Genomic DNA, 193,527 nt, shown 5'->3' with positions numbered 1-193,527 from the left:
CCTCGCACGGCTCATCAGCCGTAGTTCCCCGAACCTGCTCCCCGGGCACCCCGATGGGCCGTACCTCATCCGCTGCCACCTGGAACGCCACGGCGGGGGAGAGCACGCGGCGATGGTGTGGCCCGTCGCCGGCCAGGGCGAGGGCATGCTCTGGGCGCACTGGAGCACCGCCGGACTGCCCGCCCGTGTCCTCACGCGGCCCGTGTGCCCCGAAACGGACGGCCCCCACAAGGAGTGCGCCCTCTACCAGGGCCACCCGGACGGGCACAGCTACGAACTGACCACGGTTGAGCCGGACGAGCTGCCCGGACCAATCGCCGTGAACCGGCTCAAGACAGCGATCTGGGGCACCAGCACGCACACCGACAGGAACAACTGACCTTGAAATTCCAGGGCCACCGGGTCGGGAAGGGCTTCATCGTCCGAGACCGGGAAGCAGGCGCGGTCCAGGCACTGCTGTGCCCCGTGCGTGTCTGCGTCCGCACGGTCACCGTCGACCTGGGCCGCATCAGAGCCCACGCCCAGTACGGAACAGACCTCCCCTGCCCGGCCTCCGGGATACCCGTGGACGACCGGGCGCGCCACGTCCTCGGAACCAGCCGCCCATGGGAAACCACCTACACCCACAAACCCCGGTAGACCCGCAGACAGGAGACACCCCATGACACGCAACCTGTCCCCGGCGCGCGCAGCCGCACGGGAACGCGTCATCGAAAGCCGTGCCGACGTGGTGGCCCGTTACACGGGTGGCGAGTCCATCGCCTCAATCGCGCGCGTCTACAACGTCGGTGACGTGTGGCTGAAGGATCGGCTCACCGAGTGGCGCACGCCCCTGCGCACCAAAACGGAATCGGTACACGCCGCATGGGCATGGGAACGCGCCCGGAAGGCCGACCAGGTCTCGACCTTCCGGCGCCCCGCCGACTAGCCCCCCCAACTCCCTTCCGGCTGTGCGTGCTGAGGGTCACCACGGCCGGACGGGACCCGCTTCCGCCCTCGGCGAGAACCGGTGAACCGGACTCCCGGAACGCTCGCCCGAGGACGGACCGCACGCCCCGCCGTGACGCCAGGGAGCGGACGCGTGCACCGTCGGACCCAACCGGGCCGGGAAGCACCACAACGAACAGGAGGGTTCAGGCAATGAAGCCGTGGATTCTGGGCGAGTGTGACCACAAGTACGAGAAGTGGAGCGGTGCGGACCGCTGCGTGAAGTGCGGCCACACCCGACGCTGACAACGGACAGAGGGAGGGGTGCCGGTCATCTGGTGCCCCTCTCGTCACCGAGCGAGGAACACATGACTGAACGAGTCGAGTGGGAAAAACTTCCGGCGGCGTTCCGCGACGCCGTGGAACGGCACACCGGGCCGGTGATCGCTTCCGAAAGCGTCGGGAGCGGCTTCAACTGCACTGTGGCACTGGCTGTACACACCCGGAGCAGCGGGCGCCTGTTCCTCAAAGGAGTACGGACATCCGACACGGCCGGGGCGGCGGGGCTGCTCTGTGAAGAGCGGCTGAACGACGCGGTGGGGGGTGTCAGTCCCACCATCCGTCACCGCATCGAGGAGGCCGGCTGGCTCGCGCTGGCGTTCGTCCACGTCGACGGGCGGCACGTCGACTACGGCCCCGGAACGAGTGACCGGGCGGCGCTCATGCGCGTCACGCGCCGTATGCACCGCCTGCGGGCCCCGGCGCACCCCGTTCCGCGGCTCTCGGACCGGTTCGCCGGACATCTGCGCCCCGGGGAAGCAGAAGCGCTCAAGGGCTCACATCTGCTCCACACGGATCTGAACCCGCACAACATCGTGATCAGCCACGCGGGCGGTGACGCGTACATCGTGGACTGGGCCATGCCCGCGCTCGGCCCCGCATGGGTCGATCCGGCGTCCATGGCCGCATGGCTCATGACCTACGGGCATGCGCCGGCGGACGCCCTCGCGTGGCTCCGGGGGACACCGAGCTGGCCACAGGCGGACCGGAAGGCCGTTGAGGCGTTCGTGAACGTCACATGCAGGGAGTTCACCGCAAGCGTGGGAGACAAGGACGCCGAGCCGCGCAACACGCGCTTCCGGCACCTGCTCGACGCGCCGCACTGACGGATGGGGTAGCACCGACCAGCCCGTACCCCACGGTGCTACCCCTCGCCCTGGCCGCCCTCGGCCCCCTCGGGCCGGTCCGCCACAATCGAGCCCTTGCCCCACTCGGTGTAGACCATCCCGCGCTCACGCAGTTCGCGCACCGCCCGCCGCGCCGTCTCCCGAGCCACTCCGAACCGTTCGTACAGCGCGGCTCCCGACGGGATGCGCTCACCAGTGCCGATGCGTCGCTCCCGGATGTCCTCGGCGAGTGCGTAGAGCACCGGCATGTACGGCGCGTACCGGATGTGACGGTCGGGGGCGATCAGGCATAGGGGCCAGCCCAGAGACTCCGCGCCCCCGGCTCACCACCCAGACAGGCAGACAATCCGTACGGGTAGACGAGTTGGACATGTTGGCCTGGCGTGAATCTGGAACACAGAAACGCCCCGGGTGGACCGGTCCTACGCGGTCCACCCGGGGCTCGCCGCGAACAGCTAGTAGAGAGCTGACACGACATGCGAGACCTTATCGCCCGCGCCCTTACGTGGGTGCTGCATCTGCTCCCCTCCCGCCGGCCCGCCGGACGCCACACCGCCCGATACCTCACCGCACACCCCACCACCCCGAAGACCGCCCCGGAGTTCAGCGTGTGGTCCCGCCCCTGGACCGGCTCCAGCGCACGGGAAGCACGCGAGATCTTCCACGCCGAAGAGGCGGCGACGCTCGGCGCGGAACGCCGCGAACGCTACTTCGCGACCGCGTGGGCAGAGCGCGGCTACGACTACCCCTATATCGCCGGGGGCGTGCACCAGGTCCGAGGGGCCGCAGCATGAGCGGCGCCCCGTGGTTCCCGGGCAGATCACCCGCCCGCGCCGAAACATGCTGCCGCTGCGGACGCCGCACCTACGCACCGACCCCGGTACGACAGGTACAGCGCGGAAATTGCCCCATGGTCACCCTGTACGCCTGTCCGGGGCACGCTGTGGCACTCGTCCCCGGCCCGGTCGTCGGTGAGCGCGCATCGGGATGGGTTCCCGTCCCGGTGATGCCCGACCCGCCCGAGTAACCGCCCCCCGCAGACACCAGCCCCGCCCGGACCTCTCCGGGCGGGGCTTTTTCTGTGAGTACCTACTGATTTATGAGTTGCCAGGATGTAGCGTCCATCCGAACCCCCGCGCCTCAATCCCCGGAGGGGCTGGGTTTGGTACTTCCGCCAACTTGGAGGGGGTGCGTTTCGTGCCCTGGCCGGCTGGATGGGGCCGGGTATGTCAGCCCGTCCCGGGGCACCTCCCAGAGGCAGCTCCTGGGAAGTGTGAGGGCGGCCCCCGTGCCACAGGCCCCCGCACCAGACGGCCCCCGCACCCCGTACCCACCTCTCTGTCACCTCTGATCCTGCACCGCCGGTGATGTCGTCGCCCCCGGTTGTGCGGGTTGGGCGTCGGGGGTGACCCGTTCGCCCGTGACGGCGTCGAGGAAGAGGTTCGGGTCCTGGGTGGCGGTCTTGACACTGGTCATCCACACCGGTCGCCAGGTGCCTCGGACTCTCTGCGCGAGGAGCACGGCGGCCTCGGCCGGGGCGCCGGACATCTTCTTCGCCAGACGCATCGCCTCCTCTCGGGAGACGGACACCGGGGGCAGTTCGGGGTCGGGCTCGGGCTTCGACGCGAACCCCATGATCCGGCCGGTCGCGGTGATGGTGATGTCCAGCCGCATGGGCATCATCACGTCGTCGACGTAGCGCCGGTAGGTCAGTACATAGAGCGGAGTTCCCGCCTCGCCCATGCGGTCGAGGGTCCGGCGGCTGCCCGCCGTGCTGTCCGGGAACCACCGGTGGGCGAACTTCGCTCCGATGGTGAGTGCCTGCGCCCGGTTCAGGTCGCCGTCCTCGATGCGGTTGTCGCTGGACCAGGCGCGCTCCAGCGCCTTCTCGGGCCACCGGCCGGTGATCTCGCCGCGGTTGGTGACGACGGTGATGCGCCGGCTCTCGCCGTTGAGGTCGGTGACGGTCTCCTCCGTCCTGGTGCCGGGACCGAAGACCTCCTCCGCGACCTCCGCCATCCACGCGTCCGAACCGTCCAGGGCCAGCAGTTGGTTCTCCCGCGCCCTCTCGGCGGCGACCGCGTCGACGGTGGAGACCGAGGTCTGGAACCAGACGGCCAGGACAGCGGCGCCCGCCAGGGCGATCCCGGTGCCCCACGACCAGTCCCGGAGCGCGCGCTCGGTCCTCGGTGCGCGGGTTCGCAGCCAGAGCGCCGCCGCGCAGGCCCCAGCCACCGCGCCCGTGGCGTTGGCCACGAGATCGGTGGCGCTGCAGGCACGGCCCAGGCTGCCGGTGGCCTGGACGAGTTCCACCGTCCCACTGCCGAGGACCGCGACGGCCGTCACGGTCACGGGACGGCGGAACACGAGTGTTCCCAGGAGCGCGGCCGGCACGAACAGGGCGATGTTCAGCAGCGCACTCGGGGAGGTGAGGAGGCGGGAGGGGGAGCCGGTGTCACAGAGCCCCTCCATGGCGGCCCCGGCGTTCCCCGGCAACAGGGTCACGGTCAGTACTCCCGCCAGGGACACCGCCAGCAGCACCGGGAGGAGGAGGGGGCGTTTGCGGGTGGCCGTGACGAGGGCGGTGGGGAGGGCGAGGAGCACGGCCATCACGCAGAAGACCGGCACGAGGCCGGAAACGGCGCCGATTGACGCTTCAATCATCAGAGTGGTCTTTCCGCGTACTGGAGGGAGGGAGATGGGCAGGGAGTTGCCCGTCTCCCTCCGTCAGTGGGAGATGATCAGCAGAAGGTCAGGGTAGGCGTGGTGTACTTGCCGCTGCTGGCAATCATGTAGCCGGTGGCCTTGCAGTCGGGAGCGTGACTGGCCTTGGGCAGACCGCCCCACGACTTCCCCTTGGTCTGCCCTGCCGATATCGACCGGGCGTCGTCCTTGATCAGCTTCGTCGTGGTCCACAGGGCGAGCTGGATTTGCGTTGTGCTGCCACCCGTCTTCTTGTACTGGGTGGCCGAGAAGAAGACGCTGGGGTTTCCGCTGACGTAGCGGCCGTCCGTAGCCTCGAAGTACAGGATTCCGTTGGACAACTGAGTTTCCGTCGACTTCGCGTGCGCGGCGCTGCCGGCGAACAACACAAGTGCTGCGGTCGCGGCGGTTACCGCCATGGCGCGTCGGATCATGATTCAGCCTCCCGTACGAGTCGCTGCTTCCCTCCTGAGGCGTCCTCAGGTATCGGCGGCGCTCACGGAAAGTACATAGGGAGCTCGCGGGCCGTCCAAGCTTTATGCTCGGTGATGGCGCGGACTGGGCATGTCGAGCGCTGTTATTCGGCCTTACCGAAGAGTCCGATTCCCCCCAGGGCGGGGGCTGGTGAATCAGTTTCAACCATGATCGGCCACTGGATATCACCGACCCGTTTGGCGGGAAAATGGTCGATTCCACTGGGCATCCACCCCACGTTCCCCACTGGGGGCGTCACTTGGCGTGACTGCCTGCCCTGGGTGCCTCGTGTCTTGTTCTCCCCCGAAAGGCAGCTCTGGGACGGTTTGAGGACGGCCCCCGCGCCACAGGCCCCCGCACCAGACGGCCCCCGCACGGCGCGCCCCCCCCAGGGCCCCCCAGGGCTCCCCCGATGTCAGGCGCGGGAGAGGATCACCGTGCCCGCGGAGCAGAACCACCCCCCGGTCCCCGACACCACCCCCACCCGCGGCTCCCCCCGCACCTGGTGCGCCCCCGCCTCTCCACGGAGTTGCCGCACTGCCTCCACCAGCAGGAACAGTCCCCGCATCCCGGGGTGGCACGCGGAGAGGCCGCCTCCGTCCGTGTTCACGGGCAGCTCCCCGGCCGGGCCGATCCGGCCTTCCTCCACGAATGCCCCGCCCTCCCCCTTCGCGCAGAACCCCAGATCCTCCAGGGTCACCAGCGTCATATAGGTGAAGGCGTCATAGATCTCGGCGATATCCATGTCCGAGGGAGTGAGCCCGGCGCGTGCGAACGCCAGCCGGCCCGAGACCGCCGCCGGTGAGACCGTGAAGTCGTCCCATCCGTCCATGGTCGCGTGCGAGACGTACTCCCCGGTGCCGAGCACCCACACGGGCTCCTTGGCCGTATCGGCCACGTACTCCTCCGCCACCAGCAGCACCGCGCACCCCCCGTCGCTGCGGACGCAGCAGTGCAGCTTGGTGAAGGGGTCCGCGATCATCGGGCCGCTCAGCACGTCGTCCACGGTGATCGGTTCGCGGAACATCGCGTCCGGGTTCCGGGCCGCGTGGGCCCGCGCCTGCACGGCGACCGAGGCGAGCTGCTCCAGCGTGGTGCCGTACTCGTGCATATGGCGCCGGGCCGCCATCGCGTACTTGGCGATCAGGGTATGGCCGTACGGCGCCTCGAACTGGAGCGGGCCCCGGGCTCCGAGGGAGAGCCCCGCGGTGCGTCTGCGGGCCTTGATGTCGGCGCGGGCGGTGGAGCCGTAGACGAGCAGGACGGCGTTGGCGTGCCCGGCCGCGATCGCGTCGGCGGCATGGGCCGCCAGCACCTCCCAGGTCGCCCCGCCGACGGAGGTGGAGTCCACCCAGCGCGGCTTGAGCCCGAGGTAACCGGCGACCTCGACCGGGGCGAGCGCACCGAGCCCGGCGGAGGCGAAGCCGTCGACGGCCGAGCGGTCGAGCCCGGAGTCGGCGAGGGCGCGGCGGGCGGCCTGGGCGTGGAGGGTGTAGGGGGTGGGGCCGTCGACGCGACCACAGTCCGAGAGGGACACACCGGCGATGGCGACCTTGCGCGAGAAGGCGGACATGAATCTGACGGTACATCAGATAAGAACGGGCGGGACCACCCCCCGCGCCCCCCCCGCCGGACCCCCGCCCCTCTGGGAATCTGACGCCGCCCGGCCTAATATGACGCGCCGTCAGAGATGGAGGGCTCCCATGGTCACCGCCCGCACCACCCTCACCCCCGAACAGCGCGAGATCAGCCGCACCCTGCGCGAACTGCTGGCCAGGGAGTGCGGCCCGCACGAGGTCAGGGCCGCCACCCGGACCCCCGACGGCCACGACCCGGCCCTGTGGACACTGCTCTCCGGCCGGCTCGGCCTCCCCGGCCTCGCCATCCCCGAGGCGTACGGGGGAGTCGGGTGCGGCCTCCCCGAACTCGCCCTCGCCTGCGAGGAGACCGGCCGTGCCCTCCTCTCCTCCCCGCTGCTGCCGACCGCCGGGCTGGCCGCCCCCCTGATCACCGCGCTCGGCACCCCCGCCCAGCGCGACGGCCTGCTCCCTCGCCTCGCGGGCGCCGCCCTGACCTGCGCCCTCGTCCTCCCGGGCGGCAGCCTCACCACCGCGCTCGGCCTGATCGGCGACAACGCGCCGGGGGAGTGGGCCGGCGGCGGCCGGGCGGGCGGGACGCAGGCCCGGCCCGCCCCCGACGGGGGCTGGCTGCTCTACGGAGAGGCGGGCCAGGTCCTCGCCGGGCACAGCGCCGGACTCCTGCTGGTCGCCGCGCACACCGGCGGCTTCCCCCGGAGCCGGACCCTGCTCTTCCTGGTGCGGGCGGACGCCGCGGGCCTGACCCGCACCCGGCTCACCGCCCTGGACGAGACCCGGCCCCAGGCCCGGATCGAGTTCCGTGACTGCCCGGCCGAACTCCTCGGCGACGACAGCGGTACGGAGGTGCCGGTCGCGCTCGCCGGCACCGGCGCCTGGGCGGCGGCGCTGCTCGCGGCGGAGTCGGTGGGGACGGCCGCCCGCGCGCTGGACCGGACGGTGGAGCATGTCCGGCAGCGGGAGCAGTTCGGCCGCGCGATCGGCTCGTTCCAGGCGGTGCAGCACCGGCTGGCCGATCTCTACGTACGCGTCCAGGCGGCCCGCTCGGCGGCGTACCACGCGGCCCGGGAGCCGGCGGGCGCGGGGCTCGCGCTGGCGCAGTGCCTGGAGACGGCGCGTACGGTGACGGCCGAGGCGGTGCAACTGCACGGCGGGATCGGCTTCACCTGGGAACACGACGCCCAGCTCTACTTCAAGCGGGCCGCCGGCGACGAGCTGCTCTTCGGCCCCGTCCACCGGCTGCGGGACCGGGCGGCCGAGGCGGCCGGCCTCTTCACGGATCTGTACGCCGCGCGCCCGGAGGCGGTCTGATGCCCCGGCCGGCCGGCGCCCCGCTGGGCGTACGACTGGTCCGCAGGCTCTCCTCCACCAGGGCCTTCGCCCGGACGGCACCCCATGTCGTCCCCGCGCTGGACAGCGCCGTCCACCGGCTGACGGGCGGCCGGGCCATGCTGAGCACCCTGATGCTGCCGGGGCTCGTCCTCACGGCCAGGGGCGCGAGGACCGGGCTGCCCCGGGCCATTCCGCTGGCCTGCCTCCCCCGTGAGGACGGTTCCTGGATTCTGATCGGCTCGAACTTCGGGCGGGAGCGCCATCCCGCATGGACGGGGAATCTGCTGGCGCATCCGGAGGCGGAGATCAGCTGGAAGGGGGTGGACGTGGCGGTGCGGGCACGGTTGCTGGAGGGGGAGGAGAGGGAGGAGGTGTGGGAGCGGGTGCTGAGGCTCTGGCCTCCGTACGCCACGTACCAGGCGAGAATCCCCCGCCAGATCCGCCTCTTCGCCCTGACCCGCAGCCCTTCCGGCTGACGCCCCGGGACGGGCCCGCACGGCGCGGGCCCGGTCCGGGGGCTCGGGCCACCGCACCCCGCACCCGAGCGCCCCCGGAACAACCGGCGCCCCCGGAAGAACCAGCGCGCCCGGAGCAACCGGCGCGCCCGGAAGAACCCCTACCCCCCGAGCCCCGAGAAGTCCGCACCCTCCACCCACTCCCCGAACCCCTTCGCCTCACGCCCCAGCGCCCGCCGCACCCCGTCCCCCGGGACCGCGCTTCCGTCCGCCGCGATATGGGCGAGGAAACGGGCCATCAGCTCGGCGAAGTCGCGGGAGTAACCGCGCGCGGTCTGTTCGGCGACATAGGTGTCGTGGTCCACCGGGGTGCAGGTGATCGGCCGGCCGGTGGCGGCGGAGATCCCGGCGACGGCCTCCCGGAAGGTCAGGGCGCGGGGGCCGGAGAGGCTGTACGTCTCGGAGGCGTGGCCGTCCTCCGTCAGCGCGGCGACCGCGACCTCCGCCAGGTCGTCCAGATCGATGAAGGGCTCATGGCCCCCGCCCGTCGGCACACGCAGCTCGCCCTCGGCGAGCGGGACGGAGAACCAGGGCTCCTCGGTGAAGTTCTGGCTGAACCAGGCGGGGCGCAGAATCGTCCACACCAGGCCGGATTCCCGCACGGCCCGCTCCGTGGCGAGCAGCTCCCCGCTGCCGTCGTCCAGCTCCGCGAGAGTGCGGGCCGACAGCAGCACCAGCCGCTCCACCCCCCGCTCCCTGGCGGCCTTCGCGAAGGCGGTGACCTGGCCGGGTGCCTCGGCGGTCTGCGAGTCGACGACGTACACGGCGCGGACACCGGCGAGCGCCGGGTCCCAGGAGCCCTCATCGGTCCAGTCGAACCGCACCGGACCCGACCGGGACGCCGCCCTGGCCCCGATGCCGCGCCGCCGCAGCAGCTCGGCGACCCGGCGGCCGGTCTTGCCGGTGCCACCGAGCACCAGAACGGAGTACGCGGAGGCGGAGGCGGAGGCGGAGGGGGCAGAGGAAGAGGGCGAGGGAGCGGGGAAAGAGGGCGAGGGAGAGGACGAAAGGGGCGAGGGAGAAGAGGTCATGGGTCCAGTCAACCGGGACCGCCCCGCCACGGGGATGCCCCGCCGTCCCCCGGTGATGTCCATCCGTCCCGCCCCGCCCCGGAAGCCCCCGGAAGCCCCCGGAAAACACGCCAGGAAATTGACGGATTACCGCACCGATCGCGCGGCCGGGTGATTGATCGATCCTTATTCCGTTTATACGGGAGTGTCGTCCACTCCCTTCTCTTTCTCCTGCTCAGCCTGTGCACAGAATTTCCGGACAGAGACCTCACAGGAGAACTCGACGTATGAGAGCAATCCTCGCGCGATTGCGACAACGGTCCTGGACCGCAGGCATGGCCTGTGCCGTCCTCGCCGCAGCGGCACCCGCCCTCGCCCTCGGGCCCGGCGCGCTGCCGACCGGTGCCGCACAGGCCCCGGCCGGGAAGATCACCACCACGAAGGCCGTGGCCGCCGCGCCGCTGCCGGGCGGGCTCGGGCCCTGCATTCCGGGCGACTGCCCCGACCCGTTCCCCCCGATCAGCAATGGCCCCATCATGGGGCGCGACGCCAACATCAATGTCTTCGTGGGCAACGACTTCCTCGTACGCGAGCGGGCCGCCGAGGCCGAGGGCAAGGTCGTCGTCCTCGACGACTTCGACCAGAACAAGTCCGCCGGCGGCAGTGTCATCTACAACGTCGGCATCGTCGGCGTCGGCTCCCGGGTCCCGCCCCCGGACGGTTCGGACTTCCTGACCACCGGCGGCGATGTCACCATCGCCCCCGGTCAGCGGCTGCTCGCCGAGGGCGGGGTGGTCCGCCACGCGGGCACCGCCACCGGCACCATCATCGCCGACGACGTCATCCAGGACCCGAACGCGGCGGCCCCCTACCTCGCCCTGCGGGATCAGCTCACCGACGCCAGCCAGTGCTACGCCCGGGACGAGAACGGGCCCCGGCCCGCCACCGGCACCGCCGTCAACAACGGCAGCGAGACGGTCTTCACCGGCGACGGCACCTCGGCTCTCCAGGTCTTCAACGTCGACTTCAACATGACCACGGCGAGCGGCGGGCAGCAGGGACTGACCTTCGCCAACATCCCCGCCACCTCCACCGTGCTGATCAATGTCGTCGGCGCCAACCGCTCCATCAACACCTACAGCGGGGAACTCACCGACGGCAGTTCGTTCAACGCGCTGCGCGAGCGGCTGCTGTGGAACTTCCCCGACGCCACCGCCGTGGGGCTGCGCGGCACGGGACAGTTCCAGGGCAGTGTCCTGGTCGGCAACCAGGCCTCCACGACCACGGTCACCCTCCCCGGGGTGAACGGCCGCTTCTTCTCCACCGGCTCCCTCACCCACACCAGCGTGGTCGGCGGCGGTGGCGGCCAGGAGTTCCACGCGTACCCCTTCAACGGCGATCTGCCGGACTGCGAGGCCGTCCCGGTCACCGCTCCCGTGCGGGTCGTGAAGCGGGACAGCGAGACCCTCGCCCCGCTCGCGGGCGCCACCTTCGAGCTGTGGGAGGAGACCAACGGCGTCGCGGGTCTCCAGACCACCGGCGCCACCCCGGACACCCAGGTCGGTGACGAGTGCGTCACGGGCGCCGACGGCGTCTGCTCCCGTACCGTCATCCTCGGTACGTACTACTGGCGCGAGACGGCCGCACCACCGGGGTACGACCTCCCGCTGAACCCGGTCTTCGGCCCGCTGGTCCTCGGCCCGGACAATGTCCCCGACGGGGTCACGGTCAACGCCGACAACAGCAGGACCCCGGTCACCGGCGAGGTGTCCGTCGAGAAGACGGACGCGGTCACCGGCGCTCCCCTCGCGGGCGCGGTGTTCGAGCTGTGGGAGGACACCAACGGGGTCGCCGGTCTCCAGACCTCCGGCTCCAACCCCGACACCCAGTTCAACGGCACCTGCACCACCGACGCGATCGGCGAGTGCGCCTTCACCGTCGAGACGGGCACCTACTACTGGCGCGAGATCACCCCGCCGCCCGGGTACGACCTCCCCGGCGACCCGGTCTTCGGTCCGCTCGTCCTCACCGAGGAGAACGCGGCGGGCGGCGTCAATGTGAACGTCGAGAACACCCAGACCCCGGCGATCACCGGCGATGTCACCGTCGTCAAGACCGACGCGATCACCGGCGACCCGCTCGCCGGAGCCGGCTTCCAGCTGTGGGAGGAGACCAACGGCGTTCCCGGTCTCCAGACCTCCGGAGCCGACCCCGACACCCAGATCGGCGCGGTCTGCACCACGGGCGCCGACGGCGTCTGCACCCGCAATGTCGAGATCGGGACCTACTACTGGCAGGAGACCTCGGCACCGCCCGGGTACGACCTCCCGGTGAACCCGGTCTTCGGTCCGCTGGTGCTGACCGCCGAGAACGCCGCCGACGGCGTATCGGTCACCGCGCAGAACGCGCAGACCCCCGTCATCGAGGGTGATGTGACGGTGGTCAAGACGGACGCCGCCACCGGTGACCCGCTGGCGGGCGCGGTGTTCGAGCTGTGGGAGGAGACCAACGGGATTCCGGGTCTCCAGACCACGGGCGCGGACCCCGACACCCAGAACAACGGTCCCTGCACCACCGTCGCGAGCGGTGAGTGCACCCGTACGGTCGAGGTCGGTACGTACTACTGGCGGGAGATCACGGCGCCGCCCGGGTACGACCTGCCGGCGAACCCGGTCTTCGGTCCGCTGGTGCTGACCGAGGAGAACGCCGCCGACGGCGTCACCGTCACGGCGGAGAACACCGCCACCCCGGCCGTCACCGGCGATGTCACCGTCATCAAGACGGACGCCGCCACCGAGGCCCCGCTGGCGGGCGCGGTGTTCGAGCTGTGGGAGGAGACCAACGGCATCCCCGGTCTCCAGACCACGGGCGCGGACCCCGACACCCAGAACAACGGCACCTGCACCACGGGCGCCGACGGCGAGTGCACCCGCACCGTCGAGGTCGGCACGTACTACTGGCGGGAGATCACCGCGCCGCCCGGGTACGTCCTCCCCGCGGAGCCGGTCTTCGGTCCGCTGGTGCTGACCGCCGAGAACGCCTCCCAGGGTGTCACCGTGAACGCGGAGAACACCCAGACCCCGGCGATCACGGGCGAGGTGTCCGTCGTCAAGGTCGACGCCGCCACCGGTGACCCGCTGGCGGGCGCGGTGTTCGAGCTGTGGCACGAGACGAACGGCGTCGAGGGGCTCCAGACCTCGGGTCCGAACCCGGACAGCCAGATCAACGGTCCCTGCACCACACCGGCGAACGGCACCTGCTCGGACACGGTCGAGGTCGGTACGTACTACTGGCGGGAGATCACGGCGCCGCCCGGGTACGACCTGCCGGCGAACCCGGTCTTCGGCCCGCTGGTCCTCACCGAGGAGAACGCCGCCGACGGTGTCTCGGAGACCGCGCAGAACGACCGGACGCCCGTGATCACGGGCGAGGTGACGGTCGTCAAGACGGACGCCGAGACGGACGCCGCCCTCGCGGGCGCGGTGTTCGAGCTGTGGGAGGAGACCAACGGGATTCCCGGTCTCCAGACCACCGGAGCGAACCCCGACACCCAGAACAACGGCACCTGCACCACGGGCGCCGACGGCGAGTGCACCCGCACCGTCGGGGTCGGTAGCTACTACTGGCGGGAGATCACCGCGCCGCCGGGTTACGACCTGCCGGACAACCCGGTCTTCGGTCCGCTGGTGCTGACCGCCGAGAACGCCTCCCAGGGCGTGATCGTCAACGCCTCCAACACCCCGACCCCCGCCGTCACGGGTGACGTGACGGTCGTCAAGGAGGACGCGGAGAGCGGCGACCCGCTGGCCGGCGCGGTGTTCGAGCTGTGGGAGGAGACCAACGGCATCCCCGGTCTCCAGACCACCGGCGGAAACCCCGACACCAAGGTCGGTGCCAACTGCACCACGGGTGCCGACGGCGAGTGCACCCGCACCGTCGGCGTCGGTACGTACTACTGGCGGGAGATCACGGCGCCGGCCGGGTACGACCTGCCGGCGAACCCGGTCTTCGGTCCGCTGGTGCTGACCGAGGAGAACGCCGCCGACGGCGTCACCGTCACGGCGGAGAACACCGAGACCCCCGTGGTCAGGGGCGATGTGACGGTCGTCAAGGAGGACGCGGACACGGGCGAGACGCTCGCGGGCGCCGTCTTCCAGCTGTGGGAGGAGACCAACGGCATCCCCGGTCTCCAGACCACCGGCATCAACCCGGACACCACCGTGGGCGCCCCGTGCACCACCGGTGCCAACGGGGTCTGCTCCCGCACGGTGGAGCTGGGCACCTACTACTGGCAGGAGACGGCGGCTCCGCCCGGCTACGACCTGCCGGCGAACCCGGTCTTCGGACCGCTGGTGCTCACCGCGGCCAACGCCCCCCAGGGCGTCACCGTGACCGCCGACAACACCAAGTCGCCCGAGGTCAAGGGCAGGATCACGCTCCACAAGACCGACGCCAAGAACGGCCGTGACCTGGCCGGCGCGGTGTTCGAGCTGTGGGAGGAGACCAACGGGGTTCCCGGTCTCCAGACCACGGGATCGGGCGGCAACCCGTCCGACACCCCGGTCGGCAACGGCTGCTCCACGGACGCCGAGGGGACATGTCTCTTCGACAACCTGGATCTCGGGACGTACTACCTGCTGGAGACCGATGTGCCCGAGGGCTATGTGCTCCCGGACAACCCGGTCTTCGGTCCCTTCGAGATCACCGCGGAGAACGCCGCCGACGGAGTGACCGTCGACATCGCCAACAAGCGCGGTGAGCCCGGCAAGGGCAAGGGCGACAAGGGAGGCCGGGTCCTGTCCCACAAGGGCTGACCGGGGAACTTCCTGAAGTCCCGTGAGGGCGTGGGTGGGCCGACCGGCCCGCCCGCGCCCTCACCGGTTTGGCCCGCCGCCTGGGGCGGACCCCGGCGTCCGCTGATACCTGTGGGTGGGGGGCCAACGGGATCGGAGTACGGATATGCGAGGAAGGTCCGGCAGGACGAACAGGCCGCCCGGCGGGTCCGGCGGTATACGGGCCGCCGACGGGTACCCGGCGCGGGCGCCCGGCACCGCCACCCCACCACCCGCACCACCCCCGGTCTCACCACCCGCACCCGCACCCGCTCCGGGCGCGCGGCGCACGGCCGCCCGGTCCGCCGCCGCCCTCGTCCTGGCCGCGGCGGCCCTCACCGCCGGCCTCGCCGCCCCCGCCCGCGCGGCGGCCCACGGCACCGGCGGGGCCACCGCCACCGCCCGGTCCGCCGCCCCCGCGCCCTGCGCCGCCCGCACCGGGCCCTATCAGCGGCCCGTGGAGGAGTATCTGGGGCGGCCCGTGGACGGCGTCCAGTCCACCGCCGACTGCGAGGCCATCCGCACCTTCCAGACCCAGCAGGCGCTCACCCCCGCCGACGGGTACGCCAACCTCGCCACCCACCGCTGGATCGTCGCCCTCAAGGCCCGCGCCAACCCCAATGAGGCCGGGGACTGCCCGGTCCGCTCCCACCGCGTGACCTGCGTCGACCTCGACCGCCAGCTTCTGTGGGTGCAGCGCGGCACCCGGGTGGTCCTGCCGCCGGTGCCGATCCGCACCGGGCGCGACAGCGAGGAGACCCGCCTCGGCTGGCACTCCATCTACTGGCGCAGCAAGGACCATGTCTCCACGATCTACAACAACGCGCCCATGCCGTACGCCCAGTTCTTCGACGGGGGGCAGGCCCTGCACGGCCGTCTCGACGATCTCTACGACGGCGGGGGCTCCGCGGGCTGTGTGAATCTGCGCCTGGCGGACGCGGAGGCGCTGTGGAATCTGCTGGGCATCGATGACCAGCTCTACATCTGGGGCGTCAAGCCGGGGACGGACGGCTGAGCCCGGGCCGCCTCCCCGAGGGGCGGTGACCTTCGGAGCGGGACCCGCGCCCGGGGCGCGGGTCCCTACTTCGTGGGCTTGCGGCCCGTGATGCCGAGGTGCACCAGCAGGGCGAGGTTCGGCTTCAGCTCGGCCTGCTTCACACCCCAGGTGGTGAAGCCCTTCTGGTGCGAGGCGACCGCGGCCAGCATCGCGACCAGCGAACCGGCCATCGCGGCGGGGCTGACGTCCTTGTCCACCCGGCCCTTGGCCTGGAGCTCCTTCACCGACTCCGTGAGGGAGTTGGTGACCGAGTTCAGGATCTTCATACGGATCTTGTAGAACCGCTTATCGCCCTCGGCGGCCCCCAGGTCCACGACCCGCAGGATCGCGTCATGGCGGCGCCAGAAGTCGAGAAAGCCCTCGACCAGGTCCTCGGAGGTCTGCCAGGCCGCTTTCCCGGCCCAGCTCCGCCCGGAGACCAGAGCGGTGAGCCCAGCGCCCTCTTTCGCCATTTCCTCGGCGATTTCGAGAACGGCGCCCTCGACATCGGGGAAATACTGATAGAAGGTCGCGGGTGACGTGCCCGCCTTCCGGGCCACGTCGATGACCTTGACGTCCCGGTACGGCGACGAGCTGAGCATCTCGCTGAGGCAGTCGAGCAGCTTCTGCCGCGTCGCCTGCCCACGTCGTCCGGCCACCCGGCCGTCGACAGTGCGTACTTGTCCTGTCATGCCGTCAGCTTACCGACGGGTGATCGGCGCGCGATTCGGCCGACTGCAAATGGGGTGCGGGCCGGGCGGGCGGTCGACGCCCGGGGAGTGATCAAATGTTCGATTTCATCCGCTGCGATGCCCGCGATGCCCCGTTAGCGTGAGGGCAGTGCGCGTGTGACGAGCACCACGGCGGGCGACGGAAGGAGTCGGGCCCATGGCCGCATTTCCGGAGGGTACGCCGTGCTGGGTGGACGCGGCGCTCCCCGACACCGAGGCAGGGGCGCGTTTCTACGGGGAACTGCTCGGCTGGACCTTCCACCGCGGCGACGGCCCCCGGGTGGACGCCCGCTCCGACGGCGCGCTCGTCGCCGCGCTCGCCCCGAAGGGGGACGGCCGGATGCCCACGGTGTGGAGCGTCTACTTCGCCACCGACGACGCCCACGCCCTCGCGGCCCGGATCACGGCGGCCGGCGGACAGGTGATCACCTCGCCGGTGCCCGTGGGCCGGTACGGCACCGTCGCCGTGGCGGCCGACCCCGGCGGGGCGGTCTTCGGGCTCTGGCAGGCCGGTGAGCGGGCGGGCTTCGAGACGCGGGGCGTCCCCGGCGCGTACTGCTGGACCGAGGTCTACACCTGGGACAAGGAGCGGGTCGACCCCTTCTACGAGGAGGTCTTCGGCTTCACCGGGACCGATCTGCCCCGGGGGCCCGCCGTGCCCCCGGACCCCGACCCCGGCGACACCATGGACATCCGCCTCTGGTCGCCCCGGCCCGCCGCCGGATTCCCGGACGGCCAGGACGGCCAGGACGGCCCGGACGCCCCGGCGGGAGCGGGGGCGGGGGCGGGCGGCGGGAACGCCGTCGCGGGCCGCTGTGTTCTCACCGACGCGTTCCCGTCCGAACTGCCCGGTCATTTCCTTGTCTATTTCTGCGTCAAGGATTGCGATGCCGCCGCCGCGACCGCCGTCCGGCTCGGGGGACGCGTCCAGGCACCTCCCTTCGACATCCCCTACGGACGAATCGCCGTACTCACGGACAACCAGGGAGCCTTGTTCGCCGTACTGGCCGAGACCTGACCGGTGTCCGGCGCGCAACCCACTGGCCCGAATCCGGGTTCTGTGCCCGAAAGCGGGTGAGACACCCCGATCCGCCCCCGGGTTCGCCACCGTGGCCTCGGACAGGAAGAATCAGGGTGGGTACCGCCGCTGAGGGTCTCGGTGGTGAGAGAGGGACCCGCTACGGGGAGGTGGCAGGCAGGTATGGAGCAGCTGACGCAGCACGATCCGAGACGGATCGGTCCGTTCGAGGTGCTGGGCCGGCTCGGAGCCGGGGGCATGGGGCTGGTCTATCTCGCCCGGTCGGCGTCCGGCCGCCGGGTGGCGATCAAGACCGTGCGCACCGAACTCGCCGAGGACCAGCTGTTCCGTGTCCGCTTCACCCGCGAGGTGGAGGCCGCCCGCGCCGTCAGCGGCTTCTACACGGCGGCGGTGGTGGACGCCGATCCACGCGCCCCCGTCCCCTGGCTCGCCACGGCCTATGTCCCCGCCCCCTCTCTTGAGGAGATAGTGAACGAGTGCGGGCCCCTCCCGGCCCAGGCGGTCCGCTGGCTCGCGGCCGGGATCGCCGAGGCACTCCAGTCGATCCACGGCGCCGGCCTGGTCCACCGCGACCTCAAGCCGTCGAATGTCCTCGTCGTCGAGGACGGGCCGCGCGTCATCGACTTCGGTATCGCGTCCGGGGTCTCCAACACCCGGCTCACCATGACCAATGTCGCCGTCGGCACCCCGGCGTACATGTCGCCGGAGCAGGCCCGCGACTCGCGCAGCGTCACCGGCGCCAGCGATGTCTTCTCCCTCGGCTCCACCCTGGTCTTCGCGGCCACCGGGCACGCCCCCTTCCACGGCGCCAACCCCGTCGAGACGGTCTTCATGCTGCTGCGCGAGGGCCCCGACCTGGAGGGGCTCCCGGCCGAGCTGCGCCCGCTGATCGAGTCCTGTATGCAGACGGACAAGACCCGGCGGCCCAGCCCGGAGGACCTCCAGTCGCAGCTCGCCCCGCATCTGTTCGCCTCCGGCGGCGACGACAGCGGCACGGCGTCGGCCTGGCTCCCGGGCTCGGCCACGGCCATGATCGAGCTGCGCCGGGGCGGCGGCCGGACGCTGGCGCCCGCCGTGCCCGCCCTCCCCCCGCAGGCCCCGCCGATGCCCTCCGCCCCGCCGCGCGCCGCCCCCGACTGGGACCCGGCGCCCCGCCCGGCGGCGGGCGACCCCCGCACCGGCGCCCCGGCCGGCGCCGGTCCGGTGCGCCTCCCCGGAGTCGGCGTCCCGATCGGCCCCGGCCCCCGGGCCGCCGACCCGGCCCGCGCCTCGGTCGGCCAGGCGGGCCCGGCGACCGGCTGGATTCGCCCCCCGGCCGGACTGAGCGGCCGGACCCCGGCGACCGCGCCCGTACCCGCCCCGGCGCCGCCACCCCCGTCCCCGGCCCCGCCCGCCGGCCCCGCGCACTGGCGGCCGTGGCGCTTCCGCATGTCCAACGACGTCTGGGGCACCCCGGTCGTCGCGGGGGATCTGCTGTACGTCACCTCCTTCGAGGTCCACGCCCTCGACGTGGCCACCGGCCGCCGCCAGTTCAAGACCAAGGACGTGGCCTGGGCCATGGCCGTCGACGGCGGCCGGATTCACGCCTCCGACGGCCCGAGTCTGTACGCCCTCGACGCGACGACCGGCCAGGAGCGCTGGCGCCTCCAGGCGGACGCCTGGGTGTACTCGCTGCGGACCGGGCGGGGGACCGTGCTCACCGGGACGCGCGGCGGCGGCGTCCAGGCCTGGGAGGCGTCCAACGGCGAGAAGCTGTGGGAGCTGGCCGGCGCGCAGACGGACTTCGAGACACCGGAGGCCGGGCCCGTCATCCACGAGGACACCGTCTACGTCTGGAAGGACGCCAGGCTGCGCGCGCTGGAGGCGCGGACCGGGGCCGAGCGCTGGTCCTACCCCATCGGCGACGCCGCCTCCTGCGGCGGGGTCCCCGTCCGGGTGCACCCCGCGCCGGACGGCCAGGTCTATGTCTCGGCCGGCACCCGGGTCCTGGCCATCGAGTCCGCGTCCGGGCGGGTGCGCTGGCACTTCGAGGCGCCCGCCGTCTTCCTCTCCGCGCCGGCCTTCGCCCCCGGGCCCGCCGTCACCGGCGGCGGGGTCTATCTCGCCGACTACCTCGGCACGGTGTACGCGCTGGACGCGGCGACCGGGAAGGACCGCTGGCGCATCGCCACCGAGTCCCGCCAGTCCGCCGAACCGGTCCTGGTCACCGGCGGGAACGTCCATGTCGGCAGCGGGAGCGCGCTCTACACCCTGGACGCGGTGACCGGCACCCCGATGTGGCGCTTCGCCGCGGGCGGCGAGGTCATCGGGGCGCCGGTGGTGGCGGACGGGCGGGTGCACTTCGGCTCGGCGGACCATGTGCTGTACACGCTGGACGCCGCGGGCGGGCAGTTGCGGTGGAAGCTGGCGACGGGTGGGGAGATCACCGGGGCGCCGGTGGTGAGGGGTGGGGTGGTGTACGCGTGCAGCAAGGACCGCTGTGTGTACGCCCTGGACGCGGTGAAGGGGACGGCGACGGGCCGCCCCCGCTGACCACCACTGGCGGCCCCCCTCCCACCGGCGTACCGTCATTCCCGGCGGCCGCCGCCCCGTCCCCCTTCCGTGACCGGAGCGACGGCCGTCCCGCACCCACCCTCTCCGCCGTTCGAGCCGCACCACCCGAGCCCCTCGGGGCAGGCCGAGGCGCACATTCCAGCCCCGCCGGCGTTTGAGCCGCACCACCCGAGCCTTTTGGGGTGGGCCGAGGCGCACATTCCAGCCCCGCCGGCGTTTGAGGCGCACCACCCGAGCCTTTTGGGGTGGGCCGAGGCGCACATTCCAGCTCCTCCGGCGCGTGAGCCGCACCACCCGAGCCTTTTGGGGTGGGCCGAGGCGCACATTCCAGCCCCGCCGGCGTTTGAGGCGCGGGGGTTCGGGGGCTGGCCCCCGACCGTGGCCCGCACTGTGCGGGGTCCTGTGGCACAGGGTCCGTCCTCAAACTCCCCCAGAGCTGCCTCCGGGAGGTGCCCCCAGACGGGCTGGGTTTGTGCGGGGTCCGTCCTCACATGCCGGATGGGACGGGGCGCTCGGGGCCCGGGATCACGTATCACCGGGGGGTGGGGCAACCCTGGCGCGGGCCCGGGGGTCAAGCAGACACGCGGCCGGCCCCCGGGGGCCCCGCGGCCCCCGTCTCCCGACCCAGAGGCCCCACATGACCCGCCGCACCCCCACCCTCCTCGCCGCCCTCGCCGCCCTCACCCTCCCCCTCCTCACCCCGGCCCCAGCCGCCGCCACCCCCACCCCCACCCCCATCCCCCCGCAATCCCCCCCTCTCAAGGACGACTTCAACGGCGACGGCTACCAGGACCTCGCCATCGGCGCCCCCCGGGCGGCCGTCGACGGAAGGAAGTCCGCGGGCCACATCGCGATCGTCCACGGCACCAAGTCCGGCCTGGAGGAGAACGCCCAGCAGAGCATCCGGCGGGGCGCGGACCGCATCCCCGGCCCGGCCCGGGCCGATGACCTCTTCGGCAGAGCCCTCACCTCGGCCGACTTCGACCGGGACGGCTGCGCCGACCTCCTCGTCGGCGCCACCGCCACCGAGGAGTCGGAGCGCCCGCTCACCCTGGTCTGGGGCAGCCGGAAGGGACTCGCGGGCGGCCCCGTCCCCGCGGTCCGCCTCGCGGGCGGCGAAGCCTTCCTCACCAGCGGGGACTTCGACGGCGACGGCCACCAGGACGCCACCACGTCGGACGAGCGCGGCACCCTCACCGTGCTGTACGGGCCCTGGGCCAAGGACGGCACCCCCGCCCGCACCTCGGTCACCGCACCCGGCGAGGACGACCACGCGGACCGGATGACCTCCCTCACCGCCGGCGATGTCAACGGCGACGGGATCACCGACGCCGTCGGCCTGTTCGGCGACCCGGGCAACTCCCACGGCGCCGCCTCCCTCGCCTACTGGCCGGGCAGCGCCACCGGACTGAGCCGGACCCGCGCGGAGTTCTGGCGCCCCGGACGCGGCCCGGTGACGGGTGACGCGCTCGCCGTCGGCGAGATCGACCGGGACGGCTACGCCGATATCGTCGTCAGCCGCACCCACCGGGAGACGGACGAGTCGACGACCCCTCCCGGCGGCCAGGTCACCCATCTCCCCGGGTCCCCGCTCGGCCCGGACATCACCCGTGCCCGGGACTTCGACCAGGACAGCCCCGGTGTCGCGGGCACCTCCAAGGACCTCTGGCGCTTCGGATCGGATCTCTCCATCGGCGACATGAACGGCGACGGCTACGGCGAGCTGGCCATCGGCGTCGAGGGCAGGACCGTCGCCGGCAGGAAGAACGCCGGCGGTGTGGTCACGCTCCGGGGCAGCAGGCACGGCCTGCTGACATCCGGCACCCGAAGCCTCACCCAGGACACGAAGAGGGTGGACACCCAGGCGGAGACGGACGACCGCTTCGGCTCCCGCACCAAGCTCGTCGACTTCAACGGCGACGGCCGGAGGGAGCTCGCGGTCACCGCCGAGGGCGAGAACCGGTCGACCGGCATGGTCTGGCTCTTCCGCTCCAACCGCTCGGGCCTCACCCCGGACGGCTTCTTCGTCCACGCGAGCGACGGCGGCATGGCCGCCGCCCCCGGCGACCGCTTCGGCAGCCAGTACACCTCCTGACCGGCCGGTCGCGGGCCCCCGCCCGGGGCCCGCGACCCGCGGACCGTCAGCGCACCCGCCCCTCCCGCAGCTCCCCCTTCAGCACCTTCCCGCCCGCGTTGCGCGGCAGCCCCGCGACGAACTCCACCTCCCGCGGCACCTTGTAGTTCGCCATCTCCCGGCGCGCCCAGTCGATCAGCTCGTCCGCCGTGACCGTCGCACCCGGCCGCCGCACCGCGTACGCCCTCCCGACCTCGCCCAGCCGTCCGTCCGGCACCCCGACCACCGCCACGTCCGCGATGTCCGGGTGGAGCGCGAGGAGCTGCTCTATCTCCGCCGGGTAGGCGTTGAACCCGCCGACGATGAACATGTCCTTGATCCGGTCGGTGATCCTCAGGTTGCCGTCCGCGTCCAGCACACCCACGTCCCCGGTGCGCAGCCAGCCGTCCCCGTCCAGGACGGCGGCCGTGGCCCCGGGGTCCTCGAAGTACCCCCGCATCACCTGGTGTCCGCGCACCAGCACTTCCCCGGGCTCCCCGGGCCCTCCCGGCTCCCCCGACCCGGTGACCACCCGGACCTCGGTGCCGGGGACGGGGCGCCCGGAGGTGCCGGCGACGGTGGCCGGGGAGTCGTCCCGGCGGCACATGGTGACGATGCCGGACGCCTCGGAGAGCCCGTACGCGGTCAGGACCGTACCGATCCCCAGCTCCTCCCGCAGCCGCTCCACCAGCCGCAGCGGCACCACCGCCGCACCCGTCACCACCAGCCGCAGCGACGAGAGGTCGTAGCGGTCGCGCGCGGGGTGGTCGAGCAGCGAGCGGTGCAGCGCCGGCGGACCGGGCAGTACGGTGATCCGCTCGGCGGCGACCTGCGCGAGGGCGGCCCGGGCGCTGAACACCGGCTGCGGCACCATCGTCGCGCCGCGCGTCAGCGAGGCGATGATCCCGGCCTTGTAGCCGAAGGTGTGGAAGAAGGGGTTCACGATCAGATAGCGGTCGCCCTCCCGGAGCCCGGCCAGCTCGCTCCAGACGCCGTAGCAGCGCAGGGTCTGGGCATGCGTGATCATCGCGCCCCTGGGGCGGCCGGTGGTGCCGGAGGTGAAGACGATGTCCGAGAGGTCCCCGGGCCCGACCGAGTCCGCCCGCTCGCGGACCTCCCGGGCGCTCACCCCCGCGCCCCCGGCGAGGAAGGCGCGCCAGGTGCGGTAGGGCTCGGGGGCGCTGTCGCCGAGGACCACCACCTGCTCCAGCCCGGGGAGCGGGACCCCGGAGCGCCGCAGCGCGGCGATGTAGGAGGTGCCCAGGAACGTGCCGGTGACGAAGAGCAGCCGCACCCGGCCGCGCCGCAGCACATCGGCGGCCTCGCCGCCCTTGAAGCGGGTGTTCAGCGGCACCAGCACCGCCCCCGCCATGACCGTGCCGAGCGCGGAGACGATCCAGTCGAGGGTGTTGGGCGCCCAGATCGCGACCCGGTCGCCCCGCCGGACCCCGGCGGCCAGGCACGCGGCGGCGGCCCGCTCCACCCGCTCGCCCAGCGCGGTGTACGAGAGGCGGGTGCGGCCCTCCACGACGGCCTCGCGCTCCCCGTACCGCGCGGCGGCCTCCCGCACCAGTGCCCCGACCGTGCCCCACTCCAGGTCGCCGCGCATCGGGTCGGGCAGGGGATCAGGCAGGGGATCACGCATGGAAACCGCCTCCGCACGCTGGCTGACTATCCGTCAGATTAGCGGTAGCCTGACGCGCTGTCAGCCATCGGGATCGAACGGCGGAGGTGCCCGTGACCGGTCTCAAGGACGCGGCGGCGATAGCCGGGATCGGCCGCACCGCCTTCGCGAAGAGGCTCCCCGAGCCGGAGAAGACCCTGGCCTGCCGGGCCGTCGTCGCCGCTCTCGACGACGCGGGGATCGCCGCGTCGGAGGTCGACGCGTTCGCCTCGTACACCATGGAGGAGACCGACGAGGTCGAGATCGCCAAGGCCATCGGCGCCGGCGATGTCACCTTCTTCTCCCGGGCCGGCTACGGCGGCGGGGGTTCCTGCGCCACCCTCGCCCATCTCGCCGCCGCCATCGCCACCGGACAGGCGAGCGTCGGCGTGGCCTGGCGCTCCCGGAAGCGCGGCAGCGGCCCCCGCCCCTGGCGGAACACCGCCGCCCAGCTCCCCGTACCCGCCCAGTGGACCCGGCCCTTCGGGCTGCTGCGGCCCGCCGACGAGATCGGGATGCTGGCCCGGCGCTATATGCACGAGTACGGCGCCACCCGCGATCACTTCTTCAATGTGGCGCTCGCCTGCCGCAACCGGGCCAACCAGAACCCGGCGGCGATGATGTACGAACGGCCGCTCACCCGGGAGATGTACATGACCTCCCGGTGGATCAGCGAGCCGCTCTGTCTCTTCGACAACTGCCTGGAGACCGATGGCGCGCTCGCCTGTGTGATCGTCTCCGCCGCGCGGGCCCGGGACTGCCGGCAGCGGCCCGTCTACATCCACTCCGTCGCGCAGGGGCTGCCCGCCCAGCACCACGGGATGGTCAACTACTGGAACGACGACCCGCTCACCGGGCCCGCCTGGACCGCCGCCCGGCAGCTCTGGAAGTCCGCCGACTTCGGCCCCGAGGACGTCGATGTCGCCCAGATCTACGACGCGTTCACCCCGCTGATCCCGCTCTCCCTGGAGGGGTACGGCTTCTGCGGGCGCGGCGAGGGCGCGGCGTTCACCGAGGGCGGCGCGCTGGAGATCGGCGGGCGGCTGCCGCTGAACACCTCCGGCGGCGGGCTCAGCGAGGCGTATGTCCACGGCTTCAACCTGATCACCGAGGGGGTCAGCCAACTGCGCGGCACCTCCACCGCGCAGGTACCGTCCGCCGCCACCTGCCTGGTCACGGCGGGCGAGGGCGTACCCACGTCGGCCGTGCTGCTGAGGAGCTGAGATGCCGCTGCTGGAACCGGTACCCGACGACGACGGCGCGCCGTTCTGGGAGTACGCGGCCCGGGGCGAACTGCGCGTCCAGACCTGCCGTCCCTGCGGTGAGCCGCGCTTCCCGCCCCGGCCGTGCTGCCCGCGCTGCCAGTCCTTCGGCACCGCGTGGCGGCTGATGAGCGGCCGGGGCAGGATCTGGTCGTACGTGGTGCCGCACCCGCCGCTGCTGCCCGGGTACGCGGAGCTGGCCCCGTACAACACCGTCCTGGTGGAGCTGGCCGACGCGCCGCGCATCCGGCTCGTGGGCAATGTGGTCTCCGCGCCGGACGCCCCGCTGAACTCGGTCGACCCGGCCCGGCTGCGGATCGGGGCGGCGGTACGGGTCGCGTTCACCGCGCCCGGACCCGGCGGCGGGGTCCGGCTGCCGCGCTGGCAGCTGGAGCGGGCATGAGTCTGCGGGTGGACCTGACGGAGGTCGGGGAGACGGGGGTCGCGGTCGTCGCCCTGGACCGGCCCGAGAAGCTCAACGCGATCGACCTGGAGACGGCGGGGCGGCTGGGCGAGGTGTGGCGGGAGTTCCGCCACGACGACGCGGTACGGGCGGTGGTGCTCACCGGCACCGGGACCCGGGCCTTCTGCACGGGGATCGACCGCGCGGTGGAGGTGCCGCAGCCCGGCTCTCCGTACTCGATCGACGATCCGCTGATCGCGATCGGCCCCAAGGCCAACGACCTCTGGAAGCCGGTGATCGCGGCGGTGGAGGGGATGGCGTGCGGCGGGGCGTTCTATCTGCTGGGGGAGTGCGAGTTCCTGGTGGCCTCGCGGACGGCCACCTTCTTCGACCCGCACACCACCTACGGGATGGTCAGCGCGTACGAGTCGGTGTATCTGGCGCAGCGGATGCCGTACGGGGAGGTGGCGCGGCTGGCGCTGATGGGGACGGCCGAGCGGATGCCCGCGCGGCGGGCGCACGAGGTGGGGCTGGTCTCGGAGCTGGTCGAGCCCGGGGAGGCGCTGGTGGGGGCGGTGCGGGTGGCGAGGGTGGTGGCGGGGTATCCCGCGGGGGCGGTGCAGGGGACGGTGCGGGCGGTCTGGGCGGCGGGGGAGGTCGCCCGGGCCCATGCCTTCGCCCTGGCCCCGCACCTGATCTCGCTGGGCAACCTCCCCCGATCAACCCAGACCACCCTCTTCACCTCCCGCCCCACCACGTGAGCCCTCCCCTCCCTCCCCGCCCACCGGCACACCCGCGTGCTGCGGGCCCGGGTCGGGGGCCGGCCCCCGAACCCCCGCTCCTCAATCGCCGGAGGGGCTCGGGGTGTGCGGCTCCGTCGCCCTGGGTCGTCTCTTTCGGATCGTGCCGGGCTCGCGAGCCCCGGCACCGGACCCCGCTCACCGATCCGGCCCGATCCGAAAGAGACTCCCTAGCTCAGGCGGACCGGGATCGTGCGCCAGCCGTGGGCGATGAACGACGGCACCTGCTCCAGCTCCCCCGCCGGCACAGCCAACCTCACCTCCGGGAAGCGCTCGAACAGCGCGGGCAGCGCCGTCCTCGCCTCCAGCCTCGCCAGCGGCGCCCCCATGCACCGGTGCACCCCCACCCCGAACGCCAGATGATCATCCGCACTGCGCCCCGCGTCGAACCTCCCCGCATCGGGCCCGTAGTGCTCCGGATCGTGCCCCGCCGCCGCGAATGTCGTCAGAATCGCCGCCCCGGCCGGAATCGTCACCCCCTCCACGGTGATGTCCGACACCGCGAACCGCAGCGGCAGGTTCGCGATCGACGGATGCACCCTCAGCACCTCGTCGATCACCGCCTCCCACGACACCTCCCCCCTCCGCACCGCCCCCAGCTGCCCCGGGTCCCGCAGCAGCGCCACCACCGCGTTGCCGATCAGATTCACCGTCGTCTCGAACCCCGCCCCGATCACCAGCAGCAGGGTGTGCACCAGCTCCTCCTCGCCGAGCCGGTCGCCGTCCTCCGCGCGGACCCGGATCAGGTCGCTGGTCATGTCGTCCCCCGGGTTCGCCGTCTTCTCGGCGATGAGCGAGGAGAGCACCGTACCGATCTGCTCCTGCACGAACGCCGCGTGCGCCGGGCTCGGATCGGAGGTGTCGAGGACGGCCGACGCCAGCCGCACCACCCCGGGGCGCAGCTCCTCCGGGACCCCGAACAGCTCGCAGATCACCCGCAGCGGCAGCGGGTGGGCGTACCCGGCCCGCAGATCCACCACCTCCCCGTCGCCCCGGGCCGCCAGCGCGGAGAGCAGTTCGCCGGTGACCGCCCCGACCCGCTCCCGCATCCCCTCCGTGCGGCGCGCGGTGAAGCCGGGCGCGATCAGCTTCCGGAGCCGGGTGTGGTCGGCCCCGTACGCCGAGAGCATGTTCACGACGCCCACCCAGCTCAGAATCCACCCCCACTCGGGGTGCTCGGCGATCTCGGGGAAGAGACTCCAGTGCCGGCGCGGGTCCTTGCTGACCCGGGGGTCCAGGATCAGGTTCTTCAGGATGCCGTGGCCGGTCGGGGCCCAGGCGGGTATCCCGCCGGGGAGTTCGACGGGCACCAGCGGCCCCAGGGCGCGCAGCCGCGCGCACTCCGCCGGGATGTCGATGCCGAAGGGGTCGATGGCCACCGGGGCGGACCCGCTCATCATCGCTCTCCTGACTGGTCGGGCGTGCGGGGGGTGAACCGGACCGGGAACGCCGTCAGGGACCGGTGGAAGGGCCCCGGACGCCAGGTGAGCCGCTCACGGGGCAGCACCGGACTCAGATCGGGCAGCCACTGGGTGAGCCGCTCGATGGCCTCCGTCGCGATCAGGAGCGTGTGCTGCTTCACCGGGCAGGAGTGCGGCCCGGCCGACCACGACAGATGGGAGGCGTCGTTGGTGCGGCGCACCCCGCCGGAGTCCTTCTCCGCGAAGTGGGCCAGCGCGCCGTAGGAGATCACGACCGGCACGGCGGCCTGTATCCACACGCCGTGGAAGCTGACCGCCCTGCGGGCGTAGTGGATGCCGTAGTTGGCGAGCGGCGTCTCGTACCGCAGCACCTCCACCACCGCGTCCATCACGGGACGCGAGCCGCTGGTGAGCGTCGTGTAGTACGCCGGGTTCCCGAGGATGCGGGAGAGGGCGTTGGAGACCAGGTTCGCCGTGGGCTCGTGCCCGGCGCCGAGGGTGAGGAAGACCTGCCAGGTCACCTCCTCGGGGGTGAGTTCGAGCGGGTGGTCGAGGAGCCAGCTCGTGAGGTCGTCGCCGCGCCGGGCCATCTTGGTGGCGATGAGTTCGAGGACGTACCGCCCGTACTCGACCTCGGCCTGGGCCGCGCTCTCGACCCCCTCGATCATCTGCGCCATGGAGTCGGTGAGCCGGTCGCTCTCGCTGTCCGGCAGCCCGAACAGGTTGTTGAAGATCAGCCCCATCAGCGGCCGGCAGAAGTCGGAGACGAGATCGGCGCGCCCCCGGGGACCGAACCGGGAGACCAGGATGTCCACGGCCCGGTGCACCCGCTCGCGCAGATCGTGCGGTTCGACGAGGCTGAAGGCGTCGACGAGGGTGCGCCGGTAGCGGATGTGCGCCTGGCCGTCGGCGAAGAGGGTGTTGGGCCGCCAGCGCATCATCCCGAGGATCGGCGAGTCCTCGGCGACCGCCGCCTCCCAGGGGCGCGGGTCGTGCGACCAGGTCTCGGAGTCGTGCAGCACATCGAGGGCCGCGCGCCGGTCGACGACGACATACGCGAAGATCCCGGGCGCGAGTTCGGCCCAGCCGACGGGCCCCTGGGCCCGCAGCAGCTCGTAGTAGCCGTGGGGGTCGGAGGCGAATCCGTCCTCCCAGAGCCGGACGGGCGCGGCGGGGGTCGGCGCGGGCGCGGGCGGGCTCTTCACGACAGCTCCGCGTCCGGGACCGGAGCCGCGCCCGGGACCGTGTCCGGGACCGGTGCCGGGGCCTGGCTCATCCGGGTGAGCAGATGCTGCACCAGGGAGATCAGCGCGTCGATGGAGGCCCGGGTGTCCCGGGCGTCACAGGCGACCATCGGGGTGCCGGGCTCCAGGTCCAGCGAGGTGCGCAACTGCTCCTCGGTGTACTGGCGCGCGTCGGGGAAGGTGTTGAGGGCGACCGCGTACGGCAGGCCCGCGTCCTCCACCAGACCCAGCACCTCGAAGGAGTCATCGATGCGCCGGGTGTCGACCAGGACCAGCGCGCCGAGGGCCCCGAAGGCGATGTCCGACCAGAGCGAGCGGAACCTCTCCTGCCCGGGGGTGCCGAAGAGATAGAGCACGATCCCCCCGTTGAGGGAGATCCGCCCGAAGTCGATGGCGACGGTCGTGGTGGTCTTGTCCCGCACCCCGGCGAGGTCGTCGACCGCCACGGACGCCTCGGAGAGCTGCTCCTCGGTGTGCAGGGGCCGGATCTCGGACACGGAGTCGATCAGGGTGGTCTTGCCGACCCCGAAGGGGCCTGCGACCAGGATTTTCACCAGTTCGCGGGCGCTGTCCGGCAGGTGCAGGCCGCTAGAGCTTGAGGGCGCGGAGGCCATCGGCGACTCTCTCCAACAGATCAAGGTCGGGCTGGGCCGCGTACGGGATGGGCGGGCGGGCGCCCACCAGGCCCAGGTCGATGAGGTGCGCCGCGAGGACGCGGACGGCGGAGACGGGCAGTTCGAGCACGGCCGCCGTCTCCACCACCGTGAGCGATCCGCCGTCCAGCGTGCCCAGGAGGGTGCGCTGCGCGGCGGGGAGCCCGGCCGGGACCGCGGGTCCGGCCGGGGCGGGTGGTGTGTGCGGGGCGGATGGTGCGGGTGGAGGGGTGTGCCGACGGACCCGGCGTACGTCCGGGCCGGCCGCGGGTGCCGGTAAGGACGACCCGGTTCCGCAGGCGGCTCCGGTGGCCGGCTCTCCCGGGCAGGTCGTCAGATCGGTCAGGACCGAGAGGCGCTCCAGGCTGTTGCGGCTCGGCCGGGTCGTGCCGCCGGTGGAGACATAGGCGGGGACCAGGGGCCGGCCGGCCCGTCGGCCGCTCACAGCGGTGTGTGGCCGCTGGCTCCCCGGGGAGCGGCTGCCATCGCCTTCTCGCCGAGCCGGGCCACTTGGGAGTGGACCCGGTGGGCGAGGAGATCGAGCCGCACCTCGGGGTCGCCGTAGGCGGCCACACAGGTGCCGTGGGTGGTGGGCGCCACCAGGATGTATCCGTGGTCGGATTCGACGACCACCTGCCGCACCTCGGCGCTGTCCTTGTCCGCGAAGGCCGCCGCCGCGGTGCGGCAGGCCCCCTGCACGGTGCTGGTGATCGCCGCGACGCGTTCGGCGGAGGCCTGGGAGAGCCGGTCGGAGTAGCCGGACACAAGGCCGTCCCTGGTCAGCAGGACGGCCGCGCGGACATGGGGAATTTCCAGGATCGGGTCGAGCACCCACGCGGTATCGCCGGTGTCGCGGGAGGTGCGGCTGGTCATCGGGGGTCGTTCCCTTCGGGGTCGGCGGCGTTGCGTGCGGCTGCGGTCCCGGCCTGCAACGCGCCGAGTGCCGCTGCGGCCTCTTCGGGGGAGCGCGTGGGGGGCTGGGGGCGGCTGTGTGCTTCGACGGGGTAGTCGGCGGCCCGGACCCGGCGGCGCCGGCGGGGCAGCAGATCGTCGTCGGGAGCGGGAGCGGGGTCGTGGGTGATGGCGTCGGGGACGGTGGGGGAGGGGGGAGGTCCGACGGGTGTACGGGAGGGGGGCGCGGGGTCGGGTGGGGTGCGGGCGGCCATCGTGGGAGCGGTCGGGGTGCGGGGAGGCACCGCGTGGGCGGTCGGGGGGTGGACGGAGGGCGCGGGAGGGGCCGCGGCGGTCTGCCGCGGCACGGGGCGCTCCGGCTCCGCGGCCGGCCGCGGAGCCGGCCCCGGGTGGCCCGGGTGCCCGGTCGGGCCCGGGAGCTGTGCCGCCGCCGGTACGGGCTCCGCCGGAGCGCTGCCCCGGGTGGAGTGCGGCGCGCTGGCGGCCTGGGGCCGCTCGGCCGGGTCGATATGGCTGAGCAGGTGGTTCTTGACCAGCAGCACCGCCCGCACCCCGCCGTAGGGGGAGGGCGAGGAGAGATCGACCGACAGATCGAACTGGCGGGTGAGCTGGCCGATCGCGGCGAGACCCATCCGGGGCGGGTCGCCCAGTTCGGAGAGGAGGATCGGGTCGCGGCCCGCCACCATCCGCTGGGCGTAGGCCCGTTCGTCGGCGGCCATGCCGACGCCCGCGTCGTCCACGGTGACGGTGACACCGTGGTGGGCGCGCTCCAGGTTCACCGTCACGGTCGTGTCGGACGAGGAGTGCCGCAGGGCGTTGTCGAGCAGTTCGGCGACGATGATCGCGACCGGTTCGACGGCGTGCGAGACGAGGGCGGTGCCGTTCTCCAGGTGGTTGCTGATGTGGACGCGCTGGTAGCCGATGATCCGGGACTGTCCGCCGGTCACCGCGTCGACGAGGTGGGACTCCTCACGGGCGAGTCCCACCCACGCGCCGCACACGACGGCGGCCACCTGGGCGCGGCGCAGGGACTGTTCGTTCTCGTGGTCGAGCGAGTAGAGGGTCTGGGACAGCTCCGGGTCGTCGTAGCGCTGCTGGAGTCCGCGCAGGACGTCCTGGAGCCGGTAGAGCCCGGCCTGGATCTCGCGGGTCGCGCCGCGCATCCCGGCCCGGGCCGCCGCGTCGACCCGCTTGCGCTCCTGGAGCATCGCGGTGGCGACGCCCCGCAGGGCCGCGTGCAGATTCGTGTCGAGATCACTGTCCGCGAGGGTGGGGTCCAGTGGTCCCGGCACCTGCACATGGGGGTGGGCGGCACGGGTGGCGGCGGCCGGGATGCGCTCCTGTGCCAGGTGGAGCACCTCGGCCGCACAGGTCCGTGAGGTGTGCTCGTTCTTCCGCCGGGCGGCGTCCAGTTGGGTGCGCAGGGATTCGATCTCCGTGACCTGCTTCGCCCGTTCCCGGCGCGAACGCAGAAGATGGCTTCCCAAATAGAACGCCGACAGGGTCCCGGTGGCGACGATGGCCAGATCCGGTATCTCGATCATCGAATAGACCTCGGGGATGGCGGTGGTCAGGGTCGTATGGGAAACGGCCCGACCAAGTACACACCGTCATCGAGTGATCGCGGGGGGTTTTGCCGGAAGTAATTCTGACGGCGCCCCGGGGGCCGATCACGCGCGCCCCCCGTGTCCGGGTGGGCGGAAGGGAGCCCCGAGGGCAGAGGTGGCGTGGTGGGGGAGTCGCCCGGGGCCCGTGCGACGACGGAGAACGGCCGCGGCGGCCCCCCTCACCGCCGCCGCGGCCCTACACCATCGGGTGAAGCCCCGATCAGTCCTTCGCTTCCGGTTCCTTCACCCAGGGTCACTGCTCGGCCCCTGGGTTCAGGGTCTGGACCGGACCTTCGGCTCAGATATTCGGTTCGGGTCTTTTATCGGCTGAAGGCTTTTTCAGCCCGGCTGCCGGATCTTCCGCCGTTCGGGGTGACCGGCGTCCGGCCGCACCGGAATTTCGATTCCGGGGATGGTTTCCGGGATTCCGTTCCGGGGATTCCTCCCGGGTCCCGCCGCGCGGTCGCCCGGCGCGGCGCGTCAGGGCTTCGGCGGGGCCGGGGAGTAGTTGTCCTGGGGCTTGCCGGCGCCGCCCTTGAGGAACCTCGGCGGGGCGGGCGAGTAGTTGTCCTTGGTGATGACGGCGTCCTCGGCGAGAGTGCCGTCGGCCGGGGACACATCGGCCGGGAGGCCCGGCGAGTAGGTGTCGTCCTTCGGCTTCGTGTCGCCGTCCGCGAGGAAGTGCGGCCGGGCCGGCGAGTAGTTGTCCTTGGACACGAGGTCCTCGGTGACGCCGGTGGCGCCGGTGACGCCGGTGCCGATCTCGTTGTCGGGCGAGCTGTCGAGCGAGCTGTCGAGCGTGCTGTCGGTTTCGTTCATTTCTGTCCCCCATGGGATTGCTGTCGTGCTGAGCCATGAACAGAAGCGGCCCTCCGCCCGGAGACTCCCCCGAGGGTCGCCGGACGGAAGGCCGGGGAACCTCACCCGCCCCCCGGAGTGGTGGAGTTCCCGCGATCCGTCTGCCCCCCGACGCGACGGATCGACTGCACTGAGCATGTCGGAAGCCCATAAACATTCGATGAACGTCCAGGCAGAGTCCTGTCACAGAGTCCGGGACGGGGCCGGGGAGCGGGCCCGGCGCCGTCCCGTACGGCCCCCTGGGACCCGTGCGGGCCCGCGGCGGGCCCCCGCGGGCCCCTCAGGCGGCGCTGAGCGGGTTGAGCAGCCCCCGTGCCTCCTCCGCCTCCGCCGACCCGAGCTGCTCGTGCAGGGCGAGCGCCTCCCGCCAGCAGACGCGGGCGCGGTCGGCCTGGCCGAGCGCGGAGAGCGCCCGGCCGAGGGTGATGAGGACATTGGCGCGGATGCGGTCGCCGCCGATGCAGCCGATGGCCAGGGCCTGTTCCGCGTGTTGCGCGGCCCGGGCGGGCCGGCGGGCGGCCAGATGCGCCTGGGCGATACGGAACAGGGTCGTCCCCTCCCACAGCCGCTGCCGGTTCGACTCGAAGCCGTCCAGGGCCGCCAGGAGCTGCTGGAGGGCGTCCTGGTGCCTGGCGGCCTCGGTCAGGGCGACTCCGAGCGTGTAGCGGGCGTTGGCGAGCCGCAGGGTGTGCCCGATCCCGTCGAGGATGTCGCGCCCGCGCTCGGCGAGGTCGATGGACTGCTCGGTGTGGCCCATGAAGAGGTGCAGCCGGGAGAGATTGCACAGCGCGCTCGCCTCGCCCGGCCCGTTGCCGTCCGCCCGCGAGTCCTCGATGGCCTGGCGCAGGAACCGTTCGGCGTCCGCGTGGCGGCCCTGGTTGAGGGCGATGATGCCGCGGTCGTTGTTGGCCCAGAAGACGGGCGCCGCGTCGCCCGCCCGGCTCGCCAGCCGGGCCGCCTGCTGGGCCTGCTCGTCGGCCTCCGGATAGCGTCCGGCGACCAGATGGACATTGGTGAGCGTGGTGTGGGCGCGCCCCTGGGCCCGGGCGTCCCCGGCGGCGCGGGCCGCGTCCCGGGCGGTGAGCGCCGCGGTGGCGTACTGCTTGGAGTTGGCCCCCGACTCGGCCAGGTCCTTGGCGGCCCAGAGCAGGTCGACGGCGCGGCGCAGACCGCCGTTGGCGGTGGACTGCTGGGCGCAGGCGAGCAGGCAGTGGGCCTCGGTGTAGAGCCAGTCCAGCGCTTCCTGGCCGTCGGGGAACGCGAGCCCTTCGTGGGCGGTGGGCTCCAGATGGTCCGGCAGGCGGTCGCCGGGCCGTTCGATCGCGTACACCCGGCTCACGGTGGCGAGGTAGAAGTCCAGCAGCCGGGAGAGCGTGGCGCCGGTGTCCTCGGGGCGCTCGTCGCGTTCGGCGCACGCACGCGCGTAGAGCCGGACGAGGTCGTGGTAGCGGTAGCGGCCCGGCGCCGCGGACTCCAGGAGGGAGGTGTCGACGAGCCCCTCCAGCAGATCCTCGGTCTCCTGGAGCGGGAGGTCGAGCGCGGCGGACGCGGCGGCGAGGGAGATGTCGGGGCCGTCGGCGAGGCCCAGCAGCCGGAAGGCGCGGCCCTGGTCGGGCTCCAGCTGGCCGTAGCCGAGTTCGAAGGTGGCCTTCACGGCGAGATCGCCGGCCTGGAGTTCGTCGAGCCGGCGGCGCTCGTCGGCGAGCTTGGCGGCGAGCACGGAGACGGTCCAGGTGCGGCGGGCGGCCAGCCGGGAGGCGGCGATCCGGATCGCCAGCGGCAGGAAGCCGCAGGCGGCGACGACATCGAGGGCCGCCTCGCGCTCGGCCAGGACGCGCTCCTCGCCCACGATCCGGGTGAAGAGCTGGAGGGCTTCCTCGGGGGACATCACATCGAGATCCACCAGGTGCGCCCCGGCGAGGTCGACCATCCGCGCCCGGCTGGTGACCAGGGCGGCACATCCCGAGGTGCCGGGCAGCAGGGGGCGGACCTGGGCGGCGTCCCGGGCGTTGTCGAGCAGGACCAGGACACGGCGTCCGGCGAGCGTGGAGCGGTAGAGCGCGGCCCGCTCGGCCGGTGAGTCGGGGATGGAGGAGTCGGTGACCCCGAGGGCGCGCAGAAACGCGCCGAGCACGGCGGCCGGTTCGGTGGCCCTGCTGCCGGCGCCCTGGAGGTCGACATAGAGCTGGCCGTCGGGGAAGTGCGGGCGGGCCTCGTGGGCGACGTGCACGGCGAGGGTGGTCTTGCCGACGCCGCCGATGCCGGCGAGCGCGGAGACCGCCATCACCGAACCCTCGCTGGTCGCCAGCCGCGCGCCCAGCTCGCGGACGAAGGAGACCCGGCCGGTGAAGTCGGGCACGGTCGCCGGGAGCTGGGCGGGCTGGGCGATCCGGGGCGCGGGGGCGGCCTCCTCGCTGGGCCGGGCCAGCTCCTCGTCGGCGCGGAGGATGCGCTCCTGGAGGCGGGAGAGTTCGGGGCGCGGGTCGACGCCCAGCTCGTCGGCGAGGAGCCGGCGGGTGTCGGCGTAGACGGCGAGCGCCTCGGCCTGGCGCCCGCTGCGGTAGAGCGCCAGCATCAGGAGTTCCCGCAGCCGCTCCCGCAGCGGGTGCGCGGCGGTGAGCGCGGTCAGCTCGGAGACCGCCTCCGCGTGGGCGCCGGTCTCCAGGTCCAGGTCGAGCCGGCTCTCCAGCAGCTGGAGCCGCCACTCCTCCAGCCGCGCCCGCTGGTTCTCGGCGTACGGGCCCGGCACGCTGGCCAGCGCCTCGCCGTCCCACAGCTCCAGCGACTCGTCGAGCCGGGCGCGCGCCTGCCGGCGGTCCCCGGCGGCGCGGCACTTCTCCGCCTCCGCCGCCAGCTCCTGGGCGGCGAAGAGGTCCACGCTCTCCCGCCGGATTCTTATGGCGTATCCGCCGGACTCGCTGACCAGGGCGTTGGCGCCGAGGATCTTGCGCAGCCTGGAGGCGTAGGTGCGGATGGTGGCGAGCGCGTGGGGCGGCGGTTCGTCGCCCCAGATCGCGTCGATCAGCTCGGCCGCGGTCGCGGTGCGGCCGTCGCGGAGCAGCAGCGCGGCGAGCAGCGCGCGTTGCTGGGGGGAACCGGACGGCAAAACCTCCCCCTGGCGCCAGGCGCGCACCGGACCGAGCACGCTGAAGCGCAGGTCAACGCAGACATCACTGGGCGTTGGAACTCGCTGTTCCGGTACGCGTGGCCCGCTGTCACGGTCCATTGCTGCCCCCTGCCCCGAACTGCCGATTCGCACCCGACAGTCTGCCTTGTGCATGGCTGCCCCGTCAGTAACGGGACGCTTCCAGATCGCCCGTCGCGGGGTGGGGGCAGGCTAACCCGCCGTTTCTGTGACGCCTGTGACCTTCCCGGGGGTTCCCCGGTGTCTTTACGTCCGTTGCACACACCCATGTGCGATATGGGTTGATGTGGGGTCTATTCGGGGAGGGGGGAGCGGTCAGGGCCGGTAGATCTCGCCCGGGTTGGCGCGGGCGGGCGCGAGGAGCTGGGAGACCGTGACAAAGGTGTAGTCCCGCTTCTTCAGCTCCTCGATGATGCCGGGAACGGCGGGCACGGTCCCGTCGTAGATGTCGTGCAGCAGGATCACGCCGTCGCGGGAGGCCTGCTTGACGATCCGGTTCCTGATCAGCTCGGAGTCGTTGGTGGAGTAGTCCTTGGCGGTGGCGCTCCACAGGATCTGGGCGAGGCCCAGCTCCTTGCTGACGGCGGTGACATCGTCGTTGATCCGGCCCTGCGGCGGGCGCATCAGGGTGGGCTTCCGCCCCGTGATCTTTGCTATCGCATCCTGGGTGCGGCCCAGTTCCTCGCGTATCCCGTCCCGGTCGAGCTGGTCGAGGCGCCGGTGGGTCCAGGTGTGGTTGGCGACCTCGTGGCCCTCGTCGGAGAGACGTTTCACCACGTCCGGGTACTTCACGATGTGCTTCTTGCCGAGCAGGAAGAAGGTGGCCGGGACCCGCTCCTTCATCAGGGTGTCCAGGAGCTCCGGGGTGTCCTTGCCGGGGCCCGCGTCGAAGGTCAGCGCGATGCACCGCTCCTTCTCGCAGTCGACGGGCTCGGCGGGGTTGACCGTGCGCCCGGAACCCGCGCCCGCGTCGCTACCGGAGCCGGAGCCGGAATCGGAGCCGGTCTCCGCCGCGCCGCCCGCCGCGCCGCCCGCGGCCCCGGCGGAGAGCTTCCGGCCGTCGGCCAGCGCGTCGGAGCGGGCGTCGGCGGGGGCGGTGGTCTCCATGGAACAGGCGCCGAGGGTGAGCGCCAGCGCCGTGACGGCCGTCGCGGCGGTGAGGACCCTGGACCTCCTGCTGGGTGCGGGCATGACGGAATTCCCTTGATCGGGTGCGGTGCGGCTGATGAGATCCCGCCGTGGCCGGTGGCGGATATCGCACTATACACATCGTGTATACCTACTCCCCGGGGCGCCCCTGAAGAGGGTGATTACGGGAAAGGGGTTCATTGGTCCGGGATGTGGATTGGATTCACGTGGCCGGAATCACTCCGTGCGGGCCGCCGTCGGGCTAGCTGACGAGTCGTCAGATCAGGGCTACCGTGAGGACATGGAGACCTTCCCGAAGATCATCTCGGTGGACGACCACACGGTGGAGCCCCCTCATGTCTGGCGGGACCGGCTCCCGTCGAAGTACCGGGACGCGGCCCCCCGGATCGTCCGTGCCCCGCTGAAGGAAATGACCTTCCTGGGCGGGAAGTTCGCCCCGGTGATGGGCGAGAGGGGCGACGACGGCCCGGTCGGCGACTGGTGGGTGTACGAGGATCTGCGCCGCCCGCTGACCCGGCTGGACACCGCCGTGGGGTACGGGCGCGACGAGATCAGGCTGGAGGTCATCACCTATGAGCAGATGCGGCCGGGCTCGTACAGCGTCCCCGACCGGCTCGCGGACATGGACGTCAACCATGTGCAGTCCGCGCTCTGCTTCCCCACCTTCCCGCGCTTCTGCGGCCAGACCTTCACCGAGGCCAGGGACCGCGAGCTGGGGCTGCTCGGGGTCCGCGCCTACAACGACTGGATGGTGGAGGAGTGGTGCGGCCCCGAGGCGGCCGGCCGGCTCATCCCGCTGACCCTCGTCCCGCTGTGGGACGCCGCGCTGGCGGCGGCGGAGGTCCGCAGGAACGCGGCGCGCGGGGTGCGGGCGGTGGCCTTCTCCGAGATACCGCCCTTCCTGGGGCTGCCCTCGATCCACGGGGACGCGTGGGACCCCTTCCTGCGGGCGTGCGACGAGACCGGCACGGTGATCGCCATGCACATCGGCTCCTCCTCGAAAATGCCCTCCACCTCGGCCGACGCACCCCCCGCCGTGGGCTCCACCATCACCTTCGCCAACTGCTGCTTCTCGATGGTGGACTGGCTGATGAGCGGGAAGTTCGAGCGCTTCCCCAACCTCCGGATCATGTACGCGGAGGGGCAGATCGGCTGGATTCCCTACATCCTGGAGCGCGCCGACACGGTCTGGGAGGAGAACCGGGGGTGGGGCGGGGTCGCGGAGAAGGTGCTGCGCCCGCCGTCGGAGCTGTTCGCGGGGCATGTGTACGGGTGCTTCTTCGATGACGCCTTCGGCTTGCGGAATGTGGAGGCGGTGGGGGTGGGGAATGTGTTGTACGAGACGGATTATCCGCATGCGGATTCGACCTGGCCGAGGTCGCGGGAGGTCGGGGAGGAGCAGATGGGGCATCTGGCGCCCGAGGTGGTGGAGCGCATTGTCCGCGGCAACGCGATCGACCTCCTCTCCCTCACCCCGACGGGCCTCTGGCCCGGCCCCTGACCCCTCGGCCCGAACCGGGGCGCCCGCCCGCACCACCCCGGACCGGTGACGCGTCCGGAGGCGCGACGGCCACCCCCCCCATGGGGCCGCGGGCGCGTCCGGCCGCCCCCCTTCCGCCGGAGCGTCCGGACGCCGCCGGGCTGCTCGTGCACGCGCGGCCGGGCGGCCGGGCGGCACCGCGCACATCTCCGGGATGTTCCGCCTCGTTCGCGGGACCGGGCACCTTCTCGCCTCGGGCCGGATCGGCGAGGCGCGGTGCCGGGGCTCACGAGCCCCGGCACCACCCGGAGGGGACGAACCTAGATGATGGGCGGGCGGCCCAGACGGGTCATGCGCCACACCGTGGCCCACCGCATCGGCTTCCGCACCCCGCACGGCTCCCGCACGCCCTCCACGAACCCCCCGCCCCAGGCCTTCAGGCCCTCCCCCGACCGCGTCCGCAGCAGCGTCATCGCCGTCCAGCTCCCCAGATACAGCGGCACCAGCGGCGCCGGCAGATTCCGCTTCGCCAGCCACACCCGGTTGCGCGCGGTCATCCGGTAGTACACCGCGTGCCGGGCCGGGCTCGTCCGCGGGTGCTGGAGCAGCAGCCGCGGCTCGTACAGCACCTTCCACCCGTCGTCCAGCGCCCGCCACGCCAGGTCCGTCTCCTCGTGGGTGAAGAAGAACTCCTCCGGCCACCCGCCGGTCCGCTCCAGCATCCGCATCGACAGCGCGTGCCCGCCCCCGAGGAACGTCGTCACCAGCCCCCCGCGCATCGGGTCCTTCGCCCGCAGCCGGGGCACGTGCCGGCGCTGGGTCTCCCCGGTCTCGTCGGCGATCCGGAAGGACACGATCCCCAGCTCGGGGTCGGCCTGGTACAGATCCGCGATCCGGCGGAACACATCCGTGTCGACGAGCAGCCCGTCGTCGTCCAGGTCCACCAGCACATCCACGTCGCCGAACTCCCGCAGCCGCTCCATGGCCACGTTCCGCCCTCCGGAGACCCCGAGGTTCTCGGCCAGCTCCACCGTCGTCACCCACGGGGGCAGCTCCGGCAGCGGCGCGCCGTTCCCCACGACCACGACCCGGGCGGCGGGCTCGTCCTGCCCGGCCACGGAGTCGAGCAGGGCCCGCAGCTCGGCGGGCCTGTTGCCCATGGTCAGTACGGCCACACCCACACGCGGTCGTGTCACGACTCGACTCCACTCCACCAGCTCGTCCGTTCCCCGAAGCCGCGATGCTACCCAGTGGACACCCGGGGGTGCCGCGCCGGTGTCAGTGCCCGGGTGTTCCATGGAGCCATGGCCATCAGGCGCGAGCGCGCGCACGCCGATCCCGAGCTGATCGTCCGCGACGAGGACTGGTACGGAAAGGACCTCTCGGGCGAGCGCTTCACCGGTTTCACCTTCTACGACCTGGATCTCACGGAAGCGGTGAACGACGGCGCCGTCTTCGACGGGTGCACCTTCTCCGGGGTCCGGTTCAACGCCTCGCGGCACACCGCCGCCGCCTTCACCAACTGCGTCTTCCGCCGCTGCGGCTTCTTCGACACCCGCTTCGAGCAGTGCAAGGCGGTCGGGAGTCTGTTCGAGCGGTGCACCTTCCCTCTGCTGCGGGTCGCCGGCGGGGACTGGTCGTTCGTGGGGCTGCCGGGCGCGGATCTGCGCGGGGCGGTCTTCGAGGGTGTCCGGATGCGGGAGTGCGATCTGACGGGCGCGCGTGCGGAGGGGGCCACCGTGACCGGCGTGGATCTCTCCGGGGCGGTGCTGCGCGGCGCGGATCTCTCGGGGGCCGACCTGCGGGGCAGTGACCTCTCCTCGCTCGACCCGCTGACCGCCCGGGTGGCAGGGGCGCGGATCGACCTGGTGCAGTCGGCGGTGATCGCCGGCGCGCTGGGATTCGAGGTGGGCTGAGCAGCTCGCGCGCCCGTGCCGTCGGACCCGCGCACACGGACGAGCGGGCCCGCGCCCGCACCCGCGAATCAGGCGCTCGCACCGGCGAGCGCGCACACGCGCGGGCGGGTCCGCGTGCGCGCACGGGCGGGTCCGCGTGCGCGCCGGCGGGCCCGGGGCTCGCACCGGCGGGTGCACGGGCCTTGCCCGTCCGGGGGCCGCGCCCCACGATATGACGGTACGTCAGATCGAGGGGAAGGAGCCCGCGGTGCCCCATGTCCCGGTGTTGCCCGAGGGGCCGCTGTCCTACGGGATGCAGCTCCCGGTCCAGTCGCAGAGCACCCTCTGCGCCGAACCCTGGGAGGCCGCCGCCGGAGCGGCGGACCTGGCCGAGGTGGCCAGGACCGCCGACCGCACCGGCTTCGCCTATGTCGCCGTCTGTGATCATGTCGCCGTCCCCCGCCGGCTCGCGGGAGCCATGTCCACCGTCTGGTACGACCCGGTCGCCACCCTCTCCTTCCTCGCCGGGATCACCGGCCGGGTACGGCTCCTCAGCCATGTCGCCGTCGTCGGACTGCGCCACCCCCTGGTCACCGCGAAGCAGTACGCCACGCTCGACCATCTCTCCGGGGGCCGGCTGATCCTCGGTGTCGGCGCCGGGCACGTGGCCGAGGAGTTCGCCGCGCTGGGGGCCGATTTCGACGGGCGCGGCGGGCTGCTGGACGAGACGATCGACGCGCTCCGGGCGGCCCTCGGCCCCGAGGAGTTCCCCGAGTTCAGCGGCGAGCGGTTCTCCTTCTCCGGGCTGGGCCAGCGGCCCCGTCCGGCCCAGCCGCGCGTCCCCGTCTGGGTCGGCGGCTCCTCGCCCGCTGCCCTGCGCCGGGCCGCCCTGCGCGGGGACGGCTGGCTCCCCCAGGGCGACCCCCGCGCCCGGCTGCCCGCCGCCATCGCCCGGCTGCGGGCCCTGCGCGAGGCGGCCGGGAACCCCGTCCCCCTGGAGATCGGCGCCATCGCCGAACCGCTCTACATCGGCCGGCCGGGCTGGGAGGTGGGCCGCCGGACCCTGGCCGGTGAGCCGGGTGCCATCGCCGCCTCCCTGCGTGAGTACGCGGCCATGGGCGTACGCCAGATCCAGGTCCGGTTCCGCAGCCGGGGCCGTACCGAACTCACGGACCAGATGGCCGCGTTCGCCGCCGAGGTCGCTCCGTATCTGCACGCCGACAGCTGACGAAGGGGACCACCATGGGAAAGCTCGACGGACGCGTCTTTCTGATCACCGGGGCCGCGCGGGGGCAGGGGGAGCAGGAGGCCCGGATCTTCGCCGCCGAGGGGGCGCGGGTCGTCCTCGCCGATGTGCTCGACAAGGAGGGCGAGGCGGTCGCCGCCGAGCTGGGCGACGGCGCCCACTACCTCCGTCTCGATGTCTCCCGGGAGGCGGACTGGGCCGCCGCCGTCACCGCCGCCAAGGAGCGCTTCGGCAAGCTCGACGGACTGGTGAACAATGCGGGCATCCTCCGCTTCAACGCCCTGACCTCCACCCCGCTGGAGGAGTTCCAGCAGGTCACCGGGGTCAATCAGACCGGGGTCTTCCTCGGGATACGGGCCGTCGCGCCCGAGATCGAGGCGGCCGGCGGGGGCACCATCGTCAACACCGCCTCCTACGCCGCCCTGGCCGGGGTGGCGCTGATCGGCGCCTACACCGCGTCCAAGCACGCGGTCCTCGGTCTGACCCGGGTGGCCGCGCTCGAACTGGCGCCGAAGGGCATCCGGGTCAACGCGGTCTGCCCGGGGGCGGTGGACACCCCGATGATGGACCTCGCCTTCACCCGCGACGGTGTGAGCCGCGAGGACGCCCGCGCGCGGATGGGCCCGGTGTACGAGCGGACCATACCGCTCGGGCGGGCGGGACGGCCCGAGGAGGTGGCGCGGCTCGCGCTCTTCCTGAGCTGCGAGGACTCCTCGTACATCACCGGGCAGCCGTTTGTGATCGACGGCGGCTGGATGGCGGGGATCAACGTGGGCTGACCGGGGCACCGGACCCCGTCTCTGACGGGGCGTCATCTCTTGACGGCGCAGGTGCGCGGTGGAACAGTCGTGCGCATCACGATCTGACGATGCGTCAGAAACTTAGGGACGGTGAACCCCTTGGAATTCGGGATCTTTGTGCAGGGCTACGTCGGCAGGCGCGCCGAGACCGACCCGCTCGCCGAGCACAAGGTGCTCATGGAGGAGACCGAGTACGTCATCCAGGCGGACACGTCCGGGTTCAAGTACGCCTGGGCGTCCGAGCACCACTTCCTCGACCAGTACTCACACCTCTCCGCCAACGACGTCTACCTCGGGTACCTCGCCCACGCGACCGACCGCATCCACCTCGGCTCCGGCATCTTCAACCCGCTCGCGCCGGTGAACCACCCGGTGAAGGTCGCCGAGAAGGTCGCCATGCTCGACCACCTCTCCGAGGGGCGCTTCGAGTTCGGCTCCGGGCGGGGCGCGGGCAGCCACGAGATCCTCGGGTTCATGCCGGGCATCACCGATATGAACCACACCAAGGAGATCTGGGAGGAGACCGTCGCGGAGTTCCCCCGGATGTGGCTCCAGGAGGAGTACCAGGGCTTCCAGGGCAAGCACTGGTCCCTGCCCCCGAGGAAGGTCCTGCCGAAGCCGTACGGGAAGTCCCACCCGGCGATGTGGTACGCGGCCGGGTCGCCGTCCTCCTACGCCATGGCGGCGCGGAAGGGGCTGGGGGTCCTCGGCTTCAGTGTGCAGAAGGTCGCCGACATGGAGTGGGTCCTCGACTCCTACAAGACCGCGATCAAGGAGGCCGAGCCGGTCGGCGCCTTCGTCAACGACAACATCCTGGTGACCTCCACCGCGATCTGCGCGGAGACCCACGCGGAGGCGGTGGCCATCGCGGCCGGCTCGGGGGTGAGCTATCTCCAGTCGCTGCTCTTCCGCTACCACGACACCTTCCCCCGGCCCGAGGGGATTCCCCAGTGGCCGGAGCTGCTGCCGGAGTACACGGAGGAGATCGTGGAGCTGCTGATCGCGGAGGGGCTGATGATCTGCGGAGATCCGGGGGAGGTGCTGGCGCAGTGCAGGAAGTGGGAGGGGGCGGGGGTGGATCAGCTGGGGTTCGGGTTGCCGGCGGGGGTGGGGTACGAGGACACGCTGCGGACGATCCGCCTGATCGGGGAGCATGTGATCCCTCACATCGACACGGACCCGGTGCACCGGACCACGCGCTTCCGCGAGAGCTGATTCGGCAGGGGGGCTGGTCTTGGTGCGGGGTGACCCCCCCGCTCCCACCGTGCAACCCGGCCCCCGCCCACCGGCCCCGCCCCGGTGCTTGAGCCGCGCCCACTCAGCCCCTCCGGCGTTTGAGGAGCGGGGGTTCGGGGGCTGGCCCCCGACCCGGGCCCGCACTGTGCGGGGTCCTGTGGTGCGGGGTCCGTCCTCAAACGCCGGACGGGCTGGGTTTGCCGGGCGGGCTGGTTTTGCCGGGCGGGCTGGTTTTGCTCGGGTCACCTGTGGTGCGGGGTCCGTCCTCAAACGCCGGACGGGCTGGGTTTGCCGGGCGGGCGGGGCTCCCCGCCGGGCCGGGTCCGCCGACGGGCCCCCCGCACAGCAGCCCCACCGCGCACCCCCCGGCAGGGACCCCCCCTCGCAGGGAACACCGCACCCCGAAGGGAACCCCCCCTCATGCTCGACCACCTCATCCGCTCCGCGACCGTCGTGGACGGCACGGGCGCGCCCCCCTACCCCGCCGACATCGGCCTCCGCGACGGCCGCGTCGTCGCCCTCACCACCCCCGGCACCCTCCACCCCGGCTCCGCCCGCACCGCCGAGGACGCCACCGGCCTCCTCCTCACCCCCGGCTTCGTCGACCTCCACACCCACTACGACGCCCAGCTCTTCTGGGACCCCTTCGCCACCCCCTCCATGAACCACGGCGTCACCACCGTCGCCGGCGGCAACTGCGGCTTCACCCTCGCGCCGCTCGACCCCGGCCGCCCCGGCGACGCCGACTACACCCGCCGGATGATGGCGAGGGTCGAGGGCATGTCCCTGGTCGCCCTGGAGGAGGGCGCCCCCTGGAACTGGCACACCTTCGGCGAGTACCTCGACGCCCTCGAAGGCCGCATCGCCGTCAACGCGGGCTTCATGGTCGGCCACTGCGCGCTGCGCCGCCATGCCATGGGCCCCGACGCCATCGGCGGCGACCCCACCCCCGCGCAGCTCCAGCGGATGCTGGACCTCCTCCACGAGGCGATGGACGCGGGCGCCTGGGGCCTGTCCACCACCCAGTCCACCACCCACTCCGACGGCGACGGCGCGCCCGTCGCCTCCCGCCACGCCCGCCCCGACGAGCTGATCGCCCTGTCGCGGGCGGTCGGCGAACACGAGGGCACCCAGCTGGAGGCGATCGTCGCCGGCTGCCTCGACCGGTTCCGCGACGACGAGATCGACCTCCTGGTCGCGATGACCCGCGCCGCGGGCCGCCCCCTGAACTGGAACGTCCTCACCATCGACGCGGCCGTCCCCGGCCGCGTGCCCCGGCAGCTCGCCGCCGCCGCCCGCGCCCGCGCCGCCGGCGGCCGGATCGTCGCCCTGACGATGCCGATCCTCACCCCGATGAACATGTCCCTGGGCACCTTCTGCGCCCTCAACCTCATCCCCGGCTGGGGCGAGATCCTCGCCCTCCCCGTCCCCGAGCGCGTCGAGCGCCTCCGCGACCCCGCCGTACGGGCGGAGATGCTCCGCCGCGCCGACTCCGAGGAGGCCGGGGTCTTCCGCCGCCTCGCGCACTTCGGCCGCTATGTCATCGGCGACACCTACTCCCCGGCCAACGAGGGCCTCGGCGGGCGCGTGGTGCGGGACATCGCCGCCGAGCGCGGCCAGGACGACTTCCACTGCCTGGTGGAGATCTGCGCCAACGACGGGCTGCGCACCGTGCTGTGGCCCATGCCCACCGACAACGACCCGGCCTCCTGGGAGCTGCGCCGCCGCACCTGGGAGCACGAGGACGTACTCCTCGGCGGCTCCGACGCGGGCGCCCATCTGGACCGGATGTGCGGCGCCCCCTACACCACCCGCTTCCTCGGCGACTGTCTGCGCGGCCGGAAGCTGGTCCCGCTACCGGCGGCGGTGAGGATGCTCACCGACGACCCCGCGCGCCTCCTCGGGCTCCGCGAGCGCGGCCGTGTCGAGGAGGGCTTCCACGCCGACCTCGTCCTCCTCGACCCCGAGCGGATCGACGCCGGCCCGGCCACCCTCGTCCACGATCTGCCCGGCGGCGGCCCCCGCCTGGACGCGAGGGCGATCGGCGTCGTGTCGGTGCGGGTCAACGGCGTGGAGACCATCCGCGACGACAAGGTCACCGGCGCGATCCCCGGCCGGGTGCTGCGCTCCGGCCGCGACACCGAGACGGTCTCCACGCGATGAGCGCGCCACAGCGGCTCTTCATCGGCGGCGAGTGGGCCGAGCCCGACGCGGGGCACTACGAGGTGGTCGACCCGGCCTCCGAGGAGGTCGTGGGCCTCGCGCCCGAGGCGAGCCGCGCCCAGGTGCACGAGGCGGCGCGCGCGGCCCGTGAGGCCCTCGGGCCCTGGTCCCGCACCCGCCCGGAGGAGCGCGCCCGCATCCTGGACGCCGCCGCCGGGGTCATCGAGCGGAACACGGAGCCGTACACCGCCCTCGCCCGTGCCGAGTCCGGCGCGACCACCGCCACCGCCCGCGCCCTCCAGGTCGGGATCGGCGCGGCCCGTTTCCGGCGGTACGCGCGGGGGGCGCTGGAGTCCGTGGAGCAGCCGCTGCCGCCGCAGATCAACGCGGCGGGCCCGATGGGCCCCGCCGGTGTCGTCGGGGCGCTCGCGGTGCGCCGCCCGGTGGGGGTGGTCACCTGTGTCACCTCCTACAACAACCCCTGGGCCAACCCGGCGGGGAAGGTGGCACCCGCGCTCGCGATGGGCAACACGGTGGTGGTGAAGCCCGCCCCGCAGGACCCGCTCTCCGTCTACCGGATGGCCGAGGCGCTGGCGGAGGCGGGCGTTCCGCCCGGGGTCGTCAATGTGGTGACGGGGTCGTCCCCCGCCGTGGGCGAGGCCGCCGTCGACTCCCCGGACGTCGACATGGTCAGCTTCACCGGCTCCACGGCGGTCGGCCGCCGGATCGCCGAGGTCTGCGGGCGCGGCATGAAGCGCCAGCTGATGGAGCTGGGCGGCAAGGGCGCGGCGCTGGTCTTCGACGACGCGGACCTGGACGCGGCGATCCGGGGCATCGGCACCACGTTCTCCTTCTACAGCGGCCAGATCTGCACGGCCCCGACCCGGGTGATCGCCCAGCGCGGGGTGTACGACCGGCTGGTGGAGCGGCTGGCCGCCCACGCCCGCCGGCTGCCGGTCGGCGATCCGGCCGAGCGGGGCACGGTGGTCGGCCCGCTGATCTCGGCAGCCCACCGCGACCGGGTGGAGTCCTATCTCGCACTGGGCCGCCGCGAGGGTGCCCGCCTGGTCACGGGCGGCGAGCGCCCCGACGTCCGGGGAGGGGGCACCGGCGCGCGGGGAGGCGGCTCCGGAAAGGGCTTCTACGCCGCTCCGGCGCTCTTCGCGGAGTGCGCCCCCGGGATGCGGATCGTCCGGGAGGAGATCTTCGGTCCGGTGGTGGTGGTCGTCCCCTTCGGTACGGAGGAGGAGGGCATCGCGCTGGCCAACGACAGCGACTACGGCCTGATCGACTATGTCTGGTCCGGGGATGTCGCCCGTGCCTTCCGGGTCGCCGGGGAGCTGCGGACGGGCGGGGTGGGGGTGAACACGGTCGCGCGCAACATGGAGGCGCCGTTCGGCGGGTTCAAACGGAGCGGGGTCGGGCGGGACGTCGGTTCGTACGCCCTGCACGCGTACAGCGAGATCCAGTCGGTGGTCTGGCCGGGGTGAGCGGGCGGGCGGGCGCGGTCCGTCAGCCGGGGTCCCAGGACCGGGGTCTGTCGCGTTCCGGCCGTCCTGCACGCGAGAAGAGCACGGGGGTGGGCATGGGGGGCGGCTTCCCTTCTGTCACCGGTCCCTGTGGCGGGGCTCCCGAGCGTAGGCGGCCGGTCACAGGGCGACACGGCTCAGCCTGCACGCTTCCTTGACGATCCGTGCAAGGGCCATGCTTCCGGTGCGGGAGTGTGGGAGAGGCGGTCCGCCGCCGCGCGGCGGCGGAACTCCCGGGGACTGCTGCCGTACGCCTCACGGAAGGCCCGGCTGAAGCCGGCGGCGCTGGAGAAGCCCCAGCGGAGGGCGACCGCGTGGATGGGCCGGCCGGACAGCTCGGGCCGGGCGAGGTCGCCCCGGCACCGCTCCAGCCGGCGGCGCCGGATGGAGGCCGCCACGCTCTCGCCCTGGGCCTGCTGGAAGAGCAGATAGAGCGAGCGCAGGGAGATGTGGTGGCGGGCGGCGACGGCCCGGGGGGTGAGCGCGGTGTCGCCCAGGTTCTGGTCGATGAAGGCGTTGATCCGCTCCAGCAGGACCCGGGCCCGGGTCTCGGCGGGGAGGTCGCCGTAGGAGTCGAGCTGCTGGGCGAGGAACGCCGTGGTCAGATCGAGCGTCGTCACGGCCAGCTGGTCGCGCTGCCGCGGCTCGCAGCCGTCGGCGTGGCTCTCCAGGGCCGAGAGGAAGCTCCCGAGGATCGCCCCCATGCCGCTGCGCCCGTCCAGCCGCCGGGCCAGCAGCTCGTCGATCCGGTCGGAGGGCAGCGGGACCGCGTCCCGGGGCACCTGGACGATGACCGCCCGCACCAGCCCGGTGCCGCTGTCGTCCACGGTTCCGGTTCCGGCGTCGAAGGGGTGCGAGGAGTCCCAGAGGACGGCGTCCCCCGCGCCCAGTTCGGCGAGGTTGCGGCACTGGGATATCCACATGGCGCTCTGGGTCATGAACGCCAGCGAGTACCGCTCGGGGTCGCTGCGCCGGATCAGCTGGGGGGTGCGCCAGGACCGCAGCGCGGTGTACGAGAAGCTGCTCACCCGGGTGCGTCCCAGGTCGAGGACGGCGGCGTGGGCGCGGAAGGCGTGGGAGTCCGCCACCATGAGCCGGGTGGGGGCGATCTCCCGGGCGATGATCTCCTGGTACCAGTCGGTGCGCTCCCGCGCGGGTACGGAATCGCTGGTCACGACGGACAACATTCCGGCACACCCCCCAGTGATCGCCGCTTCCACTTTCTCATGACCGGTCCAGGGGCGGCCGGGGCGTGGGACGCGGGAAAATTTCAAAAGGGGCATAACGGGCCTGGCTGCGGTTATCGCACCCCATCGAAAGCCCGTCTTTCCTTCCAGGGTGCCGCTGATCTCCCCACTTGTCCTTTCAACCCCAGGTGCTCTTCAGCAACAGCCCCTGAATCAAAGGGATGCCCTCCGGGCGGCTCCCTTCCCGCTGTGGAAACCGCAGCCCTTAACGTCCTGTTCATGACTCAGTTGGACGCGCGGCCCGGGGCCGGAGACAGCGCGGGGGCCGCCCCGGGCGGGGCCGGGGGTGTCCGCGGCAAGGGCCTCGGCGGAAATTCCGTCGGCCTGCTGGGCAGCTCGGTCATCGGGATCTCCACCGTCGCGCCCGTCTACTGCCTCACCTCCACCCTCGGCTCCACGGCGGGCGAGGTCGGGCTCCAGATGCCGGCGGTCTTCCTGGCGGGCTTTCTGCCGATGCTGCTGGTCGCGTTCGCCTACCGCGAGCTGAACCGGGTCATGCCGGACTGCGGGACCTCCTTCACCTGGACGGTGAAGGCGTTCGGACCGAGGGTCGGCTGGATGTGCGGCTGGGGGCTGGTGATCGCGACCATCATCGTGCTCTCCAACCTCGCCGGGGTGGCGACCTCCTTCTTCTGGCTCCTCGCCGGGGAGATCACGGGCAGCGACGCCATCGCCGCCCTGGACGGCAACAAGGCCGTGCACATCACCACCGTGCTGGTGCTGATCGCCGCGGCCACCGCGATCAGCTACCGGGGGATGACGGCGACCAAGGGCGTGCAGTACGCCCTGGTGGGCCTCCAGCTCCTGGTGCTCGGGCTCTTCGTCGCCATGGCCCTCGGGAAGGCGGACTCCTTCGGGACCTCGCTCTCCTTCTCCATGGAGTGGCTCAACCCGTTCGCGGTCCAGTCCTTCGCGGCCTTCACCGCGGGCCTGTCGCTGTCGATCTTCATGTACTGGGGCTGGGACGCCTGCCTCACCGCGAACGAGGAGACCACCGGCAGCGACCGCACACCCGGGCGGGCCGCGCTCATCGCGATGGTGGTCCTGGTGGGGGCCTATCTCGCGACCGGGGTGGCCGCGCAGATGGCGGTCGGCTCCGGCGAGAAGGGGCTGGGGCTGGCCAACCCCGACACCTCGGGGAATGTCTTCGCCGCCCTGGCCGGCCCGATCATGGGCCCGGGGCTCGGGGTGCTGCTCTTCGTGGCGGTCCTCGCGTCGGCCGCCGCGAGCCTCCAGACCACCTTCATCCCGGTGGCCCGCACGGTGCTGGCGATGTCGTCGTACGAGGCCCTCCCGCCGTCCTGCGCCCGGGTGCACCCGCGGTTCAGGACCCCGGGGCGGGCCACGGTGGTGGCCGGCGCGGCGACCGGCGCGTTCTACACCGTGATGACGCTGGTCAGTGAGAACGTCCTGATCGACACGGTGTACGCGCTCGGCCTGATGATCTGCTTCTACTACTCGCTCACGGCCTTCGCCTGCGCCTGGTACTTCCGCCGCGAACTCTCCCGCTCGCCCCGGGACCTCCTCTTCAAGGGCCTCTTCCCCCTGCTGGGCGGCACTCTGCTGGCGGCGGTCTTCGCGAAGACCCTGTACGACATGTGGGACCCGGAGTACGGCAGTGGGTCGGCGGTCTTCGGGGTCGGATCGGTCTTCGTGATCGGTGTGGGGCTGCTGTTGCTGGGGGTTCTTCTGATGACCCTGATGCACTCCCGCAGCCCCGCTTTCTTCCAGGGCAGGACTCTGACCTCGGCAACCCCGTCCCTGACTCCCCCGACGTAGGCCGTCTCTTCCGGATCGTGCCGGGCTCGCGAGCCCCGGCACCGCGCCGCGCCGCACCTCTTCCCCACGGACCGCCTGCCGCCCGGGGCCCGTCCTCAACCTCCCAGAGGCAGCTCCGGGGGAGATTGAGGAGCGGGGGTTCGGGGGCCGGCCCCGACCGCGGCCCGCAGGATGCGGGTCCTGTGGCTCGGGGTCCGTCCTCACGCGCCGGACGGGCGGGAATGACGGTCTCGACGGGTGTCGAGTGGGTCGGGGCTCCCCCGGTTCCCCGAGCCCAGCCCCGACCGGTCAGCGCTGGTGGGCGAGGAAGAGGCGCGCACGCTCATCGAGTTCCGCAGCACATCGCAACCCCCGCGCGCGTCGGGGGTCGCAGGCGCAGGCGCAGGCGCAGGGGCGGCCGGGCCGCTTCGCGGTCGCGGGCGACGGTGAAGCCTTGGGAGAGGGCCTGGGTGCGGCGGATGGGATCGATGCCGAAGACGGTGACCTGGACGCCCTTGGCGTGCAGGAGGCGGGCGATCGAGCTGCCGAGCTTGCCGAAGCCGATCACCAGGGCAGGTCGGCCGTGGAGGATGTCGCCGCGTCCGCGCATGACGGCCTCGGTGGAGAAGACCACGGACTGGCCAACGAGGAAGTCCAGGACCGGCGGGTGGGCAGCCGCCGCATCCGGGCCTCGGCCGTCTCAGCGGGGCCCGAGCCGGTCAGGGCCGGGGTGTGGGTGATCAGGATGTGCGCGATCTCGCGGCCGTCCGGGCGGGTGCCGGGCCAGCTCCAGGCTGCGAGGGACACCAGCAGCCGCAGCTCAGGACCGGGCGGGGTGAGCAGGACGCTCATGCCGTCGTACCTCCCGTGACCTTGAAGCAGGACCAGACGATCTTCCCCAACGGAGTGCGGTCCTCGACTCCCCAGCCGTCGGCGAGCGCGTTCACCAGGATTAGCCCGCGTCCGGAGGTGTCCGTGCCGGCGGCCTGCCGGGCTTCCGGGTGCCGGCGGCGGCTGTCGTGCACCTCCAGGCGTACGACATCCTCGTCGGCGTCGAGCTTGACCAGGAAGCCGTGTCCGGGGGCAGTCCCGTGGATCAGGGCGTTGGTGGCGAGTTCGGAGACGCAGAGCCGGACGTCCTCGGCGCGGTCCGGCAGACCCCAGTCGGCCAGGGCCTCAGAGGTGAAGGACCGTGCATGGCCGACCGACTCGGGCCGCGCGTCGAAGAACTGCTGGGTTGTCTTGGTCATCACGGTGGTCCTCATGACTCGGCATCCAGGACGCGGGCGGTGCCGGGGTGACGGCGGCGGACGGAAACGCTGCGGGAGATGGGGTGGTGGGCCGTGCGGGGCTTGCGGATCAGCAGCAGCCGCGAGCCGACCGCCTCGATCCGCCGCCCGCGTTCAGCGGCTATGGCCTTCGGTCCCAGCTGCGACATGGCCGGGGCGATGACGCCGTAGACGTCCGGCAGCGCGAGCACGTCCAGCAGCCCGGTGAACGCCGCTGAGGCGGGCCCGGCGGACGCGTCGCGGTCGGTGAAGACGCCGGACAACTGCAGTTCGTGGCTGCGGCAGTACTCGGCGAGCGAGGCGACCAGCGCGTCCTGCCGCGCTTGGGAGACCCGCACCAGCCGCAGGAAGCCGTAAACGACCGGACCGCTGACCGGGCGATGCTCCGTGAGGGGTTCCATGCTCAGGACCGTCCAAAAGGCTCGACACGCGATGACGCTCTGATCGTGGCGTCCGGCCAACTCGCGGCCAATTACCGGCCGTTCCACTTCCGTTCCACTTCCGTCCCGCCAACTGCACGCATCTGCTTCGATGACCGGTGGAAAGGAGCGACGCGTGGCGACCGTGCACCACTGGACCGGCCTGGAGGCCAAGGCCCTGCGGCTCGCCCTGCGACTGAGCGTGCGGGCCTTCGCCCAGCAGCTCGGCCTGGCAGTCGCGACCGTGTCCAAGTGGGAGAGCAAGCTCGCCGAAACCGAGCCCAGACCCGACACCCAGGCCATCCTCGACACCGCCCTCGGCCGCGCGGACGCCGCTGTCCACCTGCGGTTCGAAACGCTCCTGTCCGAGATGACCAACCCAGTGCAGAACGCCGGCCGACGCCGCGTCACCGCCTCCGGCCCCCGGGCCTGGGAGTACGAGTGCTGGGCCGACGACCTCGACCGCGTCGTGGTCGCCCTGTCCCGGCAGAACTTCGCCTTCGCCGACAGCCTCCTCACCCGGTGGCTGAGCCGATTCAAGGCCCACGAGCTGGACGAGAAGGGCCTGTATCTCTTCGCCCGCTCCACCACCCTGCTCGGCGACCTGAAGCGCGACCAGGGCGTTGTCCTGGGCCCACTGTCCGCCCAGCACTCCTATGCCGGCGCCCGCGCGGTCTTCACCCAGCTCGACATCCCCCGCCGCGTCGCCCAGCTCGACCTGTCCCTCGCCGTCATCACCGAGATGTCCGGGAAGCTGGAGGTCGCCGCCCGCGACTACGAGGCCCTCACGGTCGATGACCGGCTCTCCCGCCGCGACCGGGCCCGCGCGAGGCTGTGGGTGGGGACCGCGCTGAGCAAGGACGGCCAACACGACTATGCGACCCGTGTCATGCGGGCGGCGACCCGCGACTTCGAGGACCTCACCGAACCGGATGACTGGTCGGTGGCCCACCAGAAACTCGCCCTCGCCCGCCGCGGCGCCGGCGACCTGAGCCAGGCCCTGCACTTCATCGACATCGCCCGCAGCAGCGGGACGACCGACTCACCGATGCAACGTGTGCGACTGGACACCGCTCATGGCCACATCCTGCTCTCCGATGCGGCGACCCGGGATGATGGACTCCTCGTCCTCGACCAGGCCACCAAGGTGGCCGCGCAGTACGGACTTGTGCACCAACTGCGCAGTATCGAGGGCATCAAGGCCATGAGCGAGGGACCGATCGGCCCCCGGCACCGGTGACCAGGGAGAAACGCGTGAGCAACGACCAGCGGGGCACCACCGAGGACCAGTGGCGCCAGGCCAAGCTGATCTGGAACTACCACCAGATGCAGCACGAGCTGCGGCCCGTCGATGTGGCGATCGGGCTGGGCAGCCACGACCTCGGCGTCGCGACCCACTCCGCCGAGCTGCACCGCTCCGGGCTCTTCCCGACCCTGGTGTTCACCGGCGGCAACAGTCCCACCACCGCCAAGGTCTTCCCGCGCGGGGAGGCAGTCCACTTCCGCGACCACGCCATCGACCTCGGCGTCCCTGCCGAGGCGATCCTGCTGGAACCGAACGCGGGCAACACCGGGCAGAACATCACCCTCTCGCGTGAGGTCCTCGTCGCCGCAGGCATCACCCCGGCGTCGGTGCTGCTGGTCTCCAAGCCCTATATGGAAAGGCGGTCGTTCGCGACCGCCCGCAAGCTGTGGCCCGACGTCGAGATCCTCTGCGCGTCGGAGCCGCTGGAGTTTGACGACTATCTGAAGTCCATCGGCGACGAGAAACTCGTCTTGGACATGCTCGTCGGCGACCTCCAGCGGGTCATCGAGTATCCAAAGCTCGGATTCGCCATCGAGCAGGAGGTCCCGGAGGACGTGCATGCAGCGTACGAGTCCCTCATCCGCGACGGCTTCACCAGCCGCCTCATCAACCCCTGACCTGACCGAGCCGGGCGGGTTGTGCGCCATCCACCAGCCGAATTTCCTGCCCCGGCTGACCACGCTGGCCAAGCTGTTCGCGGCGGACTACTGGATCGTCCTGGACGACGTGCAGTTCACCCGCCGCGACTACCAGCACCGAGCCCGCCTTGCGCACCTCGACGACCCCGCCGGTCAGCGGCGGCTCACCATCCCCACCCGTCTGCCGAGCGGACGGCCCACCCTCATCCGCGACGCCGTGATCGACGACCCGCACCTGGCCCGCCGCAGGACCGAGGGGATGCTGCGGCAGCACTATGGGGCCAGCCCTCACTGGCCCGCCCTCGCCGAAGCCCTGGGTCCGGTGCTGGATGCCTTCGACACCAGCAGGACCGCGACGGTTGCCGAGACCTCCACCCGCGTCCTGCTGGACCTGTTGGGCTGGGAGGGCCGGCTCCTCACCAGCAGCCGTCTGCCGGCCCGGCCGGGCCGCTCCGTCCGGCTCGCGGACCTTTCCGCGGCAACCGGCGCCCGCGCGTATCTGTGCGGGACCGGTGGCATGACCTATCTCGACCCCGCCCCGTTTATGGTTCAGAACATCGCCGTGGCCTCGTTCCGGCCGCCGACCACCGGCATCTGGTCCTCCGGCCGCCGCCTCAGCGCCCTGTGGGCCTTGGCCACCCTGGGCCCGGACGCCGTGGCAGCCCCCCTCCGGGCTCTCGCGGCCCACGGCGGCTTGCTCCAGACGGCAACCGAAGTCATCAGATCCGCCGAGGGTCCCGCTACCCGTGACGGAGTGCTACCGGCACACGGGGGCACATCCCGGCTTCACGGAAATCTCGCCAGGACCCCGAACGTCCCCAGTCGCATACGACTTCTTCGTGCACCATCGCGTACCGATGTCTGTGCTCAGCTGCCGGTCCATCGCCGCCCGGATCGCTGCTTCGTTCCGCGCACGGGTCTCTGTTGCCAGACGCCCCATCTCAGCCCTCCGTCCTGGCCGCGGCTGTCGGGCCCCGGTGTCTGAGCCCCACCCCTCTGCCCCTCCGACGTCTGGGCCGAGGCACAAAATCCAGCCCCTCCGGCGTTTGAGGAGCGGGGGTTCGGGGGCCGGCCCCGACCGTGGCCCGCAGGGTGCGGGGTCCCGTCGCCCGGGGCCCGTCCTCAAGCTCCCCCGGAGCTGCCTCCGGGAGGTGCCCCCGGACCGGCCGGGTTTGCTCGGGTTTCCCGTGCGGCGGGAGGGCGCACGCGCCGGACCGGGCGGGGTTGTTCGGGCTACCCGTGGGGCGGGGGGCCCAGGAATACCGGGTTCGTCAGGGCCACCAGAGCCCCGCCCCGCCGAACCTCCGCCCTCACATACCCGGCGTACCCCGCCCGCGTCTCCCACTCCACCACCCCCGCCCCGGCGGAGACCACCACCCCCTGCTCCGTCACCAGCCTCACCACACACCCCGCCCCCACCCCCTCCACTCCCAGCCGCACCCCCACCTCCGCGTCCGCCTCCACCCGCAGGCGCTCGCCGATGCCCGCCCGGCGCCCCCTCCCGTCCACCACCGAGAAATCCAGCTCCACCGCCGACGACTCGGCGACATAGCTGTGGCCCTTCCGCAGCCCCGCCAGGATCGCCGCCCGCGTCAGGTCCTCCGCCAGGACCACCGTCTGCGGCCGGCCGACCGGATCGGGGTCCCGGTGGGCGTCGCTGTTCCCCATCGCCGGCACCCAGCGCCCCCGCGCCAGCTCCGCGTCCCACGCCTGCACGGACACCTCGTCGTCGGCGGTGAACGCCCCGTTCCACACCTCCACCACATCCGCCTCGCCCATCCCGAACTTCCAGTTGCACCCGATGCAGCTCGCGTACGGATGCGCGGGCACCACCAGCCCTCCCGCCCGCCGGATCTCCCGGGCGAACCGCCCGAAGCGGTTCTCCCGCGCCCGGTACCGCCAGTCGATGAAGGTCCCCGGGTCGGTCCCCAGCGCCAGCACGTGCCCGTTGCGCGTGGTGACCTCCTCCCCGGTGAGGATCAGCAGATCGTCCCCGGCGTGCTCGGCCCAGAACGGCTGCCCGGCATGGGTGTTGTGCTCGGAGGTGTGGATGAAGTCGAGCCCGGCGGCCCGCGCCAGGGCCGCGATCTCCCCCGGGGTGCGCCGCCCGTCCGAGTACCAGGAGTGCAGATGGCAGTCGCCCCGGTACCACCCCCGCCCCCGCCCCCGTGCCCGCTCCGGCGGATACACCCGTTCGGGCGTCCGGCCCGCCTCCCCGTACCGCAGCGTGACGCTCACCTCGTACGGCAGCCCCCGCGGCGCCACCGTGTACGGCCCGAGGACGACATGCCAGGTCCCGGCCCGCACCGGCCCCGCCACATACCCGGGGGTCGCGTCGTCGGCGCGGATGAAGAACGAGGCGCGCGCCCCGCCCGACCACCCCCGGAACCCCTCCCCGCCGAGCGCGGTCCCCCGCTGGTCGAAGACGCCGATGTCGAGGGCGTTCCCCGGTGTCCCGGCCGGGGTCACGGGCCGTTCATAGGTGTACGAGACGGCCAGCTCCCGCACCCCCCGCCCCACCTCCACCGGGAGGTAGACATAGTCCGGCGCGCCGGGCGGCAGCACCCCCCGGACGACTCTGGTCCGCTCCCCGTCCCTGTCTCCGGGCGCGGCCTCCGCGAAGCTCACACCTCCCAACGTAAAGGCGGAGACCGCCCCGCTCATCAGGAGCCCGCGCCTCCCCACCTCGCGGCCGGCGGACCCCTGGCCCCCGCGTCCCTGTCCCTGCCCGTGGCTCATAGCGACGACCCCTCACACTCTCCACCGCGCGGAAGTGGTGCACTGTCACCCTGGTACCGACGCGTGCACCCGGGCGCAAGGCGCCGACCGGTCGAACACCTGGACACCACCGGCGGCCCGGCACCGGGCACCACCGCGGACACGGGCACCACCGACGAGAGGGACTCGATGCGCATCTCGACCACGCTCTTTCTGACGGACCGGACCATCACCCCCGTGCGGCTCGCCCGCGCCCTGGAGGAACGGGGGTTCGCCGGTCTCTACCTCCCCGAGCACACCCACATCCCGGCGGAGCGCACCTCCCCCTACCCGGGCGGCGGCGAACTCCCCCCGGAGTACACCCGCACCCTCGATCCCCTCGTCGCCCTCGCCCAGGCCGCCGCCGTCACCACCCGGCTCGCCCTCGGCACCGGCATCACCCTCGTCGCCCAGCACGACCCGATCGATCTGGCCAAACAGATCGCCTCCCTGGACCATCTCTCCGGCGGCCGGTTCACCCTCGGCGTGGGGTACGGCTGGAACCGCGAGGAGGCCGAGGACCACGGCGTCGAGTGGTCCACGCGCCGGGCCGCCGTGCGCGACAGGCTGGCCCTGATGCGTGCCCTGTGGGCGGACGAACCCACGGCGTACGAGGGGAAGCACGCATCGGTCCGCGCCTCCCACGCCCACCCCAAACCCGCCGGCGGCGCTCCCCGTGTCCTCTACGGCGGCGCGGCGGGCCCCAGGCTCTTCGCGGAGATCGCCGCGCACGGCGACGGCTGGCTCCCCATCGGCGGCTCGGGCCTCGCGGAGTCGCTCCCCCTGCTCCGTACCGCCTGGCAGGAGGCCGGCCGCGACCCCCTGGACCTCCAGGTGGTCCCGTACGGCGTCGACCCCGCCCCCGGCAAGCTCGCCCACTTCGCGGGCCTCGGCGTGGAGGAGGTCGTCCTCGGTCTCCCGCCGGCCGGTGAGCCGGAGATCCTGCGCGCCCTCGACGCGTACGCCCAGTACCTCTGAGGACGGTCATCCCCCGCTGACCAGCGATTCCCCCACACTCGTCCGCGCGTACAGCACCATCCGCCCGGTGCGGTGCGCGCTCACCAGCCCCGCCGCCCGCAGCGCCGTCAGATGCTGCGAGACACCCCCCGCCGACAGCGCGATCCGCCGCGCCAGTTCGGTGGTCGAGGCGGGGGAGGTCAGCTCCGCCAGCAGCCGCGCCCGGGTCCGCCCCAGCACCCCCGCCAGCGCGTCCGAGCACGGGTGCGGGCTCTGTCTCCAGAGCGTGCCGATCCCGCGCGGCGGGTAGCGCAGGGTCGGCTGCCAGGCGGTCCGCCCGAGGTTGGAGACGATCTGCGGCCAGGCGAAGGCGGAGGGCACCAGCAGCAGCCCCCGCCCGCCGAGCCGCTGGGTGCCGCAGCTCGTGCGGCGCACCAGCTGGAGCGTGCCGGAGTCCCAGGTGAGCTGTGGCCCGAAGTCGTCGAAGAGCCGCCGTGCCCCGCCGTCCGCGAAGTGGATCGCCCGGTGCAGGATGTCCCCCTCGAACAGGGCCAGCATCCGGGGCCAGTACGGCGCGATGGCGACCTCCCAGTACGCGGCGATCACCTCCGCGAGCCGCCCCAGCTCCCGCCCCGGGTCCGCCCGCAGCTCGGCGGCGATCTCCTGGAGCCCGGGGGAGGAGGTCCGCAGCAGCTCCGCCGGGGTGGACCGGAGCGCCGTCAGCTCCACGGCCAGCGAGGGCTGCGGGGTCGTCGGCGGTGGCACGAGGAAGGACGGGACGCACCCCGTCGGCACGCTCACCAGCCGCCACAGCGGGGTCAGATCCAGCTTCGCCGATTCGAGCAGCGGGCGGACCCGGTCCACCCACGGGCGGTGCATCCCCTGCGGATCGCCGTCCTTGAGGACGCGCACACTCGCCGCGACCTCCCACAGCGGGGAGATCGCGAACCGCGTCCGCGCCATGTCCTCGGCCGTGAATTCGATCTCGACAGTGCCGCCTTGAGCACGCCCCACTCGCACCATTCAGTCGACACTAAATCATTGGAAGCCAAATGGGACCCCCGGCAGGGTGAGGAGCATGACCTCACCAAGCCCCTGGCGGGTCCCCGACTTCCGCGCGCTCTTCTCCGCCGTGGTCCTCGCCAACCTCGCGATGAACGTCGGTTACGTGGCCACCCCCCTGATCGCCGTCACCACCCTGGACGCGGGCCCCGGTGAGGTCGGCGTACTCGTCACCCTGATGACCGTGTCGTTCCTGCTCATCGGGCTTCCCGCCGGGGCCTGGATCGACCGGATGAACCACCGCCGCATCATGATCACGGGTGAGCTGGCGCGGTCGGCGCTCTGTCTCTCCATACCGGTCGCGTGGTGGCTGGACGCGCTCACCCTCTGGCAGTTGTACGCCGTCGTCCTGCTGCACGGCTGCGGCACCGTCTTCGTCGATGTCGCCGCCCAGAGCGCGATCCCGGCGATGGTGGGCCGGGAGAGCCTGGTGGGGGCCAACGCCGCCCTGGTCAGCCTCCAGGCGGCCGGCCAGGTCGCGGGCCGGGGAGCCGGCGGCGCCGTCGTCCAACTGCTCGCCGCCCCCCTGTCGACGGGCGTCGTCAGCCTCCTCCACCTCGCGGCGGCCCTCCGTCTGACCCGTGTCCGCGACACCCCCCGCCCCCCGGCCCGGGAGAGACCGCCGCGCCTGGCCGCCCAGATACGGGAGGGCATACGCCATGTCCTCGCCGATCCCCAACTGCGCGCCCTCTGCCTGGCGGGCTCGCTCTCCAACCTCGGCATCCAGCTCGCCAACACCCTCCTCCCGGTCCTCTTCACCCGTGAACTCGGCCTCTCCCCGGGCGTCCTGGGCCTTTTCTACGCCGCCGGCGGTGTCGGCATCTTCCTCGGCGCCCACGCCGCCCGCCCCATCGCCCGCCGCCTCGGCGGGGACTACAGCCGGACGATCGGTGTGGTCGGGCTCGCCCTGGCCCCGGCCGCCCTGGTCGTCCCGCTGGTGGACCGGGGCGGCTGGCTCTGGTTCGCGGCGGCCGGCTGGACGCTGGCGATCTTCAAGATCGGGGTGGACAACGTCCTCGCCGTGACCCTGCGCCAGCGCCGCACCCCCGACGCCCTGCTCGGCCGAATGAACGCCACCTTCCGCTTCATGCTGATGGGCGCGATGGCGCTGGGCTCGGCGCTGGCCGGGGTGATCGGCGAGCTGGCGGGGGTGCGGGCGGCGATGTGGACCGGGGCGGGGTTCATGGCCGTGGCGTTCGTCCCCGTACTGTTCACTTCCCTGCGCGGCCGTCGCGGCCCGGAGCCCGCCGCCGCACCCCCCGTCGACACCACCGAACCGAGGAGTACGGATGACCCAGTCGACCCCGTTGACGTACCGGGGAAGTGACGGCTGTCCCCTGTACGCCGCGACCACCGGCGCCGGCGCCGGCACCGGCCCGTCACCGGTGGTCCTGCTCCACGGCGGCGGCCCCGACCACCGCAGCCTGCTCCCGCTGGCCGGGCGCATCGGGGACGGCCACAGGGTGGTGCTCCCCGACATCCGGGGCTGGGGCGCCTCCGTCTGCGCCGACCCGGCCCGGCACACCTGGTCGCGGTACGCGGACGATGTGACCGCCCTCCTGGACCACCTGGGCGAGGAGCGCGCCGTTCTCGTCGGCACGGGCCTGGGCGGCACCATCGCGCTCCGCACGGCGCTGGAGCACCCCGGGAGGGTCCGCGCGATCGTCGTGATCAGCGTGGAGGACATCGAGGACGACGAGGCGAAGGAGGCCGAACGCCTCTTCTTCCGCCGGTTCGCCGCCCGCGTCCGGACGGAGGGCCTGGAGGCCGCCTGGGCCCCGGTCCTCCCGACGCTCGCCCCGCTGATCGGCAACCTCGTCCGCGAGGCGATCCCGCGCGCGGACCGGGCGAGCGTGGCGGCGTTCTGCGCGCTGGGCGAGGACCGGGCGTTCCGCGAGGTCGCCGACCTCGCGGCGATCACCGCCCCGGCCCTGATCGTCCCGGGCATGGACGCCCGCCACCCGTCGGCCCTGGCGGCGGAGGTCGCCCGGACCCTCCCCGGGGGCCGGCTGTCCCCGCGAGCGATGTCGGAGGAGCTGCTGACGGCGGAGGACCTGGGGGAGGAGATGGGCCCGCTGGTGAGGGAGTTCCTCTCGGACCTGCGCCGCTAACTCCCGCCCCGCCCGCCCGAGCCCTCGGCCCTGCCTGCCCGCGCCCTCGGCCCCGCCCGGCCGAGCCCCTGGCCTGCCCGGCCACCACCCAGCTTGTCCGGTCACCACCGAGCCCGTCCGGCTGCACCACCCAGCCCGTCCGGCGTTTGAGGACGGCCCCCCGGGGCACGGGCAACCCGAGTAATTTCAGCCCGTCCGGCGTTTGAGGACGGACCCTGTGCCACGGGACCCCGCACGGTGCGGTGCGGGCCACGGTCGGGGGCCAGCCCCCGAACCCCCGCTCCTCAATCGCCGGAGGGGCTTGGGTTGCTCAGGTCGCCGGAGGGGCTTGGGTTGCTCAGGTCTCCGGAGAGGCCGGGGTGGCGCTGCTCAATCGCCGGAGGGGCTGGACGGACCCCGGGGCGCGGGCAACCCGAGCAATTTCAGCCCGTCCGGCTGCACCACCCAGCCCGTCCGGCGTTTGAGGACGGACCCTGGCGCGCGGGCAACCCGAGCGATTTCAGCCCGTCCGGCGTTTGAGGACGGACCCTGTGCCACAGGACCCCGCACCCACCGAGCCCCAACCAAAGAGCCCTCTACTGCGGGAAGTTCGCCCGCAGCCCCACCACCGAGCTGGACTTCGTGCTCACCCCCGCCCCCCCTCCCTTCAGCACAAAACTCCGCCCGGAGTTGTCGGAGATGAACAGATCGGCATCACCATCCCGGTCGGCGTCCCGCAACCTCGTCTCCCCGCCGAACGATCCGAACGGCTTGCTCGGCAGCCCCGCCGTCTCCTTCGTGAACCACTGCGACCCGCCACCGCTCACCCCCTTCTTCCCGCCGCGCAGCACATGCACCCCACCCGCCGACTGATCGCGCCCGATGTCCTCCAGCACGCCGACCGCCAGGTCCGGATACCCGTCCCGGTTGGTGTCGCCGACGGACATGTCGAAGCCGAACTCGTCCCCGGCCTTCAGCGACGTCGCCACCCCGGCGCTGTCCTGCGTGAGCCGGTACGAGGACCCGGCCCCGTCCGCCCCGCCGCGCATGACCAGCACGGAACCGGCGTGCTTCTTGTACCCCGACTCCGTCACCGCGAGATCGCCGTAACCGTTCTTGTCGAAGTCCGCGATGACCCCCACGGGGGACCAGTCGGGGCTGGAGGAGTTGTACGTGGTGGGCTTCCTCGGCGCGGTGACGGTGGAGCCACCGCGCAGGAACCAGGTACCGGAGGTCTGCCGGTCGTTCACATACCCCGCTCCGAGGACGTACAGATCGCTCGCCTTGTCCTTGGTCACCTTCCCGGCGGCCAGCCCGGTGATCTCGCGCAGGGCGCCGTGCTTCGGGTCGTGCCGGGTGACCGTCCGGGTGCCGCCGTCCTTGGAGGAGAAGCCGCCCCGGTAGATGTGCACGGTGAACCAGTCGGCGACGGCCAGATCGGGCTTCCCGTTGCCGTCGAAGTCCCCGACGGCGAGGTGCCGGCCGAACAGCCACTCGGAGGTGGGCGACTTCTGCGCGAGTGTGGTCGCCTTGGACCCGAGCCCGGACTTGGACCCCCAGAGCATGACCACCATGCCCTGCCGCTTGCGCTTCCCCACTGTCTCGGACATGTCGGCGACGGCGAGGTCGGCGTACCCGTCGCTGTTGAAGTCGGCGGCGGCCGAGGAGCCCCCGAAGCCGTCGTTGCCGGTCAGTGTGCCCGGTATGCCGGGGTTGCTCTGGTCGATCCGCTTGGTCTTGGTGCCGGGCCCGGTGGCGGTCCCGTAGGTGATGACCACTCCGGCTCCACTGCCGTGGGACACGTAGTCGCGGTAGCCGTCGCCGTTGAAGTCGTCGGCGTACTTGGCGGGCGCGGCGGCTGCGGTCCCTGCGGTGAGACTGAGCAGCCCGCCGGTGAGGGAGACGGCGGTGGCCGCCGCGAGGACGAGGCGAAGGTTCTTGCGCATGAGCATGCGGATCTCCTGCTGTCTGGGTGAGCACAGAGGAGACCCGCGATGGCGATCAAGGGTTGTACGGGACGGCTAGCCGATCGGATGCGCGCGTGCGTAGGAGAGGAAGGCGTCCCAGACGGGGACGGGGAGGTCGAGCCGCCCGTCGTCCGGCTGCTTGGAGTCGCGCACGTGGACGAGGGCGGGGCAGGCGGCGACCTCGACGCACTCGCCGCCCGCACCGCTGCTGTGACTGGACTTGTGCCAGGTGAGAGCGACTTCCAGGCAGGCGCCGCCTGATCCACCGCTGTAGCTGCTCTTGACCCAGTGGAGGTGCTCGCTGTTCATGGTGCTCCCAGCAACTTCTCAATAAGGGACAGGGATTCATCGGTCCGAAGGGCCCGTGATCGCATAATCCCATAACGCTCGCTGAAGATGCGCACCTCTTCCTGGTCGGTGATCAGCTTGGGATAGCCCTGAGCTTCGATATAGGCCACCTGCCGTCGACCCTTGGGAGTCAGCAGAATGAACGCGCCCTCAAGGCAGGGGTGATCTTCACAGCTATCGGGCATCACCTGAAACTCGACGTTGCGCATTTGACCTGCTTCGAGCAACCTCCGCAGTTGTTTCCGGTGTACGGTCCTGCCGCCGACAGGCCTTCGCAAGACCGCTTCCTCGACCACGTAGCTGAGAGTGGGAGCGGGCCACTTGTCCAGGATCACTTGCCGTGCCATGCGATCGGCGACGCGCTTCTCGATGATCTCCTCACTCAACAGGGGCCTCCAGTGCGTGAAGACTGCCCGTGCGTACTCCTCGGTCTGGAGCAGCCCTGGAATGGCCTGGACGCTGTAGTCATGGATGGCAAGAGCCTGCGCCTCCGCGTCAGCGAAGTCCCGAAACCAGTCCGGATGCCGCTTCCGCGCCTGCGCGAGCGCCTTCTCGACGTCGTCGACGGCGGCCTTGAGCAGCCCGCCGGCGTTGAGGGCGTCGTCCGCGCGGTTGAGGAAGTCGGGCTGGGTGGGCCCTACCCCGCGCTCGATGGAGGAGACGAGGTCCTCGCTGAAGCTGAGCGCTTTCCCGAGGTCCTTCTGACTCATCCCGGTCGCCGTGCGGAGAATCTTCACCTGCTGCCGGAGGGTGTTGAAGAGAAAGGCCGTCCCGTCCAGCTCGATGGGGAGTTCGGGCCGCCGCTCGCGCGCTGCGTCTGACATGTCCGTACCGCCTTTGTGTGCGTGCCTGTACGGGCACGGCCGAGGGCCCGTACAGCACACCGGAGGCACCCGTACCGATACCCAGCGTCGTGACATCACTGCTGTTCAGCAGTATGGGTACGGGGCCAAGCTCTGTGACATGAATCCCCGAACCCCCACCCGCACGGCTGAATTCACCCAGCGCTTCCCCGCCACGCGCAAGTGCGCTCAACTGGCGCGCCTGTTGGCCGTCCACGCGCTGGACGGCTGGGGCGTCCCCTGCGGTACGGACCCCTCGGACGCGGCGGCCCACATCGTGGCCGAACTGACGGCGAACGCGGTGACCCACGCCCGTCTCCCGGGCCGCGAGTTCGAACTCCGTCTGACCCTGACCCCGGACACCCTCCGCATCGAGGTCTCGGACGCCCGCGCCGAACGCGCGCCGGTCCCGCGAGACCCGTCCCCGGACGCGGAGTCGGGCCGGGGCCTCTTCCTGGTGGAGGCCCTGGCGTCCTCCTGGGGCACGAAGGACCGCGTGGTGGGCAAAACGGTCTGGGCTGACGTCTCCCTCAACCGGTGAGGTCCGCCGCGGCGAGGGAGGCCCGACGGACAGCCGGCTTTCGCCTGGCCATCCGCTGAAAGGTGATGCGGAGCGCCCCCTGCGCGATGTCCGGGGCCGGGCCCCCGAGCAGGGCGTCGTGCTCCCTCGCCGTGGCGGCATCGATCCGGAGCGATGCGTACGAGGGCCGGAGCCGCATGAGCGCGACGGCGGGGAACAGGACATCGATACGTGTCCCGTACCGGTCCGGGTCGTGGCTCCGCCGCCGCGGCAGCAGCACCGCGTGGCCCACCGAGTGCCGCCAGAGCTGGAATTGCCGATTCCACGGCATGACCTCCCGCGTCCCGCACGCCCCTCGGTGATCTATCCCTCACGCGCCCGCCTCACCGCCGCCTCCGAAGGATCGAGCCCCTCCCGCATCCGCTCGTCCACCGCCTCCCGCGCCTCGGGGCCGATCACCCCCGAGCTCTCCAGCGAGTCGTGCGCGCTGTCCTGGACGTCGTAAGCCGTGTCCTTCCAGGTCTGCTTCACCTCCTCGTGGGCCCGCTCGAAGGACTCCGGGCTGTAGTCCGGATTGTCGGTGGGCGACTGGGCGGCGATATCGGCCCAGCTCTTCCGCTTGACCTCGTCCTCGCTCAGGTGTGGGTTTCCGTTCAGCGAGTTGACGCCGATCTTCATCGTGTCCTTGACGTACCGCTCCTGCTCGGCGTAGGCGCCCGCCGAGAGGCCGATGCCCTGGGCGAAGCCGTTGCCCTTCTGCATCAGGCCGCGGACGCCGAACTCCCATCGGTCGCAGAATGTCCTGAACTGATCGGCCAGGCCCTCGTGGCCCATGTCCAGGCCGGACAGGGCCAGGTCCGCGAAGCCCCGGCCCGCCGTGGCCTCGCCGATCATGCCGAGGTCCTTCAGCTCCTGGTGGGCCGCGTTGATGCCCTTCGCGATCAGCGCCAGCGCCTCCGGCGGCGCGACCAGGTCCCCGTTGTCGCCGCTCATCCCGCTTCCTCCACTCCCTCCGGATCGACGGCCGCCGCGTCGGGCACGATCCCCGCCACCGGCGGGAACAGCATGCCCTCGCCGCTGCCCGCGTCCAGTGCCACCCCGGCGGGCACGGCCAGCGCCGGGACCATCGCGTCGAGCAGACGCGCGCCCAGGATCGTCCGGTACGTCCACTCCCGGCCGCCCTCGCCCCGGAGGGCCGCGAACCGGGCGAGCGCGCCCTCGTCCGAGAAGGCGCAGATCCAGCGGACCCCGCCCTGGTCGGCCGTCCACGGGCTGCCGTACGGATCGAACGGGACCAGTACCGCCGTACGCCGGAACTCGCCCAGCAGGACGGCGAACTCGCGCCGCCGCCGGGCCACCGGGTCCTCCTCCTCACCCGGAGCCGCCGCCTCCGGTACACCGGCTCCGGCCGGCTCGGGCGCCTCCGGAGCACCCGCCCCCGCCGGCTGCCGCGCACCGTCGAGATCCCTCAGCCGCGACCGCCGAGCGGCCCCCGGCTCCCGCTCCGGTTCCTTTTCCCCGCCCCCGTGGTTCGTCATACCCGTCATCGTGGCACGGCGGTTCCCCGGGAGCGGCACACCGGCCGAGGCGTACCGGAGGTTGACTCCTGTTACCGGGTACGGGCCGGTGGGCTGTCGGATGCAGCTCGTATGCTCGATTCATGACGGATCACAAGACCGCCCGCCCCACCGAGAACGCCATGCGCCGCGCCCTCAAGCGAGCCAGGGACGGGGTCGCCCTCGATGTCACCGAGGCCGCAGTGCTGCTCCAGGCGCGCGGAAGTGATCTGGACGACCTCTGTGCCTCCGCCGCGCGGGTGCGTGACGCGGGCCTGGAGGCCGCCGGCCGCCCCGGCGTCATCACCTACTCGAAGAGCGTCTTCATCCCCCTCACCCGCCTCTGCCGCGACAAGTGCCACTACTGCACCTTCGCCACCGTCCCCGGCAAGCTCCGCCGCGCGGGCCACGGCATGTTCATGTCTCCGGACGAGGTCCTGGCCATCGCCCGGCGCGGCGCCGGGATGGGCTGCAAGGAAGCCCTCATCACCCTCGGCGACAAGCCCGAGGACCGCTGGCCCGAGGCGCGCGAGTGGCTGGAGGCCGAGGGGTACGACGACACCATCGCGTACGTCCGCGCGATGTCGATCCGCATCCTGGAGGAGACCGGGCTGCTGCCCCATCTCAATCCCGGCGTGATGTCCTGGACCGACTTCCAGCGGCTCAAGCCCGTCGCCCCCTCCATGGGGATGATGCTGGAGACCACCGCCACCCGGCTGTGGAGCGAGCCCGGCGGCCCCCACTACGGCTCCCCCGACAAGGACCCCGCCGTCCGGCTGCGGGTGCTGGAGGACGCGGGGCGCAGCTCCGTGCCGTTCACCAGCGGGCTGCTGATCGGGATCGGCGAGACCCATGAGGAGCGGGCGGAGTCGCTCTTCGCGCTGCGCCGCGTCTCCCGGGCGTACCACGGCATCCAGGAGCTGATCCTCCAGAACTTCCGCGCCAAGCCGGACACCGCGATGCGCGGCATGCCCGACGCGGAGCTGGACGACCTGGTGGCGACCGTCGCCGTGGCCCGGCACATCATGGGCCCGTCCGCCTGCCTCCAGGCCCCGCCGAACCTGGTGGACGCGGAGTACGGACGGCTCATCGGCGCCGGGATCGACGACTGGGGCGGTGTCTCCCCGCTCACCCCCGACCATGTGAACCCCGAGCGCCCCTGGCCCCGGATCGACGAGCTGGCGGAGCACTCGGCCGGCTCCGGGTTCGCGCTGGCCGAGCGGCTCTGCGTCTACCCGGAGTTCGTCCAGCGCGGGGAGCCCTGGATGGACCCCCGGCTCATGCCCCATGTGCGGGCGCTCGCCGATCCCGTGACGGGGCTCGCGGTCTCCGGCGCCACGCCCGTCGGCCTGCCGTGGCAGGAGCCGGACGAGGGCTTCACCTCCACCGGGCGCACCGATCTGCACCGGACCATCGACACCGAGGGCCGCACCCACGACCGCCGTGACGACTTCGACGCGGTGTACGGGGACTGGGAGGCGCTGCGCGAGGCCGCGGCGCCCGGGATGGTGCCGCAGCGGATCGACACCGATGTCCGGCAGGCGCTGAAGCAGGCCGCCGACGACCCCACCCGCCTCACCGACGACGAGGCCCTCGCCCTTCTCCACGCCGACGGCCCCGCGCTGGACGCCCTGACCCGGATCGCGGACGAGCTGCGCAGGTCGGTCGTCGGCGACGAGGTGACGTACATCGTCACCCGCAACATCAACTTCACCAATGTCTGCTACACCGGCTGCCGTTTCTGCGCCTTCGCCCAGCGCCGCACGGACGCCGACGCCTTCACCCTCTCCCTGGACCAGGTCGCCGACCGGGCCGCCCAGGCGTGGGACGTCGGCGCGGTCGAGGTCTGCATGCAGGGCGGCATCCACCCCGATCTGCCCGGCACGGCGTACTTCGACATCGCGCGCGCGGTGAAGAAGCGCGTCCCGGACATGCATGTGCACGCCTTCTCGCCGATGGAGGTCGTCAACGGCGCCTCCCGGACCGGGATGTCCATCAAGGAGTGGCTGACGGAGGCCCGGGAGGCCGGCCTCGACTCGATGCCCGGCACCGCCGCCGAGATCCTCGACGACGAGGTCCGCTGGGTCCTCACCAAGGGCAAGCTGCCCGCCGCCGACTGGATCGAGGTCATCACCACCGCGCACCGGCTCGGCATCCGTTCCTCCTCCACCATGATGTACGGGCATGTGGACCAGCCCCGGCACTGGCTCGGCCATCTGCGGACGCTGGCCCGCATCCAGCGGGAGACGGGCGGGTTCACGGAGTTCGTGACCCTGCCGTTCATCCACACCAACGCACCCGTGTACCTCGCGGGGATCGCCCGCCCCGGCCCCACCGACCGGGAGAACCGCGCGGTCACGGCGATGGCACGGCTGCTGCTCCACCCCCACATCACCAATATCCAGACGAGCTGGGTGAAGCTGGGGGCCGAGGGCGCGGCGGAGATGCTGCGCTCCGGTGCCAACGATGTCGGCGGCACGCTGATGGAGGAGACGATCTCCCGGATGGCGGGCTCGCGCTACGGCTCGTACCGCTCGATCAAGGATCTGACGGCCATCGCCGAGCTGGCGGGCCGCCCGGCGCGGGCGCGGACGACGCTGTACGGGGAGGTGTCCGAGGAGCGGATGCGCGCGGCGCACGGGTCGGACGGGCATCTGCCGGAGCTGCTGCCGCTGGTGACGGAGTAACGGGGCGGGGCAGGGCGGGGGTCGCCCCCGGGCCGGGGCTCGCGCGCGGGGCGGGTCCGGGGTTGCGCGGGCGCCGGGCGCGGCCGTCACAATGACCTCCATGGGGTCCATGCAGGAGCTGCTGAGGCAGCGCAGACTCGACGGGTTCGTCGGCCGCCGGGCGGAACTGGCCCTTTTTCAGGACAACCTCGCGACGGCGCCCGACGACCCCGCCCACCGCTTCCTCTTCCACATCCACGGCAACGCGGGCGTCGGCAAGTCGTCGCTGGTCCGCCGGCTCGGGCACACCGCCCGTGAGCGGCGGGCGCTCACCGCGACCCTGGACGAGTCGGTCAACAGCGTGCCCGAGGCGCTGGAGACGATCTGCGCGCAGTTCGCCGGGCAGGGGGTCCGGCTCAAGGCGCTGGAGCGGATGCTGGACACCTACCGGCAGCGGCGGTACGAGGCGGAGTCGGCCGCTGCCGCCGCCGTGGACGCGGCCGGGGGCGGGGGTGCTCCCGGGGCCGTTCCCGCGCCCACCACCGGGTCGATGGTCGCCGCCCAGGCCGGGCTGATCGGGCTCGGTCTGGTCCCCGGCATCGGCGCGCTCGCCGGAGCGGTCGACCCCGCCCGGGTCGCGGCCGGGGCCGACGGGGTCCGCGCGGCGCTCAGCCGGCACCTCGGGCGGCAGGAGGACGTGACCCTGGTGCTCGACCCGGTGCGGGTCCTCACCCCCGTCCTCACCGCCGAACTGGAGCGGGTGGCCTCCGAGGCCCCCTGGATCGTTCTCTTCTTCGACACCTATGAACGGACCGGACCGTTTCTCGACCCCTGGTTACGGGATCTGACCACAACCGATCGTCTGGGGCTGCTTCCCGCTCAGACCGTGATCACCACGTCGGGCCAGCGCCCCGTCGACCCCCATGTCTGGGCCGACTGCGCCGACCTCGTCACCGAACTGCCGCTCGCCCCCTTCACCGAGTCCGAGGCCCGCACCCTCCTCGCGGCGAAAGACGTCGTGGACGAGGAGGTGGTACGCGATGTGCTCCGGCTCTCCGGACGGCTCCCGGTCCTCGTCTCCACCCTCGCCGAGAACGCCGGCCGCACCGGCGGCGTCACCGACCCCAGCGCCACCGCCGTCGAACGCTTCCTCAAATGGGAGAGCGACCCGCTGCGCCGCTCGGCCGCCCTCGACGGAGCGCTGCCGCGCCGGCTCAACGAGGACATCTTCCGCGCGGCGGCCCGCACCGACGAGACCCGGGAACTCTTCGGCTGGCTGCGGACCCTGCCGTTCGTCGGCGACCGGGGCGGGCGCGCCCAGTACCACGACGTCGTCCGCCGTCCCATGCTGCGGCTGACCCGCAACAGCTCCCCCGAACGCTGGAGCGCGGGGCACACCCGGCTCGCGGACGCCTTCGCCGCATGGGCCGGGGAGGCGGGGGAAGGGCTGCCGCCGGCCGAGCGCTGGGCCCAGGACGGCTGGCGCGCACTCCGCGTCGAAGAGCTGTACCACCGGCTCTGCGCCCGGCCGCGCACCGCCCTGCCCGCCGTGCTCCGCGACGGGATCGACGCCTGCGACGCCGGGTTGGTGCCCGCCCGGCAGTGGGCCCGGACCCTCGCCGACGCGGGCGAGGACACCGGGAACGACGCCCTCGGAGCCCTGGCCCGGGAGTGCCGGACCGCGCTGGAGGACGAGCGGCGCGGCGGGATCGACCTGCTCGGGATCATCCTCGGCCGGGACGAGCCGGGCATCCCCGACCGGGCCGCCGCGCTGACCGTGCGCGCCCGCGCCCACCGGCTGCTCGGCGACGCCGACGGCGCGCTGCGCGACTACCGCGCCGCGATCGCGCTCGACGAGGGGAACGGGCGGGCGCACGGCGGGCTGGGGGAGACCCAGCGGCTGCTGGGGCGGTACGAGGAGGCGCTCGCCGCGTTCGACCGGGCGCTGGAGATCGACCCGGCGGACTGCTGGTCGCTGTCCAGCCGGGCGCAGGCCAAACACGCGCTCGGGCGCGGCGCGGAGGCGCTCGCGGACCTGGACCGCTCACTGGAGATCAGGCCCCGGCACATCTGGGCGCTGGTGCGGCGGGCCCAGGTGCGGCGGGCGGCCGGGGACGCGGAGGGGGCCCTCGCCGATATCGGCCGGGCCCTGGAGACCGACCCGGGCAACGCCTGGATCGTCGGTGAGCACGGCGAGATCCTGCGCCGGATCGGCCGCTCGGAGGAGGCGGTGGCGCGGTACGACCGCGCCATTGAGCTGGACCCGGGGTACGCGTGGGCGTTCGGCAGCCGGGCCATGGCCAAGCACGGTCTCGGCCGGACCGGGGAGGCGCTGGCGGATCTGGGGCGGGCCCTGGAGATCCGGCCCGGGTACCTCTGGGCGCTGGTCCGGCGCGCGGAGATCCACCGGGAGACGGGGGACGCGGCGGCCGAGCTGGCCGACCTCGACCGGGTGGTGGAGCTGGCCCGCTCCCGCGAGTGGGCGCTCGCCCAGCGGGGGCACGCGCACCAGCTCGCCGGGCGGTACGAGGAGGCGCTCGCGGACTACGGCGCGGCGATCGACCACGCGCCGGAGTACGCGTACGCCCACCTCGGGCGGGCCCGCACCCATGAGCGGCTGCGGCGGTACGAGGAGGCGCTGCGGGACTACGACCGGGCGGACGAGCTGGCTCCGGGGGACGGGCTGACGGTCGGGGGGAGGGCGCAGGTGCTGCATGCGCTGGGGAGGCTGGGGGAGGCGCTGGGGGAGCTGGAGCGGGCGGGGGAGCTGAGGCCGGACGCGGCGTGGATCGCGGCGGAGCACGGGGCGGTGCTTCAGGATCTGGGGCGGGTCTCGGAGGCGGCCCCGCACTTCGCCCGGGCCCTGTCCCTCGACCCCGCCTACACCTGGCCCCACCACCGCCTCCCCACCTGACCACACCCCGGGCGCCCCGAACATTGCCACCCCGCCCGCCACCTGGGAACGGCCCCCGCGCCCCGGGCGGCCCGAGCAATCCCAGCTCTTCCAGGCACTCCCAGCCTGTCCAGGCACCCCCAGCCCGTCTGGGGGCACCTCCCAGAGGCAGCTCTGGGGGAGTTTGAGGACGGACCCTGTGCGACAGGTGCCCGCATCCCGCGGGCCACGGTCGGGGGCCAGCCCCCGAACCCCCGCTCCTCAATCGCCGGAGGGGCTGGGTTTCGTGCCTCGGCCCTCAGCGGGGCTGGATGTCGTGCCTCTGCTCTCAGGTGATGCTGAGCAACCTCAGCCCGTCTGGGGGCACCTCCCGGAGGCAGCTCTGGGGGAGTTTGCGGACGGACCTCGCGCCCCGGGCGCCCCGAGCAATCCCGGCTCGTCCAGGCACCCCCAGCCCGTCCGGCGATTGAGGATGGACCGTGCGCCACGGGCGCCCGCACCGTGCAAGATGCAGCCCGTCTGGGGGCACCTCCCGGAGGCAGCTCTGGGGGAGTTCGCGGACGGACCTCGCGCCCCGGGTGCCCCGAGCAATCCCGGCTCGTCCAGGCACTCCCAGCCCGTCCGGCGTTTGAGGACGGACCGTGCAAGATGCAGCCCGTCTGGGGGCACCTCCCGGAGGCAGCTCTGGGGAGTTCGCGGACGGACCCCGCCCGGCAGGCGGCCCGGGCAAACCCAGCCCGCCCGGCGATTGAGGGCGGACCCTGGGGCACAGGGCCCCGCACCGCAGGGCCCCGCACCCCCCAGCCCCCCACCCCCTCCCACATGAGCCGATAAGCTGCTCGCCGTCATCGCCCCCACCAGGGGCCCGCAAGCGCCCCGAGGAGACACCCGCCCGATGGCCCGTCAGATATCCGCCGGCGCCTTGGTCACAGGCCTCACCTCCGCCGCCCTCGTGGGCGTCCTCCTCCTCGCGGTCCAGGCCGGCCAGTCCGACCCGCAGAACGCCGCCACCCGCAAGCCCGCGGCCTCCCCCTCCGCCTCCGCCTCGGCCCCCGCCGGCACACCCAGGACCGCGCCCAAGCCCCCTCCCGTCCCCGAGGACTCGGGCCGGGGCCAGCGGCTGGTGTACTCCCTGGGCAAGGACCGGGTCTGGCTCGTCGACCGCATGGGCGAGGCCCTCGCCACCTTCACCGTCTGGCCGGGCACTGTGGAGCCCGCCGTCGGCAGCCACCAGGTCACCCACCGGGAGCCCACGGCCACCGGCACCGACGGCGTCTCCATCGAGAACGCCGTCTTCTTCGCCGCCTCCGCCGACGGCGTCAACATCGCCTTCTCCGCCGCCGTCGACGGCTCCTCCCCGAAGCCCGTCCCCGGCAAGCAGATCGGCGCGATCCGGGTCCGCACCGACGACGGCAGAGCCATCTGGGACTTCGCGGTGGAGGGCAGCACGATCTTCGTCGTGCGCTGACCCCCGCGCCGGGCTCCCCCCGTTCGATTACAGTGCTGCCCCGGCAGGGGTTCGCACCAGGTACCACGTCCAGGGAGGGGCGCGCGGTGAGCGCAGCAGCCACAGCCGTCTGGGGTCGTGCCGAGCAGCAGGACTTCCGGGCCCGGGTGCGCGGCGCACTGCTCGGCGGGGCCATCGGTGACGCGCTCGGAGCGGGTGCCGCCGCCCTCACCCTGGAGGGGATACTCGCGGCCCACGGCCCCGACGGCATCACCGACCTCCGGCCGGCGCACGGCCGCAGAGGCGCCGTCACCGCCGCCACCCAGCTCACCCTGTTCACCGTCGACGGCCTGATCCGCGCCCAGGTCCGCCGCGACACCGGCGCCTGGCACCCGCCGACCGATGTCCACCGCGCCTATCTGCGCTGGGCCGCGACCCAGCGCGACTGGGGCCCGGACGAGCGCCGCAAGGACAACGGGTGGCTCGCCTGCGAGGAGTGGCTCTACACCCGCCGCGACCCGCCCCGGGCCTGCCTGCTCGGTCTCGGCGACGAGACGATGGGCACCCTGGAGTCCCCCAAGAACCCCACCGCCCGCGACAGCGGCGCCCTCGCCAGGTCCGCGCCGTTCGGGCTGCTCGTCGGCTGGGAGCCGCGACTGGTCTGCCAGCTCGCCCTGGAGTGCGCGGCCCAGACCCACGGCCACCCGGCCGCCGGTCTCTCGGCCGGCGCGCTCGCCGTCATCGTGCACGGACTGGCCCGGGGCGAGACCCTGGAGGCAGGGGTGCGCCGCGCCCTGGAGCTGGTGGGCTCCCGCCCCGGGCACCAGCCGGTCACGGACGGCCTGGAGGCCGCACTCGGTGCCGTGCGCGACGGTGTGCCCGGCGCCGAACGGGTCGCCGCGCTCGCCGGCGGGGACGGACACTCCGACGGCGCGCTCGCCGCCGCCGTCTACTGCGCGCTCGTCGGCGAGGACATCCGGCACGGCCTGCGTCTCGCGGTCAACCACGACGGCCCCTCGCACATCACCGGCGCCGTCACCGGCACCCTGCTGGGCGCGCTGCACGGCGAGACCGCGCTGCCGCCCGCCTGGCTCTCCGAGCTGGAGGGCCGCCCCACCCTGCTGGAGCTGGCCGACGACTTCGCGATGGAGATGACCCAGGGCCCGGCTCTGCACAGCCCCACCGCCGCCGCCCCCGGCTGGCTCGCCCGCTACCCCCGGGGCTGACGGGCTGACCACGGGCCTCAACCACCGCTGTCCACAGTCCCGTACGGCCTCCCCGGCGCTCGTCTAGCATCGCGTCCATGGATGCCACCGCCGCTCTCGCCGCCCGCCTCGCGTCCACGGCGGTCGCCCCCCTGATCCGCAGGCTCTTCGTCCCGACACCCCCCGGGGCGGCGCTGGTCGAGGAGCCGGTGCGGATAGCGGGCCTGATCTCCTTCCGGGGCGAGCGGCGCACCCTCGGCGCGAAGGAGCTGCGCGCGCTCGCCACGGAGCTGACCGCCCGCGCGGTCCAGTCGTACGGCCCCCATGAGGCCCCCACCGACGAGGTCCGCGCCGAGCTGGCCGACGCCCTCGCTCTCGCCCTCCACAGCCTGGGCGACCTCGACATGGACGACCTCCAGGCGGTACGCCTCGGTCCGGAGCGGCTCGCGGCGGCACTGACCCGCCCGGCCGGCCTCTCGGCCGCCGCCGACGCCCACTACCAGCCCCTGCTGACCACCGCCTGCCTCCACATCCTGAACTTCTTCACCCAGCGCTCCGGCTTCGTCGCCCGCACCCTGGTGGAACAGACCCGCACGCTCGACGCGCTGGCCGCCCGCACCGACCTCCTGATGGAGCGTCTCGGCTCCCGCCTCGCCGAGGACACCCGCTTCGAGCGGCGGTACTGCGAGCACATCACCCGCAAGCACGGCGAGCTGACGATCTACGGCCTCGATCTCGACCAGCGCGGGGAGTGGCGGCTCGACACCGCCTACATCTCCCTGCGGACCGCCCAGGAGGGCGAGTCGCTGTTCGTCCCGCTCTCCGCCGAGCGCGCCCTCGCAGGTCAGGGGCGGGTGCTGCTGCGCGGCGAGGCGGGCTCCGGCAAGACCACCCTGGTCCAGTGGCTCGCGGTGGCGACCGCCCGCCAGGACCTCGGCGAGCTGGGCGGGGATCTGGCCCATCTCATCGGCCGGGTCCCCTTCGTCCTCCCGCTCCGCCGGGTGATGCGGGACGGCCTGCCGCCCACCCCGGGGGAGTTCCTGTCCGCCGTCCGCAGCTCCGTCGCCGGGTCCCAGCCCGGCGGCTGGGCGGACCGGGTGCTCGGCGCCGGCCGGGGGCTGCTGCTGATCGACGGCATCGACGAGGTCTCCCCGCGCGACCGGGACACGGTCCGCTCCTGGCTGTGGGAGCTGATGGGAGACTTCCCCGGCAACCAGTGGGTGGTGACCTCGCGCCCCTCGGCCGTGGCACAGAACTGGCTCTCCCGCGAGGGCTTCACCGAGCTGACCCTCCACCCCATGTCCCACGACGACACGACCCACTTCATCCGCCGCTGGCACCGCGCCGCCGACACGGACCCCGCCCTGGCCACCGCCCTGCTCGACGCGATCCGCGCCAGCACCGCCCTCGGCCGCCTCGCGGTCAACCCGCTGATGTGCGGGCTGCTCTGCGCCCTCCACCGGGAGCGCCACGGCTTCCTTCCCCACGGCCGCAAGGACCTCTACGACGCGGCCCTGCGGATGCTCCTCGAACGCCGCGACGCGGAGCGGGGAGTGGCCTGCGACGAGGGCCTGAGGCTCTCGTCGGAGACCCAGATCCTGCTGCTCCAGAAGCTCGCCCACTGGATGATCCGCAACGACAGCGTGGAGATGGAGCGCGCCGACGCCCTCACCCAGCTCGGCCGGGCCCTGGAGTACATGCCCCATGTCGGCGCCCCGCCCGAGCGGGTCCTGCGCCATCTGCTGGTGCGTTCCGGGCTGCTCCGTGAACCGGCGCACGGCCGGGTCGACTTCGTCCACCGGACCTTCATGGACTATCTGGGCGCCAAGGCCCTGGTGGAGGAGGGCGACTTCCCGCTGCTGCTGAGGAACGCCACCCGCGACCAGTGGGAGGACGTGGTCCGGATGGCGGTCGCGCTCGGCCGCCCGGCGGAGCGGGAGCGGATTCTGCGGGGGCTGATCGAGGGGATCACCACGCGCGTCTCCGACGCCGGGGTCCACGGGGGGAGCCGTGACGCCACCACCTTCGGGGGGACGATCCGCCGTGCCCTCCTGGCGGCGACCTGTCTGGAGCACGCCACCGAGATCGCCCCGGGCACCCGGCGCGCGGTCCTGGACCGGGTCGAGCCGCTCGTCCCCCCGGCGAGCCTGGCGGAGGCGCACTTCCTGGCCGATACCGGCGGCCCCATGGCCCTCGGTCTGCTCCCGGGGCCCGACGGGCTGGACGAGAAGCAGGCCTACCGGGTGGTTGTCACGGCGTCCCGGGTCGGCACCGACGCGGCGCTCCCCGTCCTCGCCCGCTACCGCTCCCACCCCGCCCTCCGGGTCCGCCGCCAGCTCTCCTGGGCCTGGTACCACTTCGACACCCAGCGGTACGCGGACGAGGTGCTGGCCCATGTCGACGAGACGGACCTCTACTTCGCCGCCCACAACCCCGGCCATCTCAGGGCCCTGCGCGCCCTGGGCGGCCGGGCCAGGGTCCAGGTCGTCGGGGTGTACCGCCCCGGCGACCTGGTGGAGCACCTCGACCCGGAGCGGCTGACCCACCTCTGGCTCCGGAACGGCTTCCTCGGCGACGCCGAGTGGCTCCGCGCCTTCCCCCGCCTGCGCACCCTCGTCGTCCCGGAGCCCAGGCGGGAGAGGACCCCCGAGGTCCCGTCCCACATCACCGTCGAACTCGCCGAGGGGAAGCGCCGGATCTGAGCGCGGGGCTCACTTCCCCTTGCGCCGCACCACCTTCGTCCGCACCGGCTTCCTCGCGTCCACCGGCCCCCGCCGCCCCTGCCGGGGCACCGCGCCCGCCCCGGCACCGCCGTCGTCGTCGTCGGTGTTGATACGGGCGATCACCGCGTCCCGCTCCGGGGTGTCCTCGGGGCGGATCAGGCCGATCACCACGTACAGCACCAGCGAGATCGCCAGCGGCACGGAGACCTGGTACTGGAGCGCCACATCGGTCCTGGCGGTGCCGTTGATCTCGTAGTTCAGCAGGAAGAAGGCGATCAGCCCGGCCGCCCAGCTGGTGAGCGCGGCCGTCGGTCCCGAGCGGCGGAAGGCGCGGAGCAGACCCAGCATGAACGGGATGGCGATCGGGCCCATCAGCCCCGCCACCCATTTGATGACGACGGTGATGATGTCCTTGAAGGTGGGGGAGTTGACCTGGGTGGCGATGGCCATGGACAGCGCGAGGAAGGCGATGGTCGACCAGCGGGCCGCGATCAGTCCGGCGCGTTCGCTCCAGCTCCGGGCCTTCCGGGAGAGGACGGGGGCGATGTCCCGGGTGAAGACGGCGGCGATGGCGTTGGCGTCGGAGGAGCACATGGCCATGGTGTGGGAGAAGAAACCGACGATGACCAGGCCCAGCAGCCCGTGCGGCAGGAGCTGTTCGGTCATCAGGGCGTAGCTGTCGGAGGCGTCCGGCTTCCTGGCGTCCACCAGCAGCGGCGCGCACCACATGGGGAAGAAGAGCACCAGCGGCCAGACGAACCAGAGCACCGCCGACAGCCGGGCCGAGCGGGTCGCCTCACGGGCGTTGGCGGTCGCCATGTAGCGCTGGGCCTGGTTCCACATGCCGCCGTTGTACTCGAAGGTCTTGATGAAGAGGAAGGCGAGCAGGAAGGTCACGGTGTAGGGGCCGGCGGTGGGCTCGGCGTGGCCCTGGAGTTCGGGTTCGTCCCAGATCGTCCACAGGGTGGAGAAGCCGTTCAGCTCGCTCATCACCGCGAAGAGCATCGCGAGCCCGGCGAAGAGCTGGATGATGAACTGCCCGAGTTCGGTGAGGGCGTCGGCCCACAGCCCGCCGATGGTGCAGTACACACCGGTGATGACGCCGGTGATCAGAATGCCCTCGTTGAGCGAGATCCCGGTGAAGACGGAGAGCAGGGTGGCGATGGCGGCCCACTTGGCGCCCACGTCCACGATCTTCAGCAGTACGCCGGACCAGGCGAGCGCCTGCTGGGTCTTGAGGTCGTAGCGGGTCTTCAGATACTCCAGCGGCGACGCGACCCGCAGTTTCGACCGCAGCCGGTTGAGCCGGGGCGCGAAGAGCTTCGCCCCGATGAAGATCCCGATCGCGATCGGCAGCGACCAGGTCACGAAGGAGGTGACGCCGTAGGTGTAGGCGATGCCCGCGTACCCGGTGAACATCACCGCGCTGTAGCCGGACATGTGGTGCGAGATGCCCGACAGCCACCAGGGCATCCGGCCGCCCGCCGTGAAGAAGTCGCTGACGCTCTCCACGCGTCTGTGCGACCAGACTCCGATCGCGATCATCACACCGAAGTAGCCGATGAGCACGGTCCAGTCGAGACTGTTCATGTGCCCCCTCCTGGGGTCCGCCTGATGAACGACCGGCAGTGCACTCCGTCAGTGCGTCCGTTCAGCGGGTCCCCCGTGCGCGGACTGGGGACTTGGGCGATTGAACTCCCGTTTCCGGGGGCCGGTCAAGAGGGCCTCCGGTCAGGTATATGAACGGCAATCAGTAAGTCGAACGAATTTGCCTTTTCTTGACCTGTGGAGTCGTTGTCGCGCCCGGGCCGCCGGACCCACGATGAGCGGGCACTTCGTCAGGCGTCACAGCAGCGCGCACCGGGGTAACGGCACTCGCCGCTCCGGCACACCGGCACTCCGCCGCACCGGCGCCGGAGACCCCCGGACCCCGCGGAGGAAGGGAGGGGCCCAGGGGTTCGGGCGGAGGTTCAGCCGAGCGCCCCGGTGACCGGGGTGAACAGACGGGACCGGTCGCCGGGCAGGGGCCCGCCCCGGATCATCACCGCGGTCGTACCGCCCTCGCGCAGACCCCGGGCGAGGGCCCACTCCCGCAGTCCGGCCCGCTCCCGGCCGATGTCGATCCGGAGCGGACCGCCGCCCCCGGCCGCGGGATCGGTGAGCCCGTCGAGCAGCCCCACCGCCGTCTCCGTGCTCTCGGCGATCAGCGGTCCGACGACGGTGAAGCCGACCCCGCTCCAGGTCATCGCGTATCCGGTGAGGCCCCGGGGGCCTTCGGCCACCCGGGCCCCGGTCGCCACGGAGGCGAGCAGGGTGAGCAGCGGCGACCGGTCCGCGCCGAAGACCTCGGTGTCCAGGGCGATGATGGCCGGCAGGTCCGCGGGGACCGCCGGGCGGGAGCCGTCGCCCGCCCGGTCCACCGGACCCGGCCGCCCCGAGAAGCGGACCAGCGTGCCCACGGGCCGGAAGCCCAGCCGCTCGTAGAGCGGGCGGCCCGGGGCGGTGGCCGTCAGCCAGACGGTGTCCGCCGGTGCGCGGTCCACCGCGTGCCGCATCAGCCGGGACCCGAGCCCCTGGCGGCCGTACCGCTCGGCCACCAGCATGCCGCCGACGGTGGTGACGGCCGTGCCGTAGCGCACCGAGGCGACCACGCCGGCGAGTTCACCGGGGCGCTCCCCCTCGGTCCCGTGGACGGCCCCGGTCGCGAACAGGAACTCCCAGGCCCGGATCTCCGCGGGCCAGCCGTGGCTCTCCGCCAGCCGCAGACAGGCCGGCAGCTCCGCGGGCCCGAGCGGCCGGATACCGGTGGCGACACGCGTCACGGACGGCGGCCCGTGACCGCGGCGATCACCCCGAACCACTCGGCGAAGTCGGGCCCCTCCGGGAGCCCGAGATAGCGCTCCACCTCCTCCTCGGAGAGAAAGCCCTTCTCCACCAGGGTCGGCGCGGTCTGCCGGATCGTGGGACGTATCCAGCGGTGGGCCTGCGGGCCCCAGCCCTCCCAGCCGCCGAGGGAGGGGGCGAGCCGGACGCCGATGTCCGTGAAGCCGAGCCGGGCGATGGTGCCGGGCAGCTTCCGCGTCCACCGCATGTCACCGCCCTGCGAGTTCATCTGCCGCACGATGGCGTCCATGGGCCGCGCCCACTCCGGGTGCGCGGTCTCGTCGGAGGGGAACCAGTAGCCGTCGACCACCACCAGCCGGCCGCCGGGCGCGAGCCACTGGAACATGCGCTTCAGCACCTCGTCCCGCTCCGGTATGTGCTTGAGCACGGACCGGGCGTGGATGACATCGAACGACCCCGGCGCGAAATCGTCCTCCCGCATGTCGAAGGAGCGCACCCGGAGGTTGGGCGCGTACGCCTCGTCGAGATAGCGCGGGTCGATGTCGGCGGCGGTGACCGTGCCCTGGGGGAAGCGGTCGGCCAGCCAGTACGAGACGGAGCCCGCGCCCGCCGCCAGGTCCAGGCAGCGCGGCGCCGGGCCGGCCGGCAGCGCCGCCAGCGCGTCGGTGCTCACCGGGTCCAGGGCCTGCTGGAGCAGGCTGAGCCGCTCCCGCTCCTCGGGGATGTCCTTGTTGAGGACGCCGGTGCCGTAAGGGTCGTGCTTCATGACGCTCCTTCTCTCCCGCCCGGCCCGGCGTCCGGCACGGGGCCGGGCAGGGCTGGGCGGAGGCGGTGTACGGGGGTGGGAGGGGGTGCTCGGGGCAGCGGGCGGTCGCGGCGGAGCGCGGGGAGGCGCGGGGGAGCGCGGGTCCGCCCGGGGGCCGGTGCTACGCGGGGGCCGGCCCGGGGCCTGTGCCGATGCGACACTCCAGGGCGGTGATGCCCCAGCTGAATCCCATGCCGCTGGTGGCGAGCAGAATCAGCTCGCCGCGGCGCAGCCGGTTCTCGTCCATCAGGCCACGCAGCGCGATCATGGTGTCGGCGCTGCCCATGTGGCCGAGGCGGTGGTAGTTGAAGACGCTCCGCTCCGGCGGGATGCCGACCGCTGTCAGCAGCCGCTCATGCATCGACTTGTCCCCCTGATTGATCAGGAAGTGATCGATGTCCTCGACTTTTCGGCCGAGGAAGGTCAGGGTCTCATCGATGAGCGAGGTGAACTGATCCACATAGGTCTGGGCCAGTCCCGGGCGGTGCTTCTCCCGCTGGATGACGACCCGGTCGGGACGCCGTTCGCCCCGGTAGTAGTCGGACCAGGAGGGGTCGGTGCGCATCCGGGAGTGCAGCACGGAGAACGCGGGACTGTTCCCGGAGAGCAGCACCGCCGCCACCGAGTCCCCGAAGTTGAAGAGCGCCTTCGCGTCCGGGTCGCCGTAGTCGACCATCCTGCTGAGGCGGTCGCCCATGAGCACCAGCACATGGTCGACGCGCCCCAGCAGGATCTCGTCGACGCCGGCCCTGATCGCGGTCATGCCCGCGTTGCAGAAGTTGGCGATCTCGAAGCAGTGGGCATCGCCGATGCCGAGTTCATGGGCCACCTTGGCCGCGGGGGACCAGAACGGGGTGTCCCACTCCCCGGAGCCCGCGTAGATCACCTGCTGGATGTCACCCGGCTCCAGCGCGGAGCGCCGCAGCAGGCGCCGTCCCGCCCGTACCGCCAGTTCCCAGGAGGTCTCCCGGTCGCCGAGGGCGGGAAAGGACTCGCTGTGGGTGATCTCCAGGATGTCCCCGAGCGCGACCCCGGAGGTGCGGGACGCCTCGGTCATGCTCACCCGCGCGTCGGGGAAGACGATGTCTATGTCGGCTATGCCCGCCACGGTCAGCCCTGGGCGATGCTGACGCGGTGCACCGTCCGGGGGACACCGGCGGCGACATCCGTGGCCGCGTGCAGAGTGGTCTGGGTCTTCCAGACGATGAGGTCGTTCTGCGTCCAGCGGTGGGTGTACACATGCGCCTCGTCCTGGATCAGGCCGTCCACCACCTCGAAGAAGGCCTGGTTCTCGTTGGCGTCGAACCCGACGACCGAGTCCATGTACTCCGGGGCCCCGTACAGGTACTCGCGCTGAGTGAAGCCGTCCTTGGCGACGAGCGGGTGCTCCACCCGGGGGTGCTCGATGTCGATCCACGCCCGGAACTCGGCCGCGGAGAGCCCCACGTGCTCGTCGCGGATGCGCAGCCGCTTGGCGACGGTGTGCACGCCGTTGCGCCCCGCGATCCGGGCCTTCCACTCATCGGGCAGCCGGTTGTAGACGTCCACCGCGCTGGCGAACAGGGTGTGGCCGGTGGTGCTGGGGACATTGACCCCGTGGAGCATCGTGTACTCCGCCGGGTCGGCGACGAAGGACGAGTCCTGGTGCCAGAAGTTCCCGACCCGGGCGACACCGATGGGCTTGTCGTCTCTTCGCTCGTTCGAGGAGATCATGATCTCGGGAACGTCCGGGTGCCGGTACTTCTGGATCACGAACGGCACCGGCTTCCCCAGCCGTCTCGCGAGATCGACCTGCTGCTGGGGGGTTATGCCGAAGCCGCGGATCACGACGAGTTCCCGCTGGTTGACCGCGTTCACAAAGGCATCCAGGACCTCCCGCACGGCGAGGTCCGTGTAGCTGATGCCCGTGATCTCCGCGCCGATGAAGGGAGTGATCTCGGTGATCTTCACAATGAACTCCTTTACGTGTCAGGCGTTGTCGAGGCAGTCCCGCAGTGCGGAAGCGAATCCTTCGATCTGCTCGTCGGTCCGGTACGGCGGGACCGTGACCCGCAGCCGCTCGGTGCCGAGCGGAACGGAGGGGAAGTTGATGGGCTGGACGTAGATGCGGTGCTTCTCCAGCAGCAGATTGGTGACCCTGAGGGTCCGCTCGCTGCCGGGGACCATCACCGGGATGATGTGGTGCACGGAGTCGAGGAAGGGGATGTCCACCGCCCGTAACTCCGCCTTCATCCGCAGCGATCTCTCGGTGAGCCGCCGGCGCAGCCCGTCGTCGGCCTGCACCAGATCGAGGCCCTTGAGCGTGGCGTCCATGCACGCCTGCGGCAGCGAGGTGGTGAAGATGAAGCCGGGCGCGTGCGAGCGGATGAAGTCCATCGCGGTGTCGGGCCCCGCGACATACCCGCCGACCGTGCCGAGCGCCTTGCCGAAGACCCCCTGCACAAAGGTCGGCCGGCTCTCCCCGATCGCCTCGCAGAGCCCGGCCCCGGTCGGCCCCATCGCCCCGATGGCATGGGTCTCGTCCAGATAGGTGAAGGCGTTGTACTTCTCCGCCAGATCGCAGATCGCCGAGACGGGGGAGATGTCCGCGTCCATGGAGTAGACGGACTCGAACACGATCAGCTTCGGCTGGTCCGGGTCGCAGGCCGCGAGCCGGGCCTCCAGGGCCGCCAGATCGTTGTGCGGGAAGATGTACTTCTCGCACTTGGCCCGGCGGATGCCCTCGATGAGGGAGCGGTGGTTGTTCTCGTCGGAGAGGGCGATGATGCCGGGGATCTCGGAGAGCAGCACGCTCAGCGACTCGAAGTTCGCCACATAGCCGCTGGAGAAGACGAGCGCCCGCTCCTTGCCGTGCCAGCGGGCCAGCCGTCTCTCCAGTTCGGCGTGGGTGGTGCTGGTCCCGGCGATGTTCCGGGACCCGCCCATGCTGGTGCCGTGCAGTGCGGTGGACTCCATCTGGGTCCGTATCAGGTCCGGATGCTGGCTCAGACCCAGATAGTCGTTGGTGCACCAGACTTCGATCTCCTGGCCGTGGTGCAGGGTCTGGCCCGGACTGGTGGACATGTGCGCGGTGGGGAAGTAACTCCGGTACAGCCCCTTGCTCTTCATCAGTTCCAGCCGTTCGCTGAAACGGGAGAACGCCGGCTGCTGCTTTTCCGTCGTGGGACTTGCGGTCATATTCTGCTCCTTTGGTCCGTCCTCAGGGTGAGAATGCTTGACAGCAGTGCGGAACATGGTCGGGATGGGCGCCGGCCGGGGACGGGGCCCGCCCGGCGGCGGGCCGCCGGCGCGGCGGGTCTACTGCTGCGGGGTGGCGGCCGGAGCCATGCCCCCCGCGGGCGCCGGGCCGGCCGCCGCCGCGGCGTCCCGCCGGTCGTGCTTCTTCTCCAGCGCGCTGGAGACCAGGGTGAGGGCCAGGGCGAGCGCCGCGAGCGCCGCGCCGACCCAGTTGTGCGAGGTGTAGCCGAAGTCGGCGTCGATGACGACTCCGCCGAGATAGGCGCCCACCGCGATGCCGACGTTCGACGCGGAGACGGTGACCACCGCGGCGAGGGTGGGTGCCCCCTCCGCCTTGCTGATGACCCGGGTCATCAGACCGGGGACGGTGGCGAAGCCGGCCGCCCCGATCAGCACCAGGGTGACCGCCGCCGCGGGCTTGGAGTGCGCGGTCAGGGCGAAGGCCCCGATCGCGAGGGTCAGCACCAGGAGCGCCACGGTGAGCGTGCGCATCAGCGCCTTGTCCGCGTACCGGCCGCCGATGGTGTTGCCCGCCACCAGACCCACGCCGAAGAGGACGAGCAGGGGGGCGATGGCCTTGGAGGAGTACCCGGTCACCTCGGTGAGCATGGGCGCCACATAGGTGAAGGAGGTGAAGAGCGCGCCGAGGCTGAAGGCGGTCATCGCCAGCCCCAGGAGCACCTGGGGCCGCCGGAAGACGCCGATCTCCCGGCGCAGGGTGGCGTCCTTCACTCCGGGCTGCTGGGGGAGCAGCGCCATGATGCCCACGAAGCCGACGACGCCGATCCCGACGAGCATCCAGAAGGTGGAGCGCCAGCCGAGGCTCTGCCCCACCCAGGTGCCGAGCGGCGCACCCACGACATTGGCGATGGCGCCGCCGGCGAACACCATGGAGACGGCGCGCGCCTTCTTCGAGGACTCCACCAGATCGGCGGCGACCACGGAGGCGAGCCCGAGGAAGGAGCCGTGGCAGGTCGCGGTCACGATGCGGCCGGCCATGAGGCTCTCGTAGCCGGGGGAGAGCGCGGACACCAGATTGCCCGCGATGAAGATGGCCATCAGGCCGAGGAGAAAGGCCTTCCTCGGCAGCCGGATACCTCCGGCCACCAGCAGGGGGCCGCCGATGACGACGCCCAGCGCATATCCGGAGATGAGATATCCCGCGCTGGATACCGACACACCGAGGTCGTCGGATACGTCGGATAACAGGCCCATGATGACGAACTCGGTGGTGCCGATCCCGAATGCACTCAGTGTGAGTGCGACAAGTGCCAGCGGCATTCGCAATACCCTCTTCGTTCTGCGTGGGACAACACGGAGCGGCCCGGTCGGGGAACCGGAGCGCCGTGGAGATGACTGCGCCGTGCGGAAGGAGGGGTGGCGGCCAGTCAGCTGGCCGGGCACTACCCCCAACTGGAGCGACTGGCACGCACGTTGAACGCGCCTGAACCGTTAGCCCGAGAGATTACAAACAGGCAATTCTGCTTGTCAACGCGACGGATCGCCGATCGCGAGGAGATAAGGGAGGTTCCATGTCCTGGTTTGTGGCATAAATACCGCTTGGCGGGCCACAGGAAGGGCTTACCGCGTTCGAATGTCCTTGGAACATACAGGCAAACCTGTATGTTCCCTGAGCCTGAAGAGGCGCAGCGGGGCGCCCGGGGTGTCAAGAGCCCGGAGCGAGAGGAGTGCAGAGGAGCGCAGCAGGAGAGGAGACGGGGGTGCGGACCGCAGAGAGTGAGGGTCCGTCAGTCCGAGAGGCCCGGCTCGCCGCAGGGCTCCAGCCGCGTCGTCAGACGCGTCAGCAGCCCGGGTGTGGCGATCCCGGGCAACAGACATCGCCACATCACCGACACCCGGTGCATCAGGTCCTTGCGCTCGGTGTTCAGCTGCGACATGAGATGGACCCCGGTGAATGCGGCGATAATGAGCTGGGAGGTGTCCTCCGGGTCGGCGCCCGGAATCAATTCGCCCCGGGATTCCGCGTCGCGCACAATATTCCGGACCACATCGGCGGACTGCTGGTACGCGAGTTTCTTTCCCTCCGAGAAGGATGTCTGCTCCACCGTCAGCCGGACGCTCGCCTGGAGCAGTGGATCGTCCTGCAGTTCCCGCGCATAGGACAGGGTCAGATCGATGATGGACTGGAGCCTGATGGTGCGCTCGGGCGCCACCATGGCCTCCGCCTGGGTCGCCACCAGCGCGTCGGCGATGGCTTCCTTCGAGGGGAAGTGATGGTAGAGAGCGCCCCTGGTCAGTCCGGTCTTCGCGAGTATCGCGGTGGTACTGGCACCCTCGTACCCGTTCTCGGCGAAGACATCGGCCGCCGCCTCCAGGATCAGACGCCGTGTCCGCATCCCGCGTTCCTGCAGTGCCATCGCCGCTCCCCGGACTTGTCGACGAACGAAACAGTCCAGTCTGGTTCTCGGCCCGTGTTCCGGTCCGCGTCCGGCCGGTCGGTCCCCAGGACAACTCGCGTTCGAACTGAACCCTGATTATGACACCCCGACTTCAGGGAGAGGGTGCACCTCCATCAAACCTTCATCGTGAACGCGCGTCGAGGGAACAGCCCGGATAGGCGCTGAGTGACAAGCCGAGAGGCAAGCCGAGTGACAAGGGGATTCCGGTGGGCTTCCGCTGTGCTTCCGGCGCGCCTCCGGCGCGCTTCCCTTCCGCCTTCTCAGCGCTCCCCCGCGTTGACGAGCAGCGACTGCCCGGTGATCGCGCGCGCCCGGTCGGACGCGAGAAAGACGGCGGCCTCCGCCACATCCCCGTCCGACGCGAGATCGGGAAGGGCCATCCGCCCGGTCAGCCGGCCGAGCACCTCGCTCTCCGGCACCCCCTCGGCGCGGGCCGAGGCCCGGACGTACGCCTGGACCGGCGGCCCCCACATCCACCCGGGCGCCACCGTGTTCACCCGGATGCGGTCCGGGCCCAGCTCCCGGGCCAGGGAGAGCATCGCCGAGGTGAGCGCGCCCTTGGAGGCCGCGTAGGCGGTCTGCCGCACATGTGAGGGCGCCGCCACCGCCGACTGCGTACCGATGATGACGACCGCGCCCCCGCGCTCCCGCAGTGCCGGCAGACAGGCCCGGGTCATCCGCAGCGTCCCCAGCAGATTCACCTCCACCACCTCCCGCCAGACAGCGAAGTCGGCGTCCGCGAGACCGCCGAAGCAGGTGTCCCGGGCCGCGACATGGATCACCGCGTCGATCCGCCCGAACCGCTCGACGGCCAGGTGGGCGAGCGCCTCGCACTGCGCCTCGTCGGTGATGTCGGTCGCCCGGTGGGCGGTCCGCTCCCCGCCGGGGTCCAGCTCCCCCGCGGTGGCGGCGAGATGCCGCTCCGTGCGCGCCCCGAGCACCGCCCGGCCCCCGTCCCGGAGGACGGCCCCGGCGATCCGGCGCCCCAGCCCCGCTCCGACACCCGACACGACGACGGTTCTGCCCCGCAACAGCATCCGGATGCCTCCCCGGCCCTGGCACTTGATCTGACGGTCCGTCAGAGTAGGTCTGTCCATCCGGGAGGGGAAGAGGGAGAAGAGGGAAGGGAGCGGCGGGACATGAGCGAGAACGCCCGGGACGCCTACGGGGAGCTGGCGGCCGTCGGACCGTACGGGGCGGGCCCCGGCCACGCCCTGATCACCCTGGTCGAGCCGCACCCCGGCCACGAGCACGCGTACAACCGCTGGTACGAGGACGACCACTTCTACGCGGGCGCCATGGCCATGCCCTGGATACAGGCCGGACGGCGCTGGGTCGCCACCCGCGAACTCCGGAGTCTGCGCTACCCCGGGCACTCCGCCGTCGCGGACCCGGTCACCGCCGGCTGCTATCTCTCCGTCTACTGGATCACCGAGGGCCGGTACGGCGACCACATGCGCTGGACCGTCGCCATCAACAGGCGGCTCAACCGGGACGGCCGCGTCCACCACGCCCGTACCCATGTCCTCACTGCCTTCCACGACCACGCGGCCACCGTCTACCGCGACGGAGCGGCCGGCCCGCGCGACATGCACGCGCTGGACCATCCGTACGCGGGTCTGGTCCTCCAGGTCGTCGACACGGACGGGCCGCGCCGGCGGGCGGAGCTTCTCGCCTGGCTGCGGGAGGGACATCTGCCCCGGCGGCTCCGGGGCTCGGCCGCGCCCCTGGTGACCGTCTTCGCGCCCACCCCGCTGCCGGAGGACCGGATGGCCCATGTGCGACAGGTGGAGGGCGTCGGCACCCGGCTGACGCTGCTCTGGTTCCTGGAGGAGGACCCCGCGCGGATCTGGGACCCGTTCTTCACCGGGCTCGGCGCGGAGGTCGCGGATGCGGGGCTGGGGCGGGTGGAACTGATGGCGCCCTTCATCCCGACCGTCCCGGGCACCGACCGCTATGTCGACCAACTGCGGTGAGCCGCCGCCCCGCTTCGGGCGCCCGGACACGGCGGAGCCCCCTCGGCCGGGACGGCGGACCAGTCGAGAGGGCTCTGTCAGGTGGTGCTGCGCCGGTTGCGCGCTGCCGAGCGGGGCTCAGCCGAGGTCGAAGGCGCCCCGCCCGGTCGTGGCCACGAACGTGTTCCACGAGCCGGGGACGAAGGTGATGGCCGGGCCGCCCGGAACCTTGGAGTCCCGCACCGAGATCGATTCGGCGACGGGGGACTTGACCTCGACGCAAGCACCGTTACCCCCGGAGTACGAGGATTTCGTCCAGGTCTCCGTGGCTCCCTGAATGATTGCCATTTCTGCTCCGCTTTCAGCGAGTGATGTGATTGCGCCAACGTTTTTGTTGGTGCCAGGGACGCTACTCGCCACAGCCGACCCGCGAGGCGCCCGTTCACTCGGTCGGATGGCATATTCCACTGTCTCTTCCCTTGCGCGGTGACGGGGGTGTACCTTGCCGTCCCGCATGGCCGCCCTGAAGGACCTCTCAGGGCTTGGTGTACCGCTTCGCGATGTTCTCGATGAAGACCCGGGTCTGTTCCACATTCAGCGCCTGGGCGCGCAGATGCTCGTACATCACGCTGTACTTGTGCACATCGTTGGCCTTCTCCAGATAGAGATCACTGGTGACGCCCTCGATGTAGACGACACTGGAATCCGTCGCGTCGGGGAACTCCAGAATCGCGTACTGCCCGTTGATTCCCGGGTGCGCTCCCATGTCGAACGGCAGCACCTGCACCGTGACATGCGGAAGCTGCGACAGCTCGATCAGATACTCCAGCTGCTCCCGCATCAACTGCTTCCCGCCGACGACCCGGTGCAGCGCGGCCTCGTCGATCACCGCCCAGAGCCGCAGCGGCTGCTCGGCCGCCTTGACCCGGTCCTGGCGGCGCATCCGCACCCCGACCCGCTTGTCGATGTCGGCGGCGCCGCTCTCCGGGAGCGCCCCCGAGATCAGCGCCTCGGCGTAGGGCCGGGTCTGGAGAAGACCGGGCACCACCTGGGGCTCGTACACCCGCAGACTCGCCGCGTCGGTCTCCAGACCGATGTAGACGCTGTACGGAATGTCGCCGAACGCGTGCCACCAGCCCTGCTGGCGGGAGTCCTTGGCCATTTGCATCAGCGAGTCGACGATACGGTGGTCGTCGACCTCGTACACCCCGCAGAGATCGCGCACATCGCGCTGGCTGATGGAACGCCGCCCGTTCTCCAGCCGGCTGATCTTCGACTGGGACACCAGAAGGCGCTCCGCCACCTCTTCGGCCGTCATGCCCTTGAGCTCGCGGAGCCTGCGCAGCTCCAGGCCCAATCGGCGTCGCCTGACGGTGGGATTGACATTGGACGCCACGGAAACTGCACCTCCGAATGCGTAGCTCAGCGTATCTACTGCTCAGCAGACTGCCACCAGATGGCACATGCGCGCTGCAAAATCGCCACACGGGACGCGTTCACGGGACGGACGCGAGGGTGTTCCGCCACGCGGGGTCGCACGTGGTCGTGGACGGTCGTACGTGTGCTCGTGCGCGGGGCCCGCGCACGGGTGCGCGGGGGAACGCACGGGAACGCGCGGGGCAGTCGGATGGCTGCCCCGCGCGTCATGTGCCGGTGGTTCCCGCGTGCCGGTGTGGCGGTCCCGCCCGCACGGCTCGTGCTGTTCGGTGCCGGTGTCCGGTGCCGTCGGGTGGTGCTGGTCGGTGCTGGTCGGTGCTGGTCGGTGCTTTTTCTGCGCTGTCTCAGTGCGCGGCGACGCGGTCCATGCTGCCGCGGCGCGGTTGCATCGGCACGGCCGCCTGACGGCTGCCGGTCGCTGCGGAGGGATTGCGGCGCGGCTGCGCGGCCACACCGTTCTGGACGTCCATCACGGCATGCGCCACGAGTCCGCCCATGGGGTCGTGTCTGATGAGATCCCGCAGCCGGGACCGTGAGGAGCGACCCTCATTGCCCGGATACAGATGCTTGCCGAGTCCGACCGCGTGGGCCAGCGCGGCGAGCGCCGCGGTCCGCGGGTCCGGCGGGACGCCGGTGCGGATCGCGCTGTCCAGCCGGGCTCTGATGTCCCGGCTGATCGCCGTCTCCGTCGCCTGGTAGCGCGTCGTCGGCAGCACTCCGCACATCTGGCCCGCCACGGCATGCACCATGCCGCACCGCTCCAGATGCGCGAGATAGATCTGGCGCAACCCCAGCCGGGGCCCGCCGATCCAGTGGACGGCCCGGACCGGACTGCCGCGTCTGCGCAGCAGTTCCAGTGCGGAGTCCAATGTCGGATCTCCGGTCGGCCGTGGCATCACCACGGCGATACGATCCCCGTCTGGGGCTATCCGTCCTGCCAGAGCCAGCTCCACTAGCTGGGCTCCGGCCAGGCCGAGGTCGAGCGACTGCGGCTGCGCTGTGGTACCCGTGGCCGGGTCCAGAGCGAGCAGCAGAAGCTCCTCCGGAATAGTTCTGCGGCTCCTGCCCATCCATGCCTCCCCGCGTGGATGAATGACAGGGTGACCCCTCTCACATTGGTCTGTCGAGAGTGCCTGTGTGGTTTGTATGGGAACCGTTAGGTATGTCGTTCTCGTCTATACGCGGGGGCCGTGCTCTCACACAGGACACTGATAGATGGTTCGGACAACACGGGCCGCCGATATCCGGCGTCCCGGAGTGCGCTCGTATGGCAGCGGCGCATGACTCATGGAGGAGGCACGGTGGCGGGCGAGTCCCCCGACAGGTCGGAGCAGCGGAAGTCGTCGGGGGAGACGGCTCAGGGCGAGCGCGATCCGCGCCCGGCCCCGCTCGACCGGGCGGGGTCATCGGGTGGGGACCGGCCGACGGCGGTTGTCGGCCGCACGGAGGCGAAGCCGGACACGGACACGGACAGGGAGCCGGAGGCGAAGCCGGACACCGAGTCGGTGAAGGCGGAGCCGGAGCCGGAAGCGGATACGGATACGGGGGCGGCCCCGGACCGGGGCGGCGAGCCCGGCACCGAGACCGGCTCGGCCGCGAACGACAAGCGGCTGAGGTCGGCCGTGGCCGCGTGGGTGGCGTCCGCCGAGGACGCCGAGGACGACGAGGACGCCGAGAAGGGCGGGTCGGACGGGGAGCCGGGCGCCTCGGACCCGGCCGGGGAGACGGCCGCGCTGCCGGAGACGGCGGCAGAGGAAACGGCACTGCTGCCGGAGGTGAGGCCGGAGCCCCCGGAGCCCGAGTCGGAGCCGGAGCCGGAGTCCGAGCCGAGGAAGGAAGCCGGGAAGCCGGGGGCCGGTGACGAGGCGGACCCCGGCGAGGCGGACGAGACCTCCGGCCCTGCCCCGGTCCCTGCCCCGGTCCCGGTCCCGGTCGCGAACGAGGACGCGGACGCGGGTGGCGCCGAGGAGGGCGCCAAGGGCGAGAGCGGGGACGACCCGGACGGCTCCGGGGTCTCCGGGGCAGCCGGGGAGACCAGGACACCCGAGGCTCCCGGGAAGCCCGGGAAGCCGGAGGCGTCCAAGGCTTCGGAGGAGCCCGAGGCACCCGGGGGGGCTTCCGGGAAGCCCGGGAAGCTCAAGGCTTCGGAGGAACCCGAGGAACCCGAGGCGCCCGGGGCCCCCAAGGCATCCGGGCCGCCCGCGGCGGCCAAGACCTCCGCCGGCGGCGAGGACGCCCCCGCCGAGGACCACCCCACCGCCGTCTTCGGCGCCCTCCGGCGGCCCGCCCCCGCCGACGACAGCCCCACCACCGCGCTCAAGATCCCCCCGCCCCCCCGCCGCGAGACCAACCCCGCGCCCGCCGCCTCCCCGGCCGAGCGGCCCAGCACCTTCGTACCGCTGCGCCGGGACGACGACGTACGGACCCCGTCCTGGAGCAGGAACGACACAGCGGGCACCACGGCGGCCAAGGCCGCCACCGCGACGGCGGAGGCCCCCGAGGCCACCGCCCCGGCGGCGGAGCGCGCGCCGGCCGACGCTCCCGCGGGCTTCACCGGGGACGAGCGGACCAGCCAGCAGCCGCTGCCGCCGCAGCAGCCGCCGCTCGATCTGCTCGCCCAGCTCACGAACACCCCGGACACCCCGGTGCGCACCGCGCTGCGCCGGGTCAAGATCTGGACGCCGCTCGTCCTGCTGCTGCTCGTGGTCTTCGCGGTCGCACAGGTGCTGCGCCCGCTCCCGGAGCCGGTGCTGACGCTCACCGCCGACCCCGCCTACACCTTCAAGGGCGGCAGGCTCGCCCTCCCGCTGCCCGGCGAGGGCCAGGGCGCGGTGGCGATCGAGGGCGTCGGGACCATGGCGACGTACGGCGCGCAGAAGCCCGCGCCCATCGCGAGCGTCACCAAGGCGATGACCGCCTATGTGATCCTCAAGGAGCGCCCCATCACCGGCAAGCAGGTGGGCCCGGGGATCACCATCGACCGCCGGGCGGACGAGGAGTACGAGAAGGGCCTCAACATCGAGTCGGTCGAGCCGGTGGAGGAGGGCCAGGAGTACACCCAGCGCGAGATGCTGGAAATGCTCATGGTCGCCTCCGCCAACAATGTGGCCCGGCTGCTCGCCCGCTGGGAGTCCGGCTCCGAGAAGGCATTCGTCCAGAAGATGAATGACGCCGCCAGGGACCTCGGGATGAAGGACACCGTCTACACCGACCCGAGCGGATTGAAGGAGTCCACCACCTCGACCCCGCTGGACCAGCTGAAGCTGGCCCAGGCGGCGATGGAGAACGACGTCTTCGCGGATATCGTCAACCAGCCCCAGGTGGAGATCAAGACGCTCGGCAAGACGATCTACAACAGCAATGGCCTGGCCCTGCTCAAGGACGGTGTCGGCGGCATCAAGACCGGTTCGTCCACCCCGGCGGGCGGCAATCTGCTCTGGTCGGCCAATGCCCGGGTCGACGGGAAGATCCACCGCATCGTCGGTATCACCATGGGAATCCAGGACGCCGAGGATCTGAAGGCCAAGCAGAAGCTCGCGGTCAGCAGCAGCATCCGGGTGATCGAGGCGGCGCAGGAGGCCGCCGGTTCCGCCACGGTGATCCGGAAGGGCGATGTCGTCGGCCGGGTCGACGACGGCCTCGGCGGTCAGGTCCCGGTGATCGCCACCGAGGACCTGAAGGCGGTCGGCTGGAGCGGCCACCGGGTCGAGATCACTCTCGGCAGCGGTGACCGGCCGGTGCCCGGCACCGGCGCGGCCGGCGACCGGGTCGGCACGGTCTCGATCGGCTCCGGCGCGGGGAAGGCGTCCGTGCCGGTCGCGCTCCAGCGGGACATGGCGGAGCCCGGCTTCATGGAGAAGCTGACCCGGGTGGGCTGATCCCCGCCCCTGCCGTCTCCCGCCGCCCACCGCCGCGCGCCCCGCACCGGGCCGCACCGGCGCACCGGTCTCCCCGGCCGGGTGTCCGCACCCGGCCGGGCCATCCGTATCACCAGGGCGTCCCCCGGCCGGGGGACGCCCTCGTGTTAGCGTCCCGGAGCAACTGTCCGCGCCGGGGCGGCGTCCTACGGAGAGCACCGCCACCGCCCGCCGCCGCCCCGGGCGGCGCACCGCAGAGGGCAAGAGGTCCCCAGGGACGGACATACACACCAGCACCGCGAGATCGTGACAACAGCACACGGACGGGGAGACGGGGAGAGTCGCAGTGAGTACCGCTGAGCCGGTCCGGACGGACGGCCACAGCACCGGCACAGGGCCACCGGAACGGGACCGCGACCAGGTCCCCGACCAGGACCGGGAGCAGGACGAGGACCGGAACCGGACGAGGGAAGTCCTCGCCGACGCCTGGGACCGGCTGAGCCGCCGCCCCGTGCTGGTCACGGCCGTGGTCGCCGCGTTCGTGCATCTGCTCTGGTTTCTCTTCGTCGCCCACAGCGGTGGTGACATCGCGGCCCAGGACGCCTGGACCGAGTTCGTCGGCCGCCACCCCGACTCGGCGTACAACCTCGCCTGGTACGGAGGGACGCACCCGGTCTCCTACAGCGTGGTCTCGCCGTATCTGATGTCGGTGATAGGCGTCCGGCCGACCATGATGGCCGCCGGCACGCTCTCGGCCGTGCTGACCGCGCTGATCCTGGTCCGGCTGCGCGCCGTGCGCAATCCGCTGGCCTGCTCGCTCGCCGGGGTCTTCGCCTTTCTCTGCAACGCGCTCTCGGGCCGTGTGACCTTCGGCCTCGGCATGATGTTCGCGGTCGGCGCGGTCGCCACCGTCTTCTGCTGGCCCCACCGCTGGCGGTACAAGCGCTGGGCGAAGGCCGCCGTCGCCATCCCGCTCGCGGCGCTCGCCACCGCCGCCAGCCCGGTCGCCGGGCTCTTCCTCGGTGTGGTGGCCGCCGCGCTCTTCCTCAACGGGCGCCGGCCCGGTGCGTATGTGATCGGTCTGCCCCCGGTCGCGGTCGTGGCGCTCTCGTCCTGGCTCTTCCCCTTCTCGGGTACGCAGCCGATGTCGCTGGCCTCCACCTCGCTGCCCTTCGTCTTCGGGGTCGCGGTCTTCCTCCTCGTACCGAAGGAGTGGCGCACCGTCCGGGTCGCCGCCGCCGTCTACTCGTTCGGCACCCTGCTGACCTGGGCGATCGACTCCCAGATCGGCTCGAATGTGTCCCGGATGCCGATGCTCTTCGCGGGTGTGGCGCTGCTGGCGGCCCTGCCGTACACCGCCGCGCGCTCCCGGAAGTGGATCGCGCTGATCGTCGCCTTCGCCGGGCTGAACGTCTGGATCGGCTACAAGGCCGTGGACGACGTCGTCCGTACCGCCCCGACCGCCTCCTGGACGTTCGAGCTGGCCCCGCTGGTCGACAAGCTCCAGGACGTCGGGGCCGAGCGCGGCCGGGTCGAGGTCGTCCCCGCGAGCAGCCACCGGGAGGCGTCCGCGCTCGCTCCGCACTTCCATCTGGCACGCGGCTGGCTCCGCCAGGCCGACATGGAGCGCAACCCGATCTTCTACGACAAGGAGAACCCGCTCAGCGCGGCGGACTACCGGGCCTGGCTGGACCGCTGGGCCGTCCACTACGTCGTCCTGCCGAACGGCTCCCCCGACGTCGGGGCCAGGGAGGAGGCGGAGCTGATCAAGACCGGGCTGCCCTATCTGGACCGGATCTGGGCCGACCCGAACTGGCAGCTCTACGCCGTGAAGAACCCGACGCCGCTCGCCGAGCGGCCGGGCGCGGTGGAGGAGGCGAGCCAGAACGAGGTGCGGATCAAGGTGGAGAAGCCGGGCCGGGTGCTGCTCCGGGTGCCCTACTCGCCCTGGCTGGGCCTGGTCGACGAGAACGGCGACAAGGTGCGGGGCCCGGAGGAGACCGAGGAGTCCAAGCAGCGGCCGGACGGCGAGCCGAAGTCCTTCGCGAACCTCAACGGCTGTCTGAACAAGACGGAGGAGGACGCGGAGGGCGGCGAGTGGACGGAGCTGGTCGCGCCCCGGGCGGGTGTCTACCGGCTCTCGGCCCCGTACGACTTCTCGCGCGGCACCCCCTGTCCCGAGGAGCTGCGGCCCTAGGGGAGTTTCCTTCGGACCGGGCCGGGTCGGTGTGCGCGGTGGTCCGGTGCCGGGGCTCGCGAGCCCCGGCAAGATCCGAAGGAGACGGCCCAGGGTCTTCCGGCGGCCTCCGTCCGGCGGCGACGGGCCTCTGTTCGACGGCCGAGGGGCTTCCGGCCTGAGGCCTCGACCCGGCGCGCCTCGACCCGACGGGCCTCCGCCCGAAGGGCGTCCGTCCGGCGGCCCGAGGGCCCGGCGGCCCGGAAATCTCCGGACCGCCGGGCCCTTCGGCGTACTGCCACCGCCCTCCACGCCCGTTCTCCGGGCCCCCGGGGGACGGAGCGGGCGGGCGCGGGCGGGGCTACTCCGACCGCAGCCCGTCCGGGCGCATCAGCCGCCAGAGCGCCGGCATGCTCAGCAGGGTGATCAGCCCGATCAGGGCCGCCCCCACCCCGACGATCGGCAGGAACACCCACCAGTCGGCCACCGGCTCGCCCACCATCAGCAGCAGCACCCGGCCCAGCGCGATCCCGCCGGCGACCGCGAGCGCGAGCCCCAGCGCGATCGGTACCGCCGTCTGCCAGAGCACCGACCAGCTCAGGGTGGAACGGCGCGTACCGAAGGCGACCAGCACCGCCAGCAGCCGCTTCCGGTCACGGAGCTGCTCCAGTGTGGAGACCAGCAGCGACACCGCGATCAGCGTCATGGTCGCGGTCACCCCCACCATCAGCCCGGTGCGGATGTCGGCGAACTGGCTGTCCGTCTCGGTCCCGTGGAGCGCGCGGACGTCCGTCAGCGGATCGAGCGCCGCCACCGCGTTACGGGCGTGCTCGGCCGCGTTCGGTACGTCCGGGTCCAGCCGGATCATCGCCCTGGCCAGCGGATTGGCGAGCCTGGACTCGTCGATGGCGCCCGGGGTGGCCAGCACTCCGCCCGTCCGCTCGCCCATCGGGTTGAACACGCTGTCCACCGGGATGGCGGAGGCGGGGACGCGCCACAGCTCCCGCTGGTCGTCGCCCCTCGCGGGGAGCGCGACCCGCTCGCCCGGCTTCGGCTGGTAGGGGTACCCCTGGTAGCCGCCCTTGCGGACGAGGAAGACATCGCCGTCCTCGCAGGCCGACAGCTTCGCCAGCTCCCGCAGGGAGGAGCAGTCCCCCACGGTGAGCCCGGTGAAGACGGGGGAGGGCTCGTCCTTGAGCCCGGGGCCCGGCCGGTCGAGGTGCGACTCGGTCAGGCTGATCACCCGGGTGACCCCCTCGGCCTCGGCGTACTCCGCCATCCGGGCGCGGCCCTCGGCACCGTCGCGCACATCCGCCCGGGCCTCCAGCTGGGCCCGCTCGGTGTCCATTCCGGTGGTCTGGGTGAAATCGCTCTGCACGGAGCTGAAGAGCATCTGGAGCGCGATGGCACCGGCCGCGGCGACCACGATGCCGCTGATCGCGCGGGCCGCCACACCACTGCTCAGCTGGAGCCGGCGGATCGCCAGCTGCCAGGAGACCGGGCCGCCGTCCAGCCGGTTGACGACCGCCTCCACCAGCCAGGGCAGCAGCGAGGTGATTCCGCCGAGCACCAGCACCGCGCCTGCGGCGATCTGGAAGGTGTCGATGGCGATGCTGCCCATGGTGATCTGGCCCGCCTGCGCCAGCAGCAGCAGAAGACCGACGACCGGGGCGAGCAGCCGCCACCAGAGCTTGCGGACGCGCGGCGCGGCGTTCCGTACCACCCCGAGCGGCTCGACCGAGACCCCGCGCATGGAGAAGAGGGTCACGACCACCGCCGACAGGGGAACGGCGGTGGCGATCACGGTCACGAGCAGCGGGTTCGGCGAGATGTCGGAGGAGAACGCGGTGACGTCCAGGATCGTCACCCCGCTCGCGAACTGCCGCAGGAGCGCGAACAGCCCCACCCCGACGAGCAGCCCCAGCAGGGCGCCGCAGAGCGACTCGCCGGCCGCGACCCGGTTGGTCATCGCCCGGTCGGCACCGACCAGCCGCAGCGCGGCGAGCCGGCGGTCGCGCTGCTCGCCGCCGAAGCGGGCGGCGGTGGCGATGAAGACCCCCACCGGCAGCAGCAGCGCCACACAGCCGATCAGGACGATCAGCAGCAGCACCCCGTTGAGCGGTTCGCTGAACATGGGGCGGCCGAAGTCGCTCGCGCGGCCGGTGGCCTGCTCGTCGGTGAGCTGTGCGCTGCCCGCGTAGTACCTCAGCTCGCCCGGACCCAGCAGTCCCGAGTCCTCGATGGTGGCGGTGATCCGATAGGGGAATCGTTCCTTCAGCAGCTCGCCCCGGGGGGAGGCGAGCAGCTCGGCGAGGGCGGGGGAGGCGGCCATCTCGCCGGGCCCCGGCAGCTCGTCCACCCCGGGGGGCACCGCGGTCGGCCCGTCGCCGTCGGGCCGGAAGACGATGCCGGTGACGCTCTCGTCGTGGTACTCGGTCAGGGTCAGGGCATAGCGGAACGATTCATCGGACCGCCGGGTGTCCCCCTGGGTGTCGACCGTGCGGGCCTCCTCGCGGGAGTCGCGGCTCGCCAGGACGTGGGGAACGGCCGCGGCGACGAGCAGCAGGGCGACCCCCAGTCCGACTCCGAGGCCGGTGAAGGCGGTGCGGACCCAGCCGCGCCGGCCGCCGGTGACGGCGAACCGGAGTCCGAGGACCAGGTCCCGTGCCCAGCCGCGGAGGCCGGGCCGGGGCGGGCGCGTGCGGGCCGGGGCGGTGGCGCCGCTTCGGGCCTCGGCGCGCGGGGGTGCTGTCCGGGAGCTCATACCGCCCCCGCCATGTCCCGCACCGTGCCGTCGCGCACGACGACCTCGCGGTCGGAGTAGGCGGCCACCCGGGCCTCGTGCGTCACCAGGACGACCGCGGTGCCGCTCTCCCGCGAGGCGTCGGTGAGCAGCCGCATCACCCGTTCCCCGTTGAGGGAGTCGAGCGCCCCGGTCGGCTCGTCGGCGAAGAGCACCCGGGGCGAGGTGACCAGCGCCCGGGCGACGGCGACCCGCTGCCCCTGCCCGCCGGAGACCTCTCCCGGCCGCTTGCCGCCGACATCGGCGACCTCCAGCCGCTCCAGCCACTCCCGGGCCGCCGCGTGCGCGGCCTTCCGCTTGGTCCCGGCGAGCCGCAGCGGCAGCGCGACATTCTCCGTACAGCTCAGTTCGGGCACGAGCTGCCCGAACTGGAAGACGAACCCGAACTCCGTGCGCCGCAGGGCGCTGCGCTCGGCGTCCGGCATCGACGCCATCTCCCGCCCGCCGTAGGTGATCGACCCCGAGTCCGGCCGGATGATCCCGGCCAGACAGTGCAGCAGCGTGGACTTCCCGGACCCGGAGGGCCCCATGATGGCGACGACCTCCCCGGCCCGCACATCGAGGGAGGCGCCGTCGAGTGCGGGAGTGGGCCCGAAGGCCTTGCGCAGATCGTGCGCGGAGAGAAGGGAACCGGGGTACGCGCTCACGCGCCGACCTCCTTAGCGAGCCGGTCCAGACGCGCGGCTGTCAGCTCCAGCCAGCGCAGATCGGCTTCCATGTGGAACAGGGCGTGGTCACAGATGAGCTGATCGGCGAGGTCCCCGCCGCGCTTGCGGTCGGTGAGGATGCGCATCATCCGCAGATGCTCGGCCCGCTGGGTGTCCAGCAGTCCGGCGGCACTCCGCCCGGTGAGCAGCGCGAGGACGACCTTGGTGTAGAGCGTCGACTGGAGATACGGCTCGGGCTTCTCCGGCTGCGCGAGCCACCGCCCGACATCGGTGATCCCGGCCTGAGTGATCGCGTACCGCTTCCGCTCGGGCCCGTTCCCCGCCTCCACCCCGTCGACCTCGACGAGGCCGTCCCGCAGCAGCCGGGACATGGTCGAGTAGATCTGCCCGTAGTGGAGGGGCCGGTCGTGGCCGAACTTCTCATCGAAGGCCCGCTTGAGGTCATAGCCGTGGCGGGGGCCGGACTCCAGGAGTCCGAGCAGAGTGTGACCTATGGACATGGGGATGACTATACATAGTGGGTATACATGGTGTGTATAGATACTCTCCAGGGCACTCGCCGGGCGTCCCTCAGGACCTTCCGGGGCCACTCCGCGCGCCAGGAACGACAAAGGCCCCACTCCAGCAGGAGCAGGGCCAAGGTGCGGGCTCGTCGGAGGTATTTCTAACCTTCTTCATGCAGGTTGGGGCCGTCGGTTGGATCGTGCCCGGAATCCTCTGAGCCGGCCGCATCAGTCTCGTCGCCATGGATGCCCCGGCGAAGGTTCTGCACATCGGTCTGCAGATTCAGCAGTGCCTCACGCAGGCTGTCCAGTTCCCCGACCTCGATCAGAGGTGGCCAGCTACCCGACTGGGAGTCGAGTTCCAGCAGTTGATCCAGCGAGTCGCGGGCCGTCGCCAGTCCCTGGCGCAGAATGCGGCGATGCTCCACCGCGCGCTGAGCCGCCGGCCGCAAATCCTCAGCGGGCGACTGCTCGGCGCCGGGTGACGGGAGGGGGGACACCTCACTGTTAGGAGATTCGCTGCCGCTCTCCGCCTGGTCCTGGTCTTGAGAAGGAGTGGCGGAGACCGGCCAGGGAGCGCGCCGGGCATGGTATGCCTTGTAGGCCTCCTGTGCACGTTTCTCGTCGGAGGTCCAGACCACGTCCCACTGGGCCAGGGGCACCGGCAGGCCGGCCTCATTGCGGGCGATCTTGTCCGGCTCGCTGAGATCGACCTTGAAGTGAACGTAGGCGATCGCCTCGTCCTCCTCGTGCTCCCTCTTGATGAACTGGCGGAGGGTCACCGCGTTCTGGGGAAGCTGATCAGCCCGGAATCGATTGGCTGCCAGCGCGAGGGTCCACAGCCCCGGGACGTTGTCGTGCTGAGCCAGATCCTCAATGATCTGGCTCACGTCGGCGCGGAAGGGGACACCGCCCTTGTCCTTGGAGGCCATGAGTGCGGAACCGACGTTGCGCGTCAGCTGCTTGTCGGCGATGAGCGCGATCCCGCCCGCCACGGCGAGTGTGCAACGAGCGTGGGTGTCACCGGCCAGAGCGGGCGCGATCAGGGTGCTGAAGTCATCTGTCGCGATCGGCTCCCACTCCTTGGTGACCTCCGAGGTGAGAACACCACCATTGCGCCAGGCATTACGCGCCTGGGCAGAAACGGCCTTCTTGTGACTGCGCCAGGGGAGGTCGATGATGGGACCGAGCAGTTCGGCGAACCCTTTGTGGCCCATGCGCTTGCCACCCTTGATCGCCTTCGCCTGGTCCTTGAGCTGCTCAAGCAGTTCGGGCCGGGTCAGCGCGTGGACCAGATAGACACCGCGCCACAGGGCGTTGCCGGGAATTTTGTCATCGCCGAACTCCTGGGGAAAGTCTTCGGGACTGATCCGGCCCACGGCCAGGCCGTAGATGGCCTGGAGACTCTCCTGGTCCACCATGGCGTCACCTTGGTGGATCACCCGCTTGAGGGCGCGGGTGATCACCTCGACATTCTGAGCTGCGGTTTCCCACTGCATGAACTCCACATGCACCGAGGCAAGGATCGAGCGCATCGCATCGTCGAAGACGTCCTCTGGCGCGAGCAGGTGGCCGAGGTGGGCTTCGGCCCCGACGGCGATCTGGGCGGGCACGACATAGGTCTGGGCAATCTGGATCGCCCGCATACCCGGTTCCGGGCCTGATGTCTCTCTGGCGAATTCCTCAGCCAGAGACTTGCGCCAGCTCTCACGGCTCTCCGCGAGCCGCTGCGGCAGGCCTTCAGAGGGGGACGTCCTGCCCTTGCCGAAGAGGGCGTCCATCGCGAGACTGGCCGTCTCTGCGGCCCCGCTGTCCGGGCCGGCCAGGACGCTCCAGGCGCTCGCCAGCCGAGTGATCCCGTCCCGCACCGTGAGGGCGTGGAACGGCTCTGTGTCGTCCTCGAAGGTGAACTCGACAGGGTGGACGATGAGGTTGCGGGTCACCTTTCGGGCCAGGATGGACGTGGTGTAGTTGTTGAGCGCGAGGGTGCTGTTGAACGTCTGCCAGACGTGGTTCCGAAGGTGTTCCAGGTCCTTGTACCGATATTGGACCACCGCGCGAGGTCGTCCGTTCTCGGCTGTCCCCATCACGTGTGGATCCGGGACTTCCATCACCTCCATCCCGGTGCGGGGCTGGATGCCCGGGAACAGCTCGCTCAGCCATACTCGGGTGACGGCCGACCGAAGGGTCGCGCCCTCGACGTTCTCCTCCATGAGGAGCCCGACCGGATCCTCCGCGGTCGGGCTGAGCTGTCGGGCCAGGCTGGCCGGTGTGGTCGTGGCACGTGCCACGGCCTGCCAGGCACCGTCGGGCAGAGAGGTGATCGGGTTGGCCAGACCCGCTGTCACGACCTTGGAGCGGTCGGCCTCGGTGGACGGGGCGGGCAGACTGCGCTCGACGTTGGAGATCAGGATCTTCTCGGATCGCCAGGGCACTGTCATGGATTGGGGAAAGGGCTGGGGCATTGTGCCTCCGTCAAGGGCGGGTTCGTGTGGGAAGCTGGGCGCGCGGTCCTGGCCCGGGTGTCCGGGGTGCCAGGTCCGCCGCCGGGCCCTCGGTCATGTCGCCGGGGCCCGGCCTCTCTGGGCGCTCGTCACAGAGCGATCGGGCCTTCGGCCGCCGGGAGCAGCTCGGCGAACCAGCCCTTCATGAAATCTCTTCTGGTGTGTCCGACCACAGACTGGAAAGCGGTGTAGGCGACGAAGTCCGCTGCCTGGAGCAGGTGTTTCCCGCGGGCCGGAGCGAAGAAGGGGTCCTCGATGATGTGCCGATCGCTGTGCGGCAATCGGCGGTGTGCCTCCCGCAGGGTGTGTTCTGTGCCATTGCCGTCGACACAGAGCATCGCGAAGCTGTCGACAGTCCTGTGGCGGCGGTTCAGTTCCATGACGAGAGCCGTGTACAGCTCCTCACGGGTCGCGCCGGCGCGGTAGGCGGCACCGGCGGTGACCCCCGGCATCGCCGCAACAGTCCTGAGTCCGCGCTGGATTACATTCCGGAACCTGGTCTTCTCCGCATCTGTCGGCCCACGCCCGGGGATCGTGTGCAGCGGCCGGCCCCGCCCGCCAGCGAGATTCACCGCGTGCAGCGTGTCGTCGGCCTGGATGTTCAGGTCGGGGTCCGCGTGCAATTCGCCACGGAGTGCCTTCCACATCCTCTCGGCGTCGCGCCACGCGCGGACGTCGACCCGTAGCCACCCGGCGACCGCCATCCTGGAATCGCCCGAGTCGTCCAGGTAGTAGAGGCTGACGGGGGAGTCTTCGCGAGTTGTGGAACCTGAGGGGTCGGCGCCCCCACCAGGTTGATTTGCATATGCAATCCGTCTGGATGGGAGACCCTGGGGATTGTCGTCCGAGCTGGGGAACGGTAGTGCACTCCCTTCTCTGTCACTAATTCTCATGTGCCGCCCTCTGGTGTGCCGCATCTCTCGCCGGAGAGCCTCTGGCGCAACCTCGGGCCCGCATGTCGCGAGACTCTCGCGGCACGTCGACTCAGGCTAGACGATTGATAAGTAGACAGTCTGACGAATATGTCTACTGAGGCGGAGTTGGCTGAATGTTGTCGCCTCTCATGTGAGGTATTTCCTGGCATCAGGAAATTTGTCACGCATCCCGGCGATTGGACTTGTGTCCAGCTTGTCCAATGCTGCGACAATTGCGGCTATGCGGATCGCCTGTCCAAGCGGGGAATCTTTCCTGATGACGAACACCGACTCGTTCTCCGAGGTTGGCAGCCGTCTGGGGAGGGTGACCATCCCCTGCCGGTCGAGGGCGGCCGCGATTTCCTCGCAGAGCTCCAGACTGAGTCGTGCCCGACTTGGCGCCGCGTACCCCTTGATGAAGCGCATCGATACGCGCGTGATGCCGTCGTTCACTTCCAGCGCGTTTGCTATAACAGTGAAGTCCATAAATAGGTACTCTACTGAGTTATCTTCCTCAAGATCAATGCTCTCTGGTGGCTCAACGGTGGGCGCACCGCCGGGGTGCGCTCAGCGGTTGGGGGAGGGGGGCTGCGGCCTGGCGGCCTGACCGTACAGCGGCCCGCTGCCAGGATCAGCACGATTTGGCCTATTTGTCATTCAAGTAGGTGCTTACGCCCGGAATGTTCGGGGAGGTTATTTGGCACCGTCTGAGGTGTGGCCATTGGAAAGATGCAGAGATTTGAGGTTCTTGAATCGCGCGAAGGTGTTCTCGTCGGAAGGGATAGCGCGAGTGTAAATTCTCGGGTGCGTCAATGACGGAGGTGCGGTGTGAAGGCTCGTGAGTCCGGTGTTCACGTCGTGCCGATGGAGCATCGGGTACTCAAGTCGGGTCATGTCTGGCCAGATTCTGAAATCCTGGAGGCGGGCCCTGGTGATTCCCGGGAAGCTGGACACGTATCAGATCAGATGGGTAATTCGGGTCAGTGGACTCAGGTCGGCGTCATGGCTGGGGTCGGTGAACTGGGTGAACCTGAGCTTGGGAAGCAGGCGCAAGGTGTTCGGGTCCAAGCCGTCGAAGTGGGATGGTTTCAGCCAGTCGAGCTCTTTGAGCTCACCGATAGTCGACGCTTCCCTTGTTGGGCCGTTGGTGAACAGTGTGAGTCGGCGCAGCCCTGGATGATTTCGGAGGACGGATGGATCGCCAACCTCCAGCGGATTACTCACCCACAGCTGTTTCAGAGGAGGTAGCTCCGCGAGAAAATCAAGATTCTTTACTCTGAAAGCTATGTGAAGGTCTGTCAGAGTGTGCAACCGGCTGCCGCGTGCTGCCCGGAATGGCTGAGTGGGATTATGCGTCCCGACTATGGAAATCGGGACAGAATGTCACTGACGTGGATGTCTGCGTCGAAGTAATCCCATGCTCTGATGAGTTCCGCGACAACAGCTTTCTCGTCTCCTGCGCAACCCGCCAGCACGCGCAAGGACCCCTCGCCCCCGATCAGTGCCACGGTTCGTACCGTCTGTGCTGCCGCCCGTTCGGCAAGCCGGTTCAGGGTCCGCGGTAGCCAACGCAGCAGTCCGGGCCCCACCCCGCCAGCACGGGCGGATCAGTCTGCGGTCTGGCCGGCAGCAGCTTGGCCACGACCCCGTCCAGACGGCTCGCGAGCCGGTCCGAGACAGAGGGAAGCGTTTTCTGGCACTCTGCCGCCAGCAGTCGCAGGGCCCGCCCGTGGCGGGGCTCCTCCTAGGTGCGGTCGAGAACGCCGCCGAGCAGCTCCTCGCATTGGCGTGTTGGCATGACCCACCGCCATGATGATCGTCTTCCGCCACAGCGGCCGGACTCCGCCCGCCCTGCAGCAGAACTCGAGAGGAATCGCTCAGCGCGGCCTCGACACCGATACCGGAGTTCTCGTGTCCGGCTTCTTCCCCGAAAGCTCATATCCGGCCTGAGCAGTGGCAGGGACCGGGCAGTGCGCCGGCGCTTACCGTCATCTCCTGTGGCCCGCAGGCGATGTACGTGACCGAGAGCCGTACGCGTGGTGCGGTCAGCTGCTCGGATGTTCGTCGGAACAGCTCCACTTCGTCGAGGTCTCTGCTGACCAGCTCCAGATATCTGCGGCGGAGGGCCGTGTCGGGGTCCGCACTATCCGGAGCGAACAGCGTGCTCCGGCAGGCGTTCCGGGGCACGCCACCTTGGCGCCGAGCGTGGCGGCCCGGGACAGCAGTTCCCAGGCCGCCCGTTCCTCGAAGACCGGCAGGCTGCGCACGATGCGGACGTAGTACTCGATGCACTTCCCCCGCCTGGTCGTGCCTGGGTTTCTTGTGGCTGCCGTACTGGCTGGACAAGGTCATCAAGCCGCGGCGGAAGCTCAGCACGTACGACAAGTACGAGGCTCATGTCCGTCTCTACCTGATACCGATGATCGGCACCAAGCGTCCGGAATCGTTGAGCGTCGCCGATGTGCGGCGCTTCCTCGTCCGTCTGGAGAACAAGACGGCCGCGGCGACGGCAAAGGAATTACACCGGGTTCTTCGAACGGTGCTCACCGCGGCCTGCCGGGAAGAACTTGTCACCCGCAACGTGGCCCAGTCTCGTGGAGCCGCCTCGCCCCAGGGCGCGGGAGCTGACCCTCTGGACACTCGACTTCCTCGCCGCGGCCCGGAAGGACCCGCTCTACGCCGCCTTCGTCCCCGCCATCACCCTGGGGGTCCGACGTGGTGAGATCACCGGTCTGCCCTGGACGGACGTGGACTTGGAGGGCGCGCGTCCCCATGCCCGCCAAGTGCATGGCTCCGCTGCGCCGACACGGATGCGGCAGGCGGACGCGCGGGATCGCGCGGGGGGAGAAGCGGCAGGAACAGGGCCACGTATACACGCACGTCGTGCAGGACACCCAGCGGGAAGCCATGAGCCACATGGACCGGCTGTTCAGGCGGCGTCCCGTCCGGGAGTGATCAGAGGCCTTGATGTCAAAGGCCCCGGACCATGATCGGTCCGGGGCCTTTTGCCTGGTGCCCCCGGCAGGATTCGAACCTGCGACACCCGCTTTAGGAGTGGGATCGAATCTGTGATCGGGAGTGATCATCCATGCCGGGTGGTGCTGTCCGTGCAGGTCAGCGCCACCTGGCCTTACGCCCACCCCTGCTCCCTGACACCGTATGCCGCTCCGTCCGCGCACGCATCGCGCACGCATTCGGTCGTGTGACCAGCCGTTCTCCAGCCCGAGAGGGCGCCCCTACCGTCGCGCGGCAGTCGACTGAAGGCGGGACTACCTCCTATCGCCGTACCCATCTGCGATGTCAGTGGTGCGCCATATGATGCAGAGATGGTGGGGCGTGACGGAGCGGAACAGGTGGCCAGCCCGTACTCGACTGGTGGCGGTGGCACGGTCTTGGAGCACCGTTTCGGTGCTGTCCTACTGGCTCACCTTCTCCTAGGCGATCCAGTACCGGCTTTGGGCGACGAAGTGACGCCGGTGGAAGTGCGCTTTCAGGACAGTCATTTCAGTGCCGTAGACGACCTGATCGTCGTCGGCAACACAGCCGACGGAGCGCAGCGGCGGTTGTCGATCGGAGTGCGTAGGGCCCCGAGCTTCGTAACCAGCGACGATTCCACAGCGGACCTACTTGTGTCCTACCTGCGGGTTGTTACCGACCATTGGGACGAGGCCAGTACGGGACGCTGGCGCCTGGCAGTTGCAGTGGCCAGTCCCAATCCGGCCGTACAACAGGTGCGTGAGCTGGCTGTGATCGCTCATGGGCAGCCCGATGAGGAGTCGTTCCGCGCAGCCGTAGAACAGGCGGGACGTACGAGCAACGCTGTTCGCACGCGATTGACTCATCTGGATGCGTTGATCGCTAAGGCGGCTGCCAGCCCGAAGGTACGTACCGAGACACCTGACGCGGAGCTGACCTGGCGAGTCCTGCACGTGCTCTGGTTGTGGGAGCTGAGGCTGGAGGGAGTCGACGAGTCCGACCGCACAGCGGTCGTGGGGCGTCTGCGGGGTATCGTTCCCGACTCCTCCGTAGAGGGTGCCGACGCACTGTTCGAAGCGCTGGGCAGGCTCTCTCAGGGGTACGCCCCGGCAGCGGCCACGGTCACCGAGAGCATGCTGCGAAGGCAGCTTTCCGGGGCTGCGGCTCTTGACCGCTCCCCGTCCTACCCCGCAGCGTGGCGTGTCCTCGACGCCTTGTCGGAGACGGCTGAGAATCTCGTACGGTTCCGGTTGACCGGCGCTGGCGAGAACCTTGAGTTGGAGCGCGTCGAGGCCGGAAGCGCCCTGGCTGCCGAAGCAAGAGCGGTCGCATCGCAGGCGACCGCACTGATCGTTCACGGTGAGCCTGATGCTGGCAAGTCGGCTCTGGCCCTGCGTACCGCCGGCCAGCTGCGAGCCGACGGGGTCGCAGTCACAGTGCTGAACCTGCGAGAGATTCCCGCGACCCTGGTGGAATTCGAGACGCTGCTCGGTGCCCGCCTCGCAGTGGTGCTCGGTGCCTCGGCGGTCGGTACGGGGCGCCTTCTGGTCGTTGATGGCGCGGAGTCGGTGCTGGAAGGCCGTGCCCGGTTGCTCTCCGACCTTGCACGGGCGGCCATGACCGCCGGGCTTGGCGTGGTGGCGGTAACCCGCACTGATGGTTCCGGAGCCGCACGTGATGTCCTCATGCAGGCAGCGGAAAGTGTGGAGCGGCACGGCGAGGTCATCGAGAACCTCGTTCGTGAGCATGAGGTCCCTCGGCTGACCTCGGTTGAGATCACGCAGTTGGTTGAGGTCTTTCCGCAACTGCAGCGGTGGGCCAGTGACGAGCGGGCGCAGTGGTTGCTGGGCAGGCCAGGTCTGGTTGACATGTTGCTGCGTGCAGGTCCGAGCGTGGCGGCCCCTCAAGGAGTGGCGTCGGAGGCCGACCTATTCGCTGCCGTCTGGGGGCACTTGGTGCGCCGCGGAGAGATGGTGGTGGCAGGAGGGCCCTCCCCTGACGCTCGTGATCAATCTCTTCGTGCACTGGCCAGGCGCCAGCTGCTTCCGCACGAGAACTCTGCGCCACCTGATTCAACCGCGTTGCCTTCCCTGCGTTCCGACGGTTTGCTTGCGCCGCTGAACGCGACCAGTGCCTGGAACCCGTCCGATCGATTTGCCAGCGATCTCGTGCGAGACATGGCATTGGTGCGGCTGCTCGTCACGGACGGCTTCGATCTCCTCTCAGCTGCCGATGCGCCGCGCTGGGCGCTACGTGCCGCACGTGTCGCATGCCAGGCCCACCTACTCACTACTGCTGACGTCAGGCGGTCACTTGCACACCTGCGTGCCGTCTTTGATCAGATCGCGGTTGACCACGGCGAGCGGTGGTCGGATGTGCCGTGGGAGGCAGTGCTCACCCTCGGTACAGCCGGCGAGGTCCTCGGCCGGGCATGGCCCGAGTTGCAGAAGGACCGGCAAGCCGGACTGCGTACAACGATTCGGTTGGCCATGCAGCGCTACGCGTCCCATGACGTCGGCGACCCGGTGGTGCTTGCGCCGCTGGTCGAGTTGACCTTCTGCCGCGAACACGATGCCGACTCCGATGACAGCTCCCGGGCTACCTATGACTTGAGTCGCGCCATCCGCGAACTGGTGCTGGCCTGGCTGCGCGGACTGGTGAGAGCTGAGGTGGGTGTATCCATCCCAATTCGGCAGACGGTGAGGGACCGCATCCTCGCAGCCGAGCCAGAGCATTGGGACGAATTTGCTGTGGAAGCATTGGCACTGCTTGGCCCAGATCTCGATGGACGGGCCGAGGCGTTCCTCAGGGGAATTGCTGACGACGGTGGTGCACGTCTCGACCCTGTCGTGGAGAATTTCTGGCCCGTGACGGGCATGGCTAGGCATCAGCCGGATCTGCTCTTGGTCTTTGCTGAGTCCTATTACATCGAACGATACGACTCCGAGGCGGCTAAATACGGCGGGTTTCGTTCGTACCCGTTTGATGATGGAATCCGGCACCACCGTGCTCGTGGAGGCATCACTGAACGGATGGCAGGCTGGTACCACGGCCCCTTCTGGCAGCTACTGAAGGCCCGCACCGTGCCGACGCTGGCGTTGATCAATCGGATGCTCGACCACGCGGCGGCCATCCGGGTCGGAGACCCCGATAGCCACGTTCAGATTCCCGAAGATGAGCTGACCGGAGTGGATCTGGATCTGCCGGGGGTCGGTGTCAGGCACTGCGTCGGGGACGAACACGTATGGGCCTGGTATCGAGGGTCGTCAGTCGGCCCGTACCCGTGCATGAGTGCGCTGCTCGCGGTTGAGCGCCTCGCGGACCAGCTTGTGGCCATCGCTGATATTCCGATGGCTCGGGTTATGCAGTTGCTGTTGCGTGACTGCAACAACCTGGCCATGCCTGGCCTCGTGGTCGGGTTCCTTGTGCGGCATCTGGAGCAGGCGGGTGATCTGCTGGATCCTTGGATGCGGGACCCAGACGTATGGCATCTGGAATTCGCGCGAGTCGCTGGTGAAGGAGTGCTGTACGTACAAGGCCCGGACGAACCTGACCTTGTGGGGCGCTCTCGCCGTCGAAGCAATCTGCGTGACGTCGCCGCCGAACTCACCATCCGAGCGACCCTCTCCGGTGATCAGAACCGGCTGAACGAGCTCGCGGCCACAGGCGAGGAACTCATCCGTCGTGCCGAGGAACTGGTCGCTGACTCCCAGGGCGGTGCGGATGCCGATCGGATGCTCACCTCAGTACGGGGATGGGCGGCGACGTTCAGTCCGGAGAATTTTCATCCGGAAACTGATGAGTCTGGCAACTTGATCGTGCAGTATCAGCACCCCGAGCCGCTGGCGACTCGCATGCAGCCCGAAGCTGAGATGTTCGACCGTGCCGGCCAGGCGTTGCGCTTGCAGAACACCTACGCCAGATCCGCCGATCGCGTTGCCCCGGTTGACACTCTTCTGGCTGACATTGCCTTGGCGCGATCCCTGGGCGACGACCCACCCAGTCCTGCTCTCAACCGCCTTGACCCGATTGCTGCCGTCGCTGCTGCCGCAGCCGTCGCACACGCCCGTGGACGGATCCATGTGCCGGTTGACGACTTGCGTTGGGCGACGGATGTCCTGATCGAGGCGATCGCCGAACCGAGTCGGGCTGAGTACGTCTCTTCTTCCTTCTACTCGGTGGGTGCTGATCGATCTGCGGCGACTGGACTGCCGGCACTCTTGGCCGTGGCATCTGATGAGGTCGACCTCGATCGTGAGGCAATCATCGGCGCCTTGGACCGCTGCACCACGAACCACTTCGACGAGGTGCGCATCGCGTTTGCCCTGGCTGTCGAACCTGTCTGGGACGCGCCGTGCGACGCTGACCAGCAGTCGAGCCCGTGCCGCCACCAAGTAGTGCTCAACGTCGTGCGGGCGGGACTGCAGGACTGTCGCCTTGGCGACTGGGACCCGACCACTGGTGTACTCGGCCGTCCCCGGCTCGACGGTCCTTACGAGCAGACGTTGCCCGAGGTCGAGACGGAGCGGCTCTATCTGACGTCACTGATTCCGCCACTTATTGCTGCCGGTTCAGCGTCCCTCAGCAACAGTTGTGTGGCAGATCAGGCGAACGGACTCGCTGAAGTCCTGCTTGACGCCCACGCCCGCGTCGCCGACCACTGGGCGAGGGAAGGGTACGAGAACCGGCACAGCCGGCAGATCGCTCGCGTCATCGTTGCCCTGGCGCTCAGGGGTAACACCGAGCCGCTCAAAGCACATGTACAGCGCTTCGCTGCCAATGGTCGCGCCCTGCAGGATTTCCTCCATGACCTCACCGTGCTGTTCACCTATGACGATGACCTACGCCCGGCCCTTCTGGACATTTGGTCCGTCGTCATGGAGACCGCCCTCGATGCCATCGGCGACGGCACTGAACTACGCACCGATCACCACTGGGGCGACTACGCACTGGGGGCGCTACTACCTGCTCCCGAGATCGACATGAGCGACACCGACATCGACGCGACCCTAGATCGCGCCCGAGAAGGCTGGCTACACCCCGACAGCCTCGCTGGCCTCGTGGATCGTTGGATAGGGATCGCCCGGCAGGAACCCAAGGCCCTCGACGCACTCGCGAAGCTTGGCAAGTGCGCTCCGCTGGAGTGGCAGCGAGGCAGGGGGCTCGACTTGGCGGAGCGATTGGTCGACGATAACTATGGCGTCATCGCCAACAAGTGCTGGTACGTCACCGACTGGCTTAAGACACTTCACTCACGCGATGAAATGCTGCCGGCCCATATTGCGCGGTGGCGACGCCTCGTCGACGGGTTGGCGGCAGCAGGTGACCACCGAGCAGCCACCCTGCAACTAATCGAAGAGTGACCTCAACATATGGGGACCTAGAGTAGGAGTACATGGCGTGCGAGGGGGTCCTTTAGTCCGGAAGTTCTGATGGGCGAGGCCAAGCCGTCAAGGTCTCGGATTCTTTCGTCCGGGGCCTTCGAAATTTCATATCGGAAACGGGGTGGCTGACAGGCAGTTCCGGGCGTAGCAGACGTGAATCTTGCGGGGGGATTCTTCCGTGCTTGAGGAGGCTGGCGATCAGGGCGAGGCCGCTGGTGGCTTGGTCCAGGAAGCGACCTCAGCCCATCCGATCAGCGGGGGAGGCTTCGTCTGTCCAGGTGGCCAGTGCGCGGTAGCGTCGTCGAGAGAACCCATCAGGGAAGGAACGATCGCCGGATGCTGCACAGGACTGATGTCGCCGACAGGCGCGGCCTGATCCTCGACTTCGCCGGGGTGCTTACCGCCAGCCCGATCGATGTCCACCGCGCCTGGTGCGTGTCAGAAGGGCTGGCTCCGGGCGCGTGGCGCAGCACTCTCAACGATCACCCTGAGGGCCGGCGTCTGTACGCGGCTCTGGAGATCGGGGAGATCGGGCAGGCCGAGTGGAACGAGGGCACGGCGCCACTGTTGGGTGCGCATGTGGATCCGGTGAACCTGATGGGGCGGGCCTGGGCCGGGGTGCCTGTGGCCCGTCGGATGGTCGCGCTCGCGCGTGCCGCGCGTGCCGCCGGTCACCGGCTTGCCTTGCTGTCCAACAGCTTCGGGCTCGACCCGTTCAACCCGTACGAACACGTCGGCATCTGGGACATGTTCGACGTGCACGTCGTCTCCGAGCTGGTCGGCATGGCGAAGCCCGATCCGGCGATCTACGAACTCGCCCTGGAACGGATCGGGCTGCCCGCCGAGCAGTGCGTGTTCGTGGACGATCATGCGGTGAACCTTCCGCCGGCCGCCGATCTGGGCATCGCCACGGTCCACGTCACGGACGAGGATGAGGCTGTGACCGAGTTGGAGGCCCTCCTCGGTGTCACGGCGGTGCTCGCCGCGTGAACCCAACTGCGGTCTGATCAAAGGCTGTCGACTCCACCGCTCCAGCCAGTACTGTCCGTGTGGGGCCCATCACGCGGAGGTTCTGGAGCATGCAGTGGTCGGAGTACACCACATCTGAGCGCTTGAAGGCGCTGCGCGGCGGCATGACGCAGGAGCAGTTGGCGGAGGCGGCCGGCGTGTCCGTCGGCGTGGTCCGCAAGCTCGAACGCGGCGGAACGGCTTCCCTGCCGTCCCTGCTGTCTATTGCCGACGCGCTTGGTACGGACATCGCCGTGCTCCTTGGTCAGCAGGCGCCACGGCGGTCCATGGACCGTGACGAGCGGGCCGCGTTACGCCTGGTCTCCGCAGCCACTCATGACGCGGCCATCGGCATCCCCGCCGAGGTCGAGCCGGGCACCGTCGACGAGCTCCGCGCCGTCGTCCGTCGCGCGGATGCCGCGTACTGGGGAGGCCGGTACACCGAGCTCGGCACTCTCCTTGGGCGGCTCCTTCCCGAGGCGCGGGCCAGGTTCGACATGGCCAGCCTCGACGAGCGGGAGGCCGCCGCCGGCGTCTTCATCGACACCTTTCAGACGGCGGGCATGGCCGCCAACGTGCTCGGATCACGAGATCTGGCGTATGCGGCGCTGACGTACGGACGCCAGATCGCCGTGCAGGGCGGAGACGATCTCCGTGACGCGCACCTTGCCGCCACCACCGCGTGGGTCAACCTCCGCGACGGCCGGACCAAGCAGGGCTTCCTCCTTGCCGCAGCACAAGCCGACCGGATCGAGCCCAAGATGAGCGAGCACGACCCGGACCGGCTGAGCGTGTACGGGCAGCTCGTCACGAACGCCGCCGTCGCCGCGTCCCGAGGCGGTGCGAGCTCGGACAACGCCCGCGAATACCTCTCCCAGGCGCACGCCGTCGCCGCCCGAATCGGGGACGAACATGCCCGTGGCGCGCACGCCCAGCCGTACGGACCGATGTACGCCGCAACGCAGGCCATGAGTATCGCCGTGGCCCTCGGCGATACGGCTGGAGCGCTGCGGCTCATGGACACCGTTCGCCTGGACGACACGGTGCCCCTGGCCACTCGGGCCCGCTACGGCCTGGACGTAGCGCTCACCCAGGTCGAATGCCGACGGTGGGAGGCCGCAGCCGACACCCTCCAGGCCGTCTGCGCGATGGCCCCAGGATGGGTGCGTCACCAGATGCTTCCCGGCGTCATCATCAGTCGACTCGCCGGGGTGTCCGTCAACCGACTGCGAGGACTGGCGAACTCCGCGGGCGTACCCCTCGGAGTGCGTTGACCTACGAGCCGAAGTACCACGGCCCGTAGTAGGTACGGGCGCGCCATCAGCGCGACTGCTACGGGGCGTGGCACACCTTCGGGCGACCCTGCTTCCGCTGCCACGCGGCGTGGCGGTCCGACCGGATACGGAGTCTCTCCACTGCGACGGGCCGTGCCTGGGCCCAAGTTCCACAGCCCAGCAGCCTTGTGGGCATGCTGAACAATCCGCCTGGCGGCCTCGGGCACGTACTTGTTGCCGTCTACTCCTGCGCCACCACCTCCACCGCCCTCGGTGAGAGCGAGGAGCGTGGCCGCTACTACGCCGACGCCCGGCACTGGCACGTGGCCGGCGCCTGGTCCGATCCCGACCCGGCGCTGCCGCTCATGGAGCGGCCGGGCTGGCAGGCCGTCACGGCCGCCCTGTCCGCCGGAATGATCCGAGGTGTCGTCGTCAGCGGCCTGACACATGTCGCCGCCGACACCGCCCAGTTCGCGGCTCTCGGCGTTCTCCTCCGCGACCGGGGAGGGTTCCTCGCGGACGCGTCGAGCGGCACCCCGGCCCGTCGAACCCCCGGCCAGGCCCGTCGTCGCCGCGACATCGCGGACGCGGCCTCCGGCTGGTTCCCGCAGCCGGACACGCACGAGGAGGGCGCCTCGTGAGCGCCCAGCGTGCCTGGGTCGGCGACCTTGTGCGGGACGGCGAGGGGCGGCGGGCGATCGTCACCGACGTCCGCGCCGGCGGCACCGTGTGGGTTCTGCGACCGCCGACCGGCGGTGGCCCGCACTGGGAGACCGACGACCCCGACGGCCTCGAAATCCTCGCCCGCTCCGAAGCCCGGGACAGGCCGTGAGCGACCGCGCTCGCTGCCGACCCCTCCGTCACGCCCGTGCACCACGCCCGAAAGGCGAAGTCCCCGTGTACGCGTTCGGCCTCTGTATCGACCAGCAGTACCTCGTCCCCGGCGTCGCCGCCCTCGTCGGCCTGGCCGACAGTCTCACCCCGGCGGCCCGCCGTGAAGCTGCCGTACGGGTGCTCACCCTCGACCTGGCCCCGGCGCAGGCCCTCCTCCTCGCCGACCTCGCCAAGCGGGCCGGCTTCGGCTCCTTCGACCTCCGTCGATGCGCCCCTCTGCGCTCCTCGCGCATGGCAGACGCCTCGTACATCACCGTCACCACCTATCTGAGGTTCGAGTTCACGCCGAGCTTCGTCCGTCGTCCCTACCTGATCTACGTGGACGCTGACGTGCTCGTACGCGGAGACGTGAGCGAGCCGCTCGGCTCTCTCGCGTCGGACGAGACCGGCGCCGTGCGGGACGAGTTCAACCCGGCCGTCGGCGAGTGCCCGGCGCTGCCCGGAGCCGTCGAGCGCTGGCCCCACCTGCGCGGACGCCCGTACTTCAACGCGGGCGTGCTCTGGACCCACACCGACCACATGCCCCGCATCCGCCGAGGCGTCGAGCACTCCCTGATCCACGCCCGGCGCCACATCCTCCACAACGACCAGGACGCCCTGAACCTGTGGCTTCTGCGATCCGGCCGAGTGCGCCCGGTGGCCGGTGGTTTCAACCGGTTCGAGGTCGGCCGATTCCTGGAACGCGGGAACTGGGTGCGCCGGGTCGTCACGCGGTCGCCGAAGCCCGATCCGACCGCCGCCCTCGTGCACTTCGTCGGTCCTGAGAAGCCGTGGCAGGCCGACTGCCCCGTCACGGAGGAAGTCGTCGAATACCGGCGGCACTTGGAAGGGGCCATGCTTCACGTCCGGCGTCTGGGTGCCGTCGGCGTGGAACCGGCGGGTGTGCGGTGAGCGCGGGGGTACCGCCCGCTGTCTCGCGCGCTGCCCTCGCCCTGACCGGGGTACCGGCCCGCACCGCCCGCCGACTGTCCGCACGTACGCGCACCGTCGTGTACAGGGCGGGCCTGGCCGACGGACGCAGTGTCGTGATCAAGCTGTACGCGGCGACCGCACGCCGCAACGCGATCACGGAGAGCGCTGCCATCCGGGCCGTGGCCGACCACGTCCCCGTACCGGCCCTCATCGGATATGGCCACGTTCCAGGCCACGAGGCGACCGCCCTTGTCACCGCCGACCTCGGCCCCCTCACCCTCGGCAGCGCCATGCGCTCCGGCCGGATCTCCGACGAGCGAGCTCTGAAAGACCTGGCCGGCCTGCTCGGCCGCCTGCACCGGGCGCCCGTCCGGCCGTGGGTCCCGCGCCGACCGCTCCACGAGCAGGTCACCTCACTGGGCCGCCGCTGCCTGCCCAGCAGCCTCGACCGCATCGCGCCCGCGCTGGCCGCGATCGCCGACGCCGTCCACACGGCGCCCGTGTGGTGCCACGGCGACCTGCACGGCGACAACGTCGTGATCGCCGGCCCCCGAGCCATCCGCCACCTGGTCGACTTCACCGACGCCGCGGCCGGTCCCCGCGAATCCGACGTCGCCCAGACCCTCGTCATGGCCGACGCCCTCTCGACTCTCCGGGCCCGTACGGTCACCGACGCCTACCCCCTTGCCCTCGATGACCACCTGTTGGGCTCCTGGGTCGTCTTCCACACCCTGCGCTCCTGGGCGCATTCCTCCCCTGGCGACGACTGCGCCTTGTGGGCCCGCCGCCTGGACGACCTCAGTCGAAGGACCCCGCACCTCTTCCGTACGCGCCGCCCGGAAAGGACGCGCTGATGAGCACCCCCGCCCTGTCGGTAGTGATCCCGGCCTTCAACGAGGCCGCCTACCTGCCCCGCTACCTGCCCTCCGTCCTCGCCTCACTCACCCGCTGGGAGGAGAGCACCGGCCGTACGGGAGAGGTGATCGTCGTCGACAACGCCAGCACCGACGCCACCGCCGACATGGCCGCCTCTTTCGGCGTCCGCGTCGTCACCGAGTCCGTCCGCAACATCGGCCGGGTCCGCAACACAGGAGCGGCAGCCGCCCGCAGCGGCCGGCTCTTCTTCACCGACGCGGACGTGGCTCTGCCCCTGGAGGCGGTCACCGCTGCTGCTGCCGCCATGGACGCCGGGGCCGTCGGCGGCGCCATCCCGCCGCTCTACACCCCGGAACGGCTTGGCGCCCGCCTGCTGTGCGCGTACTGGGACCACTACCGCACCCGGCGCGGCGGGGCCCAGGGCGTCAACCAGTTCTGCACCGCCGACGCCTTCCACCACATCGGTGGGTACCGGGACGACCTGTTCATGAGCGAGGACGTGGAGTTCTTCGCCCGCCTCACCGCCCACGGCCAGGCCACCGACCGGCCCGTGAACATCCTCGACGAGCTGCGCGTGCGCCCGTCGACCCGCCGCTACGACCAGTGGTCGAGCCTGCGGATGCTCTGGTGGCAGAACCCCGTGACCGCCCGCCTGCGCCTCCGGTCGCCCCGCATGTGGCGTCACTGGTACGAGACGACCGTGCGATGACGAAGGAGACTCCTGTGCAGCCCCAGTTCCTGGTCGACCTGCCGGTGCCGGACGGGCAGGGCATCTACACCTTCCCTGACGACCTCCACCGCGCCCACCAGACGCACACCCAGCAGCTCGCCGCCCGCCACCGGAACCACGACCACCGCGTCCTGGAGGTGACCGCACCCCACACCCGCGTCCCGTACTACATCGAGGCGCGCACCCCCGCCGGCCGCCCGGTCCTCGCCATCGAACCCCATCACGACGACTTCGCCCTCTCGGCCTCGGGCACCTTCCTCGCCCGCCCCCGACCGCTGACCGTGGCCACCGTCTTCACCCGGTCCCGGAGCGTGCACCCCGCCCTGGAGGTCACGTACGCCGACGTCGACACCGTGTCCGAGGTGCGCGACCGGGAGGGTGCCGCCGCACTCGCGCCGTTCGCCGCCCGCCGACAACTCCTCGGCCACAAGGATGCCGAGCCGCCGTACCGTCCCTACGACCCACAGGTGCTTGACCAGGTCACCGAGGAGCTCGGTCAGGTCGCCGCGGCCCACCCCGGGGCCGAACTCCTCGCGCCCGCCGCCGTCACCCGCCACCCCGACCACCTCCTCGTCCATGAGGCCGCCGTTCGCCTCGGCTGCACCTGGTTCTGGGAGGACCTCGCGTTCTGGTCAACGTACGCGCTCGTCGGCTGCGACCAGCACCTGTTCCGTACCCGTACGGGGGCGACGATGCGGCCCGAGCTGGTCGACATCACCGACGTCGTCCTGGACAAGGTCACCGTCCTGCGGATGCACGGCTCGCAGATGCACCCAGCGCGGAAGATGTACCGGCCGATCCGGCACGCCTTCACCACGGCGGCCGACCTCGTCGACGGGCCCGGCCTCTATGCCGAACGCTTCTACCGGACGGAGGCGCCGACGTGCTGATCATCGCCCTGGAGGGTCCCTCCTACGCCGGAAAGTCCACGGCGATACGCCACCTTCGCCAGACCGCTCTCGGCTCGCGGGCGTTCGTCTCGGACTGCTACGTCAGGCACGTCGCCCACCGCGACGACATCCCTCCGGCCCGGACCGACTCGGCGGCTGCCCAACTCGCCGCCTTCGAGAGGTTCATGGAGATCGAGGCGACCCGCGTCGCCGAGGCCGCCGCGAGCGGCAGGCAGTTCGTCATCCTCGACCGGTCCGTGGACACCCTCCTCGCCCACGCGTACGCCCTGGACGCCCTGTTCGGGTACGGCGTCCACCACCAGCTCCGCGACCGCCTCAAGACGCTTTCCTTCCTGCGCCCCGGCCACACCCTCTACCTCGACGTACCGGCGGAGACGCTCCACCTCCGCCGCAAGACCGTCGGCCACACCGCCGCCGAGTCCGAGTACTTCCTCCACGAGCCGGGCTTCCTCAGCCACGCCCGCGACTACTTCGTCCACACGCCCCGTCGGCCAGTGACGCGAGAGCTCACGGTCCTGGCCGCCGACGCGGGGCCGGACGATGTGGCCCAGGCCGTGGAAGCCCTCGTCACCTTCTGGGCGAGGTGAAGGAGGATGCCCACCGCCCTGTTCGCCTGGCGCCGCACCCCGCCCCCGTTCCTCATCGGCGGCGCCGAGGTCACCCAACAGCTCCTCGCCGAAGAACTCGCCGCCGCCGGCTGGCACGTCACCTACCTCGGCTCGCACGAGGCGCCCTGGGACGGAACCACCCAGCTCCCCGACATGCGCGCCCACCTCGACAGGCATCGCGTCCCGTACGACGAGGCGGACGGCACCCTGCGCTACCGGTGGAACGGGGTCGAGTGTGCGGCGTTCATGCAGAACAACGTGGAGCACGCGCTGGGCAGCTTCCTGGGAGACCTCAGCCCCGATGTCGTGTTCACCTCGCAGGAAGGCTCGGCGCAGCTCGCCGCGCAGGCTAGACCGACCGCGCTCGTCGCCGGCCTCCTGCACTCCGTTTCCGCCACCGGCCTGGGGGTCCTCGCCGGCCGACCCCACTACGGCCTCGCCGTGTCGGATTTCGTCCGGGCACGCGCACCCCACACGCCTGGCACCCGCCTCGCCGTGATGTACCCGCCGTTTGCGCTGCCCGGGGAGGGCTCGGGCGAGGCCCGCACCGCGTCCGTACTCATGATCAACCCCATCCCCGCCAAGGGATCCGAGCTACTGCACCAGCTCATCCGTCTCATGCCGGAACAGCACTTCACCTTGGTCGAAGGCTGGTGGGACACCGCCGCCGACTTCGCCGCCTACCCGAACGTGACGTACGTGCCCCGCGTGTACGACATGGGGCCTCTGTACCGCAGCCATCGCCTGCTGCTGGTCCCGTCCACCGTGGAAGATGCCTTCCCCCGCGTGATCGTCGAGGCCGCGCTCCACGGCGTCCCGAGCATCGGGACCGACCGGGGCGGCATCCCCGAAGCCATCGGCGACGCCGGAATCGTCCTGCCGAGCACAGCCGGCCCCGAGACGTGGGCACGCGCGATCCGAGAGGCGGACCACGAGGCGCTGGGCATGAGGGCCCGGCGTCAGGCGGTCACGTTCACGCGACCGTGCCTGCCCGAGCTTCGGGAGCTGGGGCTCTAGGCAGATCCGGCGAATGCCCGCTCCACCACGTCGAGCCGCTCCGTCCACCAGTGAAGAAGCGCCTCGTCGGCGAGGAACAACTCGTCGCAGGAGTGGTCGCCCCGGTCGTAGTGGAACTCGAGCTGCCAGAAGTCCGTCATTCGCTTCCACCACAGTCGCCGCGCGGCGTCGACCAGATCGGCCGACTCCAACGGGATCACCGACTGGTAGCCGGCCACGAACGCAGCCACCCGCTCCAGGTCGAACACGCCCTCCACCCCGAACTGCACCTGCGCCGTACGAACGACTTCTTCCGCGTACGGGCGGACTCCCAGCCGATCCCAGTCCAGGACGGCAACCAGTCCGCCGTCCGCCCAGAGGAGGTTCCGGTACTGGAAGTCACCGTGCGTCCAGCCATGCGGGCCCGCAGGGGTGTCTCCCTCGGGGCGCAGGTGGGCGTGCTTGTCGAGGAGGATCTTGCGCTCTTCGAGGGCAGTTCCCGCGGCCCTGTCGAAAGCGTCGCCCGCGCCCCGGGCCGACACGGCTCCGGCAAGCCGGTCAGCCTTCTGGACGGCTCGGCCGGCCTCGGTCACCTCAGCGGTGACCGAGGCCGGCACTGCGGTCATCCCGGCCTCATCGACAGCACGGCCGAGTGCCGTATGGAGTCCCGCGAGGTGTGTGCCGAGCTTGTACGTCTGCGACAGCGGCAGGTCGGTTCCGCGAATGTGTTCCCCTGCCGACCAGGGAAAGAGGCAGTAGACGCCACCGCGGACCTCGGCGATCACATCGCCGTGGACGGTGGGGAGCGGGGCACATACGGGGACGCCGTACGAAGCCAGGAGGGGAAGGACCGCGAGGTTGCGACGCAGTCGATCGAGCGGCACGTCCGTGACCCGCTTGAGGGCGAACCTCCCGGCCCGGGTGTCCAGCAGCCAGTTCACGTTCATGAGGCCATCGGCCAGGTGCTGTCGGTCCAGCACTTCGTCGATGTCGTATCTCCGGATCAGCTCGGCAAGATCGTCTGTGGGGAGGTGCGTCCTGTCCGCCACGTTCGCGTCGGTCACCCTGGCGACGATACGGGAGCCGGCCGTGCGGACGCACAAGGATCACTGGTCTGTCTCGGTGGGACGCGCCCGTTCCCTGAGGGAACGGATCGGGTGTTCCCCGAGGGAACGCTTTCCCTGTTCCCTCGGGGAACACGAGGGTCGGTCAACGCCGCCGCACCTGTGGCTGCTGTACGGCGGTCGGTGTGGCCGTCGGCGGGTGAACCGGGGTGGCAGGGAGCCGTGTGGTGCTGCGGGCCATGGCTGCCTGGGCGAGGGGGCTGGGTGCATGGCGTTGCCCGAGGCGGTGGATGCGCCAGGTCAGGGCGCGGGCGGGGTTGCGGGCATCGTCGAGGGTGCGCTGGCCGAGCGCCTGGTCGAGGAGGGTGGCCGGGTTGTGGCCGGCTGTTTCCGCGTCGGCGAGGGTCGTGGTGAGGGCGTCCCAGGCGGGGTCCTGGAGGATGCGGTCGGCGTGTTCGGGGACGGTCTGCTGGAGGTGGCGGGCGTAGCGCTGTTTGGTCTGGATGCCGGGGGTGCGGCGGGCGAGGTTGTTCAGGATCGGGACGGCGACCTGGGCGTAGGCGGTCTGGAGGTGGACGAGAGCCTGCTGGGCTGCCGCCTCCTGCTGGGCGTGCTGGTGGGTGCGGTGCCAATGCTTGGCGAAGGCCACCGCGATGAGGGCGGCGTCCAGCAGCATCGCGAGACCGGCGCCGTCGCGGGTCGTGGTGGGGGTGCGCAGGATCGTCTGGATGCTGCGGCGCAGGACGCGGGCGCTGTCGAGGTCGGCGGTGATCCGGGAGCGGGTGGCGCGCTCGAAGAGGGCGGCGGCGCGTTCGAGCTCGTTCTTTGCGGCGGCTGGTGCGGTGAGGGGCAGCAGGTCGAGGGCTCCGCCGAGGGCGACGAGCTGGCCTTGGGCGATGTGGTCGCTGCTGTGGGTGAGGTGGTGGGGGATGCGTTCGGTGGCGGCGGTGGCCTGGTGCCAGGGGTCGGCCGGTCGGGCGGTGGCCGGTTCGGCGGTGGTGGCGGTGAGGCGGTGGCGGATCTTGGGCAGGGAGAGGTCGCCGGCGAGGGTGGAGCCGGAGAACCACACGGGCTCGCCGTGCTTGTTGAGGTCGCCGGGCAGGGCGACGCTGTAGCCGAGGACGTCGCCGGACGGGCCGGTCTTGGGCCGCACGTTCACGCCGGTCGCCTCCAGCACGGCGAAGAACTCGGTCTCGGTGGAGGCTGCGGCCACCGCTCGCCGGACGCGCGTGCGCAGGATCTCGCGGGTGGTGGTGTCCTGGCCCTGGCGCTTGGCCTTGAAGTGTTCCTTGCTGGTGGGGCGTTTGGCGGCGGTGCCGTCGCCGGGGTTGAGGCGGCGCAGCCCGAGGTCGGCTTCGATCTGGCGGGCCTCGCGCTGGACGGCGCGGATGTCGTGGTCGCGGCGGGGGCGGCGGCCGTCCTGGCGTACGAGGGTGGCGGCGATGTGGATGTGGTCGTCGGCGTGGCGGACCGCGACCCAGCGGCAGGCTTCCTCGTCGCCTTCGGGGTCGATGCCGGCGGCGGCCACGATCCGGCGGGCGATGTCCGCCCACTGGGCGTCGGTCAGGATCGGGTCCTCGGGCGCGGTCCGGACCGGGCAGTGCCACACGGTGGTCGTCGGGGCCTTTTCGCCGAGCATCTTCACGGGCTGGTCGAGCTGTGCGGCGAGCTGGTCCTCGACCTGTTTGGGGCTGCGACCGGGGTCGGGGGCGAAGCCGTTCCAGGACGCGACGAGGTGCGGGTCGGTGTGCTCGTTGGCGCTGCCCGTTCCGTACAGGTAGCCGATGAGGCGACGGGTGGCGCGGGCACCCCTGCCAAGGATGATCTTCGGGATCACGTGCTCACCGCCCTGAGGTCACCTGAGCGACGGCCACGTCCACATCGGCGATCGACGCTTCGACCCGGTCCAGCAGCCTTTGCACGAGGTCCAGTGCGGGCCACGCGCCGTCCTTGTTGAGATGCCATGCGAGCTGGTTGAGGTTGCCGCCGATCTTGCCGAGCTGCCCGTTGGCCGCCATCAGCGCCTTGACCATGGCCCGGTAGTCGGCCACCGCGGCGGTGGGATCATCCGCGCGGGCGGCGGCCAGCGAGGTCTCGGCGACATAGCCACCGACGGGCATGCGGCTGAGGGCGGCGGCGTTCGCGAGGAGGGTGAACTCGTCGTCGCTGTAGCGGGGGTGGACGCGCTTCTCGCGCAGCGTGGACTCGCGAAGGCGGCGGCGCGGCGCGGGCGGCTGCGTGGCATCTCCCCGAGTCGGCTCCCCCGGGCCGGCCGACCCCGGTGCCCCCTCGTCGCCGGATGCCTCCGCCTCCCCCGGGGCGGAGGCCGGGTAAGGACTCCTTACCCGACAACTTGCTGCGCGGTTGAGGCTGCTGATCGTCTCCTCCTGGGTGGTGGAGAGTTCGCGGTTCGGGTCGTGCATGGATCGGTTCTCCGTGGGGTGCAGGGCGCTTGGCTGTGTGAGGCCCCCGTGTCCCCGCGCTCGGTTGCACGGGGACACGGGATGCGCCGAAGGACGGGGTCAAACGGTGCGCGCGGAGGAGACGGCTTCGTCGAGTGACCCGGCTTCGAAGGCGTTGTCCGTGACGGGCTGGACTTGACGGGTGCGGTCGGCCCGCAGTTGGTCGCGCAGGAGTCGGGAGGGCTTCTGGCCGATCCGTAGTTCGGTACGCAGTCCCACGGCGGTGAGCTGGTCGTCGGGCCAGTCGACGGTCAGGAGTCGGGCCCGGTCGAGGAGTTCGGGCGTGATGCCGGTGTGGTCGGTAGTCGACTTGGCGGCGGGGACCTGGTCGGTCGCTCGACGGCGGGTGGCTCCGGTCGACTCCGCCACGGTGGCCGACCGGGGAGGCCGGGCCGCGGGGGCCGACTTGTCTCCCTTGGCCGACCCCAGGTCGGGTGCCTCGGTGGCCTTCACGAGGGTCGACTCGGTCAGCTGCCCGGGGCCCGGTTTGGCCCGGTCAGGCGTCGACTGCGGGACCTGCTCGCCAGCCGACTGGGCAGAGGCCGTTTCGGGGGAGTCGGCCGACTCGTGGTTGTGGTGCAGCACCTTGGCCACGAGGTCCGACCCGAAGTAGATCGACCCGACCGGGAGGGAGGTCGCCAGCAGCACGAGGGCCCAGTTCGCGATGTCCTGGTCGGTCAGTCGGCCCCACTGGATCGAGTCGGTGTGCAGGGCCGGTACGAGGCCGTGCACGTAGTTCAGCAAGAGGCTGGCGATCGTGTAGGTCGCCAGGACCCGCAGCGCGAACTTCCGGTCGGTGCCGGTCAGCACGAGCGTGGCGATCAGGGCGAGGGCCATCAGCCCGTCGACCACGATCGGGTAGAGAAAGGCGGCGGTGGAGTCGGCGCCGATGGCACGGGCCACGTCGGACAGCGCGTTCCACGAGACCCGGAAGGCCATGAGGACGACGGCCACCAGGCCGATGACGAGGGCGATGCGTCCCGTGCGGTTCACACGACGACCCCCATCGGGTGCGGGTGTTCGGCGCGTGTCGCGGGGATCGGTACGCCGCTTGAGGTCGTCGTTCTTGGCGCCGGAGGCGAACCGCGCGATGCCTGCGTGGATGCTGCGCATGGCTGTCGGGGTGCTTGGAGCAGGGAAGTGCAAGGTGGAGGGCTCCAGGGCTGGGTGTGGCCGCCGGGGCGTCGGCGGCCGTGAGCGGTGGGGACTCGTCCCACTCGTCCCGTCGCTGGTCAGGGCAGGTACGGGTGGGGCGGTGATGTCGAGTCGACTCGTTGCGGGTCGGTGACTCGTCCCCGCCCTGACCTGCGCGGGGACGAGTGGGACGAGTCGGGGAGGGTCAGGCGCCGGGCTCGACGGGGAGCGTGGCGGGTGACCTGTCGCGACCCGTCGCGTGCCTGGTCAGGGCGGGTACGGGTCGGTGCGGCGACATCGGGTCGACCCGTCACGGGCGGGTGACCCGTCCCGGCTCTGACCTGCACGGCGACGGGTCGGGACGGGTCGTGGCGGGTCAGGCGCCGGACGTGGGTGCTGGCAGGAGCAGCGGCTCGGCGGCCGGTGCGGGCTCGGGGCAGTAGCGGTTCCAGGCGTCGGCGAACTGCTCGCGGGAGAAGCCCCTGGCCTGGAAGCCGTCGGGGAAACGGTGGCTGGACGCGCTGATCCCGTAGTCCTTCAGCAGAAGCTGGAGGCCGCGCGCGGTCAGGCCCTTGTCCCTGTACTCCGGCCAGGGCGACTCGGTGTCCTCGTTGAGGATGCCGAGCAGACGGCCGGTACGGAGCAGGGCCGGATTCCCTTCGGCGGCGAAGACGCGGCGGATGTCGGCCAGGAGCCGGATGTTCAGGCCGCTGTTGTCCTGGTCCTGCTCGGCCTCGTGCCTCGTCATCGCCAGGCAGGCGGCGCGGGCGGCCTCGGGCCAGGCGCCGCCGGCGAGGTCGGCGACGGCGACCAGCGGCTCCCAGGTGTCGGCGGCTCGGTCCTCCACCGGCATTACCGGGGTGAGGTCCATCGCGGTGGCATGCAGCGGTGCCAGCCACTCCACGAGTCGGTCTCGTACGGCGTGCAGGGTGGTGGTGTCCCGTACGGTGCGGAACTCGGCGACCTTCTCGCCCGGCCTGCGCCGTCGCATCCGGATCACGACCGAGCGGTCCATGATCGTGTCGGGCAGGTCGCCGATCCCGGCGAGGGCTGCCATGGCGAAGGTCGGGAACTTCGACACCTCGTGGTTCGGGCCGGAGACCCGCAGGGTGGGCCGGTTGCGCTGGTGGCCGGCGTTGAGCAGGCCGCGCATCTCCTCGTTCTTCTCCGCGACCTTCGCCGATCCGAAGAGGGTGTCGGCCTCGTCGACCAGCAGGGTCGGCGGGTTCTCGGTGATCGACCGGAACACGGCGGCGGCGGAGGCGTTGACCGTGATCAGTGGGTCGTGGACGGTCTCGGTGACCACGTCCAGGAGCCGTGACTTCCCGCACCGCTTCGCGGGGGCGACGACCGCGAGGCGCGGGGCGTGCTGCCACGCCGTCTGCAGGTGCGTGGCCGCCACCCACAGCGTGACGGCGTCCAGCGCCTCGGGCGAGGGGAGGATCACGAACTTCGCTATCTGCCGACGCAGTTCGTCCAGGAGGGCCGATCCGATGGTCGGCTCGGGGGCCTCCTCCACTGCGGGCTCGTCCTCCCGTACGTCCTCGGTGACGTCGGCGGCAGAAGGCCGACCGGTGTACTCGCCGGGCTTGCCCGGGAGGGCGGTCGGCGGCCATTCGCGCTTGTCGGGGGCGGAATAGGGCTGGGTTTCGGGATGTTCCACGGGGCAGCTCCTCGTCTGGCGGTGGCGGGCTCGCACGCCCGTGCCGCCGGGTTGGTTCTTCAGGGCCGTTCGGGGTTGCTCGGGCCTCCGGCGTCGCACCGCCGGGGGCCCTTCTCCTTCTCGCGGGCAGCAGGCTGCCGCGAGGGACCACGAACCGTACGTCCACCCCCGGCGACAGTCCAGCGATTCTGTGTCAGCTCAGCGCAGAACCGTCTGCTACCTTCTTTCGCTCTCAAGCGGCCAGTCCCAACAGGCTGAGCAGGTCGGCCGTCACCACGCGGTACGCGTTCCCCAGCCGCAGGACCCTGCACGGGTACTCGCCCCGCTTCGCCAGCTCATAGCCCTTGCTCCGCCCGAGACCCAGCGCACGGTTGCCCGTATCCAGGTCAACGGCCACCGGCAGGGCCAACAGCTCCTCCCGACTCATGCCCTTCGGACCGGTTTCCACGATGTCGTCGCGCACGCGGCGCCCCCTCTCGTCACAGCCCTCGGCGAACACGACTCTCGTGTCCGGCTCCAGGCCAGTAAGAACCATGATGGGGAAGCTAATGTGTCTACATGACACAACGCGATGTGGACGATGAAGCGGACGGCTTCCCCGAGTGGGTGGACCGGGTCAAGGCCAACGTCGCCGGAGAAGTCCGGCGGAGAAGGAAGGAGATGGGGTGGAGCGCACAGGACCTGGCGGACCGCTGCGAGGAGCTGGGGCACCCCATCCCGCGGAACGTGATCGCCAACATGGAGTCCGGCCGCCGCGCCGTCCTCCCGCTCGTGGATGTCATCGTCCTGGCCGCCGCCCTGGAGACGTACCCGGCCCACCTGATCTTCCCTGTCGGCTACGTCGAGGAGACCCAGGAACTCCCCTTCCAGAGGCTCGTGCCCACCTGGGACGCCTTGCGGCGCTTCACCGGCGAGACAGAAGTGCCCGGGCACGACGCCGGCCTCGTCCCCGACTTCGAACGCCACGCCAGCCTCGTCCGCACCGCACTCGCCGCGCTCGAAGAGGAGGAGAACGCCCGCTTCGCGGCCAAGCAGGCCACCAGCCGCGCCCAGCGGGAGGAAGCCGAGCGCAAGCAGACCGCCTACGCCGACCAGGCCATCTCCGCCAAGTACAACCTCCGCCATCTCCGCCGCGAACTCCGTGAAGAGGGTGCCACTCCACCCGACCTGCCACTCGCGCTGAACGACGTCGACCCGCCGGAACCCGAAACCGACCCCACCCCGGAGGAACGCCTTTGAAGGGCTCCACCCACCGCCGTTGCTACTGCCGCGACCCCAAGACCGGCAAGCCGCTCGGCAAGAGCTGCTCCAAGCTCTCCAGCCGCAAGCACGGCTCCTACTCCATACGTCAGGAGCTTCCCCCTCGTGAGGACGGCACCCGCCGTTCCTTCAGCCGCGCCGGCTACGAGAGCCTCAAGGAAGCCCAGGCCGACCTCGACCACGTGCGTGCCCTCCTGGGGCTCGCCGAGTCCGACGACCCCGAGGCCCTGGCCCAGATTGCCCAGCTTCTGGAGACCGTGGCCGGCGAGAAGGCGCCGCTGCCGAACATCGAGTCGACCCGGCGCCGCCTCAGCCACGGCCTGGACCTGATCAGCAGGCTCACCGTCGGTGAGTGGCTGGACATGTGGCTGGCCGGCAAGAAGGGGCGGCAGAGCGCCATCAGCCGCGACGAGAGCAACATCCGCGTTCACCTCAAGCCGCGCATCGGCCACCTGCGGCTCGACCGTCTCCGCGTCTCTCACCTCTCGGAGATGTTCGAGGCCATCGCCGAGGACAACGTCGAGATCGCCGAGGGCAACGCCGCCCGGCGCAAGGCGTTCGAAGAGCTGGCCCGGATCCCGTGGAAGGGGCGCGAGCCGCGTGCTCGCCGCAAGGCGATGAAGGCGGTCATCGCCGATATGGAGCCGTACCGCCGCATCGTCGGTCCGGCGACGCGCCAGCGCGTCCGCTCCACCCTGCGCGCCGCTCTGAACTCCGCGATCGCGCAGCAGATGATCACCTTCAATCCGGCCGCGCACGTCGAACTGGAAGCGGGCAAGCGGCCCAAGGCACTTGTGTGGACCGAGGAACGGGTCTTGCACTGGCAGCGCACCGGCGAGAAGTCCTCCTCCGTCATGGTCTGGACGCCGGAGCACACCGGCCGCTTCCTTGACCACGCGGCGGACGACCGCCTGTACGCGCTGTTCCATCTGATCGCGTTCCGCGGGCTCCGCCGTGGGGAGGCGTGCGGGCAGAAGTGGACCGACACCCACCTGGACGCGGGCCTCATCACCGTCGCCAAGCAGCTCGTCGTCGACGGCTGGGAGGTCTACGAGGACGACCCCAAGACCGACGCGGGTGCGCGCACCATCGCCCTGGACGCGCGCACGGTAGAGGTCCTGCGCCAGCACCGCGCTCGGCAGGACGAGGAGCGTGAGAAGTGGGGGACCGCCTGGGTGGAGACCGGCCGCGTCTTCACGCGGGAGAACGGGGAACTGCTCCACCCCGCCAACGTCACCCGCCGCTTCATCGAGTTGTACGAGGAGATCGGCCTCCCGCCGGTCCGGCTCCACGATCTGCGCCACGGTGCGGCGACCCTCGCCCACGCGGCTGGCGCCGATCTGAAGGACATCCAGGAGATGCTCGGCCACTCCTCCATCACCATCACGGCGGACACGTACACGAGCCTGCTCCCCGAGGCGGATCTTGCGATCGCCGAGGCTGCGGCCCGTCTCGTCCCGCGTGCACGCGCCCCTCGCGACGTGCCGGATGGTGCTGATCGGTTGGGGGAAATTTCGGGGGCTGCCACCCCGTCCGCTCACGCAGCGCGCACGCAAACGGCCCCGGACGGGATGTCCGGGGCCGAGTAGGCCCCTTCCCTGAGGAGAAACCCCAGCTCAGGGCCATGCGTTTGGTGCCCCCGGCAGGATTCGAACCTGCGACACCCGCTTTAGGAGAGCGGTGCTCTATCCCCTGAGCTACGAAGGCGCTGCCCGACAGTGTAGCGGGTCGCCGCTCCCCGGCCGAAGGGGTTGATCATGGGCCGGGGCGGCGGAAGGGGGACCGGGCCCCAGGGGTGTCCGTAGCCTGGGTGGGCCGGGATGGGCAGGGTGTGAGGGAAGGGGTGCGGGTGGTGCAGGGGCGGCACGGGGGGAGTGGGCTCGATGGGGTCGGCGGGCCGTTCGAGGTCGTGCGGGGGGAGAGCGGCGGGCTGGAGTATGTGCGGGGGCCCCGGACGCTCAAGGAATTCGTCGAGGCTGCCTGGGGGCTCGGTGACCGGATGTTCCTCGTCGGAGAGAGCGCCCGCTACACCTACCGGGAGTTCTTCGCCGCCGCCTGCGCCCTCGCGCGGCGCCTCGACGAGGAGTACGGGCTGCGCCCCGGCGACCGGGCCGCGATCGCGATGCGCAACCACCCCGAGTGGCAGATCGCCTTCTGGGGAGTCCAGTTGGCCGGGCTGGTCGCCGTGCCGCTCAACGCCTGGTGGACCGAGGAGGAGCTGACGCACGCCCTCGACGACTGCACCCCCGGGGTGCTCCTCGTCGACGGCGAGCGGCTGCCCCGGGTCGACCGGTGGCGCGGGCGGACCGGGGCGCGGGTGGTGCTCTTCCACGGCGCGGGGCACCCGGGCGGCGCCGGGGTGGAGCGGTACGACGACTTCGGCGCACCCGACCCCCACGGCGCGCCGCCCGCCGTCGATGTGCGGCCCGAGGACGACGCCACGATCATCTACACGTCCGGGACCACCGGGCGCCCCAAGGGCGCCGTCGCCACCCAGCTCGCGCAGGCGGGGGCCGCGCAGCACCCCCGGTTCCACGCGGCCGTCGCCGCCCTCGCGCGCGGGGAGCTGCCGGGGCAGGGGCCCGCGCCCGTGGTGCTGATGACGTTCCCCTTCTTCCACGTCGCCGCGTTCACCACGCTCTACTCGGCGATGGCCGCCGGCGGCACCCTCGTCCTGATGCGGAAGTGGGACGCCGATCACGCCCTCGCGCTCATCGGGGAGCACCGCGTCACCCATTACTCCGGAGTGCCCACCACCGCGCTCCAGCTGCTGGACGCCGCCGAGCGCCGGGGCGACGGCCTCGGGACGCTCGGGCACCTCAGCACCGGCGGGGCCGCCGCGCCCGCCGCGCTCGTCGGGCGGCTGACCGCGCGCCACGGCCGGCGGATCGACCCCCGCAACGGGTACGGCCTCACCGAGACCAGTGGCGGGGTCCTGGCCAGTTCCGGGGACGCCTACCGGGCGGACCCGGGCAGTGTGGGGCGGCCCGCGCCGGCCGTGGAGGTGCGGATCGCCGGGGCGGACGGCCGGGAGCTGCCCGAGGGGGAGACCGGTGAGCTGTGGCTGCGCGGCCAGTCGCTCGTACGCGGGTACTGGCGCGACGAGCGGGCCACCGCCGAGGCCTTCCGGGACGGCTGGTTCCGCACCGGTGACCTCGCGGTCCTGCGGGACGGGCGGGTCGGCATCGTGGACCGGATCAAGGACGTGGTCATCCGCGGGGGTGAGAACGTCCACTGCGCCGAGGTCGAGTCCGTGCTCCACGACCACCCGGAGGTTGAGGACGCCGCCGTGCTCGGGGTGCCCCACCCCCTCCTCGGTGAGGAGGTCGCCGCCGTGGTGCGGCTGCGGCCGGGCGCCGGGGTGGGTGCCGACGCGCTGCGGGCGTACGCGGCCGGGCGGCTCGCCGCCTTCAAGGTGCCCTCGCTGGTCGTGCTGGGCGATGTGCCCCGCAGTCCGACGGGGAAGATCCTCAAGCGGGAGCTGAGGAGGGGGATCGCCGGGGAGGGCTGAGCCCCGGTGGTGCCGCACGTGCCGTGCGTACTGGCCCGGTGCCCCCTGCGAGGCGCGGGCGCGGGTGCGGGCGCGCCCCGCAGCGTGTGCATGGACCCCGGACCTCGGACCCCGGACCCCGGACCCCGGACCTCGGACCCCGGACCCCGGACCCCGGACCTCGGACCTCGGACCCCGGACCCCGAACCCCGGACCCGGGCGCGGGGTACCTGGCGCGGGCGCACCTGGCGCGGGGGCACCTGGCGACGGGTCGCCGGCGGCCTCCCCGCGCCTCAGGAGCGGGTCACCCGCACCCGGTACCCCTCCCCCTCCTTCCGCACCACCGTGATCGCGATTCCGCTCTTCCTGTCCGTGAAGGTCTGCCCCGGCCGGTACGGCGCGTCCGACAGCTCCGCGTGGACATTCGGCCGCCGGGTGCAGCCGCCGCTGTCCTTCTTGCTGTCGGCGACGGTGACCGGTCCCTGCCCGGTGTCCACATCGCCCTGGACGCGGTAGATCAGCACGCCCGGCCGGCAGATGGCCTCGTCGTTCCCCGCCCGGGTCCGCACCTCGATCGCGTAACCGGAGTCCTCGCTCACCGGAACGACCGTCATCTTCGCCCCGCCGGCGGTGGCGAGCGGGGTCAGGGTGTACTCGGCGCTGCCGGGGGCCGGTGCGCAGCTGATCTGGCCCGGGTCCAGCCAGCCCAGCTTCCACTTGTGCCAGCCCAGCAGGTCGTTGTTGGCCCCCCAGTCCTCGGACATGATGTCCCAGTGGCCGACCGTGCCGCCGCCCTCGGCGGTGTAGAGGTCGGGCAGCCCGAAGACATGGCCGTTCTCATGGGGCAGCACCCGGAAGCCGGTCTCGGCGTACGACCCCGAACCGTCGTCCTGGCGGCTGTAGACGAAGGACGTGTTGGCGAGCGGCACCCCGTCGGCGGTCGGCGCCTCGGGGTTGCCGGAGAAGGTCACCGAGAGCACGGTGTCCAGCGCCGACGGTCCGGCGTTGGGGGTGACGAGCACGTTGACCAGGTCGTACGCGGCGAAGTCCACCTGCGGGTCGGCGACCGTGACCAGGTCCTCGACGAGTTTGCGGTAGCCGGGCTCATAGGGAGAGCCGCGCTCTATTCCGTACGCCTCGAAGGGCAGGGGCATCCTCAGCCAGTCGGTGACCGGCGCGTGCGGCCGATAGCTGAGCCGGCCGTACGAACTGGTTCTGAACCACTCCGTGGTCTGCGGGAAGAACTCCGCCAGCCGGTCCAGCGCCTTCCCCTCGCCCTCCGCGTCCGAGAAGTCGATCATCAGATTGAGGGCGCGGACCTCGCCGGTGGAGCGGGAGTAGCCGGCCGGGGTGGGTATGCCCTCCGACATCTGGACGCCCAGGGCGGCGGGGATGCGGCAGGGGCCGAGCCCCGTCGCCTCGGCGGCGACCGGTCCGGCCGATGCCTTGGTGGGGGCGGAGAGTTCCGCGCCGGCCTTGGTCAGGCCGGCGAGGGAGAGCGCCGTGAGGACGGCGACACAGCCGATACGGCGGCCCCGGCGGACCCGGTCGCCCGTCCCGGCTATGCGGCCCGTCCGGCCCGTCTGGTCTATCCGGCCCGTCTGGTCTATCCGGCCCGTCCGGTCCATTCGGTCCGTCCGATGGGTCCGGCGTATCCCGTGCGGCCGGCGTATCCGGTGGCGTGGGTACCGCATACAGCCGCCTTCGGGTCCCCGGCAGCAGGCCGGTCCCTGGCTGCGCTCTGTCAGATCAGCCTGTGACGGGTGGGGGTGGAGCGCGCGCGGGGTGAGCCGTTCGAGGGGTCCCGGACCGGCGATCCGGGGCCGGAGGCCCTCCCTCCGCGAGGGCTTCCCTTACGGACGGGCGGGTGACACGAGTCACAGCAGGGTGAGAAATAACCGGGGAGCCCTTCCCCGTTTGCACTCGTGTCGCCGCTAAACGGGGAGCAGTTCCCCGTTTGGGTGATGTTCATCAGACGCCGACGCAGAGCGAGAGGGGGTGGCGCCCATGGGCCCCGCCGGGACGGACACAGCGGGCACGGGCACGGGCACGGCCGGTACGGACATGATCGGTACGGGCGCAGCCGGGGCGGGCAGGGTCGGTGCGGGCACGCGCGACGGCGCGGCGGACGCGGCGGCCGACGCGCGCGACGGCGCGGCGGACGCCCACGACAGCGGAACGCCCGCCCGCGACAGCGGGGCGCGCACCTACGACAGCGGGGCGCGCAAGCGCGCCGGCGCGCCCCCCACCGGGCCGCACCGGGCGTGCGACGCCGTGGCCCGCCACGTCCCCCGCCCCCGCGCCGACGCCCTCCGCAACCGCGAGCGGATCGTGGGCGCGGCCCGTGAGATGTTCGTCGAGTTCGGGCCCGGCGTCCCCCTGGACGACATCGCCCGCCGCGCCGGCATCGGCAACGCCACCCTCTACCGGCACTTCGCCGACCGCACCGCGCTGATCCACGAGGTCGTGCTCTCCGTCCTGTCCCGCACCGCCCGGCTCGCCGAGGAGGCGATGGGCGAGGAGCCCGACTCCTTCGACGCGGTGCGCCGCTTCGTCCATGGCGCCGCCGAGGAGCGCATCGGGGCCCTCTGCCCCCTGCTCTCCGGCGCGTTCGACAGCGGCCCTCCCGAACTCGACGCCGGACGTGAGCGGCTGGAGCGGGCGATGGTGGAGCTGATCGAGCGGGCGCAGGCCGCAGGCCGGATGCGTACCGATGTCGCCCTCGGCGATCTGATGGTCGCGCTCTCCCAGCTCTCCCGGCCGCTTCCGGGCACCGAGTGCCTGGACATGGCCAGGTTCGTGCACCGCCATCTCCAGCTCTTCCTGGACGGTCTGGAGGCCCCCGCGCGCTCCGAACTCCCCGGCAGGGCGGCGACCATCGAGGATCTGCGAGCTCCCATGACCGACTGACGACGCACGGGCGGCGCACCCACGGCGTACGCGCTCCGTACCGGCGGGTCGGTACCGGAGCACCGCCGGGCGCGGTGCGACACGGCCCCCCGGCGCGGAGTTCGGACCACCGCGCCATCCCGCCCCCCCCGGCACAGCCTCCCGGCCCCGCCCCCTGACACCCGCCTCCCCGGCACTCGCCTCCCGGCGCGCGGCCTCCGTGACACCCCGACAGCTTCAGCAATCTTTTGACCGTTTCCGCACCCCTAGGTGGCCTGACCCATGCCAAAAACAGCCAATACCTCTCTTCCTGATACCGCCGGCACCATGGACCCCCGGCGCTGGAAGGCCCTGATCTTCATCGCGCTGGCCCAGCTGATGGTGGTGCTCGACGCGACCATCGTGAACATCGCGCTGCCCACCGCCCAGCAGGATCTGGGCATATCCGACGGCAACCGGCAGTGGGTCATCACGGCCTACGCCCTCGCCTTCGGCGGACTGCTGCTCTTCGGTGGCCGGATCGCCGACATCTGGGGGCGCCGGCGCACCTTCATCGTCGGTCTGATCGGCTTCGCCGTGGCCTCCGCGCTCGGCGGCGCCGCCACCACCGAGGCCATGATGCTCGGCGCCCGAGGGCTCCAGGGCGCCTTCGGCGCACTGCTCGCGCCCGCCGCGCTCTCCCTGCTCGCGGTGATGTTCACCGACGCCAAGGAGCGCGCCAAGGCGTTCGGCATCTACGGCGCCATCGCCGGTGGCGGCGGCGCGGTCGGACTGCTCCTGGGCGGCTTCCTCACCGAGTACCTGAACTGGCGCTGGACCTTCTACGTCAACATCCCGTTCGCGATCGCCGCCGCCGTCGGCGCGTACGTGGTGATCCGCGAGCCGGCGGGTGCGCGCAACCGGTCCCCGCTCGACATTCCCGGTGTCGTCCTCTCCACCCTCGGTCTGGTGGCGCTGGTCTACGGCTTCACCCGCGCCGAGCACTCGGGCTGGTCGGACGGTCTGACGGTGGGCATGTTCGTCGCCTCCGTGGTGCTGCTGGCCGCGTTCGTCGTCACCGAGGCGAAGGTCAAGGCCCCGCTGCTGCCGCTGCGCGTCCTCACCGAGCGCAACCGGGGCGGTGTCTATCTCTCGCTGGGCCTCGCCGTCATCGCGATGTTCGGGCTCTTCCTCTTCCTGACGTTCTACCTCCAGGTCGTCCGCGGGTACTCGCCGGTGAAGACCGGCTTCGCCTTCATGCCGATGGTCGTGGGCATGATCGTGGGTTCCACCCAGATCGGCACCCGGCTGATGACCCGCGTCCCGCCCCGGCTGCTGATGGCGCCCGGCTTCCTGCTCGCGGCGACCGGCATGCTGCTGCTGACCCAGCTCGACCTGAACAGCTCGTACGCCGGTCTGATCATGCCCGCGCAGCTGCTGCTCGGCCTCGGCATGGGTACGGCGTTCATGCCGGCGATGTCCCTGGCCACCTACGGGGTGGACCCGGCCGACTCCGGTGTCGCCTCCGCGATGGTCAACACCTCGCAGCAGGTCGGCGGCGCGGTCGGCACGGCGCTGCTGAACACGATCGCGGCCTCGGCCACCACCTCGTACGTCAGCGCGCGGGCCGCCGGCGCGACCGACCCCCGGCTGCTGGAGATGCAGGGGATGGTGCACGGCTTCACCTCCGCCATCTGGTGGGCGGTCGGCATCCTGGTGGTCTCGGCGGCGATCGCTTTCGCCCTCATCACCAGTGGCCGCCCCAACATGGGCGCGCCGTCCGGTTCGGGTGACGGCGCCGAGGACGAGGTCAGGGTGCCGGTCATCGCGCACTGATGTCGCGGGGCCGGGACGGACACCCCGTCACCGACACGGAAGGGCCCCGCCCGGATCGCTCACCGATCCGGGCGGGGCCCTTCCGCTTGTGCCACCAGGCCCCACCGGGCGCCGTGGTTGCCCGAGAGGAGCGCCTCACCGCGCACCGTGGCGTTCCGGCGCGGCCCCACCGCGCACCGCGGCGCTCCGGCGCGGCCCCACCGCGCGCCGGGGCCGCCGCCGCTACCGCAGCCAGGGCAGGTCGGCGCCGGAGTCCTGCGGCTGGAGCCCCTCCGCCACGATCCGCATGATCTCGCCGAGCTGCCCCACCTGCTCCGGCGACAGCCGGTCGAACATCGCCTGCCGCACCGCCTCCACATGGCCCGGAGCGGCCCGCCTCAGCACCTCGAAGCCCTCGTCCGTCAGGACGGCGTTCTGACCGCGCTTGTCGGACGAGCACTCCTCGCGCCGCACCCAGCCGCTCCGCTCCAGCCGGGCCACGGCGTGCGAGAGCCGGGAGCGGGTGATCTTGGCGTCGATGGCCAGCTCGGTCATCCGCTTGCGGCGCTGCGGGGCCTGGGAGAGCTGCACCAGCAGCCCGTAGTAGACGTGCGGCATGCCGGCGTCGCGCTGCAACTGGCGGTCGAGATGGTCGTCGAAGAGGGTGGTGGCGTGGAGATACGCGCGCCAGACGCGCTGTTCGTCGTCGGTGAGCCAGCGCTGCGGGAGCCCGTCCGCGCCGGGGGACGCCGCCGTCGCTGCCGTCGTCATCTCTTCCACGGTCATGCCCTCCACTCTACGACCACTTCTTGAAAGTTGAACTACATGGTCGTAGGCTGAGGGCACAGCTTGAAGTTTCAAGCAAAGATCGGAGCCATCGCCATGACCGCCACCCCCGCCGGGCGGATGCCCGCCCTCTACCTCTCCCATGGTGCTCCGCCCCTCGCCGACGACCCCCTCTGGCCGGGTCAGCTCGCCGCCTGGTCGGCCGGGCTGCCGCGCCCCACGGCGATCCTGATGGTCTCCGCCCACTGGGAGGAGGCCCCGCTGGCGCTCGGCGCGACCGTGACGGTGCCGCTGGTGTACGACTTCTGGGGCTTCCCGGAGCACTACTACACCGTGCGGTACGCGGCCCCGGGCGCCCCGAGGCTCGCCGAGGACGTGCGCGCGATGCTGCGCGGCCCCGGCCGGCCCGTCCAGGACATCCCCGACCGGGGCCTCGACCACGGCGCGTACGTACCGCTGGTGGAGATGTTCCCGGAGGCTGACATTCCGGTACTCCAGATCTCCCTGCCCACCCTCGATCCGGGGAAACTGCTGGAGATCGGGCGGCGGCTGGCCCCGCTGCGCGACGAGGGCGTCCTCATCGTCGGCAGCGGCTTCTTCACCCACAACCTGGCGGCGCTGCGGCACTCCGGCGTCCCCGGCTGGTCGGCCGAGTTCGACGACTGGGGGCAGCGGGCGCTGGCGGCGGGAGACGTGGACGCGCTGCTGGACTTCGAGCACAAGTCCCCCGCCGGACGACTGGCCCATCCGCGCACCGAGCACTTCGCACCTCTCTTCGTCACGATGGGGGCCGCCGAGGGTGAGCCGGAGAGCGGGCGGAGCGTGATCGACGGCTTCTGGATGGGGCTGGCGAAGCGCTCGGTGCAGTTCGGCTGAGCGCCGTCCGCGCGGGGGCGGGGAGGCTCAGGTCAGCAGCGGCGGATTCCACTCGATGGCGCCCACGGCCGCGGTCAGCGCCAGGCTGTCGCCGACATCGAGCGCGGTGTCCGCGAACTTGATGGTGTGGTCGTCGCCGTGCGCCGCCGCCCGCTCGAACACCTCCTCCGCCGTCGCGTCGGTGAGGGTGTACGGACGCGGATCGGCCGTGCTGTACGCGGCGGTGACCCCCGCGCTCGCGGCCCAGGCGGCGCCGAGGCTGGGCAGCCACAGCTCGCGGGGGAGCGCGGGCAGGGTCCGCAGTACGGCGTTGGGCGCGGTCGCCGCGTGCACCAGCATCACCGGGTCGGCGTGGCCATGGGCGGCGTAGCGCCGGGTGGAGGCGGCCACCAGCTCCCGCAGCCGGTCACGGGCGTCCTCCGGGCCGGTGACGCCCAGCGGCCAGCCGGGGAGGGCGGTCAGCTGGGCGAACCGGTCCCCGATCCCGCCGGACTGGTCGGGGACGGCGGGGACCGCGTCCAGCGCGGCCGCGGCGCCGGGCGGGGCGCCGAGCGTCCGCACCTCCGGCAGCGGCAGATGCCGGGCGGTCCAGTACCCGAGGGCCTGCGCCAGCTCACCGACCCGGGGGGCGGTCTCCTCGCCGCTCAGCAGGGTGCGCACGGCGTGGCCCACCCGGATCGCGGGATGGGTCGCGCTGCCCGCGATGCCCGGCAGCAGCCGGGGCCACCACTCGGTCAGCACCTCCCGCCAGGGGCGCTCGGTGGTCTCCCGCTCGAAGTGGACGATCCAGTCGGCCACCCGGCCCGGGTCGCCCAGCGCCTCGCGCCAGTTCTCCGGGGTCACCGGGTTGCCGCCGCGCGGCATCTCCTCCAGCCGCTCGCTGTAGCGGTCGAACCAGCGGTGCACGCCCGCCGCCTGGCCGTGGCGCACGAGCGCCTCCACGGCCATCGGGGCGTGATTGCTCAGGAAGCCGTAGAACTCGGGACCGGAGGTGTGGATGCGCTCCAGCGCCTCGTCCAGGGTTCCGCTGGTGTCCTGGGCCGGGGCTCCGGTGGTGTTCTGGGCCGGGGCTCCGGGGGCGTGCCGTGCCGGGGTGCCGGTGGGGGCGGGCGCTGCGGGGAAGGTGCCGGTGGTCTCCATGGCCCGACCGTAGGCGCGGTCCGTGAGGCTCCGTAACGGGCTGGAGTCCTACACCTGAGGTCCCAGCTCCTTCTCGTACCAGGTGATGTCCCAGTAGCGGCCGAACTTCCGTCCCACCTCGCGGTACGTCCCGACCGGGCGGAAGCCGAACCGGGTGTGCAGCCGGGTCGACGCCTCGTTGGGCTGGGTGATCCCGGCGTACGCGCGGTGCAGGTCCTCGCCCTCCAGCGCCTCGAAGAGGGACTTGTAGAGCAGGGTGCCGACGCCCAGCCCCGCCGCCTCGGGGGCGCAGTAGACGCTGACCTCGACGGAGGTGTCGTAGGCGGCCTTGGGGCGCAGGGGGCTGCTGGTCGCGTAGCCGAGGAGGCCGCCCCAGGGCCTGCCTTCCGGGCGGTCCGCCGGGGCGTGCTGCCCTTGGCGGTCCGCCGGGTCGTCCGCCGGGTCGTGCCCCGGGCGGTGCCCTTGGCGGTCCGCCTCGGTGTCCCCGGGGGCGCTTCCCGGCCGGTTTTCGGCATATCGGACATCCCGAGCAACCAGAAGACGGTGCGGGCCGTCTTCAGGGTGGGAACGGAGCCATGGGCGGCGTTGTTCCGGGGAGAAGACAGTGGTGTCGAAGGTGATGGGCGTCTCACGTATGTAGTGGTTGTAGAGCGCTGTCAGCTCCGGCAGATCGGCCTCCGCGCCCGCTCTGACCTGCACCTCTACCGGTTCCTTAGGCATGCGTCCTCCCCTGATGGTCGGACAGGGTACTGCAAGATCGTAAAAATCGAAGTGGGGCTTGGGAATTCTGTCCGGATTCCAGTCGTTGTTTCCATCGGATGCAGGGCACCCGGAAGGGTGTCGCGACCTACTCAGCAAGGGAGCTCGCATGGCAACCCGTGCCGTCGCCCGTCGCCAGTCCGAGACCACGAGGACCACCGGCCGGGCCAGCAGCGTTCGCGCAGTGGGCGGGGAGATCGCCGACCGCGACCTGGTCGGCATGTACCTCGACGAGATCGCGCGCACGCCGCTGCTCGACGCCGCCAAGGAGGTCGAGCTGTCCCAGACCATCGAGGCGGGTGTCTATGCCCGGCAGATCCTCGGCAAGGAGATCGAGAGTGAAGCGGGCGGCGCCTCGCGCGAGGAACTGGAGGCCCTGGTGGCCGAGGGCGAGCGGGCGAAGGACGTCTTCATCCGGTCGAACCTCCGGCTGGTCGTGGCGGTGGCCCGGCGCTATCCGCGCAGCGGCCTCCCCCTGCTCGACCTGATCCAGGAGGGGAACGCGGGCCTGGTCCGCGCGGTCGAGAAGTTCGACTACGCCAAGGGCTTCAAGTTCTCCACCTACGCGACCTGGTGGATTCGCCAGGCCATCACCCGTTCCATAGCCGACCAGTCGCGCACCATCCGGCTCCCCGTCCACCTGGTGGAGGAGCTGGGCCGAATCCGCCGGGTGCAGCGCGAGTTCAACCGCGAGAAGGGCCGGGAGCCCGAGCCGGCCGAGATCGCGGAGGAGCTGGCCTCCACGCCCGCGCGGGTCACCGACGTGCTGGACTGGGCGCGCGACCCGGTCAGCCTCAACATGCCGGTGGACGACGCCGGCGAGACACAGTTCGGCGATCTGCTGGAGGACACCTCCGCGGTCTCGCCCGAGCAGTCGGTGCTCACCCTGCTGCGCAGCGAGGGTCTGGAGGATCTGATCGGCCAGCTCGACCAGCGCACCGCCTCGATCATCCGCATGCGGTACGGCATCGTGGACGGCCGCGAGCGGACGCTGACCGAGGTCGGCAAGGAGCACGGGCTGACGCGGGAGCGCATCCGGCAGATAGAGAAGCACGCTCTGCTGGAGCTGAAGCGGATGGCCAGGGACACGGGCTTCGACGCGGCGGCCTGAGCCGTCGTGCCCGATCCGGGCCCGGCCGCGCGCGGGCTCCCCGACGACCGTCCCACCCAGAGCCGGACCCCGAGGCCTTCCCCCCGGCCTCGGGGTCCTTTCCTGTCCGGGGGCGGGTGCTCACCTCACCCGGCCGCGGTGGTCCCGTCCCCCGCCGCCGGGCCGTTCCCCGCGGTGCGGGCCTGCTCCCGCGCCGCGCCGGCCGGCGTCGTCGCGGCACGGGTCAGCCGGGCGCCCAGGGCCCGGGCCCGGGCCGCCAGCTCGGGCGGGCCGTGCACGGTGAAGTCGCAGCCCACCAGGGCCAGCCGGAACACCAGCCACTCCGTCGAGTACGACGAGCGCAGCCGCAGCAGACAGGACGCCTCACCCGTCGCCTCCGGCATCCCGAACGACTCCGGCAGCCGAGCCCTCACCAGCGCCGCCGGGGCGTCGAACCCCACCTCGGCCTCGTACTTCTCAGGCGGTGCGACGCCATGGCTCAGCAGCGCCTCCGCACCCGCCGCCGGCAGTTCCCTGGGGGTGAACCGGGCACCCGTCGCCAGCGGTTCCGAGACCCGGTCCACCCGGAAGGTCCGCCAGTCCTCCCGTACCGTGTCGTACGCCACCAGATACCACCGGTAGCCCGTGGAGATCAGCCGGTACGGCTCCACCAGCCGCTTGGTCGGGGTGCCGTCGGCCGACCGGTAGTCGAAGCGCAGTTGCTCCTCCCCGCTCGCCGCGCCCGCGATGGCCGTCAGGGTGCGGGGGTCGATCGTCGCGCCGTCGCCCTGGGTCAGCGGGATCGTGGCGGCCTGGAGGGCGTTCACCCGATACCGCAGCCGGGACGGCAACACCTGTTCGAGCTTGGCCAGCGCCCGCACCGACGCCTCCTCGACGCCCTCGATCGCATGGCCCGCCCCCGCCCGGAGCCCGACGGCTATCGCGACGGCCTCCTCGTCGTCCAGCAGCAGCGGGGGCATCGCCGCCCCCGCGACGAGCCGGTACCCGCCGACCGCGCCCCGGGTCGCCTCGACCGGATAGCCCAGATCGCGCAGCCGGTCGATATCGCGGCGGATGGTCCGTTTGCTCACCTCCAGGCGCTGGGCCAGTTCACTGCCGGGCCACTCACGCGGGGTCTGGAGAAGGGAGAGCAGATTCAGCAGCCGTGCCGGAGTGTCCGTCATAACCACCAGGATGCCCGCGAATGAGGACCGCTTCCGGCCTAAACGAGTCCTAGGGTCGCTCTCATGAGCCCACAGAGCCAACAGCCGACCGTGCCCGGAACAGCTGTGCCGGACACGCCATCGGACCGGCGACGATGGATCGCCCTCGCGATCATCATGACCGCCGCCTTCATGGACCTGGTCGACGTCACCATCGTGAACATCGCGATCCCCAGCATCGAGCAGGACCTCGGTGCCTCCTTCAGCTCCATCCAGTGGATCACCGCGGGGTATGCGCTGGCCTTCGCCGCCGGGCTGATCACGGGCGGCCGGCTCGGCGACATCCACGGCCGCCGGCGGATCTTCCTCATCGGCGTCGCCGGCTTCACCGCGGCCTCCGCGCTCTGCGGACTCGCCATGAGCGCCGAGGTGCTCGTCGCCGCCAGGCTCCTCCAGGGCGCGATGGCCGCGCTGATGGTGCCGCAGGTGCTGGCGATCGTCCACACCACGTTCCCGCCGCACGAGCGCGGCAAGGTCTTCGGGCTCTTCGGCGCGGTCGTCGGCCTGGGCGCGGTCTCCGGTCCGCTGCTCGGGGCGCTGCTGACGGAGTGGGACCTCTTCGGTCTCGCCTGGCGGCCTATCTTCCTGATCAACCTTCCGGTGGGGGTGGCCGCGCTGATCCTCGGCCGGATCTACATCGTGGAGTCCCGTGCCCCGAAGGCGCTCAAGCTCGATCTGCCCGGGGTCGCCCTGGTCGTCACGGCACTGCTGATGCTGATCTACCCGCTGACCCGGGGCCGTGAGCTGGGCTGGCCGCTCTGGGGGCATCTGTGCATGGCGGCCAGCCCGCTGGTGTTCGCCCTCTTCGTGGTCTACGAGCGGTACAAGACACGCAAGGACGGCTCCCCGCTGGTCGAACTGTCGCTGTTCCGGATCAAGAGCTTCGCCGCCGGTATCGCCGTCCAGCTCACCTTCGGTGTGGTCCTCGGGGTGTTCTTCCTGGTCTGGACGCTCTATATGCAGATCGGCCTGGGCTGGAGCGCCCTGCGGGCCGGGCTGACGGGTGTGCCGTTCTCGATCGCCGTGTCCCTGGCGGCCGGGGTGTCGGTGCAGAAGCTGGTGCCGCGCTTCGGCCGGAAGGTGCTCCAGGCGGGCGTGGCCACGATGGCCGCGGGAATACTGCTCTACAGCTGGCAGGCCGAGCACTACGGCAGCGGGATCGAGCCCTGGCAGATGATGGGGCCACTGGTGCTGATGGGGCTCGGCATGGGGCTGATCGTGGCGCCGCTGACCAACGCGGTGCTCGCCGAGGTGCCGCGCCGGCACGCCGGTTCGGCGTCCGGGCTGATCAACACGGTGGGACAGACGGGCAACGCGCTCGGTCTCGGGCTGGTGTCCGTGGTCTTCTTCGGCGCCATGAACGGCTCGGTGGGCGACGGCTTCTCCGAGCACTCGGGAGCGGGCGGCGAGGCCGGGGCCGGTACGGCGGCCGGGGACGGGGCCGCGCGGGAAGCGCTCGCCGAGGCGTTCGGAGGCGCGTTCCAGAACTCCATGTGGTGGGTCTCGGGGATACTGCTGGGGATCTTCCTGCTGATGTTCGCGCTGCCGGCGCACCCGGAGCACCGCCCTGAGGGCACCGAGCCCGACGGACCGGGAGAGGGCCGCGAACGGGAGCCGGTGCTGGCGCACTGACCGGTCGCGGAAACGGGCTCACCCCGGAAGGGACGGCTCCGGCATCGATGTCATCGCACCCGTGCGCGCAGCTCCATCGCTTCGCGCGCGGTGTGCTCGGCGCCGTAGACCTCGCACATGTGGCGGCCGTCCGGGGTGGCGGTGTGCTCCACCTCCCACAGACTGGTCTCGACTCCGTCGAGCAGGAGGAACGCGTGCTCGTAGAGGGTGAAGCCCGCGTCCTTGCCCGCCACCCGGCACTGCCGGGCGGAGACCTGGGTGATGTGGTGCGCGAACGCGGAGCGCAGCATCCTCGCCGTCTTCTCGCCCGGCCGGTCCGCGTTCTCCGCGCGGCGGAGGACGCGCCGGGCGTGGTCCGCCGAATTGTCCGGGACATACATCCGGGGGAGCGCCGCCGGGGGTGCGGACATCAGCCCGGCGAGCAGCGCGAAGTCGGCGTCGAGATCCGCCTCCAGCCCGATCGGGCCGGTGCGCCCGCGATCCGCCGGGTCGCGGTCGGCCGGGTCGCGGTCGGCGGGATCGGAGAGCTCCGGCCCGTCGGTGAACCCGGCGGTGCGGAACGCCGACAGCGCACCGCTCCCCGGCTCGCCCGAGTCGGCGAACCCGGGGAAGCCCGCGGGCAGCCGGGACGCCGCCAGCCGCACCTCCGACTCCTCCGTGTACAGCTCGTGCTGCTCGGGATGGTCGGCGCCACTGCTGTGGACCAGCTCCCAGAGCACGAGCGAGCTGCCGTCGCTCAGCAGATACGCGTGCCGGTAGGTCGCGCGGTCCAGCGAGCCGCTGTGGTGCGAGGAGTGCAGCGAACTCGCGTGAGCCAGCGCCGACTCCAGCCGCTCGACCGTGGCATCGGGCAGATCGAAGGAGTTCAGCGCCCGACCCAGGAGTCGTTCGAGGTGTGTCTCGGTTGTCTCATACGGATCGTTCAAGGTGGGTCTCCAGGCCGTCGCCACAAGTAACTCGTTGATTGCTAAAAGTAGCCCCTCGGTCTGACACCTCGTCCAGTCGTTGCGAAAAACGAAGCAAGTCTTTGTGAAGTTCCCCGGATCGCCTCAACGGGCATAGCGCGTGCATCAGTTGATGTCGTACAGCTCCCGATACGAGGGAAAGACCCCGCCGGGTCCGCTCGTACCGGTGGCCGTCAGCACCGCCCGCACAATCGCCCGGCTGACCACATCCGCGCCCGCGGCCAGCACTTCGTTGAGCGCGAGAGGATTCCCGGCGGCCAGTTCCACCCCGTCGGTGGCGAGCGCGAAGACCGTGTCACCGTCGTTGAGAAGGTGTACCGGCCGCACGGCGCGCGCGATGCCGTCGTGCGCCGTCCCCGCGAGCTTCTGCGCCTGCGCACGGGTGAGACGGGCGTCGGTCGCGACCACGGCGAGGGTGGTGTTCAGGGGCGGCGGCCCGCTCGCCGACCGCGCCCGCTCCAGCCGCCGCAGCGCCTCCCGGTGCACCCCGGGCGCGGGCGGGGGCACCCCTTCCCCGGCGTCCGTCCCGTACAGGCCGCCCGTGCGCGGATTCATCACCGAGCCCACCGCGTTGACCACGACCAGGGCCGCCACCGTGGCGCCCGAGTCCGCCAGGACCGTGCTCGCCGTGCCCACCCCGCCCTTGAGCCCGCCGGCGACCGCGCCCGTGCCCGCTCCGACGGAACCGGTCTCCACCGGTGCGCCGGACGGCCGGCGGGCCGCGTCCTCGATCGCGGCCCGTCCGGTGGAGGCGTCGGGCCGGGCCCGCCAGTCCCCGCCGCGCCCCAGGTCGAAGACGCAGGCGGCCGGAACCACGGGCACCACCCGCCCCGGCCCGCCGACCGGGACACCCCGGCCCCGCTCCTCCAGCCAGGCCATCACCCCGCCCGCCGCGTCCAGGCCGTACGCGCTGCCGCCGGTCAGCACGACGGCATCGATCCGCTGGACCAGATTGCGCGGATCGAGCGCATCGGTCTCCCGCGTCCCCGGGCCCCCGCCCCGCACATCCACGGCGGCGATCGCCCCGCCCTCCGGCGCCAGGACGACGGTGGTCCCGCTCAGCGCTCCCGCGCCCGGCACCCGCGCGTGGCCGACCCGCAGCCCGGCCACATCCGTCAGCCCGTCCCTCGGGCCGTCCGCCGGCCCCGCCCGCCCGCTGCCGGGGGCGCGCGCCGTGTCCGCTCCGCCACCCGTCCCTGTGTCGCTCATGCGCACTGCGTATCACGGGACCTGCCGGACGGGTACGGCAGGACGCGAGCGGTGGCTCAGCGCGACACCGACCGCGACCGTCGCCGCCGCGACCAGCCCGGCCGCGAGCACCGCGAGACCACCCGCGAAGGAGCAGCCCAGGATCGCCGCGGACGCCACCGGCAGGGGCAGCTGCCGCACCACGCCGTGCTTGAAGTGCCGCGCGTGCAGCAGCCAGACCATCAGCAGAAACACCGCCGTGGGCACGGTGACGGCGGAGGCCGCCGCGAAGGAGGAGACCGGCGCCACACCCACCCCGTGCTCGACCGCCACCTCGATGCCCGCGCCGATCGCGGCGGCCGAACCGAAGATCAGCACATGGCCGTACCCCCAGGGGAGTGCCTGCCGGTTGGAGATCAGCCGCTCGTGCGCCGGCACCGCGAAGTAGATCCACCACGCGGAGAAGATGATCAGAAGCCCTCCGGCGGCGATGGGCAGCAGCTCGCCGACCGCCTCGTGCTCGTCCAGCGCCGACTGCACGGCCACCGTGCTGCCGGCCATCGTCTCGCCCAGCACGATCAGGGTGAAGAGCCCGTACCGCTCCGCGATGTGCCGCGCGTGCCACGGCGTCTCCCGGTGCCGCTCGGCCAGCGGGGGCACCAGCAGCTCGCCCACGACCACGATCGGGAACAGCCAGTGCCGGGAGCCCTGCGAGGCGAGGAGCAGCACCACCCAGGCCGCCTGGCAGAGCGCGATGCCGGTCGCATACGTCAGGGCCGTCCTCCGGGCCGGGCCGCGCTCCGCCGCCGCCGCCCGCAGCCACTGGGTGGTCAGCGCCAGCCGCATGATCAGATAGCCGATGACCGCGATCGTCCAGTCGTTGGCGCCGAAGGCGCGCGGCACCCCGGCGGCGTAGACGAGGACTCCCGCGATCTGCACCAGGGTGGCGATCCGGTAGGGGACGTCGTCGCAGTCGTAGGCCGAGGCGAACCAGGTGAAGTTCATCCAGGCCCACCACACGCCGAAGAAGACGAAGCAGTAGCCGATGAACCCGGTGCCCGGGTGACCCTCGGCCAGCGCGTGGACCAGCTGGGCGCCCGACTGGGCGACGGCGACGACGAAGCAGAGATCGAAGAACAGCTCCAGCGGGGTGGCCGCGCGGTGCGGCTCGTCCCGGCGCCGGGGGGTCATGTGCCGCAGCGGCTCGTACGCGTCGCCCTCCGGGCCCGGGGTCTCCGGGTCGGGGCTCTCCCGGCCGGGCACGGAGCGCGAGCCGCCGGTGGTCCCGCCGGTGCCGTTGTTCCCGGAGGTGCCTGAGGGCGTCATGCGTCCAGGACAGCAGAGGTCCCGCCCCCGGGCGACGGGACGCGGGCCCACCAGGTGACCCCCCGTCCGGACGGGCCCCCCGGGCGCCGCCTCCGCCGTACCCTGGAGACATGAGCCCCGCCCCCGCCCCCGGACCGCGAGACGCGAAGCGCCCCCGGCCGGACGCCCCCGAGCCGAGGATCGTCTTCGACGATCCGCTGGACCAGCAGTCCTCGGACGACACGGACCGGGGGTGGGGTGAGCGGCCCTCCCCGAGCGGCGGTGGCGCCGCCGACCTGGCGCGCTTCCTCGACGAGAAGCCGCCCCACCACATCTGAGCCGGGACCGGCCGCGCCCCCTCCGTCCGCCGTGCGCGGGCGGACGGTCCGCCCGGCGGTGCCGCTACAGCCGGTCGGGCCCCGCGCCGGGGCCGGAGCCGAAGCCCGTCCCCGGACCGGAGCCGGGACCCGAGCCGGGCGCGGAGCCCGTGCCGGAGCCACCGCGCGACTGCGCCACCAGCGCGTCGCGGATCTCCTTGAGGACCTCCAGCTCGGACAGCTCCACGATCTCCTTGGTCCCCTCCTTCGCCGCCTCCCTGGCCGCCTTCCGCGCCAGGTACTTCGACATGGGCAGGACCATCAGGAAGTAGACGACCGCGGCGGTGATCAGGAAGGTCAGAATGGCGCCCAGGACCGAACCCCACAGGATCTTGATCCCGTCGACCTCGCCGTTCACCACCTTGCAGGTGCCCTTGAGGCAGGAGCTGTAGGCGTCGAGATCCTTGGTGCCGAAGGCCCCGACCAGCGGGTTGATGACGCCCTTCACCACGGAGTTCACCACTTGGGTGAAGGCCGCGCCGATGACGACGGCCACCGCCAGGTCGATCACATTGCCGCGCATCAGGAAGGCCTTGAAGCCCTCCAGAACGCTGACCTTCTTCTCGCTCACCACTGAGCCTTTCTTCGCATGAACAGGGGACGGAGTGAAACCCTCCGCAACCTACGGCAAGGCCGGGTCGCACTGTCCACTTCACGCGTGCGCGCAGGTGACGGGTCGGCACGTCAGTACGAGCGGGGGCCGCGCCGAGCGGCCCCCTGCCCGGTCCGCCCGGCGCGCTCAGCACAGCGCCACCGCGAGGCCGGCCACCGCGCTCGCCGCGAGCAGTTCGGCGGCGAGCGCGCGCGGGACGGAGAGAACCACCAGCGCGCCGCCCTCGGGGGGACCGGCGGCCCCCGGCACCTCCGCCACCCGGACACCCCTGGCCACCACCCGGGCGCCGGGCACCTCGTGGCGGCCCGCGGCCGGGGCCGGCACGGCGATCACATCCACCCGGTCTCCCGGACGCAGCAGCCGGACCGTCGCCGCGTCGGCGATCCGCACCGGGGCCGACACCAGGGCGGGAGCGGGCCGGGCGGCGCGCTCCCCGGTCGTGGCGGACGCCCCGCCGCCCCTGCCGCGCGCCCCCGCCCCGTCGTCCGATCCGCCTGGGCCGCTGTCCGCGCCCCGGGGGGCCGATGCGGCCAGCGCCGCCGCCGTCAGCGCCACCCCGGCAGCCACGGCCCGCCGCCTGCGGCGCACCGCCCGCCGCAGCCGGTGCGCGCCACCGCGCACCCGGACCGGGGGGAACTGCGGCACCCACGGCTCCGTGCCCGCCCCGTGCGCGGAAGAAGCGGAAGAAGCGGAAGAAGGGGAGGGAGAGTGAGAAGGAAAAGGTGAAGAGGGAGGGGGAGGGGTCATCAGCGCCACCGCCTGTCGTCGAGGAGTCGGCCCGGCCGGTGTCCGCACCGGCCTCGCACCCCTCACGATCCGCTCCCCGCTCCGATCCCGCCGGGGCCTGTGGACGGCCCCCGGTCTGTGGACAACTCCCTCACCCGGAGAGGTGAGGGAGGGCCCGCCACGGCCTCGGTCCCGACTCGGGTTCGGCCCGGTCCCGGCCCGGGTTCGGCCCGGGTTCGGATCAGGGGAGTTCCAGCCCCAGGTCCCAGCCGTCGTGGGCGTTCAGGCACAGGCAGTCCCGCTCACCGGTCGCGGGCAGCGCCCCCACCGCGTCGAAGAGCACCTCCCGCAGCCGCCCCACGTTCTCCCCGAAGACCCGCATCACCTCGGAGTGCGAGACCCCGTCGCCCGTCTCGGTCCCCGCGTCCAGATCCGTCACCAGCGTGAGGGAGGTGTAGCAGAGGGCCAGCTCACGGGCGAGCACCGCCTCCGGGTGGCCCGTCATCCCCACCACCGACCAGCCCGCCGCCGCGTGCCAGCGCGACTCCGCCCGGGTGGAGAACCTCGGCCCCTCTATGACCACCAGCGTCCCGCCGTCCACCGCCTCCCAGGCGCGGCCCCGGGCGGCCTTCAGCGCCACGGCGCGGCCGGCCGGGCAGTACGGGTCGGCGAAGGCGGTGTGCACGACATTCGGGACCACCCCGTCCGCCCGCGCCTCGCCGTCGAAGTAGCTCTGGGCCCGTGACTTCGTACGGTCCACCAGCTGATCGGGCACGAGCAGCGTCCCGGGTCCGTACTCCGCCCGCAGACCGCCCACCGCGCACGGTCCGAGCACCTGCCGCACGCCGACGGAGCGAAGGGCCCACAGGTTGGCGCGGTAGTTGATGCGGTGCGGCGGAATCCGGTGGTCCCGGCCGTGCCGGGGGAGGAAGGCGACCTTCCGGCCGGCCACCTCGCCCAGGAAGAGCGAGTCACTGGGCCTGCCGTAGGGGGTGTCGACCTCGACCTCGGTCACATCCTCCACGAAGGAGTAGAAGCCCGAGCCGCCGATCACACCGATTTCTGCGTTCGCGTTAGCCATGCCGAGCACACTATCGACGGGCCGGAACGCCGAGGACCCCGCCGTGGAAACGGCGGGGTCCCGGGTGAGAACGGTGGGGCGTCAGGCGGCCGAGCTGCCGCTGGAGCTCGTGGAACCCGACGACGACGAAGAAGACGTCGACGAGGAGGACGACGAGGAAGAGGCCGAGGACGAAGCGGGCTTCGCGTCGGACGTCTTCGACGTGGACGACGACGCGGCAGGCGTGCTGCTCGACGACGAGCCCCTGCTGTCGTTGCGGTAGAAGCCGGAGCCCTTGAAGACAATGCCGACCGCGGAGAACACCTTCTTCAGGCGTCCCTCGCAATTCGGGCACACGGTCAGAGCGTCATCGGTGAACTTCTGCACCGCCTCGAGGCCCTCGCCGCATTCGGTGCACTGATACTGGTAGGTCGGCACTGTGTCTTCCTCCTGGCACTCTCACTCAATGAGTGCTAACGACGGTCCATAGTGACGTATTCCGCTGCGTCAGTCCACCGTCACCCGCGCGCGGTGATCCATCCCACTCGCCCCACGGGCCGCGATGAGCCCCGCGGCGCCCGTGGTGTCGCCCTGGGGCGTCAGCCGTGCCCGGAGTGTGACCAGAGTGACCAGTGCGAGCGCGGTTCCCGCCAGCGGCACCACGAAACCGGCGCTCGCGCCGTTCGCGTCGGCGAGCTGACCGGAGATCGTCACGGCCGTCGCCTGGCCCAGGGCGACCGCGCCCGTCAGCCAGGTGAAGGCCTCGGTCCGGGCCGATGCCGGTACCAGCGACTCCACCAGGGTGTACCCGCCGATCAGGGCGGGGGCGATGCAGAGGCCGACCAGCAGGCCGAGCGCGGCGAGCAGGGCGACCGAGTCCACCGCCCAGAGCGCGGAGGCGGCCAGGGTCAGACCCGCGTAGCCGATGATCACCCGCCGGAGGGGGCCGCGCTTCCAGACGATCGCGCCGCAGGCGATACCGGCGAGCATGTTGCCCGCCGCGAAGATCCCGTACAGCAGTCCGTTGACACCCGGGTTGCCGATCTCCTCGCTGAAGGCGGTCAGCGAGACCTGCATGCCCCCGAAGACCGAGCCGATGCCGAGGAAGGTCACCACCAGGACCCGTACGCCCGGGATGGAGAGGGCCGAGACGTGCGGGGCGGAGCCGTGGGCCGAGTCCCGGCGCACCGGCGGCTGGGTGCGCTTCTGCGCGGCGAACAGCAGACCGCCGGTGAGGGTGAGCGCGGCCTCGGCGATGAGGCCGGCCGCCGGGTGGACGCCGGTGCAGAGCGCGGTGGCGAGGACCGGGCCGACCACGAAGGTGAACTCGTCGGTGACCGACTCGAAGGCCGCCGCCGTCTGCATCAGCGGGGAGCCGTCGAGCTTGGCGGCCCAGCGGGCCCGGACCATGGGTCCGACCTGCGGTACGGACGCTCCCGTGGGCACGGCCGCGACGAACAGTGCCCACAGCGGGGCGTCCGCGAGGGCCAGCACGGTGAGGGCCGACACGGAGGCGGTGTGGATCAGGACGCCCGGGAGGAGGACGGCGCGCTGGCCGAAGCGGTCGGCGAGTTTGCCGCTCTGCGGGGCGAAGAGGGCCATCGACACGCCGGTGGCGGCGGCGACGGCGCCGGCGCTGCCGTACGAGCCGGTGGTGTGCTGGACCAGCAGGACGATGCCGATGGTGAGCATCGCGAAGGGCTGCCGGGCGGCGAAGCCCGGGAGCAGGAAGGTCCAGGCGCCGGGGGTGCGGAGCAGTTGCCCGTACCCCGGGCGGGGGTCTTTGGTGACCGTGGACTCCACGGTCCGGCCTTTCTGCCGCCTGGTGGTGTCCCCCGGGGCGGGGGCGACCGAGAGCTGTCCTCTTGCGCGCGGGACTGCGGTAGATACCGGGTACCGGGTCCGGGGGGACGCGTCGGCCGCCATACGGTCGCGCCAGCTCTGCGTCAGGCAGAGGTGGTTCGATCAAGTGCGGCTCCATGGTACAGCTCCCGGGCCTCGCGCTTCGCGGCCCGTCCGTCGCGGTCCCTGTGCCGCAGGGTGCCCGCACGGCGCCGGTCCTGGTCGGGGGCCTGCCCCCGGGCCGTCGCTGCTCAAGCGCCGGAGGGGCTGGGTTTGTCCGGTGTTCGGGGGCGGTTCCTGCGGCGCAGGGTGTGCGCGTGGCGCCGGTCCTGGTCGGGGGTCTGCCCCCCGAACCGCCGCTGCTCAAGCGCCGGAGGCGCTGGGTTTGTCCGGGCTTTCGCTGAAGCCGGGCAAGGCGGTCCTTGGCGGGCGCCTCCCGGGAGGCGCCCGCCAGGGTGCGCGGGCTCTACCCCGTGCCCAGCCAGCCCGCCAGTTTCCCGCCCTGGCCCACCGCGCGCAGCCGTCTCTCCGCGGCGTCGCGGACCGGGTCGGTGGCCACCACGAGGAGTTCGTCGCCGCGGTGGAGCACGGTGGACGGCATCGGGACGAAGCTCCGCTCGTCCCGTACGACCAGCGTCACCGCCGCCCCGGGCGGAAGCCGCAGCTCCGCCACCTCCACCCCGTGCATCCTGGACTCCGCCGGGATCGCCACGGACAGCAGATGCCCCCGCAGCCGCTCCAGCGGAGCCGACTCCACCCCGAGGTCCGACGGCGCGGCCGGCCCGATCTTCAGGGCTCTGGCCAGCCAGGGCAGCGTCGGCCCCTGGATCAGCGTGTAGACCACGACCAGCACGAAGACGATGTTGAAGATCCGGGCGCTGCCCTCCACCCCGCCCACCATGGGGATGGTGGCCAGAATGATGGGCACGGCCCCGCGCAGCCCCGCCCACGACATCAGGATCTGCTCCCGCCGCGGAATGCGGAACGGCAGCAGGCTGAGGAAGACCGACACCGGCCGGGCCACCACCGTCAGCACCAGACCCACGATCACCGCGGGCCAGAAGTCGTCCACCAGCTCGTGCGGGGTCACCAGCAGTCCCAGCAGGACGAACATCCCGATCTGCGCCAGCCAGCCGAGCCCCTCGGCGAACCCCTGGTTGGCGGGGGCGTGCGGCAGTTTCGAGTTCCCGAGGACCATCGAGGCGAGGTAGACCGCGAGGAATCCGCTGCCGTGGGCCATGGCCCCGGCGGCGTACGCCACCACCGCGATGGCCATCACGGCGATCGGGTACAGACCCGACGCCGGCAGCGCCACATGCCGCAGCCCGAAGGCCCCGACGAACCCCGCGGCCAGCCCGATCGCCGCGCCGATCGCCAGCTCCAGCGCGATCTCGCCGACCAGGAGGTACCACTGGTCCACCGGACCGGCGGCCGAGAAGGCCACCACCAGGATCACCACAGGGGCGTCGTTGAAGCCCGACTCCGCCTCCAGCACACCCGTCACCCGGGACGGCAGCGGCACCTTGCGCAGGACGGAGAAGACGGCCGCGGCGTCCGTCGAGGACACCACCGCGCCGATGATCAGCGCCTGCCGCCACTCCAGGCCGACCAGATAGTGCGCCGCCGTGGCGGTGATCCCCACGCTCACGGCCACACCGGCGGTCGAGAGCGCGACGGCAGCGGGCAGCGCGGGTTTCACCTCCTGCCACTTGGTTCCCAGCCCGCCCTCGGCGAGGATCACCACGAGCGCGGCATAGCCGATCACCTGCGTCAGTTCGGCGTCGTTGAACCGGACGTCGAAGATGCCGTCCTGCCCTATGGCGACTCCGATGCCGAGATAGAGCAGGAGGCTGGGGAGTCCGCTGCGCGAGGAGATGCGTACCGCCGCCACGGCGATGAGCAGCACGAGCGAGCAGATGAGCAGGAGTTCGTTGAGCTGCTGGACAGTCAGTGGCCGATCCTTCCCCTGGCGCCTCTACGTGCCGGATCGCTGATCCGGGCGGCGACACTTCGTTACCTTACCTAATCTTTAACGTTTTCTTGACGCCGGATACGGGGATCATCCTCCTCGCGGACGCCCCGCCGCCGTCCCCGTGAACAGCGCGGCTCCGCCACGGCCGGGGGGACGGCTTTCGGATACCGCGTCAGGGGCGGCGGGGTGCTGCGCCTATGGTTGCTCCCAGCACTCCTGGATCAGCCTGCGCCTCGAAGGACAGCGATGCCCTCCAACACAACCGCCTCTTCCCCCAAGAAGAAGAAGGGGCGACGCGCCCGCCTGCTCGTGATTCTGTTGGTGCTGGCGCTGCTCGGCGGCATCGGATACGGCGGGTACTGGGGTGTCAGTACCGTGCGCGCCTCCTTCCCGCAGACCACCGGCACGATAGAGATCCCTGGCCTCCGCGGCGAGGTCGAGGTCAAGCGCGACGACTTCGGCATTCCGCAGATCTACGCCGACACCGATGAGGACCTCTTCCGCGCCCAAGGCTTCGTCCATGCCCAGGACCGCTTCTGGGAAATGGACGTACGCCGGCACATGACGTCCGGCCGGCTCTCCGAGATGTTCGGTGAGGACCAGGTCGAGACCGACGCCTTCCTGCGCACGCTGGACTGGCGCGGAGTCGCGCAGAAGGAATACGACGAGAAGCTCACGCCGGAGACGAAGAACTACCTCAAGGCGTACGCGGCCGGGGTCAACGCCTATATGGAGGGCAAGGGCGCCGAAGAGCTGTCCGTCGAGTACGCGGCGCTCGCCTTCACCAACGACTACCGGCCCGAGCCGTGGACCCCGGTCGACTCGGTCGCCTGGCTCAAGGCCATGGCGTGGGACCTGCGCGGCAATATGCAGGACGAGATCGACCGCTCGCTGCTGACGAGCAGGCTGAACGAGAAGCAGATCAAGGAGCTGTATCCGGCCTATCCGTACGACCGGAACAAGCCGATTATGGATCGGGGCGGGATCGACCCGGTCACCGGGAAGTTCGACCCCGAGGCCGAGCCGTCGGGCTCCGTGGGTACGCAGGGGACCCCGGGCACCCAGAGCGCCCAGGGGACCCCGGGCAGTCAGAGCGCCCAGAGCACCCAGGGCACCCAGGGCACGGGCGGAAACACCGGCGCCTCCACCGGCACCACCGACCCCGGCGGCACTCCCGCCGACGCCACCCAGGGCCTGACCACCCAGCTCTCCGCGCTCTCCGAGACCCTCGACACCATCCCCGCGCTGCTCGGGCCGAACGGCAACGGCATCGGCTCGAACTCCTGGGTCGTCTCCGGCGAGTACACCACCACGGGCAAGCCGCTGCTGGCCAACGACCCGCACCTGGCCCCGCAGCTTCCGTCCCTCTGGTACCAGATGGGTCTGCACTGCCGGAAGGTCTCCGCCTCCTGCCAGTACCAGACGGCCGGCTTCACCTTCTCCGGAATGCCCGGCGTGGTCATCGGCCACAACCAGGACATCGCCTGGGGCCTCACCAACCTGGGTGCCGATGTGACCGATCTCTACCTGGAGAAGCTCACCGGCAGCACCTACCAGGTGGGCGACGAGCAGAAGGAGCTGACCACCCGCAAGGAGGTCATCGAGGTCGCGGGCGGCAAGCCCAAGACGATCACGGTCCGCGCCACCGAGCACGGCCCGCTGGTCTCCGACCGCGACTCCGAACTGGAGCAGGTCGGCCAGAAGGCCCCGGTCTCCAACGCGGCGCCCGACCGCGCCACCGGATACGCCGTCGCCCTCCAGTGGACCGCGCTCCAGCCCGGCAAGTCCATGGACGCCATCTTCCAGCTGAACCGGGCGAACGACTTCGACTCCTTCCGCGCGGCGGCCAGGAACTTCGAGGTCCCCTCGCAGAACCTGATCTACGCGGACAGCGAGAACAACATCGGCTACCAGGCACCCGGCAAGATCCCCCGGCGCGCCGCGGGCGACGGCTCGGCGCCCGCGCCGGGCTGGGACCCGAAGTACCGGTGGAAGGGGTACGTCCCCTTCGACGAGATGCCGTACGAGCTGAACCCTGAGCGCGGCTACATCGTCACCGCCAACCAGGCCGTCGTCGACGCCGACACGTACCCGTACCTGCTCACCGAGGACTACGGCTACGGCGCGCGCAGCCAGCGCATCAACAACCTCATCGAGTCGAAGATCAAGGGCGGGGGGAAGATCTCCACCGAGGACATGCGGACCATGCAGATGGACAACGCGAGCGAGATCGCCAAGCTCCTCACCCCCTATCTGCTGAAGATCGACATCGACGACCCGCATGTCCGTGAGGCGCAGAAGCTGCTGGAGACCTGGGACTACACCCAGGAGCCGGACTCGGCCGCCGCCGCCTACTTCAACGCGGTCTGGCGCAATGTCCTCAAGCTCTCCTTCGGCAACAAGCTGCCCAAGGAGCTGCGGGTGGAGGGCGAGTGCCTGAGCGTCCGCCCGGCCGAGAGCACCGTCCCCGACGACCAGCTCAACGAGCGGGTGATCGAGTGCGGTGAGCGCGACGCCGACTCCGCGCAGCCGGACGGCGGAGACCGCTGGTTCGAGGTGGTCCGCAACATGGTCAAGGACGAGAAGAACCCCTGGTGGCGCTCGCCCGAGAACCGTTCGGGCAAGGCGACCGACACCCGGGACGAGCTGTTCGCCCGGGCCATGAAGGACGCCCGCTGGGAGCTGACCGCCGAACTCGGCAAGGACATCGACAGCTGGAGCTGGGGCAGGCTGCACCAGCTCACGCTGAAGAACCAGACGCTCGGCACGGAGGGCCCCGGCCTCCTCCAGCACCTGCTCAACCGCGGCCCGTGGAACCTGGGCGGCGGCGAGGCCACCGTCAACGCCACCGGCTGGAACGCGGCGGCCGGCTACGACGTCGTCTGGGTGCCCTCGATGCGGATGGTCGTCAATGTCGGCGACTGGGACAAGTCGGACTGGATCAACCTCTCCGGCGCCTCCGGCCACGCCTACAGCGCGCACTACACCGACCAGACGGACAAGTGGGCCGGCGGTGAGCTGCTGGACTGGTCCTTCAGCGAGAAGGCGGTGGAGACGAACACCGTCGACACCCTCACGCTGAAGCCGTAAACCTCCGCACCCCCTCGGGGGTGACCACAGCCTGTACGGGGTGGTCGTGCGGCTCCTCCGGGACCCGCGCGACCACCTCGTTCGCGTACAGCAGCACCACCAGCGCCGGGTGCGCGCCCGCCGCCGCGAGCCGGGCGAGCACCCGGTCGTAGGAACCGCCGCCCCGGCCGAGCCGCATGCCCCGGCCGTCCACGGCCAGCCCGGGCAGCAGAACGGTGCCGGCGGTCAGCACCCCCTCGGGGCCGAGGCGCGGACCGTCCGGCTCCAGCAGCCCGCGCCCGGCGGCCACCAGCCGGTCCGCGCCCCGGTACTCGCCCCAGTCCAGGTCGTCGTCGTCCATCAGCACCGGCAGCAGGACGCGCACGCCCCGCTCGCGCAGCGCGTCGAGCAGCTCACGGGTGCCCGGCTCGCGCCCCACGGAGACATACGCGGCGACGGTGGCCGCGCCGGACAGCTCCGGAAGGAGCAGCGCGCGGCGCGCCAGGGCCGCCCCGGACGCGCGGACCTCCTCGGGCGGGAGCAGTCGGCGGGCGTCCAGCAATTCGCGGCGAATTGCCCTTTTCTCGGTCATGTCCTGGCTCACTGTCGGGTCGAGGGCCTGCGGTCTGTGGATATCCGGGTCACCGGGGTTCGCCGGAGGGTTTTCCACAGGCTCGTTCCGGGTGCCGGTCCACCGGATATTGTGCTGAACATGAATCAGTCGAACACCAGGATCAGCAAGGCGGTCATCCCCGCCGCCGGCCTCGGCACGCGCTTCCTGCCTGCCACCAAAGCCACTCCCAAGGAGATGCTGCCGGTCGTCGACAAGCCCGCGATTCAGTACGTGGTGGAGGAGGCCGTGGCGGCCGGCCTCTCCGATGTGCTCATGGTCACCGGCCGCAACAAGCGCCCTCTCGAGGACCACTTCGACCGCAACTACGAACTGGAGGAGGCGCTGACCCGCAAGGGCGACGAGGAGCGCCTCAAGAAGGTCCAGGAGTCCAGCGACCTCGCCACCATGCACTATGTGCGCCAGGGCGACCCGCGCGGCCTCGGCCACGCCGTGCTGTGCGCCGCTCCGCACGTCGGGGACCAGCCCTTCGCCGTCCTCCTCGGCGACGACCTGATCGACCCGCGCGATCCGCTGCTCGCGCGGATGGTCGAGATCCAGGAGCGGGAGGGCGGCAGCGTCATCGCCCTGATGGAGGTCGACCCCGCGCAGATCCATCTCTACGGCTGCGCCGCCGTCGCGCCCACCGGCGAGTCCGATGTGGTGCGCGTGACCCGGCTGGTGGAGAAGCCCGACGCGGCGGACGCGCCGAGCAACCTCGCCATCATCGGCCGCTATGTCCTGGACCCGGCCGTCTTCGCGATACTGCGGGAGACCGAGCCCGGCCGGGGCAATGAGATCCAGCTCACCGACGCCCTGGAGAAGCTCGCCGGGGACGAGTCGATCGGCGGCCCGGTCCACGGCGTCGTCTTCACCGGCCGCCGTTACGACACCGGCGACCGCGGCGACTATCTGCGGGCCATTGTCCGGCTCGCGTGCGAACGTGAGGATCTCGGCCCCGAGTTCCGGAGCTGGCTCCACACCTATGTGACCCGGGAGATGTGACGCGGTGAGCAGCACGAGCTGGTCGGTGGACGACCACCTGGAGGACATCCTCGCGGCGATCCGCCCGCTCGACCCGATCGAGCTCCAGCTCATGGACGCCCAGGGCTGTGTCCTGGTGGAGGACGTCACCGTCCCGGTCGCCCTCCCGCCGTTCGACAACAGCTCCATGGACGGATACGCGGTCCGCGCCGCCGATGTCCAGGGGGCGAGCGAGGAGTTTCCCGCCGTCCTCACCGTGATCGGCGATGTGGCGGCCGGCGGCGGCGGGTCACTCACCGTCGGCCCCGGCACGGCCGCCCGGATCATGACCGGCGCCCCGCTGCCGCCCGGCGCGGAGGCCGTCGTCCCGGTCGAGTGGACCGACGGCGGCACGGGTGGCGGAGCGGCCACCGCGATGCGCCCCGCGGGCCGGGACCCCGAGGGCGCGCGCGGGGAGGTCCGGGTCCACCGGCCCGCCGCCGAGGGCGCGCACATCCGCTCGCGCGGCAGCGATGTGAAGGCCGGTGATCTGGCGCTGGCCCGGGGGACGGTGCTCGGCCCGCCGCAGATCGGGCTGCTCGCCGCGATCGGCCGCGGCAGTGTCCGGGTCAGGCCCCGGCCCCGGGTGGTGGTCCTCTCCACCGGCAGCGAACTGGTCCAGCCCGGCGAGGGCCTCACCGAGGGCCAGATCTACGACTCCAACAGCTATGCCCTCGCCGCCGCCGCCCGGGACGCCGGCGCCCTCGCCTACCGTGTCGGCGCCGTCACCGACGACGCCGACACCCTGCGCGCCACCATCGAGGACCAGCTGATCCGCGCCGATCTGCTGGTCACCACGGGCGGGGTGAGCGTCGGCGCCTATGACGTCGTCAAGGAGGCGCTCTCGCCCGTCGGCGACGAGGAGAACCCCGGCAGCGGGATCGACTTCCGCACCGTGGCCATGCAGCCCGGCAAACCCCAGGGCTTCGGCACCATCGGCCCCGACCACACCCCGCTGCTCGCCCTCCCGGGCAACCCGGTCTCGTCGTATGTCTCCTTCGAGCTGTTCGTACGGCCCGCGATCCGCACCCTCATGGGTCTGGAGGACATCCACCGCCCCTCCGTCCGGGCGGTTCTGAAGGCGGATCAGCCGCTCGCCTCCCTCCTCGGACGGCGGCAGTTCCTGCGCGGTACGTACGACCCCGGCTCGGGCACCGTCACCCCCGTGGGCGGTGCGGGCTCCCACCTGGTCGCCGCCCTCGCCCACGCGGACTGCCTGATCGTGGTGGCGGAGCCGGACACCTCGGTCGAGCCGGGCGCGGAGGTCGAAGTGGTCCTCATCGGATGACCCGGTCGCCGGGGAGGTACCGTGTCTGCCCACACGGGCCCCTACGGCCCCGAGGGCCTGGACCGGGAGCGGCGAGAGCGACATGAACAGCGACGGCAGGCTGACGCATATCGACGATGCGGGGGCCGCCCGCATGGTCGATGTCTCGGCGAAGGACATCACCGCGCGCACGGCCCGCGCCACCGGCCGGGTGCTGGTCTCCCCCCGGGTGGTGGAGCTGCTGCGGGGCGAGGGAGTCCCCAAGGGGGACGCGCTCGCCACCGCCAGGATCGCCGGCATCATGGGCGCCAAACGGACACCCGAACTGATCCCGCTCTGCCATCCGCTGGCGGTCTCCGGGGTCACGGTCGATCTCTCCGTCGCCGACGACGCGGTGGAGATCGCGGCGACGGTGCGGACCACCGACCGCACGGGAGTGGAGATGGAGGCGCTCACCGCGGTGTCGGTGGCGGCGCTCACGGTCGTCGACATGGTGAAGGCGGTCGACAGGGCAGCGGTGATCACCGAGGTCCGGGTCGAGGAGAAGACCGGCGGCACGTCGGGCGCCTGGAGCCGCTCATGACCACCCCGTCCCCCGGCGCCACCTCCGGGCCCGGCTCCGATCCGGCCTCCGGCGCCACCCCCGCGCCCGGTATCCCCCCGGAGCCCGGCGCCGTGCCCGCCGCCGGCCGACGCGCGCTGGTGATCACCGCCTCCAACCGGGCGGCGGCCGGGGTCTACGAGGACCGGGGCGGACCGATCCTGGCCCGGGGGCTGGCCGCGCTCGGCTTCGCCGTCGAGGGGCCCTGGGTCGTTCCCGACGGCGCACCCGTCGAACAGGCCCTGCGCGCCGGGGTGGACGCCGGGCACGACGTGATCCTCACCACCGGCGGCACCGGTCTCTCGCCCACCGACCGCACCCCGGAGGCGACGGCGGCCGTCCTCGACCGGGAGATCCCCGGCATCCCCGAGGCGATCCGCGCGCACGGCCTGGCCAAGGTGCCGGCGGCGGCGCTCTCCCGGGGGCTGGCCGGAATCGCCGGCCGCACCCTGATCGTCAACCTCCCCGGCTCGACGGGCGGGGTCCGGGACGGTCTCGCCGTCCTGGAGCCGCTGCTGTCGCACGCGGTGGACCAGATCCACGGCGGCGACCACCCGGCGCCGGCGCCCCCGGTTCCGGGCACGCCGGGCCCGGGCACTCCCGGGAGCCCGAGCTGAACGCGCCCTGGCCGGTGGTGCTGAGGGACGGGGACATCGTCCTGCGCCCGATAAAGCCGCGCGACCAGCGGGCCTGGCGCGAGGTGAACCAGCGCAACCGCGACTGGCTCCGCCCCTGGGAGGCGACGATCCCGCCGCCCGCGCCCGGCACCCCCCTCGCCCAGCGCCCCACCTACCGCCAGATGGTCCGCCATCTGCGGGCCGAGGCCAACGCGGGCCGGATGCTGCCCTTCGTCATCGAGTACCGGGGCCGGCTGGTGGGTCAGTTGACCGTGGCGGGCATCACCTGGGGCTCGATGTGCTCGGGCCATGTGGGCTACTGGGTGGATCGCGAGGTCGCGGGCCGGGGTGTGATGCCCACGGCCGTCGCCCTCGCGGTGGACCACTGCTTCGAGTCGGTCGGGCTCCACCGCATGGAGGTCTGCATCCGCCCGGAGAACGGCCCGAGCCGCCGGGTGGTGGAGAAGCTCGGCTTCCGCGAGGAGGGCATGCGCCCCCGCTATCTGCACATCGACGGAGCGTGGCGGGACCATCTGGTCTTCGCCCTCACCGCCGAGGAAGTCCCCGAGGGGCTGCTCCGCCGCTGGCAGCGGGCGGGGCGGGTCCAGGGAACCTCACCCCGCCGCCGGAAAATCGAATAGATATTCGAAGGTGATCGATATGGACCGTCGTTTGATCGGAACAGCCATAAAAAAAGTCAGTGATATTAGCGGGATCACGCGACACACCGGGCCAATTGGCGTATCCCGTTGTGGGAATCCCTCTACGGTGTGACCGTGAGCAGCAGCGGCCTCATCTACGCAGTCATCGTCGGGGCCTGGGCCGCCTACCTGGTGCCGATGTGGCTCCGCAGGCAGGACGAGTTGAACGAGGCTCGTCCGACGGAACGCTTCTCCACCGCCATCCGGCTGCTGTCCGGACGCGGGGCGATGGAGCGCCGGTACGCCAAGGAGCTGCGGGAACGCACCGCGGAGCAGCCCGGTCCCGACGTGGACCCGGACGCCGTCACGGACCGCCTGAGTACCGTGGACGTCCGGGCCTTCGCCGCGCCCCGGACCGATGTCCGGCTCGACGGCCAGGCGGCGGCGCCGGAGCGGGCGGCGCAGCCGAGACCCGCCCAGCAGCAGCCGGACCGGCCGTCCCGGGCGCGCCGTCAGCGTCCGCGCCCCAGCAGCGCGGCCACCGAGCGCGCCCGCCGGGGCAAGGTCCTGGCCCGCCGCCGGCGCACCACCACGCTGCTCTTCCTGGCGTTCACCCTCGGCTCGATCGTGGCCGCGGTCGGCGGCCTCGGCTTCCTCTGGGCACCGGCGCTCCCCGCCGTGCTCCTCAGCGCCTACATCGTGCATCTGCGCGCCCAGGAACGGCGCCGGTTCGTGGTGGTCATGGACCGCCGCCGCGCGGAGGTCGCGGCCCAGCGGCTGCGCGAGAACCGCCCCCGGCGCCACCAGCCCCCGTCGGCCGGCCCCGCCGAGGCGGACGGGGAGCCCGAGCCCGGCCCCGAGCCGGAGCCGGTGCGGCTCTCCCCGCAGGCGGCCGACCGCCGCGCGCTGGTCGAGCAGACCGACCACGCCGAGTGGGTGGACCAGCAGCGCGACCGGGGTCCCGTCTCGGGCGCGAGCTGGGAGCCGGTCCCGGTGCCGCTGCCGACCTATGTCACCGCGCCCGTCGCCCCCCGCGCGACCAGCGGTGTGGACCTGAGCGACCCCGAGACCTGGAGCTCCGCCCGCTCCTCGACGGCCTCCGCCGGGGACCAGCCCGCCCCGCCCGCTCACGCGGCCCCGCCCGCCGAGCCCGACCGCTCCCGCCGCACCCCGCCCCCGAAGCGCACCACCCGCGACCGGGGCCGCACCCCGCTCTTCGACCAGTACGCGGAGGGCGACGACCGCCGCCCCCGCGCCGCCAACGAATGACACCGGCGGCGCTCCCCGCCCCTCCGCCGTGGTCCCTGTGACCAGCGAAGGAACGGATTTCCGAGCACCCCGGTGGGGATGCTAGAGTTTCACTCGTTGCAAGGGCCTGTGGCGCAGTCTGGTAGCGCACCTCGTTCGCATCGAGGGGGTCTGGGGTTCAAATCCCCACAGGTCCACCGCAAGGCCGTTCTTGAGTCAGCTCAGGAGCGGTAACGAAATCCCGTCCGATCATTGAGATCGGGCGGGATTTTGTCGTTTCCGGTGCTCGTTCGATGGCTGTTCGGGGTGGTGGTCGGCGGCATGCTGGGCGTGGGGGCGGTTCGGTTTGCAGGTGCGGTCCCATACGGAGCTCAGGCAGCGGCTGTGCTGCCGGAACTTGGCGGTCTTCAGATCGCCGCCGGTATCGGCCGGGACGCTGATCGACGAAGCGCCACAAACGGGAGGCAGCTCCTCCTTCGCCTTCGGGGCCAGCCACTCGTTCTCGGGCAACTGGACCGTGGGCCGGGCGGCGGGGTGGCTGGCGCGAGAGCGCGTGTCGGCCGGCTTGATCACAGCCTGAGGCGGGCCGGAGGTGCGCGGGCCCTGGGGGCGGAGGCGGTCCCGTCATGGGCAGTTCACCGACGGGGAGGGCCCGGCCGCCGGGCACTGCGGGCGAATCGTGCCGCGAGTGTCGGCGTTCTGTTTGAGCTTGAGGAAGTACGGCTCGCGCTTGGTGATGGCTTCGGCGAGTTCTTCACCGCGCAGGCGTACGGTTTTGTCGTCCGCGCGGTGGGTCGCGCTGGCCAGGGCTGCGGGGATGTGCGGGCAGGCGAGGGATCCATCGACGAGTACGGCTCCCTGCCGGCTTCCCTGGACTCCGCGGTCCTCGGCCTTGTAGTCCAGGGCGAGGCGGTAGCCGAGCCGGCGGGCGGGGATCTGGAAGTTGTGCGGTGCGCATCCGGTGCAGGCGCGGTCGGCCGCGCAGGTGCCGGTTGGCAGCCCGAGTTCGGCGAGGTGCCGCAGCAGGGTGATCGCGTTGGGCCCGGTGCGGACGGTGGGGGTTTCCAGTACGAGTCCGAGACACAGTCGCGGGTACTCCACCAGCCCTTGGGCTTTCCCCGCCGGCCTGGGCGGTCGGGTGTGGGCGGCGACCAGGAGGGTGGCGGCCAGGAGGGTGGCGCTGTATCCGAAGACGCCTTTGTCGGATCCGCCGCTGAAGTGCCAGCCCGCGGTGATCTCCACCGAGGCGGTTCCGGTGTACTCGCTGTCCGGTTCGGCCATGACCGGGACCGCCGTCGCGTCGACGCCGACGTCACCGCGCCAGGCCCGCAGGTAGCCGCGCTCCCTCGCCAGTCGCACGGTTACCAGGACGAGGTCGTTTGCCAGACGTTGGAGCCGGTCCGCAGCCGCGCGTCCGCCCTCGGTCTTCCGGACTGCGGTGTGAGCGTCGGCGTCCGCCTGAGGCAGGCGGCTGCGCCGGTCGCAGCGTGCCGGGTCCAGGGCGGTGGTGATCCGGTCCAGCCCTCGGTAGAGGCGGCGGCCGGTCGCGATGCCTTCCCGGGCCGTTGCCGGCGGCTGCTCGGGGATGCCCAGCCAGGCGCGGGCTGTGGGGGCGCGGCCGGGACGGGGAGCCGACGGACTGCCCGGCACCGGCCCCTGGGGCACTCGGCCGGTGCGCGGGCCGAAGGGCCCGGTCGCTCAGGTTCCGCCGGGTTTGCCCGTCGAGACCAGCAGGAGGACGGACGAGCCCGGTGCCACCGGTTCTGCGCCGCCCCGGGGCTGACTGCTGATCACCTGCCCGGCGGGAGCGTTCCAGTCCGTGTGCCGCATGATCGTGCAGCTCAGTCCGAGTCCGCGCAGCAGGCTTCCGGCCTGTTCGACCGGCATGCCGGCCAGGTCCGGCAGCGCGATGCCCGCTCCCGCGGTCTGCTCCTGCTCCTGTGCCGGAGTCGCATCGGCGCTTCCGCTCTTGGGGGTGCCGGTGGCGAGCGGGGCGCACGCCCCGTTCGCCGGTGGGGACAGGGACGGGGAGGCGCCGGGCGCGGGCGGCACGGGCTTCAGCGCGAAGAACCCCACCGTGGCGCACGCCAGCACGCAGCACGCCGCAGCGGTGCCGAGGAGCGCCCGGCGGGGGCGGCTGCGGCTGACGGCTCGCTCGATCGCGGCCGCGTCGACGACCGGCGCCGTCGGCCCGTCGGCGAAGGAGGCCACCGCGGCACGCAGCTCGGCTTCGAGGCCCGGCTCGAACGGGGCCGGTCCGGACGACGTGTTCCTCACTTCGTACCTCCGAAAGCGGCCGACGGCGTGTGCGGCGCCTGGGCGCCCGATACGGAATCGCGCAGCTTGGCCAGGCCGCGGGCGAGCTGGGACCTCACCGCACTCGAAGAGATGTCCAGGACGTCGGCGACCTGCCGGGCGTCCAGATCGTGCAGGTAGTACAGGACCACCACGCTGCGCATGCCCATCGGCAGCCCGAGCAGTGCCTCGATCAGTTCCGCGCGCAGATCCACCTGCCCGAACCGGTCCCGGGGGTCGGCCGTCTCGGGCACCCCCGACAGCCCGGGGCGCTCGCCCCGGCGCGACAGCCGCCGCCAGCGGTCGTTGGCCAGGTTGACCAGCACTTTGCGCACGTACGCCTCCGGCGAGTCCGCCACCGCGACCTTCCGCCACTGTCGGCACGCCCGCTCCAGCGTCTCCTGCACCAGATCCTCGGCCACGTGCACGTCACCGGTCAGCGCATACGCGGTGCGGAACAACGCTCCCGACCGCTGTGCGACGAACTCCGTGAATCCGATGCCCGGACCGCTCCTGCGAAACCTCACCCGCCGACCTCCTCTCCTCGTCCCGTCCCGATCACTGCCCCCATGACGGCGGAACGGGGACGGGTGCTGCACCGAGCCGCCGGCCGTGACGTGAATCACAGCCGGGACGGAAGGGTGTCCCAGGACCTCGCGCCGCTGCCGCCCGGGGTGCGGGCGGGGCCCGGCGAAGCGGGGGGCCGCCGGGCGGGCGGCCCGCAGTCGGCCGAGAAGAACGGGGGCGCCTCGTGCCAGATGCTGCGTTCGCCGACGTCGGCGACGGGAAGGGCCAAGCCCTCGGTGGTAGGCATGGAACGCGGGCTCACGCCTTCAAGATCGTCTCACTGCCCCTTGTGGGCTCACCTTGGCTGGACCCCCAGACGGGATCCGATCCCGACGAGCAGCCGCTGGACGCCCTCCTCGTCACCGTCGAACACTTCGCGTTCTGCCCGGACAACATCTGGCAAAGCTCCCGACCCCACACCCTCGCCTCATGCGCCGAACAACTCGTCGACAACCACGCCTGGAAGTTCTGGTGGGACTGAGGCCACGCCAACCGGGAGACGATCAGCTCAAGTCTGCGTCGGCCCAGGAGTCCCGCTCAACTCACCGAGTTGAGCGGGATTTCCTGTTTTCGCGTTCCCGGGTCCACGAGGCTGTCGAGGGGTGACCCGCCGCGCCGGCGGGTCACCCCGTGTCTCACGCCAGCGGCTTGAAGAAGCAGCGGCTGCTGTCGTACTCCCGGTAGTGGCCGAACTTCCGGGGCGCGGGCACATAGCCCGTCGAGGTGTAGAGGGCTATCGCCTCCGGCTGCTGGTCGCCCGTCTCCAGGACCATGCGGGTGCGGCCGGCGGTGCGGGCGTTCTGTTCCAGGGTGGTGAGGAGACGGCGGGCGAGGCCGAGGCCGCGGGCCTCGGGGATCACGTACATGCGCTTGAGCTCGGCGTCGCCGTTCTCATAGCCCTCGCCGTCCTCCTCCATCGCCCGCCAGCCGCCGGTCGCCACCGGGCGGTCGTCGGCGTCGTAGGCGATGAGATAAAGGCCACTCGGCGGGGCGAACATCGCCGGGACGAGAGGGGTCTCGTCGCCCTCTCCGTCGCCGTACCGCTCGATGTATTCGAGCTGTACCTGGTCGCTGAGCTTGACCGCGTCGGGGTGGTCGAACGGGGTGGGTCGTACATCCATATGGGCGATCGTACGACGGTGCGAGATGTGGGTGTTCGTGGTGGTCCTGGGTATCGTTCCGGGATGCTCACCGTGACTTCCGTGAATGTGAATGGTCTCCGCGCCGCCGCGAAGAAGGGCTTTGTGGAGTGGCTGGCCGGGACCGACGCCGATGTGATCTGCCTCCAGGAGGTGCGGGCCGAGCCCGGGCAGCTCCCGGAGGCGGTGCGGCGGCCCGATGGGTGGTTCACGGCGCACGCCCCGGCGCAGGCGAAGGGGCGCGCGGGCGTCTCGCTCTACACACGGCGCGAGCCGGACGAGGTGCGCACCGGATTCGGGTCGGCCGAGTTCGACGGGAGCGGGCGGTACATCGAGGCCGATCTGCCGGGGATCACCGTCGCGAGCCTCTATCTGCCCTCCGGCGAGGTGGGGACCGAGCGGCAGGACGAGAAGTACCGGTTCATGGACGCCTTCCTGCCGTATCTGCGCGAGCTGCGCGCCCGGTCCGCCGAGACCGGGCGTGAGGTCGTGGTCTGCGGCGACTGGAACATCGCCCACCGGGAGGCGGACCTCAAGAACTGGCGCGCCAACCGCGGGAACGCCGGTTTCCTGCCCGAGGAGCGCGCCTGGCTCTCGCGCGTCCTGGACGAGGCGGAGTACGTGGACGTGGTGCGCGCGCTCCACCCCGAGCAGGAGGGCCCCTACAGCTGGTGGTCCTACCGGGGGCGCGCCTTCGACAACGACTCGGGCTGGCGCATCGACTACCAGATGGTGACGCGCGGGCTGGCCGAGCGGGCCGTCAAGGCGTTCGTGGAGCGGGCCGCCGCCCACGAGGAGCGGTGGAGCGACCACGCGCCCGTGACGGTGGTGTTCGAGTAGCCCCGGCGGCCGGGGTCATCCGGCGGCGTCCGGCGCCTGTCGCAGGCGCCGGTCCAGCGCCATCGACAGCTCCGCGTCGATCACGCTCCTCGCCAGCGGGCGCAGCCGGGCCTCCCCCGTCTCCGGGGCGTGCTTCCGCACCAGGTCCGTGAACAGCTCGGCGAGCGCGTCCGCGTGGGCGCGCACCTCGCGGCCGGCGTCCAGCACCGCCGAGAGGGGCACCCCCTCCCGTACCAGCGCCGAGGAGACATCGAGCAGCCGGCGGCTGATGTGCACGATCCGGTCGCCGTCCGTCGCGAGATATCCCAGCTCCAGCGCGGTCGCCAGATTCTCCGGGGTGGTCTCGCCCGCGAAGCGGTCGGCCAGCTCCTCGGGGGTGAGCGTCACCGGCGGCTCCTCGCCGGGCTCGCCGAGGCCGAGCACCTCGCCCACGTCCCGGCCGCTCTCGAACGCGGTCGCCAGATCGGCGATGCCGTTGAGGGTGTGCCCGCGCTCCAGGAGCGCGGCGATGGTCCGCAGCCGGGCGAGGTGGTGGCCGTCGTACCAGGCGATCCTGCCCTCCCGGCGGGGCGGCGGCAGCAGCCCCCGCTCGCGGTAGAAGCGCAGGGTGCGCACCGTGATACCGGCCTCGCGGGCCAGTTCCTCCCTGCGGTACTCGCGTCCGTCCGCCACGTCTGCCACGGGAGGAAGCCTAGTTGTACGGCCGGTAACTTGGCGCGTCCTAGCCCTACCGCTCGGTATGCCGCTGCCCTACGCTCCCCATTGTGCCAGTGATTGCTGGCAAGGTCAGGGCGTTCACTGGGAGGCGGCATGAGCCGGAATCAGGAGCACCAACAGCACGTGCGGGTCGCGGTCATCGGCTCGGGATTCGGCGGGATCGGCGCGGCCGTGCGGCTGCGCCGCGAGGGGATCACCGATTTCGTGGTCCTGGAGCGCGCCGACTCGGTCGGCGGCACCTGGCGCGACAACAGCTATCCGGGCTGCGCCTGCGATGTCCCCTCCCACCTCTACTCCTTCTCCTTCGCCCCCAATCCCGACTGGCCCCGCACCTTCTCGGGCCAGGGCCACATACGCGCCTATCTGGAACATGTCACCGATGTCCACCGGCTCCGCCCCCATCTGCGCCTCGGCCACGAGGTGGAGATGATGACCTGGGACGGCGAGGAACTGCGCTGGGTCATCGAGACCAGCCGGGGCGGCTTCACCGCCGATGTGGTGGTCTCCGCGACCGGGCCGCTCTCCGACCCCAGGGTCCCCGAGGTCCCCGGGCTCGACACCTTCCCCGGCAAGGTCTTCCACTCCGCCCGCTGGGACCACGGCTACGAGCTGCGCGGCAAGCGCGTCGCCATGATCGGGACCGGGGCGTCGGCGGTCCAGATCGTGCCCGCGATCCAGCCCGAGGTGGGGCGGCTGACCCTCTTCCAGCGGACGCCGCCCTGGGTGCTGCCCAAGCTGGACCGGCCGATCACCGGCGCGGAGCGCTGGCTGCACCGGCAGCTGCCGTTCACCCAGTCCCTGCGCCGGGGCGCGCTCTGGGGCATCCGGGAGCTCCAGGTCTCCGCCTTCACCAAGCAGCCGGGCCGACTCGGTCCGGTGGAGGCGCTGGCCAGGGCGAACCTCGCCAAGTGGGTCAAGGACCCGGTGCTGCGGGCCGCGCTCACCCCCTCGTACCGCATCGGCTGCAAGCGGATACTGCTCTCCAGCGACTACTACCCGGCCATCGTCCGGCCCAATGTGGACGTGGTGACCTCCGGGCTCGCCCAGGTGCGCGGCTCGACCCTGATCGCCTCGGACGGGACCACCGCCGAGGCCGACGCCATCGTCTTCGGCACCGGGTTCCGGGTCACCGACATGCCCATCGCGGACCGGGTCGTCGGCGTCGGCGGGACCACTCTCGCCGAGGCGTGGAAGGACGGGATGCGGTCGCTGCGCGGGGCGACCGCCGAGGGCTTCCCCAACTGGATGACGATCATCGGTCCCAATACCGGGCTCGGGAACTCCTCCATGATCCTGATGATCGAGTCCCAGCTGAACTACATGGCCGACTATCTGCGGCAGCTCAGCGTCCTCGGCCGCCGCACCGCGCTCGCGGCCCGCCCCGGCGCCGTGGGAGCGTGGAACCGGCGCGTACAGGCGCGGATGACCCGGACGGTGTGGAACACCGGCGGCTGCGACAGCTGGTATCTGGACGCCAGTGGGCGCAACACCACCGTCTGGCCCGGAACCACCGGGGAGTTCCGGCGGCTGACCCGGGAGGTGGACCTCGCGGAGTACGACATCCTCCGCGCGGCGCCACGGACACGGGCGGAGGCGGCACCGGTCGAGGAGCGGATCGCATGAGCAGGGTGAGTCTGGACGGACAGGTCGCCGTGGTCACCGGGGCCGCCCGGGGAGTGGGCGCGCTGCTCGCCCGCAAGCTCTCCGCGCGCGGCGCCCGGGTGGCGCTGGTCGGTCTCGAACCCGACGAGCTGAGGGAGGTCTCGGGCCGGCTGCACACCGAGAGCCACTGGTGGTACGCCGATGTGACCGACCACGAGGCGATGGAGCGGGTCGCGGCGGAGGTCAAGGAGCGCTTCGGCAAGGCGGACATCGCGGTGGCGAACGCGGGGGTGGCGGCGGGGGGTCCGTTCGCCGGCTCCGATCCGGCGGCCTGGCGGCGGGTGATCGAGGTCAATCTGATCGGCAGCGCGGTCACCGGGCGGGTGTTTCTGCCGCTGCTGACCGAGAGCCGGGGGTACTTCCTCCAGATCGCCTCCCTGGCGGCGCTCGCGCCCGCGCCGATGATGACCGCGTACTGCGCCTCCAAGTCGGGGGCCGAGGCCTTCGCGCACAGCCTGCGCACGGAGGTGCGGCACCGGGGGGTCGGTGTCGGGGTCGCGTATCTGTCCTGGACGGACACGGACATGGTGCGCGGCGCCGACGAGGACGAGGTGATGCGGGAGCTGCGGCGCCGGCTGCCCTGGCCGGCGAACCGGACGTATCCGCTGGGGCCGGCGGTGGACCGGATCGTGGCGGGGATCGAGCGGCGCTCGGCGCATGTGTACGCGCAGGGGTGGGTGAGAGGGGTGCGGTGGGTGCGAGGGGGGCTGCCCGGGGTGATCGGGGTGGTGGGGGAGCGGGAGATGAGGAGAGTGGGGGTGAGGGCGGGGGAAGTGGGGAGGGGGTTGGTGGGGCTGGGGGGTGCCGCGGATACGGCTGCGCGCCGGCCCCGCTGATCGGGGGTGCCCCCAGCGGGGCTGTGGTGGTGCGGCTCAATCGCCGGCGGATGTCGGAGGCGGGGGGCAGCGAGGGGGGAGAGGGGGGCGGCGGCGGGTGGGGGTGTGGGCGTACGTGGGGGGGACCGCCGCCGGGGATTCCGCCAGGAGGTTCAGCGCCAGGCGGACCGCGTCGTCCAGCCCCGCGTGCCGCCCCTCCGCCCAGTCCAGCGGAGTCCGCAGCGCGGTCAGATCCGGCTCGACCCCGTAGTTCTCCACCGACCAGCCGTAGGCGTCGAACCACGCCGCGTTCATCGGCACCGTGATCACCGTCCCGTCCCCCAGCCGGTGCCGCCCCGTCATCCCCACCACCCCACCCCATGTCCTGCTCCCCACCACCGGCCCCAGCCCCAGCAGCTTGAACGCCGCCGTGATCATGTCCCCGTCCGACGAGGTCGCCTCGTCCGCCAGCGCCACCACCGGCCCGCGCGGCGCGTTCGAGGCGTACGACACCGGCTGGGCGTCCCGGGTCAGATCCCACCCCAGGATTCTGCGGGTCAGCTTCTCCACCACCAGCTCGCTGATGTGACCGCCCGCGTTCCCCCGGACGTCCACGATCAGCGCCGGGCGGTCGACCTCCAGCCGCAGATCGCGGTTGAACTGCGCCCAGCCCGACCCGCCCATGTCCGGGATATGGAGGTATCCGCACTTCCCGCCGCTCAGCTCCCGCACCACCGCCCGCCGTTTGGCCACCCAGTCCTGGTAGCGCAGGGGCCGTTCGTCCACCAGCGGCACCACCGCCACCCGCCGGGACCCGGGGCCGCCCCCGGCGGGCCGGAAGGTCAGCTCGACCGTCGTCCCGCCGGCCGCCGAGAGCATGGGGAAGGGGCCGGCCACCGGGTCCACCGGGCGGCCGTCCACATGAGTGATCACCGCGCCCTCGCGGATGCCCGTGCCCGCGAGCGGGGAGCGGGCCTTGGAGTCGGAGGAGTCGCCCGGCAGAATCCGCTGGACCAGCCACTCCCCGTCCCGGCACACCAGATTCGCGCCCAGCAGCCCCATCGGCCGCTGGTAGTGCGGCGGCCCCTCGTTGCGGCGCGCCGGGACCACATAGGCGTGCGAGGTCCCCAGTTCGCCGAGGACCTCCCGGAGCAGATCCGCGAACTCGTCCGGCGACGCGACCCGCTCCACCAGCGGCCGGTACTGGCCGAGCACCGCCTCCCAGTCGATCCCGCTGAGCCCCGGGTCCCAGAAGTACGCCCGGACCAGCCGCCCCGCCTCGTCGAACGCCTGCCGCCACTCGGACGCGGGGTCGACCTCGTGCAGGATGCGCCGCAGATCCAGCAGGACCGTGGAGTCGGCGTCGGCCGGCTCGGTCGCGGGGACCGCGCTCAGCTCGTCCTCGTCGACGACCACCAGCCGCGTACCGTCACCGCTCACCGCGAACCAGTCCAGATGGGCGACGAGTTCGGTGCGGGCCGCCTTGGAGATGTCGAAGTACTCCAGGGTGGGCCGTCCCGAGGTGTCCGCCGGGTTGGCGAAGGTCTCGCCGAGCGCGCCCGAGATCGGCCAGCGCAGCCAGACCAGACCGCCGCCGCTGACGGGGTGCATCGAGGAGTACTTGGACGCCGCCACCGGGAACGGCGTCACCCGGCTCTCCAGGCCCTCGGTCTCCACCGTCACCGGTACCGGCCCCGGCCCCTCCTCGGGTGAGACCCCGCCCTCGTCCAGCGGATCGAGCCCGCCCGCCGCCGGCCTCCCGTCCGGCGAGAAGGCGAAGGGGGACGGGGTCGCGGACGACAGCGGTACGAGGTAGGGGCGGCAGCCCAGCGGGAAGGACAGGTCCCCGGTGTGCACGTCGTACACCGGGTCGAAGCCGCGCCAGGAGAGAAAGGCGAGATAGCGGCCGTCGCCGGTGAAGACCGGGTTCTCGTCCTCGAAGCGGCCGTTGGTGACCTCGACGACCGTGCGGTCCTGGATACGGGCCAGCCTGATCTGCCGCAGGGAGCGGCCGACGCCGGGGTGCGACCAGGCCAGCCAGGAGCCGTCGGGGGAGAAGGCCAGATCGCGCACCGGGCCGTTGAGCGAGCGCACCAGCTCCGTGACCCCGCCGGTGCCGTCCTCGCCCGCGTCGACCAGCAGCAGCCGCCCGTCGTGCGAGGCGACCGCCAGCAGCTCCCCCGCCGGGTCGGAGACCAGTTCCTGCACCCGCCCCAGCCGCCCGGCGGGCGCCGGCCGCCGGGGCTCCCGGTCCCCGCTGGCCCGGGGGAGGTAGCCGATCTCGACGGCGTCCTCGCCCTCCGCGTCCGTCACATACGCCACCTGCCCGCCGCCGCCGAGCATGACCGGCAGCCGTACCCGTACCCCCGGGGTGTCGGCGATGGTGCGCGCCGGGCCGTCGCGGTGGGTGAGCCAGTACAGACTGCCCCGTACGGACACGGCGCTGGCCCGGCCGGTGGTGTCCACGGAGACCGCGTCCACATGGCTGGCGGCCGGGACCTGGTAGGGCCGCCGTCCGGCGCGCGGCCCGCCGAGGCGGACCTCCAGCCGGCGCGGCACCGCGTCCGCGTCGCCGAGATCGCGGACCATCCACAGCTCGCCGGCGCACTGGTACACGACGCGCTGCCCGTCCGTGGAGGCATGGCGGGCGTAGAAGGCGTCATGGTCGGTGTGACGCCGCAGACCGGTGCCGTCCGGAAGGCACGAGTAGAGATTGCCGATGCCCTCGTGGTCGGAGAGGAAGGCGATCCGGCCGCCGACGAACATCGGACAGTCCAGATGCCCGCCGATGCCGGAGAGCAGCCGCCGCCCGTGCAGCCAGAGCCGCCCCGTCGCCCCGCCCCGGTACCGCTTCCAGGAGGCGGGCTCGTGCGGCGGCTTCCCGGTGAGCAGCAGGGTGCGCCGCTCGCCGGACGCGTCGTCGGCGACGGCGATGTCCGCCACCGGCCCCCAGGGGAGCCGGCCGCCGGGGGAGCCGTCGGTGGGGACGCTGTAGGCCCAGGAGAAGTACGGGAAGGGCTGGCCGTGCGAGGAGACGGCGAGCACATGGCCGTCGGGGGCCCAGCCGCAGACCCGGGTGTCGGTCGAGCCCCAGTGGCTGAGCCGGACGGCGGGCCCCCCGGCCACGGGGACGAGATGGATCTCGGGGTCGAGGCTGCGCCAGTTCGTGTACGCGATGTGGCGGCCGTCGGGGGAGAAGCGCGGGTGCCCCACCCGGGTCCGGTCCACGGTGATCCGCCAGGCCCGGCCGGGGCGGTGGCCCTCCGGGACCAGGGGCGCGACCCACAGGTCGTCCTCGGCGGCGAAGCACAGCAGATCGCCGTGGAGATGCGGGAAGCGGAGGTACGCCGCGCTGTCGTCGCTCACTCCTCAATGCTTTCCGCGCTCGGCGGGCCCGGCAACCGCAGAGCCCCCGCTCCGGGACCGTCCCCTCTCCTCTCCTCCCCGCCGCGTGACCGAGGCCACAAGCGAAACGTTTTCGTTTCGCTCGGCCTCTGGGGTAAATTGACGGACAGGTGTACGAAACCGTTTCGTTCGGCCGGTGAGGGGAGGTCCGTGATGACACGCAGTCGGCTGACGCCGGAGCGGGAGAGCGAGTTGTTCGGCGCCGTCCTCGATCTGCTGCGCGAAGTGGGGTACGACGCCCTGACGATGGACGCCATCGCGACCCGTACCCGGTCCAGCAAGGCCACCCTCTACCGGCAGTGGCACAGCAAGCCCGAGCTGGTGGCCATCGCCCTGCGGCACACGGCGCCGGAGTGCGAGGAGGACATCGACACCGGCACGCTGCGCGGTGATTTCCACGCGCTGGTGGACCGGGCCGACGACGCGCAGATGAAGCAGGACACCGCGCTGATGCGCGGTCTGTACCAGGCCATCCACACCCATCCCGATCTCCACCGGGCCCTGCGCGAGCAGGTGATCCAGCCCGACAGGGGCGAGCTGGGGACCGTGCTGGAGCGGGCGGTCGAGCGGGGCGAGATCCGCGAGGACAACCCCGCGATGGACTTTCTGCCCCATATGCTGCTCGGTGTGTTCTTCGCCCGCGGGGTGATCGACGATCTGCCCCCGGACCGGGAGTTCCTCACCCGGTATGTCGACTCCGTCGTGCTTCCGGCGCTGGAGGCGTGATGCCGACCTGGATGCCCGGCCGCCCGGCGGGCGGCTGTCCCTTCTGTCGCCCCTCCGGCGACGGCGCCCGGCCGCCCTCGGGCCCCGAAGGCACCGCCCCGTCCCCAGCGGATCGCGGAGCCTGACCCCTCCCGGAGCCCGCCCCCGCGCGGAGCCCGGCCCACGGACCCCCGCACACCCCGGCTCTCCCCAGGAGCCACGAGTCCCCTCCCCGCACCCGCTCACGCACCACCCGCACCACCCGCACCTGACGCGCGCCGCTCTCGTCCGTCGGGCCGACTCCCCATGCCCTTACTCGTCTCACTAACGGGAGTACGCCCTCGTGGCCACGTTCCTCTACAAAATGGGCCGGTCCGCCTTCCGGCGCCGCCGGCTCGTCGCCCTGATATGGGTGGCGCTGCTGGTGCTCGCCGGTGTCGGCGCGTCGACCGCCGCCAAAGCCAAGGACCCGGGCTTCGCCCTGCCGGGCACCGAGTCCCAGCAGGCCTTCGACGTCCTCGAAGAGCGGTTCCCGGGCGGCAGCGCCGACGGCGCCACCGCCAGGATCGTCTTCAAGGCCCCCGACGGCGCGAAGATGACCGACGCCGAGAACAAGGCCGAGGTCGGCAAGGCCGTCGCCGATCTGGAGGCCGGCTCCGACCAGGTCGCCTCGGTCGTCGACCCGTACGGCGCCAAGGCCGTCTCCAAGGACCGCGAGACCGTCTACATCTCGGTCAGCTACAAGGTCAACATGATGGAGTTGACCGACGAGACCCGCGAGGCGCTGGAGAAGACCGGCGAGCAGGCGCGGGACACGGGGCTGACCGTGGAGATCGGCGGTGACGCCGCCATGGCCCCGGAGCACCAGGCGTCCACCGAGATGATCGGTATCGCCATCGCGGCCGTGGTCCTGGCCATCACCTTCGGCTCGCTGATCGCGGCCGGGCTGCCCCTGCTCACCGCCATCATCGGCGTCGGCATCGGCATCTCCTCGATCACCGCGCTCGCCAATGTCTTCGACCTGGGCACCACCACCGGCACGCTGGCGATGATGATCGGCCTGGCGGTCGGTATCGACTACGCGCTCTTCATCGTCTCCCGCTACCGCGCGGAGCTGGCCGAGGGGCACAGCCGCGAGGAAGCGGCGGGCCGGGCGACCGGCACCGCGGGCTCCGCGGTCGTCTTCGCCGGTCTGACCGTGGTCATCGCCCTGGTCGGCCTGGCCGTGGTGAACATCCCGATCCTGAGCAAGATGGGCTACGCGGCGGCGGGCACGGTCGTGATCGCCGTCATCATCGCCCTCACCCTCATCCCGGCGCTGCTGGGCTTCGCGGGTGACAAGGTGCTGGGCCGCAAGGACCGCAAGGCACGCAAGGCCGCGAACGCGGGCGCGGGCGGGCACACGGCGCAGCAGCCGGCCAAGGCCAACATGGGCACCCGCTGGGCCCGCTTCATCCTGCGCCGTCCGGTCGCGGTGCTGCTCATCGGTGTCGTCGGCCTCGGTGTCGCGGCCGTTCCGGTCGGCTCGCTCCAGCTGGGTCTGCCGGACGAGGGCTCCTCGTCGCCCGCGTCCAGCCAGCGCAAGGCGTACGACCTGCTCTCCGAGGGCTTCGGTCCCGGCTTCAACGGCCCGCTGACCGTGGTGGCCGATGTCATGGAGAGCGGGAACCCGAAGAACGCGGTGGACGAGGTCACCGAGCGGATCTCCAAGCTGGACGGCGTGGCCGCGGTCGTGCCCTCCCCGCTGAACGAGGCGGGCGACACCAGCATCATCACCGTGATCCCCGAGGACCGTCCTTCCTCGGTGGCCACCGAGGACCTGGTCCATGACATCCGGGACTCCGGCAAGGACATCGAGTCCGACACCGGCGCCAAGGTGCTGGTCACCGGCACCACCGCGCTGAACATCGACTTCTCGCAGAAGATGAACGACGCGCTCGTGCCGTATCTGGCCTTGGTCGTCGGTCTCGCCTTCCTCCTGCTGGTGCTGGTCTTCCGCTCGATCCTGGTGCCGCTGAAGGCGGCGCTCGGGTTCCTGCTCTCCGTCCTGGCGGCGCTGGGCGCGGTCGTCGCGGTCTTCCAGTGGGGCTGGCTCGCGGACCTCTTCGGGGTGGACCAGCCCGGCCCGATCATGTCGATGATGCCGATCTTCATGGTCGGTGTGGTCTTCGGTCTCGCCATGGACTACGAGGTCTTCCTCGTCACCCGGATGCGCGAGGCGTATGTCCACGGCGAGCGTCCCGCCGAGGCGATCGTGACCGGCTTCAAGCACGGGGCCCGTGTGGTCACCGCCGCCGCGGTGATCATGGTCGGTGTCTTCGCCGGCTTCATCGGCTCCGGTGAGCAGATGGTCATGATGATCGGCTTCGGTCTGGCCATCGCGGTGATCTTCGACGCCTTCGTGGTCCGGATGGCGATCGTGCCGGCGGTCCTGGCGCTGCTGGGCCACAAGGCCTGGTGGCTGCCGGGCTGGCTGGACCGGGCGCTGCCCAATGTGGACGTGGAGGGCGAGCAGTTGCAGAAGCAGCTGGCCCACGCGCCCGAGGACCCGGACGGCGAGCGCGAGCTGGCCCGCGTCTGAGTCCGTACGGAAGGGCCGCGGAAGCGGTTCCCGGTGGCCGCACCCCCTCACGAGGGGGTGCGGCCACCGGCCGTTCGCCGACGCGACGCGAGCGGAAGGGGAAGGGGGAGCGGAAGGGGAAGGGGCTCAGGCCGTGGGGGCCTCGGCCCCGGCCGCCGCGTAGGTGTGCCGCAGAAAGCGGTTGAGCGCACTGGTGTCGAACTGCACCACCGACACCCCGTCCGCCGTGTGGAACTCCACCACCGCCTGTACCCGGCCGCACGGCCAGACCTCCACGTTCCCGCTGTGGGCGGGGGCGCGCAGACCCGTCTCCAGGACCTCGCGGGGGAAGGTCCAGTCGTGGGGGAGGACGGTCCCGCCGGACTCGCCGGGAAAGGTGAACCCGCTGGGGAAGGAGAAGCGGACGGCCCGTGGATCGTCGGCGGGTTCGTAGCTGAGGGTGACTCTCACCGGACGCTCGGGCTGGGGAGCGTCGCTGACTATCCGGCCCCATGCAAGATCTTCGACGGCCGCGGACATCGAACGCTCCTCACATTCGTCTTATTTGCCCTCTAATGTCGCATATTTTGCCCAGAGGATCGACCCCATGCGTCGAAGGGGTGCCTCTGGGTGAGGACCCCATTCCTCTGCGTCTGCCCGAGGGCCCGCGCACTATGCCGCGCCGTGCGCCCGGCCACGGGAAGAGCGCCCCCCCACCGGAACAGCACCCGTCACGGCAAGAGCACCCGTCACGGGAAGAGCACAGCGACGACCTGGAACGGCACCATGAACAGCCCCAGGGCCAGCAGGGGCACCACCAGGAACACGAACCCCAGCGTCCGCAGCACCCAGGTGCGCGCCGGCAGCACCGCCGCGGTGCGCTCGGGCTTGCGGGGGTCGTAGAGCAGCCGCACCTGCGCGGGGGAGGTGCTGATCCGCCGCGCGGCCTGGTCCACCTCGGCGGACCGGCGGCGGCCCTCGATGTCGGTGAAGTGGAAGACACCCCGTTTCCCGGGGTCCCGGTCGCTGGTCGCCACCACCGGGACGCCCCGCATCCGCAGAACCGAGCGGACCGTGAGCGTGACGGCCGTGCTCACGACGAGAACGACTCCCGCGATGAGCGGCTTGACCCCCACGAGGTACAGCACCACCGAGAGCAGCGTCCCCTCCCTGATCAGGACCACCAGGCCCGCCAGATAGGCGCCGGCCACCAGCACGGCCGCCAGGACCAACCCGCCCCCGGCCAGCCGCTCGTGGCGGGACAGCCGCCATCCGCGCCGGGGCGCCGCCCGGGCCACCGTCTCCACCAGCTCCGCCCCGTCGGTCCGGGGCGCGGACCGGTCCCTTTGCGGCAGCGCGGAGTTCACCGTGGAGAGGAACGCGGTCACCTCCCGCGCGGTGCGCCCGGCCACTTCGTAGACGGTGCCCCGCACCCCCTCGGGCGCGGTCAGCCGCACCGACACCCCCCGCCCCCGTCCCTCCCGGGCGCGGACCTCCTCGACGGCCTCCAGGGGTATGCGCCTTCGCACCCCGTCCTGGTCCAGCACCAGGGACCCCCGCTCCAGCCAGACAGCGCCGGAACGGCCGCTCACGGTCACGGAGGAGTGCGGGGATCGACGCGTCATGGCGGCACATTAATGGCCCGTCCGCCCGAGAAGGGCGCCCGGGCGCCGTGATAGCCCGCACCGCGGCGGGGGGCACAGGCCCGGCCGGGGCGCGCACGGGACAGCACCGCGCCGCGCACGCGACAGCACCGTGGCGCGCACGGGCCCGGCCGCGCCGCGCCGGCCCGTACGGCCCCCGCGCCGCCCCGGAAGCAACCGCCGGCGGGAGCCGTTGCACCATGGGGGAGACCGAGGGAGCGGGAGAGTGGACACAGTGGACGTCCGGGGCACGGTGGCGGAAGGCTTCGAGGCGGTACGGGACGCCTTCGTACGCAACTTCGAGGAGCGCGGCGAACGCGGGGCGGCCGTCGCCGTCTACCGGGACGGCGCCAAGGTGGCCGATCTCTGGGCCGGGACACGGGATGTGGACGGGGCGGAACCCTGGGCCGTGGACACCGCGCAGGTCGTGCGCTCGGTCACCAAGGGGGTCGCCGCCGCGGTCGTCCTCCTGCTCCACCAGCGCGGCCAGATCGATCTGGACGCCCCGGTGGGCACGTACTGGCCGGAGTTCAAGGCCGCCGGCAAGGAGCGCGTCCTGGTGCGCCAGGTCCTCGCGCACCGCGCGGGGCTGCCGGTGCTGGACCGCCCGCTCACCCCCGCCGAGGCCATCGACACGGTCAGCGGACCGGCCGCGATCGCCGCCCAGCGGCCCGCCTGGGAGCCCGGTACCGACCACGGCTACCACGCGCAGACCTACAGCTGGCTGCTCTCCGAGCTGGTCCGCAGGGTCACCGGGCGGACCATCGGCCGCTGGGTGGCGGAGGAGATCGCCCGCCCGCTCGGCCTCGACTTCTGGATCGGGCTGCCGGCCGACGAGGCCCACCGCGTCGGCCGGCTCGGCCCGGTGGAGGAGCCGCCCTCGGCCCCGGGGCTCACCCTGCGCCCCAAGCGGTCGGTCTCCGACGCCTACCGCGACCCCGGCTCCCTCACCCGGCGCGCCTTCGGCGCGATCGACCCGCTGCCCGACGAGAACGACCCCGCCCACCGCGCCGCCGAACTCCCCGCGTCCGGCGGGATCTCCACCGCCCGCGCCCTCGCCCGCTTCTACGCGGCCACCATCGGCGAGGTCGACGGCGGCCGGCGGCTCTTCGCGCCCGCCACCCTCACCCTCGCCCGCACCGAGGAGTCGGCGGGCCCGGACCGCGTCCTGGTCGTGCCCACCCGCCTCGGCCTCGGCTTCATGCTGCACGGCGCCGCCGCCCCGCTGCTGGGCCCCGGCTCCTTCGGCCACCCCGGCCGGGGCGGCTCCCTCGGTTTCGCCGACCCCGAGTCGGGTGTCGCCCTCGGCTATGTAACCAATGGCCTGCGGAAAGGAGTTACCGCAGATCCGCGTGCCCAGGCGCTGATCCGCGCGGTACGTTCGGCCCTATGACAGATTCGCTGAAACGTTTCGAGGGATACGGGGTACTGATCACGGGCGCGGCCCGGGGGATCGGCGCGGCCACCGCGCGCCGGCTCGCCGCCGAGGGGGCGCGGGTCCTGGTCAGCGATCTGGACGCGGAGGCGGCGGCGAAGACCGCGGCCGGCATCCCCGGCGCCGGGGCCATCGGCTGCGATGTGGCCGACCGCGCCCAGGTGGAGGCGGCGGTCGCCGCCGCCGTCGAACGCTTCGGCTCCCTGGACGTCCTGGTCAACAACGCCTTCCACTGTGCCACGGACACCCCCCGCATCGAGGACCAGCCGGACGACACCTGGCAGCGGGATCTGGACATCGTGCTGACCGGCGCCTTCCGCTGTGTCCGGGCCGCGATGCCGCATCTGGAGTCCTCGGGCCGGGGCGCGATCGTCAACATCGGCTCCGTGAACGCCGAGATGGACTTCGACGGCCACTCCTACAGCGCCGCCAAGGCGGGCCTGGCCTCCTTCACCCGCACCCTCGCGGGCGATGTGGGACCGCGTGGCGTACGGGTCAACCAGATCAACCCCGGCACCATCCGCACCCGGGCCTGGGCCGGTCAGGAAGAGGCCCTGGAGGAGGTCGGCCGGAGGGTCTATCCGCTCGGCCGGGTCGGCGAGCCGGAGGACATCGCCGCCGCGGTCGCCTTCCTGGCCTCGCGCGACGCCGCCTGGATCACCGGGACGACGCTGCGGGTGGACGGCGGGGTGCTCGCGGTGAACACGGCGTTCCGCGCCATCCTGGGCGAGTCGGAGTAACGGCCCCGGGGGCCCCTCGGCGCGGCGCCCCCGGACCGTCCGGGGACGGTCCGGGGGCGCCGGGGGATCACGGGGGTCCGGCGCCCGAGGACGCCGGACCGGGATCAGCGGACGTCGACGAAGTCGCCGGTGGAGCTGATGCCCTGGGTGGTGGAGTTGCCGGCGAAGCTGTAGCGGTAGGTCCCGTCGGAACCGGCCTTCACCGTGGTCTTGAGATGGCCCTTCTTGTCCGTCTTCACCGTCTTGACGGTGGTGTAGGACGCGGCGCCCTTCTTCTTGAACTGGAGCTTCACGGCCTGGCCGGTGTAGCCGGCGTACCGGTCGGTGTCCCAGTTGGCGCGGGTCAGGGCGCCGGTGACGGTCAGGGTCTTGCCCTTCTTCACCGGCTCCGGCGCGGCGTTGACCGTGAGCTTGGCCGCGCGCTGGAGGTTGACCGACTTGACCTTGGGCTTGATGAGGTAGTTGCCGTCCTTGGCGACCGCGCCCACCGCGAACTTCCAGGCCCCGGCCTTGGCGTTGGACTGCTTCCTCGGGTCGAGGGTGATGCTCAGCTCGCAGGTGACCGTGGTGCCCGTGCCGCAGGAGACGCCCTGCTGGTCGGAGTCGACGAAGTCGGTGGGCTCCGCGAAGTCGCTGCCGCGCCAGATGGCCGTGTGCGCCTCCACGATGCCGGAGTTGTCGCCGGCGGTGAACGTGACCGTGAACTTCTTCTTGGCGGAGGTGCCCAGCACCATCGACTTGCCGCCGTTGAGCACGATGTTCGAGATCTTCGTGTTGCCGTAGGACTCGTCGCCCGAGGCCGGCACCGCGAAGGCGGCCGGACCCGAGCCGGGCTTCTCGTCGGCGTGCACGGCCGGGGCGGCCAGTCCGGTGAGGGCGACGGCACCGGTCACCACGGCGGCGGAAACACGAAAGCGCATGTAATTCCCCGAAATGAGAGAGAGGCGGCCCTCCGGGGCGCGTGTGTCCCCGGAGGGCCGTGTGGTCGGTGAGCCCGAAGGGCCCACCCCTGGAGACACGGGAGTCGCGCGAATGGTTGTACGCGCCTGTCCGATCACCCGGTGATCCCGGGTTCCCGGCGGGCCGTCACCCCGCCGGGCGCTCCCGCACATCGGCCAGCGTGCCCCCGGCCTGCGCGATCAGGGTCCCGGGGTCGAGCGGGAAGACCGTGTGCGGGGTTCCGGCCGCCGCCCACACCACCGGGTGCTCCAGCAGCGCCCGGTCGGCCAGCACCCGGGTCGGGGTGAGATGCCCGAAGGGCGGTACGCCACCGATCGCGTACCCGGTCGTCCGCCGCACCAGCGCCGCGTCGGCCCGGGTGACGGACGCGGCGCCCAGCTCCTTCCGCACCCGCTCCGGATCGACCCGTGAGGAGCCGTCCAGCAGGACCAGGACCGGGTCGCCGTCGGCCTCGAAGATCAGCGATTTCACGATCTCGCTGACATCGCAGCCGACGGCGGCGGCTGCCTCGGCGGCGGTGCGGGTGGCATCCGGGAAGCGGCGGACCGGGACATCGAGTCCCCGCTCGCGCAGGGCCTCGGCGAACAGGGGGTGGGCATCGGTGTGCTGAGCGCTCATGGCCCCGAGGCTAGGTCGTCTCTTTCGGATCGTGCCAGGGCTCGCGAGCCCCGGCACCGCGCCCCGCCGCGCTGTCGTCGGTCGCCGGTGCTCCGCGTGGGCTCCCTCCTCCGCCTCGCGATCCACGGCACCGGACCCCGCTCACCGATCCGGCCCGATCCGAAAGAAACTCCCCAGCGGCGCTCCGGGGTCCCGGGCACCCGGCTTCACGACGGGCGCGGCTCACGACAAGCGCCCGGCCCACGGTGGTTCAGCGGGCGTTGAGCACCTTCGCGACCACCGGCCCGGCGGCGTCCCCGCCGCGCCCGCCCGACTGCACCACGGCGGCGGCCGCCAGATCGTCGGCGTACCCCGTGAACCAGCTGTTGGACTTGCCCTGGCCGTCCACCTCGGCCGAGCCGGTCTTCGCGCCCTTGTCGCCGGTCACCGCCGCCATGGCCTTGCGTCCGGTCCCCTCGCCCCGGGTGGACGCGCCCATCAGGTCCCGCAGGCCGCTCGCGACGGGGCCCGGCAGCGGGTCGGCCGTGGCCAGTTCGCGGCCGTCCAGGGAGGCGGGCACCAGCACCGGCTGCTTGAAGGCGCCGTTCTTCGCGGTCGCGCTGACGGACGCCATGGTGAGCGCGTTCATCGTGATCCGGCCCTGGCCGATGTACGAGGCGGCGGTCTCGGTGCCCGTCGACTCCGGCACACTGCCGTCGAAGCTCGCGACCCCGGTCCGCCACTCGCGCCCGATGCCGAAGTACGTGCTCGCGGTCTCGGCGAGCGCGGTGTCCCGCTTGCCCTCGCCCAGCGGGGTGACCGCCTTGATGAAGGTGGTGTTGCAGGAGCGCTGGAAGGCCTGCCGGAAGGTGGGCTTCTCGATCTCGAACTTGTTCAGGTTCTGGAAGGTGGCGCCCGCCCACTGCACGGTGGCCGGGCACTCCACCGAGGAGTCCGGCCCCTTGACGGCGCCGTTGTCGAGCATCATCGCCGCCGTGACGATCTTCATGGTGGAGCCGGGCGCCTGGGTGCCGAGCATCGCCGTGTTGTAGCCGGACGCCGGGCTGTTGGCTATCGCCCGTATCTCGCCCGTGCTGGGCTTGACCGCCACCGCCGACGCCTGGCCGTGCTTCTTCACCGCCCGCTCGGCCGCCGCCTGGACCTCCGCGTCGAGGGTGGTCGTCAGGGTGCCCTCCTTGCCCTTGCTCAGGGTGAGCAGGGTCTGGTCCGCCACCCCTTCCCGGGTGGAGGAGATCACCAGCTCGCTGCCGGGGGTGCCGCCGGCCTCCTTGCCGTACTTCTCGCGCAGGGCGGCCAGCACGGGCCCGAGGGAGGGGTGCTTCTTCTCGGTCAGCTCACGCCCCTGGTGGTCCACGGCCCTGACCGGCGGCGCGGCGGACTCGTCCGTCAGGAGCGAGGTGGTCGCCGTCAGCCGGGGATGCACCACGGACGGCTTCCAGTCGACCAGCGGCCGGCCGGTGGTCCTCCCGCGCACCACGGTCAGTTCGGAGCTGTACGACAGGGGCTTGCTGCCGCCGTCGAACGACACGGTCGCCTTCACCGTGAAGGGCACCTTCGGGCCGGCCGGGGTCCCCGGGGTGATCACGGCCCGGGAGACCTTGGCCTTGGTGCGGAAGCCGGTGACATGCGGCTCGGCCTCCACCGGCTTGTTGGTCAGCTGGGCCGCCTCGGGCCCCCGGCCCTCGGCCCACGCGGTGAGGAAGGCGCCGGCCGCCCGGTCGGTCTCCTCGGGGGTGACCGGACCGGTCAGGATCTTCTCCGGCGCCGGCCCGTCGTCGCCCCCGCCGCTCAGCATGGTGTAGCCGCCGTACCCCACGCCGCCCGCGACGGCCAGAAAGACGCCGCCGATGATGGCGACTTTCGCTCCACTGCGCATGGCCCGCAGTCCCCTCCTCAGCAACCGGCCCTTCTTGAACGCGTTCAAGCAGGCATTCCGCCCTGAACCCTACGGGACGGGAGCGAGCCGGGGACCCGCTTGTTACGGGACCGGGACGTATGCGCCACGGGTCCTCCGGCGTGCCTGACCGCCCGTCACCCCGCACCTGTCGGAATATGGCCAAATGGCGAAAACGATGACGAAGGGCGAGTGGCACGCGTTTGTCTCCGAGGGCACCCGTACCGCGAAGCTCTCGACCGTACGGGCCGACGGCAGCCCGCACATCGCTCCGGTGTGGTTTCTGCTCGACGGGGACGAACTGGTGCTCAACACCGGCAAGGAGTCGGTCAAGGGCCGCAATCTGATCAGGGACGGCAGGGTCGCCATCTGTGTGGACGACGAACAGCCCCCCTTCAGCTTTGTGACGCTCCAGGGCCAGGCGGAGGTGAGCGAGGACCCGGAACAGGCCCGGCACTGGGCCACCCGGATCGCGGAGCGCTATCTCGGCGAGGAGCTGGCCGAGCGGACCGGGGAGCGCAACAGCGGGCCCGGCTCCCTCACCGTGCGGGTCCGGGTCAGCAGGGCCGTGGCGGTCGCCGGGCTCACCGACTGAGCGGACCGCCTGCCGGAGCCGGAGCCGGCCCGGCCCGGCTCAGGCTCCGGCTCCGGCTCAGACGATGTGCGCGTACTTCGGGTTCGGGCCGAACTCGTTGTCGTTCACCTGGCCGTCCAGGAGGTTGAAGACGAAGATCACGGTCGGACCGGCGATCGGGATGAACGAGATCAGATACCACCAGCCCGAGAGACCGATGTCGTGCAGCCGGCGCACCGTCACCGCGAGGCTGGGCAGACCGATGGCCAGGGCGTAGAGCACGGTGAGGACCGGCGGCTCCCAGAGCACGATGTCCAGCGCCAGCAGCGGGATCGCGGTCACCGTCGCCCACAGCGTGAACATCCAGAACTCCTTGCGGCGCGCCCGCCCCCGGAACGTCGCGTACTTCTTCAGGACATCGAGATACCAGTGCACCGCGCCCCCAAGGCTTCGAGTGGTCAACCCGTCCTCATGGAGCAGGGTCAGGGCGCAGAACGTATGTCTCTTGATCAGTTCCGGTCAAACGACATACGTCATACCCAGGTGTCCAGCCACATCCGGTCGCGCCACTCCTCCATCGGGATCGGTGTCCCGGTGTAGAGCGGGTGGAAGTAGATGAAGTTCCAGACGATCAGCAGCACCAGCACCCCGGAGCCGATCGCGCCGATCGCGCGCCGCCGCTCGTCGGAGCCGGGCGGGCCCAGCATCGCGCCGATCATCATCGCCACCGCCAGACAGAGGAACGGCACGAACACCACGGCGTAGAAGAGGAAGATCGTGCGCTCCTGGTACAGGAACCACGGCACCCACCCGGCGGCGACCCCGCAGGCGATGGCGCCCGCCCGCCAGTCCCGCCGGAAGAACCAGCGCCACAGGATGTAGCCGAGCGCGAAACACGCGGCCCACCACAGCAGCGGGGTCCCCAGCGCGAGCACCTCGCTCGCGCACTTGTCCGCCGCGTCGGAGGGGCAGCCGTCCTTGCCCGCCGGCGGGTCCTCGTAGAAGTACGAGACCGGGCGGCCGAGAACGATCCAGCTCCACGGGTTGGACTCGTACATGTGGCCGGACTTCAGATTGACGTGGAAGTTGTAGACCTCGGTCTCGTAGTGCCAGAAGCTGCGCAGCGGGGCCGGCACCCAGCTCATCGAGAACTGCGGCAGATCGATCTGCCCCAGCAGCGGCAGCGTCACACTGTCGGGCGAGAGCCCGGCGCGCTTGTCGGCCCAGCCGCGGTGGTACCCCTTGTCCGTGGCGAACCAGCCCGACCACGACACCATGTAGGTGGCGAGCGCCACCGGCACCGTGGAGACGAAGGCCGGCACCAGGTCCTTGCGCAGCACCGCCCGGTACGGCCGCACCGCGCCCGCCGTCCGCCGGGCCGCGACATCCCACAGCACCGCCATGACACAGAACGCGGCCATCACATAGAGGCCGTTCCACTTGGTGCCCGCCGCCAGGCCCAGCATCACCCCGGCGGTGATCCGCCAGGGCCGCCAGCCGAGCCGCAGCCCCTCGGCGATGTCCGCGTCCGGCCGCAGCACCCCCTCCTCGTCCTCGGGGAGCGCCGCCGCGAGCCGCCGCCGTGCCCAGTCCCGGTCGACGACCAGCGCCCCGAAGGCCGCCAGCACGAAGAACATCAGCACCAGGTCGAGCAGGGCCGCCCGGCTCATCACGAAGTGCAGCCCGTCGACCGCGAGCAGCGCGCCCGCCAGACAGCCGAGGAAGGTCGAGCGGAACAGCCTGCGGCCGATCCGGCAGACCATCAGCACCGAGAGCGTCCCGAGCACCGCGACCATGAAACGCCAGCCGAAGGGCGTGAAGTCGAAGAGCTTCTCCCCGATGCCGATGATCCACTTGCCGACCGGCGGGTGGACCACATAGCCGGGGTCGACGGGGACCTCGACGGCGGAGGGATTGCCGAGGATCTTCTTGTCGATGTCCTTCGGCCAGTGCCCCTCGTACCCCTGGTTGATCAGGGCCCAGGCGTCCTTGGCGTAGTACGTCTCATCGAATATCACCGCGTCGGGCTTGCCCAGGTTCCAGAACCGGAGCACCCCCGCGACCAGCGCCACCAGCAGCGGCCCCAGCCAGGCGGAGGCCCGCAGCAGCGGGGCGGCCACCGCCGGGGCGATGCCGAAGACGGGCCAGAGCCGCTCGGACGGGCGGTTGAAGGGGGGGACCAGGCGTTCGCGCAGCCCGATCACGGACGGGGGCGCATAGCCGAATCTGCGCAGCCGGTGCTGCCAGCCGGAGGGCTGCTGCTCGGCGTCCCTGCCCTGGTGGGTCTGTGGCGCGGTACTGGTCACCGCGCCATCGTAGGGAACGTCCGTGCGCGAGGTGTGCTTCCGTCCCCACTCCGGCCGTCCGGAGCCGTCCGCGAACCCGGCGGGAGCCCGCCCCGGGGCGCGGGACCCCGGCGGGGCCGGAGCCCGCCCCGGCCCTGGGACAATGGCGTACGTGACCACTGACCAGCCCCGCGACACGCCCCCCGGCCCCACCGCCCCCACCCCCGGGGCAGGTCTGCTGATCCTCGCCGGCACCCCGATCGGCGATGTCGCCGACGCCCCGCCCCGGCTCGCCGCCGAGCTGGCGGGCGCCGATGTCGTCGCGGCCGAGGACACCCGGCGGCTGCGCCGTCTCACCCAGGCGCTCGGCGTCCACACCTCCGGCCGGGTCGTCTCCTACTTCGAGGGCAACGAGTCCGCCCGTACGCCGGAGCTGGTCGACGCCCTCGCCGGCGGCGCCCGGGTGCTGCTGGTCACCGACGCGGGGATGCCCTCCGTCTCCGACCCCGGCTACCGGCTGGTCGCCGCCGCCGTCGAGCGGGACATCAGGGTCACCGCCGTCCCCGGACCCTCCGCCGTGCTCACCGCGCTCGCCCTCTCGGGGCTCCCGGTGGACCGCTTCTGCTTCGAGGGCTTTCTCCCCCGCAAGGCCGGTGAGCGGCTGACCCGGCTCCGCGAGAACGCCTCAGAGCGCCGCACCCTCGTCTACTTCGAGGCCCCCCACCGACTGGACTACACCCTCACCGCAATGGCCGAAGTGTTCGGAGCGGATCGCCGGGCCGCCGTCTGCCGTGAGCTGACCAAGACCTACGAGGAGGTCAGGCGCGGGCCGCTGGCCGAGCTGGCCGCCTGGGCGGCGGAGGGGGTGCGCGGCGAGATCACCGTCGTGGTCGAGGGCGCGCCCGCCCCCGGACCCGGCGATCTCGGCCCGGAGGAACTGGTGCGCCGGGTACGGCTGCGCGAGGAGGCGGGGGAGCGCCGCAAGGAGGCCATCGCGGCGGTCGCCGCCGAGGCCGGTGTGCCCAAGCGCGAGGTGTTCGACGCCGTCGTCGCGGCAAAGAATTCGGCGCCGCCCGGCCCCTGAGACGGTAAAGGTCTACCGTGGAAAGCAAAGGGAAGACCGGGTTCGGGGCCCCTTGGGCATGGGAAGCCCAAAGAGCCCTCCATTATTCGACAGCGCTGATGCGCTCCCGCCGGAATGGGCGTCCACTGGGTCAGTGGAAAGGAGCTGGCATGAGTGAGATCACGGGCACCGCCAAGGTCCACGAGGCATATGCCTTCTGCTGCATGCGCTGCGGACACGGCTGGGAGCAGGCGTACGAGATCGAGCACCACATCGACGCGTCCGGCCGTGAGTATGTCGTCTACAAGGCGGACGGCCGGCGGGTCCCTTCCCCGCTGTCGAGCCCGACCTGTCTGAACTGCGGGGGGCATGTCGTCCGGATCATGAAGGCCGGGCAGGTCTCGAACGTGCGGGAGCTGACGGAGCGGTTCGAGAGCCCGGCGCGCATCACCCACCCCACCCGGAGCAGGAAGCCGAAGCCGAAGCCGGCGGCCGGGCCGGGGGAGGAGACGGACGCCAAGCCGCACCACCACTGGCATCTGTCGGACCTCCTCCACCCCTTCCAGCGGAGGTAGGCACGGCCGGCGGGGGCAGGGCCGGCCCCGGGGCGGGCCGCCGCCCGGCCCCGGGAGACGGGCGGCCCGGCCGTTCACCGAGGTGAAGCCGTGGGCGCGGGCCTCGTAGGATCGCGCCCATGACGAAGTCCACCCCGCCGCCACTGCCCGAACCGCTCCGGGTCGAGGTCGCCGACTCCCACACCCACCTGGACATGCAGGAGGGCACGGTGGAGGAGGCGCTCGCCAGGGCCGCGGCCGTGGGGGTGACCACCGTCGTCCAGGTGGGCTGCGACATCGAGGGCTCCCGCTGGGCCGCCCGGACCGCCGCCGAGCACGCCGCGGTGCACGCGTCGGTCGCCCTGCACCCCAACGAGGCCCCGCGCATCGTCCTCGGCGACCCGGACGGCACCGCCCGGCAGGGCGTCCGCGAGGCCGGGGGCGAGTCGGCGCTCGACGACGCCCTCGCCGAGATCGACGCGCTGGCGGCGCTGGCGCAGGTCCGCGCGGTCGGCGAGACCGGCCTCGACCACTTCCGGACCGGCCCCGAGGGCATCGCGGCGCAGGAGCGCTCCTTCCGCGCCCATATCGAGATCGCGAAACGGCACAACAAAGCACTGGTCATTCACGACCGGGACGCCCACGCCGATGTTCTGCGGATACTCGCCGAGGAAGGCGCGCCGGAACGCACGGTGTTCCACTGCTTCTCCGGGGACGCGGACATGGCCCGGGTCTGCGCGGCGGCGGGCTATTACCTGTCCTTCGCGGGCAATATGACCTTCAAGAACGCCCAGCCGCTGCGCGACGCCCTCGCCGTCGCCCCGCGCGAACTCGTCCTGGTGGAGACGGACGCGCCCTTCCTCACCCCGGCGCCGTACCGAGGACGGCCCAACGCGCCCTATCTGATTCCGGTGACGCTGCGGGCCATGGCCCGGGTCAAGGGGCTGGACGAGGACACCATGGCGGAGGCGGTGGCGGCGAACACGGCCGAGGCGTTCGACTACTGAGCGCCCGCTCCGCGCCGGGGGTCCGCGACACCGTGTGACCGGCTCGCTTTGGAGAGTCACCGTCCGCTCCGATAGCGTCCGGGCCGCAGGGCCATCGGTCCGACCGGACCCGGACCTTACGGAGCGAGCGTCGTGAACGATCCCAGCGGCTTCAGCGGCTTCAGCGGCTTCAGTGGCACCCGGCCCGGCGTACCCGCCCGGGGCGCGACGCACGCCGACCCGTACACCGACGCGTACCGCCCCGACGAGCCGCACCCCGGGCCGTACGCGGACCCGTACGCCGAGACGCGGGCGCGGGGCCGCGGATACGGCCGGCTCCACGAGGGCCGGGAGGAGCACGGGGGCCACGGGGAACACGAGGGGCACGGGGGCCATCCGCCCTTCCCGCGCCAGAGCGGCCCCCGCCCGGCGCCCGCCGCCCCGGGCCCGTACACCCCGCCACTCGGAACGCTCCCGTACGGAACCCCCTCCTACGAGCCGTTCGAGCTGTACGAGCCGTACGAGTCATATGCGCCCGATGTGCCGGACGTGCCGGACGTGCCGGATGTACCGGAGGCACCCTGGCGGCCGTACCGGACCGGCGAGCCCGAGCCCCAGGGGCTGTACGGGTTCCGTGAGCCGTACGAGCCGTACCCGGGGCCGCTGGGCGACCCGCACCCCGGCCGGGCCGCGACCGCGACCGCCGGTGACACGGCGGCGGCGGCCGGTCGCGGCAGACGGCGGCGCCCCGCCCCCGGCCCCGACACCGCGGGTCTGCGCGGGCTCGTCCCCCGCGCCCTGGTCGTCGTCTTCCTCGCGGGCGGCACCTCGGCCTTCGTCGCCAGCGACAAGGCCGTCCGCCTCACCGTCGACGGCCGGCCCCGCACCCTCCACACCTTCGCCGACAGCGTCCAGGAGCTGCTGGACGACAGCGGTGTCGGCGTCGGCGCGCACGACCTCGTGGCCCCCGCCCCCGGCACGGAGCTGACCAGCGGCGATGAGATCGTCGTCCGCTACGGCCGGCCCGTGACCCTGACTCTCGACGGTCACCGCCACCGGGTCTGGACCACCGCCCGCACCGTCGGGGGCGCCCTGCGCCAGCTCGGTGTCCGGGCCGACGGCGCCTTTCTCTCGGCCTCCCGCTCGGCCGCGATCTCCCGCGAGGGCCTCGCCCTGGACGTCCGCACCGAGCGCACCGTGACCTTCATGGCGGACGGCCGCGAGCACACCGTCCGCACCAACGCCGCGACCGTCGCCGAGGCGCTGACCGAGGCCGGGATCGCCCTCGGGGCCCAGGACACCACCTCCGTACCGCCCGGCGGATTCCCCCGCGACGGCCAGACCGTCTCCGTCCTGCGGATCACCGGCACCCGCGAGGTCCGGGAGGAGTCCATCCCCTTCGAGACGGTGACCTCCGCCGACCCGACTCTCTACCGGGGCACCGAGATCGTCTCCCGGCAGGGCGTGCCGGGCGTCCGCCGGGTCACCTACGAGCTGCGCACCGTGAACGGGGTCCGCCAGCGCCCGAGGAAGATCGCCGACGAGGTGGTGCGCCGTCCCGTCACCCAGCGCGTGCTGTCCGGCACCGCCCCCACCCCCCGGTCGGTGCCGGGCGCCGACGGGCTGAACTGGAGCGCGCTGGCCCGGTGCGAGTCCGGCGGCCGGCCCGCCGCCGTCGACTCCTCCGGTGCCCACGGCGGGCTCTACCAGTTCGACACCGGCACCTGGCGCGCCCTCGGCGGCCGGGGGCGCCCCCAGAACGCGCCCGCCGAGGAGCAGACCTACCGCGCGAAGAAGCTCTACATCCAGCGCGGCACCGCCCCCTGGCCCCACTGCGGCGACCGGCTCCACGGGTAGCGCCGCGGCGCGCCGCACCGCGGCCGGAGCCCCGGCCACGGCCCCGTACGCTGTATCGGTGAGCACCACTGAGCCCTCCGACGTACTCCTCGGCCCCGCCGACATCCGCGAACTCGCCTCGGCGCTGGGAGTCCGCCCCACCAAGCAGCGCGGCCAGAACTTCGTCATCGACGCCAACACCGTCCGCCGCATCGTGCGCACCGCCGGTGTCCGCGAGGACGATGTGGTCGTGGAGGTCGGGCCCGGGCTCGGCTCGCTGACCCTGGCGCTGCTGGAGGCGGCCGACCGGGTCGTCGCCGTCGAGATCGACGACGTGCTGGCGTCGGCGCTGCCCGCCACCATCCTGGCGCGGCTGCCCGGACGGGTCACCCGCTTCTCGCTGGTCCACTCCGACGCCATGCGGGTCGACACCCTGCCCGAGGAGCCGACCGCGCTGGTCGCGAACCTCCCGTACAACGTCGCCGTGCCGGTGCTGCTGCACATGCTCGACCGCTTCCCGACCATCGAACGCACCCTGGTGATGGTGCAGGCCGAGGTCGCCGACCGGCTCGCGGCGGCGCCGGGGAACAAGGTGTACGGCGTGCCGTCGGTCAAGGCGAACTGGTACGCGGAGGTCAAGCGCGCCGGGTCCATCGGGCGGAATGTGTTCTGGCCCGCGCCGAACGTCGACTCCGGACTGGTCTCCCTGGTCCGCCGCGATCCGCCGGAGACCACCGCCACCAAGGCCGAGGTCTTCGCCGTCGTGGACGCCGCCTTCGCCCAGCGCCGCAAGACCCTGCGCGCCGCGCTGGCCGGCTGGGCCGGCTCCCCGGCGGCGGCCGAGGCGGCGCTCGTGGCGGCCGGGATCTCGCCGCAGGCTCGTGGAGAGGCGCTGACCGTGGAAGAGTTCGCACGGATCGCGGAGGCGAAGGCGCAGTCATGAGCGGAGGCAAGGCGTGAGCAGCGTTACGGTACGGGTGCCGGCGAAGGTCAATGTGCAGCTGGCGGTGGGCGCGGCGCGCCCCGACGGCTTCCACGACCTGGCCAATGTCTTTCTCGCGGTCTCCCTCTTCGACGAGGTGACGGTCCGCCCGGCGGACTCCCTCACGGTCACCTGCGAAGGCCCCGACGCTGGACAGGTCCCCCTGGACCCCACCAACCTCGCGGCCCGCGCGGCCGTGCTGCTGGCCGAGCGCCACGGGCTCGCCCCCGATGTGCACCTCCACATCGCCAAGGACATCCCCGTCGCCGGCGGGATGGCGGGCGGCAGCGCCGACGGCGCCGCCGCGCTGCTGGCCTGCGACACCCTGTGGGGCCTCGGCTCCACCCAGCAGGAGCTGCTGGAGATCTGCGCCGAGCTGGGCAGCGATGTGCCCTTCAGCCTGGTGGGCGGGGCGGCGCTCGGCACCGGCCGGGGGGAGCTGCTCACCCCGCTGACGGTCGGCGGGGACTTCCACTGGGTGTTCGCCGTCGCCGACGGAGGGCTGTCGACCCCGGCGGTGTACGGGGAGTTCGACCGGCTCACCGCCGGGGTGAGCGTGCCCGAGCCGGAGCCGTCGGCCGATCTCCTCCGCGCGCTGAGCACCGGTGACACCCTCGCGCTGGCGGCGGCGCTCACCCACTCCAACGACCTCCAGCCGGCGGCGCTCTCACTGCGCCCCTCTCTCGCCGAGACGCTCGGGGCCGGGCTGTCGGCGGGTGCGCTCACCGGTCTGGTCTCCGGTTCGGGCCCCACCACGGCCTTCCTCGCGGCGGACGCCGAGGCCGCGCGGTCGGTCGCGAAGTCCCTGACCGAGTCCGGCACCTGCCGCACGGCCCGGGTGGCGTCGTCACCGGTGCCGGGGGCCGTGGTCGTCCGCTAGGGAGTTTCTTTCGGATCGGGCCGGATCGGTGAGCGGGGTCCGGTGCCGTGGATCGCGAGGCGGAGGAGGGAGCCCACGCGGAGCGTCGGCG

General features: G+C 71.8%; 164 protein-coding genes, 2 tRNA genes and 3 pseudogenes. 82 read left to right on the top strand and 87 right to left on the bottom strand.

What is annotated here, in order from left to right; genetic code table 11:
- The 4 genes and pseudogenes from ACWCRA_RS24940 to ACWCRA_RS24925 form a co-directional block, all read left to right on the top strand.
- Positions 1 to 379 (top strand): annotated as a pseudogene (locus ACWCRA_RS24940) (hypothetical protein); the annotation flags it as partial.
- 2 nt (positions 380 to 381) lie between these two features.
- Positions 382 to 639 (top strand): hypothetical protein, encoded by a 258-nt coding sequence (locus ACWCRA_RS24935; RefSeq protein ID WP_451068639.1) that lies wholly within the window; start codon positions 382 to 384, stop codon positions 637 to 639.
- A 22-nt stretch (positions 640 to 661) separates the two neighbouring features.
- Positions 662 to 928 (top strand): hypothetical protein, encoded by a 267-nt coding sequence (locus ACWCRA_RS24930; RefSeq protein ID WP_351558761.1) that lies wholly within the window; start codon positions 662 to 664, stop codon positions 926 to 928.
- 367 nt (positions 929 to 1,295) lie between these two features.
- Entirely contained in the window at positions 1,296 to 2,093 is a 798-nt protein-coding gene (locus ACWCRA_RS24925) for a phosphotransferase (RefSeq protein ID WP_451068638.1), read from the top strand.
- A 38-nt stretch (positions 2,094 to 2,131) separates the two neighbouring features.
- On the opposite strand, the gene ACWCRA_RS24920 is transcribed toward ACWCRA_RS24925, so the two are convergent.
- Positions 2,132 to 2,362, bottom strand: a complete 231-nt coding sequence (locus ACWCRA_RS24920; RefSeq protein ID WP_451068637.1) for a GntR family transcriptional regulator — start codon at positions 2,360 to 2,362, stop codon at positions 2,132 to 2,134.
- 228 nt (positions 2,363 to 2,590) lie between these two features.
- Between ACWCRA_RS24920 and ACWCRA_RS24915 the strand changes: the two genes are divergently transcribed.
- Positions 2,591 to 2,908, top strand: coding sequence for a hypothetical protein (locus tag ACWCRA_RS24915; RefSeq protein ID WP_451068636.1), 318 nt, complete (start codon positions 2,591 to 2,593; stop codon positions 2,906 to 2,908).
- Positions 2,909 to 3,455: 547 nt separating this feature from the next.
- Here the strand turns inward: ACWCRA_RS24915 and ACWCRA_RS24910 are convergent.
- The 3 genes from ACWCRA_RS24910 to ACWCRA_RS24900 all read right to left on the bottom strand — a co-directional run bounded on the left by ACWCRA_RS24910 (position 3,456) and on the right by ACWCRA_RS24900 (position 6,864).
- Entirely contained in the window at positions 3,456 to 4,778 is a 1,323-nt protein-coding gene (locus ACWCRA_RS24910; protein WP_451068635.1) for a VanZ family protein, read from the bottom strand.
- A 77-nt stretch (positions 4,779 to 4,855) separates the two neighbouring features.
- The gene (locus tag ACWCRA_RS24905) at positions 4,856 to 5,251 is read right to left on the bottom strand and encodes a hypothetical protein (protein WP_351558767.1); all 396 of its coding nucleotides are present in this window, start codon (positions 5,249 to 5,251) and stop codon (positions 4,856 to 4,858) included.
- A 455-nt stretch (positions 5,252 to 5,706) separates the two neighbouring features.
- Positions 5,707 to 6,864: a thiolase C-terminal domain-containing protein gene (locus ACWCRA_RS24900; RefSeq protein WP_451068634.1), complete on the bottom strand. Its 1,158-nt coding sequence runs from the start codon at positions 6,862 to 6,864 to the stop codon at positions 5,707 to 5,709.
- A 130-nt stretch (positions 6,865 to 6,994) separates the two neighbouring features.
- Here ACWCRA_RS24900 and ACWCRA_RS24895 point away from each other — a divergent pair, with 130 nt between their 5' ends.
- Positions 6,995 to 8,197, top strand: a complete 1,203-nt coding sequence (locus ACWCRA_RS24895; RefSeq protein WP_451068633.1) for an acyl-CoA dehydrogenase family protein — start codon at positions 6,995 to 6,997, stop codon at positions 8,195 to 8,197.
- The gene (locus tag ACWCRA_RS24890; RefSeq protein WP_351558773.1) at positions 8,197 to 8,694 is read left to right on the top strand and encodes a nitroreductase family deazaflavin-dependent oxidoreductase; all 498 of its coding nucleotides are present in this window, start codon (positions 8,197 to 8,199) and stop codon (positions 8,692 to 8,694) included. Before ACWCRA_RS24895 ends, ACWCRA_RS24890 begins: the two co-directional genes overlap by 1 nt.
- A 140-nt stretch (positions 8,695 to 8,834) precedes the next feature.
- Here the strand turns inward: ACWCRA_RS24890 and ACWCRA_RS24885 are convergent, their stop codons facing one another.
- Complete coding sequence (locus ACWCRA_RS24885) at positions 8,835 to 9,650, bottom strand: NAD(P)H-binding protein (protein ID WP_451068632.1); 816 nt, start codon at positions 9,648 to 9,650, stop codon at positions 8,835 to 8,837.
- Positions 9,651 to 10,030: 380 nt separating this feature from the next.
- Between ACWCRA_RS24885 and ACWCRA_RS24880 the strand changes: the two genes are divergently transcribed.
- Both ACWCRA_RS24880 and ACWCRA_RS24875 read left to right on the top strand, forming a co-directional pair.
- Positions 10,031 to 14,557: a SpaA isopeptide-forming pilin-related protein gene (locus ACWCRA_RS24880; protein ID WP_451068631.1), complete on the top strand. Its 4,527-nt coding sequence runs from the start codon at positions 10,031 to 10,033 to the stop codon at positions 14,555 to 14,557.
- A gap of 337 nt (positions 14,558 to 14,894) precedes the next feature.
- Positions 14,895 to 15,590, top strand: coding sequence for a L,D-transpeptidase (locus ACWCRA_RS24875; RefSeq protein ID WP_451068651.1), 696 nt, complete (start codon positions 14,895 to 14,897; stop codon positions 15,588 to 15,590).
- A gap of 65 nt (positions 15,591 to 15,655) precedes the next feature.
- Here the strand turns inward: ACWCRA_RS24875 and ACWCRA_RS24870 are convergent, their stop codons facing one another.
- Positions 15,656 to 16,303, bottom strand: coding sequence for a TetR family transcriptional regulator (locus ACWCRA_RS24870; protein WP_351558780.1), 648 nt, complete (start codon positions 16,301 to 16,303; stop codon positions 15,656 to 15,658).
- Between the two features lie 196 nt (positions 16,304 to 16,499).
- Here ACWCRA_RS24870 and ACWCRA_RS24865 point away from each other — a divergent pair, with 196 nt between their 5' ends.
- From ACWCRA_RS24865 to ACWCRA_RS24855, 3 genes are all read left to right on the top strand, one after another.
- Entirely contained in the window at positions 16,500 to 17,360 is an 861-nt protein-coding gene (locus ACWCRA_RS24865) for a VOC family protein (protein WP_451068630.1), read from the top strand.
- A gap of 183 nt (positions 17,361 to 17,543) precedes the next feature.
- The gene (locus ACWCRA_RS24860; RefSeq protein ID WP_351558784.1) at positions 17,544 to 19,913 is read left to right on the top strand and encodes an outer membrane protein assembly factor BamB family protein; all 2,370 of its coding nucleotides are present in this window, start codon (positions 17,544 to 17,546) and stop codon (positions 19,911 to 19,913) included.
- Between the two features lie 658 nt (positions 19,914 to 20,571).
- Positions 20,572 to 22,029 carry a VCBS repeat-containing protein gene (locus ACWCRA_RS24855; RefSeq protein ID WP_451068629.1) on the top strand — a complete coding sequence of 486 codons (1,458 nt, stop codon included), beginning with the start codon at positions 20,572 to 20,574 and terminating at the stop codon, positions 22,027 to 22,029.
- 46 nt (positions 22,030 to 22,075) lie between these two features.
- On the opposite strand, the gene ACWCRA_RS24850 is transcribed toward ACWCRA_RS24855, so the two are convergent.
- Positions 22,076 to 23,656 carry a FadD3 family acyl-CoA ligase gene (locus ACWCRA_RS24850; protein WP_451068650.1) on the bottom strand — a complete coding sequence of 527 codons (1,581 nt, stop codon included), beginning with the start codon at positions 23,654 to 23,656 and terminating at the stop codon, positions 22,076 to 22,078.
- Between the two features lie 128 nt (positions 23,657 to 23,784).
- Between ACWCRA_RS24850 and ACWCRA_RS24845 the strand changes: the two genes are divergently transcribed.
- From ACWCRA_RS24845 to ACWCRA_RS24835, 3 genes are read left to right on the top strand one after another with little or no spacing between them, the layout of a single operon-like run.
- Positions 23,785 to 24,933, top strand: coding sequence for a lipid-transfer protein (locus ACWCRA_RS24845; RefSeq protein WP_451068628.1), 1,149 nt, complete (start codon positions 23,785 to 23,787; stop codon positions 24,931 to 24,933).
- Between the two features lies 1 nt (position 24,934).
- Positions 24,935 to 25,375: a Zn-ribbon domain-containing OB-fold protein gene (locus tag ACWCRA_RS24840; RefSeq protein WP_351559883.1), complete on the top strand. Its 441-nt coding sequence runs from the start codon at positions 24,935 to 24,937 to the stop codon at positions 25,373 to 25,375.
- A complete protein-coding gene (locus ACWCRA_RS24835) occupies positions 25,372 to 26,136 on the top strand; it encodes an enoyl-CoA hydratase/isomerase family protein (protein WP_351559885.1) in 765 nt (254 codons plus the stop codon). The genes ACWCRA_RS24840 and ACWCRA_RS24835 overlap by 4 nt, the downstream gene beginning before the upstream one ends.
- Before the next feature lie 209 nt (positions 26,137 to 26,345).
- Here the strand turns inward: ACWCRA_RS24835 and ACWCRA_RS24830 are convergent, their stop codons facing one another.
- From ACWCRA_RS24830 to ACWCRA_RS24790, 9 genes are all read right to left on the bottom strand, one after another.
- Positions 26,346 to 27,572 carry a cytochrome P450 family protein gene (locus ACWCRA_RS24830; protein ID WP_351559877.1) on the bottom strand — a complete coding sequence of 409 codons (1,227 nt, stop codon included), beginning with the start codon at positions 27,570 to 27,572 and terminating at the stop codon, positions 26,346 to 26,348.
- A complete protein-coding gene (locus tag ACWCRA_RS24825) occupies positions 27,572 to 28,801 on the bottom strand; it encodes a cytochrome P450 family protein (RefSeq protein WP_351559876.1) in 1,230 nt (409 codons plus the stop codon). The genes ACWCRA_RS24830 and ACWCRA_RS24825 overlap by 1 nt, the downstream gene beginning before the upstream one ends.
- On the bottom strand, positions 28,798 to 29,454 hold the full coding sequence (locus ACWCRA_RS24820; RefSeq protein ID WP_351559874.1) for a GTP-binding protein: 657 nt from the start codon (positions 29,452 to 29,454) through the stop codon (positions 28,798 to 28,800). Before ACWCRA_RS24820 ends, ACWCRA_RS24825 begins: the two co-directional genes overlap by 4 nt.
- Positions 29,429 to 29,938 carry a DUF742 domain-containing protein gene (locus ACWCRA_RS24815; protein WP_451068627.1) on the bottom strand — a complete coding sequence of 170 codons (510 nt, stop codon included), beginning with the start codon at positions 29,936 to 29,938 and terminating at the stop codon, positions 29,429 to 29,431. The genes ACWCRA_RS24820 and ACWCRA_RS24815 overlap by 26 nt, the downstream gene beginning before the upstream one ends.
- Positions 29,935 to 30,366 carry a roadblock/LC7 domain-containing protein gene (locus tag ACWCRA_RS24810; protein ID WP_351559872.1) on the bottom strand — a complete coding sequence of 144 codons (432 nt, stop codon included), beginning with the start codon at positions 30,364 to 30,366 and terminating at the stop codon, positions 29,935 to 29,937. The genes ACWCRA_RS24815 and ACWCRA_RS24810 overlap by 4 nt, the downstream gene beginning before the upstream one ends.
- Complete coding sequence (locus ACWCRA_RS24805) at positions 30,363 to 31,949, bottom strand: ATP-binding protein (protein WP_451068626.1); 1,587 nt, start codon at positions 31,947 to 31,949, stop codon at positions 30,363 to 30,365. The genes ACWCRA_RS24810 and ACWCRA_RS24805 overlap by 4 nt, the downstream gene beginning before the upstream one ends.
- A gap of 543 nt (positions 31,950 to 32,492) precedes the next feature.
- Positions 32,493 to 32,831 (bottom strand): hypothetical protein, encoded by a 339-nt coding sequence (locus ACWCRA_RS24800; RefSeq protein ID WP_451068625.1) that lies wholly within the window; start codon positions 32,829 to 32,831, stop codon positions 32,493 to 32,495.
- A gap of 319 nt (positions 32,832 to 33,150) precedes the next feature.
- Positions 33,151 to 36,096, bottom strand: a complete 2,946-nt coding sequence (locus tag ACWCRA_RS24795; protein ID WP_451068624.1) for a BTAD domain-containing putative transcriptional regulator — start codon at positions 36,094 to 36,096, stop codon at positions 33,151 to 33,153.
- A 234-nt stretch (positions 36,097 to 36,330) separates the two neighbouring features.
- The gene (locus tag ACWCRA_RS24790; protein WP_351546820.1) at positions 36,331 to 37,206 is read right to left on the bottom strand and encodes a polysaccharide deacetylase family protein; all 876 of its coding nucleotides are present in this window, start codon (positions 37,204 to 37,206) and stop codon (positions 36,331 to 36,333) included.
- 238 nt (positions 37,207 to 37,444) lie between these two features.
- On the opposite strand from ACWCRA_RS24790, the gene ACWCRA_RS24785 reads away from it, so the two are divergent.
- Positions 37,445 to 38,665: an amidohydrolase family protein gene (locus ACWCRA_RS24785; protein ID WP_351546817.1), complete on the top strand. Its 1,221-nt coding sequence runs from the start codon at positions 37,445 to 37,447 to the stop codon at positions 38,663 to 38,665.
- 299 nt (positions 38,666 to 38,964) lie between these two features.
- Here ACWCRA_RS24785 and ACWCRA_RS24780 read toward each other — a convergent pair whose 3' ends face one another.
- Positions 38,965 to 39,804 (bottom strand): glycosyltransferase family 2 protein, encoded by an 840-nt coding sequence (locus ACWCRA_RS24780; protein ID WP_451068649.1) that lies wholly within the window; start codon positions 39,802 to 39,804, stop codon positions 38,965 to 38,967.
- 144 nt (positions 39,805 to 39,948) lie between these two features.
- On the opposite strand from ACWCRA_RS24780, the gene ACWCRA_RS24775 reads away from it, so the two are divergent.
- The 6 genes from ACWCRA_RS24775 (at position 39,949) to ACWCRA_RS24750 (ending at position 47,474) form a co-directional block, all read left to right on the top strand.
- Entirely contained in the window at positions 39,949 to 40,560 is a 612-nt protein-coding gene (locus ACWCRA_RS24775) for a pentapeptide repeat-containing protein (protein WP_351546812.1), read from the top strand.
- A 292-nt stretch (positions 40,561 to 40,852) separates the two neighbouring features.
- On the top strand, positions 40,853 to 41,767 hold the full coding sequence (locus ACWCRA_RS24770; protein WP_351546850.1) for an LLM class F420-dependent oxidoreductase: 915 nt from the start codon (positions 40,853 to 40,855) through the stop codon (positions 41,765 to 41,767).
- 14 nt (positions 41,768 to 41,781) lie between these two features.
- The gene (locus ACWCRA_RS24765; protein WP_351546809.1) at positions 41,782 to 42,564 is read left to right on the top strand and encodes an SDR family NAD(P)-dependent oxidoreductase; all 783 of its coding nucleotides are present in this window, start codon (positions 41,782 to 41,784) and stop codon (positions 42,562 to 42,564) included.
- Between the two features lie 120 nt (positions 42,565 to 42,684).
- Positions 42,685 to 43,800, top strand: coding sequence for an LLM class flavin-dependent oxidoreductase (locus ACWCRA_RS24760; RefSeq protein ID WP_351546848.1), 1,116 nt, complete (start codon positions 42,685 to 42,687; stop codon positions 43,798 to 43,800).
- Between the two features lie 441 nt (positions 43,801 to 44,241).
- Positions 44,242 to 45,984: an N-acyl-D-amino-acid deacylase family protein gene (locus ACWCRA_RS24755; protein ID WP_451068623.1), complete on the top strand. Its 1,743-nt coding sequence runs from the start codon at positions 44,242 to 44,244 to the stop codon at positions 45,982 to 45,984.
- Complete coding sequence (locus ACWCRA_RS24750; RefSeq protein WP_351546803.1) at positions 45,981 to 47,474, top strand: aldehyde dehydrogenase family protein; 1,494 nt, start codon at positions 45,981 to 45,983, stop codon at positions 47,472 to 47,474. The genes ACWCRA_RS24755 and ACWCRA_RS24750 overlap by 4 nt, the downstream gene beginning before the upstream one ends.
- A gap of 176 nt (positions 47,475 to 47,650) precedes the next feature.
- On the opposite strand, the gene ACWCRA_RS24745 is transcribed toward ACWCRA_RS24750, so the two are convergent.
- Positions 47,651 to 48,688, bottom strand: coding sequence for an AraC-like ligand-binding domain-containing protein (locus tag ACWCRA_RS24745; RefSeq protein WP_451068622.1), 1,038 nt, complete (start codon positions 48,686 to 48,688; stop codon positions 47,651 to 47,653).
- 291 nt (positions 48,689 to 48,979) lie between these two features.
- On the opposite strand from ACWCRA_RS24745, the gene ACWCRA_RS24740 reads away from it, so the two are divergent.
- Complete coding sequence (locus ACWCRA_RS24740; RefSeq protein ID WP_351546797.1) at positions 48,980 to 50,539, top strand: APC family permease; 1,560 nt, start codon at positions 48,980 to 48,982, stop codon at positions 50,537 to 50,539.
- 400 nt (positions 50,540 to 50,939) lie between these two features.
- On the opposite strand, the pseudogene ACWCRA_RS24735 reads toward ACWCRA_RS24740, so the two are convergent.
- The 4 genes and pseudogenes from ACWCRA_RS24735 to ACWCRA_RS24720 all read right to left on the bottom strand — a co-directional run.
- A pseudogene (locus ACWCRA_RS24735) lies at positions 50,940 to 51,173 on the bottom strand (adenosylhomocysteinase); the annotation flags it as partial.
- Complete coding sequence (locus ACWCRA_RS24730) at positions 51,083 to 51,370, bottom strand: hypothetical protein (RefSeq protein WP_451068621.1); 288 nt, start codon at positions 51,368 to 51,370, stop codon at positions 51,083 to 51,085. The gene ACWCRA_RS24730 and the pseudogene ACWCRA_RS24735, both read right to left, overlap by 91 nt.
- The gene (locus ACWCRA_RS24725) at positions 51,367 to 51,768 is read right to left on the bottom strand and encodes an ATP-binding protein (protein ID WP_451068620.1); all 402 of its coding nucleotides are present in this window, start codon (positions 51,766 to 51,768) and stop codon (positions 51,367 to 51,369) included. The genes ACWCRA_RS24730 and ACWCRA_RS24725 overlap by 4 nt, the downstream gene beginning before the upstream one ends.
- A gap of 11 nt (positions 51,769 to 51,779) precedes the next feature.
- Entirely contained in the window at positions 51,780 to 52,208 is a 429-nt protein-coding gene (locus ACWCRA_RS24720; RefSeq protein ID WP_351546791.1) for a hypothetical protein, read from the bottom strand.
- A gap of 154 nt (positions 52,209 to 52,362) precedes the next feature.
- Here ACWCRA_RS24720 and ACWCRA_RS24715 point away from each other — a divergent pair, with 154 nt between their 5' ends.
- The 3 genes from ACWCRA_RS24715 to ACWCRA_RS24705 are packed head-to-tail and all read left to right on the top strand — an operon-like array spanning position 52,363 to position 55,155.
- Positions 52,363 to 53,466 carry a helix-turn-helix domain-containing protein gene (locus ACWCRA_RS24715; RefSeq protein ID WP_451068619.1) on the top strand — a complete coding sequence of 368 codons (1,104 nt, stop codon included), beginning with the start codon at positions 52,363 to 52,365 and terminating at the stop codon, positions 53,464 to 53,466.
- A gap of 14 nt (positions 53,467 to 53,480) precedes the next feature.
- A complete protein-coding gene (locus ACWCRA_RS24710; RefSeq protein ID WP_351546785.1) occupies positions 53,481 to 54,149 on the top strand; it encodes a YdcF family protein in 669 nt (222 codons plus the stop codon).
- A 19-nt stretch (positions 54,150 to 54,168) separates the two neighbouring features.
- Positions 54,169 to 55,155: a WbqC family protein gene (locus tag ACWCRA_RS24705; RefSeq protein WP_451068618.1), complete on the top strand. Its 987-nt coding sequence runs from the start codon at positions 54,169 to 54,171 to the stop codon at positions 55,153 to 55,155.
- A 248-nt stretch (positions 55,156 to 55,403) separates the two neighbouring features.
- Here the strand turns inward: ACWCRA_RS24705 and ACWCRA_RS24700 are convergent, their stop codons facing one another.
- A complete protein-coding gene (locus ACWCRA_RS24700) occupies positions 55,404 to 56,909 on the bottom strand; it encodes a CehA/McbA family metallohydrolase (protein ID WP_451068617.1) in 1,506 nt (501 codons plus the stop codon).
- Positions 56,910 to 57,077: 168 nt separating this feature from the next.
- Here ACWCRA_RS24700 and ACWCRA_RS24695 point away from each other — a divergent pair, with 168 nt between their 5' ends.
- On the top strand, positions 57,078 to 57,905 hold the full coding sequence (locus tag ACWCRA_RS24695) for a TIGR03619 family F420-dependent LLM class oxidoreductase (protein ID WP_351546845.1): 828 nt from the start codon (positions 57,078 to 57,080) through the stop codon (positions 57,903 to 57,905).
- A gap of 6 nt (positions 57,906 to 57,911) precedes the next feature.
- On the opposite strand, the gene ACWCRA_RS24690 is transcribed toward ACWCRA_RS24695, so the two are convergent.
- Complete coding sequence (locus tag ACWCRA_RS24690; RefSeq protein WP_351546777.1) at positions 57,912 to 58,907, bottom strand: helix-turn-helix domain-containing protein; 996 nt, start codon at positions 58,905 to 58,907, stop codon at positions 57,912 to 57,914.
- Positions 58,908 to 58,962: 55 nt separating this feature from the next.
- Here ACWCRA_RS24690 and ACWCRA_RS24685 point away from each other — a divergent pair, with 55 nt between their 5' ends.
- Both ACWCRA_RS24685 and ACWCRA_RS24680 read left to right on the top strand, forming a co-directional pair.
- Positions 58,963 to 60,273, top strand: coding sequence for an MFS transporter (locus tag ACWCRA_RS24685; RefSeq protein WP_351546774.1), 1,311 nt, complete (start codon positions 58,963 to 58,965; stop codon positions 60,271 to 60,273).
- A complete protein-coding gene (locus ACWCRA_RS24680; RefSeq protein WP_451068616.1) occupies positions 60,236 to 61,057 on the top strand; it encodes an alpha/beta fold hydrolase in 822 nt (273 codons plus the stop codon). Before ACWCRA_RS24685 ends, ACWCRA_RS24680 begins: the two co-directional genes overlap by 38 nt.
- 575 nt (positions 61,058 to 61,632) lie before the next feature.
- Here the strand turns inward: ACWCRA_RS24680 and ACWCRA_RS24675 are convergent.
- The 3 genes from ACWCRA_RS24675 to ACWCRA_RS24665 all read right to left on the bottom strand — a co-directional run bounded on the left by ACWCRA_RS24675 (position 61,633) and on the right by ACWCRA_RS24665 (position 64,175).
- Positions 61,633 to 62,988: an FG-GAP and VCBS repeat-containing protein gene (locus tag ACWCRA_RS24675; RefSeq protein WP_451068615.1), complete on the bottom strand. Its 1,356-nt coding sequence runs from the start codon at positions 62,986 to 62,988 to the stop codon at positions 61,633 to 61,635.
- 69 nt (positions 62,989 to 63,057) lie between these two features.
- Complete coding sequence (locus ACWCRA_RS24670) at positions 63,058 to 63,312, bottom strand: DUF397 domain-containing protein (protein ID WP_451068614.1); 255 nt, start codon at positions 63,310 to 63,312, stop codon at positions 63,058 to 63,060.
- Positions 63,309 to 64,175 (bottom strand): helix-turn-helix domain-containing protein, encoded by an 867-nt coding sequence (locus tag ACWCRA_RS24665; protein WP_451068613.1) that lies wholly within the window; start codon positions 64,173 to 64,175, stop codon positions 63,309 to 63,311. The genes ACWCRA_RS24670 and ACWCRA_RS24665 overlap by 4 nt, the downstream gene beginning before the upstream one ends.
- A gap of 139 nt (positions 64,176 to 64,314) precedes the next feature.
- On the opposite strand from ACWCRA_RS24665, the gene ACWCRA_RS24660 reads away from it, so the two are divergent.
- A complete protein-coding gene (locus ACWCRA_RS24660) occupies positions 64,315 to 64,734 on the top strand; it encodes an ATP-binding protein (protein WP_451068612.1) in 420 nt (139 codons plus the stop codon).
- Here the strand turns inward: ACWCRA_RS24660 and ACWCRA_RS24655 are convergent.
- The 3 genes from ACWCRA_RS24655 to ACWCRA_RS24645 are packed head-to-tail and all read right to left on the bottom strand — an operon-like array spanning position 64,724 to position 66,251.
- Positions 64,724 to 65,044, bottom strand: coding sequence for a hypothetical protein (locus ACWCRA_RS24655; RefSeq protein ID WP_451068611.1), 321 nt, complete (start codon positions 65,042 to 65,044; stop codon positions 64,724 to 64,726). The two genes, ACWCRA_RS24660 and ACWCRA_RS24655, sit on opposite strands and share 11 nt — an antisense overlap.
- 32 nt (positions 65,045 to 65,076) lie before the next feature.
- Positions 65,077 to 65,706, bottom strand: coding sequence for a hypothetical protein (locus ACWCRA_RS24650; RefSeq protein WP_451068610.1), 630 nt, complete (start codon positions 65,704 to 65,706; stop codon positions 65,077 to 65,079).
- Complete coding sequence (locus ACWCRA_RS24645; protein ID WP_351546753.1) at positions 65,703 to 66,251, bottom strand: SseB family protein; 549 nt, start codon at positions 66,249 to 66,251, stop codon at positions 65,703 to 65,705. The genes ACWCRA_RS24650 and ACWCRA_RS24645 overlap by 4 nt, the downstream gene beginning before the upstream one ends.
- Positions 66,252 to 66,373: 122 nt before the next feature.
- Here ACWCRA_RS24645 and ACWCRA_RS24640 point away from each other — a divergent pair, with 122 nt between their 5' ends.
- The 5 genes from ACWCRA_RS24640 to ACWCRA_RS24620 all read left to right on the top strand — a co-directional run bounded on the left by ACWCRA_RS24640 (position 66,374) and on the right by ACWCRA_RS24620 (position 77,182).
- Positions 66,374 to 68,956, top strand: a complete 2,583-nt coding sequence (locus ACWCRA_RS24640) for a bifunctional FO biosynthesis protein CofGH (protein ID WP_451068609.1) — start codon at positions 66,374 to 66,376, stop codon at positions 68,954 to 68,956.
- A gap of 100 nt (positions 68,957 to 69,056) precedes the next feature.
- Entirely contained in the window at positions 69,057 to 71,849 is a 2,793-nt protein-coding gene (locus ACWCRA_RS24635) for a tetratricopeptide repeat protein (RefSeq protein WP_451068608.1), read from the top strand.
- An 874-nt stretch (positions 71,850 to 72,723) separates the two neighbouring features.
- Positions 72,724 to 73,296 carry a hypothetical protein gene (locus ACWCRA_RS24630; protein ID WP_351546744.1) on the top strand — a complete coding sequence of 191 codons (573 nt, stop codon included), beginning with the start codon at positions 72,724 to 72,726 and terminating at the stop codon, positions 73,294 to 73,296.
- Positions 73,297 to 73,382: 86 nt separating this feature from the next.
- On the top strand, positions 73,383 to 74,501 hold the full coding sequence (locus ACWCRA_RS24625; protein WP_351546741.1) for an ADP-ribosylglycohydrolase family protein: 1,119 nt from the start codon (positions 73,383 to 73,385) through the stop codon (positions 74,499 to 74,501).
- 77 nt (positions 74,502 to 74,578) lie between these two features.
- Positions 74,579 to 77,182, top strand: coding sequence for an NACHT domain-containing protein (locus ACWCRA_RS24620; RefSeq protein WP_451068607.1), 2,604 nt, complete (start codon positions 74,579 to 74,581; stop codon positions 77,180 to 77,182).
- 9 nt (positions 77,183 to 77,191) lie between these two features.
- Here the strand turns inward: ACWCRA_RS24620 and ACWCRA_RS24615 are convergent, their stop codons facing one another.
- The 9 genes from ACWCRA_RS24615 to ACWCRA_RS24575 form a co-directional block, all read right to left on the bottom strand.
- Positions 77,192 to 78,793 (bottom strand): sodium:solute symporter family protein, encoded by a 1,602-nt coding sequence (locus ACWCRA_RS24615; RefSeq protein ID WP_451068606.1) that lies wholly within the window; start codon positions 78,791 to 78,793, stop codon positions 77,192 to 77,194.
- 380 nt (positions 78,794 to 79,173) lie between these two features.
- The gene (locus tag ACWCRA_RS24610) at positions 79,174 to 80,025 is read right to left on the bottom strand and encodes a GNAT family N-acetyltransferase (protein ID WP_351546732.1); all 852 of its coding nucleotides are present in this window, start codon (positions 80,023 to 80,025) and stop codon (positions 79,174 to 79,176) included.
- Entirely contained in the window at positions 80,022 to 80,813 is a 792-nt protein-coding gene (locus ACWCRA_RS24605; RefSeq protein ID WP_351546730.1) for a class I SAM-dependent methyltransferase, read from the bottom strand. Before ACWCRA_RS24605 ends, ACWCRA_RS24610 begins: the two co-directional genes overlap by 4 nt.
- 160 nt (positions 80,814 to 80,973) lie before the next feature.
- On the bottom strand, positions 80,974 to 81,960 hold the full coding sequence (locus ACWCRA_RS24600; protein ID WP_351546727.1) for a 3-oxoacyl-ACP synthase III family protein: 987 nt from the start codon (positions 81,958 to 81,960) through the stop codon (positions 80,974 to 80,976).
- Positions 81,961 to 81,962: 2 nt separating this feature from the next.
- Entirely contained in the window at positions 81,963 to 82,802 is an 840-nt protein-coding gene (locus ACWCRA_RS24595) for a TauD/TfdA dioxygenase family protein (RefSeq protein ID WP_351546724.1), read from the bottom strand.
- Positions 82,803 to 82,820: 18 nt separating this feature from the next.
- Entirely contained in the window at positions 82,821 to 84,029 is a 1,209-nt protein-coding gene (hemA, locus tag ACWCRA_RS24590; protein WP_351546721.1) for a 5-aminolevulinate synthase, read from the bottom strand.
- A gap of 120 nt (positions 84,030 to 84,149) precedes the next feature.
- Positions 84,150 to 85,370: an MFS transporter gene (locus tag ACWCRA_RS24585; protein ID WP_351546719.1), complete on the bottom strand. Its 1,221-nt coding sequence runs from the start codon at positions 85,368 to 85,370 to the stop codon at positions 84,150 to 84,152.
- 467 nt (positions 85,371 to 85,837) lie between these two features.
- Positions 85,838 to 86,467 carry a ScbR family autoregulator-binding transcription factor gene (locus tag ACWCRA_RS24580; RefSeq protein WP_351546716.1) on the bottom strand — a complete coding sequence of 210 codons (630 nt, stop codon included), beginning with the start codon at positions 86,465 to 86,467 and terminating at the stop codon, positions 85,838 to 85,840.
- 302 nt (positions 86,468 to 86,769) lie between these two features.
- Positions 86,770 to 87,546: an SDR family oxidoreductase gene (locus ACWCRA_RS24575; protein ID WP_451068648.1), complete on the bottom strand. Its 777-nt coding sequence runs from the start codon at positions 87,544 to 87,546 to the stop codon at positions 86,770 to 86,772.
- Between the two features lie 102 nt (positions 87,547 to 87,648).
- On the opposite strand from ACWCRA_RS24575, the gene ACWCRA_RS24570 reads away from it, so the two are divergent.
- Positions 87,649 to 88,485 (top strand): hypothetical protein, encoded by an 837-nt coding sequence (locus ACWCRA_RS24570; protein WP_351546713.1) that lies wholly within the window; start codon positions 87,649 to 87,651, stop codon positions 88,483 to 88,485.
- A gap of 117 nt (positions 88,486 to 88,602) precedes the next feature.
- Here the strand turns inward: ACWCRA_RS24570 and ACWCRA_RS24565 are convergent, their stop codons facing one another.
- The 3 genes from ACWCRA_RS24565 to ACWCRA_RS24555 form a co-directional block, all read right to left on the bottom strand.
- The gene (locus ACWCRA_RS24565) at positions 88,603 to 88,812 is read right to left on the bottom strand and encodes a DUF397 domain-containing protein (RefSeq protein WP_351546710.1); all 210 of its coding nucleotides are present in this window, start codon (positions 88,810 to 88,812) and stop codon (positions 88,603 to 88,605) included.
- Positions 88,813 to 88,999: 187 nt separating this feature from the next.
- Positions 89,000 to 89,860 carry a helix-turn-helix domain-containing protein gene (locus ACWCRA_RS24560; RefSeq protein ID WP_351546707.1) on the bottom strand — a complete coding sequence of 287 codons (861 nt, stop codon included), beginning with the start codon at positions 89,858 to 89,860 and terminating at the stop codon, positions 89,000 to 89,002.
- Between the two features lie 385 nt (positions 89,861 to 90,245).
- On the bottom strand, positions 90,246 to 90,971 hold the full coding sequence (locus ACWCRA_RS24555) for a GOLPH3/VPS74 family protein (RefSeq protein ID WP_351546704.1): 726 nt from the start codon (positions 90,969 to 90,971) through the stop codon (positions 90,246 to 90,248).
- A 210-nt stretch (positions 90,972 to 91,181) separates the two neighbouring features.
- Between ACWCRA_RS24555 and ACWCRA_RS24550 the strand changes: the two genes are divergently transcribed.
- Both ACWCRA_RS24550 and ACWCRA_RS24545 read left to right on the top strand, forming a co-directional pair.
- Positions 91,182 to 93,779 (top strand): D-alanyl-D-alanine carboxypeptidase, encoded by a 2,598-nt coding sequence (locus tag ACWCRA_RS24550; RefSeq protein WP_451068605.1) that lies wholly within the window; start codon positions 91,182 to 91,184, stop codon positions 93,777 to 93,779.
- 490 nt (positions 93,780 to 94,269) lie between these two features.
- Positions 94,270 to 95,955, top strand: coding sequence for an MFS transporter (locus ACWCRA_RS24545; RefSeq protein WP_451068647.1), 1,686 nt, complete (start codon positions 94,270 to 94,272; stop codon positions 95,953 to 95,955).
- 340 nt (positions 95,956 to 96,295) lie between these two features.
- Here ACWCRA_RS24545 and ACWCRA_RS24540 read toward each other — a convergent pair whose 3' ends face one another.
- From ACWCRA_RS24540 to ACWCRA_RS24505, 8 genes are all read right to left on the bottom strand, one after another.
- A complete protein-coding gene (locus ACWCRA_RS24540) occupies positions 96,296 to 98,698 on the bottom strand; it encodes an ABC transporter permease (RefSeq protein WP_451068604.1) in 2,403 nt (800 codons plus the stop codon).
- Positions 98,695 to 99,384, bottom strand: coding sequence for an ABC transporter ATP-binding protein (locus tag ACWCRA_RS24535; protein ID WP_351546692.1), 690 nt, complete (start codon positions 99,382 to 99,384; stop codon positions 98,695 to 98,697). The genes ACWCRA_RS24540 and ACWCRA_RS24535 overlap by 4 nt, the downstream gene beginning before the upstream one ends.
- Complete coding sequence (locus ACWCRA_RS24530) at positions 99,381 to 99,905, bottom strand: PadR family transcriptional regulator (protein ID WP_351546689.1); 525 nt, start codon at positions 99,903 to 99,905, stop codon at positions 99,381 to 99,383. The genes ACWCRA_RS24535 and ACWCRA_RS24530 overlap by 4 nt, the downstream gene beginning before the upstream one ends.
- Before the next feature lie 164 nt (positions 99,906 to 100,069).
- Positions 100,070 to 102,349: a hypothetical protein gene (locus ACWCRA_RS24525; protein WP_451068603.1), complete on the bottom strand. Its 2,280-nt coding sequence runs from the start codon at positions 102,347 to 102,349 to the stop codon at positions 100,070 to 100,072.
- A gap of 152 nt (positions 102,350 to 102,501) precedes the next feature.
- Positions 102,502 to 103,305 carry a DUF3800 domain-containing protein gene (locus ACWCRA_RS24520; RefSeq protein WP_451068602.1) on the bottom strand — a complete coding sequence of 268 codons (804 nt, stop codon included), beginning with the start codon at positions 103,303 to 103,305 and terminating at the stop codon, positions 102,502 to 102,504.
- Positions 103,306 to 103,473: 168 nt separating this feature from the next.
- Positions 103,474 to 103,812: a hypothetical protein gene (locus tag ACWCRA_RS24515; RefSeq protein ID WP_351546680.1), complete on the bottom strand. Its 339-nt coding sequence runs from the start codon at positions 103,810 to 103,812 to the stop codon at positions 103,474 to 103,476.
- A 471-nt stretch (positions 103,813 to 104,283) separates the two neighbouring features.
- On the bottom strand, positions 104,284 to 104,550 hold the full coding sequence (locus ACWCRA_RS24510) for a hypothetical protein (RefSeq protein ID WP_451068601.1): 267 nt from the start codon (positions 104,548 to 104,550) through the stop codon (positions 104,284 to 104,286).
- 821 nt (positions 104,551 to 105,371) lie between these two features.
- The gene (locus ACWCRA_RS24505) at positions 105,372 to 105,614 is read right to left on the bottom strand and encodes a hypothetical protein (RefSeq protein WP_451068646.1); all 243 of its coding nucleotides are present in this window, start codon (positions 105,612 to 105,614) and stop codon (positions 105,372 to 105,374) included.
- Between the two features lie 35 nt (positions 105,615 to 105,649).
- Here ACWCRA_RS24505 and ACWCRA_RS24500 point away from each other — a divergent pair.
- The 12 genes and pseudogenes from ACWCRA_RS24500 to ACWCRA_RS24445 all read left to right on the top strand — a co-directional run.
- Positions 105,650 to 106,281, top strand: a pseudogene (locus ACWCRA_RS24500) (site-specific integrase); the annotation flags it as partial.
- Positions 106,282 to 106,781: 500 nt separating this feature from the next.
- Positions 106,782 to 111,665, top strand: coding sequence for a hypothetical protein (locus tag ACWCRA_RS24495; RefSeq protein WP_451068600.1), 4,884 nt, complete (start codon positions 106,782 to 106,784; stop codon positions 111,663 to 111,665).
- A gap of 357 nt (positions 111,666 to 112,022) precedes the next feature.
- A complete protein-coding gene (locus tag ACWCRA_RS24490; protein WP_240123331.1) occupies positions 112,023 to 112,676 on the top strand; it encodes an HAD-IA family hydrolase in 654 nt (217 codons plus the stop codon).
- Between the two features lie 89 nt (positions 112,677 to 112,765).
- The gene (locus tag ACWCRA_RS24485; protein WP_451068599.1) at positions 112,766 to 113,968 is read left to right on the top strand and encodes a helix-turn-helix domain-containing protein; all 1,203 of its coding nucleotides are present in this window, start codon (positions 112,766 to 112,768) and stop codon (positions 113,966 to 113,968) included.
- Between the two features lie 194 nt (positions 113,969 to 114,162).
- Positions 114,163 to 114,609: a hypothetical protein gene (locus tag ACWCRA_RS24480; RefSeq protein ID WP_451068598.1), complete on the top strand. Its 447-nt coding sequence runs from the start codon at positions 114,163 to 114,165 to the stop codon at positions 114,607 to 114,609.
- Positions 114,606 to 114,800, top strand: a complete 195-nt coding sequence (locus ACWCRA_RS24475; RefSeq protein ID WP_240123300.1) for a hypothetical protein — start codon at positions 114,606 to 114,608, stop codon at positions 114,798 to 114,800. Before ACWCRA_RS24480 ends, ACWCRA_RS24475 begins: the two co-directional genes overlap by 4 nt.
- 65 nt (positions 114,801 to 114,865) lie before the next feature.
- Complete coding sequence (locus tag ACWCRA_RS24470; protein ID WP_451068597.1) at positions 114,866 to 115,753, top strand: glycosyltransferase; 888 nt, start codon at positions 114,866 to 114,868, stop codon at positions 115,751 to 115,753.
- Positions 115,750 to 116,628, top strand: a complete 879-nt coding sequence (locus tag ACWCRA_RS24465) for a phosphotransferase (RefSeq protein ID WP_451068596.1) — start codon at positions 115,750 to 115,752, stop codon at positions 116,626 to 116,628. The genes ACWCRA_RS24470 and ACWCRA_RS24465 overlap by 4 nt, the downstream gene beginning before the upstream one ends.
- Positions 116,628 to 117,359 (top strand): glycosyltransferase, encoded by a 732-nt coding sequence (locus ACWCRA_RS24460; protein ID WP_451068595.1) that lies wholly within the window; start codon positions 116,628 to 116,630, stop codon positions 117,357 to 117,359. Before ACWCRA_RS24465 ends, ACWCRA_RS24460 begins: the two co-directional genes overlap by 1 nt.
- Positions 117,356 to 118,270 carry a PIG-L deacetylase family protein gene (locus tag ACWCRA_RS24455; protein ID WP_451068594.1) on the top strand — a complete coding sequence of 305 codons (915 nt, stop codon included), beginning with the start codon at positions 117,356 to 117,358 and terminating at the stop codon, positions 118,268 to 118,270. The genes ACWCRA_RS24460 and ACWCRA_RS24455 overlap by 4 nt, the downstream gene beginning before the upstream one ends.
- A complete protein-coding gene (locus tag ACWCRA_RS24450) occupies positions 118,264 to 118,878 on the top strand; it encodes a hypothetical protein (RefSeq protein WP_451068593.1) in 615 nt (204 codons plus the stop codon). The genes ACWCRA_RS24455 and ACWCRA_RS24450 overlap by 7 nt, the downstream gene beginning before the upstream one ends.
- Positions 118,879 to 118,884: 6 nt before the next feature.
- Positions 118,885 to 119,916, top strand: a complete 1,032-nt coding sequence (locus ACWCRA_RS24445) for a glycosyltransferase (protein WP_451068592.1) — start codon at positions 118,885 to 118,887, stop codon at positions 119,914 to 119,916.
- On the opposite strand, the gene ACWCRA_RS24440 is transcribed toward ACWCRA_RS24445, so the two are convergent.
- The 6 genes from ACWCRA_RS24440 to ACWCRA_RS24415 all read right to left on the bottom strand — a co-directional run bounded on the left by ACWCRA_RS24440 (position 119,913) and on the right by ACWCRA_RS24415 (position 126,645).
- Positions 119,913 to 120,998 (bottom strand): phosphotransferase, encoded by a 1,086-nt coding sequence (locus ACWCRA_RS24440; RefSeq protein WP_451068591.1) that lies wholly within the window; start codon positions 120,996 to 120,998, stop codon positions 119,913 to 119,915. The two genes, ACWCRA_RS24445 and ACWCRA_RS24440, sit on opposite strands and share 4 nt — an antisense overlap.
- Positions 120,999 to 121,104: 106 nt before the next feature.
- Positions 121,105 to 122,796, bottom strand: a complete 1,692-nt coding sequence (locus ACWCRA_RS24435; RefSeq protein ID WP_451068590.1) for a mobilization protein — start codon at positions 122,794 to 122,796, stop codon at positions 121,105 to 121,107.
- A gap of 4 nt (positions 122,797 to 122,800) precedes the next feature.
- Positions 122,801 to 123,382 (bottom strand): plasmid mobilization protein, encoded by a 582-nt coding sequence (locus ACWCRA_RS24430; protein WP_451068589.1) that lies wholly within the window; start codon positions 123,380 to 123,382, stop codon positions 122,801 to 122,803.
- 99 nt (positions 123,383 to 123,481) lie between these two features.
- On the bottom strand, positions 123,482 to 124,414 hold the full coding sequence (locus ACWCRA_RS24425) for a DUF2637 domain-containing protein (RefSeq protein ID WP_451068645.1): 933 nt from the start codon (positions 124,412 to 124,414) through the stop codon (positions 123,482 to 123,484).
- A gap of 517 nt (positions 124,415 to 124,931) precedes the next feature.
- On the bottom strand, positions 124,932 to 126,218 hold the full coding sequence (locus tag ACWCRA_RS24420; RefSeq protein WP_451068588.1) for a DUF3631 domain-containing protein: 1,287 nt from the start codon (positions 126,216 to 126,218) through the stop codon (positions 124,932 to 124,934).
- Between the two features lie 232 nt (positions 126,219 to 126,450).
- Positions 126,451 to 126,645 (bottom strand): hypothetical protein, encoded by a 195-nt coding sequence (locus tag ACWCRA_RS24415; RefSeq protein ID WP_255240205.1) that lies wholly within the window; start codon positions 126,643 to 126,645, stop codon positions 126,451 to 126,453.
- A gap of 131 nt (positions 126,646 to 126,776) precedes the next feature.
- Between ACWCRA_RS24415 and ACWCRA_RS24410 the strand changes: the two genes are divergently transcribed.
- Positions 126,777 to 127,457, top strand: coding sequence for a helix-turn-helix domain-containing protein (locus ACWCRA_RS24410; protein ID WP_451068587.1), 681 nt, complete (start codon positions 126,777 to 126,779; stop codon positions 127,455 to 127,457).
- Positions 127,454 to 129,067 (top strand): site-specific integrase, encoded by a 1,614-nt coding sequence (locus tag ACWCRA_RS24405; protein ID WP_451068586.1) that lies wholly within the window; start codon positions 127,454 to 127,456, stop codon positions 129,065 to 129,067. Before ACWCRA_RS24410 ends, ACWCRA_RS24405 begins: the two co-directional genes overlap by 4 nt.
- 42 nt (positions 129,068 to 129,109) lie before the next feature.
- Here ACWCRA_RS24405 and ACWCRA_RS24400 read toward each other — a convergent pair.
- Positions 129,110 to 129,185, bottom strand: a tRNA-Arg gene (locus tag ACWCRA_RS24400).
- Positions 129,186 to 129,477: 292 nt separating this feature from the next.
- Here ACWCRA_RS24400 and ACWCRA_RS24395 point away from each other — a divergent pair.
- Positions 129,478 to 130,989 carry a class I adenylate-forming enzyme family protein gene (locus tag ACWCRA_RS24395; protein WP_451068644.1) on the top strand — a complete coding sequence of 504 codons (1,512 nt, stop codon included), beginning with the start codon at positions 129,478 to 129,480 and terminating at the stop codon, positions 130,987 to 130,989.
- Between the two features lie 272 nt (positions 130,990 to 131,261).
- On the opposite strand, the gene ACWCRA_RS24390 is transcribed toward ACWCRA_RS24395, so the two are convergent.
- Positions 131,262 to 132,596, bottom strand: a complete 1,335-nt coding sequence (locus ACWCRA_RS24390) for a M6 family metalloprotease domain-containing protein (RefSeq protein ID WP_451068585.1) — start codon at positions 132,594 to 132,596, stop codon at positions 131,262 to 131,264.
- A gap of 646 nt (positions 132,597 to 133,242) precedes the next feature.
- On the opposite strand from ACWCRA_RS24390, the gene ACWCRA_RS24385 reads away from it, so the two are divergent.
- Together ACWCRA_RS24385 and ACWCRA_RS24380 are read left to right on the top strand one after the other, a co-directional pair.
- Positions 133,243 to 133,878, top strand: a complete 636-nt coding sequence (locus tag ACWCRA_RS24385; RefSeq protein WP_351546839.1) for a TetR/AcrR family transcriptional regulator — start codon at positions 133,243 to 133,245, stop codon at positions 133,876 to 133,878.
- 261 nt (positions 133,879 to 134,139) lie between these two features.
- Positions 134,140 to 135,672 carry an MFS transporter gene (locus ACWCRA_RS24380; RefSeq protein ID WP_351546668.1) on the top strand — a complete coding sequence of 511 codons (1,533 nt, stop codon included), beginning with the start codon at positions 134,140 to 134,142 and terminating at the stop codon, positions 135,670 to 135,672.
- A 222-nt stretch (positions 135,673 to 135,894) separates the two neighbouring features.
- On the opposite strand, the gene ACWCRA_RS24375 is transcribed toward ACWCRA_RS24380, so the two are convergent.
- A complete protein-coding gene (locus tag ACWCRA_RS24375) occupies positions 135,895 to 136,431 on the bottom strand; it encodes a MarR family winged helix-turn-helix transcriptional regulator (RefSeq protein ID WP_451068643.1) in 537 nt (178 codons plus the stop codon).
- A gap of 102 nt (positions 136,432 to 136,533) precedes the next feature.
- On the opposite strand from ACWCRA_RS24375, the gene ACWCRA_RS24370 reads away from it, so the two are divergent.
- Complete coding sequence (locus ACWCRA_RS24370; protein ID WP_351546833.1) at positions 136,534 to 137,313, top strand: dioxygenase family protein; 780 nt, start codon at positions 136,534 to 136,536, stop codon at positions 137,311 to 137,313.
- A 27-nt stretch (positions 137,314 to 137,340) separates the two neighbouring features.
- Here ACWCRA_RS24370 and ACWCRA_RS24365 read toward each other — a convergent pair whose 3' ends face one another.
- Together ACWCRA_RS24365 and ACWCRA_RS24360 are read right to left on the bottom strand one after the other, a co-directional pair.
- Positions 137,341 to 138,453: a questin oxidase family protein gene (locus ACWCRA_RS24365; protein ID WP_451068584.1), complete on the bottom strand. Its 1,113-nt coding sequence runs from the start codon at positions 138,451 to 138,453 to the stop codon at positions 137,341 to 137,343.
- A 48-nt stretch (positions 138,454 to 138,501) separates the two neighbouring features.
- Positions 138,502 to 139,173: an N-acetyltransferase family protein gene (locus ACWCRA_RS24360; RefSeq protein ID WP_451068583.1), complete on the bottom strand. Its 672-nt coding sequence runs from the start codon at positions 139,171 to 139,173 to the stop codon at positions 138,502 to 138,504.
- A gap of 148 nt (positions 139,174 to 139,321) precedes the next feature.
- Between ACWCRA_RS24360 and ACWCRA_RS24355 the strand changes: the two genes are divergently transcribed.
- On the top strand, positions 139,322 to 140,323 hold the full coding sequence (locus tag ACWCRA_RS24355) for a sigma-70 family RNA polymerase sigma factor (protein WP_351546659.1): 1,002 nt from the start codon (positions 139,322 to 139,324) through the stop codon (positions 140,321 to 140,323).
- Positions 140,324 to 140,448: 125 nt separating this feature from the next.
- Here the strand turns inward: ACWCRA_RS24355 and ACWCRA_RS24350 are convergent, their stop codons facing one another.
- On the bottom strand, positions 140,449 to 141,486 hold the full coding sequence (locus ACWCRA_RS24350; protein WP_451068582.1) for a helix-turn-helix transcriptional regulator: 1,038 nt from the start codon (positions 141,484 to 141,486) through the stop codon (positions 140,449 to 140,451).
- Between the two features lie 63 nt (positions 141,487 to 141,549).
- On the opposite strand from ACWCRA_RS24350, the gene ACWCRA_RS24345 reads away from it, so the two are divergent.
- Positions 141,550 to 143,157 carry an MFS transporter gene (locus tag ACWCRA_RS24345; RefSeq protein ID WP_451068581.1) on the top strand — a complete coding sequence of 536 codons (1,608 nt, stop codon included), beginning with the start codon at positions 141,550 to 141,552 and terminating at the stop codon, positions 143,155 to 143,157.
- 50 nt (positions 143,158 to 143,207) lie between these two features.
- Here ACWCRA_RS24345 and ACWCRA_RS24340 read toward each other — a convergent pair whose 3' ends face one another.
- From ACWCRA_RS24340 to ACWCRA_RS24330, 3 genes are all read right to left on the bottom strand, one after another.
- On the bottom strand, positions 143,208 to 144,083 hold the full coding sequence (locus tag ACWCRA_RS24340) for a DUF6227 family protein (RefSeq protein WP_351546650.1): 876 nt from the start codon (positions 144,081 to 144,083) through the stop codon (positions 143,208 to 143,210).
- Between the two features lie 144 nt (positions 144,084 to 144,227).
- A complete protein-coding gene (locus ACWCRA_RS24335) occupies positions 144,228 to 145,331 on the bottom strand; it encodes a P1 family peptidase (RefSeq protein WP_451068580.1) in 1,104 nt (367 codons plus the stop codon).
- Positions 145,332 to 145,343: 12 nt separating this feature from the next.
- Positions 145,344 to 146,501 (bottom strand): low temperature requirement protein A, encoded by a 1,158-nt coding sequence (locus tag ACWCRA_RS24330; RefSeq protein ID WP_451068642.1) that lies wholly within the window; start codon positions 146,499 to 146,501, stop codon positions 145,344 to 145,346.
- Between the two features lie 245 nt (positions 146,502 to 146,746).
- Between ACWCRA_RS24330 and ACWCRA_RS24325 the strand changes: the two genes are divergently transcribed.
- The gene (locus ACWCRA_RS24325; RefSeq protein WP_351546644.1) at positions 146,747 to 146,953 is read left to right on the top strand and encodes a hypothetical protein; all 207 of its coding nucleotides are present in this window, start codon (positions 146,747 to 146,749) and stop codon (positions 146,951 to 146,953) included.
- Between the two features lie 64 nt (positions 146,954 to 147,017).
- Here ACWCRA_RS24325 and mscL read toward each other — a convergent pair whose 3' ends face one another.
- From mscL to ACWCRA_RS24295, 6 genes are all read right to left on the bottom strand, one after another.
- Positions 147,018 to 147,563 carry a large conductance mechanosensitive channel protein MscL gene (gene mscL, locus ACWCRA_RS24320; protein WP_351546641.1) on the bottom strand — a complete coding sequence of 182 codons (546 nt, stop codon included), beginning with the start codon at positions 147,561 to 147,563 and terminating at the stop codon, positions 147,018 to 147,020.
- A gap of 168 nt (positions 147,564 to 147,731) precedes the next feature.
- A complete protein-coding gene (locus tag ACWCRA_RS24315) occupies positions 147,732 to 148,250 on the bottom strand; it encodes a hypothetical protein (protein WP_351546638.1) in 519 nt (172 codons plus the stop codon).
- 322 nt (positions 148,251 to 148,572) lie between these two features.
- Positions 148,573 to 149,412 (bottom strand): S-methyl-5'-thioadenosine phosphorylase, encoded by an 840-nt coding sequence (locus ACWCRA_RS24310; protein WP_351546635.1) that lies wholly within the window; start codon positions 149,410 to 149,412, stop codon positions 148,573 to 148,575.
- An 81-nt stretch (positions 149,413 to 149,493) separates the two neighbouring features.
- Positions 149,494 to 149,829, bottom strand: coding sequence for an FmdB family zinc ribbon protein (locus ACWCRA_RS24305; protein WP_351546632.1), 336 nt, complete (start codon positions 149,827 to 149,829; stop codon positions 149,494 to 149,496).
- A 69-nt stretch (positions 149,830 to 149,898) separates the two neighbouring features.
- The gene (locus tag ACWCRA_RS24300) at positions 149,899 to 151,194 is read right to left on the bottom strand and encodes an MFS transporter (RefSeq protein ID WP_451068579.1); all 1,296 of its coding nucleotides are present in this window, start codon (positions 151,192 to 151,194) and stop codon (positions 149,899 to 149,901) included.
- A gap of 505 nt (positions 151,195 to 151,699) precedes the next feature.
- Positions 151,700 to 153,139, bottom strand: coding sequence for a potassium/proton antiporter (locus ACWCRA_RS24295; RefSeq protein ID WP_351546626.1), 1,440 nt, complete (start codon positions 153,137 to 153,139; stop codon positions 151,700 to 151,702).
- 312 nt (positions 153,140 to 153,451) lie between these two features.
- On the opposite strand from ACWCRA_RS24295, the gene ACWCRA_RS24290 reads away from it, so the two are divergent.
- Positions 153,452 to 156,295, top strand: coding sequence for a penicillin acylase family protein (locus tag ACWCRA_RS24290; protein WP_451068578.1), 2,844 nt, complete (start codon positions 153,452 to 153,454; stop codon positions 156,293 to 156,295).
- On the opposite strand, the gene ACWCRA_RS24285 is transcribed toward ACWCRA_RS24290, so the two are convergent.
- Complete coding sequence (locus ACWCRA_RS24285) at positions 156,279 to 156,866, bottom strand: 5-formyltetrahydrofolate cyclo-ligase (RefSeq protein ID WP_351546621.1); 588 nt, start codon at positions 156,864 to 156,866, stop codon at positions 156,279 to 156,281. The genes ACWCRA_RS24290 and ACWCRA_RS24285 overlap by 17 nt on opposite strands.
- Before the next feature lie 120 nt (positions 156,867 to 156,986).
- Here ACWCRA_RS24285 and galU point away from each other — a divergent pair, with 120 nt between their 5' ends.
- The 7 genes from galU (at position 156,987) to ACWCRA_RS24250 (ending at position 162,478) form a co-directional block, all read left to right on the top strand.
- Complete coding sequence (gene galU, locus ACWCRA_RS24280; protein ID WP_351546618.1) at positions 156,987 to 157,889, top strand: UTP--glucose-1-phosphate uridylyltransferase GalU; 903 nt, start codon at positions 156,987 to 156,989, stop codon at positions 157,887 to 157,889.
- Between the two features lie 4 nt (positions 157,890 to 157,893).
- Complete coding sequence (glp, locus tag ACWCRA_RS24275; RefSeq protein ID WP_351546616.1) at positions 157,894 to 159,195, top strand: molybdotransferase-like divisome protein Glp; 1,302 nt, start codon at positions 157,894 to 157,896, stop codon at positions 159,193 to 159,195.
- A gap of 82 nt (positions 159,196 to 159,277) precedes the next feature.
- On the top strand, positions 159,278 to 159,757 hold the full coding sequence (gene moaC, locus ACWCRA_RS24270) for a cyclic pyranopterin monophosphate synthase MoaC (RefSeq protein WP_351546614.1): 480 nt from the start codon (positions 159,278 to 159,280) through the stop codon (positions 159,755 to 159,757).
- Positions 159,754 to 160,392 (top strand): MogA/MoaB family molybdenum cofactor biosynthesis protein, encoded by a 639-nt coding sequence (locus ACWCRA_RS24265; protein WP_451068577.1) that lies wholly within the window; start codon positions 159,754 to 159,756, stop codon positions 160,390 to 160,392. Before moaC ends, ACWCRA_RS24265 begins: the two co-directional genes overlap by 4 nt.
- Positions 160,393 to 160,406: 14 nt before the next feature.
- Positions 160,407 to 161,033, top strand: coding sequence for a GNAT family N-acetyltransferase (locus ACWCRA_RS24260; protein ID WP_351546609.1), 627 nt, complete (start codon positions 160,407 to 160,409; stop codon positions 161,031 to 161,033).
- A 135-nt stretch (positions 161,034 to 161,168) separates the two neighbouring features.
- On the top strand, positions 161,169 to 162,302 hold the full coding sequence (gene sepX / locus ACWCRA_RS24255) for a divisome protein SepX/GlpR (protein ID WP_451068576.1): 1,134 nt from the start codon (positions 161,169 to 161,171) through the stop codon (positions 162,300 to 162,302).
- A 102-nt stretch (positions 162,303 to 162,404) separates the two neighbouring features.
- Positions 162,405 to 162,478: transfer RNA gene (locus ACWCRA_RS24250), tRNA-Ala, on the top strand.
- Between the two features lie 52 nt (positions 162,479 to 162,530).
- Here the strand turns inward: ACWCRA_RS24250 and ACWCRA_RS24245 are convergent.
- The 5 genes from ACWCRA_RS24245 to ACWCRA_RS24225 all read right to left on the bottom strand — a co-directional run bounded on the left by ACWCRA_RS24245 (position 162,531) and on the right by ACWCRA_RS24225 (position 165,390).
- The gene (locus ACWCRA_RS24245; RefSeq protein ID WP_451068575.1) at positions 162,531 to 162,854 is read right to left on the bottom strand and encodes a hypothetical protein; all 324 of its coding nucleotides are present in this window, start codon (positions 162,852 to 162,854) and stop codon (positions 162,531 to 162,533) included.
- Positions 162,855 to 162,905: 51 nt separating this feature from the next.
- Positions 162,906 to 163,640 carry a hypothetical protein gene (locus tag ACWCRA_RS24240; protein ID WP_451068574.1) on the bottom strand — a complete coding sequence of 245 codons (735 nt, stop codon included), beginning with the start codon at positions 163,638 to 163,640 and terminating at the stop codon, positions 162,906 to 162,908.
- Between the two features lie 339 nt (positions 163,641 to 163,979).
- Positions 163,980 to 164,558: a PASTA domain-containing protein gene (locus ACWCRA_RS24235; RefSeq protein WP_451068573.1), complete on the bottom strand. Its 579-nt coding sequence runs from the start codon at positions 164,556 to 164,558 to the stop codon at positions 163,980 to 163,982.
- The gene (locus ACWCRA_RS24230) at positions 164,555 to 165,076 is read right to left on the bottom strand and encodes a SigE family RNA polymerase sigma factor (RefSeq protein WP_073785247.1); all 522 of its coding nucleotides are present in this window, start codon (positions 165,074 to 165,076) and stop codon (positions 164,555 to 164,557) included. The genes ACWCRA_RS24235 and ACWCRA_RS24230 overlap by 4 nt, the downstream gene beginning before the upstream one ends.
- Positions 165,077 to 165,198: 122 nt before the next feature.
- Positions 165,199 to 165,390 carry a hypothetical protein gene (locus ACWCRA_RS24225; protein WP_451068572.1) on the bottom strand — a complete coding sequence of 64 codons (192 nt, stop codon included), beginning with the start codon at positions 165,388 to 165,390 and terminating at the stop codon, positions 165,199 to 165,201.
- Positions 165,391 to 165,432: 42 nt separating this feature from the next.
- Here ACWCRA_RS24225 and ACWCRA_RS24220 point away from each other — a divergent pair, with 42 nt between their 5' ends.
- Positions 165,433 to 165,624: a DUF4253 domain-containing protein gene (locus ACWCRA_RS24220; protein ID WP_451068571.1), complete on the top strand. Its 192-nt coding sequence runs from the start codon at positions 165,433 to 165,435 to the stop codon at positions 165,622 to 165,624.
- A 154-nt stretch (positions 165,625 to 165,778) separates the two neighbouring features.
- Here the strand turns inward: ACWCRA_RS24220 and ACWCRA_RS24215 are convergent, their stop codons facing one another.
- On the bottom strand, positions 165,779 to 166,264 hold the full coding sequence (locus ACWCRA_RS24215) for a GNAT family N-acetyltransferase (protein WP_451068570.1): 486 nt from the start codon (positions 166,262 to 166,264) through the stop codon (positions 165,779 to 165,781).
- Between the two features lie 63 nt (positions 166,265 to 166,327).
- Between ACWCRA_RS24215 and ACWCRA_RS24210 the strand changes: the two genes are divergently transcribed.
- A complete protein-coding gene (locus tag ACWCRA_RS24210) occupies positions 166,328 to 167,122 on the top strand; it encodes an exodeoxyribonuclease III (RefSeq protein ID WP_451068569.1) in 795 nt (264 codons plus the stop codon).
- A 15-nt stretch (positions 167,123 to 167,137) separates the two neighbouring features.
- On the opposite strand, the gene ACWCRA_RS24205 is transcribed toward ACWCRA_RS24210, so the two are convergent.
- Positions 167,138 to 167,794: a MerR family transcriptional regulator gene (locus ACWCRA_RS24205; RefSeq protein WP_451068641.1), complete on the bottom strand. Its 657-nt coding sequence runs from the start codon at positions 167,792 to 167,794 to the stop codon at positions 167,138 to 167,140.
- Between the two features lie 138 nt (positions 167,795 to 167,932).
- Here ACWCRA_RS24205 and ACWCRA_RS24200 point away from each other — a divergent pair, with 138 nt between their 5' ends.
- Together ACWCRA_RS24200 and ACWCRA_RS24195 are read left to right on the top strand one after the other, a co-directional pair.
- Positions 167,933 to 169,462 (top strand): flavin-containing monooxygenase, encoded by a 1,530-nt coding sequence (locus tag ACWCRA_RS24200; RefSeq protein ID WP_351546587.1) that lies wholly within the window; start codon positions 167,933 to 167,935, stop codon positions 169,460 to 169,462.
- Complete coding sequence (locus tag ACWCRA_RS24195; protein ID WP_451068568.1) at positions 169,459 to 170,337, top strand: SDR family oxidoreductase; 879 nt, start codon at positions 169,459 to 169,461, stop codon at positions 170,335 to 170,337. The genes ACWCRA_RS24200 and ACWCRA_RS24195 overlap by 4 nt, the downstream gene beginning before the upstream one ends.
- A gap of 36 nt (positions 170,338 to 170,373) precedes the next feature.
- Here the strand turns inward: ACWCRA_RS24195 and ACWCRA_RS24190 are convergent, their stop codons facing one another.
- On the bottom strand, positions 170,374 to 173,682 hold the full coding sequence (locus ACWCRA_RS24190; RefSeq protein WP_451068567.1) for a S41 family peptidase: 3,309 nt from the start codon (positions 173,680 to 173,682) through the stop codon (positions 170,374 to 170,376).
- A gap of 192 nt (positions 173,683 to 173,874) precedes the next feature.
- Here ACWCRA_RS24190 and ACWCRA_RS24185 point away from each other — a divergent pair, with 192 nt between their 5' ends.
- Both ACWCRA_RS24185 and ACWCRA_RS24180 read left to right on the top strand, forming a co-directional pair.
- Positions 173,875 to 174,447, top strand: a complete 573-nt coding sequence (locus ACWCRA_RS24185; RefSeq protein WP_351546579.1) for a TetR/AcrR family transcriptional regulator — start codon at positions 173,875 to 173,877, stop codon at positions 174,445 to 174,447.
- 322 nt (positions 174,448 to 174,769) lie between these two features.
- Positions 174,770 to 177,007, top strand: a complete 2,238-nt coding sequence (locus ACWCRA_RS24180; protein WP_351546576.1) for an MMPL family transporter — start codon at positions 174,770 to 174,772, stop codon at positions 177,005 to 177,007.
- Positions 177,008 to 177,133: 126 nt separating this feature from the next.
- On the opposite strand, the gene ACWCRA_RS24175 is transcribed toward ACWCRA_RS24180, so the two are convergent.
- Together ACWCRA_RS24175 and ACWCRA_RS24170 are read right to left on the bottom strand one after the other, a co-directional pair.
- The gene (locus ACWCRA_RS24175; RefSeq protein WP_351546573.1) at positions 177,134 to 177,526 is read right to left on the bottom strand and encodes an SsgA family sporulation/cell division regulator; all 393 of its coding nucleotides are present in this window, start codon (positions 177,524 to 177,526) and stop codon (positions 177,134 to 177,136) included.
- Positions 177,527 to 177,735: 209 nt separating this feature from the next.
- Positions 177,736 to 178,611 (bottom strand): DUF3592 domain-containing protein, encoded by an 876-nt coding sequence (locus tag ACWCRA_RS24170; RefSeq protein ID WP_351546570.1) that lies wholly within the window; start codon positions 178,609 to 178,611, stop codon positions 177,736 to 177,738.
- A 253-nt stretch (positions 178,612 to 178,864) separates the two neighbouring features.
- Between ACWCRA_RS24170 and ACWCRA_RS24165 the strand changes: the two genes are divergently transcribed.
- Positions 178,865 to 180,022 (top strand): serine hydrolase domain-containing protein, encoded by a 1,158-nt coding sequence (locus ACWCRA_RS24165; protein ID WP_351546826.1) that lies wholly within the window; start codon positions 178,865 to 178,867, stop codon positions 180,020 to 180,022.
- On the top strand, positions 180,019 to 180,804 hold the full coding sequence (locus tag ACWCRA_RS24160; RefSeq protein WP_351546567.1) for an SDR family NAD(P)-dependent oxidoreductase: 786 nt from the start codon (positions 180,019 to 180,021) through the stop codon (positions 180,802 to 180,804). Before ACWCRA_RS24165 ends, ACWCRA_RS24160 begins: the two co-directional genes overlap by 4 nt.
- A 104-nt stretch (positions 180,805 to 180,908) precedes the next feature.
- Here ACWCRA_RS24160 and ACWCRA_RS24155 read toward each other — a convergent pair whose 3' ends face one another.
- From ACWCRA_RS24155 to ACWCRA_RS24145, 3 genes are all read right to left on the bottom strand, one after another.
- On the bottom strand, positions 180,909 to 181,724 hold the full coding sequence (locus ACWCRA_RS24155; RefSeq protein WP_351546564.1) for a hypothetical protein: 816 nt from the start codon (positions 181,722 to 181,724) through the stop codon (positions 180,909 to 180,911).
- A gap of 166 nt (positions 181,725 to 181,890) precedes the next feature.
- The gene (locus ACWCRA_RS24150) at positions 181,891 to 182,382 is read right to left on the bottom strand and encodes a YbaK/EbsC family protein (RefSeq protein ID WP_351546561.1); all 492 of its coding nucleotides are present in this window, start codon (positions 182,380 to 182,382) and stop codon (positions 181,891 to 181,893) included.
- 250 nt (positions 182,383 to 182,632) lie between these two features.
- A complete protein-coding gene (locus ACWCRA_RS24145) occupies positions 182,633 to 184,258 on the bottom strand; it encodes a penicillin-binding transpeptidase domain-containing protein (protein ID WP_351559485.1) in 1,626 nt (541 codons plus the stop codon).
- A gap of 184 nt (positions 184,259 to 184,442) precedes the next feature.
- On the opposite strand from ACWCRA_RS24145, the gene ACWCRA_RS24140 reads away from it, so the two are divergent.
- Positions 184,443 to 184,871 carry a PPOX class F420-dependent oxidoreductase gene (locus ACWCRA_RS24140; protein ID WP_351559483.1) on the top strand — a complete coding sequence of 143 codons (429 nt, stop codon included), beginning with the start codon at positions 184,443 to 184,445 and terminating at the stop codon, positions 184,869 to 184,871.
- Between the two features lie 57 nt (positions 184,872 to 184,928).
- On the opposite strand, the gene ACWCRA_RS24135 is transcribed toward ACWCRA_RS24140, so the two are convergent.
- Positions 184,929 to 185,312 carry a DUF805 domain-containing protein gene (locus ACWCRA_RS24135; RefSeq protein ID WP_351559481.1) on the bottom strand — a complete coding sequence of 128 codons (384 nt, stop codon included), beginning with the start codon at positions 185,310 to 185,312 and terminating at the stop codon, positions 184,929 to 184,931.
- A gap of 71 nt (positions 185,313 to 185,383) precedes the next feature.
- Positions 185,384 to 187,156 (bottom strand): dolichyl-phosphate-mannose--protein mannosyltransferase, encoded by a 1,773-nt coding sequence (locus tag ACWCRA_RS24130; protein WP_351559479.1) that lies wholly within the window; start codon positions 187,154 to 187,156, stop codon positions 185,384 to 185,386.
- Positions 187,157 to 187,307: 151 nt separating this feature from the next.
- Between ACWCRA_RS24130 and rsmI the strand changes: the two genes are divergently transcribed.
- From rsmI to ACWCRA_RS24100, 6 genes are all read left to right on the top strand, one after another.
- On the top strand, positions 187,308 to 188,219 hold the full coding sequence (gene rsmI, locus ACWCRA_RS24125) for a 16S rRNA (cytidine(1402)-2'-O)-methyltransferase (RefSeq protein ID WP_451068566.1): 912 nt from the start codon (positions 187,308 to 187,310) through the stop codon (positions 188,217 to 188,219).
- Positions 188,220 to 188,368: 149 nt separating this feature from the next.
- Positions 188,369 to 188,773: a hypothetical protein gene (locus tag ACWCRA_RS24120; protein WP_451068565.1), complete on the top strand. Its 405-nt coding sequence runs from the start codon at positions 188,369 to 188,371 to the stop codon at positions 188,771 to 188,773.
- A gap of 119 nt (positions 188,774 to 188,892) precedes the next feature.
- Positions 188,893 to 189,759 (top strand): TatD family hydrolase, encoded by an 867-nt coding sequence (locus ACWCRA_RS24115; protein WP_351559475.1) that lies wholly within the window; start codon positions 188,893 to 188,895, stop codon positions 189,757 to 189,759.
- A 486-nt stretch (positions 189,760 to 190,245) separates the two neighbouring features.
- Positions 190,246 to 191,595, top strand: a complete 1,350-nt coding sequence (locus ACWCRA_RS24110; RefSeq protein ID WP_451068640.1) for a ubiquitin-like domain-containing protein — start codon at positions 190,246 to 190,248, stop codon at positions 191,593 to 191,595.
- A gap of 58 nt (positions 191,596 to 191,653) precedes the next feature.
- The gene (gene rsmA, locus ACWCRA_RS24105; protein WP_451068564.1) at positions 191,654 to 192,517 is read left to right on the top strand and encodes a 16S rRNA (adenine(1518)-N(6)/adenine(1519)-N(6))-dimethyltransferase RsmA; all 864 of its coding nucleotides are present in this window, start codon (positions 191,654 to 191,656) and stop codon (positions 192,515 to 192,517) included.
- A gap of 13 nt (positions 192,518 to 192,530) precedes the next feature.
- Positions 192,531 to 193,436 carry a 4-(cytidine 5'-diphospho)-2-C-methyl-D-erythritol kinase gene (locus ACWCRA_RS24100; protein ID WP_351559472.1) on the top strand — a complete coding sequence of 302 codons (906 nt, stop codon included), beginning with the start codon at positions 192,531 to 192,533 and terminating at the stop codon, positions 193,434 to 193,436.
- The last annotated feature ends 91 nt before the right edge of the window (positions 193,437 to 193,527 follow it).

Source organism: Streptomyces sp. NPDC001889 (assembly GCF_053594535.1).
The sequence above is the reverse complement of the archived record's forward strand: the minus strand, read 5'-3'. Positions and strand labels throughout refer to the sequence as shown.

Bases quoted from the DNA above. Each gene is read 5' to 3' on its own strand.
- ACWCRA_RS24460 (WP_451068595.1), top strand. From the start codon at position 116,628: ATGAGCACCCCCGCCCTGTCGGTAGTGATCCCGGCCTTCAACGAGGCC.
- ACWCRA_RS24170 (WP_351546570.1), bottom strand. From the start codon at position 178,611: ATGACGCGTCGATCCCCGCACTCCTCCGTGACCGTGAGCGGCCGTTCC.
- ACWCRA_RS24195 (WP_451068568.1), top strand. From the start codon at position 169,459: ATGAGCAGGGTGAGTCTGGACGGACAGGTCGCCGTGGTCACCGGGGCC.
- ACWCRA_RS24430 (WP_451068589.1), bottom strand. From the start codon at position 123,382: ATGCACGACCCGAACCGCGAACTCTCCACCACCCAGGAGGAGACGATC.
- ACWCRA_RS24325 (WP_351546644.1), top strand. From the start codon at position 146,747: ATGAGCCCCGCCCCCGCCCCCGGACCGCGAGACGCGAAGCGCCCCCGG.
- ACWCRA_RS24525 (WP_451068603.1), bottom strand. From the start codon at position 102,349: ATGACAGTGCCCTGGCGATCCGAGAAGATCCTGATCTCCAACGTCGAG.
- ACWCRA_RS24805 (WP_451068626.1), bottom strand. From the start codon at position 31,949: ATGATCGAGATACCGGATCTGGCCATCGTCGCCACCGGGACCCTGTCG.
- ACWCRA_RS24890 (WP_351558773.1), top strand. From the start codon at position 8,197: ATGCCCCGGCCGGCCGGCGCCCCGCTGGGCGTACGACTGGTCCGCAGG.
- ACWCRA_RS24225 (WP_451068572.1), bottom strand. From the start codon at position 165,390: ATGCCTACCACCGAGGGCTTGGCCCTTCCCGTCGCCGACGTCGGCGAA.
- ACWCRA_RS24335 (WP_451068580.1), bottom strand. From the start codon at position 145,331: ATGAGCGACACAGGGACGGGTGGCGGAGCGGACACGGCGCGCGCCCCC.
- ACWCRA_RS24585 (WP_351546719.1), bottom strand. From the start codon at position 85,370: ATGCCGCTGGCACTTGTCGCACTCACACTGAGTGCATTCGGGATCGGC.
- ACWCRA_RS24555 (WP_351546704.1), bottom strand. From the start codon at position 90,971: ATGGGCAGGAGCCGCAGAACTATTCCGGAGGAGCTTCTGCTGCTCGCT.
- ACWCRA_RS24490 (WP_240123331.1), top strand. From the start codon at position 112,023: ATGCTGCACAGGACTGATGTCGCCGACAGGCGCGGCCTGATCCTCGAC.
- ACWCRA_RS24285 (WP_351546621.1), bottom strand. From the start codon at position 156,866: ATGACCGAGAAAAGGGCAATTCGCCGCGAATTGCTGGACGCCCGCCGA.
- ACWCRA_RS24930 (WP_351558761.1), top strand. From the start codon at position 662: ATGACACGCAACCTGTCCCCGGCGCGCGCAGCCGCACGGGAACGCGTC.
- ACWCRA_RS24215 (WP_451068570.1), bottom strand. From the start codon at position 166,264: ATGGATGTACGACCCACCCCGTTCGACCACCCCGACGCGGTCAAGCTC.
- ACWCRA_RS24390 (WP_451068585.1), bottom strand. From the start codon at position 132,596: ATGGACCGGACGGGCCGGATAGACCAGACGGGCCGGATAGACCAGACG.
- ACWCRA_RS24370 (WP_351546833.1), top strand. From the start codon at position 136,534: ATGACCGCCACCCCCGCCGGGCGGATGCCCGCCCTCTACCTCTCCCAT.
- ACWCRA_RS24175 (WP_351546573.1), bottom strand. From the start codon at position 177,526: ATGTCCGCGGCCGTCGAAGATCTTGCATGGGGCCGGATAGTCAGCGAC.
- ACWCRA_RS24570 (WP_351546713.1), top strand. From the start codon at position 87,649: ATGAGCGAGAACGCCCGGGACGCCTACGGGGAGCTGGCGGCCGTCGGA.
- ACWCRA_RS24680 (WP_451068616.1), top strand. From the start codon at position 60,236: ATGACCCAGTCGACCCCGTTGACGTACCGGGGAAGTGACGGCTGTCCC.
- ACWCRA_RS24830 (WP_351559877.1), bottom strand. From the start codon at position 27,572: ATGAGCGGGTCCGCCCCGGTGGCCATCGACCCCTTCGGCATCGACATC.
- ACWCRA_RS24645 (WP_351546753.1), bottom strand. From the start codon at position 66,251: ATGACGAACCACGGGGGCGGGGAAAAGGAACCGGAGCGGGAGCCGGGG.
- ACWCRA_RS24515 (WP_351546680.1), bottom strand. From the start codon at position 103,812: ATGGACTTCACTGTTATAGCAAACGCGCTGGAAGTGAACGACGGCATC.
- ACWCRA_RS24650 (WP_451068610.1), bottom strand. From the start codon at position 65,706: ATGAGCGGCGACAACGGGGACCTGGTCGCGCCGCCGGAGGCGCTGGCG.
- ACWCRA_RS24850 (WP_451068650.1), bottom strand. From the start codon at position 23,656: ATGCGCGGCGACCTGGAGTGGGGCACGGTCGGGGCACTGGTGCGGGAG.
- ACWCRA_RS24920 (WP_451068637.1), bottom strand. From the start codon at position 2,362: ATGCCGGTGCTCTACGCACTCGCCGAGGACATCCGGGAGCGACGCATC.
- ACWCRA_RS24310 (WP_351546635.1), bottom strand. From the start codon at position 149,412: ATGGCTAACGCGAACGCAGAAATCGGTGTGATCGGCGGCTCGGGCTTC.
- ACWCRA_RS24695 (WP_351546845.1), top strand. From the start codon at position 57,078: ATGCGCATCTCGACCACGCTCTTTCTGACGGACCGGACCATCACCCCC.
- ACWCRA_RS24675 (WP_451068615.1), bottom strand. From the start codon at position 62,988: ATGCTCATGCGCAAGAACCTTCGCCTCGTCCTCGCGGCGGCCACCGCC.
- ACWCRA_RS24115 (WP_351559475.1), top strand. From the start codon at position 188,893: ATGACGAAGTCCACCCCGCCGCCACTGCCCGAACCGCTCCGGGTCGAG.
- galU (WP_351546618.1), top strand. From the start codon at position 156,987: ATGAATCAGTCGAACACCAGGATCAGCAAGGCGGTCATCCCCGCCGCC.
- ACWCRA_RS24905 (WP_351558767.1), bottom strand. From the start codon at position 5,251: ATGATCCGACGCGCCATGGCGGTAACCGCCGCGACCGCAGCACTTGTG.
- ACWCRA_RS24925 (WP_451068638.1), top strand. From the start codon at position 1,296: ATGACTGAACGAGTCGAGTGGGAAAAACTTCCGGCGGCGTTCCGCGAC.
- ACWCRA_RS24915 (WP_451068636.1), top strand. From the start codon at position 2,591: ATGCGAGACCTTATCGCCCGCGCCCTTACGTGGGTGCTGCATCTGCTC.
- ACWCRA_RS24360 (WP_451068583.1), bottom strand. From the start codon at position 139,173: ATGCCTAAGGAACCGGTAGAGGTGCAGGTCAGAGCGGGCGCGGAGGCC.
- ACWCRA_RS24725 (WP_451068620.1), bottom strand. From the start codon at position 51,768: ATGACCAAGACAACCCAGCAGTTCTTCGACGCGCGGCCCGAGTCGGTC.
- ACWCRA_RS24685 (WP_351546774.1), top strand. From the start codon at position 58,963: ATGACCTCACCAAGCCCCTGGCGGGTCCCCGACTTCCGCGCGCTCTTC.
- ACWCRA_RS24765 (WP_351546809.1), top strand. From the start codon at position 41,782: ATGGGAAAGCTCGACGGACGCGTCTTTCTGATCACCGGGGCCGCGCGG.
- ACWCRA_RS24140 (WP_351559483.1), top strand. From the start codon at position 184,443: ATGGCGAAAACGATGACGAAGGGCGAGTGGCACGCGTTTGTCTCCGAG.
- ACWCRA_RS24750 (WP_351546803.1), top strand. From the start codon at position 45,981: ATGAGCGCGCCACAGCGGCTCTTCATCGGCGGCGAGTGGGCCGAGCCC.
- ACWCRA_RS24800 (WP_451068625.1), bottom strand. From the start codon at position 32,831: ATGAACGAAACCGACAGCACGCTCGACAGCTCGCTCGACAGCTCGCCC.
- ACWCRA_RS24630 (WP_351546744.1), top strand. From the start codon at position 72,724: ATGGCCCGTCAGATATCCGCCGGCGCCTTGGTCACAGGCCTCACCTCC.
- ACWCRA_RS24455 (WP_451068594.1), top strand. From the start codon at position 117,356: ATGACGAAGGAGACTCCTGTGCAGCCCCAGTTCCTGGTCGACCTGCCG.
- ACWCRA_RS24290 (WP_451068578.1), top strand. From the start codon at position 153,452: ATGCCCTCCAACACAACCGCCTCTTCCCCCAAGAAGAAGAAGGGGCGA.
- ACWCRA_RS24620 (WP_451068607.1), top strand. From the start codon at position 74,579: ATGGATGCCACCGCCGCTCTCGCCGCCCGCCTCGCGTCCACGGCGGTC.
- ACWCRA_RS24145 (WP_351559485.1), bottom strand. From the start codon at position 184,258: ATGCGCAGTGGAGCGAAAGTCGCCATCATCGGCGGCGTCTTTCTGGCC.
- ACWCRA_RS24410 (WP_451068587.1), top strand. From the start codon at position 126,777: ATGACACAACGCGATGTGGACGATGAAGCGGACGGCTTCCCCGAGTGG.
- ACWCRA_RS24485 (WP_451068599.1), top strand. From the start codon at position 112,766: ATGCAGTGGTCGGAGTACACCACATCTGAGCGCTTGAAGGCGCTGCGC.
- ACWCRA_RS24605 (WP_351546730.1), bottom strand. From the start codon at position 80,813: ATGAAGCACGACCCTTACGGCACCGGCGTCCTCAACAAGGACATCCCC.
- ACWCRA_RS24350 (WP_451068582.1), bottom strand. From the start codon at position 141,486: ATGACGGACACTCCGGCACGGCTGCTGAATCTGCTCTCCCTTCTCCAG.
- ACWCRA_RS24155 (WP_351546564.1), bottom strand. From the start codon at position 181,724: ATGCGCTTTCGTGTTTCCGCCGCCGTGGTGACCGGTGCCGTCGCCCTC.
- ACWCRA_RS24665 (WP_451068613.1), bottom strand. From the start codon at position 64,175: ATGTCAGACGCAGCGCGCGAGCGGCGGCCCGAACTCCCCATCGAGCTG.
- ACWCRA_RS24365 (WP_451068584.1), bottom strand. From the start codon at position 138,453: ATGGAGACCACCGGCACCTTCCCCGCAGCGCCCGCCCCCACCGGCACC.
- ACWCRA_RS24615 (WP_451068606.1), bottom strand. From the start codon at position 78,793: ATGAACAGTCTCGACTGGACCGTGCTCATCGGCTACTTCGGTGTGATG.
- ACWCRA_RS24770 (WP_351546850.1), top strand. From the start codon at position 40,853: ATGCAGCTCCCGGTCCAGTCGCAGAGCACCCTCTGCGCCGAACCCTGG.
- ACWCRA_RS24330 (WP_451068642.1), bottom strand. From the start codon at position 146,501: ATGACCCCCCGGCGCCGGGACGAGCCGCACCGCGCGGCCACCCCGCTG.
- ACWCRA_RS24840 (WP_351559883.1), top strand. From the start codon at position 24,935: ATGCCGCTGCTGGAACCGGTACCCGACGACGACGGCGCGCCGTTCTGG.
- ACWCRA_RS24120 (WP_451068565.1), top strand. From the start codon at position 188,369: ATGAGTGAGATCACGGGCACCGCCAAGGTCCACGAGGCATATGCCTTC.
- ACWCRA_RS24540 (WP_451068604.1), bottom strand. From the start codon at position 98,698: ATGAGCTCCCGGACAGCACCCCCGCGCGCCGAGGCCCGAAGCGGCGCC.
- ACWCRA_RS24835 (WP_351559885.1), top strand. From the start codon at position 25,372: ATGAGTCTGCGGGTGGACCTGACGGAGGTCGGGGAGACGGGGGTCGCG.
- ACWCRA_RS24200 (WP_351546587.1), top strand. From the start codon at position 167,933: ATGAGCCGGAATCAGGAGCACCAACAGCACGTGCGGGTCGCGGTCATC.
- ACWCRA_RS24865 (WP_451068630.1), top strand. From the start codon at position 16,500: ATGGCCGCATTTCCGGAGGGTACGCCGTGCTGGGTGGACGCGGCGCTC.
- ACWCRA_RS24380 (WP_351546668.1), top strand. From the start codon at position 134,140: ATGCCAAAAACAGCCAATACCTCTCTTCCTGATACCGCCGGCACCATG.
- ACWCRA_RS24790 (WP_351546820.1), bottom strand. From the start codon at position 37,206: ATGCCCGCACCCAGCAGGAGGTCCAGGGTCCTCACCGCCGCGACGGCC.
- ACWCRA_RS24730 (WP_451068621.1), bottom strand. From the start codon at position 51,370: ATGAGCGTCCTGCTCACCCCGCCCGGTCCTGAGCTGCGGCTGCTGGTG.
- ACWCRA_RS24860 (WP_351558784.1), top strand. From the start codon at position 17,544: ATGGAGCAGCTGACGCAGCACGATCCGAGACGGATCGGTCCGTTCGAG.
- ACWCRA_RS24530 (WP_351546689.1), bottom strand. From the start codon at position 99,905: ATGTCCATAGGTCACACTCTGCTCGGACTCCTGGAGTCCGGCCCCCGC.
- ACWCRA_RS24580 (WP_351546716.1), bottom strand. From the start codon at position 86,467: ATGGCACTGCAGGAACGCGGGATGCGGACACGGCGTCTGATCCTGGAG.
- ACWCRA_RS24775 (WP_351546812.1), top strand. From the start codon at position 39,949: ATGGCCATCAGGCGCGAGCGCGCGCACGCCGATCCCGAGCTGATCGTC.
- ACWCRA_RS24575 (WP_451068648.1), bottom strand. From the start codon at position 87,546: ATGCTGTTGCGGGGCAGAACCGTCGTCGTGTCGGGTGTCGGAGCGGGG.
- ACWCRA_RS24635 (WP_451068608.1), top strand. From the start codon at position 69,057: ATGGGGTCCATGCAGGAGCTGCTGAGGCAGCGCAGACTCGACGGGTTC.
- ACWCRA_RS24345 (WP_451068581.1), top strand. From the start codon at position 141,550: ATGAGCCCACAGAGCCAACAGCCGACCGTGCCCGGAACAGCTGTGCCG.
- ACWCRA_RS24150 (WP_351546561.1), bottom strand. From the start codon at position 182,382: ATGAGCGCTCAGCACACCGATGCCCACCCCCTGTTCGCCGAGGCCCTG.
- ACWCRA_RS24895 (WP_451068633.1), top strand. From the start codon at position 6,995: ATGGTCACCGCCCGCACCACCCTCACCCCCGAACAGCGCGAGATCAGC.
- ACWCRA_RS24160 (WP_351546567.1), top strand. From the start codon at position 180,019: ATGACAGATTCGCTGAAACGTTTCGAGGGATACGGGGTACTGATCACG.
- ACWCRA_RS24910 (WP_451068635.1), bottom strand. From the start codon at position 4,778: ATGATTGAAGCGTCAATCGGCGCCGTTTCCGGCCTCGTGCCGGTCTTC.
- ACWCRA_RS24445 (WP_451068592.1), top strand. From the start codon at position 118,885: ATGCCCACCGCCCTGTTCGCCTGGCGCCGCACCCCGCCCCCGTTCCTC.
- ACWCRA_RS24520 (WP_451068602.1), bottom strand. From the start codon at position 103,305: ATGAGAATTAGTGACAGAGAAGGGAGTGCACTACCGTTCCCCAGCTCG.
- hemA (WP_351546721.1), bottom strand. From the start codon at position 84,029: ATGACCGCAAGTCCCACGACGGAAAAGCAGCAGCCGGCGTTCTCCCGT.
- ACWCRA_RS24795 (WP_451068624.1), bottom strand. From the start codon at position 36,096: ATGGACCGTGACAGCGGGCCACGCGTACCGGAACAGCGAGTTCCAACG.
- ACWCRA_RS24565 (WP_351546710.1), bottom strand. From the start codon at position 88,812: ATGGCAATCATTCAGGGAGCCACGGAGACCTGGACGAAATCCTCGTAC.
- ACWCRA_RS24640 (WP_451068609.1), top strand. From the start codon at position 66,374: ATGACGGATCACAAGACCGCCCGCCCCACCGAGAACGCCATGCGCCGC.
- ACWCRA_RS24670 (WP_451068614.1), bottom strand. From the start codon at position 63,312: ATGAACAGCGAGCACCTCCACTGGGTCAAGAGCAGCTACAGCGGTGGA.
- ACWCRA_RS24185 (WP_351546579.1), top strand. From the start codon at position 173,875: ATGACACGCAGTCGGCTGACGCCGGAGCGGGAGAGCGAGTTGTTCGGC.
- ACWCRA_RS24755 (WP_451068623.1), top strand. From the start codon at position 44,242: ATGCTCGACCACCTCATCCGCTCCGCGACCGTCGTGGACGGCACGGGC.
- moaC (WP_351546614.1), top strand. From the start codon at position 159,278: ATGAACAGCGACGGCAGGCTGACGCATATCGACGATGCGGGGGCCGCC.
- ACWCRA_RS24655 (WP_451068611.1), bottom strand. From the start codon at position 65,044: ATGCCGTGGAATCGGCAATTCCAGCTCTGGCGGCACTCGGTGGGCCAC.
- ACWCRA_RS24210 (WP_451068569.1), top strand. From the start codon at position 166,328: ATGCTCACCGTGACTTCCGTGAATGTGAATGGTCTCCGCGCCGCCGCG.
- ACWCRA_RS24870 (WP_351558780.1), bottom strand. From the start codon at position 16,303: ATGACAGGACAAGTACGCACTGTCGACGGCCGGGTGGCCGGACGACGT.
- ACWCRA_RS24880 (WP_451068631.1), top strand. From the start codon at position 10,031: ATGAGAGCAATCCTCGCGCGATTGCGACAACGGTCCTGGACCGCAGGC.
- ACWCRA_RS24690 (WP_351546777.1), bottom strand. From the start codon at position 58,907: ATGGTGCGAGTGGGGCGTGCTCAAGGCGGCACTGTCGAGATCGAATTC.
- ACWCRA_RS24780 (WP_451068649.1), bottom strand. From the start codon at position 39,804: ATGGGCAACAGGCCCGCCGAGCTGCGGGCCCTGCTCGACTCCGTGGCC.
- ACWCRA_RS24550 (WP_451068605.1), top strand. From the start codon at position 91,182: ATGACTCATGGAGGAGGCACGGTGGCGGGCGAGTCCCCCGACAGGTCG.
- ACWCRA_RS24720 (WP_351546791.1), bottom strand. From the start codon at position 52,208: ATGGAACCCCTCACGGAGCATCGCCCGGTCAGCGGTCCGGTCGTTTAC.
- ACWCRA_RS24785 (WP_351546817.1), top strand. From the start codon at position 37,445: ATGGAGACCTTCCCGAAGATCATCTCGGTGGACGACCACACGGTGGAG.
- ACWCRA_RS24900 (WP_451068634.1), bottom strand. From the start codon at position 6,864: ATGTCCGCCTTCTCGCGCAAGGTCGCCATCGCCGGTGTGTCCCTCTCG.
- ACWCRA_RS24660 (WP_451068612.1), top strand. From the start codon at position 64,315: ATGAATCCCCGAACCCCCACCCGCACGGCTGAATTCACCCAGCGCTTC.
- ACWCRA_RS24395 (WP_451068644.1), top strand. From the start codon at position 129,478: ATGTTCCTCGTCGGAGAGAGCGCCCGCTACACCTACCGGGAGTTCTTC.
- ACWCRA_RS24820 (WP_351559874.1), bottom strand. From the start codon at position 29,454: ATGGCCTCCGCGCCCTCAAGCTCTAGCGGCCTGCACCTGCCGGACAGC.
- ACWCRA_RS24355 (WP_351546659.1), top strand. From the start codon at position 139,322: ATGGCAACCCGTGCCGTCGCCCGTCGCCAGTCCGAGACCACGAGGACC.
- ACWCRA_RS24480 (WP_451068598.1), top strand. From the start codon at position 114,163: ATGCTGAACAATCCGCCTGGCGGCCTCGGGCACGTACTTGTTGCCGTC.
- ACWCRA_RS24855 (WP_451068629.1), top strand. From the start codon at position 20,572: ATGACCCGCCGCACCCCCACCCTCCTCGCCGCCCTCGCCGCCCTCACC.
- ACWCRA_RS24740 (WP_351546797.1), top strand. From the start codon at position 48,980: ATGACTCAGTTGGACGCGCGGCCCGGGGCCGGAGACAGCGCGGGGGCC.
- ACWCRA_RS24265 (WP_451068577.1), top strand. From the start codon at position 159,754: ATGACCACCCCGTCCCCCGGCGCCACCTCCGGGCCCGGCTCCGATCCG.
- ACWCRA_RS24700 (WP_451068617.1), bottom strand. From the start codon at position 56,909: ATGAGCCACGGGCAGGGACAGGGACGCGGGGGCCAGGGGTCCGCCGGC.
- ACWCRA_RS24810 (WP_351559872.1), bottom strand. From the start codon at position 30,366: ATGACCAGCCGCACCTCCCGCGACACCGGCGATACCGCGTGGGTGCTC.
- ACWCRA_RS24415 (WP_255240205.1), bottom strand. From the start codon at position 126,645: ATGAGTCGGGAGGAGCTGTTGGCCCTGCCGGTGGCCGTTGACCTGGAT.